This window comes from Paraburkholderia sp. J8-2 (genome assembly GCF_905220195.1).
GTDB lineage: Bacteria > Pseudomonadota > Gammaproteobacteria > Burkholderiales > Burkholderiaceae > Paraburkholderia.
On record NZ_CAJMZA010000001.1, the window covers coordinates 171,255 to 401,940 of the forward strand.

Below are 230,686 nucleotides of genomic sequence, written 5' to 3' on the forward strand. Positions count from 1 at the left end.
CTCCACATTGAATACCGGGGCCTGTCAGCTCGTGAGGCGACGATACGCGCTTAGATGACGAACGAGACCCTGTGGATCGCCGCGTTTTTCGAGCAGCATCGCCAGATTGTGGTGGGCATCCGCGTACGACGGGTCGAGTTCCAGACAACGTTGATAGCTACGCTCAGCGTCCTCGAAGCGCCCCATCTCCTCGAATGCAATCGCGCGATTGAAGTGCAACACGGCATCGTCGGGGAAGTGAGCTAGCGCCTTGTCGAATACGTGCAGCGCGTCTTCGCAACGCGCTTCGCGTTCGCACAGCAGCGCGCCGAGGTCCACGTAGGCAGCATAAAAAGGCTGCGGAGATAACTCGATGGCCTTCTTGTACGCCCGTTCGGCACCGTTCACATCGGATGTCCGCAACTGTTCGCCGAGGTCGTACCACTCCTGGGCCTGGTGCGCGAGATCCTCGTGCGCAGGCGCCGAGTCGAGAAAGACGACATCGCCCTTGATTTGCGCGACTTCGAAATCCAGCAGGAACTGACCTGTAGCAGCGTCCCATTGCGAAGGGCCGGTTCGAACGGCCACATCGTTGCCGACCGCCGATACGCGAATCCCCGTGAGCGGCAACTCATCGGGCAGTTCGTCTCGCAGCCGCGAGAGCGCCGTGATGATTTTGCGCGTCGGTATGCGGGCGTCGCGCAACTGCAACGCGGTGCGCAGCAGCACGACATCCTGGAACGTGAAGCGGTACGCGTTTCGCGGCCCCCGCGACGGTGTCACGAAGCCCGCAGCAATGAGGCCTGAAACCACGCTGCGCGAAACACCCAGCATGGCCTGCAACTCACGCATCGAAATCTCGCGCGCGGCGACTTGCGGCGTCACTTGCGTGCCCGGACCTTTGCAGGCGCTTCAGCGGGTGCTTTCGCTGCACGCGCCGGTGGCTTGCGCGTTTTAGGCGCGACAGGCAGCTCGGCAACGGGCTCCGCGCTCTTGCTGCGCCTGGGTGCCGGAGCCGCTTTCGCTTTCGCGCCGCCCTTGAGGCTGGCGCGCAAGGCATCCATCAGGTCGATGACCTGGCCGCCGCCGGCCAGTTCTTCCGCAGGCTCGTGAACGACGACCTGCTTGCCTGCAATTTTTTCGTCGATAGCCGCGAGAATGCGCTTCTTCTCTTCATCCTCGTACGCCTTCGGGTCGTAATTGTCTTCGGCGCCCTGCTCGATGATCTGCAGCGCGAGTTTCATCTCGGTATCGGACACTTCGACGCGTTCGACGTGCAGGTCCGCCAGCGAGCGCACCTCGTCCGCATACAGCAGTTGCTGAAAGACGAGTCCGTCTTCCTCGGGGCGCACCTGCACGATCCGCGTCCTGCCTTTGGACGCCCATTTCGCCAATGCGCAGCGTCCGCTCTGTGCGAGCGCCTGCTGCAGCAGACTGTATGGTTTTCCGCCGCGCTTGTCGGGCGCGATGTAATAGGCCTTGTCGTAGAAGACCGGGTCAATCGCCTCCTCCGGAATGAAGGCCATGATCTCGACAACATGACTCGCAGCGTCCTCGAGCGCCTTTAGCTCATCGCTGGTGAAGACCACGAACCGGTCCTTTTCGAACTCGTAGCCCTTGTTCATGCTCGAGCGCTCGACGACATCGCCCGTCTTCTCGGAGACATACTGCTGCTTCACGCGCGAACCGTCGGGCGCGAGCATATGGAAGCGGACATCGGACGAACTCTCGGTCGCGGTATAGAGCTTCACCGGTATCGAAACGAGCCCGAAGGAGAGCGACAGGGAGGCAATTGAGCGGGCGGGCATGGACTTCTCCTCGCGGCATTGGCACATTCGGCACGGCGCTTGGCGCAAGGCCCGTGCCGCCGCCGGGCAGCGGTCGTTTCATTTTAGGAGCTTTATCGCCGATGCCAATGATTGCGCCGCCGCCCCGTAATCCGCCCACGGATCTTGCTGCTGGAAGCTGAGGTAGTCGCGAGCCGTCTGCACCGTCCACTGCGCCCCGCTTTTCAGGTCGTTCAACTGCTCCCAGGCAACCGGCATCGAGACGCCCATTCCGGCTCGCGCCCGCGCGGAAAACGCCGCGGCGGTCGTCTGCCCCTTGCCATTGCGCAAGTAGTCGACGTAGACCTTGCCGATGCGGTTCGAAGCCCCGGCGGTCGCCGAAAAGCGCTCGGGAATGGTCTTCGCGAGATGCCGCACGAAGGCCTGCGAGAACGATTTGACCGCCTCGTAGCCCAGCCTTGGGGCCAGCGGCACGACGACATGCAACCCTTTCCCGCCGCTCGTCTTCAGCCAGGCTTTCAAGCCCAGTTCCGAGAGCAGCGTTTGAACGAGGAGCGCGGCTTCCTGAACGCGCCCCCATTTCACGCCCTCGCCGGGGTCCAGGTCGAAGATGACGCGGTCGGGCTTGTCGAGCCGTCGAACCGTCGAATTCCACGTGTGAAACTCGACGACATTCATCTGGGCCGCCGACAGCAGGGCGTCGACGGTGTCGACGGTTAGCAGCGGCGGATGATTCGGCCAAAGGCTGCGGTCATGGGCCGTCAGGCCGGGCATGTTCGTTCTCTCGGCATGCTTCTGGAAGAACAGCTGTTCCGCAATGCCGTCGGGGGCACGGACCATGGCGAGGGGCCGCGCCTTCAGATGCGGCAGTATCCGCTCCGCGATGCTCGCGTAGTAGCGCACCAGGTCTGCCTTCGTGATGCCGGTCGTCGGGTCGACGACGCGTTCCGGATGCGTGATTTTCAGCTTCGGCGAAGGTTCAGGCGCCTGTGTCCTTCCCCCCTCCCGGACCACGCCGCGTGGCGGCTTGTCGATTCGCAGCCCTCTGAACGAGGCCTGGCGGATGACGCCATCGGCGGTCCAGTCCGCGAATTCGACTTCCGCGACGAGTTCGGGGCGAACCCAGCGCTCGCTGCCGGCCGAGCGCCGGGACCACCGGCGCGCCCTGGCGACATCGACATCAAATGGTGCCGCATCGGCTTCGAGCGGCGTCAGCCGCGTCCACAGGTCTTGCGCCGTCCGCGCATTCCAGCCGGTGCCGACGCTTCCGGCGTCGCGAAGCTTGCCGTCTACGTAATAGCCCAGCAGCAGGCTGCCAATCTCGCCGTCCTTGCCGCCACGTGCGGTGAAGCCACAGACGACCAGTTCCTGGCGAAGCCGGGATTTCGCCTTGAGCCACGTTTGTGTGCGCCCTGGTTCGTAGGGCGCGTCGCGGCGCTTGAGCATGAGGCCTTCAAGACCCAGGCCTGAGGCCGCTTCGAACAACTGGGCGGGAGGCGCCTCGAAATGCTGGCTGAACCGGATGTGCTCGCCCGCATTTTCAAGGACCTGCGCGAGAAGCGCACGCCTCGCCCAAAGGGGCACCTTTCTGAGGTCTTTCCCGTTCAGGTACATCAGGTCGAACAGGAAGTAGACGATGTCCTGTCTTGCCGCCCCGTCTATCGCATCTTGCAGCGCGGCGAAACTCGGAATGCCATCTTTGAGGACTGCGATTTCACCATCCAGCCATGCACTGTTGAGTGGAAGCTCTCCAACCTCTGCAGCAAGCTCGGGAAGCTTCGTTGTCCAGTCTAGTCCGCCGCGCGTGATGAGTCGCACCTGCCCTTTGGCGACACGGGACAGCATGCGATAGCCATCGAGTTTGGCTTCGGTTAGCCAGTCTCCGCTCGTGGGCAGCGTTGCCGCCAGGGTCGCGAGTTGCGGCTCGAGTTTGGCCGGCAGCGGCGCGGTCACCGCTGCGGAAAGGTCCACCTGGGGCGCTGCGCCGCGCGCAGGCCTCACCTCCCTCGGCTCGCGTTCTTCAATGAGCCCGAGCGGCTTCGCCGTCACGCTGTCGGGAAGCGCCTTGATGACATCGTATTGCGCGAGCGGTTGCGCCCACGCGTCGCGCTTCTTGAACAGCATCCACGGGTCCTGCTTGTCGCCGGGCTTCGAGATGCGAACCAGTTCCCAGAGTCCCGCGAGCTTTTCGCCGTGGAGCCGGAAGACCAGCTTGCCAGCCGCCATGCCCTCCTGCGGATCGCCGACAGGCTCCCATGTGCCGCGGTCCCAGACAATGACGTCACCGGCGCCGTAGTGCCTGGGGGGAATCGTCCCTTCGAAGCGGGAATATTCGACCGGATGGTCCTCCACGTGAATGGCCATCCGCTTTTCCTTCGGGTCGTAACAAGGGCCCTTGGGCACGGCCCACGACAGCATCACCCCATCGAGTTCGAGCCGGAAATCGTAATGCAGCCGGCTCGCCCAGTGCTTCTGCACGACAAAGCTCAGAGGCCCGTGGTCGACGGACTGACTGGCAGCCGACGGCGCCGGTTCGGGCGTGACACGGAAATCCCGCTTCTTGCGATAGCGGGAAAGCGGCGGAGACGACGGATCGCGGTCGCGGGTTGGGGCCATGACGATAGTCTAGGAAGAACGCTCGCCTGGTGCGTCGCAAACGCAACGCCTGAAGTGAAACCGCACGCCGCGTTCGTCGGGCGTTCGTCGGGCGGCCGAACCGTGCCGTGAATGCCACGCGTATGCGCTGCATCTGCTGCGCTCATTTAGGCGTCATCTGCTCATTGAGGCGCCTCCCGCGGCGCGATAACGTCTTCCCTCCGCGTCCACCGCACGCCCAGCCTATTCGCAGCTACCTATGTATCGCTACAACGAATTCGACAAAGCCTTCGTGGCGAACCGCGCCGCGCAGTTTCGCGACCAGATCGAACGCTGGCAAAGCGGCCAGCTAAGCGAGGACGCGTTTCGCCCGCTGCGCCTGCAAAACGGCTGGTACGTGCAGCGTCACGCGCCCATGCTGCGTGTCGCCGTACCGTATGGCGAGCTATCGAGCGCGCAGCTTCGCGTGCTCGCGCGGGTTGCCCGCGAATACGATCAGCCCGAAGCCGAGGTCTACCAACGCGCCATGGAGGCCCAGCGTAAGCTTGGCACCGTGCGCCTGCCAACGCACCACGCGCACTTCACGACGCGCACCAACGTTCAGTTCAACTGGATTCCGCTGTCGAAAGCCGCCGATGTGATGGATCTGCTCGCCACGGTCGACATGCACGGCATCCAGACGAGCGGCAACTGCATCCGCAATATTTCATGCGACGAGCGCGCAGGCGTGGCGCCCGACGAGATCGCCGACCCGCGACCCTTCGCCGAAATCATGCGGCAATGGACGACGCTGCATCCCGAGTTCGCATTCCTGCCGCGCAAGTTCAAGATCGCGGTGACGGGCGCCACGGAAGATCGCGCGGCGACCGGCTGGCACGACGTCGGGCTGCGCCTCGTGCACGATGCAAACGGTGAACTGGGCTTTCGCGTCACGGTGGGCGGCGGCATGGGGCGCACGCCGGTCATCGGCATCGTGTTGCGCGAATTCCTGCCGTGGCGGCACATCATGAACTACATCGAGGCGGTCGTTCGCGTGTACAACCAGTTCGGCCGGCGCGACAACAAATACAAGGCGCGCATCAAGATTCTCGCGAAAGCCGAGGGTCAGCGGTTCGTCGACGAAGTTGAGGAGGAGTTCCGGCAGATCGTCGAACTCGACGGCGGCCCACATACGATCCCTCAAACCGAACTGGACCGCATGCGCGCGTATTTCGTCGTGCCGGAGCAAGCAGCCGCCTGCCGCCCCGCCAACGCCGCCGCTGCCGCCGCACGCGAGGACGCGGCCCGCCAAACGCCGCAGTTCCAGCGCTGGCTCGAGCGCAACGTCGCGCCGCACAAGGACCCGGCGCTGCGCATCGTCACGCTCTCGTTCAAGCGCGTGCTGCAGGCGCCAGGCGACGCATCGGCAGACCAGCTCGAACGCGTGGCGGATCTCGTGGACCGCTTCTCGGCCGGCGAAGCGCGTGTGACGCACACACAGAACATCGTCCTGCCGTGGGTTCATGTCGACGACCTGCTGCCGCTTTGGCGCGCGGCCGTCGACACCCAGCTCGCCAGCGCCAACGTGCATCTGCTCACCGACATGATCGCGTGCCCCGGCGGCGACTTCTGCGCGCTCGCCAACGCGCGCTCGCTGCCGATCGCGCAGAGCATCATGGAGCGCTACCAGGACCTCGACGAACTGAACGACATCGGCGAGATCGATTTGCACATCAGCGGCTGCATCAATTCGTGCGGCCATCATCACAGCGGCCATATCGGCATACTCGGCGTCGACAAGGACGGCGCGGAGTGGTACCAGATTACGCTCGGCGGCGCGGACGGCTCCACGCGCAGCGGCGACGCGCGGCCCGGCAAGGTCATTGGCCCGTCGTTTGCCGCGCACGAGGTGACCGACGCCGTCGAAGCGGTGATCGGCTGCTATCTCGCGCTGCGCGAGCGCAGCGGCGAGCGCCGCGAGACGTTCATCGAAACTGTGCGCCGGGTCGGGCTTGAACGGTTCAAGGCGGCTGCGGACACCGTTCGCGCAATCGTGGAGGACCCGGCATGAAGACCGTTGCACGCATTCGCCTGCTCGGCGCACACGACAATGTCGCCGATGCAGCCACGCCGGTCCTCGCCTTGCCAAACGACGCGGACCCACTCGCCTATGCCGCCGATATCGCCGGCGCCGCGCGGGTCGAGCTGCACTTCCCCGCCTTCACCGATGGCCGCGCGTATAGCCAGGCTTATCTCGTGCGCCGCCGGCTCGGCTTCAAGGGGGACCTGCGGGCGACGGGCGAAGTGCTCGTCGACCAGGTGCTGCAGATGGAACGCATGGGCTTTTCGAGCGCGGTGCTAGGCACGGACCTCGCCCTCGCAGACGCACAGCGTCAACTCGAACGCTTCCCGGCGTTCTATCAGGGCGATCTCCTTCGCGAAGCGCCGTACCGGGAAGCTTGAACTACGCGTCATGGCGCGCAGCAATCCTGTAGAGACGATGTCACTTCATTCAGGATTCCAATGAGATCTAGCGCGATCTGATCGAGCGGCGTGTCCGGTCCGAATATCTTCAGCACACCGCAAGTGAACAGCGATTCGTGATGCGCCTCCGGCACGATGCCGCCAAGCACCACCGGAGCGCCGCAGCCGCGCTCTCGCAACGCGCCGAGCAGCGCGGGCACCAGCGTCGCGTGCGCACCCGCGAGCGTCGAAACCCCGACGATATCGGGCTCGCGCGCGTGCGCCCAGCCAGCCGCCTCGTGTGGCGTCGCAAAGAGCGGTCCGAGGCTGACTTCGAAACCTGCGTCGCCAAGCGCCGCCGCCACGACACGCGCGCCGCGATCATGGCCGTCCTGCCCTAGCTTCACGAGCGCCATGCGCGGCTTGCGTCCATATGCTGCGCGCCAGTGTTCGACAGCATCTTGCGCCTTGCGCCACGCGGCGTCGCGCTCGCGTGCGCCCGACCAGGCGTGAGCCTCGCACGTGAGCGCGGCGTGCCAGCGTGGCCACACGCGCTCGAGCGCCGCGGTGCATTCGCCAACCGTCGCGCGCACGCGAATCGCGGCTATCGTCGCGGCGAGCAAATTGCCCTCGCCCGTGCGCGCGCATTGCGTAAGCGCATCGAGTGCGGTGGCCACTCGTAGCGCATCGCGGGTCGATTTCATCTGCCGCAAGCGCTCGACCTGCATCGCGCGCACCATGCGGGCGTCGACTTCGAGCCGCTCGCTCCCGGTGGCGTGCGCCTCGCGGCTATGATTCACGCCGACCACCACGCGCTCGCCCGAGTCCATCTGCGCCTGCATGCGAGCCGCGCCGCGATGCAAACGCGCCTGTACCCAGCCCGTTTCGATGGCGGCGATTACGCCGCCTTGACTATCGATTTCGGCGAGCAGCGCTTTCACGGCTTCCACCGTGCGCGCCGTGAGTGATTCGATCAAATACGAGCCACCCCATGGATCCACCACGTCGCACAGGCCCATTTCGTGCTGCAAGATCGCTTGCGTGTCGCGCGCGAGCGTAGCAGCCGCCTCGCCCGGAAGCGAGAGCGCTTCGTCCCACGCGTTCGTGTGCAGCGACTGCGTGCCGCCGAACACGGCTGCCATGGCCTCCACGGTCGTACGCACGACGTTGTTCTGCGCACGCTGCGCGTGCAGGCTCGAACCGGCGGTCTGGCAATGCATGCGCAGTTGCGTCGCGCGCGGCGAGTGCACGCCGAGTGCCTGCGTGAATTCGGCCCACAACACCCGCGCCGCGCGCAGCTTGGCGATTTCGCCAAAAAAGTCTCGCCCCACAGCGAAAAAAAAGCTCAGCTGCGCGCATACGCGATCTGCATCGGCCCCTTGTTCAATCAGCCGCCGGACGTATTCGCGCGCGTTGGCGAGCGTGAGCGCAAGTTCGAGCACGCCATCCGCGCCCGCTTCGTGCAGGTGATACCCGGAAATCGACATCGCGTTGAAATGAGGCAAATGCGCGAGCAGGTAATGCACCACGTCGGTCGCAATCCGCAACGAGGGCTCGGGCGCGAAGATATACGCGTTGCGCGCCATGAACTCCTTGAGAATGTCGTTCTGGATCGTGCCGCGCAGTTGCGCCACGTCGAAGCCCGACTCCTCGGCCGCGACAATGAAAGCGGCGAGCACGGGCAGCACCGCCCCGCTCATCGTCATCGATACGGAGACTTCGTCGAGCGCCACGCCGTCGAAGAGCCGCTTCATATCCTCCACGGCGTCGATCGCAACGCCCGCCATGCCCACCTCGGCGGCTGCGCGCTCATGGTCCGAGTCGTAGCCGCGATGCGTGGGCAAATCAAACGCGACTGACAAACCCTTCGCGCCACTTTCGAGCGCCGCCCGGTACGCGAGATTCGAGGTGGCGGCGTCGGCGTAGCCCGCGTACTGGCGAATAGTCCATGGGCGCTGCGTGTACATCGTCGCGTGTATGCCGCGCTGGAACGGATACTCGCCAGGACGCGCGTCGAGCCACGGCACGTCAGCTAGATCGGTCTGCGTATAGAGCGCCTTGCGCGGCGCGATAGCGGCTTCATTCATGCGACCACCGTTTATGTGTGACGACGTCGGCAATGCGCACGCCATCCGCCGCGCGCGAAATGGCACACCAGTGCGAGAGTCCGTCGTGGCCCGCATGGCGCGCGCCGAACGACAGCGTGAGCCGGTCGCCGACATTCGCGTTGCCATAGAACGCCATGTCGCGCTCGACGAGCGTGGGCGGCGCGGAATGCTGCGCGGATCGCCAATGCCACTCGGCGCGCTCGACCATCGACTGGAAGCTCGCGAAATACAGCAGCTGCGCGCCGTTGAAATCGAGCGAAGGACAAGGCAGATAGTCGACCCCATGTTCGGCTGCATGCGCCGCGCGATCGAGACGGCCATGCCGCGTCCAGTCGCCCGAGCGCAGCCGCTTTACTTGCGCGATCAGTTCATGCGCGGCGGCGGGCGTCGCCGGTGCGGGCGCACCAGCGAACATCGCTTTGCATACCGAACGGTTTTCGCCGGCCTGCTCGCGCCGCACGAACGTAGACATCATCTCGACTTTCGCAATCGCGCTCTCGGTGGTGAAAACGCGAAACTGGCCGAAGTGGCGCGCGCCCGCAATCCGTTTCACATCCGCTTCGATCGCGAAGCGCTGGTTCTCGCTCACGTCTTCGAGGCGCGCTTCGCACACGCGAATTGCCGTGAAGGCCGCATACGATTTGCGGCCTTCGTCGTCGTAGAAGTCCGGCGTGTTCAGTTGCGCCTGTGCCGCCAGCGCGTTCCAGTGCAGTTGCCCGCATGTGCGCAGGAGCCACTGCTCGGAGAGCCCTGCGAACGCCAGCTCCGGCATGCCCGCGACGTAATGCGTGCGGGTTTGCGCGGGCACACGCTCGCTGTCACGCCGCGCGCGCATCGAGCCTCGCAGGCGCTGAAATGCAGTCGGCCAGATACGCGGCGTCGCGCGCGATGCCCGAGAAGCGCCCCGAGCCCCATGTATGCAGCCACGGCAGGCCCAGAAAATAGAGCCCCTCCTGCACCGTCACGCCGCGCGCGTGGCCCGGATAGCCGCGCCCGTTGAAGACCGGCAGATCGATCCAGCCGAAGTCGGGCTGAAAGCCGATGCACCAGATAATGCTGCCGATGCCGCTCGCGGCGAGATCGAGCGACGTGCGCTCCTGCTGCGGCGTCCAGACCGGACGATACGGCTCGCCCGGCGGCGCGTCGATACCGTTCTGCACGATGAAGCGATCGATCGATGTGTTGATGCGATTGTACGTGTCGTCGGCGCTGTCGAGATTGGCGCGCAGATTCCCTTTGAAGCGCAACTTGCCGTCGGCGAAATCCTCGAGCACGCCGTACAGTTCCATGCCTTCGCTCGCGAACCTGCGCAGGTCGATATCGCGCCCGCCGTCGCGGCCCGTGACGTAGTGATTCGTGTTGTCACGCACGCCTTCGCGCAGCGGATGTTCTTCGACCGGCATGTCGTAGTACTTCATATCGGCGAGCCAGTCGACCACGTCGCGGCCGCGATAGAAGCGTGCGCAGCGCGGCGCTTCGCCGACCGCGAGCACGACCTTGCGCCCCGCGAGATGCAGGTCTTCGGCGATCTGCGCGCCCGACTGCCCCGAGCCGACCACGAGCACCGCGCCCTCGGGCAACGCCGCCGGATTGCGATACTCCGACGATTGCATCTGCACGATTGAAGCGGGAAGCCGCTCGGCCATGCGCGGCACGATCGGTGTGTGATAGCCGCCCGAGGCGATCACGACCTGGTCCGCGCTCAATGCCCCCTCGCTGGTCTGCACGAGAAAGCCGCCGTTGGGCCGCTTCGACACGCGCGTGACGGCCACGCCTTCGCGCACCGGGGCATCGACATGGCGTATGAAGCCGTCGAGCCACGCGATGATTTCGTCTTTCTTCATGAAGCCGTGCGGTTCGTCGCCGCGATACGGGTAGCCCGGCAGCGCGCATTGCCAGTTCGGCGTGACAAGCGAGAACGCGTCCCAGCGCTGTTCGCGCCACGTATGCGTGACAGTGCGCTTTTCGAGCACGACGTGGTCGATGCCGCGTTGCTTGAGGTAGTAGCTCATCGACAGGCCGGCCTGGCCGCCGCCGATGACCGCCACGCTGAAATGCGCTTCGGGAACCGGCGGGTTGGCCGCGTTCGTCTGGGTGGACATGCGAATCTCCTTGATAGGTTCAGTCGACGCTCACGACGGTCACCTGCGCCGCCGGTTGCGAACGGAATGGCTGTGCAGCGAGTTCGATCGCGGCCCACTCGTCTTGCGCCGACGAACACGCGTAGCCGAACTTCTCGCGCACGCGCTCGGACGCCGCGCACAGCGCGTCGTGCGCCCTGGCGAGAAAAAGCTCGAGCGGGTAGACGCCGGGTTGCAGATGCTCGCGCACGATGGTCGAGGGGGAATAACAGCGCGCTTCGTGGCCGTCGGGCCAGCGCACCACGAAATGGGTAACAGGCATGGTTGCTCTCCGGGAGGGGCGCTCAGGTAGACGTGCAAACGGTTGGCTGCTCGAACGCGCGCGTCGCGCGCCGGTCGGCGGGCACGATGAACGGCTGCGCGTCGAGACGCCAGACGCTGCGCGTTGCGCCGCCGAGTTGCAGGTCGATGGACGGGTCGCCGTGAATTTCGCCGATCTGCGCACACGCGATGTCGCGCGCCTGAAAACGCGCGATGACCGCATCGACATGCTCGTCCCGTACGCTCAGCAAATAGCCGAAGCTCGGGAAAATCTCGAGCCAGCGCGCAAGCGGCACGTCCGCAGGCTTGGGCAATCGATCGAGATCGATGCGTACACCCACACGCGAGCACTCGGCCAGCATCATTGCCGTTCCCGCGATGCCCGCCATGCTGATGTCCTTCGCAGCCCCGCAGAGCCCGCTTTCTGCAAGCTCCGCGAGCACCGCGAGGTCGCCGCGCAAACGGTGTGCGGGCGCTTCGGTCGCGGCATTCCAGTACGGATACGGCTCCACGAACGCGCCGCGCAAGTCCACGGCCATGAGCAGCTTCTCGCCGGCCCGGGCCGCAAAGCTCGAAAGCAGATGCTTCGCACGACCGACTATTGCCACCGCGAGTTGCGTGCGCTCGCTGCGCGCGTTGCTATGGCCGCCCACGATCGGCACGCCCAGTTGCCGCGACGCCGCCGCCATGCCTTCGAGCACCGGCGCGGCGGGTTCTACGCCATCGCTCCAGATCACATCGACGACAGCAATCGGCCGGCCGCCCATCGCGCATACGTCGCTCACGTTCACGAGCACCGAGCAGTAACCCGCGAACCACGGCATCGCCTCGATCAGGTCGCTCACCATGCCTTCGGCGGCGAAGAGCAGATACCCGTCGCCGTCGGGTATCGCGGCGCAGTCGTCGCCTGCGGCCATCATCGCGGAGTCTGCGTTGTCCTTGCTACCTGCGTCGAGCACGGCCAGCACAGGCGCGATATCGGATTTGTGCGCAACGCCGCGGCCCACGCGCAGTTTCGCAACGAGTTCGTCGAGCGTCATGCCGCCCTCCGCTGATCGATAACGAAGCCGTCGAAAGGCGTGGCGCAAGGCGGATAGTGGGCGAGATCGGCGCGCATGACGTGATGCGCGCGCCCGAAGACCATCGCCTCTTCGATCGTGTGCCAGTGCAGCCGGCGAAAGAGCGGCGCATTCTGCGCCTGAACGTGCGCGAGGAACGTCTCGCAGCCGAAAGCATGAGCGCTGCTCACAGCAAGGCGGATCAAGGTCGCGCCAATGCGGCCGTGACGCCGGTATGGCGCGCTCACCGCGAGGCGCGAGCCGTACCATGCCGCTTCCGTCGCGTGGTCGCGATGAATGCGTACTGTGCCGACCACCTGCGGCGACTCGCCGTGCGGATTGACAACGGCCACGAGCAGTTGCGCGTGTGCGTCGATCTCATCACGATCGTCGTGCGCGAAGATGCCCTGCTCCTCGCAGAACACGGCGCGGCGAATGGCAAATGCGGCTTCGCGCTCCCATGCGTAACGCGCCCAGCGCACGACCATGAGCTCGTCCCCGGCACCAGGATGCATCGCGTTCATGCCGCCACCTTTTCGAACGAAGAGAGCGAAGAACACGCGCCGCATTTTCCGCAGCCTGCCTTGATATCGGCCGCGCGCAAGCCCGCCTCGCGCACCATCGCGCCGAGTGGCGCGAGTATCGAGCGCATGAATTCCGGCGTGGGCGGCGCATGATCTTCGAGCGGCGTGCCGGAGATGGGCACGAACGGCACGACGAACGGATACACGCCGATCTGCAGCAGTTGCTGCGCCATCTCGAGCACACGCTCGGGCGAATCGCCGAGGCCGGCGAGGATATAGGTGCTCACCTGGCCGCGCCCGAACACCTCGACCGCCGCTTCGAACGCCGACATGTAGCGGCTCACCGGCACCGTCGCCTTGCCCGGCATGATGCGCGCGCGCTCGGCCTCCCCCAGCACTTCCAGATGCATGCCGAGCGTATCGATGCCCGCCTCGCGCATACGCGCGAACCACGCATCGTCGTCGGGCGGCTCGCATTGCGCCTGAATGGGCAGGTCGACTGCGTGCCGGATCGCACGCGCGCTGTCGCACAAAATGGCCGCGCCGCGATCGGGCGTGGGCGGCGTGCCGGTCGTGAGCACCATGTGCTTCACGTTGTCGAGCAGCACGGCCGCGCGCGCCACTTCGGCCAATTGTTCCGGCGTCTTGTGCGCGACCGTGCGCCCCGCGGCGAGCGACTGGCCAATCGCGCAGAACTTGCACGCCTTCTTGCGGCTTTCGTAGCGAATGCAGGTTTGCAGCACCGTGGTGGCAAGCACATCCGTGCCGTGCAGCGTGGCGATGTGCGAATACGGCACGCCGTCGAGCGTTTGCAGCTTGTAAAAGCGCGGCTGCTTTGCGAACGCGATCTGCGCGATCGGGATGCTGCCGCGCGTGAGCACGCTCACGCCGTTGGCGTCGGGCGCATTCGCGACGAACGCGGACTGATGCGCGCCGTGCGTATGCACGGGCACCATCAGCGTGACGCCGTCGATGACTACGGCCTTGTGATCGGACGGCCCCGCGCCGCCACGCCTCGACAGCCCCTCGTGATCGGGCGCGGCAAGGCGCAGGCCGCTCGACTGCAGCTCAGTCAAGAGTTGCAGGCTCGATTCCGGGAAATTGACGCTGGCATTCATCGTGGGAACTCCATGAAGCGGTGACGGGCGTGTCGTCGAAAGAGAAAACCGGCGTGGCGGGCCGCTCGTTGATCGCGAGACTCAGCAGTTCGGGCCGCGCGTAGTGGCCAACCGAATCCATCATCCGTTTGCGCTTGGTGATGAGCGCCATGTCGAGATCGGCGATCACCATGCCCTCGCCTTCGCGCAGCGGCGCGGCCAGATGCTGGCCCTCGGGTGAAATGATCGCCGCGTTGCAGCCGCCGCGCAGCGCCTTTTGCAACTTCGGGTCGCTCGTGACGGAGGTGATTTGCGCGTCGGTCAGCCATCCCGTTGCGTTCACAACAAAACAGCCCGATTCGAGCGCGTGATGACGGATCGTCACTTCGATCTGCTCGGCAAAGATCGGCCCGACGAGCGAACCCGGAAACTGGCTGCAATGAATCTCTTCGTGCTGCGTCATCAGCGCGTAGCGCGCGAGCGGGTTGTAGTGCTCCCAGCAGGCGAGCGCGCCCACGCGGCCCACGGCCGTGTGCGCGACCTTCAGGCCGGCTGCGTCGCCCTGCCCCCAGATCATGCGTTCATGGAACGTGGGCGTGAGCTTGCGCCGCTTCACCTTGATCTGGCCGTCCGTATCGAAGATCAACTGTGTGTTGTAGAGGCTGCCGTGATCGCGCTCGTTCACGCCGAGCACGATCACCATGCCGTGCTCGCGCGCGAGCGCGCCGATGGTTTCCGTCACGGGGCCGGGTATCGTCACCGCCTGCTCGTACAGCCGCAAATGTTCCGCGCCCGACTGCACCGGCGGCAGCACGAACGAAAAGTACGGGTAGTACGGCAGAAACGTTTCGGGAAACACGGCTAGCTGCACGCCCTCGCGCGCGGCGCTGACAATCGCGTCGCCAACACGCGAGAGCGTGCCCGTGCACGATTCGAGATCCGGCGCGATCTGCACGGCGGCAGCGCGAACGATGCGCTTTATGGATGTGGTCGACATGGCGATACCCGTGCGAAATCAAACCGTCCAGGTGTCGATCACGAGCGCGTTCGACTTGCGATGCAGCAGCTTCAGGTCGAGCACGTCGAGCGGATTGATGGCCCGCACGCCTTCGATCAGCGCGGCTTCGGTCTGGCCGTAAAGCGCTTGCAGCGCGAAGCGGCACGCGTAGACCTTGCCGCCTTCCGCCATGAACTTCATCAGCTGGTTGTTGAAGTTCAGATGGCCCGGAAACGCTTCGGCCCCGAGCGTCGGGAAGCCGCGCTGCACGCCGAGCATCACGCCCGGGCCGTAGAGCAGGATCGACGTTTCAAAGCCTTTGCGCTGCAGGCGCGTAGCCTGGAGCATGTTGACGAAGCCGATGGAACCTTCGAACGCGACGGTATGGAACGTGACGAGCGCTTTCTCGCCGCGTTCTGCCTTGACGTCCTCGAAGACCTTCTCTTCGTAATCGACGAGGTAGTCACCGGTCTTGTGGGCGGGCGTGGTGATGGCGGGCATTATGACTCCGTTCAATGATTGGGGACTGTGGCCGACCGGTGGCCGGCGTCTTTCATTTCGCAACGGATATGCCATCAAGTGGCACGCGCCATGCAATCAATTGCCAATCAATGCCGCGTGCCGCGAATGATCCAGGTGATTTTTTCTCGCAAAGCGCGAGTGAGACGTGCGTGGACGATGTGGCTCGTCACCCGCGCAGCACCGGGTTCGCCCCGGCACTGGGCAACACACATGCGATTCAGGTGCATGCATGCATCATTTCGGATCATTCGATGCGATCACCTGCGATCAATTGTTTTATTTTTCGCCGCGCATTCTCACTAGAATGAGTCAGCCCATTATCGAAGGCGCTTTCGCGCAACGCCCCATGTCGAACGTCACCGCCCACTGGCTCAAACGGCTTGCCGAAAGCGACAAGCCCGTTTATCAGACCATTCCCGATCTCATCGAAGAAGACGTCGCGAGCGGCCGCCTGCGGCCGCGCGACCGGCTGCCGGCGCTGCGCGATCTCTCCGACGCGCTCAAGATCAACTACACCACGCTCGCGCGCGGCTATGCCGAAGCGCGCAAACGGGGCTTGATCGATTCGCGCGCGGGCAGCGGTTCATACGTGCGCGGAAGGCCGCCCGCGGTTCCGCTTCGCGCAGGCACCGCGCTGGAAATGACCATGAACATGCCGCCCGAACCGGCGGAATTGACTGCGCTGCTCGCGGAATCGGCGGCGCAGATCATCGGCACGGCCGACCCGTGGTCGATGCTGCGTTATCAGGATTTTGGCGGCTCGCAGTACGAGCGCAGCATGGCGAGCCAGTGGCTGCGTCACACGCTGCCTTCGCATCGCACAGACGCGCTGCTGGTCTGCCCCGGCATACACAACGCGCTGGTCGCTTTGCTGCTCAGGCTCGTCAAGCCCGGCGAAGCGATCTGTACCGATTGCCTCGCGTATCCCGGTTTGAAGGTGATCGCGAATCAGCTTGGCATGCCGCTCGCGCCGTTGCCGCGCGACGACGAGGGCCTCAACGCCACAGCGTTCGAAGCGCTCTGCAAGACGCGCAAGCCCGGCGTGCTCTACTGCAATCCCACGCTGCAGAATCCGACCACGCGCACGCTTTCGCAAACCCGCCGCGAGCATATTGCCGATATCGCGCTTCGCTACAACGTGCCCATCATCGAGGACGACGCCTACGGCATGCTTTGCGAAACGCCGCCCGTCGCGCTCGCCACGCTCGCGCCCGAACTCACCTACTACGTGACGGGCATGTCCAAGTGCTTCGGCGCGGGCTTGCGCGTGGCCTTTGTCGTCGCGCCGGGCGCGCGTCATGCGGAGCGCCTTTCCGGCGCGCTGCGCGCGACCACCGTGATGGCGAGTCCGTATATGTCGAATCTCGCAGCGCGCTGGATCGAGAACGGCGTTGCACAGCAGATGCTAGAGGCCATTCGCAATGAGTGCGCGGTACGCCAGCATATTGCGGCACAGGTCTTTGCCGCGCGCGAAATCGAAGCGTCCAGCGACTGCTTTCATCTTTGGCTCACGGTGCCTTCGGAAACGGGCTGGAGCGCGTCGGAACTCGCATCGCATCTGCGCACGAAACAGATTGGCGTGGTCTCCGGCGCCGCATTCAGTACCGATGGCAATCCGCCCAATGCCGTGCGCATCTGCCTGGGCGGGCCAGGCGATGCAAGCGCGATGGAGGAGTCGCTGCACCTCGTGGCGGACATGCTCGATCATCCCGACCATCTGCATTCGCCCATGCTTTGAAGAGAGGCTTGTCCCGTGAGGGGCCAGTGCAGAATGTCCTGACGCAATGTTTACTTTCCTGCCAAGCTGTTACTCCTGATTGCCTCTTTCAGAAATCTGCAGAACCCTCGTCTCTTCTGCCCGACTGCTTGATCGGTCGTCGCCATCTCAACTTGCGCTGCTCTATCAGCATCTTCCAGTCGAGTTTCATGAACGCGTAGACCGACGCCAGCAGTGCCAGTTGCGAGAGCGCGAAGCCGATTCCAAGATACTGCCCGTCGAGCAGGGCTTCAGGATCGACGACCTCCGATGCAAACCGTCCGAGACGAGCCCAGATCACGTAGCTCACCGTGCGCCCTGCGAAAAACGCTGCGCCGATAAACCTGAGAGGCAAGCCCGACAGCCCGTAAGCGATGAACAGATAGTTGGACGGAAACGGGCTAAGCGCATAGAGCACAAAGGCTCCGGCCGTCTTCTTCTTATGCTTCTTGAGCCACGCGCTGACCACGTCTATGTTTTGTCGATCCGCCTCGCGAATCCAGCGCCTTCTTACCAGTGAACGAGAGAAGCCGGCCAGCGCGAGTCGACCGAGCGTCGCCGCACTGGCCGCTACAAGGGCAAAGAGCAGCGGGCTGCCCTCGCGAACATTGAAGCCGACCCACGACATGGCCATCCACGTTGGCGGCGCAAACGCCGGCATGAGATTGATGAGCAACACAATCAGAAACAGGATCGCGAGGGTCTTCACGCCGCTCCTCCATGAGCGCACTTGCGCACGCTTCGGGCTTCGGCAACTTCGCCGGGGCCGAACTCCGTTTGCTGTTGCGACAGTCTCCGACGTGCGCCGCCGACCGGCGAAATGCGTCCTGCCGCGGGATTAACCGGCCGATTCCGGTACGAGTAGTAGCGGCACCGCGCTCAAGCGCACCTCCCGTTCCGCGACGCTGCCGAGCAGCCAGCGCGTGAGACCGCGGCGCCCGTGCGTTCCCAGTACCACGAGCTGCGCCTTCCAGTGCCGCGCCTCCCGGTCGATCGTGTGAGGCACGTCATCATACGTATTCCTCGTCTTGATGAGCGCCGTCTCCACCACCCATTCCTTCTGCTGGCCGTGCGCGGCAAGCTCGTCTGCGGCCGCCTTGACGGCAATATGCCCGCTCTCGGTCAGCACGGTTTCGAGTTGTCTTTCGAAGGGCCCTGTCCCGGATGCGAGTAGCCGGTCAACAACGTAAATGACGCGGCAATCCGCCCGCGGCCCGACCAGCCGGGCGCCCACACGCAAAGCGGCCACGGACGCGGCGCTCCCGTCGGTCGCAAAAAGAACCCGGGACGGCAACGCGTCCGACCCGGCTTCATGGCCGACCGGCACGATCAGGACTGGCCATTGAAGCAGCCGGGCAAGCGGTGCGGAAACCTCGCCTTCCACCCAGCGCAACAGCGCCCGGTGATGCCGCGTGCCGAGGACAACTAGGTCGGGGGACCATTGCGACATCGCTTCGGCGAGCGCGTGTACGAGGTCTCCCCCTTCCTTGCAAAGGTCGATCAGTTGCGTCTCCAGCTGAGATCCGCAGCCATCCAGCGCGGATCGTGCCGCCTCAATCGCCTCCCCGGCATCACGCCGTAGCTCCTCTCGCGCAGCCTCGAGCCGCGACCCAACCCACGCTCCGAGTGGCACGAGCGTGCGTGGATTCTCGGCGACGGAAACGATGCACAACGTTGTGCCGGGATGCAGGAGCCGCCTCAGATACCCGATTGCCGCGGCCGAGGCCGGGGTGGAATCGACGGCGACCATGATCTTCGCGAAGGGCACGGAAGCATTCGTGGCAGATTGCTGGGTCATTTCGCACCTCGCGGTCAATGACGAAATATCATCCCCTACGGTACTTGGGGTAACGCGCTGACGTTTGATGCAGATCATCCTGCTTTGCGCTTGAACGATCAAGGTGAGCCGTAGTAATAGGGCACGGAGAATCCGTTTCGCAGGCTGCCCCCATGGCAGAAGCTATTCGTCTGCAGTGCCCCCTGGCTTGCAAGCGGCGAGGCGGTGCTCAGCCTTCCTCGCCTACGAACAAACGGTTGACAACGGTTGACCACAGAGCGCTACGGATTCTCGGCTCGTGACGGTTGAGCGGCAGCCCCGGACGACTTGCGTACTTTGGCGACCTGCTCGGCTGTTACTGGCGAAGCATGATTTCCCCAGCTCGCACGGACGAACGTCAGTACATCTGCGACGTCACGGTCCGTCAGTCGCGCGTCGAATCCGGGCATGGCGTAGTGCGTCGGACCCGCCTTGGTCCACGGCATCTCTCCGCCTTGCAGCACGATGTGGATCAGCGAGGTCGGATCGTCCGTGTTCACGACCGTCGACAGTGCCAACGTCGGGAACGTGCTCTCGTAGCCGCTGCCGCTCGTACGGTGGCACGCCGCGCAGTTGTCGACGAACGTCAGCGCACCGTTGCTGCGGTCAGTGCCGGCACGCAACGCGTTGGCCGAGGCAGGATCAGCCGCGAGTGTGCTACCCGATGTGTTGGCCGGCGCGAGCGTTTTGAGGTACGCGGCGATCGCAGCAAGGTCCTGATCACTCATATGCTGCGTGCTGTTCTGCACGACTTCCGCCATCCCGCCGAATGCCGCCGAATGCGCCGTGCGTCCGCTCTTCAGGAACGCGACGATGTCAGCTTCGCTCCAGTTCCCAAGGCCGTCCTTGCGATCGCCACGCAGATTCTTCGCGAGATAGCCGTCGACCACGCCGCCCGACAGGAACAGGTTGCCGTCATCGGTCAGCGACTTCTCCTCCAGGCCATACCCTCTGGGCGTGTGGCACGCGCTGCAGTGCGCGAGGCCTTCCACGAGATAGCGGCCACGCGCAACCGGGTCGTTCGGCAGCGGGCTGTCGTCGCTCGCGACTTCCGGTGCAAATGCCCCGCGCCAGAAGCGCAACGGCCAGCGCATCGAGAGCGGCCACGGAATGTCGGACGCACGATTGCCCTGCGAGACCGGCTCGACCCCATGCATGAAATACGCGTACAGCGCTTTCACATCCGAAGGTTTGATCTTTGCATACGAGACGTACGGCATGGCTGGGTACAGCGTCGAACCATCCTTCGCGACACCGTGGCGCACGGCGCGATCGAAGTCGTCGAGCGTGTAGGTGCCAATGCCGGTAGCCTTGTCGGGCGTGATGTTGGTCGAGTAGATCGTGCCGATCGGCGATGCGATGCCAAGACCGCCCGCGAACGGCTTGCCGCCCTTCGCCGTGTGGCAGGCAATACAGTCGCCCGCGGCTGCGAGGTAGCGGCCCTTCTGGATCAGCTGTGCGTCGGCGGCGGTTGGCGCGGCTGCAGCCACGGCCTGCGCGGATACACCGGCACTCGCTGCAGTCGTCACAAAAGCAACCGTACAGGCCATGGCAAACGTAATCTTTTTCATGTTGTTTGCCCGCTCCTTATGCCTGCACCAGCGCAGCCGGGTTCTTCAGGTACTGCTCGCGAATCGCCTTGGCCGAGTGATACGCGAGTGCCGCGACAATGCCCGTCGGGTTATAGCCCATGTTCTGCGGGAACGCCGAGGCGCCCATCACGAACACGTTGGGCACGTCCCAGCTTTGCAGATACTTGTTGACGACGCTCGTCGCGGGCGATGCGCCCATCACAGCGCCGCCCGTGGTATGCGTCGACTGGTACACGCGCGTGTCGTAGTGCTGGCCTTTCTTGCGGATCGCGCGGAAATACTTCTCGGGATTCATCGCCTTCGCGACTTCTTCCATGCGCGTGCCGACGTAGTCGAGCATCGCGTACTCGTTGTCGTGCCAGTCGAACGTCATGCGCAGCAGCGGCAAACCGTACGCATCGCGATAGGTCGGATCAAGGTCGAGGTAGGCATCGCGATACGGCATCACGGAACCCGAAATGCCGATCGTCATGTAACGCTGGTACGCATCCGAAATGCCGGCTTTCCATCCGCTGCCCCAGGTCGGCGTGCCCGGTACGGTCGCGGCCTGCTTGATCGGGCGGCCACCCGTTCGAATGTGACGCACGCTCGCGCCGCCCAGAAAGCCGAGTGGACCATGGTCGAACTGATCGCCGTTGAGATCGTCCATGCCCACGCCGCCCGCGCCACTGCCGATGAACGGATTGAGCTGCGTACCCTTCGGCAGAAGCACGTTGATGCCGCCGTTCATCTGATACGCGTAGTTGCGCCCCACCACGCCTTCACCCGTTTTCGGGTCGTACGGCTTGCCGATGCCCGAGAGCAGCAACAAGCGCACGTTGTGCATCTGGAACGCGGCGACGATGACCATATCCGCGGGCTGTTCGACTTCGCGTCCTTGCGCGTCGATGTAGGTGACGCCGGTCGCGCGCTTCTTGTCCGGCGAAAGCATGACCTTCGTGACGTACGATTTGGTGCGCAGCTCGAAATTGGGCTTCTTGAGCAGCACCGGCAAAATGGTGGTCTGCGGCGACGCCTTCGAGTACATGTAGCAGCCAAAGTCTTCGCAGAAGCCGCAGAAGTTGCACGGGCCAAGCCGCACGCCATACGGGTTCGTGTACGGCGCCGACGCGTTCGCCGCAGGCGCATCGTATGGATGAAAACCCACTTCGCGCGCGGCCTTTTCAAAGAGCGTGGCCCCGAGGCCGTTCTTCAGCGGCGGGGTTGGAAACTCGCTGCTGCGACGGCCTTCGAGCGGATTGCCGCCCGCCTGGATCTGACCGTTGAGATTGCCCGCCTTTCCAGACGTGCCGAACACTTTCTCCGCGAAATCGAAGAACGGCTCCATCTCGTCATAAGTGACGCCGAAGTCCTGAACCTGCATGCCTTCGGGAATGAACTTCTTGCCGTAGCGCTCTTCATAGCGCGTGCGCAACTCCAGTTCTTCGGGCAGCATCCGGTAGTGCATGCCGTTCCAGTGAAAACCGGCGCCGCCCACGCCATTGCCGAGCAAAAACGACGCGTGTTGACGGTACGGCACCGCGAGATCGTCAACGCCGTGCCGGATGGTCACGGTTTCCGTCGACAGATCCTGGAAAAGCGCGCCCCGCACGCCATATTTGAGTTCGTCGACGACTTTGGGATAGTTCGCATCGGTCGGCGTGTCGCGCATCGCGCCGCGTTCGAGCGCGACTACGTTCAAACCCGCATCGGTGAGTTCTTGCGCGAGAATCGCGCCGGTCCAGCCAAAACCTGCGATGACACAATCGACCTTGTTCTTCTTGATCGCCACTGCTTACCCCCGCCTGCCATTGATCGACACCGGACCGTACGGGTACTTCACGCCCGGTTGATCGATCCAGTCCATAAAGTCCGCGCGCGCGCCCGGAAAGCCGACCATCTTCCAGCCGGCCATGTCCTTGTTGCCGCCGTAGATCGGATCGGCAAGGAAGCCTTCCTTGGTGTTGCCCAGCAGGAACGAGAAGAAGGTGCGCGAGGGCACGGTTTCAAACGCGAGCTTGCCGTGCTCCATGTCGTGCAGCACCGCTTCCTGCGCCGCCACGTCGAGTTCGGCGAAGGTCTTGCCGCCATGGTTCCTGGCACAGTACGCATCGCAGGCCTGGATGCCGTGGCGGTAGACGTCACGCGGCGCGAGGTTGATCTGGTAGCCCATTTCCGGCACGGCGTCGGGATGGAACGGCCCCTGCATGTACCAGAGCTTGCCGTGGCCATACGGCATTTCCATCTGGCGATCGATGTATTCGGGCACGCCGGCCTTCACGGCACCTGGGCCGTGTTCATCTTCGGGAATCAAACGGTCCACGGCTGCATGCAGATATTTCCATTCCGCAGCCGTGAAATACGTGGGCTGGTAGTTTTCGCTGGCGGTCGCAGCGGGGGACGCATTGCTGCTGCAGGCACTTTGAGTGAGCGTTGCACCCGACGCGACCGTTGCGGCGGGCACGATGGCCAGCACCTGCCGCAGGAAGCGGCGGCGCGGCTCCTGTTCTTGGGACATGGGATTTTTTCTCTGTTGAATAATTATGTTTTTACTTAATTATATGCGGCGCTTTGTCGCAACGCAGCGAGCCCGGCACCGCCGGGCTCAACACAAGTCAGGCGGCCTCGTCGCCGAGCGAGAACTGCGCCGCCGTCGCCGCGAGCATGCGCGCCTGGTCCTCGAGTGAACTCGCCGCCGCAGCGGCCTCCTCGACGAGGGCGGCATTCTGCTGCGTGGCGTTGTCCATGTTGTTCACGGCAATGCTGACCTGGCTGAGCCCATGGCTCTGCTCCTGTGTCGCTGCCGCGATCTCCGACATGATGGAGTTCGTGCGCGCGACCGCGTCGATCAGTTCGCTCATGGTGTCGCCGGCTTCGTTGACCTGCCGCGCGCCATCGTCGATACGCGTCGTCGACTGCGCGATCAGCTCGCGAATTTCCTTCGCAGCGGCGGAAGAGCGTTGGGCGAGCGTGCGGACCTCGCCCGCCACGACCGCGAAGCCGCGCCCCTGATCGCCGGCACGTGCGGCTTCGACTGCCGCGTTGAGCGCGAGGATGTTGGTCTGGAACGCGATCCCTTCGATGATCGAGGTGATCTCCGCCACCGACGCAGAGCTTTGGCTGATGTCGCCCATCGTCTTCACGACGCGCGAAACGACTTCGTGCCCGCGCCGCGCGATATCCGATGCCGATGACGACAGCTCGCTCGCGCGCTGCACGTTGTCGGCGTTTTGGCGCACGGTGCTCGACAACTGCTCGGCGCTCGTTGCCGTCTCCTGGAGCGATGCCGCCTGCGATTCGGTGCGTGCCGACAAGTCGGCGTTGCCTGCAGCAATCTGGCGGGTCGCGGTCGCGATAGCGTTGCTGCCTTCACTCAGCGTGCGCACCGTGCGTCGCAGGTTCGCCTGCATCTCCACCAGCCCGCCGAGCATGCGACCCATTTCATCGTTCGTGCGGACCTCGATCTTGCGACCGAGATTACCCTGCGCGATCTGCCCGAAATGCGTGATGGCATCGTTCACGGGCACGAGAATCGCCTTGCGCAGGAAATACCAGCTGGCCGCCGCTGCGCAGAGTCCCGCGATGATTGCGACAATGCTCGCCGCAAGAAATAGCTGGTAGCGGCGCTCGGTCGCTTCGTACTGCTCTTTCGATTGATCGAACTGATACTTTTTCAGTGCGTTCGCAGCGTCCTGCATGCTCGTATAGACCTTCCCCACGCTGAACATCAGCTTGAGAATTTCGTCGCGATTGCCGCGCTGCGTGGCTTCACGAAAACGCGCCAGCTCCGCTTCAGTCGCCTGGTACTGCTGAGTCACGCCGGCAGCCAGCCGGTCCTCCTCCGCATCGCGCGGCAGGGAAAGATATTTTTGCCATGCTGCATCGGCGGCATCACGGACCTCCTTCTCTTTCCCGTACATGTTCTGCGCGTCATCCGAGCCTGGATTGATCGCGGAGCGGTCGAGCGATGTGCGCTGGCGCCCGACCATGATGGTCATTTCCCCAACGGCAATTGATTTCGGCAATTGTTCCGAGTAGGTATGGCGGTTCGCATCGTTGCTGGCCACCATGCCCGCGAGCCCGAACCCGCCAATTACAACCAGAAGAATGCTAAGGAACAACATGGCCGCAACGAGACGACCATTGATTGAAAAGTGGGTGCGCTGCATCGTCGAGGAGTGGCTCTGCCGTAAACAAGGAAATTGAAGTTTGTCGCGAACTGAAAACCGGACAAGCACCAGATTGCATTATCGACACTCAAAACATCGACTTTAGTGTTTACTGAAAAATGAAGAAATTATTCAGTCGTCAAGCCAGCTTCACGGCGATGAACAGACAGCGAAAAGAATAATATGTGCGATCGTTCGTATATTTACGTGGCATCTTTTACGCAGCGCAAATTGATAAATTGGCTGCCTATTGTTCTGCTCCCGATACTCCGAAGTGCGATAGAATCAACCGGCCACGTGGCCGGTCTTCGTACACCGCAGCGCGCCGCGAGTTTCAGTCGAGCCCACCCTGGCACAGATACTTGATGCTGAGGTAATCGTCGAGGCCATACTTCGAGCCTTCGCGCCCATAGCCGGACTCCTTCACGCCGCCGAAAGGCGCTGCTTCGCTGGCCACGGCGCCCTCGTTGATGCCGACGATACCGACTTCCAGTTTTCGCGCCACACGATCGATTCGGCGCACGTCGTTTGTGTAGAAGTAAGCAGCGAGACCGAATGGCGTATCGTTTGCAATCCTGATTACATCGTTCTCGTCCGTGAAGCGGAATAGCGGCGCCACAGGCCCGAACGTTTCCTCGCAGCACAGCACCATCGCGTCGGTCGCGTCGGCGAGCACGGTGGGCGCGTAATAATTCGGTCCCAGTTCGCCAAGTCGCTTGCCGCCCGTGAGTACGCGCGCGCCGTTCGCCACGGCGTCGTCGACGTGCTTTGCGATCTTGTCGATCGCGCGCTCGTTGATCATCGGGCCGATTTGCGCCTTCAGGTCCGTCGCCGGTCCAACGTGAAGCGCAGCCACACGCTGCGCGAGCAGATGCCCAAATCGTTCGTACACCGATTCATGCACGTAGATGCGGTTGGGACAGACGCAGGTCTGGCCGCCGTTGCGGAACTTGGCCGCCATCAGGCCGTTGACGGCCGCGTCGAGGTCGGCGTCCTCGAACACGATAAACGGCGCGTTGCCGCCCAGTTCCAGCGAGAGCTTCTTGAGCGTGTCTGCCGACTCGCGCGCCAGATGCTTGCCCACCGCCGTCGAGCCCGTGAAGGTGATCTTGCGCACGCGATCGTCGGCGAGCCAGTCGGCCACAGCGGCAATACCTTCGTCCCGCGCGGCCGAGATCATGTTGAGTACGCCGTCGGGCAAGCGCGCCTCCTGCGCAAGCGCGGCGAGCGCGAGTGCCGTGAGCGGCGTGTCTTCGGCGGGCTTCGCCACGACGGTGCAGCCGGCAGCGAGCGCCGGGGCGATCTTGCGCGCGATCATTGCGAGCGGGAAATTCCACGGCGTGATCGCGGCGACCACGCCAATCGGCTCCTTGATCGCGCTCATGCGCTTGCCGCGCTGCGTCTGCGGAATGATGTCGCCATAGACCTTCGTCGCCTCTTCGGCAAACCACGCAACGTACGAAGCCCCATACGCGACCTCGCCGCGCGCCTCCGCGAGCGGCTTGCCCTGCTCCATAGACATGAGGCGGGCCAGATCCTCGCTGTTCTCGATGATGAGCGCGTGCCAACGGCTGAGCACCTGCGCCCGCTCGCGGGGCAGCTTGTCGCGCCAGGCGGGCAAGGCGCGGCTCGCCGCTTCAGTCGCCGCGCGGGCATCGCGGGCCGAGCTGTTGGCAACCTGCGCGAGCGTGTCCTGCGTCGCGGGATTCGTCACCGCGTAACGGCTGCCTCCGGCGGCGGCGATCCACTTGCCGTCGATGAAATTTTCCTGTCGAAGCAGTTCGCCTCGCGTCAACTCCAAACTCACTGCATGCTCCTTTCTACAAGGGATTTCGAGTATCGAAATCGTCAGATATCCAGCGCCCGCGCGTGCTGTACTTCTGCTCGCGCGCGCAAATGTGTCCGTGAGCCGCTAGACCGTCGCGACGGGTGTGACCGGCGAGCCGACCGCGCGCGGCAGCCGCAGCGGCGGCGCGGTCAACAGAAAACGGTTGCGGCCGTGCGCGTGCAACCAGTCTGCGAGTTCGCTCAAATGCCAAAGCTCGCCCAGATGCACGCCAAGCCGGAACAAGCACAAATCGTGCAACGGATGCGAGGGATAGCGCGCGTCGTTGCAAGGCGCCGCGGGCAAGCATTCGACGGCCACGTTATCGGAGATCAGAGCGGCCACATTCGATTCGATGATCCAGCGGCGCAGCGCTTCATCGCGGCCGTCGAGACCGGCAAAACCGCCTTCGAGCGCCTGTTCGTTCTGCGTGCGATAGACATCGAGCAACGCTTCGTCCATGCCCATGCGCAGGCAGAGCATGTCGCCGGCCTCGACAACCACGCACTGCGCCTTCATCGCTTCCATCAACTCGCGATAGCCAATGCGCAACGGCCCTGTGCCGAACTGCCGTTTGATATCGACCATCACCGCCCGCCCCTGCACACAGGTCGCCGCCATGTTGTCGATGCCGAGCCGCCAGGCGCCGCTCGCGCGATCGGTCGCGGGCAACGTCTCGTCGCGGTAATCGAGCGGCCCGACGATGTCCTCGCCCGCGCGAAAGCCGTTGTAGAAGCACATTTCCGGCTTGCCGTCGCCGTCGGCGTCGAACCATTGGCCCATGTGCGCGAGGCTGTCCCACTGCGTCGAATACTGCAGCGCGAGCGTGACCACGTCGTCGCAGATCACGTCGGTGAGGACCGCGTTGTCGCGCGAGAGCGGGTAGGTCATGTTCGGCTTGTCGCCGCGCATCGTCGGTTCGACTCGCGGCGGCGCGCGGCGCGGGTTCAGCACGCGGTTGCCGGGGCAATCGAGCGGCAGGCTCAGGCAGAACGTCCGGCCTTCGCGCGCTTCACGCAACCCTTCGAGCACCTTCGCGGGCGTGATCAGATTCAGGCGGCCGAGTTGATCGTCGGCGCCCCAGTCACCCCAGGTGGAATCTTCGGGTCGCCGGGTCCAGCGGCGTGAGGTTGTGTTCATCGGTGTGCTCCTGTTGGCCCGTTCAACGCGTGGCGCTGCCGGCCGCCAGCATCGGCGTTCCTGTTTCGCCGGGCTCCGTGCCGCCTTGAGTCGCGCCTTCGGCCGCTTCGCCGCGCGGCATCCAGCGCGAAGTATCGAACACGCTGATCGCGATCAGCAGCAGCGCGCCGCCCGCGATGAACGACGCCATCCCGAACTTGAGCCCGAGCGAGGGCGTGACGAGCGCGATTGCATACGGGGCGACCACGCTTACCGAGGTCATCGCGTAGCTGATGCCAATGCCGGTCGCGCGCCCTTCAACCGGGAAACGCCGTGATTGATAGAGCGGCATGATGCCGAACAGGCCGTTCGCGAACATGCCCATGCAGAACGCGCCCACGCCGAGCAGGAAGTGGCTCTGCACCATCGTATAGAGCACCGTCGACGGGATCACGACGCCGAGGAACATGCAGATCGTGCGGCGCTCGCCGAAGCGGCTCGCGCTATAGCCCGAAAGCGGCTTGCCGATGACCGAGCCCACCGAATAAGCGATGATGAACGGAAAGATCTGGCTCGAGTCGAGATGTTGCGTCGTGAGCAGGAACGTGGGATACAGCACCTGCACGGCCCACAGCATGAAATTGATCGCGGCCGAAAAAAGCCACGCCTGCAAGACGGCCGGATTGAAGATGAACACTTCGCGCGCGCGGCGGCGCACCTTCGACTGCCGTTCACGCTCCCAGTCCGGCGACTCGCCCACGTTGCGGCGCAGGAAGAGCGTCAGCAGCGCGGGCAGCACGCCAAGGAAAAACATCCAGCGCCAGCCCGTGACGGGAAACAGAAAGTGGAATGCGAGCGCCGCGAGCAGATAGCCGAACTCGTAGCCCGCGACCATGATGCCCGAAGCGAGCGGACGAATTTTCGCGGGCACGGTTTCCATCAGCAGCGCGACCGATGCGGTCCACTCGCCGCCGAAGCCAATGCCGAACAAAACGCGCATGGCCATGAACGACGCGTAGCTCCACGCGAGGCCGCTCAAACCCGCGGCACATGAAAACCACAGCACGGCCGCCATGAACACGATCTTTCGACCGAAGCGGTCCGCGGCAAACCCCCAGCCGATCGTGCCCGCCACTTTCGCGAAGCCGGTTGCGGTCACCACGAACGCCATCGCGGGCAAGCCCACGTCGAACACCTTGCCCAGATGGGGAATCAGAAACAGCAGAATCGTAAAATCGAATGCGTCGAGCGCCCATCCCGCCGTCGCGGCAAAGATGATGCGCCAGTTCTCGCGCAGGGCCCGGATGTGCTCAGCCGCCCCGCTTTTCGCTGCGAAATCGTTCATGTCGCGTCTCCTCCTCCATCGCTTTGCGCGGTCTTTTGGCGCGCTGCTTCAGTCCGCTGTGCGCACGTCCGCGAAATCACGCGCGAGCTTGCGCGCCGCGTTCGCGAACATCAGGATGTCCACCCCCGTCGCGACGAACGTGCAGCCAAGCTCCAGGTAGTGACGCGCGAGTGCCGGGTCGGACATGAGTGTTCCCGCTGCTTTGCCCGACGCGACGATCGTGCGGATCGCCCCGTCGATCGCCTGCTGCACTTCGGGATGCGTGGCCCGGCCGCGATAACCCATGGAAGCCGCGAGATCAGCCGGCCCAATGAATACGCCGTCCACGCCGTCCACGGCGCAGATCGCTTCGAGGTTGCCAAGCGCCGTCGTCGTTTCCGCTTGCACGAGCAAGCATACTTCGTCATCCGAAATATCCAGGTAGTCGGTACGCAGGCTCCAGCGCGACGCGCGGCCCACCGCGCTGCCCACGCCGCGAATGCCATGCGGCGGATAGCGCACGGCCGCGACGAGCGCGCGCGCTTCGTCGGCGGTATCGACCATCGGCACGAGCAGATTGCGCGCGCCGATATCGAGCAGACGCTTGAGCAGCGCCGGGTCGCCGTTCACGGGGCGCACGACCGGTTCGCCCGGGTACGGCGCCACGGCCTGCAGTTGTGCGAGGATCGTGCGCAGTTCGTTCGGTGCGTGCTCGCTGTCGATGAGGAGCCAGTCGAAGCCGGCCGTCGCGCTCACTTCTGCGAGATACGGATCCGCCATGGAAAGCCAGAAGCCAACCTGCTTCTTGCGCGCGGCGAGCGCCGCCTTGAACGGATTAAGCGCTGAAGTCTGCGGGTTCATGAATGCGTGTCTCCTGTGAAGGGTCGCCGAATTGAATGGGTTCCACCTTCCCGAGGAGGAACAGATAGTTGATGATCGCAATGCCGATCAGCGCCGCCGAGAACAGCAGCGCGGCAACGAACGAACCGGTCGCGCCAACAATGGCGCCCGTGACGATCGGGCCGACCACGCCGCCGAGATTCGACACGGAGTTTTGCAGGCCCGCGATCATCGAAACGGCATTGGGCGGCGCGACGTCGCCGGGTAGTGCCCACACCTGCGAAGCCGCGACCGTGGTGCCCGATTTCGCGACGCACAGCAGCAGGACCGCTACGAGCGCCGAGTGCGCAAACGCCGCGAAGCCGATGCTCGACGCCATCACGAGCCCGACCACGAGAAAGAGCTTGCGCGTGGCAGTGAGCGAGAGCTTGCCACTCGCGAATACACGATCCGAGGCCCACCCCGCGAAAATCTCGACGACGATCGACACGAGCAGCGGCAACGAGGCCATCCAGCCCATCTGCAGCACGCTCATGCCGCGCTCCTTCATCAGATACGTGGGCAGCCACGTGATGAAGAAGTACGAGTTGTAATTGATCATGAAAAAGCCGATGCACATCGCCCACACGTTGCGGTGCGCAAGCAGCTTGCGCCACGGCGGACGCGCGACGGGCTGCGCGCGTTGCGCGCTTTTATCGCTTTCGATGTGCGCGAGTTCCGCCGCATTCACGCGCGGATGCGCGGCGGGAGAGTCGGTGAAGCTCACGAGCCACGCGACGAACCACACGATGCCGAGCAGGCCCGTGAGCACGAAGGTCATCTTCCAGTCGAACACGGCCAGCATCCACGCGATCAGCGGCAAGGCGATCGCGCCACCGAGCTTCGAGCCACTGTCGAAAATGCCCGCAACGGTCGCGCGCTCCTTGCGCGGAAACCACCGCGTGGCAATACCCGCGTTGCTCGGGTACGCGCCCGCCTCGCCCACGCCCAGCGCCACGCGCAAACCGACGAGCGAGCGAAAACCGGTCGCGAGGCCCGTCATCGCGGTCGCGATCGACCACCAGAGCACCGCGAAACCCAGCACTTTCTTCTGGCCCAGCCGATCGGCGAGCAAGCCCGCCGGCAATTGCAGCAGCGCATACGACCAGAAAAACGCCGACATGACGATGCCCATCTGCATCGCGTCGAGATGGAACGCTGACTGAATTTTCGGCGCCGCCGCCGAGAGCACCGTGCGATCGATATAGTTGATCGCAATCGCCGCCCACATGAGGCCGGCAACCCACCAGCGCATCTTCGAGCGGCCGTGCCGCTGCGCAGATTCGAACATCTGCTGTCTCCCTACCTGTTCTATTGATGCCGGCCCTAGGCGCGCAGTCGCGCGCCCTCAGCTCACGATGCCCATGTGCCAGGGCACGAACTCGTTGTCGCCGAGTCCGAGCAACTCGCTCTTCGTGCGCGCGCCCGAAGCCGCGCGAACGATCAGATCGAAGATGTCCTGACCCATTTCCTCGATCGTGCGCTCACCGTCGATCACGCGACCGCAGTTGATGTCCATGTCCTCTTCGAGACGCGTGAACATGGGCGTGTTGCTCGCGAGCTTGAGCGTCGGCGCGGGCTTCGAGCCGAACATGGAGCCGCGGCCCGTGGTGAAGCAGATCAGGTTCGCGCCGCTCGCGATCTGCCCCGTTACCGCGACGGGATCATAGCCGGGCGAATCCATGAATACGAAGCCTGCGCGATCGATCGGCTCCGCGTATTCGTAGACGGCTTGCAGCGGCGTCGTGCCGCCCTTCATGGCGGAACCGAGCGACTTTTCGAAGATGTTGGCGAGACCGCCCTGCTGGTTGCCCGGCCCGACCACGCCGTTGAACTGGCCATTCTGGCCGCGCGTATAACGCTCCCACCACGCGAGCCGGTCAAGCAGTTTCTGGCCGACTTCGGGCGACACGGCGCGGCGCGTGAGCATGTATTCGACGCCGTGAATCTCGGGCGTTTCGGAGAGGATCGCGGTGCCGCCGTGACGCACGAGCAGGTCCATCGCGGCGCCCAGCGCCGGATTCGCGGTGATGCCCGAGAAACCGTCCGAGCCGCCGCATTCGAGGCCGATCTTCAGATGGCTGACCGGCACCGGCGTACGCACGATGTCGTTTGCCGCGGGCAGCATCGCCTGCACGGCCTGGATGCCGGCTTCGATCGTTGCACGCGTGCCGCCCGTGTCCTGCATCACCAGCGCGTGCACGGCCTTGCCCGTCTTCAGCCCCTGCGAGTCGAGCAGATCGCCGACCTGGTTGCGCTCGCACCCCAGCCCGACGATGAGCACGCCGCCCAGGTTCGGGTGGCGCGCGTAGCCCGCGATGGTGCGGCGGAGCACGTCGAAGTGCTCGCTCGGCGAGGACATGCCGCAGCCACTCGTTTGCGCGAACGCGACCACGCCGTCGACATTGGGATAATCGCGCAGCCGCTCGGGTGTGAAGTAGTCGGCGATATGGCGAATGACCGTGGCCGAACAGTTGACCGACGCGAGGATGCCGATGAAGTTGCGCGTGGCGACCCGACCGTCGGGCCGCACGATGCCGTCGAACGTCGCGCGCTGCTCCGGCGCGAAGTAGTCGACAGGCTTCACGTCGAGACCGAAACCCGGATCGCGATCGAAGTCGACGAGCGTGATGTTATGCGTATGAACGTGCTCGCCAGGCTCGATGTCGCGCGCAGCCACGCCGATCACGGTGTCGTATTTGCGGATGGGCTCGCCCGACGCCATGCGCCGCGCGGCCACCTTGTGGCCCGCCGCGACCTGCGCGCGCAGGCGAATCACTTCACCTTCGATCAAGACTTGATCCCCGATCGTCAGCGACTCGCGCGCGATCAGGACGTTGTCGTTGGGGTTGAGCCGGATCAACGGCCCGTTATAGGACTTGTTGGATTGGAGCATTCGCCTGTCTCCGCTGACGATCCGAAGGGCGCGCAGCGGCACCGGCTCCGGTCCCATGCGAAATTGTTGCTGGCTGCGCCGGGGAACGCGCGCCTTTCGTTTGGAACAGCGTTACCGGTTAATGTAACCGGTAACATAGATGCCATCGTAGTACAGTTTTGGGATAATGCCAACACCTTTTTGCCGCAGGAGCGCGCGCGCCCGTGACCAAGACCTCGACAGAATTCGCCCAGCCCGCCGCCGGCACCGCGTCGCGGCGTGCCCGCAAGAACACCGGCCGGGTCACGCTCAGCGACCTGGCCCGACTGACGGGGGTCACGAAGGTCACCGTTTCACGCGCCCTCAACAATCCCGAACTGGTTTCGGTTGAAACGCTGGAACGCGTGCGCGAGGCCGTGCGGCAAACGGGCTACACACCCGATCTGATCGCGGGCTCGCTTGCCTCGAATCGCAGCCACCTCGTCGTTGCGCTGATCCCGGCGATGGCGGGCAGCGTGTTCCAGGAAACGGTCGCCGCCCTGACCGCGGAACTCGAGACGGCCGGCTATCAGTTGCTGCTCGGCCAGAGCGGCTACGACGAATCGCGCGAAGAGGCGCTGCTGGACGCCATCATCGGGCGGCGGCCGGCAGGCATTGTGCTCACCGGCGTGATTCACTCGGAGGCGTCGCGGCAGAAACTGCGCGCGGCCGGCATTCCCGTGGTCGAAACGTGGGACATCACGCGCTCGCCGCTCGACATGTTGATTGGCTTCTCGCATACGCGCGTAGGCGAAGCGGCGGCGCGCTACCTGCGCGAGCGTGGCGCGCGGCACCCGGCCATCGTCACGCCGGGCGACCGCCGGGCGACGCTGCGCGCCAACGCGTTCATCGACGCCTTCGGCGGCGAGCGCGAGATTCCCGTGGCCGCCGTGCCCTCGCCCGCCCATCTCGGCGACGGACGCCGCGCGCTCGCGAAGCTGCTCGACGAGCATGCGCAGATCGACGCGATCTTCTGCGGCGCGGACATCATGGCGCTCGGCGTGCTCATGGAAGCCCGTGCGCGCGGGCTCGACGTGCCGGGGCGCCTCAAGGTGATCGGCTACGGCGACCAGAATTTCGCCGCCGACACGGACCCGCCACTCACAACCATTCGGATCGACGGCACGAAGATCGGCAAGCTCGCGGCGTCCATGCTGATGGAGAAAATCGAGACCGGCGCGAGCAAGCGCGCAAAAGTGGACGTCGGCTTCACGCTGATCGAGCGCGGCTCGGCTTGAGCGTGATCGCGTTGCGACGGCAACGCAAAAAGGCCTCGCACACATGGCGAGGCCTTTTTGCTTCCAGCGCGTAAAGCGCGATCAGAACTTCGTGCGGATGCCCGTGAACACGTCGACCTGACGATTGGTGGACGATGCGCCGCCCGCATACGCAATCGCCGCGATCCGGCTGTAAGACGAACCTACGCGCGTCGATGCGTCGCCGGCCGCGAGTTGATACGTGCCCGAGAGGTAGACGTCCGTACGCTTGGAGAGCGCATAGTCCACGCCCAGCGTGAACTGATGCCACTTCGGCTTGAGCGTCGCGCCGCCCGTGCCCGCCAGCCCGTTCGCGCGGCCGTCCGTGAACGTGTAGACGCCGATCAGCGTCGTGGCGGGCGTGAGCAGGTAGCGCAGGTTCGCGTCGTAGTTGTTGAACTTGCGGGAGGACCCGTCGTTATAGTCGAGTTCCGTGTGGCTGAACGCAAAGCCCGCAATCGCGCTGCCGATCTTGTAGTTCGCGCCGGCCGCCGCAATTTGCTGACGGGCCACGCCGCCGTCGAGGTTGTAGAAGAACCCGCCGCTGTAGTCGTCGCCGCTCGTGGTCGACGCGCCACCAATCGCGCCGCTCGTGTTGGTCGTCGTGTTCGGATGATCGAGCAGCACGTAACCGCCGCCGATCGAGAGCGGCCCGTTCACGTAGTTCGCGGCGAGGCCCCAGGCGCGGTTGTTTCCAAAGCCTTGACCGCCCGCGCCGCTCGCCTGGTTGCTGAACGCGTACATGCCGTCGACGGTGAAGCCCGCAATGGTGTCGCTGCGGAACTTCACCGCGTTGTTGATGCGGAACGTCTGGTTCAGGTTGTCGTTGTCGCCCACGTGGGTGGACGGCGACCAAAAGCCCGAACCGGCGTATTGCGCGACGAGATCCGCTAACGGCTCATACTGGCGGCCGAGCGTGAACGTGCCGATGCCGCTCTTCGCAATGCCCACGAACGCGCTGCGGCCGAACAGACGCCCGCCTTGTGCGGCGGTGCCGTCGCTGGGCTTGAAGCCGCCTTCGAGCGTAAACACCGCGCTCAGGCCGCCGCCGAGATCCTCGTTTCCTTTCAGGCCCCAACGGCTACCGCTCAGGCGGCCGCTCGTCAACTGGAACGCCGAACCGCCTTTGATGTTATTGACATAACCGATACCGGCATCGACGAGACCATACAACGTGACGGAGCTCTGGGCCTGCGCCATGACGGGTGCGACGGACAAAAGCCCGGCCGCTGCGAAAAGTGCTTTTTTCATACAGGTGACCTGTCTGGTTTTAGTATTTAGAGGACTACTATGTATTACCGCCTGAGAGAAAACGGCGGGAATGCTTCCGGCGAAACCGCGTAGGTTGATCCGGTGGTATTACGGGGCGTTGCTGTACTCGCGCGCCTGCGGCTGCGGCGAAGCACCGTCGAGACGAATCGGCTCGACCTTGCCCAGCAGGAACAGATAGTTGACGATCGCCACGCCGATCAGCGCCGACGACACGACGAGCGCTGGCACGAACGAACCCGTCGCGCCAACAATCGCCCCTGTGACGATCGGGCCAACCACGCCGCCGATGTTCGATACCGTGTTCTGAACGCCCGCTACCATCGACACGGCGTTGCGCGGCGCGACGTCGGCCGGCAGCGCCCAGACTTGCGAAGCCGCCACGGTCGTGCCCGACTTCGCAATGCACAGCAGCAGCACCGCAACGGCGGCCGAGTCGGCGAACGCGGCGAAACCGATGCTCGATGCCATCAGCAAGCCGATCACGAGAAAGAGCTTGCGCGTAGCGGTGAGCGAAAGCTTGCCCGAGGCGAACACGCGATCGGACGCCCAGCCTGCGAAAATCTCGACCACTATCGAGACGAGCAGCGGCAGCGACGCCATCCAGCCCATTTCCATCATCGTCATGCCACGCGCCTTCACGAGATACGTGGGCAGCCAGGTGATGAAGAAGTACGAGTTATAGTTGATCATGAAGAAGCCAATGCACATCGCCCAGATGTTGCGGTGTGCGAGCAGCTTGCGCAGCGCGGGGCGCTCTGCCTTGTCGCTTCGCTCTGCCAATGAATCGCTCTCGATGTACGCGAGTTCCTCGGCATTGACCCGCTTGTGATCACGCGGCGAATCGCTGAACGTGAACTGCCACACCACGTACCAGATCAGACCGAGCAAACCGGTGAGCGCGAACGTGATCTTCCAGTCGAACGCCGTGAGCATCGCGGCAATGAGCGGCAGCGCGATGGCGCCACCCAGCTTCGACCCGCTATCGAAAATGCCCGCGACCGTCGCGCGTTCGCTGCGCGCAAACCACTTCGACGCAATGCCCGCGTTGCTCGGATACGCGCCCGCCTCGCCCGCGCCAAGCGCCACGCGCAACGCGACGAGCGACTTGAAACCGCTCGCGATGCCCGTGGCCGCCGTCGCCAGCGACCACCAGAGCACCGCGAAACCCAGCACCTTTTTCTGGCCCAAACGGTCGGCAAGAAAACCCGCGGGCAGTTGCAGCAGTGCGTACGACCAGAAGAACGCCGACATGACGACACCCATTTCCACCGCGCTCAGGTGGAATTGCGACTGGAGGCGCGGCGCCGCCGCCGACAGCACGGTGCGGTCGATGTAGTTGATCGCGATCGCCGCCCACATGAGGCCCGCAACCCACCAGCGAATCCTCGACCGGCTCCGCACGTTGGTGGCCAGATTCATCTCGTGTCTCCTGTTTTATTAATCATGGTCGCTCCCGGCCGCGCCGGGATGAAGCGCGACTCCGCAGCCGGGATGTTACCGTTTACTGTAACCGGTAACATTGGGCGCAATCCTAGTCTGTCCGCTAGAGAAATGCCAGTGTCTTTTCCTTGGGGTAAATGCCAATATCCTGCAATCGCAAGGTGGCCGTAACGCGAACGAAAGCGCCAGACCCGAACGCGGCCGGTTATGCGAACGAAGGCCCGAAGCGCGTCGCGATGCGCTCCGTCGACTCGAACAACTCGCGCAGCACGGCGCTCGTACAAGTCGGCTGCACGTACAGATAGAAGGCGACCTCCGGCAGGCGCGGCAAGCCATCGCCTTCGGTCAGTACGCGCATATTCGCGTCGAGCAATTCAGTGGTCCGTGCCGTGACGCCGAGGCCAGCACTGATCGCGGCCTTGATGCCCGTCAGCGTTGGAGACATGAAGCTCGTCCGCCAGGGAATGTCGTTCGCGTCGAGTTCAGCAATCGACAGCTTGCGAAACAGGCTCAGCTCGTCGGCCATCACGAGTGGAACGGGCTCCCCCGGATTGAACGTGAAATCCTCCGCGCAGATCCAGACCATTGGCGACGTGCGCAGCGTGACGCCCGGGAACGCATCGTCGTAGCGCGTCGAGATCACGAGATCGAGTTCGCCATCGCGCAACGCATCCATCAGGAACGGGCTGCGTCCGACGTTGATTTCCATTTGCAGTTCAGTCGACAACTTCGACAAACGCCGCAGCATGTTCGGCAGGATCGAGTCCGCCACGTCGTGCGGCGATCCTATGCGGACTTTCTCGCCAGGGCCCCGCGAATACGCCAGTTGCACCGCCTGATCGTTGAGCGCGAGGATCTTGTTTGCGTAAGCGAGCAGCCTCGACCCGTCCGTCGTCATCATCTTCTGCCGCCCCCGCTTCTCGAACAGGATGCAGCCTACTTCCTGCTCGAGCCGCTGCATCTGCTGTGTGATCGCAGACTGTGTGCGGCCGACCTGCTCGGCCGCCGCAGCGAACGTTTCGCGCTGGGCGATGGCGACGAACGTGCGCAGCAGATCGATATCGAGGTTTCGCATTCCGGGCATCCGATAGTTCAATTTCGCTAATGCTTTTCGGCAAATAATTAAATTGTTCGCCAAAATTTTGACCGATAAGCTTGTCAACACTCAAGCACAATTTATGCAACCGGAGACATGTGCGTGCGTCGACGCGTGCCCTCAACGTACAGGTGGGCACAGGCGGGCACGCTCGACCGCGGCACCCGTCATCGCAGAGACTTCCTTTCTGGAGGAGACCCCGCTTTATGTGGCAACGAAAACTGGCCGTTCTGACGATCACCTTCCTCGCCACCTTCGGCCGGGCGAATGCGGACGAACTGGCCGACATCAAGGCCCGCGGCACCCTCGTATGCGGCACGCAAAACGCCAGTGAGCCGTACGCCTTTCCCGATCCCGCCACGCGCCAGATCGTGGGCTTCGACGTCGACGTATGCCGGGTGCTCGCGCAAGGACTGGGCGTGAAGCTCGACCATCGCACGCTGTCGACCGACGCGCGCATTCCCGAACTGAAGACGCACCGCGTCGACGTGCTCGCCGCCGCGATGGCGTGGTTGCCGGCCCGCGCCGCACAGGTCGACTACAGCGACCAGTACTATGTCGCGCCGATCCGGGTGCTGGTACGCGCCGATTCCCCCATCCAGAATCTCGATCAGCTCAACGGCAAGAAGATCGCGGCTTCGGAAGGTTCGAGTTCGGCGGCGGTATCGGTCACGCGCCTGCCGAACTCGAATCTACTCACGTTCCACGATATTCCGTCGGCGTTCCTCGCGCTCCAGCAAGGCAAGGTGGACGGTCTTGTCGCTGGCCAGAACATCCTCGCGCGCTTTGCGAACGAGGCCGCGCAAAAGGGCGGCCAGCAATACCGGATGCTCGCTGCGCCCGTCTACGAGGAGCGCTGGGGTGTGGTCATGAACAAGAGCGAACCCGCGTTGATGGCGGCGGTCAACAAGATCCTGCACGACTACGACAAGTCGAGCGGACTTCAGCAGAGCTTCGACAAATGGCTCGGCGTGAACTCGCCGTACAAGTTCACGCGCGACTATAAGGTCGAACCGATCAGGACGCAGTGAACGCACGCGCTTCGCGCGGAAGTCACCGGGACGGACCCCCTGCGCAACGCACGCCGTCCCCGTCATTTTTCTTATCGACTCCTGACGACCTGCCCCAGCATGTTCGACTTCTCCTTTCTGCTCGACGACGGCTACCTGCCTTTGCTGCGCAACGGCGTACTCACCACATTGCAGCTGTTCGTCGTGTCTGGCCTGTTCGCCATCGTCGTAGCCGTCGTGCTCGCAACGCTGCGTGCGCTGCCCATCAAGGCGTGCAAGACGTTCGTCTTTGCCGTTGTCGAATATCACCGCAACGTGCCGATGCTCGTACAGATCCTCGTGTGGTATTTCGGCGTCCCTCAACTGTTGCCCGCGCCGCTTTATCACTGGGTCAACACCGGAAACACGGAGTTCTTTTTCGCCACGATCGCGCTGGCGCTCAACTACGGCGCATTCATGTCAGAAGACCTGCGCTCCGGCTTGCGCACGATTCCCTATACGCAGCAAGAGGCGGCGTGTTCGATCGGTCTCACGTACCTGCAGGCGTTTCGCTACGTGATCTTGCCGCAAGGCATGCGCGTGGCGCTGCCGGGGCTGCTGAACCAGGCGTTGCGGCTCTTCAAGGACAGTTCACTCGCCATGGCGATCGGCGTGCACGAACTGCTGTACAACACGCGCCAGATCGACAACCTGACGTTTCGCACCTTCGACATCTTCCTCGTCGCAACCGTTCTCTATCTGATCGGCACGCTGGCGCTGATGGCGCTCTCGGACCACTTCGCCAAACGTCGCACGACGCCGCTCGGAACCTGAGCCATGTTCGATATTCTGCACAACTATCTTGGGCTGTTTCTTGTCGGCAACTGGCCGCACGGGCCGCTCGGCGGCGTGGCGATCACGCTCGTCATCTCGGCGCTGGGCCTCGCGATGTCGTTCCCGATTGCCGTCGCGATCGGTCTCGCGCTCGTCTCGCCGTTGCGTGGACTGCGGCGCGCCGCCAGCATCTGGACACGTCTGATCCGTGGCATTCCGCTGCTGATGCTGATTTTCTGGGCCTATTTCGCGGTGCCGCTGCTGGTGGGCGCGCAGGTGTCGGCGGTTACGACGGCCGTGTGCGCGATCGTCGTCTACGAAAGCGCGTTCCTTGCGCAAATCGTGCGCGCCGGACTCGAAGGGCTGCCGCGCGGTCAGATGGAAGCCGCGCGCTCGAACGGGCTCTCGTGGCTGCAAAGCATGCGCTACGTGCAACTGCCTCAGGCGCTCGCCAACATGCTGCCGTCGATCGTCAACCAGTTCGTCTCGATCATCAAGGCGACCTCGCTCGCGTATGTGATCGGCGTGCCCGAGCTGACGTATTCGGCGGCGCAGGTCAACACGATCACGCTGACGCAGCCGTTTCAAACGTTCCTCGTGCTTGCCGCTTTTTATTTCATCCTGTGCTTCGCCGTCTCGCGCTTTGCGGGGCAGCTGGAGCGCCGCATCGCTCGCCAGCGCGCGGGCCTCGCTTGATATCGCAGGAGCAAAAGAGACCATGACCATGCTCGCTTTCGAGAACGTGCACAAGCACTACGGTCAGCACCATGTGCTCAGGGGCATCGACGCCATAATCGAGCGCGGCGAAGTTGTCGTCGTATGCGGGCCGTCCGGCTCCGGCAAGTCGACCTTGATCCGCACCGTCACGCGGCTCGAAGCCATCGAGCAGGGACGCATCCTGTTCGAAGGCTGCGACGTGAATGCGCGCAACGTCAAGCTCAACCGGCTGCGCGCCCGCATCGGCTTCGTGTTCCAGAGCTTCAACCTGTTCCAGAACCTGTCGGTGCGGCAAAACCTGATCCTGGGCCCCACCCGGGTGCTCGGCATGTCGCGCGACGAAGCCATCGCCCAGGCCGAGAATCTGCTGGCCAAGGTCGGCCTCGCGCACAAGATCGACGCGATGCCCGCGAACCTGTCCGGAGGCCAGCAGCAGCGCGTGGCGATTGCACGCGCGCTTGCGATGAAGCCGCCATTGATGCTGTTCGACGAACCGACGAGCGCGCTCGATCCAGAGATGGTGCAGGAGGTGCTGCAGGTAATGCGAAGTCTCGCCAACGACGGCCTGACGATGGTGATCGTCACCCATGAAATGGGCTTTGCGCGCGAAGTGTCGAGCCGCGTCTGGTTCATGGACCAGGGCCAGTTGCTCGAAGACGCGCCGCCCGACAGGTTTTTCACCCGGCCCGCACACGAGCGCGCGCAACGCTTTTTACATGACGTACTGCGCCCGTCGCCGCGCGAGCTTGCCGAGTATCGCGCCGCTTAACCTACTTTCAATCTCGGAGACCCATTCCTCATGTCAACACCGTCCCTGTCCGCACAACGCGATACTGCCGTCGCTGAAGCGATTGCCGCCATGAAATCCGAGCTTGCGCCCGCGGGCGAGACGCGTCCGGCGCTCGCCGCGGTGCTCGATCAGGTCAAGTCGCTCGCGGCGCGCCGCGAGCTGTGGCAGGACGCGGACTTCCCGCCGCCCGCCGATGGCGAGCTTCAGGCGCGCTACCTGATTCACGAAGACGCCGACCAGACCTACGCGCTGTATCTGAATGTCATGCGCCCCGGCAAGAAGATCACGCCGCATAACCACACGACATGGGCCTGCATTGCGGCGGTCGACGGCATCGAGCACAACTTCCTCTATCGGCGCACCGACGACGGCAGGACGCCGGGCGTGGGCTCGGTCGAAGTGACGCAGACCGTCGTCGTCGAACCCGGCCACGGCATCGCGCTTGCCTCGGACGACATTCACGCCGTCGAGATCAAGGGCGATACGCCGATCCGCCACCTGCACATGTATGGCCGCGCGCTGGAAACGCTCACCGAGCGCATCACGTTCGACCTCGAAAACGGCACGTATCAGGTGATGAACATCGGCGTGAAGACGCGCCGCTAACGCAAAGCCCACTCCCGAATCCTGCCCGGCGCCGTGGCGGCGCCGTGTCCAGCACAGGTCCGCCCACATGGGGCTGGGACCGAGGCACCGTTTTGCCCCGGCAATCGGTGGGGATTCGTTCAACCCTACGAAACGGCAACGCTTTCGACATGACCTCATTGCTCCCTTCGTTTATCGACGCCTCGACGCTCAAGCGCTGGCTGCGTGACGGCGCCGAGATCGCTCTCATCGACGTGCGCGAGCACGGGCAGTACGGCGAAGCGCACCTCTTTCACGGCGTGCCGCTCCCCTATAGCCGGCTCGAACTCGAGATCGGGCGGCTCGTTCCCCGCCGCACCACGCGCCTCGTGCTCTACGACACCGATGCGACCGTCGCGCTCGACGCGGCGGCTCGCCTCTGCGAGCGTGGCTATACGAACCTGCACGTGCTCGAGGATGGCACCGAGGGCTGGCAGCGCGCCGGCCATACGCTGTTCGCGGGCGTGAACGTGCCGTCGAAGACGTTCGGCGAGCTGGTCGAGCACGCGTATCACACGCCGCACATTACGGCGCGCGAACTCGCGGCAAAGCGCGAACGCGGCGAGCCGGTCGTCATTCTCGACGGCCGCACGCTCGGCGAATACCGGAAGATGACGATCCCTTCGTCGATCTGCTGCCCCAATGGCGAGCTTGGCTATCGCATCCGCGAACTCGTTTCCGACGCAACGACGCCGATCGTCATCAACTGTGCGGGTCGCACGCGCAGCATCATCGGCGCGCAAACGCTGATCAATCTGGGCATCGCCAACCCTGTGATGGCGCTCGCAAACGGCACGCAGGGGTGGTACCTGGAGGACCTGCCGCTCGAGCACGGCAGCACCCGCCGCTACCCGGAAGCGGTGCCGCTCGCCGCCCTCGAGCCGATGCGCGAAGCGAGCCGCACACTGGCCGAACGCTTCGCGGTGCCACATGTGGACGCGGCCACGTTCGCACAGTGGGCGTGCGATGCGTCCCGCACGCTTTACCTGTGCGACGTGCGCACGCCGGAAGAATTCGCTTGCGGCTCGTTGCCGGGCGCGCAACACACCCCGGGTGGACAGCTGATACAAGCTACGGATCAATACGTCGGCGTGCGTCATGCGCGTGTCGTGCTGTTCGACAGCGACGGCGTGCGCGCGCCGATCGTCGCCAGCTGGCTGCGCCAGTTGGGCCACGACGCGTACGTGCTGCCCGACGCGTTCGCGAGCGGCGTTTCGCTGCCGGTCCTGCCTGCGGCTGTGGAAGCGACCCTGCCCGAAATTGACGCGGCAACGCTTGCCGAAGCGCTCGCGACCAGGCCAATGCAAGTGGTCGATTTGCGGCCGAGCATGAGCTATCGAAGCGCCCATATTCCGGGCTCGCAATGGGCAATCCGCCCTCGTCTGCCCGATCCGCCAGATGTGCCCGCGGACCGGAACATCGCGCTCGTCGCGGATGAGCGCGGCGTCGCCGAGCTGTTCGTCGCGGACTGGCTGCGACGCCGGCCTGACGATACAGGCCGTTTCGTGCTGCTCGCAGGCGGCCTTGGCGCGTGGACGGCGGCCGGACACGCCGTAAGCGCCACGCCCGCCATGCCGCCCGACGAAGCCTGCATCGACTACCTGTTCTTCGTGCATGATCGTCACGACGGCAACAAGGCAGCGGCGCGTCAGTATCTCGCGTGGGAAACCGGCCTGCTCGCCCAGCTCGACGCCGATGAGCACAGCACGTTTCGAATCGGCGCAGCAGCCGCGACGAAGTGAACGCAGGATGTGCGGGCGATGCCCGCACATCAGGCAACGACGAACCTGCCGGCGAACGGCACCCGCTTCAAGGCACCTATTCACATGCCCCACGATTCGCACGCTCCACGCCTCGCCACCCGTCTTGTCAAAGGCGGCACGTCCACGGTCGTCGACGGCGGGCGCGCGGTCAACCCGCCGGTCGTACGCGCGTCGACTGCGCTGTTCGAAACGATGGCCGATCTGAACGATGCACGCAGCCGGCGCAGTACCGAGCGCTTGTTCACATACGGCGCACGCGGCAATCCTACCGGCTTCGCCCTCGAAGATGTCGTGTCGGGACTCGAAGGAGGCTATCGAACGCGCCTCTTCCCCACTGGCCTCGCGGCCATAACGATGGTGTTCCTCGCCTATCTTCGCCCTGGCGACCACGTGCTGATTTCCGATTGCGTCTATCAGCCGCTGCGCCACTTCGCCAGGACGTTCCTCGAGCCGTGGGGTGTCGACGTCACGTATATCCGGGCAGACGGCTCGGATGTCGCGAGCCGCATGACGCCCCGCACGAAGCTCGTCTACGTCGAATGTCCGGGCTCGCTGCTCTACGAACTGTGCGATCTGCCCGCGCTCGCCGAACTGGCGCACCGCCACGGCGCGCTGCTGGCCGCGGACAATACATGGGGCTCAGGCGTGCAGTATCAGCCGTTGCGGCTCGGTGCCGACATTTCCATCATGGCCGCGACCAAATACCTGAGCGGCCATTCCGATGTGATGATGGGCACCGTAACAACGACTGAGGCCGCCTGGCGGCCTCTCGCGACAATGAGCGATGCGCAGGGCGTCGCCGTCAGCCCCGACGATGCGTACCTGGTGCTGCGCGGCACGCGCACGCTGGGCGCCCGGCTCGCGCTGCACGAGAAGCATGCACTCGAAGTTGCACACTGGCTCACTACACAGCCTGCCGTCGCGCGCGTCTTCTGCCCTGCGCTGCCGGAACATCCGGGTCACGCGCTATGGCAGCGCGACTGCACCGGCACCAACGGACTGATCTCATTCGAACTCTCGCAAGTGTCGGCTGAAGCGGCCGATCGCTTCGTCGATGGGCTGTCGCTGTTCGGAATCGGCGCGTCATGGGGCGGCTTCGAAAGCCTCGCGACTGTCGTCAACGTCGCGAGCGCCAGAACCTGCGAGGACTGGAGGAACACCGGGCCGATCGTGCGTCTGCATGTGGGGCTTGAAGACCCGCGTGATCTCATCGACGATCTCGCGCACAGTCTCGGCGCAATCAGTTCCGGCCAATAATCTGGCGATACTGCGCGGGCGTCAAAGCCGTCAACGCCTTGAACATGCGCCGCATGCCCGAGCCGCCGGTCAAACCGGGGGGCCTTGCGTTCTATCGCGCAGCAGTAACAATCGGTAAATTGCTTGTCGGGGCGCTGAAGTCGCCGTGCCGTAAAATCGGTCGCGCTCACTTGCCCCTTTTTCAACGATGCCCCGCTCTTTCGAATCGACTGCGCGTCGCGGCGCACGCTGGCTCACCACCGTGCTGGCGCTGCTCGCGGGTTCCTATGTGCCGCTAGCGCACGCCGAATGCCGACCGACCGCGGACCCCGGCGTGCTGGTGCTGCCGCTTTCTCCCGTGCATCTCTCGGTGCCGCTCAATGCGCCGGTGGGAACCACGGTCGGCTCGGCCCATGTGGCCGCGCTCAACGACATTCCCTTCACGTGCAGCGGCCCGGACAACGTGCGCGAATTGCGCGTGCTCGCGCCCGCCGACACGAGCGCTGGCCTCGGCAACGTCTACGCGACGAGTCTTCCGGGCATTGGCTTCCGGATCGTGACGCGCGGCGGCAGTTTCGCGGGCATCGACGACGGCCCGCGCAATGCGGCGTACCGTGTCACGCTGCCGCCTCATGCGGCGCACCTCACGGGTTTTGCCGCCGATGTCGAGTTCATGACAACCGGTCCGAGTCACAGTGGTGTGCTCGCGCCTGGCAAGCTCGCGAGCGTATTGATTGGCGGTACCGAATTCATCGACGTGAGCGTGCCGGAGAACGGCGTCCTGGTCGACGCCATGCAATGCGCGCCGGTTTCGGCGAGCGGCGAGATGTCGGCGGGCGTGGGGACGATGGGATCCTTCACGCAGGAAGCCGCGGTGATCAGCACGGGATGCGGTCCGGTTGGCGTGAGTCTCGCGATCGGGGTGGGACAGGGCTACGTGTATGGCGCGCATCCGTCGCTGAATGCGAATGCGCAGCCCGAGCACCACGCCCACGTTGCTGCCGGTTTAGCCGCGCTGGACGCCGCGCCTGGTCCGGGCGCGGCGGGCGTGACGCTCACGCGCAGCCGCAACGCCGCACGCACGTCAACGCTCGACGACAGCCAATTGGGCAGCGTCGAAACGGGCACGGTACAAGGTTCGAGTGCGGGCGGCTGGTCCGGCGGCGGCTTCAGTGCAGGCGGCGGCGGAATGCGGCGCTGAGCCGGTCACTGCTGTTTTTTTACGTGTGCGTTGCGTAATCTTTGTTTCGAGATTTTCTTGCCGACTATTAACGGCGTACGCGTTGTTTGAAATCGGCCCGGTCATCTTCTACCCCACAGCTACGCGTTGACAAGGTTTGCAGCCACCCGCCCCGACCAAACAGCCGTGGCGCTTTCATCGGCATCCGAATCACGTCTCGATGTTTAGTTATGAAGAATAGACTCGCCGCTGCCATAGAATCGGCGTCGGCCACGATATCAAGCCGGAGACAATCAACCATGTTGGAAACGAAAGGAAGGAATATGAAGATGGACAAGCTCGCGGCAGTCGCGCTGATCGCCGCCGCGTTGTCGTTCGAGGGCTGCACGTCCGTAGCCCAAAAAAATACCGACCAGTGTGTGGAGAGAATGCAGAGATCCGCGGAACCCGCGATCGTCTCGGTCAGTGACACGCGGCCGTCGCCGGATGGCCGCTCGTTCACCGTGAGCGGCATGATGGAGGACCGGAGCACGCATGCGCTCGTGCCCGCGCAAGTCGAATGCCGGTTCGAAGGCAAGGTCCTGACGGGATTCCGTTGGCTCGCGCCCGCCAATTTCGCATCGAAGTACTGAGCGTCGCGATGCGCCGTGGTGCCCAAACAGCAACGACAGCCTGATGAATTGAAAATCGTAATCGACTGTAATGCTTTATGTAACCTGAGAAACTTTGACTCGCCCTACACTCCAGCGTCTCAGCGTTGGTCTGTCGGCGGTTGCGTTCGGCCACGGGCATTTGAATTCACTACCGAGGTCGCATGAATCCCGAATCGAAAGCCATTTTCCTGCACACCGGATATCGAACGGCGGGCACGTGGTTATGGTCCTGTTTTCGCAGTCTGGATCAAGTCACCGCGTACTATGAACCGCTGCATGAAATGCTGGCGAGCATCGATCGGGACATGCTCAACACAAGCACGGCGAGCAGTTGGCGTTCGGGGCATCCCGATCTGGAGAGCCCCTATTTCGCCGAGTTCGCGCATCTGCTCGACGGTGAAAAGCGGGGAATCGCCGGTTATGAAGCGGTCTTTTCTGTCGATAGTTTTTCCGGCGATGCACCCGAAGCCGCGCCCCGTATTGTCGAGTACCTGAATACGCTCACGCGCACGGCAAACGCCGCCGGGCGCACACCGGTTTTCAAGTTTTGCAGGTCGTTGGGGCGGCTCAACTGGTTCTACGATACGTTTCCCGATGCGGTGCATATCGTTGTCCTGAAGAACCCGGTCACACAATGGCAATCGTGCTGGGAGCTGTTCGCCAGGCACCGCAACGCGCATTTTGTCGCCATTCCGTTTGCCGTGCTCGATATGAACCGGCACGTTCCGCTCGCGCGCAAAGTGATTGAGGCTTTGCGGGTCACGTTGCCGGAGATGCCCGAGAGCGGCACGCGTGTCACGCTTGAAGCGCGCCTCACGTTCTGGAAACAGTACGTTGCGCAGATCGATCCCGCCGATGCGTATCGCGGCTTTCTCGCGCATTGGCTGTTGACGCTCCGGCACGCCTTCACGTCATCCGATGCGGTGTTCGATTGCGATCTCGCCGCGCGCTCGCCCGCTTATGCCCAGGCGGCGGAACAATGGATCGCGGAGATGTCGGGCTTGAATCCATCGCTTGGCAGCGTGGAATCCGCCGATGGTCCTCGCCAATGCGGCTTTGACGCGATGCGCGGCCTGGCGATTCACCTCGACGCGCTGGCGCTTTCGAAAGCGCTCGTCGAATCGCGCGAGATTAGTGATGAAACGCATTCGTTCTGGTCCAGCAAGCTCGCGCAAGCGACCCAGGTGCTCGCATTCGGTCCCGACGTGAACTGGCCGCAAGGCGCGGTTTCCCTGCATCGCTCGACGCGTGTCGTGAATATTGCGTTGATCGACGGCATTGCGGCGGACGCCGCGCTAGTGAGCGAACTCGCTGCCACGCGCAGTGCGCTGGAGCGGGCAAAGGAACAGGTCAAGGCGCTCAAGCGTGCCCCGTTGCGGCGGCTCGGCACGAAGGTGCGCAAGCTATTCGCGCCGAAACCACGCCGCTCTGAAACATACATTAAGAAGTGGCGCTCGCGCGGTAACTAAAAAACACGCGCCTTCATTTATGGTGGCGGGATCGACTCACGGAACCCGTCCACCATGTCCACGACCCTTTCCTTTCTCAGTGAACGCGTCTCGCGCGCGGTCCTCGAAGCCAGTTCAGCGCCGCTATGGTCCGCCTGCATGGCCGAAGCCGCGCACGTGTGGATGCCGTCACGCGATCGTGCGTTGATCACGCCAGCCGCTGGCATGATCGCAGTGCAAGATGCTGGAGCGCGCGCGCATGGCTGAGAACGTCACGGCTATCGTGCGTCAGATCAGTTCGGCCGACCTGAGCGCGGACGGCGAATTCCTTCTGATTCACGATGGAAGCGCCACGGCGGCACTACACCGTTCGGTATTCAACGACCTGCTGGTTGCGCTGCCCAACGCGATGGAAAAGATCCAGCGCATCAACAAGAGCGAAGCGCCATCGTTCGCGCTCATGCACGCGCGCGGCTGCGAGATCGGGCGGCTCGACGGTACTCGCCATGTTGTGATCCGCTTTCGGCTATCGCAAACTGCCTGCCTGTCGTTCACATTGCCCTGCGAGCACATTCGCGGCATTGTCGACGCGCTCGAGTCCGCATCTCATCAAGAAGCCGTGCTGTCTTCCCGCACCGCCTGGCTGCAATAAGCAGGCGCCCCGCACGCGGACGCGCTCCCAGCGAGCCGCACACACATTTTCATCCGCAAACCCTGGTTTCCCTGGCCTATCTTGATCCTGCGTGACGCATTGCGCGGCTTACGTCTAAAGCCGCTGATTTCCCTGTTGCTGGTCGCGCCCGGATTCGCGCCACCCGCCGCACTCGCTCAACTCTCCGGCGCGGCATCGCAGCCCGCATCGCTCGGCGACGAATGGGCCTTGCGCGTCGATCCGCAGTTGCAGGAGCATCCGCTGCAATCGGGCGACAAAGCCGCAACGACCGCAATCGCCCGGTCCATGAACGGCACGACCGACACCGACCTCTCGCTACATGGGGAGGCCGAGTTGCGGCGTTACGCGTCGGCCATCAAAGGCGACTCCATTCACTACTTCGAGGACGCGGACACCGCCGACGCGTATGGCCACGCGAGCCTCACGCAAAACGGCATCACGTTCTTTGGACCCTATGCGCATATGCGCGTCGAAGCGGAGCAAGGCTATATCAACACGCCGCGCTACCGCTTCGTCATCAATGGCGGATGGGGTTCGGCCGCACGCGCCGACCTGATCGACAACGAGCGCGCGGTGATCCACAACGGCACCTATTCGACCTGCCAATGCAGCGGCGAGCCCGCGTGGTACCTGCGCGCCTCGCAGTTCGAAATGGACAACGGCACGAATACCGGCGTTGCGCGCAACACGGTGCTGTTCTTTCAGGGCGTGCCGATATTCGCGAGCCCGTGGCTCTCGTTTCCGCTCTCGAACGACCGGCGCAGCGGCCTGTTGCCGCCAACGTTCTCGTTCAGCTCCACGGGTGGCTTCGACCTGGCGACGCCGATCTATTTCAATCTCGCACCGAACTACGATCTCACGCTGACACCCCGCACGATCAGCCGCCGTGGTGAGATGATGAGCGCCGACTATCGCTACCTGGGCAGCGACTACAGCGGCGAATTCTCGGCTCTGGTTCTGCCGCACGACGCACTCACGAAGACCGACCGCTATTCCCTCTCGCTCAAGCACGACTGGAATATCGGCTCCGGCTTCTCCGGCTACGTGAACTACAACCGCGTTTCGGATTCGAGTGTCACCACCGACCTGAACGCCGAAAACCAGCTTCTGTTGGGGTCGACGACGCTCTATGACCAGGAAGCGGGCCTGCGCTATGCGAACGGACCGTGGTCGGTGCTGTTGCGCGAGCAGCACTGGCAGGCCTATTCGAACGATACGGTCTACAACCGCGAGCCGCAATTGAACGTGCAATACGCGCGCTATAACGTGGACGGATTCGACTTCGGTGCGCAAGCGGATGCATCGCGCTTCACGATGTCGAGCAGCGACGTTGCGCAGGGCAATCGCTTCGTATTCAATCCCTACGTGTCGCTGCCCGTCGTGCGCCCGTCGTGGTACATCACACCCAAGGTGCAGTGGCACTTCGCGGCCTACGACCTTTCCTCGCTCGGCAGCGACGCCGTGGCCGGACAGCCGCGCAATTTCCAGGTCAACGTGCCGACGGTGAGCCTCGACTCCGGCATGACGTTCGAGCGTTCCATCACGCTGTTCGGCCACGCCTATATTCAAACGCTCGAACCACGGCTTTATTACGTCTATACGCCGTACCGGAACCAGAGCTTCGCGCCGCTGTTCGACACCGCCGAGAGCGATTTCGGCCTCGCCGAGATCTTCACGGCCAATAGCTTTGTCGGCAATGACCGTGTTGCCGATGCCAATCGCGTCACCGCCGCCATCACCACACGTTTCATCGACGCCGCGACGGGTTCGGAGGCAGGACGCTTCGTGCTCGCGCAGCAATACAACTTCACCACGCCGCGCGTGACGCTGGAAGCCGACGGCACCGCCACGGACATGACCCGCACGGGCGTGATCGCGGGTGCCTCGCTCAACATCAGCAGCGCGTTCAAGGCCGAGCAGGCCATCGAATACGACGAGGCGAATGCTTACCTTTCCCATGCGAGCACGGGTTTTTCGTGGGCGCCCGCAGCGGGCAAAGTCTTGAATATGGCGTATCGATATACGCGCGCCAACGCGTCCGAGGACGACGAGCCGGTCAGCCAGTTCATCGTCTCGGGCCAATGGCCACTGAGCCGCCGGCTTTCCAGCGTCGCCCGCGTGAACTACGACATGCATTTGCACCGGCTCATTGCGGGGTTGGTCGGCTTTCAGTACGACGCAGATTGCTGGTCGATCGGCGTTGCCTTCGAAAAATACACGAATGAGACCAGTTCCACGGTGCCGAGCAGCGGCAGCCGCGTACTGATGCAGTTGCAGTTCAAGGGTCTGTCGAAAATCGACAACGGCCTGCTCAATCAGTTCAGGGAAAACGTGCCGGGCTATACGCCACCGCCGGGCGGCGATGCACCGGTCTCGAAGTTCACGGACTATGAGTAAGGCGGTTTTCTCGAGTTGACGGTTGCAGGCTGCGCGCATGATCGACAGAATCTTCAATGTGACTTTTTGGAACATGTCTGTGCGCGATATGAAGTGTTTTTTCTGAAGCGCCCGTCCCAGACTGTCTCTACAAACCCCGCGTACACCCCGGAGTGGGTGTCCCGTCGAGGGACCGAGGACCCGTAAGGTTCAACAAGGAGACAGCAGTGTCAGATATACCGTCCAATACGGCCGCACACCGATATCGCAGCGCCACACCGGTCATTCGCACCCGGATGGCCGGCTGTATCGGGCACGCCATCGAATGGTTCGACTTCTCGATTTACGCGAATTTCGCCATTTTCTTCGGTCCCCAGTTGTTCCCGTCGACGGATCAGCGCTCCGCGCTGCTCGCCGCGTTCGGCGTCTACGCCATCGGCTTCGTGATGCGGCCTGCGGGGGGCTGGCTGCTAGGCGCCGTCGCCGATCGCCACGGCCGCCGGACCGCGCTCGCCATTTCCGTCACCTTGATGGCGCTGGGTTCGCTCCTGCTCGCGGTATTGCCGCCCTACGCGGCGATCGGTCTCGCCGCCCCGGTCATCGCAACGATTGCCCGGCTATTGCAGGGGCTCTCCGTCGGCGGCGAGTTCGCCGCAGCCTGTTCGTTCCTTGCCGAGACAGCGCCGCCGAACCGCCGCGGATTTCACGGCAGCTTCCTGTTCTTCGGCACGGGCATCGGCTTGATCGCCGCCTCGGCGATCGCCTGGGTGCTGAACCGCGCGCTCACCCACGAGCAGATGCTGCATTTCGGATGGCGCATCCCGTTCCTGATCGGTGCGTTTGGCGGCCTGTTCGGGTACTGGCTGCGTACGCGCGTCGAAGAAACCGAAGCGTTCCGGCGCACCGCCACGCGCGCCAAGGAACGCAAAGGCTCGATCCGCGTTCTGTTCACGCAATACGCGAAGCCAACGTGGACGCTCATCGGCACCAGCATTCTCGGCGCGTTCGCCTTCTATCTGTTCATTGTCTACGTGCCGGTCTACGCGATTCACCGCGCGGGCGCGGAACCGGCGACCGCCTACGCGGCGAGCACGTTGAGCCTGATCGCATTCACCGCGGTTCAACCGCTCTTCGGCTGGCTCTCGGACCGCTTCGGGCGTCGTCCGCAACTCATCGTGATGGCGGCGCTCTATACGCTGTTCGTCTACCCCGTCGTGCTCTCCGTGGGCAACTCATTCTGGTCGATCGCTCTGGTCGAGATGTTCGGCATCGTGGTGTACGGCCTCTATACCGCGATTGCGCCAGCGCTCATGGCGGAGCTTTTCGGCGCCGAGATTCGCTCACTCGGTATCGGGCTCCCGTTCAACCTGGTCGTCGCGATTCTCGGCGGCACGACGCCCTATTTGATGACGTGGCTGCAGGGCCGCCAGCAGGAATACCTGTTCCTGATCTATGTCTGCATTGGCTCGGCAATCAGCCTCTTCACCTATGTGCGGATGAAGGAGACGCGTGGCATCGCGTTAGATTCGGAGCGCTGACACCATGATCGACGCATTGCACACGCGCCTTTCGCGCGCCGCGATCACCATGCAAGCTGACGAGTGCGCGCTGAGCCACATCGATCTGGGTAGCGGGGCCCCGCTTCTGTTGATCCACGGCGGCCACGGCGGCTGGTACCACTGGCTGAAGAATATTGAAGCCCTCTGCGCCCACTCGCGCGTCATCGCGCCTGATCTGCCGGGCTTTGGCCGCAGCACCGGCCCTGTGAGCAACTTCTCGTTGCAAGTGGCCGCCAGCGAGCTGTTTGCCCTGCTCGACAGCCTTGGTATCGGTACGATTGACGTCGCAGCGTTTTCGTTCGGCGCATGTATTGGCGCACAGATGGCGGTGCAAATGCCGCATCGCGTGCGCTCGCTTGCGGTGGTCAATCCGGCCGGAATGGGCCCGGTTTCAGCACGGCTCGCCGACATTCAACATGAAGCGGCGCGGGTCGCGAAATCGCATGGCCTCGAGCAAGGCGTGCGCATTTCACTCGAGCAAATCATGCTATGCGACGCCCGCCTCGTTACAGAGGACCTTTGCAGACTCACCGCCGACCATGTGCGGGCGACGCGCGTGCAAACGCGCGCCATTGCACGGACTCATCCCACGCGCGCCCTTTTCGCGCGCGTGCGCGCGCCAATGTGGCAGGCACTCGGCGCACAAGATCCCCACCAGCACCATGAGCTTGACCAGCGGGCTCGCTATGTGCAGTCAATATCGGAATGCAACACCTCGTCGATTTGCCACGCCGCTCATTGGCTGCAATTCGAGGCGGCGCCGTGGTTCAACGACAACCTGACTGCCTTCCTCGACCGCGTTCGCGCGAGGCAACGCACACCCAGTTCCATCGATACCGGACTCCAGACATGATTCTCGACACCTTCGCAGACTACGTCGCCACACAAGCGGAAGTCGATTTGCCAGCGCCCACCCGTCATGCGGCAAAGCGCGCACTGATCGACTGGTTCGCGGCGCTCCTGCCAGGCACGCTCACGGCACCCGCCCTGCAACTGCGGCGCGCGCACAGCGAGGAATTCGGCTTTGCGCGTTCGAGCTTGCCGGGCGCCGGGGCACGCACGTTCCCGGCAACTGCCGCCTGGATCAATGGCAGTACCTCGCACGCCGTTGAATTCGACGACATCTTCCGGGACGCCGTCTACCATCCGGGCTGTCCAACAGTGGCCGCAGCACTCGCGCTAGCCGAAGACAGAAACGCAAGTGGCGACCAGTTGCTCAAGGCGATTGTTGCGGGCTACGAAGTTTCAACGCGCATAGGCGCCGCGGTACAACCCGCTCATTACCGCTTCTTCCATACGACAGGAACGGTGGGATGTTTCGGCGCCGCCGCAGCGGGTGCGCTTCTTGCCGCGCCCGGTTCCAGCGACACGGCGCGTCATGCAATGGCGACGGCGGCGACCTTCGCGTCGGGCCTCCAGCAGGCATTCCGCTCCGACGCCATGACCAAAGCCCTGCACGCCGGCCACGCTGCCGCTGTGGGCGTGCGCGCGGCACAGGGAGCGGCCGCCGGACTGACCGGCGTGACCGACATCCTCGAAGGCGCAGCGGGCTTCGGAGCCGCATTGTGCGACTCGCCGAGCTGGGACGGCGTAACCGACGGCCTGGGCGTGCGATTCAACATCGAGCACATTACGCAGAAAAATCACGGTTGCTGCGGACATACATTCGCCGCCATCGACGCGCTGCTCGAACTGAAGCAAGAGCACGGCTTCACGGCCGGCGCGATCCGCAATATCACCGTGCGCACGTACGGTGCGGCGCTCGAGGTGGCCGGCATTCGCGATCCGCGAACGGCCTTTGAGGCGCGTTTCAGCCTGCCCTACGTCATGAGCCACGCGGCGATATACGGCTCGGTGCGGCTCAGCGCTTTCGAGCCCGCACGGCTTGCCAAGGCGCCGCTGCGCGCATTGATGGAAAAAGTCGAACTGGTCGCCGATCCGGCGCTAACAGCCGCATTCCCGAAACAGCGCGCAGCGCGTGTGGCCGTGACGCTCGACGATGGCCGCACGGTCGAGACTTTTGCTCCATATCGCCGAGGCGATCCCGAAGCTCCGCTCACGGACGCCGAACTCGACGCCAAGTTCACCGAACTGGCAACGCCGGTCATCGGCACAGCCGCTGCGCGAGCGCTGCTCGATCAGCTCTGGCGCATCGACGAACATCGTGTCACCGATCTCGCACTTGCCAGGCTCGTTGCATTGCAAGCGTAGCCCCCCCATCACTCTGCCATGCCTTCGATCTTTGGCATGGCAGAGATTTCGTCCATGAGCCACGAGCGAAATGCTGCGATCTTGCGCGACGGCCTGCGGCCTTCGGCAACCAGAAGGTAATAACCCAGCTTTCGCTTTACCGGGCGGTTGAACGGACATACCAGCGCGCCCGAGGCGATATCGTTGGCGAGCAGACGCGTTTGCCCGATCACCACGCCGAGACCCTCGATCGCCGCCTGATAGGCGAGCAGAGAGTTCTGAAATCCGCCGCGCTGCTGCTTCACGAGCGCTTCGAGATCGCTGCGCCCCACGGCGCGCAGCCAGTCGAACCAGTCTTGGCGCCGATAGCGCGACTGAAGCAGCCGGTGTTTCGCGAGGTCCGAAAACGTCTTCAGCGGCGGCCCGTCACGCAACAACGCCGGGCTGCAAACAGGCTCGATGACATCGTCGAACAAATGCTCGCTCTGGATGCCAGGCCAGTTGCCGTCGCCGAACTGGATCGCCGCATCGGCCTCGACTTCATTGAAGTTCATCGGCGCAACGGTCGTGCTGATCTCGACGGGAATGTTGGGATAGCGCTGCTCGAAGCGTTGCAGGCGATGCATGAGCCACTTCGCTGCGAACGTGGTGTAGACATTGAGCCGCAGCGCCTCGCCCTCCGCACTCCCCACGATGCTTTCCGTTGCCGCCGCAATGGCGGCGAACGCCGGCCCCACCGCCTTGTGATAAGTCGCGCCCGCCTTCGTGAGCCTCACGCCGCGAGGCTCGCGCTCGAACAACGTGACGCCGAGATATTGCTCGAGCGTGCTGAGCTGCCGGCTCACCGCCGAGTGCGTGACGCACAGCTCGGCCGAGGCCTTCGTGAGGCTGCCAAGACGCGCAACGGCATCGAATACGTGTAGCGGGTTGAGCGGAGGAACCGTGCGGGACATTAGCTGACTATCCGGGAATTGGTGTTCCAAAAACTCACATCAACGTACCGTATGCGAAGTAGTGTGTCAATCTCGCGGCGGGAATAATGACCTCACGATGAACACGTACCTGGAGACGAAGAGGAGAACCATGGACTTCCAGTTCACTGAGGAGCAAACCGCCTTTGCAGACGCCGTGCGCCGGTTCGCGAAAGACACGCTTGCGCAAGGCGCGCTGCGGCGGGCCCACGAACCCGGCTACGCGTTCGACGTAGCGCGGCTACTGTCCGAACAGGGCTTGCTCGGCATTACGATGGACGAGGAGGACGGCGGCCAGGGCGGAACGTTGATGGACGCCGTCATCGCGATCCAGGAAATCGCACTGGTCTGCCCCAAGAGCGCGGACGTCGTGCAGGCCGGCAACTTCGGTCCGATTCGCACTTTCGTCGAGTATGCGAGCGCGGAACAGAAGCGCCGCTACCTCAAGGATCTGCTCAGCGGACGCAAGGTCATCGCGCTCGGCATGACCGAGCCCGGCGCGGGTTCGGCCGTCACCGAACTGCGCACCTCCGCGCGCGAAGAAGGCGACGAGTACGTCATCAACGGCACGAAGATCTTCTCGACACACAGCCCCGAGGCCGACCTCTTCCTGATTTACTGCCGCTTCGGGCCGGGAACGGGCAACATCGGCTCGGTTCTGATCGAAAAAGGCACACCTGGATTCACGGTCGGCAATCCGTCCTGCTTCATGAGCGGCGAACCGTGGTCGCAGTTGTACATGGAGGAATGCCGCATTCCGGCCGAGAACGTCCTGCTCGGGCCAGGCGGCTTCAAGAAGCAGATCTCCGGCTTTAATGTCGAGCGCGTAGGCAATGCGTCACGGGCTCTGGCCCTGGGCCGTCACGCGTTCAATCTCGCGCGCGAGCATGCTGCCATGCGGGAGCAGTTTGGCCACCCGTTGTGCGAGTTTCAGGGCATTCAGTGGAAATTCGCCGATATGGCACTCAAGCTGGAATCCGCTCAATTGCTGCTCTACAAGGCCGCAAACGTTGCGCGCGGCACGCTGCCTTCGCCCAACGACACGGCGCTTGCCAAGCTCGCATGCAACCTGGCCGGCTGGGAAGTCTCGAACGACGCGCTTCAAGTGATGGGTGGCATGGGCTACAGTCAGGAGTCGCTGGTGGAATACTGCGTGCGACGAACGCGCGGCTGGATGATTGCCGGTGGATCGATCGAAGTACTCAAGAACCGTATCGCCGAAGGCGTGTTCGAACGCCGTTTCGACCCGCGCAAGTGAAGGGACAACATGAGCATGAATGAGACGATGGAGCCGACTCCCCGCACTGCCGTACGTGACATATCCCTCGCACGCTGTGTGCTGGCGCCCGAAAGCGTCGCGCTGATCGGGGCATCGGACGACCCGGCAAAGACGGCGGGCAGACCGCTGCGCTTTATCCGGCAGGCGGGCTACGAAGGGCGCATTTACCCGATCAACCCGAACCGCGACGTTGTGCAGGGGGAACGCGCCTGGCATCGTGTATCGGATCTGCCCGAAATTCCGGAGCACGCGTTCATCCTCACGCCAACGGAAGCCGCAATCGACGCGCTCGAGGCATGTGCGAACTTCGGCATTCCCGTGGCCACCATTCTCGCCGCGGGTTTCTCTGAGACGGGCCCGGACGGCGCAGCACGCGAACAGCGCGTGCGTGACATCGTCGCGCGCACGGGCATTCGTGTTCTCGGGCCGAGCGGTCTCGGTATGGTGAACGTGCGCACCAAGCTCGCATTGACGGCCAATGCCGCTTTTGCCGAGCCGGATCTTCCTGTTGGCGGCGTGTTTGTGGCCTCTCACAGCGGCAGCATGATCGGCGGCCTGCTCTCGCGCGGCAAGGCCAAAGGCGTTGGCTTTGCGGGTCTGGTTTCCGTTGGCAACGAAGTCGACCTGAGCGTTGGCGAACTCTGCGCCGCAACGCTCGACGACCCCGCCATCACCGGCTACATGCTCTTTCTCGAAACGCTGCGTCATGCCGACAAACTGCGCGCCTTCGCCCTGGCGGCGGCCGAGCGCGGGAAGCCCGTCGTGGCCTACAAACTGGGGCGCTCCGCGGCGGCAGCAGAGCTTGCTGTCTCCCACACCGGCGCGCTGGCCGGCGAAGACGATGTTGCCGACGCGTTCCTCAAGGATTGCGGCATCGCTCGCGTCGACACGCTCGAAGCATTTCTCGAAAGTCTCCCCCTGCTCCGGCAAATGCCGTTGCCCCGCTCCCGCGAAGCTGCGCGCGTGCCGCGTGTCGCGGTGGTGACCACGACCGGCGGCGGCGCGGCCATGGTGGTCGATCAACTGGGTGTTCGCGGCATCGATGTCGTGCAGCCCCGTGAAGAAACCTTCGCGCGGCTCGCGAGCGCGGGCGTGGACGTGTCCAGCGGGCGCATCGTCGACCTGACACTTGCGGGCACCCGTTATGACGTCATGAGCGCCGCGCTCCGTGTGCTTCGTACGGCACCGGAATTCGATCTCGTCATTGCCGTCGCAGGATCTTCCGCTCGCTTCGCACCAGAACTCGTGGTTCGCCCGATTATCGATAGCGGGACGGCTGACCCGGCGTTGCTCCCGCTGGCCGCGTTTGTCGTGCCAGAAGCGCCGGAGGCGCTGCTGCGACTGACTGAAGCGGGCGTGCCGTGTTTTCGGACCCCTGAGGCGTGCGCCGATGCCATCGCCGCCGCAGCATCGAGACGCGCGCCGAAGCCCTTCTCGCGGCAAAACGCGGAGGAGAAAAGCACTACGAAATATGAGGATGCCTTAATGCTCGACGAGCTCGTGGCGTACGAGCAGCTCGCTCGAGTGGGTGTTGCGCATGCACCGGCATCAGCCATCTCAGTCAGCGAAGCCGCAGCGTTGCCCGAAGGTCTTGCCTACCCGCTCGCGGTCAAAGTTCTCTCTGAGCGGCTGCCTCACAAGACGGATGTTGGCGGTGTCGAACTCGGTATCAGCGACGGCGCCCAGTTGCGCGCAGCAATTGCTCGCATTGTCGAGAACGTGGGAAAGCACGTGCCCGATGTCGCGGTCGAGCGCGTCCTCGTGCAACCGATGACCCGGGGCCTCGGCGAGGCGCTGATCGGCTATCGGCTCGATGCGCAGGTGGGCCCGGTCGTCATGCTCGCGGCCGGCGGCGTCTATACCGAGCTTTACCGCGATCGAGCGTTGCGGCTGGCGCCTGTCGATTTCGACGAAGCACGGGCGATGGTTGCCGAAGTCAAGGGACTGCGCGCGCTCGAGGGCTATCGAGGCAAACCACGCGGCGACATGGATGCTCTCGCCAGAGCGGTGGTGGCCATGTCTCGACTGGCCACCCTTCCCGATGTTTGTGTCGTCGAAGCCGAAGTCAATCCCGTGATGATCAGGCGTGAAGGCGACGGCGTACTGGCTGTCGATGCGTTAGTGCGCATCAAACAATGAAGCATGGCGCGCGTGACGGGCGTCCAGACGCACCAGGTTTTCCCGCCTGGTGCGCCCGAGCCAGGCAAAGTCGCCAGGCGCACGTCACAGCTCCATACTGACGCCTCGCCGGAACAGACGGGTGTTGACAAGGTAGTAGACAACTCCGGCCGCAAGCCAGGCCAGGCCGATCGCCTTTGCTCGCCAGTCCATCAGGAACAGGACGTAGCCGATAATAAAAAGGCCAATGAGCGGGAACACCAGATGGAGCATCCATCGCTTCGATCGCTGCCGGATCATGAAGTGATTAATGACCGACAGATGCAGTACGAAGAAACCCGTCAACGCGCCAAAGTTGACGATGCTGCTGAGTTCATCGATCCGCCCGAGGAAAGCGAGGCCGACCACAAGCGACACAACCGCGACGAGAATCGTGCTCACGTAAGGCGTCTGGTACTTGGGATGAACCTTGGAGAGCACGTGTGGCAGCTTGCGATCACGACCCATCGCGAACAGGATCCGCGAAATGGCCGCTTGCGCGACAAGCGCGTTGGCAATGCCCCACGAAAGCGCCGTGGCCCAAATGGTCGCGTAGCGCAGCGCGGGGCCGCCTGCAATCGCCGCCGTGTCATAGAACGCCCCATCGGTACTGGAGAACGTCGTTCCACGCGCAAGATCGACCGCAACCCACGTCTGCAGGATAAATAGCGAGCCCACCACCAGCAGGGCCCAAAGCGATGCCTTACCTACGCTGTCAACCCCGTCCCTGCTCTCCTCGGACAACGTAGAAATGCCGTCGAATCCCAGAAACGAAAGGACTGCGATCGATACGGCTCCGACCACCACTGACACACTGAACTTGTCCGCATCGTAGAGCGGTTTCAATGTGAGACCCGTGGGATGATCGCCCGAATAGAGTGCAATCAGACCCAGCACGATAAACACGGCGAGGATGATGCCTTCAGCCACGAGGATGTACCGGTTCGCCTTCGCGGTGAACTCCACGCCAACGAAGTTGATCAGCGTGTTGATGCCGATAAATCCCACTAGCCACAGCCAGTCCGGCACTTGCGGGAGGATCGGCCGCAGCGCCTCGGCGCTCACGAGATACAGAAGCGCCGGAACGAGAATATAGTCGAGCAGGATCAGCCAGCCCGAAAAGAAGCCAACCGTCTCATGAATGCCACGTTGGGCGTAGGCGTAAACCGAGCCAGCAACCGGGAATGCCCGTGACATCGCCCAGTAACTCATGGCGGTGAAGAACATCGCGACCATGCCAATCAGATAGGCGAGCGGCACCATGCCTCGCGCGTCCTGATAAACGTAGCCGAAGACACCGAATGGCGCGATTGGCACCATGAAAATCATCCCGTAGATGACCAGATCCCAAACGGTGAGTGCGCGCTTGAGCTCCTGCGTATATCCGAATTCTCTTTCGATTGACATAGTGTTTCCTAGAGGACGATTCCGAGCTGCTCCGCGATCGATTTGGGCAGTGCGTAGCGGCATGTTTTCTGAGGGTCAACGACCTGACAGATTTGCAGATCGCCGGCGACTGACAGCAAATTGACTGCGTCATCTGTCGAGAGCCCCGTCTCACCTGCAATGAAGCTGACCATATTGCGCGCAGCCAGATTGGCTGCGTCATCCAGCAAACGAGCGGATGCGATCGTATAGAGGGTGTCCGCCGTCTGGGCCATCGGTGTCGGGAGCACACGGTCCCTGAGCACTGAAATGCTGACGGTGACTTCGCCGGCTATCTCCATCCCGCAAACGGAGACTTCGCCGTCTCCCATGGCGGCATGCAAATCGCCCAGTGCCAATAGTGCGCCGGGCACGTTGACTGGCAGATACAGGGTCGTGCCTTCAGTGATGATCTTGCAGTCCATGTTTCCGCCGTGCGCGTCCGGAACGCCGCATGACACTGAGTCACTGGACGGGGCCGTGCCGATGACACCGATCATCGGGTTGAGCGGCACGCGTACGCCTTGGGGCAGCGTGCCGAAGCCACCTTCCACGGGAATCACGCGGATCGACGGCGCCGTGATCTCATCGCCACAGACTCCGAGGCCCGGCGCCGTCATCATGACCGCCTGCTTGCCAAGTACGATTCGTTCGATCTGAACGGCGAGGACGTCCCCCGGTTGCGCGCCGTCGACATAGACCGGGCCCGTCGCCGGATTGATGCGACTCCAGTCGAGCCCGGTGTACGGTGTGTCGGCGGATCGGATCTGATCCTCGAAGCAATCACAGGTCTCGAATACGACCCGCTCGCCGTCCTTTACGGTCAAAGCGGGAGCGTTCCCCGGGCCCATTGCATAGATGAGGTGGTTTCTGCTAACTCGATGCACAACGATTCCTTTCTCTTTCAGTTCTCAACGGGCGATAGCGCCTATCAGCCAAGCAAAGTTAGACGTATATAGGATTACTGATTAGCGAGACCTCTCTGGCTCCGTTTCCTTCCGGCTCGCCCTCAGTCGTTCATGATGACGCGAGGCGCACGGCGGCTGCGTGACGGAGAATTTCCTCGCTCACCTCGACCATGCTTCGATGCGTGGCCATTGCGCTTGAACGCAGCCGTTCGTAGCCTTCTTTCTCGGTGAGGCTGTGTTTCCCGACCAGGTATGCAACGGCCTGCGCGACGAGCGGATAGCCCTCGATCTTTTTCTGCAGTCCGGTGTTTCGCGCCTGCAGTGCGCTAATCCGCTCGCCGAGCGCAAACGCCATCATGAGTGCGGTATAGACCGCGCCCTGCGTGATCGGCGGATGCAGCATCGCCGTGGCGCCGAGCGCCACACCGCGCTGGATCTGCGAAAGCGTTTCCTGGCGCGTCAACGCACAGATCGGCACGCCCTGTGCACGCAGGCGCTCGGCAACGGATGGACTGTTGAATGTGTCCAGTTCGACGATGGCGGCGAAGCAATCGTCGATTGACGCTGGCGTGTCGCCGTGCACGGTGAACCAGCGGATACCGAGCCGCTGAAGACTCTTTTCGAGGCTGGCCAGATGGCGTTCGCTGCAGTCGACCAGCGCGACGCGTTGGTGTCCGAAGTCTGGTGCGTTGATGGTCGGCTTCATTTCACGATTCTTAAACGCGGGCGGGTCGAATCGACCGACAAGCTTTCGAAGGTTCTCAAGTCGGTTTGGGTCAGATACGGGTCCGCCTCGATCGGATGAGGTTCGGTGTGAACGATGCGAAAACGGTTGCCAGCGAGTTCGGCGATATGGCAAGGCAGCGCACCGTGGTTATTGCGTGAGCAAAGCTGGATCGCGCCGATTGAGGTTGCGACAGGCCTCTCATAGAGCCAGGCAAGCAACTGGCCCGGGTCGTCGTTGCCACACGCCGCACGCGCCTCGGCGAAGAGTTCGATCGAGACATGCGCGCCGGTGTAGAAGTGGGACAGCCGCATTTGCCCGTGCCCAGCGTACTGCCGCCGCGTGAATTCCGGCGCGGACTCTTCGAAAAACGGACCGGCCGTCAGGAGCGACAGCGCCTCCAGCGGACCGATCTTCTCCAGTTCGGCTTCCGTCAGGTCGTAACTGAGCACGGGCAGGCGCAGTCCGAGGCGCTGGCTCGCTGCATCGAGCGTTTGCAGGAACGCATACGACGACTCACCAACCAGATTGTTGAGAACGAACGCGGGCGGACGGGCCAGGAGTGCGTCGACGAGTTCGTCGATACCCGTGGTCGAACCAAGGTGCAGATAGCGTTCGCCCAGCACCTCGCCGCCCGATATCTGCAGCACTTCGCGCGTAATGCGGTTGCTCTCCCAACCCCAGACGTAGTTCGAGCCGATCAGGAAGGCGGTTTTGCCGTATGCGTGCAGAGCGTATCGCAGCAGAGGCAGCAGAGCCTGATTCGGCGTGGCGCCCAGATAAACGACGTTTTCGTTGCTCTCGAAACCTTCGTAGGAACAGGAATACCAGAGCAGCGCGCCGTGCTGCTGGAGGTCGGGAATGATGTCCTTGCGGCTCGCAGACGTCGATGCGCCGAAGATATGCCGCACGCCCTGCTCGAGCAAAGCGGCCGCGCCGTCGCGATAGGCTTCGGCCCCGCCTCGCGGATCGTATTCGCGCGCGCACAAACGGAATCCATAACGGCCCGAGCGGTTGATACGATCGATAGCATGCCTCGCACCGGCGAGCGAGCTGCGGCCCAGGCACTCGTAAGTGCCTTTGCTCGACCATAGCAATCCAATCGGAACGTCTTCAAGCGTCAAGTTATTGTTCTCGCAATAAAAAAAGCCTGAACCGCCATTCATGGCAGGTTCAGGCTTCGGTGCCTGTTTCAGCGAAACAAAGTCTTAAAGGCCTAACGTCGCCATGCTTTGCGTTTTCAGCTATTCAGCAAAATCGTTGCTCACGCAACAACGCGAGCGGATGATAAAACAAAAGCGCGAGTGTATCCAATAGGAAATAACCCTTCCCGCAGGCAGCACATTCGGGCGGCTCCTCCAGCTTGCGCTCAGGCGTCGGACGACTCGGCCTTCGCACGCGCAGCCCGCGGCGGCTTTGCCGGATTTGCCCGCTTTGGCGGCTTTGCCACTTTGGCGCTCGAAGCCGCAACCGGGACCGCCCCGCCGGCATCCGCGCTGAGCAGCACGCCCGCCGACACGATATAAGCCGCCGCGCTTTCGATATCGCCGCGCAACGCCGCGCAGGCCGCGTCGCCGTCGCCCTTGCGCAGCGCGTCGAGCAGCTTGTCGTGGTGCTTGACGGCAACGCGCTCGCCCACGCGCTTCGAACCTGAGCGCAGGTCGTAGTTGAGAATCGGCCCGATGCGCAGCCACAGCGTCTCGATCATCTGCAGCAGCATGGGCATGCGCGCCGCTTCGTAGATGGCGAAGTGAAACGCCTGGTTCATCGCGATCACCTTCGCACCGTCGGGCTTCGCCTTTTGCATTTCTTCGGCAAAGCGTTCGTGCAGCGCCTGCACGCGCGACAGGTCTTCTTTCCCGATCCTTGCGGCCGCCTGTGCCGTTGCGAGTCCCTCCACGTTCACGCGGATCTGCGTGATCTCGCCGAACTGGCTGATGCTCATGGTCGATACGCGCAACGCCCGGTTGGGTGTGAGCTCGAGCACCTGCTCGGCCACCAGCCGGTGCACCGCCTCACGCACCGGCATCACGCTAACGCCAAGCGCCGTTGCGATATTGCGCAGCGAAATCTGCTCGCCCGGCATCATCTGGCCGGTAATCAGGAGTTCGCGCAGTTGCGCGTAGACGTCACGGCTGAGCGTTTGGCGCGTCAGCGGGGTCACGAGTTCGTTCAGAGCCATGAGCAGATCATAGCACATAGGGTATGCCCGATATGAGATCTGTGATCACAGTTATAACATTCAATCCGGTCACGATCTATTGACGGAGAGAACACATGTGGAAGGATGAATCGCTTGTCGGCAAGCGCGTGCTGGTCACGGCCGGCGCGGACGGCATCGGACTGGAAATCACGCGAGCCTTCGTGGAAGCGGGTGCGCGCGTGGCCGTCTGCGACGTTGCGGGGCAAAGTCTGGAGCGCATCGCGGCCGAGTTGCCCGGCGTGCTCGCCATCAAGGCGGACGTCTCGAACGAAGGCGACGTCGCGGCGCTCTTCGAGCGCATTGACGCAACGCTCGGCGGTCTCGACGTGCTCGTCAACAACGCGGGCGTGGCCGGGCCGACCGGCGGTATCGAAACGCTGACGCTTGCCGACTGGGAACGCACGCTCGCCGTCAACATCACCGGCCAGTTCCTCTGCGCGCGGGCCGCGGTGCCGCGCTTGCGCAACGGTCGCGCGCCGGCAATCGTGAACCTCTCGTCGGCAGCGGGACATCTGGGCATGCCGGGGCGCTCGGCCTACTCGGCCTCGAAGTGGGCCGTGGTGGGCTTTACGAAGTCGCTGGCGCTCGAACTCGGGCCGCAGGGCATTCGTGTGAACACCGTGTTGCCCGGCGCCGTCGACGGCCCACGCATCCGCGCCGTGATCGCGGCCAAGGCGGCTTCGCTCGGCAAGCCGCTCGAGGACGTGACGCGCAGCTACACCTCGCAGGCCGCACTGGGCCGCATGGTGACCATGCGCGACATCGCCTGCATGGTGCGCTTTGCCTGCAGCGATCAGGCCGCGAACGTGCACGGCCAGGAACTCGTCGTCGACGGCCTCACGCAGGCACTCAGCTAGGTCGTCGCGCTCACGTCGAACCGGGCAGCCGCCCCACCCCAATCAGGAAGAGCAAGGAGACCCCATGGCCAAGCGAGCCAAAGCCATCATCACCTGCGCGCCCACCGGCGCGATCCATACGCCGAGCATGTCGCCGCATCTGCCCGTCACCGCCGACGAGATCGCCACGGCAGCCATCGACGCCGCTCGCGCCGGTGCTGCAGTTCTGCACCTCCACGCGCGCGACCCGCGCGATGGGCGGCCCTCTCAGGACCCCGAACTGTTTCGCCCGTTCCTCTCGAAGATCAGCGCGGCCACCGACGCGGTGATCAATATCACCACGGGCGGCAGTCCGCATATGACTGTCGAGGAACGCATGCGTCCGGCCACCACCTTCAAGCCAGAGCTGGCGTCGCTCAACATGGGCTCGATGAACTTCGGCCTCTTCCCGATGCTGGAGCGATTCAAGGATTTCGAGCACGACTGGGAGCGCGAGCATCTGGAAAACAGCCGCAACCTCATCTTCAAGAACACCTATCAGGACATCGAGAACATCCTGCGTATCGGTGCGGCGAACGGCACCCGCTTCGAATTCGAGTGCTACGACATCAGCCATCTTTACAATCTCAAGCACTTCGTCGACCGGGGTCTCGTGACGGGCCCCGTGTTCGTGCAGACGGTGTTCGGCATTCTCGGCGGCATTGGCGCGGACCCCGAGGACCTGATGCACATGCACCGGACAGCGCAACGCCTGTTTGGCGAGCGCTTTCGCTGGTCGGTCCTCGGTGCGGGACGCAACCAGATTCCGCTCGCGACCATTGGCGCCGCCATGGGCTCGAACGTGCGCGTGGGTCTCGAGGATTCGCTCTGGATCGGGCCAGGCCAGCTCGCCGCGTCGAGCGCGGAACAGGTCTTGCGCATCCGCGCCGTGCTCGACGCCCTTAACATCGATGTGGCAACGCCTGCCGAAGCGCGCGACATACTGGAACTGAAGGGCGCGACGGACACGGCGTTCTGAATCTACTGAGCTGCCTGTCCCGACCGCCCCTTTCAACTGACCACCCGGGTCGCCACGCCGGCACAAGCCGCCGGCGTGCCTTGGAGACTTCCGATCATGCCTACCGCTCATGCTTGCGGCGCCTCGCTGTCGCGCCCGGCCGATCGCACACTGACCGCATTGCTGTTTCGCAAGCTGATGCCGTTGCTCGTGCTGGCCTACGTCATCAGCTTCGTTGACCGAACCAATATTGCGCTTGCCAAGGCGCACATTGCCGTCGATCTGCATATCTCGGCGGCCGCGTATGGGCTGGGCGCCGGTCTTTTCTTTCTGTCCTATGCCCTGCTGGAGGTGCCGAGCAACCTCATCATGCATCGCGTGGGCGCGCGCTTCTGGATCGCGCGCATCATGGTGACGTGGGGCGTGCTTTCGGCCGCGATGGCCTTCGTGCAGGGGCCAGTCTCGTTCTATGTCATGCGTGTGCTGCTGGGTGCGGCGGAAGCGGGCCTCTTTCCCGGCGTGATGCTGTACCTGACCTACTGGTTTGGTCAGGAAGACCGCGCACGGGCAATTGGCTACTTTCTGCTTGGCGTGTGTCTCGCCAATATCGTGGGCGGGCCGCTGGGCGGCGCACTGCTGGAAATGGACGGGATCCTGGGCTTCAAGGGCTGGCAGTGGATGTTCCTGATCGAAGGCGTGCCCGCAATCCTGCTCGCATTCGTGGTCTGGAAGAAGCTGCCTGACGGCCCGGAATCCGCGGCGTGGCTCACCCCGGCGCAGGCGCAGGAGGTGCGACAGCGCCTCGGCACCGAAACCGGGAGCCATGCAGCCACCGGCGGGCACACGTTCCTTGGTGCGCTGCGCGATGGCCAGGTGTGGCTCGCGATCTTCATTTACTTCTGCCACCAGATCGCAATTTATACGGTGATCTTCTTTCTGCCCGGCATTATCGGAACGTATGGCAAGCTCACCCCGCTGCAGATCGGCTCGCTCAATTCGCTGCCGTGGGTCGTTGCAGCAGTAGGTGCGGCATGGTTGCCCCAATACGCAAGCACGGCGCGCCGCGGACGGCTGCTGCTTGTCGTCGGTCTCGTCGTCATGGCCGCTGGCATGCTGCTCGCCGCGTCGAGCGGGCCGGTCCTTGGCCTCGTCGGCTTCTCGCTCACCGCGCTGATGTTCTTCGTCGTGCAGTCGATCGTGTTCGTATTCCCGTCGTCGCGGCTCAAAGGCGCGGCGCTCGCAGGCGGGCTCGCGATCATCAACACGTGCGGACTCGTGGGCGGCTTCGTCGGGCCATCGGTCATGGGCGTGATCGAACAGACCACGGGCAGCACGCGCTACGGACTCGTCGTCATCGCGGTGCTGCTGCTCGTCGCGGCTATCGGTGCGCCGTTCATGCGGCAGGGGCACGAATAAGCGTCGCCACAGGGGTCGTTCTGCAACACGGCCACCCGAACGCGAAGGCTCGCAAACACGATGCCGCCATTCCAGGCGGCATTTTTCGTTTGCGCGCGCTGACACCCACCATGGGATGCGAGACGCCCTGATCGCTGGGCGGGCCCCGGCGGATCAAAGTCCTGCAATGCTCGCAAACATCACGAACTCGCCTGATCACCCACAGGCCTAAGCGCCAGAATCTCGCGAGCCTGTTTCGCCGTAGCAACCGGCCGCCCAAATTCGCCGCACAGCGCAGCCACTCGCTCAACCAACTGAGCATTGCTTTTCGCGAGCGTGTCCTTATCCCAGCGCACGTTGTCCTCGAGACCCGTGCGGCAGTGGCCGCCCATTTCGAGCGTCCAGCGGTTCACCTCCAGCTGATGGCGACCAATACCCGCGGCAGTCCACGTTGCCGTCGGCAGCAGCTTGTTCAGTTGAGCGACTTCGAATTCAAGGATTTCGCGCCGGGCTGGCAATGCGTTCTTCACGCCAAACACGAACTGCACGTGCACGGGCCCCTTCAGAAGACCTTGCTGAACCAGATCCACGGTGCTGTAAAGCATCGCCAGATCGAAGATTTCGATTTCGGGCTTCACGTCGAGGTCGAGCATCGTCTGCGCTAACGAGCGCACGAAATCCGGTGGGTTTTCGTAGACGATGGTCGGAAAATTCACCGAGCCGGTGGCCAGCGATGCCATATCGGGTCGCAAATCGAGCATCGCGCCGCGCTGCTCGAACGAGCGCCCGCGTCCGCCCGTCGAAAACTGGATGACGATGTCCGGGCAGTGCTTGCGGATGCCCTCCTGAAGCGCTGCGAAACGGCTGCGATCGGAACTGGAGCGCTCCTCTTCGTCACGCACATGCAGGTGCACGAGTGTCGCCCCCGCCTCATAGGCCTCGTGCGTACTTTCGATCTGCTCTGGCACCGAAATCGGCACGGCCGGGTTGTCCTTCTTGCGCGGCACGGAACCCGTAATGGCGACGGAAATGATGCAGGGCTGCTTCAAGGTCGAACTCATCGTGACACCTTTTTCCATGTACAGACATCAGGCTATTTGCGCCGAAGGAGCACTGAACACAAGCAGCCCGAGTCGCCCAAGGATAGGCTGACGCCGGTCGGACAGCAATATTTCGAACGGCCGTGGCGCGCGTTTATCGCACGCGCGCGTGCGATAAACGCTCACTTGCCGGGTTTGCACCGAGAGCCAGCCTCCCGCCCCCCGCCATAACTTAGTGATACGAAACAATTGAGTTGTCTGGACCGGCAAGCACGGGCGTGCCGCCCCCCTCGATGCAACTTCTCGGGCGAACTGGCCAATTTAATCATAAAATGTACCACTTAGTTAATTTAGGCGACTTACACTGGTATGTCCAAGCAAGCGAACACAGAACCGATCCCCGCTCCGGCCCGGATCGGCTTTACCCTGGCAGGTCTCGCCGGCCTGCTCCTGGGGCTTTACTTCACCATCGGCGGCGGCATGCTCATCGCGCGCGGCGGCAGCGGGTATTACCTGCTGGCGGGTCTCGCGCTCTGCGCAACCGGCGTGCAGCTCGCACGGCGCCGCTCCAGTGCGTTCGTCATCTACCTCGTCCTGCTGATCGCCACGGCGCTATGGGCCGTGTGGGAAGCGGGCTTCGACTTCTGGCCGCTGAACACGCGCATCTTCATGTTCTCGATGATCGGCATGCTGCTCGCGCCAGCCTGGCCCGCGCTGCGCCGGGGCGAAGGCAAGACGCCGGCGCGCGGCGCGGCCTGGGGCCTTGCCGCCGTGCTGCTCGCCTGCAACGTCGCGTTCGGCTACGGCATGTTCGTCCCACACGGCAAATTCGGCGCCGAAACGCCCACGCCCACGGCCGGCAACACCGGCACCGAAGACTGGACCGCCTACGGCCACTCGGCCGGCGGCGACCGCTTCGCGGGCAATGCGCAGATCAACCGCGACAACGTGAAGAACCTTCAGGTTGCGTGGACCTTCCACACCGGCGACACGCCGATGAGCCCCGACGGCGGCGGCTCGGAAGACCAGGAAACCCCGCTGCAGGTCGGCAAGACGCTGTTCCTGTGCTCGCCGCACAACACCGTGATCGCCGTGGACGCCGCCACCGGCACGCAAAAGTGGCGCCATGAATTCCCGACCAAAACCACGGTTTGGGTGCGCTGCCGCGGCCTCGCCTACTTCGACGCGACGAGGCCGCTCGTGCAGCCCACCGTCGCCGGATCGACGCCGGTGTCGCCGATTGCCGCCCCGGCCGATGGAACCGATTCGGCCGCCTGCCGCCGTCGCATCTTCATGAACACGATCGACGCGAAACTCGTCGCGCTCGACGCCGACACCGGCAAGCTCTGCGACGATTTCGGCGACCACGGCATCATCGAGCTGAAGGCGGGGCTCGGCAAAGCGAAGAGTCCGCTGTACCAGCTCACGTCCGCACCGACGGTCGCGGGCACGACCGTGGTCACGGGTGGCCGGGTGGCCGACAACGTCTCGCTCGACATGCCGGGCGGCGTGATCCGCGGCTTCGACGTGATGACCGGCAAGATGAAGTGGGCGTTCGATCCGGGCAATCCGGACGACCACGCCGAGCCGGCGCAGGGCAAGATCTTCACGCGCTCGACGCCGAACGTGTGGGCGCCGATGACCTATGACGCGACGTCGAACACCGTCTACATGCCGGTGGGCAACGCGGCGATCGACCTCTGGGGCGTGAAGCGCACCGCGCTCGACGAGAAGTACGGCGCGTCGATTCTCGCGCTCGACGCCACCACAGGCGCCGAAAAGTGGCACTTCCAGACCGTTCACCACGATCTCTGGGACTACGACGTGCCGATGCAGTCCACGCTCATCGACTTCCCGATGCAGGACGGCAAGCGCGTGCCGGCCCTCATCGTCGGCACCAAGATGGGCCAACTGTTCGTGCTCGACCGCCTCACCGGCAAGCCGCTCACGAAGGTCATCGAGCATCCGGTCAAGCCCGCCACGATTCCCAACGAGCCCTACGCGAAGACGCAGCCGCTCTCCGTGGGCATGCCGCAGATCGGCGCCGAAGTGCTCAAGGACTCGGACATGTGGGGCGTCACGCCGATCGACCAGCTCATGTGCCGCGTGATCTTCCGCGGCATGCGCTACGACGGTCTCTTCACCGCGCCGGACACCGACCGCTCGCTCAGCTTCCCGGGCTCGCTCGGCGGCATGAACTGGGGCGGCCTCTCGTACGACCCGAACGCGGACATGATCTATGTGAACGACATGCGCCTCGGTCTGTGGGTCCATCTCGAGAAGGCAAAGAACCGCAGCGGCGCCTCGGACGGCAACGAAGCCGTGAACGCCGGCATGGGCGCGGTGCCGCTTGGCGGCACGCCGTACTCGGTGCTCAAGGACCGCTTCTTCTCGCCGCTCGGCATTCCCTGCCAGAAGCCGCCGTTCGGCAGCCTCACTGCCGTCGACCTGAAGACGCGCAGCATCGCATGGCAAGTGCCGCTCGGCACGGTGAAGGACACGCGCCTCTACGGCGTGCAGATGCAGATGCCCTCGCCCATCGGCATGCCGACCATTGGCGGCTCGCTCACGACGGGTGGCGGCCTCGTATTCTTCGCGGCGACCCAGGACTACTACCTGCGCGCCTTCGATAGCTCGACGGGCAAGGAAGTGTGGAAGGCGCGTCTGCCGGTCGGCAGCCAGGGGACGCCGATGAGCTACACCGTCGACGGCAAGCAGTACATCGTCATTTCGGCGGGCGGCGCGCGCCAGTCGCCGGATCGCGGCGACTACGTGATTGCTTACGCATTGCCTGATCAGAAGTAAGCGTCGAACCAGACCGTATTCGGGAGGGTCGCCATGCCGATCGCCGGTGTGCCGCGCCCTCCCTTTTCTGCTTTACCCATGCGTCATTCTTTTCTCGTACCCTGCGCGTTGCGCTTTGGCGTCGCTGCAACCGCGCTCGTGGCTCACGCCGCCCCCGTCCACGCACAAAGCACCGTGACGCTTTATGGCTCGATCGACACGAGCATCGAAGTCACGAACCCTGGCGCGGGTTACGTCGCCCGCATGGATTCCGGTGCGTATCGCGGCTCGCGCTTCGGCGTGCGCGGCGCCGAGGATATCGGCGACGGCGTCAAGATTCTGTTCGACCTTGAAAACGGTTTCAGCTCCGCTGACGGCACCCTCGCCGTTGCGAACACCCTGTTCAACCGTCAAGCGTGGATCGGTGTCGGCACGCCCTACGGCACGCTGCGCATGGGCCGCCAATATTCGCCGATCTATATCCCGTTCAAGGGTCAGCTCGATGCATTCGGTGCTGGCACGATCGCCTCGGGCCTGAACAATCTCTCGAAGATCACGCCCTACGAAAGCAATGCGCTCACGTATCTTTCGCCCGAAGTGCACGGCTTTTCCACCACGATCATGGCTTCGCTGCGCGACGCAACGGATGGCGACGGCAACGGACTCGCCGGCCACATCGAAACGTTCTCGTGGCACGAAGGCTCATTGCGCCTCTCGTACGCGCACCAGCAAACCCACGGTAGCGGCGCACTGCGCGCGAACCTGGGCGGCGTCTCCTATGCGTTCGGCCCGTTGACCGGATTCCTTTCGTATTTCAACGGGGACGGCGGTACGCCGCGATATCACAACGATGGCGTGTCCGTCTCCGCGCGCTATGCGGCGAGCGCTCGTTTTCGGGCGTCGCTCGGCTATGCCTGGCTGCGTGACCGCTCAGGAGGCGACAACGATGCCGACCAGTTCAGCACCGCATGCGAATACGATCTCTCGAAGCGGGTGCTGCTCTACGCGAGCGCCGGTTGGCTTCGTAATCGCGGGCAAGCGCAATTCACCCTGAAAGGCGTGAACGTGACCGGCCTTACGCCTTCCTGGCCCGGCGCTTCCGTGCGAGGCGTTCAGCTGGGGATGATCGACCGCTTTTAGACTGACGTTCGCCACAGCGGCGTTATTAACTATTCAGTATACAAATCGTATTCCATATACATCCCATACCCAGGGATAGCGAGCATTAAAGTCGGACCCCTCATGCCGATAGTGTTAACCAGTTGGTTAATTTAACCTATCGCCATCCTGCCTATCCGCCAGACATGAAAGTTTCGACCAAGCTCGCCTTACTTGCCGGCACCGCACTCATTGGTTTGCTTTGCATCGCCGCCATCACGTTGACACAACTGAAACAGGCGCTCGTCGAGGGCCGTCAGGAGCAGATCCAGAATCTGCTTCTGAAGGCCGAGCACCTGGTCCTTTACTATCAGTCGCTGGAATCCCAGGGGAAGATGACGCGCGCGGATGCACAAGCCGCGGCGAAAACCGCCATCGGTCAGCTGAATGCGAACAGTAAGAGCTACTTCTGGGTAACGACGTCAGACAGCATCAATCTCGTCCATCCCGTGGCGGACTTGATTGGCAAGAAGTCCGGCGGCAACCGCACGACTTCCGGGGACCTCACCGATACTCAGGCCTACGCCCAGGGACTCGCCGTCAACCATATCGCGCTCGTCGACGTGCTGATCCACCGCACCCCGACGAGCCCGCTGGAGCCCAAATTGCAGGGCGTCGTGGCCATTCCCGCATGGCAATGGTGGATCGGCACGGGGTTTTTCTACGACGACATCGACGCCGCTTTCTGGCGCGTTGCGCGGACCATGCTCGCCGTCTCCTCGCTCATCTTCGCAATGGTCGGCGTCATGGCCTGGTCGATGATGCGTGGCATTCGCCGTGCGCTGGGCGGTGAGCCTGTCGACGCTGCCGAATTCGCCGCGCAGATCGCAGCCGGCAATCTCGCTGCACACATCGAGCTTCACGCTGGCGACAGATCGAGCCTGCTCCACGCGCTCAGCGAAATGCGCGGCAAGCTGCGAGAACTGGTTCAAGGCATTCAGCAATCGAGCGACTCGATTGCAACCGGCGCGTCGGAGATCGCGCACGGCAATACCGACCTCTCGCAACGTACCGAAGAACAGGCGGCCTCGCTGGAGGAAACGGCGGCCAGCATGGAGCAATTGACCGCCACGGTGAAGCAGAATGCAGACAACGCCCGGCAGGCTCGCCAACTCGCCACACTCGCGTCCGATGCGACGGGCCGTGGTGGCTCCGCAGTCGACGAAGTCATCCTGACCATGCGGGGAATTGCCGAAGAATCGAGAAAAATCGAAGAGATCATCGGCACGATCGAAGGCATTGCATTTCAGACCAACATTCTCGCGCTCAATGCGGCCGTCGAGGCCGCGCGCGCCGGCGAGGAAGGTCGCGGATTCGCGGTCGTCGCTGGAGAGGTCCGCGCGCTCGCGCAGCGCAGTGCGTCGGCTGCGAAGGATATCAAGGCGCTCATTGGCGCTTCGGTGGGACGCGTGGACGAAGGTACGGGCCAGGTCGCGCTTGCGGGCGAAAGAATGAAGGAGATCGTGCATTCCATCACGCGCGTGAGCGACATCATGGGCGAGATTGAATCGGCCTCCGTCGAGCAAAGCACGGGCATCGAGGAAGTCAATCGCGCGGTTTCGCAGATGGATGAGGTCACCCAGCAAAATGCGGCGCTCGTTGAAGAGGCGGCCGCGGCCGCCGCAGCGCTCGACGAGCAGGCGGCACGGCTGCGCGCGACAGTCGGTGCGTTCAGGCTTGCGCCGTGAGCGCTACGCGTGCGCGATGACCGTGCCGCGCAACTGAGCAGGCAAACAGGCAGCTGTACAGGCGGCGCCGCTTGCCGCGTCGCTTCAAAACGCGCCGCCGCGCGAATCGGCGCCCTGTTGATAGTGGCGATTGGTCTGTTGCGGATTCCGGTTGACCAGTGGCCGTGCATAAAGCGGGTGATGCAAACTCCGCACTTCGTGTTCGAGTTCGAAGCAACGCGCACCCGATGCAGGATTCACGATGCTGGCAAAGCGGAACTGATGGGGCTCTTCACCATAGACCACGCCATGTTCGGCCAGACGCGCGTACGGCTCCGAAAAACTCGCGGCGTAAACCGCAATGTGATGCCCGTCGTACTCGGGAATCGGCTCTGAAGTTTCCGCATAGAGCAACTGCTGATGTGTTCCGACGCCGATCACGGCGCACTGCGCGCCGTCCTGGTCCTGCACGGCAACCGGCGTGCGGAAAACGTCCCGATAGAAGTCGGCGATCTGGGCAGCGCTGCCGACCGGCACATCGAGCTTGACGAACGCCATTCCCAAATCGATTTTCGACCACGGAGCCGAGTCCGGGCGGCGCTGGGGATCGAGGCAGTGATAGCGATTCCCCCATGGACAGGTCACCTCAACGTAGCCAGCGCGTTCGGCCCATGCGAACTGCGTGTCGCTGAGCAGCGGCGCAACCGCTTGCAGGCGCGTGACGAGCGCATCCAGCTCACCGACGACGATACCGACGCTGCCTCTTACGCGCTGTGCTTCTCCGGTCGGCAAATGAACCTGCGATCGGCCGATATTGATCCACATATTGTTCACGCCGGTCATCATGAACGGGTCGCGCGTGAGCCCGAGACCGCTCACGTAAAAGGTGGTGGCGAGAAGCTGGTCAGGCACCCGAAGATTGACGTGCTCGAGCAGAATCAGGTTACCTGTATCGTCGGCTGCGTAGATATGTTCCATTGGGTCGGCGTGGCGATCGGGAGCTGTTAAAGGAACCGCGAGACGTCCTGCAAAATTATGCCGCATCACGGCACAGGTTCCGCCAAGCATTCAGGTTCGCATTTTTCAGCCGACGCGTCGAGTCATATGGCTCGCGCCCAGTTCGTCGGGCCGGCACACGCCAAGCAGGGCCATGTTGCGCATCATCTCGGCGGCGACGATCGCAAACGCATGCAGGATGCCCGCCTGCCCGGCCACCGCGCCCGCGTAGTTGAACGGCCTGCCGATAAAGACCGCCCGCGCGCCCAGCGCGAGCGCCATGAGCACGTCGCCGCCGCGCCGGAATCCGCTGTCGATCATCACGGGGCACGCGTCGTCCACGGCGGCCACCACGGCGGGCAGCGCGCGCAGCGGCGCGATCGATCCGTCGAGCTGACGCCCGCCATGATTCGACACGATCAGTCCATCGGCCCCAAGCTCGCGGGCGCGGCGCGCATCGTCGGGATTCAGGATGCCCTTGACGACAAGCTTGCCTGGCCATTGCTGCCGGATCAGCCTCAAATGCTCCCAGTTCAGATGATCGCGGGCGCCGAAGTCACGCAGCACGTTCGACGAAAGAATCGGCGCGCCGCGCGCCGTGCGCGAGTTTTCGAAGTGCGGCATGCCGTGCCGCCACAACGTGCGCAACGCCGTGCCCAGCAGCCAGCGCGGGTGCGTCGCGCCGTCCCACGCCAACCGCAGCGTGGGCCGCAGCGGCGTCGAGAATCCCGCGCGCAGGTTGTTCTCGCGATTGCCCGACACCGGCACGTCGGCGGTCAGAACCAGCGTGCGAAAGCCCGCGTTCGCCACGCGTTCGAGCAGCGCCGAGATCTTGTCGGGCTCGCCGGGCACGTACATCTGAAACCACGCCTGCGGGTTGGCCGCGCAGATCTCCTCCATGCGGATGAGCGAGGAGCCGCTCATGATCATCGGCACATTGGCGAGCGCCGCCGCTTGCGCCTGGATCAGGTCGCCACGATACGCCGTGAGCGCGCTGATGCCCATGGGCGCGATGCCGAAAGGCGCCGCATAGGTTTGGCCGAACAGCGTCGTCTCCAGCGTGCGCTGCGACGTATCGACCAGCACGCGCGGCGCCCAGTCGTAGTCCTCGAACGCGCTGCGATTCTCGCGCAGCGAGCGGTCGGTCTCGCAGCCTCCGCTCACATAGGCGAAGATCGGCGGCGGCAGATGGCGGCGCGCCATGACTTCGAAGTCCGCGAGCGACAACACGCGCGCGAGACGCCGCGGAATGTGCGGTGACGCCGCGGCGCGCGGCGCGGTGTGATTGGCGAGCGGATAGTCGCGCAGGTTGAACGTATCTGACATGATTCCGATGCGAGGTCGAACGGCCGTTCTCAGGCGACGCGCGGCAACGCAATGCCGGGCACGCCAACGTCGGCCACGAGCACGCTGCCGCTCTTCGATTCGGTGATGAAAATGTGCTGCCGCTGCGCTCCGCCGAAAGCCAGATTGGTCACCGTCTCGCCCGCGCACGACTTCACGCGCGCAATGCATTCGCCATTGGGCGCAAACACGAATACCTGCCCGAGCGACGCATGCGCGACGTACAGGTTGCCGGCTTCGTCCATCGCGAGTCCATCGGGGCCGCTCGTGCCAAAGAGCGAACAGAAGCGCCCCACTTTCGCGGTGCCGCCGCTAGCGAGCAGCGGCACGCGCCACACCGCGTTATCGCGCGTCATCGCGACGAACAGCACGCGTCCGGACGGGTCGAGCACGAGCCCGTTCGGGCTCACGCCGTTCGCAAGCAGGCAGTCGAGACGGCCATCCGCGCTCAGGCGGTACACGCGGCCCGTCGGGTCTTGCAGGCCCGTTTGACCCTGGTCCGTGAAATAGATGTCACCATTGGCGGCGATCGCGAGATCGTTGCAGCCCTTGAACGATTCGCCGTTGCGCGACACCAGCAGCGGCTCCACGCGCCCCGATTGCGGATCGAGCTGCATGATGCCGTTGCGGTAGTCGGCAATCAGAATGCGGCCGTCCGGGTGAAACTTGAGACCGTTCGGCTCGCCGTCGTATTGGGCGACCAGCGTCCAGTCCCCCTCCTTGCCGATGCGAAAAATCCTGCCGAACGGAATGTCCACCACGTACAGGCGCCCTTGCGCGTCGAACGACGGCCCTTCGAGGAAACTGTCGACGCTCTGCCCTGCCTTGTTGGCGTTCGCCCATGCCGACGCAACAGCGCGCTGGCGAAAATGCTCGGGCATCGCGGAAAACACGCGCGTTTCGATAACGCGCGGCGGTTGATCGAGATAGAACATGTCGTAACCTTCTGCCTGGTGTTATCCGGAGATCTGTTCGAGACTCAGGCCACGCGAGCGCGGACCGAAGAACCCAATCGTCAGGACGACTACGAACATCGATCCTGCGATGAGCGTGAACACGCCCGCCACGCCCATATGCCGCAGAAAGAAACCGATGAGGAAGCCCGAGAGCATCGCGCTGATGCGGCTCGCCGAATACACGAGCCCGATGGCGCGTGCCCGCATCCGGGTGGGAAAGAGTTCTGCCTGATAGGTGCGATACGAGAACGTCATGCAATTGCCGGCGAGCGTCATCAAGAGACCCATCGCAACGAGCAGCGCGGGATCGCGCTGCTGCGCGAAAATCACGCCGAGCACGGCCATGGCGGCGGCCGAGCCCACGATCAGCCATTTGCGCTCCACGCGGTCGGCGATCAGCATGGAGAGCAGCGGCCCGAGCGGGCTGGCAATGGCGATGAGAAACGAATACCAGAGGCTGTGCGTGAGCGTCACGCCTTTTTCCGCCAGCAAGGTGGGCACCCAGCTCGCAAAACCGTAATAGCCGATCGACTGGAAGAAGTTGAATACCAGCAGCATCACCGTGCGGCGGCGATAGCGGTCGCTCCATGGGCTATCGTTCGATGCAGACTGACTCGTTGCTTGCACAACGTTCTGCGCGCTCGAAGATGCGCTCGCCGCAGCCGGCAAGGGCTTGCCCGTCGCGCGTTCGATGCGCCGTTCGAGCCGCGTGACGATCGCCTCGGCTTCGGCCATGCGGCCGTGCTGGATCAGCCAGCGCGGGCTCTCGGGCAGCCCGAGCCGGATCAGCCAGACGAATACCGCGCCCGAGCAGCCGATCCACACGACCCAGCGCCAGCCGTCGTGGCCGAACGGCGCGATCGGCACCAGTTGCCACGACAGAAAGGCAATGGTGGGAATCGAGGTGTACTGAATCGCCTGCACGAATGCGAATGCGCGGCCGCGCAGGCGCGCAGGCACGAACTCCGAGACATACGCGTCGATGGTCACAAGCTCCGCGCCCACGCCAATGCCCGCGACCACGCGCCAGAACACGACCCATACGGGATCGCTTTGCAGCGACATCATCACGGCGGCGAACGTATAGCAGAGCAGCGCCCCGACGAACACGCGGCGCCGGCCCAGGCGGTCAGCAACGAATGCCACGCCAATCGTGCCGATGAAGAGCCCGAGAAAAAGCGCCGCGACGAAGGCGCCCAGGCCGCCCAGATCGAACAGCGACGCCGTCGTCTTCGTGAAGATGCCCGCCTTCACGAGCCCCGGCGCGATGTAGGCGGTGAGAAACATGTCGTAGATCTCGAACCAGCCGCCCATGGCGAGCGCGGCGATCAACAGCCACACGGGCGCGCTGGGCGGCAGGCGGTCGAGGCGCGCCGAGATCTGGCGCGCGTGGGCGTCGGGTGCGAGCGCCGCGTGGGGTGCGGCGTGCGGTGCAAGCGCATCGTGGTTCGCGCCAGCCACGTCGTGCGCGTCGGCGGTGTTTGAATAGGGATGCATGGCCTCGTCTCCTGATTGTTGTGCTGGCGATGCCGCCGCGGCCCGGGCGGCATCGGCGGCCTATGCCGCGCGAAGGATTCGCTCGAAGCGCCGGCGGCGCTTACACCGGGCAGCCCTTCTTGCGCAGCAGCGCGTTGAAGCGCTCCGGGTCGGCCGTGCCCGCCGCGTTGCTCGCGCGGATCGCCGCTTCCTTGTCCGCGTGTGCGCGCACGAGCGGCAGCAGCGCGTCGAGCCGATCCACCGGCACGGCGATCACGCCGTCCGCATCGCCCATCACGAGATCGCCGGGGTTCACGACGAGGCCCCCACACGCGACCGGCACGTTGACTTCACCGGGGCCCTCCTTGCTCGGCCCGCGGAACGTGTGGCCGCGCGCATAGACCGGAATCACGCCCTCGGCCCATTCCGCGAGATCGCGGATCGCGCCGTCTACCACGAAGCCGCCAATGTGCTTCGTGAGGGCCGACGTGCGCATGAGGCCGCCGATCAGCGCCTGGGTCAGGTCGCCGCCGCCGTCGATCACGATCACGTCGCCGGGCTGCGCGAGTTCGATCGCCTTGTGGATCATCATGTTGTCGCCGGGGCGCACGCGCACCGTGAGGGCCGGCCCGCACATCGTGAGCGAAACCGAGTGGTGATAGGCCGTCAGACCCATCGCACCGATGCTGCGGCCAAGGCAATCGCCTGCGTGCGCGACGGGCACGTTGCGAAACGCTTCGACCTGCGCGGGCGTCGGCAGCGACGTGCGTTGACCGACGAAGAAGCCTGCGGGCCAGCCGGCCCGATCCTGCGACGTATTCATGCGATGACCTTTTTTTCGGAGTGGAGAGCGTCGGGGTTCACGCAGCTCTTGGCGTCGACGCCCTCGCCGCGCAGATAGCGCAAACAGGTTTCGGCGGCGCTCACCGCGACGGCATCGAGCGCGTCGGGCGTTGAGCCGCCCACATGCGGCGTGAGCACCACATTCGGCAGCGCGGCCAGCGGATCGTCCGCGCCGAGCGGCTCGTTGCGAAAGGTGTCGAGGCCCGCGGCGGCGAGCTTGCCGCTTTGCAGCGCCGCGACGAGCGCGGCTTCGTCGATCAGCTCGCCGCGCGCCGTGTTCACGACGATGGCGCCGTCGGGCAGCCGCGCGATGGCGTTTGCGTCGAGCAGATTGCGCGTGTGCGCATTGACGGGGCAATGCAGGCTCAGCACGTCCGCCTGCGCCAGTAGCTCCTCGACCGAGCGTTCGAGCGTGACGAAAGACTGCGCGCCTGACTGCGTCGCGACGGGATCGAAGGCACGCACCGTCATGCCGAGCGCGTGTGCGATCGCCGCGACGCTGCGGCCGATCTGGCCATAGCCGATGAGACCGAGCGTGCGCCCATGCAACTGGCGGCCGTCGCCCGTGCGGGTCCAGCGGCCCGCGCGCAATTCGCTGTCGTAGTAGTTGACCTTGCGCGCGGCGCCCAGCATGAGCGCCATCGTCAATTCGGCGACCGAATGCGTGTTGGTGCCGGGCGTGGTGAAAACGGGAATGCCGTGGCGCGTAGCAGCTTCAACGTCGATGTTCGTCACGCCCACGCCGTGCTTGCAGATGACGCGCAGCGACGGGCAGCTCGCGATCGCCGCCCCGGAAAGCTCGACGGTGCGCGAAATCACGGCGTCGATGGGTTGGGTGGCAAGAATGTGGGCGACCTGGGCGGCGTTCTGCGCGTCGTCGATATAGACGACTTCGCACTGCGCCGCGGCCAGCACCCTTCGCCCGGCCTGCGCGAGACGCGGCGCCGTGACGAGAATTCGGTGGGACATGGGTGTCTCCTTCTGTCTGCATGAGGCTTCACGACATTGTTGACACCGCGACTCATAATGTCTATTTTCGATTTTTCATCTTTTCATTCCTGATGGTTATGTATTCGTCCACCCAACGGGGCCGCCCATGGTGATGAACCTGCAGGTACGCGACCTGATGTACTTTGCGAAAGTCGCCGAACTGGGGCACCTGGGCCGCGCATCGCAAGCGCTGCACATTACGCAGCCCGCGCTTTCCAAATGCATCGACCGGCTGGAAGAGAACTATGGCGCGGCGCTCTTCGAGCGCAGCGGCCGCGGCATCCGGCTCACCGACGCCGGGCGGCTGTTGCAGCAGCGCGCGGGGCTCGTCGAGCGCACGCTGGACGAAACGCAGCGGGAAATCGCGTCGTTAGGCGCTGGGCTGGCGGGTCTCGTGAAGATCGGCGCTGCGGCCACCATCGCCGAATTCATCATGCCGACGGTGTGCCGCGTGTTGCAGGAGGAGGCGCCTGCCGTTGTCGTCGAATTGCAGATCGGCATGAACGACGTCTTGCAGGATGCGTTGCGCAAGCGGCTGCTCGACGTGGTGATCGGTCCGCTCGGCGGCCACGACGAAACGCTGGTGCAAATTCCCATCGTCGCCGACCACGTCGTGGTGGCAGCCAGCGCCACGCATCCGCTCGCGGGCAAGCGTGCAACGCTCGAAGCCATGTCCCGCTATGGCTGGGTGCTGCCCGCGCAATCCGTGGCGACGCGCCAGTGGCTCGAACACGCGTTCGCCTCGCGCGGGCTGCCGTTGCCGCGCGCGGCCATCATGACGAGCTCGATCGCCGCGCTGCCGCGCCTGATCGCCGAAACGGGCCTGCTGAGCTTTATTTCCCGGCGCAACCTGGAAGCGGGCCGCTTCACGCCCGCGCTCGTCGAACTGCCGAATCCCGAGACGACGATGACGCGTCAATTCGGCGTCGTGCATCGCAATGACGGCTATTTATCGCCGGCGGCGCGGCGAATCATCGATATCGTGCGCGAGCAGAACGAAACGGCAAAAGCGCCGGCGATGCGGCGCAAATCCGTTCCTGCGGGGAATCGGAAGGTGAGAAAGGACCCATAGGCTTTCTACCCCCGTCCGCTTGATCGTAACGCCGGTTTTCTTCTACTTCGCCGCCTTGAGTACCGACCAGCCCGATTCGATATGCTTGCGCATCGCGAGCATCGCGGCAGTCACGTCGCCGGCTGCAAAGGCCTGGAGAATTTCCTCGTGTTCGGCTACGGCGTCGCTGCCGCGATCGTGCGCGGCGTTGATGATGTCGAACGGATAGCGCGCCCAGAGAATCTGCGTGAAATGGAGGGTCTGCGGCATATCCGCTATGTCGTACATGCGCCGGTGAAAGCGATAGTTGATGCCTCTCGCAACCGCGCGATCCCCCTTGGCGAACGCCACGGCGAATTCGTCGGCGAGCTGGCGCAGCTCGACGATGTCCTGCGCCTTGATCTTTTCGACCGTGCCCTTCACGAGCTGCGTTTCGAGCAGAAGCCGCAGATTCAGGATTTCCGACGATGCCGCCGCGTCGAACGGCACCACGCGCGCGCCGCGGTACGAGTCTCCGCTGATATACCCCTCGGCCTCCAGCAGCTTGAGCGCCTCGCGTACGGGCGTGATGCTCAGGTGCAACTGCTCGGCGATCTCGGCCTGCTTGAGCCGCGAGCCGCGCGCGATCGCGCCAGAGATGATTTGCTCGCGCAGGAAATCGGCAACCTGCTCTTCCTTGGTTCTGTATTCCATTTGCTGTCGTCTGGGCCGGTTGGGTCTCGATCTGATGGCGCGCATGGCGCGCAAGGTCCGGCCGCGCCGCGGGCCCGCCTCCGGGCTGATTTTAAGCGATGTCGCCCTCGCCCGATTCCGCGAGAATGCGCCGCGCGCGCTCGACCACGGGCTTGTCGATCATCTTCCCCGCCACCGCCGTCGCGGCGCCGCCGCTCGCCGCGAACGCTTCGACCACCTGGCGCGCCCAGTCGCACTCCCCGGCGGACGGCCGGAACGCCGCGTTCACCGCAGCGACCTGCGCCGGGTGAATGCAGAGCTTGCCGCCGAAGCCGAGCGCGCGCGAGTGCGCGGCAGCGGCGCCCAGCGCCTGCGCGTCGGCGAAACCGGTGCTCACCCCGTCCACCGGCGCCGCGAGCCCCGCATGGCAAGACTCCAGTACGATCTGCGTGCGCACGGCGAGCAGCGCGCCGCCCTCGTCGGCAATGCCGGTCTCGGCGCTGAAGTCCACGCTGCCGAAGGCGAGACGCGCTACGCCCGGCACCGCCGCGAGCGCGCGCAACGCCAGGTAGCCCCGCACGGTTTCGATGAGCGCGACGATGCGCCTCCCGGGCAACGCGTCGGAAGTGGCGCGCAGCGAGGCCTCGTCGGCTTTGGGCAGCATCACCGCCGCCCCCGGCGCACGGGCGAGCAGGCGCAGGTCGTCCTCGTACCATTCGGTGCCCATCGCGTTGATGCGCACGAGCGCGTCGCGCCCTGCGCCCAGCCAGGCAGCCGCCGCCTCCCGCGCCACAGGTTTGGCCTCGGGCGCGACGGCGTCTTCCAGATCCACGATCACTTCGTGTGCGCCGCTCGCGAGCGCCTTTTCGAAGCGTGCCGGACGATCGCCCGGCACGAACAGCAAACTGCGTGCGATCCGCATGGGCCGCCCCTCACTCGAACGTCACGCCGTGCGACGTGCTGAGCGTGCAGAAGCGCCGCAGCCCCGCAATCGCGTTCTCGTGTTCCTCGGCCGTGATCGCGCAGCAGCAATCTTCGAGCACCGTCATCGAGTAGTCGCGGTCGTGGCCTTCGCGCACGGTCGCCTGCACGACGGCGTTCGTCGAGATGCCCGAGCAGATGATCCGCCTGATGCCGTGCGCTCGCAAGATCGCTTCGAGGCTCGTCGCGTAGAACGGGCTCACGCGGTGCTTGACGATATCGAAGTCGCCGCTTTGCTGGCCAAGGTCGGGATGCACCTCCGTGCCCCACGTCCCCAGCTTGAAGATGCCGTTCTTGCGGGCTCCCGAGAAGATCGGCGAATCGGGCGGGCACTCGCGGTAGTCCGGCGAAAAGCCCACGCGCACGAAGCCGACCGGCACGCCAGCGGCGCGCGCCTTGTCAATGGCGCGACGCGTGTTCTCGATGATGCGCCGGCCGGCGACCTGCTCCGCATAGCCCGCCTTGCCGTTCGGGCCGTCTGCGTGGACGAGGTCGTTCTCCATGTCCAGCACGAGATAGATGGTGTCTTTCACGACATGCTCCTTGCTCGTTCTTCGGGTGGCGCGCTCGCGCGCCGCTTTTCAACAGATGATGTCGCGCGCTTCCAGATCGTCGCGCTGCGCGCGGCTCAACGCCAGCAGTTCGCCGAACACGTAATCCTCGTCTTGCCCGAGCGCGGGGGTGAGCGACCGGATCCCCACATCGGACGTGCGTGAAAAACGCGCGGGCGCGCCCACGGCGGCGCGCGCGGGAAGATCGGGCGCGCTGACATCGACGATCGCGCCACGGGCGCGCAGATGCGGATCGCAAGCGATGTCCTGCATGGTCCAGGAAACGTGCGCACACACGCCCTCGCGTTGCAGCGCCTCGGCAATGCGGTCGGCGTCGCAACCGGCAAGCCACGCGGCCACGTGCGCGTCGAGCGCCTCGCGGCGCGCGAGCCGCATGGACCCGGTGGCGTAATCGGGGTCGTCCTCGGGCCAGCCCGCCACGCGCGCGAGCGCGCGCCAGGCGGCGTCGTCGCGTACGGCAAGCGTGAGCCAGCGGTCCGGCGTGGCGGTGGCGTAGACGCCGTGCGGCGCCATCGACGCGTCGCCGTTGCCCGGGCGCGGCGGCGTGATCCCCGCGCTTGCGAGCACGAGCGCGTCGCCGATCATCGCCGAGGCCACCTCGCGCGCCGCGAGATCCACGTGCTGCGCCTGCCCTGTCCTGCGCCGCTGATGCAGCGCGGCGAGCGTCGCCAGCGCGGCATGCAGGCCAGCGGAATGATCCATGACGTGGCGCATTTCGACGGGCGGTCCGTCGCTGTAGCCGCTCATCCAGCCGAGCCCGCCCCACGCGCCGAAGAGCGGCGCATAGCCCGCGAACGACGAATCCGGCCCGCTCTGGCCGCACGATGAGAGCGAGAGCATGACGATATCGGGCCGGCTCTCGCGCAACGCTTCGAAGCCGAGGCCGAGCCGCTCCAGCACGCCGGGACGAAAGCTCTCCGCCGCGACGTCCGATACCGCGACGAGCCGCTTCGCGAGCGCAATCGCTTCGGGCTGCTTGAGATTGAGCCGCACCGAGCGCTTGTTCGACGACACCTGATCGAACGTCGCCGCCGACATCCGGCCATAGACGGCATGCGGCTTGCGAAACGCATCGGGCCGGCTGCGGCTTTCGATCTTGATGCATTCGGCGCCGAGTTGCGCGAGCAGGTGCGTGCAGAACGGCCCGGCCGCGTGAATCGTGAAATCGGCGATGCGTACACCGGCGAGTGGCGCACTGGCTGAATTCATCAGCAGTCCTCCTTTTCGAGTTCGCCCGGCGCCGGCACGTGCGCATGCGCCTCGAGCGTCGTGCAGCGGAACTGGAACGGCGCAACGAGCACGTCCACGGCGCGGCCGTCGGGGAGCGTTGCCTGCGCGAACAGGCCGCGCGCGCTTTCGTGCGCGCCCGCGAGCACTTCCTCGGGCGTGCGGTATTTCGCGGCCGGCACGCCGAGCGCCTGCGCCCGTCTCACGATGTCTTCCACACGCTCCTGCGCCATCCACGCGCGAATGTGACGGTTGATCTCGCCGCCGCGGCGGCTGCGTTCGAGCGGATCGCGCAACGCCTCCTCCTGCGCCCACGCGGGCGAGCCGAGCAACTGCACGAGCGCGCTCCACTGGCGGTCTTCGAGCGTGAGCACTTCCACGAAGCCATCTTTCGCCTCGAACACGCCGCCGTAGCGGAAGCTGCGCGTCGAGCGATGTTCGAGCGAGCCGTCGCCGAGCCGTTGCAGCGCGAACGCGCCTACCGCGAGGGCCGCGTCCTGCACCGAGACGTCCACGTACTGACCGCCCGCGGATGGCACGGCCCACCACGCCGTGAGCGCCGCCAGCGCGGCCGTACAGCCACCCTGATAGCCCGCAAAATGGCCGTAGATCTTGAGCGGCGCGCGCTGCGGAAACAACTCCCCAGAGAGGCCGTTTGGCAGCAGGTAGCCTTCGCCGCCCGCGTGCAGCAGGTTCACCTCTTCGCCGTCCCAGGCCGCCTTCGGGCCATGGGCGCCAAAGGGCAACACAGAGACGTGCACGAGTTGCGCAAAGCGAGCGCCCAGCCGTTTCGGGTCGAGACCTTGCGACTCGCGCTCGGCGAGCGGAGTGTCGTCGATCAGGATGTCCGCGCGCTCGAGTTCGTGCTCGAACCGCGCCTTGCCCTCGGACGTCGCGAGATCGCACAAGAGGCTGTGCTTGCCCGCCGCCAGATACGCGAACAGCGCGCTCTCGCCGCTGCCCTCGATGAGCGGCGCGGCGCCACGCAGGCGATGTCCCTGAGGCGGCTCCATCATCACCACGCGCGCGCCCATCGCGGCGAGAAGACGTCCCGCCCACGCCGCCGCCACGGTGCGCGAGTGCTCCAGCACGCGGCAGCCCGCGAGCGGGAGTGCGGCGTGGCCGGCTTCGTCGTTGCTTTCCATGTGCTCCCCTCCCTGTCGCGCTGCTCTCGCGCTGTTGTCGCGCTGCCGCCGTGCTGTGCGCCAGCCAGCGCGCCTGGACTCACGCTCAGCGCACGACCGGCAGTTCGAGGTCGATGCCCGCGCCGTCGATGAAAGCAGGCAGCCGCACGTCGCGCGAAGGCAGCGCCACGGTCGCAAGTCCCGGCGTGGTCACTTCGCCGCGCTGGTTCACTGCGGCAAGTTCGATGTCGACGAGCCCCGCGCCGTCCTTCATGTACTTGCGCACGACCTTGCCCTTGCAGAAGGTGGTATCGCCCATGATGTTGAAGCGCCGCATTTCGGTGCGCACGCGCTTGATGAAGCCCGCGTCGCCCATCCAGTTCGTGACGAGCGAGCACATCCACGACGAGCGCTGCGGGCCGTAGTCGTAAGTCCCCGGCACGCCCACTTCCTTCGCCACCGACTCGCGATGGTGGCCGATGCCGGTGTACTCCACGCCGCCGCCCGCTTCCGGGTTGCGGAAGAAGTGGCCCGGATGCTTAACGGCTGTCTGCAGCACCACGCCGTGCGTGTGGCCGCGTCCGCAGCCGACGAGAAAGCCCATGGTGTCCATCAGCGAAAGCGGACCGCGCGCGATGGCGGGCAATTCCTCGCCTTCGCGAACGTCTTCCCAATAGCGCACGTTCGCGCCGCGAATGTGCTTGGGCTCGTCGAGCACCATCTGATCGATGCGGTCGCGTTCTTCGTCGCTGTACTCGTGCTGGACGATTTCCTTGTACTTGCCGGTGTCGCGCGCCGCCTTGCGCTCGTGACGCGTGCAGGTGCCAAGCGCGCGCGCCACGAGCTCGCTGCGCTGGTTGTAATAGCTGGCCTCGACATACTGCAACACGAGGCGGCCCGAGAACTTGCTCTCCTTTTCCTCCACGCCGACCACGCGTTCGATCGCCGTGATGCGGTCGCCCGGGCGCACATGGCGGAACAGTTCCCAGTCGTTGCCCGCGTAAAAGCCATGCACGCCCGCAAGACCCCAGCGCGTTCTGCCGAGCCAGCCGAACGCCATCGGAAACATCGGGTGCGCGACCATCGAGCCGAAGCGCGTGGCCGGCCCATAGCCGTAGTCGCGATAGAGCGGGTTCAGGTCGCCAATGCCGTTGCACCAGTTGCGCAGCGTATCGGCGCTTGCGTCCTGCAAATACGGGCCTTCGGGGCGCAGTTGCAGGCCGATCATCGCGCGCGCTTCGGCAATGGCCTGATCGGTGATGCGGCCTTCGGCCGGTGCGTTGCCTACGTCGCTTTGGGCAGGGGTGAAAGTGGTCGTATCCAAGTGGTTTCTCCGTGATTTAACCGCAAAGGGTGCAGAATGCATTCTTTTTGAGATGACGAAACGTCGCCTGTGAATCACATCACTCAGGTATCCTTACGGATATTTTTACTAGTCCCGTGTCGTGGAACGCGGGTCACTATTCGCTGTGTATGCAACCAGTTACGCCGCGCGCTCAATCATGGAATCGACACACGCGCGGCACAACAAGCTCAAGCGGCCAGCGTCAGCCCCGGCCGCGGCCACCGGGCCTCGAATAGCTGCCCGTAGCCCGACAACGTGATGAACGCCGTACGCCGGTCGGGGCCGCCAAAGCAGATATTCGTGCAGTAGCCCTCGGGCGCCTCATGGAACTCGAGCAGTTCACCCTCGGGCGAAAACACGCTGATCCCGCCGCGCACGAGCGTCGCCACGCAGATGTTGCCGCTCTCTTCCACTGCGAGCGAATCAAAGCGCTGATAGCCCGCGAGCCCATGCACGAGCCGTCCGCCATTCGGTGACGGCCAGGCTTCCTGTCCCAGCTCCCCTTGCCCGATGACCGGATACGACCAGAGCCGGCTCGTCTCCGTTTCGCTCACGTAGAGCGTGCGGCCGTCGGGCGAGAGGCCCACGCCGTTCGGTGTCAGCACGGGATGCGCGGCGCAGCGGATCTGGCTGCCGTCCGCGCGCGCGTAATACACGGCGCCGCGCATGATGCGGTCTTCGAAGGTCTTGCCGAAGTCCGTGAACCAGAAGCCGCCTTCGGCATCGAACACGATGTCGTTCGGTCCATGCAGCGGCACGTCGCTGCAATGCGTATAGAGCGTTTCGACTTCGCCTGTCTCGATGTTCACACGCTGGATCGAGCCGCCGCCGTAGTTCGCCGCGGCACCTGTTGGGCGCGTAAAGCCGTTGTCGGTGCGCCAGCTGAAGCCACCGTTGTTGCAGACATAGCAATGGCCGTCGGGTCCGAGCGCCGCACCGTTCGGGCCGCCGCCCAGTTCGGCAACCACCTTCAGCTCTCCGTCCGGCATCACGCGCGTGAGGCGCCCGCCGGCGATCTCCACCACCAGCACGCTGCCGTCGGGCAGCGCCACCGGACCTTCCGGAAATTTCAGGCCGCTTGCCATCACGCGGCCCTGCAGGGTGAGATTGATGCGTGCTCCCATGATCGTCGTGCCCTCTTCCGTTCTAGATGTGTGCATTCGCGCGCTCGTCCTGACGCGCGCCCAGATAGGCGTCCACGGCTCGCTGCCGGCCTTCTCGGCTGCGCAGGAGCGGCTCGTCGAGTTCGCCGACGATATGGCCGTGCCGCATCACCCACGCATGCGAGGCCAGCTTCGCCGCCGCGTGAAAACTCTGCTCGACCAGCAGCGCCGCGAGTTGCTGTTCCTGCTGGATGCGAGCGAGCCGTTCATACACGCGTGCGACGAGCAGCGGCGCAAGCCCAAGCGAAGGTTCGTCGAGCAGCAACAGACGCGGCCCCGACATCAGCCCGCGCCCGATCGCGAGCATCTGCTGCTCGCCGCCGCTCAGGAGGCCCGCCGGCGCCTTGAGCCGGTTGGCGATTTCCGGAAAGAAGTCGAGCACCATGTCGCGGCGCCGCGAACGCGTGCGCGCGTCGACGAAATACGCGCCGAGCGTGAGATTCTCCGCCACCGAGATATCGGCGACGATGGCGCGCCCCTCCGGCACGTAGACAATGCCCGCACGAAAGCGCGCCGCCACGTTCAGGCGGCTCACGTCGTGGCCGTCGAAGCACACGCGGCCCTGAGCGGCCTCGAGGCCCGCAATGGCGCGCAGCGTGCTCGATTTTCCCGCGCCGTTGGCACCGAGCAGCGCGCCCACGCTGCCGTGCCCCACGCCGAAGCTCACGCCGTGCACGACCGGGCCCGCGCCGTACCGCACGGTGAGCGCCTCGACTTCGAGCAGACGCTGCGCTTGCGCTTCACTCATCGTCTTCTCCCAGATAGACGCGCACCACGTCCGCGTTCGCGCGGATCTGCGCGGGACTGCCCGACGCGAGCACGCGACCGACATTGAGCACGTGGATGGTGTCGCACACGTCCATGATGAGATCCATGTCGTGCTCGACGACCACGAGCACGAGTTCGGGACCGCGCAACTTCTTCAGCGCGTTCGCGAGATCGCGTGTTTCGAGCGAATTGAGGCCCGCCGCTGGTTCGTCGAGCAGCAACACGCGTGGCGAGCCCGCAATCGCCCGGGCGATTTCTGCCAGACGCAGCACGCCGGGCGGCAGTTGCGCGGGCAACGAATCGGCGACAGGCTCGATGCCGAGGCGCGCGAGTGCGGCCAGCGCCATCTCGCGGTGCCGCGCGCGTTCGGCACGGCCGCGCGAAAGCGGCAGGAACGCGTCGAGCCAGCCGGCCGCGGCCCCCCGCTGGAGTCCGATCATGACGTTCTCGGCAATCGTCAACTCGGGACACAGCGCGACATGCTGGAAGCTGCGCGAGAAGCCTCGCGCGGCGCGCCCCGTGGGCGGCACGCGCGTCATGTCCTCGCCGCCGAAACGGATGCTGCCGCGCTGCGGCACATAGAGTCCCGTGAGGCAGTTGAAGAAGCTCGTTTTGCCCGCGCCGTTCGGGCCGATGAGCCCGGTGATCTCCCCCGCTTCGAGCCGCACGCCCACGTCGCGCAGCACTTCATTGCCGCCGAACGAAAGCACGAGATTGTCGACGACAAGCGCGCGTGCCCCTGCTGACATCTCCAATGCGCCCTCTGCGTGCGCCACCATAGCCTCGCTCATTGATGCCTCCCTTCGAGCCGTGCGCGCCAGCCGGCGGGCAGCGCATTCGCCCCCAACACGACTGCCAGCAGCGCCGCGCCGTACAGAATCGGCACCCAGTCACCCGCGCCGGCCAGTAGCAGCGGCACGAGCGTGAGGAACAGACCGCCCGCAAGCGCGCCCACCAGCGACAGCGCATAGAGGCTCACGACCGACCCCACCAGCAGGAAGATCGACGTCCACAGCGTAAAGCTGTTGGGCGACACGGTCGACGCGGTGAACGCTTGCATCGCCCCGGCAATCGCGGCAATGGCCCCGCTCAACGCCATGCATGACAGGCGCGCCCAACTGCGTCGCACGCCGAACGATTCGGCGGCGTGCGTGGAATCGCGGATCAGCAGCAGCGCCATGGCCTGGCGCGAGTGGCGGAATTGCCGCAGCAACGCGATCACGGCGAACAGCACGAGAAGCGGAAAGTAATAGCGTTGCAGATTGCGCGGCACGCCGCCGAGCGCATCGAGCTTCACATACAGCCCTTCGTAACCGCCGGAGATCTTCGAGAAGTGCATGAGGAACTCGGGAAACGCGAGCGCGAGCGCCATGGTCGCCACCGCCAGCGCGATCCCCTTCAGGTGGCGCGACGGATACGCGAACAGCATGCCGAACACCCCGCCAACGATCGCCGCAAGCGGCAGGCTCGCGAAGATCGGCAAGCCCCAGTACTTCTCCACGAGCGCCACGGTATAGGCGCCCGCCGCGACGAACACGCCGTGCCCGATCGACACTTCGCCGCCGTAACGCACGAGAAAGCTCACTGCAATAATGGCGATGGCGTTCGCGAAACACAGGCCGAGCGTATAGATCCAGTAGCCGCCGCCCACGAGCGGCAGGGCGAGCAGCACGAGCCCGGCAACGCCGCTCACGCCGAATGCACGCCATGACCTGCTGCGGCCGGCGGCCAGCGCGGCATCTGCCCCTTGGGCCTCGTTCGCGACGGCGGCTGGGGGAATGAACATGTCAGGCACGGGCGCCTCCTCGCGCAGCCAGTACGCCGCGTGGGAACAGATTGAGCACGAACAGCATCAGTACGAGCATGTACGTGTTGCTGAACTCGGCGGAAAGATAGAACGACAGCATATTCATCAGGATGCCTACGAATATCCCGCCGATCACCGCACCGGGTAGACTGCTGAAACCGCCCACCACTGCGGCCGCAAACGCCTGCAGCATGAACGACGCGACGCTCGTCGACGAAAGAAACGTGGTCGGCACGATCAGAAGCGCGGCCACGAGACCGAGCAACCCGGCCAGCACCCACGAAAAGAGGTGGATGCGCCCGAGCTTCAGCCCGCATACGCGGCTCGCGAACGGATTGGCCGACACGGCGCGAAACGCCACGCCAATGCGCGTGCGCTCGATCAGCAGATACAGCATTGCGACGATCACGACCGTAGCCGCGAGCACCGCGAGATCGTACGACGTCACCCGCACCGGCCCAAGATGCGCGCGCCACCTCGGCAACGGCAAGTCAAGCGACACCACGTTCGAGCCGAACAGCAATTGCGTGCCGCCCTGGGCGATCAACCCGATGCCGAGGGTGGCGATCGTGCTGGTAATGTCCGACTTGAGCACGAGCGGCGCGATCACGGCGCAACTGAGCGTCGTGACGACCACCATCAGGACCAGCGTAAGCGGCACGGCCACGCCCCAGTCCATCTGGGCGAACGTGCCCGCGGTAAAGCCATAGACGAGGAACGCGGCGAGGCCCGCTAGATTGCCGTGAGCGAAGTTCACGACGTTCGAACTCTTGTAGATGAGCACGAGTCCGATGGCGCCGAGCGCATAGAGACACCCGCTCACCATGCCCGCCCAGACGAGGCCGAGAAAATCCGTCATGCCGTGGCCCCTCCCGGCGCGAGTTCGGCGTCTCGCGCGATCAGTTCGATCACGGCCGGAAAATATCTTCCGCTGTAGCCCTGCTGCGCCGTGGCGGCATAGTAGCGGTGCGCGAGTTCCGTGATGCGCGTCGACACCCCCGTCTGCCCCGCGAGTTCGAGCACGTAGCCGATGTCCTTGAGCACGTACTCGGGCGGAAACGACTTCTCCGGAAACTGACGCGGCAGCATCGCCTTGCGGCCGTGGTTGCGCAGCACGAAGCTGTCGCCCGAGCCCTTCGATACCGCGTCGAGCAGCGTGGCGGGCTCCACGCCCGCGCGTTCGCCAAGCACCATCATCTCGGCCAGCGCCACCGTGTTCTCGAAGACGAGCGCGTTGTTGATGAGCTTGACCACCTGGCCGCAACCGATGGCTCCGCAGTGGGTGACGTCGGTGCCGATGTAGTGCAGCAGCGGCGCGATACGTGCGAAGAGCGCAGCGTCCGCGCCCACCATGATGCTCAGTTCGCCGCGCTGCGCCGCTTCACGCGTACGCGCGACAGGTGCATCCGCGAATGCAACGTTGCGTGCGGCGAGCGCCTCGCCCACCTTGCGCGCTGAAGCGACCGTCGTGGTGCTGAGATCGACGATCGCCTGCGGCCGCCGCGCGCCGCTCGCGAGGCCCTGCGCTCCGAGCGTCACAGCTTCCACGGCGGGGCCGCCGGGCAGCGAAAGAAACACCATATCGGCCTGCGCCGCGATCTCGTCGAGCGATTGCGCGCGGCGCGCTTGCGTGCCCTCGAGCACCTGGAAGGTCTCGCCGTTCGTGTCGAATGCCAGCACTTCGCCCGTGTGCTTGAGCGCTATGTTGCGGCACATCGGGCCGCCCATCACGCCGAGGCCCACGAAGCCGATCACCGCCTGATTGTCTGTCGCCATCGCTCGCTCCTCGCCCTCAGTCCATCCACATGCCGCCGCTGATATCGAGCGACGTGCCGGTGATCCAGTTCGAGGCCGGCGAACAGAGGAACAGTGCGGCCTGGGCGATATCGTCGGCATTGCCGTAGCGGCCGAGCGGCACGGTTGCGTTCGCCGCGGGCGCGACGTTGCCCGTCACGTTCGACCACATCGCTGTTTCGACGGGTCCGGGCGCGAGCACGTTGGCGTAGACGCCGTGCGGCGCGCCCGCCTTGGCCACCCAGCGCATCATGCCGTGCACAGCCGACTTGGCCGACACATACGCCGGACCCGAGGCCACGCCGCCGTTCTTCGCGGCGATCGACCCGGCCGCGAGAATCTTGCCGAAACCGCGCTCGCACATGAGCGGAAAAAGCTTGCGCGTGGGATTCACCACACCGCGTACGTTCACGTTGAGGATCGCGTCCCACTCCTCGTCCGTGCTGTCACCGAGCGGTGTACGCGCGATGATGCCGGCGCACAGCACGAGAATGTCGATGGCGCCGTGCTGGGCAAGCACGCCGTCGATCACGCGGTCGGTCTCCACACGCGAAGTCACGTCGTAGCGCAGATATTGCACGCCCGCTCCGATGTCCTCGTGCACGCCGAGGTCGGTGGCGATCACGCGCGCGCCTGCGCGGCGGAACGTATTCGCAATGGCGCGGCCCATGCCGCCCGCGCCGCCGGTGATCAACGCGACCTGCCCTTCCAGATTCGCTGGACCGCTCAGATGTTGTGCCATGTGTCAGGTTTCCTGTGTTCCGATTGAGGTACCGACGGCGCCCGCGATAAGCAGGCGCAGCGAGGCCGGGGCGCTACGCGAAAGCCGCCGTGGCCGACATCGCCAGTTCGCCCTGCGCGCCGCGCGCCCAGAGATCGAGCCCGCCCTCCGCTGCCGCGCGCCCTTCGAGCGAAAACGAGCGGTCGACGAATAGCGGGCTGACACCGCGAAAATCGAAGCGCGCGAGCCGCCGCCCGCCGCCATGCTCGACGGCGAACTGCTGCAGCAGCGTCGCGGTGAGCGGACCATGAACGACGAGACCGGGATAGCCCTCCTCGTCGCGCGCGTAGGTCTCGTCGTAGTGAATGCGATGGCCGTTGAAGGTCAGCGCCGAATAACGGAAGAGCAGCGTCGAATCCGCGCGGCAATCGCGCCGCCATTGCGCCTGCGCCTCGTACACAGCCGGTGCCGCTGCGTTCGCGCCGCCCGGCGGCGCGGCCTCGCGATAGACGATGTCCTGCTCCTCCTCGATGCACGGCAGGCCATCGCACGACGTGACGTGTCCCACCGTGACGAACCACAGCGTCCCGCGCTTGCCCGCCTTCTTCTCGACCTTGAGGATACGGCTCGTGCGCGTCGCGCCGGCATCGACAGGCAGGGGCTGCAGATAGCGGATGCGGCTGCCCGCCCACATGCGCCGCGGCAACGCGATCGGCGGCAGGAAACTGCCGCGTTGCGGGTGGCCGTCCGCGCCCAGGCCGCTGCGCCGCACGGCGGGATTGAAAAAGAGCCATTGCCAACCGGGCGGCAACGATTCGCCTGGCGTGGGCGCCGCGTCGAGATCGAGCGTGGCGGCCATGGCGCGCACAGCGCCCGCCTCGATGCGGGACGTGTGCACCTCCTCGCGGCCGATCCACGACTCGTAGACGTTCTCCAGTTCCACTTCGCTCATGAGAGCCTCGCGTCGAACACCTGCTCGGGATACGGCTTGAAATCGCGCACGAGCTTGAAGCCGTCGCTGGTCGCCTGAATGATGCCTTCCTGGCGCGCGCCGCGATGATCGCCGGGCTTGAAACTCACCCCCCGCGTGCCGCCAATGTTCTGATCGTGCATTGTCTCCATCACGTCGACGAGACTGGCGCGCGTGAGCGGCTTGCCGCTTTCGAGCAGCATGTTGAATGACTTCACGAACAGCATGCCGTTGCTCCAGCCGTTGAGGCCGAAAACGCCCACGGGGTCGCTCGCGTAGTACTTCGCGATGCTGTCACGGTAGGCCTTGATTTCGGCGTCGTTCGAGGTGACTGGCATGAGCCACGACGAGAAGTACACGCCGTCGAGCAACGATCCCGCGAGCTTGCGCGTGGTGGGATCGGCGGTGAAGAACGGCGCCATCCATTTCGCCTCGAAGCCGATACGGTCCGCCGATTTCAGCGCGGCGGCGAGATTCGAGTTCGATCCGAACAGAATGACCACGTCTGCCTTCGCGTTGACAAGACGGCGAATGTGCGGCGTGAAATCCGTATTTCGGACTTCGAACGGAATCGATTCGACGGCCTGCTTCTTCGCTCCTTCGAGGTACAGCTCGAAGCCGCGTTTGGCCGACCGGCCAAGCTCGTCGTTCTCCCACAGCAGCGCGACGCGGCTCACGCCGAGCGCCTTGAGCGCGTAGTCCGCGTTCGAGGCGGCGGACCAGCCGTAGTCAGGCAGGAGGGGAAACGACAGGCGCTCGGTGAAGAGCGCGCTCGCGCCGCCCACCGGGCCGACCAGGGGCAAGCCCACTTCCTTCGCGTAGGGAATCACGGCCTGGGTCTGCGCGGTGCCTACTGGCGCTGCGAGCGCGAAGATCTTGTTCTCTTCGACCAGACGCCGCGTCACGGCAACGCTGCGCGCAGGTTCGTAGCCGTCGTCGTAGACGACGTAGTTGATCTTCCAGCCCTTGAGCGCGTTGGTGTCGTTGGACCACTTGAAGCAGGCGTCGGTGGCGCGCGTGACGATCGCGTAAAAAGGCACCGGCCCCGTGATCGGAGTGAACGCACCGACCGTCACGGTCTTGCTGACGGGGTCGATGCCCGGCGTCGCCTGCTGGGCAAAGCTTAAACCGGGCAACCCGGCTGACACGGCTGCCGTACTGCTGAAGACAAAGGTTCTTCTGCGCATGGTCTCACCTGTTGGCGTCGTTAAGAATGCATTCTATAAAGTATTGAAGAACGTTCAAGTCAGGGTTTTTCCCGTATTTATGGCGTTTCACGGACTTCAAGCGGAATATAGAATGCATTCTTAGACGCCTTTCTCATCCCACCACCGAGAAACCCATGAGACACGCACCCCTCGCCGGACGACGCATCATCGAACTGGGCACCATGCTCGCCGCCCCTTTCGCCAGCCACATCCTTGCGCAGCTGGGCGCCGAGGTCATCAAGGTCGAGCCGCCCGCCGGCGACCCGACGCGCAGCCTCGTGCGCGGCGGCCCGAGCGGGACATTCATCGCCTATAGCCACGGCAAGAAGAGCGTGTGCCTCGACCTCGGCAAGCCCGAAGGCCAGGCGGCATTCATGAAGCTCGTGGCCCAAGCCGACGTGCTCGTGCACAATCTCGCGCCCAAAGCCGCGCGCAAGCTCGGCGTGACGCGCGAAGCGTGCCGCGCCGTCAATCCCGCGCTCGTCTACTGCCATATCCGCGGCTATGCGGCGGGGCCGCAGGCCGAAGATCTCGCGTCGAACCCCGTTGCCGAGGCCTCCACCGGCGTGATGGAGGCCAATCGCGTGAATGGCCGCCCAAGCCGCCTCGGGCCCTCGTATCACGATCAGTTTGCGGGCGCCTATGCGGTGATCGGCATCCTCGCGACCTTGCTCGAAGGTCGCGAACACGCGGACGGCGGTGAGCGCCACGTGGAGGTCGGGCTCTACGAAACGGGCCTGCATGTGGCGTCGCGGGATCTCGTCGGCGTGCAGTTGAAGACGCATCTGTTCGGCCGGCCCGAGCGCGAGCCGCACGGCGAATTCAGCATGCCGGGCTATGGCGCGTACCTCACGGCCGACGACCGCTGGATCTATCTGCTCATGCTCAACGACGCCCACTGGCGCAAGTTCTGCGAAGCGCTCGGTCTGCCGCAGGCAAGCGACGCGGCGCTCGCCACGCTGCGTCAGCGCAAGAAGGCGCGGGAGAGCGTCGAGGAGATCGTGCGCCACGCCGTGCGCGCCTGTGATTTCGACGACGTTGCCGCGCGCCTGAAGGCAATCGGCGTGGGCTGCACCGAGGTGTTGCCGCTCGAACGCGTGCTCGAAGCGCCGCAGGCGCATCAGCCGGGGAAACTGCGCGCGGTCGACTATCGCGGCTTGCCGTTCGACGTGCCCGAGTTTCCGCGCATGGCCGCGCAAGGCGCATCGCCCGGCACGCTGCCACCGCCGGAACTCGGCGAGCACACGCTCGAGGTGCTCGAAGCCGCCGGGCTCAGCGCACAGGAGTGCGCGGCGCTGCTCGCCTGCGGCGCGGTTGGCGTGCGTCAGGACGATTCGTTCGCCTGGGCGCCGGTTCGTCAGTCGGTATGACGCTTGCCGGGCACGCGCGGACGCGCAATGCGTCTGCGTGTCGCTTCGTTCTACGAAGTGACTTGTGGCGGCATGACTGTTCGCATCGGCCATTCGGGCATGTCCAGCAAAACGTTGCAAAGAAAAGAAACGCGCGCAAACACTGCGCGCCGTTGCGCGGCCGGAGCCGCCCTGCTACCGGATACTGCTTTGGGTCAAGGCGCCGCGCGGCTCGCGAGCGGCGCGCCCTCGCGACGCGTGCGCAGCAGCACGGCCGCCACGATCAACGTCACCACGATGAAACCCGCGAGCCCCAGCATCCCGCTCGCAAACGTGCCGGTTGCCTGCTTGAGCACGCCAACCGCATAGGGCGCGAGAAACCCGGCGATATTGCCGATCGAACTGACGACCGCAATGCCCGCCGCCGCCTCGGCTTGCGCGAGCAGCGTGGGCGTGAGCGCCCAGAACACCGGGAGATTGGCGAACGCACCGAAGCCGCCGGCAATCAGCGCGGCGAGCCGCACTGGCGGATAGTCGGTCAGCGCGACGACGATCAGCGCCAGCACCGCGACCATGCTGGGAATCATGAGGTGCCAGCGCCGCTCGCGCAGCCGGTCCGAGCGCGCGCCCCACCACAGCACGCCGATCGCCGCTGCGACGAACGGCAGCGCCGACATGAAGCCCACCGCCGTGAACGACGCGCCGAAAGCGCGCACGATCTGCGGCAGGAAGAAGGTCACGCCGTAGTTGGCCGCGACGATCCCGCAATACACGAAACCGAGCGCCCACACGCGCGGATTGCACAGCGCGCGCCACGCGCCCGCATGACCGTCGCCGGGCGGCAATGCGCGGCGCTCGTCGGCGAGGCGCGTGCCAAGCCAGCGGCGCTCCTCGTCGTCGAGCCAGGCGGCCTCGCTCGGCGAGTCGGCCAGCGTGCGCAGCAGCACGACGCCGAGCACGAGCGAAGGCACTGCCTCGATGATGAAAAGCCACTGCCAGCCGCTCAGGCCGCCCGCGCCGTGCAGGTTCAGCAGCAGGCCGGAAAGCGGCGCGCCGATGCCCGCCGAGGCCGGAATCGCCACGGCGAACGCGCCGATCATGCGTGCGCGGTGCGTGGCGGGAAACCACTGCGTGAGAAAGAACATCACGCCGGGAAAGAAGCCGGCTTCGGCCACGCCCAGCAGGAAGCGCAAGCCCATGAATTGCGGCGTCGTGCGCACGAAGGCGAACATCAGCGAAAGTACACCCCACGTGAGCATGATGCGCGCGAACCATCGGCGCGCGCCGAAGCGGCGCAGCGCCAGATTGCTTGGCACTTCGAACAGTACGTAACCCAAAAAGAAAATACCCGCCCCGGCGCCGAACACGGCGGGCGTGAAGCCCAGTTCCTCGTTCATTGAGAGCGCGGCGAAGCTGAGGTTCACGCGGTCGAGGTACGCCGCGAAATAGCACAGCATCAGGAGCGGCACGATATGCCGGCGAATCTTCGAAATGATCGCGGCTTCCTGTGAGGCCATTGTCATTGTCCGTCTCCTTGATGTCGGCGATACAACGAGAGTCAGTGTGCGCGATGCACTGCGCCGCCGCGAAAGCGGCGCGTGGCGCAAAGCTGTCTCAGTCCGGCTCGCTCACGTGCCGCTGTGGCGCGGGCGAGCCGACGCGCCCGTCCACGAGCTGCACGATCGCCGGGTGATAGTTCTGGCCGAAGCCCGCGTCGCGCGCACGGCACATGAGGTCATACGTGTAGTTCGCGATATGCGGCTCGAACCCCGCCTCCGCCGCGAGATTGAGCGCGAGCCCCGCGTCCTTGATCGCGTAGACGAGCGGGAACACCTTCTCGGGAAAGCTGTCCGGCACGAGCGACTTCATGCCGTGATTGCGCAGCACGAAGCTGTCCGCGGAGCCCTTCGAGAGCAGGCTGAAAAGCGTCTCGCCGTCGAAGCCCGCGCGCCGGCCGAGCGTGATGATTTCCGAAAGCGCGTTGACGGTCATGAACACCAGCATGTTGTTGAGGATCTTGATCGTCTGGCCGTTGCCGACCGGCCCGCAATGCAGCACGTCCGAGCCCATCAGCGCGAGCAGCGGCTGCACGGCCGCGAAGTCGGCCTCGGTCGCGCCCACCGAAATCATCAGCGTGCCCTTCACGGCGGCCTCGCGCGTGCGGGCCACCGGTGCGTCGATCAGCGTGATGCCGCGCTCGCCGAGCTTCTGCGCCAGCGCGCGCGTGCGTGCGACATCGCTCGTGCTCATGTCCACGATGGTTCGCAGGCGCTCGCCTGCGCTCGCGAGTTCGGCGCACACGCTCTCGACCTGATCGATCGAGGGCAGCGAGAGAAACACGATGTCGGCGGCGCGCGCCACTGCCGTCGGCGAAGCCTCCGCGGTGACGCCGTTCGCGACGGCTTCGGCGAGCGCCTCCTTCGACATGTCGAATGCGTGAACCGGCAGCGCCGACTTGCGCGCGAGATTCGCGCACATGGGGCCGCCCATCACGCCAAGCCCGATGAATCCGATACGGGTAATCGCGTTCATATGCCTGCTTCTCCTGTCATGCGTTCTGGCCGCGCGCTCACGTGCGGATCGCGAACGGGTCGCGCACGGCGCTCGAGTAATCGATCATCACGTTCTTCGTGGTCAGGTATTCGCGCAGCCCCGCTTCGCCGCGCTCGCGGCCGATGCCCGATTCCTTCATGCCGCCGAACGGCGCCTGCGCCGCGAGTGCGCGATAGGTGTTGACCCACACGGTGCCGCAGTTCAGCGCCTTCGACACACGCATCGCACGCGAAATGTCCTGCGACCAGATGCCGGCCGCGAGGCCATAGCGCGAGTCGTTGGCGAGTTTGATCGCCTCGGCTTCGGTGTCGAACGCAATGATTGCGAGCACGGGGCCGAAGATCTCTTCCTGGGCGAGTTCGCTGGCGTTGTCGACATCGGCGAAGATGGTCGGTTCGATGAAGAAGCCCTTGCCGAGCGCCGCGCCTTGCGCGCGCGCGCCGCCCGTGACGAGGCGCGCGCCCGCGGCCTTCGCCGCCTCGATGGCGGCGAGGATGCGGCGGAACTGCGGCTCGTTGGCCACGGTGCCCATTTCGGTGGCCGCATCGCACGGGTCGCCCATGCGGATGGCCCGCGCGCGTACGGCGAGACGCTCGACCACCTCGGCATACACGCCGCGCTGCACGAAGAGGCGCGAGCCCGCCACGCAGGTTTGCCCGGTCGCGCCGAAGATGCCGGCGAGCGCGCCCACCACGGCCTTGTCGAGATCGGCGTCGTCGAAAATGATGTTGGGCGACTTGCCGCCCAGTTCCAGCTTCACGGGGACAAGGCGCCGCCCCGCCGCCGCCGCGATCTCGCGGCCCACGTTGGCGCTACCCGTGAAGCTCACGAGCGCGATGCCGGGATCGTTCACGAGCGCGCGCCCGGTTTCGGCGCCACCGGTCACCACGTTGAATACACCCGGTGGAAATCCCGCCTCCTCGACCAGCGAGGCGAATTCGAGCGTCGACACCGAGGCGTGCTCGGACGGCTTCACCACCACGCAGTTACCCGCGGCGAGCGCGGGCGCGAGCTTGTTCGCGAGCAGCGAGAGCGGCGAGTTCCAGGCCGTGATGAGGCCCACCACGCCATACGGTTCGAGCGAAACGAAGTCGAGCGTATCGGCCTGATCGAGCGGAACATGCTGGCCGAACAGCTTGTCGGCATAGCCCGCGAAATAGCGCAACTGGCGTCCCACCCACAGCATTTGCGGGCGCGTCTCGCGGACGATCTTGCCATTGTCGGCGCTCTCGATTGCCGACATGCGGTCCGCATTGGCTTCGATCAGCGCGGCGAGCTTGAGCATGAGCGCAGCGCGCGCCACGCCCGAAGTCTGCCGCCAGCCGTCGTGAAACGCACGCGTCGCGGCCGCCACCGCGCGCGCGACGTCCGCTTCGTCCGCCTCGGGAATCTCGGCCCACACTTCGCCGGTATAGGGATTCACGCTCGGCAGCACGCGAGCGCTGTGCGCCTCGACACGCTGACCGCCGATATACAGCCGACACTTCCTGATATCCACATCGCCTCCTTGATCTGGCCGCGCGTCGCGCGCGCCGGGTGGTTGTGCGGTTTGCGCGGCGCGCTAACGGTCCACGAGCCGCGCCGGCAACGCGAGCGCGAGCAGCGCGCCGAGCGCCATGCATGCCGCGAGCAGATACATGGCCGGCGCGCTGCTATGCGTCGCCTCCTTGAGCCAGCCCACCGCGTATGGCCCGAGAAAACCCGCGAGATTGCCGATTGCGTTGATGAATGCGATACCGGCCGCCGCCGCCGCGCCGCCCAGGAACGCCGTGGGCAGGCACCAGAACAGCGGCAGCGTCGTGATGATGCCGGCCGTCGCGAGCGTCAGTGCACACATGGCGAGCGCTGTGTGGTTCGCCCAGAGCACGGCGAGCAGAAGCCCGAGCGCGCCCGCCAACGCCGAAGCCGCGACGTGCTTGCGGCGCTCGCAGCGGTGGTCGGCGTGCTTCGCCGCCGCCAGCATCGCGATCACGGCCGCGCCGAACGGAATCGCCGAGAGCAGACCGATCGTCAGCGGATCGGCCACGCCGGTGCTCTTGATGATGGTGGGCAGCCAGAAGCCCACGCCGTAGAGCCCCATCACGAACAGGAAGTGGATGAGCGAAATGAGCCAGACGCGCGGATTCGCAAAGAGCGCACGCAGGCAGACAACGGGTTTCGCCTGGGCGTCCGCGCGCAGATTGGCGAGCAGGAGCGACTTTTCGTCGTCGCTGAGCCAGCGGGCCGTTTCGATGCGCTCGTCGAGCTTCGCCAGCACGACGAAGCCGACAAGGACGGAAGGCAGCCCCTCCACCAGAAAGAGCCACTGCCAGCCGTGCCACTGGTTCACGCCGTCGAGCGTCTTGAGCAGCCAGCCCGAAAGCGGGCCGCCGATCAGCCCGGAGAGCGCCACGGCGGTGACGAGCCACGCCGTCGTCATGCCGCGCCGGCTCGACGGATACCAATACGTCAAATACAGGATCACACCGGGAAAGAAGCCCGCTTCGGCCACGCCGAGCAAGAAGCGCATCACGAAGAACATGCCCGGCGTGCGCACGAACATCGTCAGCGCCGAGACCACGCCCCACGTGATCATGATGCGCGCGATCCATACCCGCGCGCCGACGCGATGCAGGATCAGATTGCTCGGCACCTCGAAGAGGAAATAGCCGAGAAAGAACACGCCCGCGCCGAAGCCATAGACGGCGTCCGACAGCTGCAGGTCGGCGGCCATCTGCAGCTTGGCGAAGCCCACGTTCACGCGGTCGAGGTAGGCGACCACATAGCACAGCAGCAACAGCGGCGTGAGGCGCCACGCCACCTTGCGGTAAGTGGCCTGCTCCGAAATCGCGGTTGCGCGGCTGACGGGAATCGACAAGGGGCCGCTCGGGGTTGCCATGCTCATGTCTCCTGGCTCTGCACAAAGGCTCGGGCCAACGGACACACGCCGCTTGCCGAGGCACGTTCTTGTGGTTCTGATTCATTTGCCGCAGCGCACGGCCTTGCGTGCGTGGCGGCGGTGGCCGGATCGGTGCAAGGCTTCCGGCGCAGCAGGCTTACCCGCAGACATACCGGCGCGCGAACCGTGGCACACACAACGAATCGTCACTGCGCACGCTCGCCATGGCCGACGAGATGGCGAAAGCCTAGTCCTTTCCCCGACCCGTCATGTAGCCAGGGAATGTACTTACTGGAGTACTTGTGTATACAGTCGTATTCTGACTCGGACAATCAGGCGGTCTGCGTGTCGTCAGCGAAGTGCGCGGAAAGCGCGAGAAAAGCGTTTGGTTGCGCGCGAAACGATTGCCGGCGCCAGGCCGGACGAAACGCGCAGGCCATCATTCGGACCGACATCGAAACGCCAGCAAACGTCCCCACCGAGAGGAGCCCCGGAATGACCGACTATGACGTGATCGTGGTAGGCGCAGGCAACGCCGCACTGGCCGCCGCCGTATCGGCGCGCGAAAACGGCGCCCAACGCGTCGTCGTGCTGGAAAAGGCGCCGCGCGGCATGCGCGGCGGCAACACGCACTGGAGCGGCGGCGTGCTGCGCTTCGCCTTCGACGACCCGCGCGAGATCGGCCCGCTCCTGCCGGGCGTGGAAAAGGAGTTCGAGGACTTTTACGCGGGCATCCATCCTTACACGCGCAGCGACTTTCACGGCGACCTCATGCGCGTGACGAGCGGCCAGACCGACCCTGTGCTCTCGCGCGTGCTCGTCGACAATTCGAAAGACACCGTGTTCTGGATGCACGAAACCGGCCAGATCCGCATGGAGCCGGCCGTGAGCCTCACCGGCGTGCGCAAGGGCAATCAGATCATCTGGGCGCGCGGGCTCGTGGTGCGCGCCGAGCACGAGGGCGTGGGCCTGTCGCGCGGCTGGTTCGCGGCGGCGGAGCGACTCGACATCGAGGTGCGTTACGGCGCGGCCGTCACGGCGCTGCTGCAGGACGCGAGCGGCCGCGTGTGCGGCGTGCGCGTGCGCGACGACGAAGGCATCCGCACGCTCAACAGCCGCTCGGTGATCCTCGGCTGCGGCGGCTTCGAGGCGAACGTGCAGATGCGCACGCAGCATATCGGCCCGCTCGTGGGTGGGGCGAAGGTGCGCGGCACGCCGCACAACCAGGGTGATGGCTTGCGCATGGCAATGGAGATCGGCGCGATGCCGTGGGGCCAGTGGAGCGGCTGCCACGCCACGCCGATCAGCGCCGACTGGGGCAACTTCGCGCCGCGCGAAATGACCGACCGCAGCAATCGCCTGAGCTACCTCTATGGTGTGATGATCAACCGCAAGGGCCTGCGCTTCGTGGACGAAGGCGAGGACGGCGCGATGTTCACCTACGCGAAGTACGGCCGCGCGATTCTTGCGGAGCCCGGCGCGAAGGTCTATCAGCTGTTCGACTCGCAGACCGTGCATCTGCTGGAACCGCGCTACGCGACGAGCGAGCCGCTCAAGGCGGACACGCTGGAGGCGCTGATCGCCCAGCTCGACATCGATGACAAGGCGCAGGCGCTGCGCACCGTGCAAGCCTATAACGCCGCCGCGCACGACGCCTCGGACGGCTTCGACCCCACTGGCAAGGACGGACTCGCCACGCACGGCCTGAGCCCCGACAAGACCAACTGGGCGCTCAAGCTCGACAAGGCGCCGTTCTACGCGTACTCGGCCACGGGCGGCATCACTTTCACGTTCGGCGGCCTGAAGATCGACGAAGAGGCCCGCGTGATCGGCACGGACTGGCGGCCCATCGAGGGGCTCACCGCCTGCGGCGAGATGGTCGGCGGCCTCTTCTACGACAACTACCCGGCGGGAACCGGGCTCGTTTCGGGCGCAACGTTCGGGCGCATTGCCGGCCGCACGTCGGCGCGCTCGTGAACGCGCACAGCGAGGGCAAACCGATGACCGAACACGCACTCATTGCCGCCGCGCTGCCGCTGGCCCGGCGCATCGCGGCCTTCGACGCGCGCAAGGCCACACCGCACGCCCGGGCCGCGACGCGCGACGCCATCATCGAGACCGTCGGCGCGTTGATGAGCGGCGCGGGCAGCCCGGCAGCGCAGCGGCCCGCGCATACGTCAGGCGCGCTGGCCGAGGATGGGCCATGCCTCGTTGCGGGCACCGCGCGCCGCACAACGGCGCTCGACGCCGCGCTCGCGAACGGCGCGGCGGCAGCCGCCGGACAGCAGGGCGCGAGCACGGACAACGGCGAAGCGCACGCCGCGCGCTTCGCCGCGCTGTTCGCGCTGGCCGGCGCACGCAGGCTCTCCGGCGAGCGGTTCCATGCCGCGTGGCTTGCGGGCGAAGCGGCCGCCCAGGGGCTTGCAAGCGCTGCGCCGAACCTCGCGCCCATGCTCGCCACGACGCTTGCGACGGTCGCCGCGGCAAGCCATCTGCTTCGCTTCGACGCCTCGACGACGGCGGCAGCGCTCGCGCTCGCTCCTGGCGCAATGATGATGGATGAAGCCGACTTCGCAGCCGCAGCGCCCGACGAAGCACTCAAAGCTCCCTTGCGCGCCGGTCGGTGCGCGCGCGTGGCGCTCCATACGGTCGCGCTTGCGGAGCAAGGCGAGACAGCCGGGCCAACACCGCACGGCCCGCTGACCGACACGTTGACCGACGCATTGACGCGGGCCGCCGACGCCTTCGGCGAGCCGCGCCATGGCCCATCGAGCGCCGCGCCGCCCGCACACCATGACCGCTGCGACGCCTTCGTCGCGCGTTGCATCGCAACCATCGGCGCGTCCGAAGCGCTCGCGCTCTACGAACGCCTCGAAGCCATCGACGAAGCGAGCGACATCGCCCTGCTCGGCACGCTCATGGCGAGGCGCACGCTGCCGGGCGCCGACGCGGCGAGCGCACCGCTCGCACTGAGCACGACGCCCGGCGACGGTTCCGACGAAACCGCCTGGGTGCCCTGATCGCACGCCGGCACGCAAGGGCGCATAGGGTCATCGTGCCGTTCGGATTTTGCGTCGGCATGCTCACGCAGACTTTCGTTTCGCTGTGCTACGCATATACGCCGGAGCAATATCCCACCGATATCCGCAACACGGGAGCGGGCTTCGCGTATGGCGTTGGACCGCTCGCCAATGTCGGCAACGCGTTCATCGTTGCGGCGATCTTCACGCGCTTCGGCTATGTGTGGGTATTCGCGTATATCGCCGGGGCGTGGCTCGCGGTCGCAGCCGTCACGCTCGCATTCGGTGCGCGCACGACGGGGCGCAAGCTCGAAACGATCAACCCCGCGCTCGCTGGAACGCCGGACGAAACGCTCAGCACGGCGGCCAAACGGTTCCGAATCCTAACTGCCCGACTGGCCGCTCTCCGGGCCGAAAAGCATCTGCAGGCGCAGTTCGGTCGCGGCGGCGACGTGCGCCTGCGCGGCCTTTTCCGCGCCGTCCGCGTCGTGCCGCGCGATGCATGCAACAATCAGCTTGTTCTCCGCGAGTCCGCTCTTGATGCGGCCCGGCTGCGAATAGGTGGTCGTGCCGAGCAGCGCGAGCGCGTCGCCGAGCACACTGGCGGCCTTCGACAAATACTCGTTATGCGCAGCGGCCACGATGATTTCATGCAGACGCCGGTTCAACGCTGCTACTTCCTCCGGCACTTTCGTGCGCTCCAGTTGCGCAATGACCTGGTTCATCGAGAGCACTTCGATCGGCGAAGCCTGCTCGGCCGCGAAGCGGGCTGCCGCGCCAACCATGACCTTGCGCATCGCGTAAAGCTCCATGACCTGCCTTTCCGAAAGCTGCTCGACGACATAGCCCCGTGGCGGCGCGAAACGCACCATGCCTTCCGACTCGAGCCGCTTGAGCGCCTCGCGGACGGGGGTCCGACTCACGGCCAGACGCTCGGCTATATCGGTTTCCCGCAGCCGTGTGCCCGAACCGAGTTCGCGGTTGCGAATTTCCTGGCGAAGCCGGGTATAGACATATTGAGCAAGCGAGCCCTGACCGGCATCCGCCGGCGGCTCGATCTCGCGTAACGATGAATTGGATTTTTCGCTCAAGGACTCACCTTCGGCCTGTTGACTGCGGACCCGACTGGGTGCGTACCATTGTATACGCAAGTACCCAAAGTTAGATACCTGTACGCTGTCAGGACGAACGACATTGAGAACGTTCCCGCAGACAAGGTTGTGCGCCTCCAGGCCCTATCGGGAGACATCTCGAGGTGCGATGCGAAGTGTGTCAAAGTAACAACTCATTCTCGTGAGTGTCCCTACATGACCAGGTTACCAATTGCCCAGCGGTGGTTTGAACTCAAACGCATCAGCGATGACATCACCCTGTTTTGGGAACCCCACGTTGTGCCGCTGATGCGCTGCAATATCTGGCATGTGCGCGGCCGCGACCGAGACCTGATGATCGACACAGGGATGGGTATCGCTAGCCTACGCGATGCGGCAAAGCATCTGCTGCAGAACAACGTAACCGCCGTTGCGACGCATACACACTCGGATCATGTCGGCGGACATCACGAGTTCGACCACACACTGGTTCACGAATTGGAGGCAGAGAATCTGCGCTCGCCGCGCGAACCAGGCACCCTTCTGGCGTCGGTATTAGGCGACAAAGCCATTCGCCGGTATCGCGAAGCCGGGTATTCGTTCGACGGTGATTTGATCACGGCCCTTCCCGACGCTGATTACTCGATGTCTGACTATCGCGTGCGGGCCGCGACGGTCACGGAAATCGTCAAGGACGGGAACGTCGTTGATCTCGGCAACCGGAACTTTGAAGTTCTGCATCTGCCCGGCCACTCACCGGGCAGCATTGGCCTGTGGGAAGCGGCTACTGGCACTCTGTTCTCAGGCGATGCGATCTACGATGGCCCGCTACTGGATGAGATAAGCGGCGCTGATATTCCGACTTATGTGCGAACGATGAAACGCTTGCGTGAACTGCCCGTGCAAGTAGTCCACGCTGGGCATGATGGGAGCTTCGGGCGAGAACGACTGGTCGAGTTAGTCGATGCCTATCTGGCGAAACGTACCTGATCGCTCTTCGGGTCGGCGCTTCCGGCCATAGTGACTGGCTGGTTAGGGTCGGCTTATGCCGCCGCATAGACTCGCCTGGTGGCGGCCGATCTGGCGCACGCCGTGGGTCAAAGAACGACCATCTCCAGCCTTTCGTCGGCACATTTAGATGGACAGTCAAATGTCCGTTCTGCCCGCGTCAACGGGCGTTCGAGGTCCGCGCGCCCGCTCTCGCGGTATCGAGACACGGCGGGGCGTCGGTCCCTGGTCAGAGACCGTCGGTCTAAAGCGTTATCTATTCGCCATTGCTCGCCGACACTTTCTGCTCCACAGCCTGCATACGCAAAGGTCGAACACAACGCGGTGCTGCTGGCAAACGCGGCCTACAGGCTCAATGCCCCAGTGAACCGTTCAATATACCGATGCCATACCTGGTGGTCGATGCTTGAAACGTCGGTGCACCCAGTAATACTGCTCGGGAAACTTAACGACCTGTTCCTCAAGGAACGCATTCATGCGACGCGCGTCGACCATATCGCTCCCCGATGGGAACTCCGCGAGCGGCTCGAAAATTGTCAGCTTATACCCTTGATAATTCGGGAGCACCTCGGTCACGAAGGGAACAACCCGCGCGCGCGCCAGTCTCGCGATACGCGAAACGGCTGTGAGCGTGCAGGCGGGAACGCCGAAGAATGGGACAAATACGGAGTTGTCAACGCCTTGGTCCATATCCGCCGCGAGCATGACTGGTTTGCCGGAACGCAGCAATGCCACGATCTTTCTTGCACTGGTCGCACGCTCGATCATTTCCGCACCGAATCTCCCGCGTTGCCGCTTGGCCAGGTCACACAGGGTTGTGCTTGACATACGCGTATACAGAGAGGCGACGGGGAGGTGCGTCGAGTAGAGCATGCAGCCGACCTCAATGCCCACAAAATGAAAACCCATGAAGATGGTCGGCGGGGCTGCATCGTCATCGAGATCAATTTTGCTTTCGATCTGGACGATATCCCGGATCGACTGCGCACTGCCAAACCACTGGATGCCTCGCTCAAGATAGCTACGAACAACATGGCGGAAGTGAGCTCTGGCGAGTTTTTGATGTTCGCGGCTGGTCTTCTCTGGGAAGCAAAGACGCAAGTTCACCAGGACAATATGCTTGCGGCGACTCGGAAGCGCGTACAACGCAGTGCCGACAACCATTCCGAGCCTGGCGACAAATTTGTAAGGAAGGATGGAAAGCGTGCGTAGCAACGCCACGATGAGCACATGGCTGAGACGTTTCAAAGATTGTCCCTTATAGGCGGTGAAACCAGGAATGCGAAGTCAAATGCCAGGCAGGTGACCTTTCTGCTCGTCACCGCTCAATGGAAACGGTTTCGCTCAAGAGATCAACCGTGGAGCATACAGTCCCGGCGTGATCACCGGGCAACTGGGACGACTCGCGAAATTACCGACTCTAACAAACGGCTTCGGTGCGATCTATCCCAAAAGATCCTGGTGGTGAGTAGTCGCCGCTGGCACCGACGGCGCTTTCCCACAACTGAAAGGGGGTTCCTGCCTGCGGTGGTTATGCGAATGGCACTTCCGCGCCGCAAAGGGACCTTCGTTCTGCAAGACAGCGAACGACGGCTACGGGTCGACAAGCGCCCTCCGCGTCGCAGGAAACCATCACACACACATTTCCCCAAAACCGTCCTTTGCGCGCTTTGCCCGGCGCGCAACACCGCGTCGCCCTTTCTGGTTTTCGCGCCAACTGGATCCGGCTGACACAGGAAGCGCGCGCACGATGAGCAGATACGCCATTGCGCTAACCGGCCTTATCGCCGCCCCGAACGCCTGGCACGCGTGCTCCGAAAGGCGCTGGCGTTCCGTCTCACGCTACCGCCCCCAACGCCCGTCACTCGGACCCGTTTGCGCCATCCACGCCACTGGCAAGTACGCTCGGCGAAGACGTTGAGCGGGCGGCCGAATCAAGGTACCTGGGATTCGCTACCCGTGGACCGCGCCTCCGGCAATCTGGCCCCATGCTCTTCTGACCTGCATCCGCGGGGTCGCCGCAGACTGCGTCGCACGCTCCGCCCCCCAAATATTCTCTTTGACAAACACTCTTAAGATATATATCTTAAGACATGTTTTAAGACACCCTAGAGATAAGGAGGCCCTATGCGCCACCATCTGCACTTTGGTCATACCGGCCGGCACGGCCACGCCGCGCGCGATCCGCGCGCTTTCTTCGGCAGCCGTCACCCGGCCATGCAGGCGCTTCACGCGCTGCGTCACGCCATGGGCCGCCATCGCGGCGGCGAAGGTCCCGGCGACTTTGGCGACCGCTTCGGCGAAGGTTTCGGCCGCGGTTTCGGCGGTTTCGGCGACGGCGACGGTTTCGGCCGTGGCCGCAAGTTCAGCTCCGAAGACCTGCAGCTCATGCTGCTCGTGCTGCTCGCCGAGCGCCCGAGCCACGGCTACGAGCTCATCAAGGCGCTCGACGCGCGTTCGAACGGCTTCTACAGCCCGAGCCCCGGCATGGTCTATCCGGCCCTCACGTATCTGGAAGAACTGGGCTACGTGAGCGTGACGCTGGAGGGCAACCGCAAGCGCTACGAGCTTTCGCCCGAAGGCCGCACGTACCTCGAAACCAACCGCGAACGCGCAGACCTGATCCTCGCGAAGCTCACGCACTTCGGCCGCAAGATGGAAGTCATGCGCCGCGCGATGGCCGGCGAAGATCCCGCCGAAGGCAGCGGCTGGGTGCGCGAACTGATCGAAGCACGCCGCGCGCTCAAGCACGCACTGCTGCGCCGCACCGACGTCGCGCCGGAAGAGCAGCGCCGCATCGCCGCGATTCTTGCGCGCGCCACCCAGGAAATTGAAAACGGCAGCGAGGGCGAAGGCGTTTGACACGCCACATCGATTCGTCACGCGCCACGCGGCGGCCACGCCGCACCACCCCAACATCGGAGCCATACATGCAGAACCCGTCCCAACTCGAAGTCGTCCGTGTACGTCACCCGCTGAAGTTCCGACTGTTGCGCGTGGCGCGCGTCACCGCGCTCTCGCCCGCGCTCGTGCGCGTGACACTCACGGGCGACCTGAGCGACTTCGTCTCGGCGTCGTTCGACGATCACGTCAAGGTGTTCTTCCCCGCCGCTGGCGAAGAAAAGCCAGTAGTGCCAACTTTGGGTCCTGACGGCGTCGCCTACCCCGATGGCGTCGAGCGTCCCGCCATGCGCGACTACACGCCGCGCCGCTTCGATGCGCAAAGTAACGAGCTCGATCTGGAATTCGCACTGCACGAAGCCGGCCCGGCCACCGCATGGGCGGCACAGGCGCAGCCCGGCCAGTATCTCGGCGTGGGCGGCCCGCGCGGCTCCATGGTGATTCCCACGGGCTTCGACTGGCATTTGCTGATCGGCGACGAAACGGCGCTGCCCGCGATCCAGCGGCGTCTCACCGAACTGCCGCCCGGCGCGCGCGTGGCCGTAGTGGTCGAAGTGGCGAACCGCGCAGCCCGCATCGAGCTGCCCACCGAAGCCGACCTGTACGCCATCTGGTGCTATCGCGACGAAAGCGAGTCGGAGCATCCGCTCCTGGACGGCGTAGCCGAAGTGTGGCTGCCGCCCGGCGAGGGTTACGTCTGGGCCGCCGGCGAAGCCTCGGAAATCCGCGCGGTGCGCGCGCATCTGTGCAACGAGCGCGGCGTGGACAAGAAGCGCATCCGCGCCTCCGCCTACTGGCGGCGCGGCGCGCAGGCGGCGCACGAAACGATTGAAGACTGATCGATCCTGCTGGCGCGGCAACCCTGCCGCGCCTTTTTACTTTCAGGCTCCAAGCCAATACATGACCACTACTCTCACACCGCTACGCGAACGCACACTGCTCTGGCTGCTGGCGCTCACGCAGTTCACGGTCATCATGGATTTCATGGTGATGATGCCGCTCGGCCCGCAGATCATGCATGCGTTCGCGATCACGCCGGCGGCGTTCGCAACGGCCGTTTCCGCGTATTCGCTCTGCTCGGGTCTATCAGGACTCCTTGCGGCGACGTATATCGACCGCTTCGATCGCCGCCGTCTGCTGCAAGTGGCCTACGCCCTCTTCGCGCTCTCCAATCTCGCCTGTGCGCTCGCCACGAACTTTCATCTGCTGCTCGCAGCGCGCGCGTTCGCGGGCCTCACCGGCGGCATACTCGGCTCGATCGTGATGGCGATCGTGAGCGACGTGATTCCCGCCGCCCGGCGCGGCGCGGCCACGGGCATCATCATGACGGCGTTCTCCATTGCGGCCATTGCGGGCGTGCCGGCCGGCGTGCTGCTCGGCGCGCATTACGGCTGGAGCGCGCCGTTCCTGCTGCTCGTCGCGCTCTCCGTGGCGATCTGGCTCGCGGGCTCGCGCGTCGTGCCTTCGCTCACCGAGCATCTCGGCCAGCGCACGCCGCTCGCGCAAGTGCTGCCGAATCTCTGGCAGCTGCTTACGTTGCCGCGCCATCTGAAGGCCTTTGCGCTCACCTTCACGATGATGGCCGGGCACATGCTCGTGATCCCGTTCATCGCGCCGATGCTCGTCGGCAATCATGGCGTCGCGCCGCAGCAGCTCTCGTGGCTCTACATGGCGGGCGGCGCCGCGACGTTCATGACCTCGCGCGCGGTGGGCCGTCTCGCGGACCGCTACGGCAAGCGCCGCGTGTTTCGCGTGATGGCGCTCGTCTCGCTCGCGCCGGTGCTGTTCGTCACGCATCTGCCCACGTTGCCCTTCTTCGCGCTCGTGGCGTTCTTCGCGCTCTTCATGATCTCGATGTCGGGCCGCATGGTGCCGATGCAGGCGCTGCTCACCACCATTCCCGAGCCTGCGCGGCGCGGCGCGTTCCTGAGCGCCAACAGCGCGGTGCAGGCGCTCGGCACGGGCATCGGCGCGTGGCTGGGCGGCCAGTGGCTCACGAATGGCGCGCACGGCGCGATCATCGGCTTTGGGCAGAACGGCTGGATCGCGGCGGCGCTCACATGCGTGGCGGTGCTATGGGTTGCGCGGGTGCGGGGAGCGACGGAAGACGCGCCGAATGACGTAGCCGCGCCTGCGGCAAGCGTCGCACCAGCGGCTGTGAAATCCTGAGCCACAAAAGAAAACCGGTTCACAGCCGTGGCGCGCCTTATGAGCGCGCCACGCACCGTGAACCGGTCGTGCTTCAGGTAGAAAGCGGATGAAGCAGCGGGCCAAGGGTATGGCCCGCGTGAAGCGCGGGCCCCGACCGGCCGATCGGGTACTCGCGCTTCGTCGCTCCACGAGGGAGCGAGCCAGTGATGCTTAGAAGCGGTGACGCAGACCCACCGTTGCGGCGACCTGGTTCTGCGAGGTCGACGGCGACAGCGTGTTGATCATCGCCACGTTCGCGCCGGCGTCGCCGAGGCTGCCCGAAGCGTGCTGGTACACGGCGCCAGCGTACACGTCGGTGCGCTTCGAGAGCGAGTAGTCAGCCGTCAGCGAAACCGTGTGCCACTTCGGATCGCCCGAACCGTTCGAACCCGTGACCTTGCCGTCCGTGAACGTGTACGACGCGTTCAGGGCGAGAGCCGGCGTGAGCGCGTAGGCGCCGTTCAGCTCGAAGTTGTCCATGTGCAGGTTCGTGCCCGACGGGATCGAGAACGTGTTGCCGCCCTGGCCGCCAGCGATCAGGTTTTCGTACTGCGTGTGCGTCCACACGAAGCCGACCGTTGCCGGGCCGTAGTTGTAGTTCACGCCTGCGCCGAACGTGCGTTGCGTTTGTGCCGACAGATTGAAGTTGTTGCCGTTCGAAGCCGAATTCGCGCCGTTGGCGTTCGTGTTCGTCGGCGAGTTGTTCATCTGCAGGTAGGCAGCCGCGAAGTTCAGCGGGCCGTTGCCGTACGATGCGCCCGCGCTCCATGCGCGGTTGTTCGCGAACTGGCCGGCGTCATTGCTGAAGCCGTACATGCCGCCGAACTTGAAGCCCTGGTAGTTGACGCTCTGGTACTTGACCGCGTTCTTGATCGAGAACGAGTGGTCGAGGTTGTCGTTGTCGAACGGGTGAGCGGCGAGGTTGTTGCCGTAGCCCGAGCCGGTTTCCGACAGCGGAGCGAGGTAGTCGACCATCGAGTCGTACTGGCGGCCGAGCGTCAGCGTACCGAAGCGGTCGCTCTGCAGACCGACGAACGCCTGACGGTTGAACATCGTGCCGCTCTCGGTGTCCTTGCCGTTGTTCAGGTTGAAGCCGTTTTCCAACGTGAAGATCGCGTGCAGACCGCCGCCCAGGTCTTCGCTGCCCTTCAGGCCGAAGTACGTGTCGCCAACGGTGCCGCTACCCTGGTTCCATGCGGCGTGGCCGCCTGCATTGTTCGCATAGACGATACCCGCATCCAGTGCGCCGTAGAGAGTAACGCTGCTTTGTGCGTGAGCGGAGGCTGCGAAAGCGCCGAGGACGCCCGCGATAATCAAAGTATTCTTCATGACTTTCCTTATGACATTCAGACCGCGCTGAAGCGGCTCCGGGTATTGGAGCCACACCGGCAATCCCGGGCGAAGTCTACGTGTCAAAGGCTTTAAATCGCCTTGGCAAACGCTGTAACAGATATTTGCTAAATCTGGAAATATCGAAAGAAAATTCCGTAAGTGCCTGTTGTAAATGGGAAATACGGAGTAATGCACCGATCAGCCTGAATAGGCCGTGTGGCAATCACGCGACGCCCGGATCGGCACTGGAATTCGATTATTGTGGAAATCGGCTTAATTGCCGGGTATTTCTGGCAATTAAAATTTCCTTGATGAGTTGAACTTTATCACGACAATACCAGTCATATCGCGCGCGTGCATTATTTCCATATACGGCGATTATTATTGCGTGAAATCGCGATTATCAAACGAGACGTTTTCGGCCTCCTCTATGGCGCCCGTCATTCCCCTCGCGCGGCACGCGCGCGGGCGCGAGCGCGCGCATCCGTTAAAATCCCGGAACGCTCGCGCGCATTGCGCGCGCACCACCCGCATCGACGCCACTTCTACCGAACGGCCGCGTCGCCCTCACCCGTCCGGCGCGAGACCCCGTCATGACAAACAAAGCCACTGCAACGCCCTTTAGCGAGCTGCCGCTCGCGCCCGCCACGCTCGCCAACCTCACGCGCCTCGGCTACGTCGACATGACGCCGATCCAGGCCGCGAGCCTGCCCATCGCTTTCGCGGGCCACGACCTGATCGCCCAGGCCAAGACCGGCAGCGGCAAGACGGCCGCCTTCTCGCTCGCGCTGCTCTCGCGTCTCGACGCGCGCCGCCAGGACGTGCAGGCCATGATCCTCTGCCCCACGCGCGAACTGGCCGATCAGGTCACGCAGGAGATCCGCCGCCTCGCGCGCGCCGAAGAAAACATCAAGGTGCTCACGCTGTGCGGCGGCACGCCCATGCGTCCGCAGGCGGCAAGCCTCGAACATGGCGCGCACATCGTCGTGGGCACGCCTGGCCGCATCATGGACCATCTGGAGCGCGGCAACCTCGCGCTCGGCGCGCTCAATACGCTCGTGCTCGACGAAGCCGACCGCATGCTCGACATGGGCTTCTTCGACGACATCGCCACCGTGGCGCGCCAATGCCCGAAGGAGCGTCAAACGCTGCTCTTTTCGGCGACCTACCCGGAAGGCATTACGAAGCTGAGCCAGCAGTTCCTTCGCAATCCGAAGGAAGTCAAGCTCGAAGAACATCACGACGACAGCAAGATCCGCCAGCGCTTCTATGAAGTCACGGAAGACGAGCGCCTGCACGCCGTGGGCATGCTGCTCAATCACTACCGGCCCGTAAGCACGCTCGCGTTCTGCAACACGAAGCAGCAATGCCGCGACCTGCTCGACGTGCTGCGCGCGCAGGGCTTTCACGCGCTCGCGCTGCACGGCGAGCTCGACCAGCGCGAGCGCGACCAGGTGCTGATCCAGTTCGCCAACCGCAGCTGCTCGGTGCTCGTGGCCACCGACGTGGCCGCGCGCGGCCTCGACATCGCGCAGCTCGAAGCCGTGATCAACGTGGACGTGACGCCCGACCCCGAGGTGTACGTGCACCGCATCGGTCGCACGGGCCGCGCCGACCAGGACGGCTGGGCGCTCAGCCTCGCGAGCATGGACGAAATGGGCCGCGTGGGCGGCATCGAGCAGGCGCTCAAGCGTGAAGTCGAGTGGAGCCCTCTCGCGGAACTGAAGCCCGCCAGCAACGAGCCGCTGTTGCCGCCGATGGAAACGCTGCAGATCCTCGGCGGGCGCAAGGAAAAGATCCGTCCCGGCGACGTGCTGGGCGCGCTCACCGGCGAAGCGGGCTTCAGCGGCGCGCAGATCGGCAAGATCAACGTGACCGATTTTTCGACCTACGTGGCCGTGGAGCGCAGCATCGCGCGCGACGCGCTGCGCAAGCTCAACGCGGGCAAGGTCAAGGGCAAGAAGGTCAAGGCCCGCATGATGGACGAATAAGCCCCCGTACACGCTGACGAATCATCCGCGCCGGGTGCGCACGCCGTTTGCGCACCCGCCATGCACTGCGCCCCAGTGACTCCGCGCTCAACCGGATCAGGAAAGCCATGAAACAAACGCTCAAAATCGATTTCGTCTCCGACATCGCGTGCCCGTGGTGCGCGATCGGCCTCTCGTCGCTGAATCTCGCGCTCGAGCGTCTGCGCGACACCGTCGATGCGCAGATCGTCGTGCATCCGTTCGAACTGAATCCGCAGATGGGCCCGGGCGGCGAATCCGTGGTCGAATATCTCGGCAAGAAGTACGGCCGCACGCCTGAGCAGATTGCCGAGACGCAGGCCATGATCCGTGAGCGCGGCGCGAGCGTCGGCTTCGCGTTCGGGCCGCGCGAGCGCATCTACAACACGTTCGACGCGCATCGCCTGCTGCACTGGGCCGGCATAGAAGGCAAGCAGCTGCCGCTGAAGCTCGCGCTGTTGCGTGCGTATCACGGCGAGGGCAAGGACACGAGCGACCACGCGGTGCTCGTCGCGGCGGCGCAGTCCGTGGGGCTCGACGCGGACAAAGCGCGCGAAGTCCTGCAAAGCGGCCAGTACGCCGACGAGGTGCGCGCCGAAGAGCACGAATACCAGGCGGCGGGCATCCAGTCGGTGCCGGGTATCATCTTCAACCAGCAGTATTTGATCAGCGGCGGCCAGCCCGTCGAAACCTTCGAGCAAGCCATCCAGCAAATTCTGGACGAGAGCGCCAAGGCCTGAAGCCCCCGCGCGGCGTGGCCTCGCGCCCGCGAGAGCCGCGCTTTCACCGCTCGCGGCGCCGCCGTTCAGGCGCCCGGCAAACCGCCGATGCCGGCCGCCCGCTCGCGGGCGTGTAAACTAGCGGGTTTTTTGCCCAGGTGGAAAAGTGCTAGCCCCGCAACGCCTCGCGTTGAGCGGCCCGACGCTCGTTCGCTTACTTGCCCGCTTCGGCGAAGCCGAGGTGCCCGAATCCCGGCAATCGATCTCGGACCAGCTGAGCCAGTGGCTCGGCTGGACGGACGCTATCGCGCTTTCGACGGCGCTGAGCGTTCAAACGCCGGGCGGTGCGCCAGCAACGCGCGTCGGCGCCAGTGCCGAACAAAGCCAGAGCGAGCGCGTGCGCGCGGCGCTGAGGAAGGCCATTTCGGGCGAAGGCGCGCCCGCGCGGCGCGATGGTCGCCGCTCGCAGGCCGCCAGCCCGCCAGCCGATGTGGAACCCAATTTCGCGGATTTCCGCCAGCGCTACCTGGCCCTGCAGCAGGCGATGGAGAATGACATCGCCACGCTGCGCGCCCGTTTGCGCGCCGCGCTGGCCGCCCGCGCGCCTGCGCTCGCGCGCCTTGCGACCGTGGATGCCGTCATGGAACAGGCGCTCGGCGCGCGCGAGCGCAGCCTGCTCGCCGGCGTGCCCGCGCTGCTCGGCGCGCATTTCGAGCGGCAGCGCGCGGCGGCCGCCGCTGCGCAAACCGACGCGGAAAGCGCCGCGCCGCACGCGTGGCTCGCCGGCTTTCGCAAAGATATGCAGAGCGTGTTGCTCGCCGAACTTGAGATTCGGTTTCAACCGGTGGAAGGGCTGCTTGCCGCCCTTCGCACCAGCTAACCCAAACGCTATGTCCCGCGCTATGTCCCGAATTCGCATTGAACCTGTTGTCTTCGTCGTGGGTCTCGCCGCCGTGTGCTGGATCGGCGCCGGCTACGCGCTCACCAACCCGCTTGCGAGCGCCGTCACGCTGCTGATCGGTGCGTGCTATGTCGCGGGCGCCTGGGAGCTTTATCGCTTTCAGCAGGCCACGACCACGCTCGCCCAGGCGCTCGCGCAGTTGAACGCGCCGCCCGCGCGCCTGGCCGGCTGGCTCGACACGGTGCATCCGGGCCTGCGCAACGCGGTGCGCGCGCGTGTCGAAGGCGAGCGCGCGGCCCTGCCGGGCCCGGCGCTCGCGCCGTACCTCACGGGCCTGCTGGTGCTGCTCGGCATGCTCGGCACGCTGCTCGGCATGGTCGTGACGCTCAAGGGCACGGGCGCGGCGCTGGAAAGCGCCACCGACCTCGATGCGATCCGCGCCTCGCTCGCCGCGCCGGTGAACGGCCTCGGCTTCGCGTTCGGCACCTCCATCGCGGGTGTGGCCACCTCCGCCATGCTCGGCCTGCTCTCCGCGCTGTGCCGCCGCGAGCGCATCGCGGCCGCGCAGCATCTCGACGCGAAGATCGCGACGACGCTGCGCGCCTTCTCGCCGGCCCATCAGCGCGAAGCCTCGTTCAAGCTGCTGCAGCGCCAGGCCGACGCCATGCCCGCGCTGGTCGACAAGCTCGGCGCGCTGATGACGCTGATCGAGCGCCAGGGCGCCGCGCAGCACGAACAGCAGATCGCCACCCAACAGGCCTTCGCCGCGAACGCCGAAGCCGCCTGGAGCCGCCTCGCGGCTTCCGTGGGCCAGTCGCTCAAGTCGAGCGCCGCCGAAAGCGCGCGTGCCGCGGGCGCGGCGCTGCAGCCGGTGGTGGAAGCGACCATGGCGGGCCTCGCGCGCGAATCGGCGTCGATGCAGGGTGCGCTCACGCAGGCGGTGCAGCAGCAGCTCGAAGGGCTCGCAAGCGGCTTCGAGGCGTCGACGGCAAACGTCGCCGAGATCTGGAACCGCGCGCTCGCGCAACACCGCCAGACCAACGAGGCGCTGGCCGCCGACCTGGGCGGCGCGCTGGAGCGCTTCAACGCAAGCTTCGAGCAACGTGCCGCCGCGCTGCTCGACGGCGTCTCGACGCGCTTCGAAAGCGCTTCGGGAACGATGTCACAGGCCTGGCAGGCGGCGCTCGAGCAGCAGGAGCGCACCGGCGAAAAACTCGCCGCGGGCAACCAGCAGGCGCTCGCCACCGCGGCGGCAACGTTCGAACAGCATTCGGCCTCGCTGCTGCGTGCGGTCGATGCATCCCATGTGGACCTGCAAACGAAGCTTGGCGCGCGCGACGAAGCGCGGCTCGCAAGCTGGGCCGAAGCGCTCGCGACCATGAGTGCCGAACTGCGTACGCAGTGGGAAGCGACGAGCGCCGTTTCGGCGCAACGTCAGCAGGAAATCTGCGCGACGCTCGCACAAACCGCGAACGACATCGCCGCACAGTCTCAGCAGCACGCGAGCAAGACGATTGCCGAAATCGACCGTCTCGTCGATGCCGCTTCGGAGGCGCCGAAGGCTGCCGCGAACCTGCATGCGGAAATTTCGGCGCGCGACGAGCAACGCATCGAAACGTGGACGGCGTCGCTCGCGACGATGGCCGCCGGGCTGCGCGCGGAGTGGGAAGCGGCGAGCGCGCTTTCGGCGCAGCGTCAGCAGGAAATCTGCACGGCGCTCGCGCAAACCGCGAACGAGATCGCCGCGCAATCGCAGCAGCACGCGAGCAAGACGATTGCCGAGATCGATCGTCTCGTCGATGCCGCTTCGGAAGCACCGAAGGCTGCCGCGAACCTGCATGCGGAAATTTCGGCGCGCGACGAGCAACGCGTCGAAGCATGGACGGCGTCGCTCGCGACGATGGCGGCCGGATTGCGCCAGGAGTGGGAAGCAACGAGCGCAACCACTGCGCAACGCCAGCAGGAAGTCTGCGCGACGCTCGCGCAACACGCGAACGAGATCGCCGCGCAGTCGCAACGCCACGCAACGAATACGATCGCCGAGATCGATCGCCTGGTACAAGCCGCGGCTGAAGCGCCGAAGGCCGCCGCGAACCTGCACACGGAAATCTCCTCGCGCGACGAGCAACGTCTCGCCGCATGGACTGCCTCGCTGGCCACGATGTCCGCCGCATTGCGCGAGCAATGGGAAGCCACGAGCGCGGCCACCGCGCAGCGCCAGCAGGACATCTGCGAAACGCTCGCCCAGACCGCCAGCGACATCACCACGCAGTCGCAGGCCCATAACGCCAGCACGATCGCCGAAATCGGCAGCCTCGTGCAGGCCGCGTCGGCCGCCCCGCAAGCAGCGGCTGAAGTCATCGCCGAGCTGCGCCAGAAGCTCTCGGACAGCATGGTTCGCGACACCGCGATGCTCGACGAACGCAATCGCCTGCTCGCCACGCTCGAAACGCTGCTCGACGCCGTGAACCGCGCCTCCACCGAGCAGCGCTCGGCAATCGACGCGCTCGTCTCCACGTCGTCGGATCTGCTCGAACGCGTGGGCGGCCAGTTCAGCGCGAACGTCGAAGCCGAAAGCGGCAAGCTGGGCGCGATTGCCGCGCAGGTGAGCGGCAGCGCCGTCGAAGTGGCGAGCCTCGGCGACGCGTTCGGCGCGGCCGTGACCGTGTTCGGCGAATCGAACGACAAGCTCGTGGCGCATCTGGAGCGCATCGAGGCCGCGCTCGACAAGTCGCTCGCGCGCAGCGACGACCAGCTCGCCTACTACGTGGCGCAAGCGCGTGAGGTCATCGACCTGAGCATGCTGTCGCAGAAGCAGATCGTCGAGAACCTGCAGCAGCTCGCCAGCCAGCGCGCGACCGCCGGAGCGGATGCGGCATGAACGACGAAATCGACGGCGGCGCGGCCCCTGCCGCGCCGGTCTGGCCCGCGTTCGCCGACCTGATGTCGGTGCTGCTGGGCGCGTTCCTGCTGATCCTCGTCGGCGTGGTCGGCATGCAGCTCGAACTGTCGAGCCGGCTCGCGAACGAGGTGAAACAACGCAAGGCCGAAACCGAGCGCCGCAAGACGCTCGAAGAAGCGCTCGCGGGCCCGCTCGCGGCGGGGCGCGTGACGCTCGTGAACGGCCGCATCGGCATTAGCGGCAGCGTGCTGTTCGCGCTGAACTCGGACCAGTTGACGCCGCAGGGCCGCGATCTGCTCAAGAGCCTCGCCGGTCCGCTCGCGGCGTACTTGAAGACTCGCGATGAAATCCTGATGGTGAGCGGTTTCGCCGACGACCAGCAAGTGCACGCCGGCAACCGCCGCTTCGCGGATAACTGGGAGCTTTCGGCCGAACGCGCGCTGACGGTCACGCGCGCGTTCATCGACGAAGGGGTTCCCGCGTCGTCGGTGTTCGCGGCCGCGTTCGGCTCCGAGCAGCCGGTGAGCGCCAACACCGACGAGACCGGCCGCGCAAAGAACCGCCGCGTGGAGATTGCGCCGGTGCCGCGGCCGACCGTCGGCGAGAGCAAGCATGGTCAATGACATGGGCCCGCAGTCGGCCCCTGACGCACGCGCCCTGCTCGACGCCTGGCGCGCCCGCGGCGCGGACCAGCTCGACCCGGTGCGCTTTCATTTGATCGAGGCGCTGGAGCGGCGCGCCGCCGCGCATGCGGGCGACGCGCGGCGGCTCATCGACGCGCGGCTCGCGCAGCTTCTCAACGCCTTCGCCGACGACCTCGCGCGCGAGGCGTCAAAAGTCACGCACGAACTCCACGACGAGACGGCGAGGAGCGAACTAGGCCGTCTCGTGGATTCGCTCGCGCGCGTGGAGCCCGCACAACCGGCAACGCGCGTGCGGCACGAGCCGGACCCGGAGCTGGTCGAATACTTCCGGCAAACCTGGTCGCGCGTGCGCTCCGAAAAGCAGTTGCGGCAGTCGCTCGACCAGGTGCCCAGAAACGCCGGGCCGCTCAATTCGAGCAGCCTCGTGCATCGCGCGCTCTCGCTCATGCGCGAAGTGTCGCCGGGGTATCTGCAGCAATTTCTCGCCTATGCCGATGCGCTTTCGTGGCTCGAGCAATTGAATGCGAGTGTGGGGGTGGCGGCGCCGGTGAAGGAGGCGCCGCGGGCGACGGCGGCGAAGAAAGGGGCGCGCAAGGGGCGTTGATCCCTCTGGAGTCTCAACGAATACCGTCCGCTCAACCGGCGTCGACAAATGGCCAAAGGCAGTGAGATGCTACTATTGATGCATATCCGCATCAGTTTCTGAGGCAGCGCCCATGCGAACCACTATCACGATCGATGACGCCCTGTACCAGCAGGCGCTGGAATTGGCGGAGCCAGGCATCGACAAGGCGGAACTCATCCGGGCGGCCATCCAGACCTTCGTCCGCGTCCAGGCCGCCAAGCGCCTCGCCGCCCTCGGCGGCACGGCGCCGGACATGCGGGAAATCGAGCGGCGACGCCCCGAGACCTCCGCAGAATGAGCGTACTGATCGACACATCGGTCTGGGTCGACCATTTCCGTCACGGCAACGAGCGGCTCGTCCAACTGATCACGAGCGATCAAGCCCTCACTCATCCACTCGTGCTCGTCGAACTGGCCTGCGGCACGCCGCCTGCGCCCCGCACGCGCACGCTGCACGACATCGGCTTGCTGCAACAGGCGCAGCACGCAACGCCATCTGAGGTCATGCAGTTCATCGAAGTCGAGCGGCTATACGGGAAAGGCTGCGGCGGCATCGATCTTACGCTGCTCGCCTCGACCTTGATGACGCCCGGCGCGCGCCTCTGGACACTCGATCAACGCCTGGCTGCACTCGCCACACAACTCAACGTGGCGTGGCCGCCAACCTCACACTGACCGTCGGCGCGACCTCCCTCACCCCGCCTTGCGCCGCTCCCGCACCGCCTGCGCCAGCCCATCGAGCACCGGCGCCGTTTGCGCCCAGCTGATGCACGCGTCGGTAATCGACACGCCGCGCTTGAGCGGCACGCCCGGCTTCTGGTCCTGGCGGCCCTCTTCGAGATGGCTCTCGATCATCACGCCGATAATGCGCTTGTCGCCACCCGCCAGTTGCTCGCCGATATCGCGCGCCACGTCGATCTGACGCTGATGCGCCTTGTTCGAATTCGCGTGCGAGCAGTCGATCATGACCTGCTCGCGCAGCCCCGCCTTCGCAAGCGATGCGCAGCACGCCGCCACGGATGCCGCGTCGTAGTTCGGCCCGCTCTTGCCGCCGCGCAGGATCACATGGCAGTCGTCGTTGCCGCGCGTTTCGAAGATCGCGGCCATGCCCATTTTCGTCATGCCCATGAACGCGTGGCTCGCGCGCGCCGCGACGATGGCGTCGCTCGCCACCTGCACGCCGCCGTCGGTGCCGTTCTTGAAGCCGATCGGGCATGAGAGGCCCGAAGCCAGCTGCCGGTGGCTCTGGCTTTCGGTCGTACGCGCGCCGATCGCGCCCCACGCCACGAGGTCGGCGATGAATTGCGGGCTCAGCAGATCGAGGAATTCCGTGGCCGTGGGCAGGCCGAGCGCGTTGATGTCGAGCAGCAGCTGGCGCGCCGCGCGCAAGCCCTCGTTGATGCGGAAGCTGCCATCGAGACGAGGGTCGTTGATATAGCCCTTCCAACCCACCGTGGTACGCGGCTTCTCGAAGTACACGCGCATGACGATCAGCAGTTCGTCCTTGAGCGTGTCGGCCTTCGCCTTCAGGAGCTTCGCGTATTCGATGGCCTGGTCGTGGTCGTGAATCGAGCAGGGGCCCACCACCACCACGAGCCGGTCGTCGCGCTGCGCGAGCACCTCGGCGATCTCGCCGCGGCTCGTTTCGACGAGGTTTTGCGTGTCCTGCGGCACCGGCAGCTCGTCGAGCAGCAGCGCGGGCGAAATGAGCGGGCGCACGGCGCCGATGCGCGTGTCGTCGATGCGGGTCGTGTCCTGGGTGGCGTCGGCCACGCCGACTTCCTGGTCGTGCTGCGGATTGTCGATACGGCTCAAGATGTTCTCCAACTGCGCCTTTGACGCGCGCATCATGCATGTGTGGGGGATGAATGCGCGATTATCGCATCCGGCGCGCCAGCGGCATCCCGAAACGTCATCCTGAAACGAAACGAGGCGGCCCGAAGACCGCCTCGCATGAGGGCCATGACACTGCGCGCTTCCCGTCAGCGCGCCGCGTCGCCCATCGGATAGCCCTTGCCCGCAAGGCGCCGCGCGATGCGCACGAGCGCAAACCACTGCTGCGCGAGCAGCCCTTCGCCATAGTTCGCGCCCCGGCCCTGCGGCACGGGCAACTGGTCGCGAATGCCGGTGGGCTCGTGCTGCTTGTTCCACGACGCCGTGCGGAACAGCATGTCCCACCACGGAAACAGCACGCCGAAGTTGCAGCCGTAGCGCGTGCCTTCGTGGCCGTAGCCGATCGCGTGATGACGCCGATGAAACGCCGGGCTCACCACGATGCGCTCGAGCAGCCAGCCAAGGTCGAGCCGCGCATTCACGTGCTGCACGCTCTGCATGAAGTTGCTCACGGCCACGAGCACGACGAACTGCGCGGGCGGCACGCCGATAAAGAGCGAGATGCCCGCGAAGAACGCGGCCTGCACGATGTCGTCGAGGAAATGATTGCGATCGTCGCACCACAGCGACATCTGCTGCTGGCTGTGATGCACGGCATGCAGTTCCCACCACACGCCGAAGCGATGCTGCCAGCGGTGATACCAGTAGCCCGCGAAGTCGAGCACGACGAGATAAATCAGGAACGACACGAGCGGCTTGTCGGTCACGCCGGGCCAGAGGCTGTCCACTTCGATGTTCGGCACGTTGTGGATCGCCATCAGGCTCTGCCAGTGATTGAACACGGGCGTGAGCAAGAAGAAGAACGCGATGTTCAGAATGCCGAGCTTCGCGATCCACGTGTACCAGACGTCGGCGCGCAACGCCTTGCGATCGCCCCAGTTTTCCGCGGGACGCAGCGCTTCGAGCGGGCGCAGCAGCACATACGAGGCACAGATCTGCAGCACGCCCACGATCACCCAGTAGAGCGCGTCGTAGGTGTCCTCGTCATAGCCCATCAGGCCGATCTTGTAGAAGATCGGCTGCACCACGTCCACGTAGACAAGCGTCTGCAGCCACGAAACGAGGTTGTCGGCCTGCGAAAGCAGCGTGTCGAGCATCGAGACTCCCCAATCAGTCCGGGTTCGGCGCGTAGAACGGCGCGCTGTTCGCGAAGTAGATGCCGTGCGGCGAGCGGCCCACCGCGATCGTGTCGATCAGCTTGCGCGTGGTCAGGTCGATCACGCCTACGTGCTTCGCGAAGCGGAACGTCACCCAAAGGTAACGCTTGTCCGCCGAAAGCTCCATGTCGTCGGGACCGGGGCGCAGGCCCGTGATGTCGGCCACCTTGGTGAGCGTCGTGTAGTCGAGAATGCTGATCGTGCTCTCTACGCGATTCGACACGGCGATATGTTTGCCATCGTCCAGATTGCGGAAGTTATGCGCGCCGCGGCCGGTCTGGATCTTTTTCACGACCGTGCGGTTGTGCCAGTCCACCACGGCCACGTTGTCCTCGCCCGTCATGCCGACGAGCAGATACTTGTCGCCGGGCGTCATCCAAAGGCCCGCAGGCGTGTTGCCCACGTGCAGCTTCCAGAGCACCGTTTGCGTCGGCAGATCGATCGCGGCCACTTCGCCCGTGTCCTGCAGCGTGACGAACGCCGTTTTGTTGTCGGAGGCGAACGTGATGTGGCTCGGCGTTTTCGCGAGCGGAATGCGCTTGGCGATCGTGAGGTTCTGGCCGTCGTAGTGATAGACGTCCACGCGGTCGAGCCGCAGGCCCGCGGTCACGAACCATTTGCGGTCGGGCGAGAAGCCGAGCTGATACGGATCTTCAATGCCTTCCAGGCGGCGCTGTACCTGCCCCGTATGCGGGTCGAGAAACAGCAGGTCGTTCGACACCGAATCGGCGACGATGAGCGACTTGCCATCGGGCGTGATCATCAGGTGATGCGGTTCCTTGCCCGTGGGTTCGGTGCCGACCACGGTGCGGCTCGCCTGGTCGATGAGCGAAAGCTTCGCCTCGCCCGAGTCGAGCACGATGACCTTGTCGTCGGCGTGGGCGAGCGCGCCCCATGCGAGGCCGCTCATCAGCAGCGCGGAAGCGAGCGTTTTTTTCATGTGAGCCGGTGCATTCGAAAAGATCGGGAATTCAGGCATTTCGTAAGGGAAAGAGAGCAGCGAAGGCGCGCTGCGCCGGTTTGTGCTGAGATAGTGCCAAGGCAGGCGCGCGGATTGCCTGCTTAACGCATGAGGGCCCGATTCCGATGACGCCTTTGCAACACATTTGCCGCATTTGCGGGCGCATTCGCGTCTGCTCCGTGCAAGGGTCATGGCATTGGGATGCGCTAACAGACTCTTTCTCGTGCGAGAAGTTGCATGGATCATCGCGCCCGCGACGACCGCGCGAATAACGCGGACACCGGCTTGCGCGCGCCCGACGGCCTGTCCCGCAGCACGGCCGCCGCGGTGCGCGAAGCGCTCGAAGGACGCCGCCGCGGCGTCGCCCTTCTGCTGCCGCTCGCGGGTCCGGCCGTGGTCATCTCCGTCGCCTATATCGATCCCGGCAATATCGCGACCAATATCCAGGCCGGTGCGCGCTACGGCTACGCGCTGCTGTGGGTCGTGCTGCTCGCCAACGTGATCGCCATGCTGTTTCAGGGGCTTTCCGCGAAACTTGGCATCGCCACGGGGCGCAATCTCGCCGAACTGTGCCGCGACAACTTGCCCGCGCCGCTCGTGTGGTTCATGTGGATCGTGAGCGAGATCGCCGCCATGGCCACCGATCTCGCCGAGTTCCTCGGCGGCGCGATCGGCCTTGCGCTGCTGTTTCATCTGCCGCTGCTCGCGGGCATGGCGGTGACGGCCGTCGTCACCTACGCGCTCCTGTTCCTGCAGCGCGCGGGATTCCGGCCCCTCGAACTCCTGATCGGCGCGCTCGTGGGCGTGATCGGCATTTGTTATGTTCTGGAGCTATTCATCGCGCCGGTCGAGTGGCCGAGCCTCTTGCGCCACCTCGCCACGCCACGCCTGCCCGACGCGCAAGCCGTAACAATCGCGGTGGGCATCATCGGCGCAACGGTCATGCCGCACGCGCTCTTTCTGCACTCGGGGCTCACCCAGGCGCGCGTGCTCGCGCGCAACGACGCCGAGCGCAAGCGGCTCGTAAAGTTTTCCAACGTCGAGGTCGTGGCCGCGCTTTCGGTGGCCGGGCTCATCAACATGGCGATGGTGGTGATGGCCTCCGGTGCGTTCCACCAGGGCTATGCCGATGTCGCCGAAATCGAGACCGCCTACCGCACGCTCGCCCCGCTGCTGGGCGCGGCGGCCGCCAGCATCTTCCTCGTCTCGCTGATCGCCTCGGGCATTTCGAGTTCCGTGGTCGGTACGCTCGCGGGACAGATGATCATGCAAGGCTTCGTGAATTTCCGCATCCCGCTCTGGCTGCGCCGCGCGGTGACGATGGTGCCGAGCTTCGTCGTGGTGGCGCTCGGCGTGAACGCCACGGAGGCGCTCGTCATGAGCCAGGTCGTGCTGAGCCTCGCGCTGCCGTTCCCGATGGCCGCGCTCGTGTGGCTCACGTGCCGGCGCGACGTGATGGGACCCCATCGTAATCGCGCGCTCACGGCCGTGGCAGCCGTGGCGGGCGCGCTCACGGTGCTCGCGCTCAATGTGGCGTTGGTGCTCGCGACCTTCGGCGTGGCGGTGCCGGGGCTCGGCTAATGATCAGCTGAATGCCGCGCGATGCATGCATGAACGGCCGGTCGGTTTATTACCGAAGCGGTGTCGCGCAACACCGCGCTCGCGCCACGCGTGCAAACTCGCGCGAAACCATGCACCATTAGCGTTTTCGCCGCGCCCGCTCTTGCGACGGGTGCGGGTTCTGCAACCGCGCGCTAGCCGTCTAACGGTCGTGCCCGACATCGTTACCCGAGCGCGCGTCACCTCCGACCTGCCATGACGAATCAGCCTGCCCAAGCCTTGCCCGAACAGCCCGTCGACATGATTATTTTCGGCGGCGGAGGCGACCTGGCCGCGCGCAAACTGCTGCCCGCGCTCTACATGGCGCACCTGCACGGCAACCTGCCGCCGGAAACGCGCATCATCGCCGTGGGCCGCAAGAACTGGACGATCGACGACTATCGCAAGTTCATGGAAGAGCAGTCGCGTCCGTTCATCGACGCGAAAGCATTCGACGCGCAAGCGTGGGACCGCTATCTGAACCTGTTCCAGTACGTGATCATCGACGTGAACGATGCCGCCTCTTACGGGAACCTGAAGGCGGCGTCGCGCGAGCATGCGCTGCGCGTGTTCTATCTCTCCACGTCGCCCGAACTGTTCACGACGATTTGCGACAACCTCACGGCGGCCGGTCTGATCGACGGCAGTTCGCGCGTGGTGCTCGAAAAGCCGCTCGGCCACGATCTCGCCTCGGCGCAGGAGATCAACGAGTCGGTGGGCCGGCACTTCGCCGAGTCGCAGATCTACCGGATCGATCACTATCTGGGCAAGGAAACGGTGCAGAACCTGATGGTGCTGCGCTTTGGCAATCCGATCTTCGGGCCGCTGTGGCAGGCGCCGTACATCCGCAGCGTGCAGATCACCGTGGCGGAAACCGTGGGCGTGGGCAGCCGCGCGGGCTTCTACGATCACACGGGCGCGCTGCGCGACATGGTGCAGAACCACTTGCTGCAGCTGCTGTGCATCGTGGCGATGGAGCCGCCCGTCTCGCTCGACCCGGACGCCGTGCGCGACGAAAAGCTCAAGGTGCTGCGCTCGCTGCGCCCCATGTCGCTTGCCGACATCGCGCGCGACACCGTGCGCGGCCAGTACGCGGCGGGCGCCGTGGACGGCCAGCCGGTGAAGGGCTATCTGGAAGAAGACAACGTGCCGGCCGACAGCAAGGCCGAAACGTTCGTCGCGCTGCGCGCGCACATCAACAACTGGCGCTGGGCCAACGTGCCGTTCTTCCTGCGCACGGGCAAGCGCTTGCAGAAGCGCCAGTCGGAAATCGTGATCGAATTCGCGGACCTGCCGTTCTCGATCTTCCCGAGCGGCCCGCGCAACTATGGCAACCGTCTCGTGATCCAGCTTCAGCCGGAAGAGTCGATCCAGTTGCAGATGCTCGCGAAGGAACCGGGCAGCGGCATGAACATGCTGCCAGTGAGCCTGAATCTCGACCTGCAGCAGGCCATTCCCGAGCGCCGCGCAGAAGCGTACGAGCGTTTGCTGATCGACGTGATCCGCGGCCGTCTCACGCACTTCATGCGCCGCGACGAACTGGAAGCCGCATGGACGTGGGTCGAGCCGATTCTCAACGGCTGGAAGGAACTGAACGATCGCCCGCGCACCTACACGGCGGGCACGTTCGGGCCGGCGGCGTCGTCGGCGCTGCTCGCGCGCGAAAACCTGTCGTGGGCCGAAGAAATGTGATGTGAAGGACGCGAGCGCCGCGTGCAACGCGCGGCGCTCGCAGCACTGTGTTACTGGTCGCCCGAATCGGGACGAAAAAGATCGAAGCCGGCGAACACGATCACGCCGCTCAGCGTGATCATCGGCACCGAATGGCGCCCGAGAAAAAGAACCGCGGCCGCAAGCCAGGTTGAAATACAGAAAGCGCCGATGCGCCGCATGATGCCACTCCCTACTCTTTAATTCCTTGCTTCAAGGCTGCGCATCACGCGCGCCCCAGTGCTTTCAGCCCAACGTCGCGCGCGCGGTGCGCAGGCGCGACACTGTATCCACGAATGCCTCGCCGCCGAGCGTGCGCTTCAGGCGGCTCGCGACCGCCGCGCTCGCCGCGTTGAGCGCCTCGCGAATCGCCATGGCCTGCGCCGTGGGCACGATCGCCACTTCGCGGCCGTCGCCTTCCGTGCGGTGGCGCTCCACATAGCCGCGCGCCTCGAGGCCGTCGAGCACGCGCGTGGCCGTGGGCCGCGCGATGGAAAGCAGATCGGCCAGTTCGCGCTGCAGCGAACCGGGACGCTCCAGCACGGCGCGCAGCATGAAACCCTGCGGCGGCGTAAGTTCGAAGCGTTCGAAGGCTTCCGCCCATTCGCGCTCGAGGCGCCGCGCGAGCGCCGTAGTGTTGAAGTAAAGGCAATGATCGAACATGCGCATAGGATAACTCAATATAGTTAGCTATGCAACGATTTGCGCATATTGCGCATGACAGGTCTCCGCTCAATCAAAGGGAAAAAGAACGGTCGGACGAATATCTAACGCATCCGCTATGATGCGAAGGGAGCGCAATCGCCTGGCTGTGCCTGACCGTCGTACACAACACTCACGGAGACATCGATGCAAATGCGCTGTTACTGCGTTATCCATCACGGCAAGCCGCTCGAACTGGTCGAGCGCGACGTGCCCGAACCCAAGGGCACCGAAGTCTTGTTGCGCGTGAAGGCCGCGGGCCTGTGCCACTCCGATCTGCACATCTGGGAAGGCTATTACGACCTGGGCGGCGGCAAGAAGCTCTCGCTCGCCGACCGCGGCATCAAGCTGCCGCTCACGCCGAGCCATGAAATCTCCGGCGAAGTCGTGGCGCTCGGCCCCGATGCGCAAGGTGCAGTAGAAGCGCTCGCAGCAGGCACGTCGGCCGTCGTGCATCCGTGGATCGGCTGCGGCGAATGTGCGGCCTGCAAGCGCGGCGAGGAGAACATCTGTGCGAAGCCGCAGTCGCTCGGCGTGCTGCGCGACGGCGGCTTTGCCGACTACGTGATCGTGCCGCACCCGCGCTATCTCGTGGACCTCGCCGGCCTCGATCCCGCGAAGGCCGCGCCGCTCGCGTGCGCGGGCGTGACGACGTATTCGGCGGTGAAGAAGTTCGGCGCGCGTATCCACGAAGGCCCCGTGGTCGTGATCGGGGCGGGCGGCCTTGGCATGATGGCCCTCGAAGTGCTCAAGGCGATGGGCGCGCAAGGCGCGATCGTCGTGGACGTGGACCCCGCCAAGCGCGAAGCCGCGCTTGCGGCCGGCGCGCTCGCCGCCATCGACGCGCGCGCGGACGACGCCGTGCAGCAGATCGTCGCGGCAACGGGCGGCGGCGCACGCGCGGTGCTCGACCTCGTGGGCGCAACGCCCACCGTCAAGCTCGCGCTCGACTCGTGCGCGCGCGGCGGCCACGTGGTGATCGTCGGCCTGATGGGCGGCGACCTCACGCTTTCGCTGCCCATCATCCCGATGCGGCCGCTAAAGATCGAAGGCAGCTACGTGGGCACGCTGCCCGAGTTGCGCGAACTCGTCACGTTGATGCGCGAAGGCAAGATGCAGCCCTCGCCGGTCACCACGCGGCCGCTCACGGAAATCAACGAGGCGTTCGAAGCGCTCGTGCAGGGCAAGGTGGTCGGGCGCCAGGTGCTGGTGCCCTGATGATGGCGCGCAAGCGCGTCGCCGTGAACGGCGGGCGCTTGCCTGCCAACGCGTTGCGACTCGCCGGTCGCAGGTGATTTCGGCCTTGGCCGCGACACGCGCTGCGGATTGACTCCACCTTGAATGAGCGCGATCAAACTGTCGCGAACGGCATCAAACGCCCGGCTCGAGCGCCTCTTCACGCACATGTCGCGAGCCGGGCCGTTTCAAGCCGAGATGCTCGCGCAGCGTGCGCCCCTCGTACTCGCTGCGAAAGAGACCGCGCCGCCGCAGTTCGGGCAACACGAGCTCGACGAAATCGGTGAGCGAGTCGGGCAGCAGCGCGGGCATGACGTTGTAGCCGTCCGCGCCGTAGTTCACGAAGCGCTCTTCGAGCGCATCGGCAATTTGTTCTGGTGTCCCAACCAGTTGCCAATGCCCGCGCGCGCCTGCAACACGCAGGTACAACTGGCGCAGCGTCAGGTTTTCGCGGCGCGCAAGCGTCAGCGTGAGCGCCTGGCGGCTCTTGCTCGCATTGGTTTCCGGCAGTTCGGGAATCGGGCCGTCGAGCGGGTAGCCCGATAGATCGAAGCCGCCCGTCAACGTGGACACCATGGCGAGCCCCACCGCCGGATCGATCAACGCCTGCAATGCCTCGAACTTCTCGCGCGCCTCAGCCTCGGTGCGCCCGACAATCGGCATCACGCCCGGCATGATCTTCAGATCGCCCGGGTCGCGTCCGTATTGCGCCATGCGGCCTTTTACGTCGGCGTAGAACGCCACGGCGTCTTCCAGCCTCTGCTGCGCGGTGAAAATTACTTCAGCCGTACGCGCGGCGAGCGCCTTGCCTGCCTCGGAAGAACCCGCCTGCACGACCACGGGCCGCCCCTGCGGCGCGCGCGCCACGTTCAGCGGCCCGCGCACCTTGAAGAATTCGCCGCGATGCGCGAGCACATGGCGCTTCGCGGGATCGAAGAAGCGGCCGGCGGCCTTGTCGTGCAGGAAAGCGTCATCGTCCCAGCTGTCCCACAGCCCTTCCACGATGTGCGCGAATTCGGCGGCGCGCTCGTAGCGCGTGGCATGCGCGAGATGCTCGTCGAAGCCGAAGTTGCGCGCCTCGTGCTCGCTCGACGACGTGACGAGATTCCACCCTGCGCGCCCGCCGCTGATGTGGTCGAGCGAAGCGAACTTGCGCGCGATGTGATACGGCTCGTTGAATGTTGTGGATGCCGTGCCGACGAGGCCGATGCGCTCCGTGACCGCCGCGAGCGCCGAAAGGAGCGTGATTGGCTCGAATTGCGCGACATAGCTGTGCGCGGTGCGGCTCAGGAAGTCGGTGTTGTCGCCGCGTGTGCCCGAGCCGTCCGCGAGAAAGACCAGGTCGAATTTCGCGGCTTCGGCTATGCGCGCCAGGTCGACGTAATGGCGAAAATCGCTGCCCGCGTTGGCATTCGCATGCGGATGCCGCCATGCCGCGATATGGTGGCCAGTGGGATAGAGAAAAGCGCCGAGACGCAGATGACCGCGCCGTGTTCCAGCAGATTGGCTCATGATGACAGGCGTTGCGCGCGAGAAATAGGATCCGGCTCATTCTCTTGCGCGTGGCGGCCTGTCGCCACGAAGAAATCGCCACATCGATATGCCTGCGCGCGCAAAACGGCGCGCCTTACGATGCACCCACGCCCGCGTCCGCCTGCAAGCGCTCTGCAAGCCTTGCGCGCCCGGCACGCTTGATCGGCTGAATAACGGCAACGTAAGCGCTCAGTTCGCGCCGTTGCCTGAGCCCGAGCTGTCGTAAGCTCGACACTGCCCCATTGTTCGTGCCGCCCAGGCGTCGCACACCGGCCCCGACGATTTCCACTGTGACCATGACGACGCCCCTCGCGCCCGCCCTCGACGACCTCCTGCGCGAAGCCAATGCGCTGTGCGAAACGCACCGCTTTGTCGATGCCCTCGCCTTGCTCGACCCGCACATCGGCCCGCCGCCCGACGACGCGGCGCTCGCGCCGGCGCTCAATCTCGCGGCCTTGAGCGCAATGGGCACGGGCGACGCGGCTCGCGCCCAGGCGCTGTGGCAGCGCTGCCTCGCAGCAAAGCCAGACTTCGCGCAGGCATATAGCGGTCTCGCCGCGCTCTTTGCGGCGCTTGGCGTACTCGATCAAGCCGAGGCCCTCTATGAACGGCTGCTGATGCTTACGCCCGCCGACGCCGACGCACGCAGCAACCTCGGCGTCGTGCTGCAGCGCCAGGCCCGCCACGCCGAAGCGGAAGCCGCCTTTCGCGCCGTGCTCGCGCACCGCCCAGCTCACGCCGACGCCCACTACAACCTCGGCCTGCTGCTGCAAGGACAAGACCGCCACACAGAAGCCGAAAGCGCGTTGCGCGCCGCCATCGCCGCGAATGGGCGCCATGCAAAGGCGTACAACGCGCTGGGCGCACTACTGCGTGACGCGGCGCGCGGCGACGAAGCCGCCGACGCCTTTCGCCAGGCCCTGCTGATCCAGCCGCAGTATCCGGAGGCGCTCAATAATCTCGCGATGCTGCTGAAGGCGTCCGGCAAACTCGCGGAAGCCGAACTCGCGGCGCGCCTTGCATTGCAGATTCGCCCCGGTTTCGTCGATGCGCTCAACAACCTCGGTTGCGTGCTCACCGACCTCAAGCGTGTGCCCGAAGCGGAAGCCGCCTTTCGCCAGGCGCTCGCACTCGCGCCGAACCACGCCGAGGCGCACTACAACCTCGGCGTCGCGCTGCATACGCTCGAGCGGCTGCCCGAGGCCGAAGCGGCGTATCGCGAGACGGTGCGCCGCCTGCCGGGCCGCGTGGAGGCCTATAACAATCTCGCCTGCGTGCTGATGGCGCTCGGGCGGCGCGGCGAAGCACTCGACGTGCTCAACGAAGCGGTGGCCGTGCGGCCCGATTTCGCCGAGGCGCACTTCAATATCGCGAGCCTGCACAAGGAATTCGGCCGGCTCGACGAAGCGGAGGCCGGCTACCGCCGCGCGCTCGATGCGAACCCCGAATACGGCGACGCGAAATTCCGCCTCGCCACGCTGCTCATCAGCATGGGGCGCTTCGAGGAAGGCTTCGCGCGCTACGAATGCCGCTATACGATGCCCGGTTTCGTGCATTACGCAACGCAACGCCTGCTGCGGTGCCCGGCCTGGCAGGGCGAACCGCTCGCTGGCAAGTCGCTGCTGCTGTGGCAGGAAGACGGCCTCGGCGACATGCTGCAGTTCGGGCGCTATGCGCGCGTGCTCAAGGCGCAGGGCGCGGCGCACGTCGCATTCGCCTGCCAGCCGCCGCTGCACCGGCTTTTTCGCGGCGTGGAAGGCATCGACGCCGTGCTCGACCATGAAGCCGGTGCGGCAGCGGCCGGCCAGTTCGACTGCTGGGTGAGCCCGATCAGCGTGCCCCACCTTCTGGGCACGACGCTTCAGACGATCCCCGCGCCGCTCGCCTGTACGCCCGAGCCCGCGCTCGTCGACCACTGGGGCGCGCGCCTCGCCACGCTCGCGCCGGGCCCGCGCATCGGCATTGTCTGGAAGGGCAACCCGAAGCATTTCAACGACGCGCATCGCTCGCTGCCATCGCTTGCCGCGCTCGCTCCGCTCTGGAACCTGCCGGGGGTGCAATTCGTGAGCCTGCAAAAAGGCCAGGCCGAAGACGAAGCGCAGAATCCGCCTGCGAGCCTGCCGCTGCTGCACCTCGGCAGCGACGTGCGCGATTTCGTCGATACGGCGGCGATCATCGCGCAACTCGATCTCGTGATTTGCGTGGATACCTCTACCGCGCATCTGGCGGCGTCGCTCGGCAAGCCGTGCTGGGTGCTGCTGCCGCAATACGATCTGGACTGGCGCTGGATGCACGAGCGCGAAGATTCGCCGTGGTACCCAGGCACGATGCGCCTGTTCCGCCAGCGCATGAACGAAGCATGGAGCGCCGTTGTGGAGCGCGTGCGCGCGGCGTGTGCGGAGCGCTTTGGCGTTTGAACCGCGTTTGAACCGTGTTTGAAACGCGGCGCGGAGATTCGGGGGACGAGCAAGGCGCTTGCGCGCCTCAATCCCAGATGTTGCGGAACGCCACGGCGACGATCACCGGCACGCACATCACGAGCGGAATGGCGAAGTACGGTACCTCCAGGTCGACCACCCACTTGTAGATGAGCCAGCCAATACCCAGCGCGAGCGTGAGCACGCCCACGAGCGCCGTGAGGGTGTTCAGCAGCCACTTGGGCGGCGGCTTGCGCGCGGGTTTATTCTCGGGTGACGGGTTCATGGCGGCGGTGACGAAAAGCGAAAACGTCTCGATCCGGGCTGTGGATGGTTATGTATTTTACCCCGCCGCAGCGGCCGCATTACCTCCCAGGTAATCGATTCCCCGCCCTGCGCGCCCTATTCTCGCAAGCGTTGGACCACCCTTTCACGCTCACGAGACCTGCCATGACCGCCTACGCCATCGCCCATCTGCGCGACGTCGAACCTTGCCCCGAGATTGTCGAATACCTGGAGAAGATCGACGCCACGCTTGCCCCTTTCGGCGGCCGCTTCATCATTCACGGCGGGCGCGTGGAGCGGCTCGAGGGCAAGTTTTCCGGCGATCTCATCATGATCGAATTCGCGAGCCGCGAAATCGCGCGCGCGTGGTATCGCTCCAGCGCCTATCAGGCGATCCTGCCGCTGCGCGCGGAACACTCGCACGGCGAAGTGTTCCTGATCGATCAGGTCGAGATGCCGCATCGCGCGACCGACGTGCTGCGTCCCGCTCACGAAAACAACCCCGCAAAGTGAAAGCATTTCGTTAGCCGCCAATCGGCGGCGAATGATTTTCGCGCGCCACGTTTGCAAAGCAAATTCATCGCTCGCAAACGTTTTCGCGTGTTTCACAATTCTTTCTTCATCGACAGCGAAACTGTGCGCGACCCATCCCCACAGAACGGATGCGCACATGAGAATACGCCGTCCCAACCGCGTGTCGACGACCCTGTCGACCGTGGCGATCGTTGTACTCGCAACCATCATGCTCGATGCATGCGGCCCGGGCTATGGCTCGTCGGCAGCTTCATCGACGCCGGATGCATCGGAAAGCCAGAGCGCCGCTACGGCATCGCCTTCGCCATCGCCATTGGCCAATAGCGCGCGAATCACGCCGTTGCCGACGCCCGACGCGAACACGGCGGCGAACACGTCGGCGAATGCATCGACGAACGCTTCGGCTAACCCGAGCGCCATCCCCGCATACGGCGCGAATGCGGCACCCGCCGCGAACACCGCGAGCGACCCCGCGCAAGGCGCGCGGGCCAGCCTCGCCGCCGACAGCGACCAGGTCACGCCGGTCATGAGCTATGCGCCTGGAGACAGCGCGCAGACCCAGGCCAGCAACGGCAGCGACTCCAGCAGTTCAGCAACGTCCAGCCATTGAAGCACTGCACCCTGTGTGCACCTGTGCCAGTACACCGTCGGGCACGACACTCCAACCTCAAGCAGAAAGGTGAACAACAATGACGTCAACCAGCCGTCGCCGTTTCCTGCAGACCGTCGCGCAGTCGGGCGCCGCAGCCGCAGCGATGACCGTTCTTCCCGAATCGATCCGCAATGCGCTGGCCATTCCGGCCAATTCGCGCACGGGCACGATCCGCGATGTCGAGCACATCGTCGTGTTCATGCAGGAGAACCGTTCGTTCGACCATTACTTCGGCCATATGCGCGGCGTGCGCGGCTATAACGACCGCCTGCCGATTCCGCTGCCGGGCGGCCTGCCGGTGTGGTATCAGCCTTCGAAGGAAGATGCCACGAAGCCCGTGCTGCCGTTCCACCTCGACACGTTCAAGACGAGCGCGCAATGCGTGGGCGACCTCGACCACTCGTGGTACCCCACGCAGTACGCGATCAACAACGGTCTGTACAACCAGTGGCCGCAGTACAAGACCGACATGACGATGGGCTATTACCTGCGCGCGGACATTCCGTTCCACTACGCGCTCGCCGATGCGTTCACGGTGTGCGACAACTACTTCTGCTCGCTGCCTGGCCCGACGCACCCGAACCGCTCGTATCTGATGACCGGCATGGTCGATCCGACCGGCACGATGGGCGGCCCGCTGCTCGACAACAACGACTACGTGGACGGCGACGTGCCGCCCACCTACCAGCTTCTTTCGTGGACGACCTACCCCGAGCGCCTGCAGGCCGCCGGCATCTCCTGGCAGATCTATCAGCAGGGCACGAACGGCAGCGACCCGCTGAACGGCAACTACGGCACGAACATCCTGCAGAACTTCGCGAACTTCATCAACGCGCAGCCGGGCTCCGCGCTCTACCAGCGCGCGCAAACGGTGCGCACGATCGCCGATCTGAAAAACGACGTACTCCAGAATAATTTGCCGCAGGTCTCGTGGCTGCTGCCGCCCGCGGCGTTCTCGGAGCACCCGAAGTACACGCCGGCCTATGGCGCGGAATACACCTCGCAGATCATCGAAGCGCTCACGTCGAACCCCGATGTGTGGAGCAAGACCGTGCTCTTCATCATGTATGACGAGAACGACGGCTTCTTCGACCATATCGTGCCGCCGCAACCGCCCACGACGTCCACGCAGGGCAAGTCGACGGTGAGCGTGGAAGGCGAGATCCACAACGTGGTCAACCCGCTGCGCGGCGGCAAGTACACCGCCGACGGCCTGCCCTACGGCCTCGGGCCGCGCGTGCCGATGACGGTCGTCTCGCCGTGGACCAAGGGCGGCTTCGTGTGCTCGCAGGTGTTCGACCATACTTCGGTGATCCGCTTCATCGAAGCGCGATTCGGCGTGCAGGAGCCCAACATCACGGCATGGCGCCGCGCGGTGTGCGGCGACCTCACCACGTGCTTCGACTTCCGCACGCCCGACGCCACGATGCCCACGCTGCCCGACACGAGCAACTACATGACGCTCGCCGACAACCAGTGCTCGGCCAACTCGGCGCCCACGGTGCCGGCCACGCCGCTGCCGATCGACGCGCAGGAGCCCGGCGTGCGTTACGCGCGCGCACTGCCCTACGAGCTGCATGTGAACGCGAAGGCCAACGCGCAGAACAACACGCTTTCGATCACGTTCGCGAACACGGGCCGCCAGGGCGCGCACTTCTACGTGTACGGCACGAACCGCAGCGACGGCCCGTGGCGCTATACGGTCGAAGCCGGCAAGGCGCTCGACGAAACGTGGGACTTGAGCGCGACGAACGGCGTCTACGCGTTCGAGGTGCATGGTCCGAACGGCTTCGTGCGCCGCTTCGCGGGCACGGCCGCGCAATCGGGCCCGGGCAAGTCCGGCCGCGCGCCGGCGCCTGCCGTAACGGCGCACTACGACGTGGCCAACGGCAACCTCTTCCTCAAGTTCACGAACGCCGGGACCAGCGTCGCGCACCTCAACGTGACCGACAACGCCTACGGCGCACACGAGCGCAACGTGGTCGTGCCGGCGGGCGGCTTCATCGAGGAGCCGTGGATCCTCGCTTCGAGCCATCACTGGTACGACCTCACGGTCACGAGCCGCGACGATGCGACGTTCGCCTGGCGCTTCGCCGGACACGTCGAGAACGGCCGGCCGAGCATCAGCGACCCCGCGGCCGTCACGCCGGTCACCAAGCTGAGCTAAGCCCAGCGCAAGCTGTTTTCTTTTCTGTTTCCCTTGTTGCGGCGCCTTCGGGCGCCGTTTTTTTTACCTGTCTGCCCAAGGCGTTGCGGTAGGGCTGCCCCGCCCGAAACGCATAAAAGTGCGGCAAGCGCAAGGAATGGCGCTTCAAGATGCGGCGATTTTGCAACCTTACGGGTTGCTTTATGCTTTTTATTGTAGATGCGAATCATTTGCATTAATATTCCGGACGCTTTCAAGGCGGTTACGCATCAAGACCACCTTTCCGCCGCATCTGTCGCGATCAATTCATCAGAACAATATGCATAATCCTGCCGCCGCACGCTGCTCCCGCCTCGACACCGTTCGCTTCCGTTCATGCGCTCCGCGCGCCCGCCGTGCCCAACTCAGCGCCGCGCTGCTGGTCAGTGCCGGCGTTACGCTCATCACGCTTTCCACGCCTGGCTGGGCGCAGGAAAATGCCCAGGCCGAAACGCAAGACAGCACGCAAACCGGCAGCACCCAGGCCCTGCCCACCGTCAAGGTCAGCGCCGCGCGCGACAGCCAGGCGGCCTCGCCCGATCGCGTGAGCGCGGGCGCGCTCGGCAATCGCAGGCAGGTGGACACGCCGTTCTCGACCAACGTGGTGACAACGGAGGAAGGCAAGGATCGCCTCGCCTCCACGGCCAACGACCTCTTCAAGTACGACCCGGCCGTGACCGATGTCGGCAACAACATGACCGGCGAAAACTCGGCGTTCAGCATTCGCGGCTTGCCGGTCGACATGCTCAACGGCGTGAAGGTGGACGGGCAGAACTTCCCCTCGTGGGACACCGAGCTTTCGCTCGAACAGTTCGAGCAAGTCGAGATGCTCAAGGGGCTTTCGGGCTTCATGTACGGTTTCGCCAACCCGGGCGGCATCGTCAACTACGTGCTCAAGCGCCCGACCGACGACCCGTACCGCAGCTTTTCGATCGGCTACCAGTCGGCGGGCGTGCTCAGCCAGAAGATCGACCTGGGCGGCCGCTTCGGCCCGGACAAGCAGTTCGGCTATCGCCTCAATCTCGTGAACGAAGACGGCAACACCGCCGAAGCGAACGGTCACGTGCGCCGCCAGGTGGCCTCGCTTGCGCTCGACTACCGCATCACGCCGGATCTCACGTGGACGGTCGACGCGTTCTACCAGAAGCGCAAGACCACCGGCACGCTGTTCGGCATCTACTTCGGCTCCGACGAGAACGGCAATCCGCTAGGCATTCCCGACGCGAGCAAGGTCACGCGCCAGCTCACGCAGCCGCAAAACTGGTACGAAACGGAGATCGCCTCGTTCGGCACGGGGCTCGACTATCGCTTCTCCGAGAACTGGCACGCGAACATCAAGTACCGCTTCGCCAAGGAAAACCGCTACAACTCGGACAGCCTGCTCTCCGTCTTCAACACGCAAGGCGACTACTACAACACGCTGTATGCCGCGTTGACGCGCTACTTCTATCAGAACGTCGATGCCAACGTGCAGGGCACATTCAACACCGGCCCGTTCAAGCATGACGTGGTGGTGGGCGCGAGCTACCAGTCGCAGCAAAACGAATACGACAACAGCGAAGGCTGGAACGACGGCTATTTCCTCGGCGTCGGCAATATCTACGGCAGCACGCTGCTCACGAACGACGCGGTGCATATCGGCGAGAACCTGTACCGCCACGAGATCACCACGCAAACCGCGCTCTACGCGAGCGACACCGTGCAACTCACTTCGCGCCTCTCCGCGCTGCTGGGTCTGCGCTATACGCAGTTCCGCGACACCACCTACAACCCCGATCAGTCGCAGGCGTCGAGCTACAGCGCAAATCCGGTTACGCCAACGGCCGCGCTCATGTTCAAGCTCGACCCGAATTCGACGCTCTACGCGAGCTATGTCGAAGGCCTGCAGCAAGGCGGCGCGGCGAGCAACACGAATGCCAACTATCCGCAGACCTATGGCCCGCTCAAGAGCAAGCAGTACGAAGTGGGCTTCAAGGCCGACCATCGCGACTGGGGCGCCAACCTCGCGCTGTTCCGCGTCGATCAGGGCTACGAGTACACCAATACGGCGAACGTCTTCGTGCAGAGCGGCACGAAGCGCTACGACGGCGTGGACGCGAGCGGCTGGCTGCAGGTCGCCAACGACTGGCGCGTGCTCGGCGGCGTGATGTGGCTCGACGCAAAGGCCGTGGACGTGGACGACCCGAGCGTGGAAGGCAAGCGCGTGTACGCCACGCCGCGCTTCACGCTCACGGGCCGCGTGGAGTACAACCCGTCGTACCTGCGCGCGCTCACGGTCGCGTTCGGCGGCAAATATGTCGGCAATATGGCCGTCGATGCCGCGAACACGCAGTTCGTCTCCGCCTATACGACGTGGGACCTGAGCGCGAAATACGAAACCCAGGTGGCCGGCAAGAACGTCACGCTGCGCGCGGGCGTGAACAACCTGTTCAACCGCCGCTACTGGACCGCGGCGTGGGGTTATTACGTGATGCCGTCGGCCACGCGCACCTTCGTTGCCAACGCAACGCTCGAATTTTGACGGGCTGACGCGCTTTTCTCATAGTGTGGGTTAAAAAGGGCCAATGTCTCCGGACATGGGCCCTTTCCTTTTGCACGCCCTGCAGCATCGGCGATCCAGTGGCACAATGGGCGCTCCGCATTTTCCGGCTCCCGCCTGCGCGCATTGCCGTGCGCGCGGCGGGAGCCTGTCGTTGAACCGTTGAAAAGGATCGTCCCATCATGAGTTCCAGCGTGAAGCCCTATCCCAACACCCAGATCTACATCGACGGCGCATGGCGCGCCGGCGCGAAGACGATTGCTGTGATCGACCCCGCGACCGAAGCGGAAATCGGCCGCCTGAGCCTCGCGAGCGAGCAGGACCTGTCCGATGCGGCCACCGCGGCCGAGCGCGCGTTCCGCGAATGGCGCAAGGTTTCGCCGCTCGAGCGCAGCAAGCTCATGCGCCGCGCCGCGCAACTGCTGCGCGACCGCGCCGACGACATCGCCGCGATCATGACGCGCGAACAGGGCAAGCCGTTTGGCGAAGCGAAGCTCGAAACGCTCGCGGGCGGCGACACGATCGACTGGTTCGCCGAAGAAGGCCGCCGCACCTATGGCCGCGTGATCCCGTCGCGCTCGGACGCCGTTCGCCAGATCGTCACGCGCGAGCCGGTGGGCCCGGTCGCCGCGTTCACGCCGTGGAACTTCCCGCTCAACCAGGCCGTGCGCAAGGTGTCGGCCGCGCTCGCCTCGGGCTGTACCGTCGTGCTCAAGGGACCGGAAGAAACGCCGGCCAGCTGCGCCGAACTCGTGAAGGTGTTCGCCGACGCGGGCCTGCCCGCCGGCGTGCTGAACCTCGTGTTCGGCGTGCCTGCGGAAGTGTCGTCGTACCTGATCGCGCATCCGGCTATCCGCAAGATCTCGTTCACGGGCTCGACGCCGGTGGGCAAGCTGCTCGCCTCGAAGGCCGGCGAGCACATGAAGCGCGCCACGATGGAGCTGGGCGGCCACGCCCCGGCCATCGTGTTCGCCGACGCCGACGTGCCGCGCGCCGCCAAGCTGCTCGCGAGCGCGAAGTTCCGCAACGCGGGTCAGGTCTGCATCTCGCCCACGCGCTTCATGGTGGAAGACGCCGCGTATGACGAGTTCGTCGAGCACTTCGTTGCGACCACGCGCGCGATCAAGGTCGGCAACGGTCTCGAAGACGGCGTGCAAATGGGCCCGCTCGCGAACGACCGCCGCCTCGCGGCAATGGAACGGCTCGTGGCCGACGCGCGCGAACAGGGCGCAAAGGTGCTGACGGGCGGCGAACGCGTGGGCCGCGAAGGCTACTTCTTCGCCCCGACCGTGCTCACCGACGTGCCGCTTTCGGCGCGCATCATGAACGAAGAGCCGTTCGGCCCGATCGCGCCGATCTCGCGTTTCTCGAGCTACAAGGACGCGATCGCCGAAGCGAACCGTCTGCCGTACGGTCTCGCCGCGTATGCCTACACGCGTTCGAGCGCGACTTCGGCCGCACTCTCCGACGACGTGGAAACCGGCATGCTGTCGATCAACCACCACGGCCTCGCCCTGCCGGAAACGCCGTTTGGCGGCGTGAAGGATTCCGGTTACGGCTCGGAAGGCGGCAGCGAAGCGATGGAAGCCTACCTCGTCACGAAGTTCGTTACCGAACATCGTTGATCGCTTCTCGTTGAAGCGCGCTTCCCGGCCGCTTACGGCTCGGGAAGCGCACGCGGAAATTGTGGCAAGCCGTCCGCGAGTTGCACCCACGCCAGCTTTTGCGAGGTCCAGGTGTGATGCTCGGGCGGCGCGTCATCGGGACGATCGAGCGTGCCCGTCGCCACGTCGATCTCGCCCGCGAACGCCGCATGGCGGTAGGTGAGCGGCGTGCCGCAGTCCGCACAGAACGCGCGCTCCACACCCGGACTGGATACATGCGTTTTCGTTGCGCCCGCAACTAGACGGAACGCACTCCACGGCACGCTGACCCAGCCGACGAACGGCGCACCCGAGGCGCGCCGGCAATCCACGCAATGGCACACCGTGCTGCCAATCGGCGCAGCTGAGATCTGGTAGCGGACCTTGCCGCATAAACAGCCGCCAGTCAGCATCGCTCTCTCCTTTACACATCGATTGTGACCACCGCTTTCAGCGCTGTAATCACAGCGCGCCCGAGCATCGTTGCACGATTTCACTTCGCACACGGAATAAATCGCAATGACGTATTGTTGACGCCAGTAACGGCCTTCACGCCCTCGACTGGATCCATCATGCACACACTCGCACACTTTTCGCTTTCGATCGCGTTGCGGCACGCGCGCACGGGAGCACGCCCGTGAACCGCGCCCCGATCTGCGTGCCATGCCGGCTCGCGGCCATTGCGGCTGTGGTGGGTTGCGCTGGCGCGGCATTTGCATGGACGGCCGGCTGGCTCACGCCGGAACGCCTCACCGCGCCGCATATCATCAATACCTTCGAGTCGAACTACGGCATCCATGCGGGCTATCGGCGCAATCACGCCAAGGGGCTCTGTGTGGAAGGCTGGTTCGAGAGCAACGGCAACGGCGCACAAGTCTCGCGAGCGGCCGTGTTCGCGCCCGGACGCACGCCCGTGATCGGACGCTTCGCCATTCCCGGCAGCAACCCCGCCGCGCCCGACGCGAGCACGCCCGTGCGCAGCATGGCGCTGCTCTTCCAACAGCAGGATGGCGAGCAGTGGCGCACCGGCATGAATTCCGTACCCATCTTTATCGTTCGCACTCCGCAGCAGTTCTATAGCCAGCTGGTCGCCTCGAAACCCGACCCGGCAACGGGCAAGCCCGACCCCGCGAAACTCGACGCCTTCTTCCAGGCGAACCCGGAAACGCTGCCGTTCCGCAACTGGCTGAAGGCGAACCCGCCCTCCTCCAGTTTCGCGAACACAGCGTTCTATAGCGTCAACGCATTCATTGCAACCGATGCCGCAGGCAACCAGCGCGCCGTGCGCTGGCAGACCGTGCCCGAAGTGGCCTATGCACCGCAAACACCCGCAGAAAAAGCCGATCCGAACTTCCTCGCCGACGACTTTTTCACGCGTTTCGCAGCGGGCCCGCTACGCTGGCATCTGGTGCTCACGGTCGCCGCACCCGGCGACCCCACGAACGACGCCACGCAGGGATGGCCCGCAGACCGCCAGCAAATCGACGCCGGCACACTGGTATTGCAGAGCGCCGAACCGCAGGCGAATGGTATGTGCCGCGACGTGAACTACGATCCGACCATCCTGCCCAACGGCCTGAAGCCTTCCGACGATCCCTTGCTCGCCGCCCGCTCGGCAGCGTATTCCGTTTCGTTCAATCGACGCACGCATGAGGAAGCCAACCTCGCGCAATCGCATGGAGGCGCGCAGCCATGAAACAACCGGGCCAACACTTCAGCGCACTCCAGCGCCTTCTGCATTGGTCGATGGCAGTCCTGATCGTCACGATGCTGTTCGTGGGCGTGGGGATGGTCGCGACGGTCTCGCGGCTGCATGACACCCTGCTCGCGCTCCACCGGCCGCTAGGCATCGCACTGCTTGCGCTCGTGCTGCTGCGCCTCTACGTCCGGCTCACGCGCGGTGCGCCGGCGTTGCCCGCCGATCTGCCGATCTGGCAGCGCCTTGGCGCGCACGCTTCGCATCTCGCGCTCTATGCGTTGATGATCGCGATGCCGCTGATCGGCTGGTCGATGCTGTCCGCAGGCGGCTATCCCATCGTGATGTTCGGCGGCGTGCACCTGCCGCCCATCGTACCGCACGATGTCACGCTCTACGCCTGGCTGCGCGCCGCGCATACATGGCTTGCCATGGCGCTCTACGCGACCGTTTTGCTACATCTGGGGGCTGCGCTCTTTCACGCGCTCATTCGCCGCGACGGCGTGCTCGCCAGCATGGCGCGTGGCGAAGTGCGCTGAGCGCTACGTGGACGAAGCGAGGTTCCCGCGCGCGGGAACCTCGCCTTTACATCAAATGTGAGCGTCGCGTCCGGCCACTGGCGGCACGGGCGGTTCCATGAGTTCCTGAAGCAGCGCATCGCGCGCGCTTCGGCGACGCACCCACAGTGCCGTGAGCATCGGCACGAGGATCGCCGTCACAAGACAGGCGGTGGCGACCATGGCGGTTGCCGCCGGCACGAGCGGCTTGAAACTCGGAATCATCTCTCCGATGATGGCCGGATTCGCGACCGCCGCGCCCGCCGTGGACGAAGCCGCGAGGCCCGCCGCGCCGTTGCCGCCCGCAATCAGCCGGTCGGCGAGAATCAGCGGAATACCGGTCACGACGATCACGCCAAGCCCGAGCACCACGCCCGGAATTCCGCTCGTGACGATCACGTTCAGATCGATGCCGTTGCCAAGCGCAAAGCCGAAGAACGGAATGAGCGGATGCACGCAGCGGCCGAACAGTTCGCGCAGATCGCTGTCGAGATTGCCTAACGCAAACCCGACCAGAAACGGCAGCACGGCGCCCACGAAAAGCCGCGGCTCGAAAAAGGCCACACCGGTCGCGCCGAGAATGAGCATGCTCACGAGCGGCCCCGACTCGACGGACATCAGCACGAACGCACCCGCCTCTTCTTTCGTGCCGTATTGCTGCATCACGGCCGCATAGAGACCGCCGTTGGTCATGTCCATCGACGTCGTGATGGCGAGCACCGAGAGCCCGGCGAAGAGCCCGGTCTTCACGCCGTCAATCGGGATGAAACGCGCGGCGACCAGCGTGGCGACCCAGGCCACGATCATCTTCGTGACGAGCAGCGTGCCGGACTTGCGCAGCACGGTGCCGGTGGCGCGCAGGTCGATGGTCGCGCCCATGCAGAAGAACCACACCGCGAGAATCGGCACGGTGCCGGTGATCAATCCATTGGTGAACGAACCAAAGTACTTGCCAGCGCCTGGCGCGAACGTGTGAACACAGGCGCCGAGCAGCAGCGGCACCAGCATCAGGCCGCCGGGTATGCGGTCTATCGCCTTCTTCAGCTTCATGTCTCCTCCGTGGACCTTGCATCCGGTTGCCGGATCGGCACGTTGGTGCGTCCGGCTTTTTCTCGCGGTGCTCCCTTTCCGGAAACAGGATAGCAGCGCGAAAGGAACGCTGTTCCGATTTTTGAGCCGAAAATCATCAACGTTTACCCGCGAATGATTCACTATCTGGGCAGACCGCTTGCCAAGCGTGCTACGGCGTCGCAACATTTCCGGACCGACGTTCCGAAAATGTGAATCTGCACTATAGTCCACGAGAGACGGCGCGCCGCCCATCCAACGGAGACATGGCATGGAAGTCAGACAAAGCCTCAACAGCGACTACGCGAAGACGCTCGACACGGCGGGATTGCGTCGCGAGTTCCTGATCGAACAGGTATTCGAACCCGATGCGCTGAAACTCACCTACAGCCACGTGGACCGCATCATCGTGGGCGGCGCGTTTCCGGCCACGCGCGCGGTCGAGGTGAGCGCCGCGCTCGGCAAGTCGATCGGCGTGAGCTATCTGCTGGAGCGGCGCGAACTGGGCGCGATCAATATTGGCGGCGACGGCTGGGTCGACGTGGATGGCGTGCGCCACACAGTGCGCAACGAGGAGGCGATCTATATCGGCAAGGGCGCACAGGCGGTCGCATTCGGCAGCGACGATGCGGCGCGGCCCGCGAAGTTCTACCTCAATTGCGCGCCCGCGCATACCGCATATCCCACACGCACCATTTCGTTATCCGAAGCGTCTCCGCAAACACTCGGTGAAGCCGCCACGAGCAACCGCCGCACGATCTACAAGTTCATCGTGCCCGAGGTGCTGCCCACCTGCCAGCTCTCGATGGGCATGACCCAACTCGAACCCGGCAGCCTCTGGAATACGATGCCGTGCCACACGCACGAGCGGCGCATGGAGGTGTACTTCTATTTCAACGTGGCCGACGACGCCGCGGTCTTCCACATGATGGGCGAGCCGCATGAAACGCGGCACATCCTCGTGCACAACGAGCAGGCGGTGATCTCGCCGAGCTGGTCGATCCACTCGGGTGTCGGCACGCGCGCCTATACGTTCATCTGGGGCATGGTCGGCGAGAACCAGGTGTTCGGCGACATGGACCATCTTGCGGTACGCGACCTGCGCTGAACCACGCTCTGGCATAGATCCACGATACGAGGCCCGCGCACTCATGGCATCCAGCACGTTCAATCCATTCGATCTCAGCGGCAAGATCGCCATCGTCACCGGCAGCAACACGGGGCTCGGCGCCGGCATGGCGCTCGCACTCGCACAGGCCGGTTGCGACGTCGTCGGCGTTTGCCGCGCCGGGCCCGGCGACACGCCTGCACGCGTCGAGGCCCTGGGACGCCGCTTCGTCGACGTGCGTGCCGACCTCGGTTCGATCGCGCCGGTGGAGGACATCGTGCACGCAGCGGTCGAAGCCTGTGGACGGGTCGACATCCTCGTGAACAATGCCGGCGTGATTCGCCGGGATGACGCCCTCACCTTCGGCGAGGACGACTGGGACGCCGTCATGGACGTCAATCTCAAGAGCGTGTTCTTTCTCGCGCAGGCGGCGGCGCGCCAGTTCGTCGCGCAGAGCGGCGGCGGCAAGATCATCAATATCGCGTCGATGCTGTCGTTTCAGGGCGGCATTCGCGTCGCTTCCTATACGGCCTCGAAAAGCGGCGTGCTGGGCCTCACGCGCCTGCTCGCGAACGAATGGGCCGCGCACGGCATCAACGTGAACGCGATCGCGCCCGGTTATATGGCGACCGCGAACACCGCCGCGTTGCGCGACGACGCCCAACGCAACGGCGAGATCCTCAACCGCATTCCCGCCGCCCGCTGGGGCGCACCGAACGATCTCGCGGGGCCCGTGGTGTTTCTCGCCTCGGCGGCGTCGGATTACGTGCACGGCCACACGCTCGCCGTGGACGGCGGCTGGCTTGCGCGCTAGTCCGCGCGGCGCGCGTGGGACGCGGTATGCTCCCGTCAGAGAGTCACAGGGACCAGCAACAATGGCGGCAAGCGTAGAAAAAGCAGCAAATTCGGGTATGGGGCAGCGCGGCGCACAGGAGCACGCAATGAACGAAACGGACAGCAGCACGGAAAAAGGCGAATCGGTCTCGTCGATCGGCCGCGTGTTCGCGATCCTCGGCGCGCTCGGCGAGAAGGGGCCGATCGGCATCAGCGAGCTTTCGCAGCGCCTCGCGCTTTCCAAAACCACCGCGCACCGCGTGCTGCAAACGCTGAAGGCGCTAGGCTATGTCGCGCAGGAAGTCGAAACCGACCGCTATCGTCTGACGATCCGGCTGTTCGAACTGGGCGCGAAGGCGCTCGAAAGCGTGGACCTCGTGCGCGAGGCCGACATCGAAATGCGACGCATCGCGCAGGCCACGCGCGAAGCGGTGCACCTCGGCGCGTTCGACGAAGACGCGATCATCTACATCCACAAGATCGACTGCGATTACGGCCTGCGCATGCAGTCGCGCATCGGCAGGCGCAATCCGCTGCATAGCACCGCCATCGGCAAGGTGCTGCTCGCGTTCATGCCGCCCGCCGACGCGCAGGAAACGCTCTCGCACGTGGAATTCAGAAAGTCGACGCAAAAAACGCTGACTTCCGCCGACGCGGTGCTGAACATACTCCCGCACGTGCGCGAACAAGGCTATGGCGAAGACAACGAGGAACAGGAAGAGGGTTTGCAGTGCCTGGCCGTGCCGGTGTTCGACCGCTTCGGGCATGTGATCGCCGGCCTCTCGATCTCGTTTCCGACCATGCGCTGCGGCGCGGACACGAAAGCGCACTATGTGGCCCTGCTCAAGCGCGCGGGCGCGGCGATCTCGGCGCGGCTCGGCTATTGCGAGCCGGCCGCGCACGAGCATGCGAGCGCCGAACCCGGTTAGCCCGGCGTTGCCCCTGCAGCGGCCGTGGCCGTCGTCGTGGTCTGCCAGCCGAGACCCAGGCTCTTCTGCAGCGATACGAAGTCCTTGAGCAGATCGGCCTGGCCCGACACCACGTTCTGCTGCGCGGTGAATTCCGTGCGCTGCGTGTCGAGCAGATCGACGAGGCTCGACGCCCCGGCGCGATAACGCTGGCGCATGAGCGTCGCGGAACGCTCGGCGGAAACCTGCACCTTCTGCAAGGTCACGAGATGCTCGCGCTGATAGCCATAGCGCGAGAGCGAAGCGTTTGCATCCTGCAGCGCCGCGAGCACGGCCTTTTCGTAGCGCGCTTCGGCTTCGTCGCGCGACGCTTCTGCGCCCCGCACCGCGCCCAACGTGCGCCCGAAGTCGAACAGGTTCCACTGCAGATACGGCGCCCCTACCCAGCTGAAATTGTTCTTGCGGAACAGGTGGCCCGGCTCCGCCGCCGAAAAGCCGAGGTCGCCGAACAGCGTGAGCTTGGGCAGGAAGTCCGCTACGTGCTCGCCGATCTGCGCGTTGCTCGAGGCGAGACGACGCTCCGCCGCGCGAATGTCAGGACGTTGCGCAAGCATCGTGGTGGGATCGCTCACCGGCACGCTTGCGGGCAGCATGGGCAGCGGCTGCGCCGTGGCAAGCTCCGCGTCCAGCGCGCCAGGCGCCTTGCCCGTGAGCACCGCCAGCTGATCCAGCGATATTTCCACTTGCGCCGCGAGCGGCGTAAGGGTGGAGCGCGTGTTTTCCACCTGCGTGGTGAGCCGCTCGACGTCGACTTCGGCGGCGGTGCCGCCTGCGCGGCGCTGCTCGGTGAGCGTGAGCATCTCCTGCTGCAGTTGCGCCGTGTGCTGCGCGATGGCGAGGCGCTGCTGCTCGTCGCGCAGGTCGATGTAGGCCTGTGCGACTTCGGCGGCCAGCGATACCTGGGTGTCCGCAAGATCGGCGTTCACGGCATCGGCCTCATCGCTCGCCGCTTCCACGGCGCGGCGCGTGCCGCCGAACAGGTCGATTTCCCACGACGCGTCGAAGCCTGCCGTGTAGAACGTGATCGGGCCGCCGCCCGAAGAACCGCTCTGCCCCGAACTGCTGCCCGACGTCAACGCGCTCAGGTTCGGCTCGCGCATGCGGATCGCCGCCGCGCTCGCGCCGACCTTCGGCAGCTCGGCGGCGCGTTGCTGCTGCAGTTGCGCGCGCGAGGCGCGCAAACGCGCCTGCGCCGCGCGCACATCGGGATTGTGGGCGAGCGCCGCTTCGATCAGCGTGTTCAGTTGCGGGTCGTTCAGCGCGAGCCACCATTGGCTCGGCGCACGCGCGGGTGTCACGCCTTGCGCCGGTGTGCGCATGAACGAAGAGGAATTCGCCGCTTCCGGCGCTACGGCCGGTGCGCCGCGATAGTCGGGGCCCACGGTGCAGGCGGCCAGCGCGCAGGCGGCAGCGAGCACGCTCAGCGCGGTATGGGGAAAACGGGAGTAACGGATTGCCGTCATGAGTCAGAGATAATCTTCAGTGTCCGCCGGACGGCGCTTGCGCGCCGGGCTGCGGCTTCTTGAGCAGGAGCGCGAGCGGCACGCATGCCGCCAGTGCGATGCCGAGCACCCAGAATGTTTCGGAGTACGTGATGACCATCGATTGCTGCGAGATCTGCGCCGCAATCTGGCCGAGCGCCTGCATTTGCGAGTGCGCAATGTCGCCTGTCTGCGTGAACCAGCTGGCCGCGCTCGAAGCCACACGCTCCTGGCCGATGATCGAATTGGCACTCAGCGATTCGCGCAGCACGGCGCTATGAAAAGCCTCGCGCCGGTCGATGAGCGTGCCGATGATCGCAAGGCCGACCGAGCCGCCCAGGTTGCGCGCCATGTTGTAGAGCCCGGCCGCGTCGCCGGAATCTTCGCGCGACACCGCCGCCATCGAAGCCTGGTTGAGCGGCATCATCGCGAGCATCTGCGCCACGCCGCGCACGAGCTGCGACCACACGAAATCGTGGCCCACACTCTGCGCCGTGAGCGAAATGTCGAGCATGCAGCTCAGCGTGAAGAGCAACAGACCGGACACGACCAGGATGCGGAAATCCACCTTGCCCAGCAAGCGCGGCAAGATCGGCATGACGAGGAACGCGGGCAGTCCCGAAAGCAGCATGATCGCGCCTGACTGCTGGGCGTTGTAGCCGGCCACGAGGCTCAAAAACTGCGGCAGCAGGTACGAAATGCCGTAAAGCCCGGCCCCCACCGCGAACACGATGATGATCACGCTCGCATAACGCGGATTGCGCATGAGCGAGAGGCGCAGAATGGGCCTTTTCGCGGTGAACTGTGAAAGCGCGATGAGCGCCATGCCCGCGAGCGTGACCCACGTGAGCGTGACGATGAAGTGCGACTCGAACCAGCGTTCGCGCTGCCCTTCTTCGAGCACGACGGTCAGCGAGCTAAGCCCCACCGCCAAGCCGATAATGCCGAGCCAGTCCGCCTTGAGAAAGGATTCCCAGTGCGGCCGGTCGGGTTCGAGCCCGACGATCAGCAGCGTGATGAGCGCGAGACACACCGGCAGGTTGATGAAGAAGCACCAGCTCCAGCTGATGTTCTCCGCGAGCCAGCCGCCCACGACTGGCCCGAGCAGCGGGCCGAGCAGCACGATCAGGCCGAACACCGTCATGCCCACGGGCAGCTGCGAAAGCGGCAGGCGCGTGCGGATGATGGTCTGGCCGGTCGGGATCATCGCGCCGCCGGTAAAGCCCTGGCCGATGCGCCCGGCGATCATCATGCCAAGCGTATTCGACCAGCCGCACATCATCGAAAAAGCGATGAAGAGCGCCGAGTTCGCCAGCAGGAAATTTCGCAGTCCGAATACACGCGTGAGCCACGCGGCGAGCGGAATCATCACGATCTCGGACATCAGATAGCCCGTGGAGATCCACGTGCCTTCGGTGCCCGTCGCGCCAATTTGCCCCTGGATCTGCGGCAGCGCCGAGTTCGTGATCGAGATGTCGAGCGTCGCCATCAACGCGCCGAGCGCGCCCGCCGCCACGGCGATCCAGTCGGCTACACTCGCGCGCTCGCCATGCGGATGCGGCACTGCTGCCGCAGCCTTATTCGCCACGGTGGTTCTCTTGATCGATACGGCGGTCGTCCTCGCGCGCGGAGCGCGTGTCGACATCGACCGTCACCGACATGCCCGGCAGCAATACGCTGCGCGTTTCCGGCCCGGTTTCGAGGCGGATGCGCACCGGCACGCGCTGCACGATCTTCGTGAAGTTGCCGGTGGCGTTCTCCGGCGGCAAGAGCGCGAACTGCGCACCCGTGCCCGGCGAGAAGCTGTCCACCACGCCGTGCAGCGTGTGGCCAGGCAGCGCGTCGACATGCAGTTCCACGGGCTGGCCCGCGCGCATGCGGCCAATCTGCGTTTCCTTGAAGTTCGCTGTGAGGTAAGTGCTTTGCACCGGCACGACGGTCAGCATGCGCGTGCCCGGCTGCACGTACTGGCCCACGCGCACGCTGCGGTCGCCCACGCGGCCCGCAAGCGCGCTCTTCACCACCGTGTTGTCGAGGTCGAGTTGCGACTGCGCGGCACTCGCACGCGCCGCTTCGAGCTGCGCGCGCGCCTGCGAAAGTTGGGCGTTCACCGCCGAGATCTGCGAGCGGGCGGACGTGACGGCGGCAGCGTCGGCAGCGAGCGTCGCCTGCGCCTTATCGCGTTCGCTCTTGAGTTCGGCCAGCCGCTCGGTCGTTTCCGCACCGGTCGCCGCGAGCGGTGCGTAGCGCGCCACTTCGTCGTTCGCGTGGCGCAGGCTCACCTGGGCGACTTCCTGCTGCGCCTGTGCCTGAACGACGTTCGCCCGCTGCTGCTCGATCTGCGCTTGCGCATGCTCAATGTCAGCCGTGCGCGCGTCGACAGTGGCCTGCGCCTGGTCGAGCGCGACCTGATACTGGCGCGCGTCGAGCTTCACGAGCGGATCACCCACCTTCACGGCCTGGTTGTCGGCCACGTAGACATCGGTGACGTAGCCGCTCACCTTCGGCGCGATCGTCACGCTGTCGGCCTGCAGATAGGCGTCGTCAGTGGATTCGATGAAGCGCCCGACAACCCACCAGTGGCCAAGCCACACCGCCGCGGCGACGAGCGCCGCGAGTCCCAGCAGGATCAGAAGGGTTCGTTTCGCGCCGCTTCGCGCGGGCGCGGTGGCGGCGTCCGGCACATCGCGTCCGGGCGCGCCTGCAGTCGTAGACATATTGTTGTTTCTCAATTTATTCCAGTCGGCAAAATTATTCCACTTGGAAAAACTGTGTCAAGTGTTATATTTCGCAGGGATACGAAAGGAAATGCATGAGCGAAGGTAAGAAACTGCGACGTTCGCCCGAAGGAGGCTATGCGCGTGGCGACGAGACACGCCGCAAGATCATCGAGGCGGCGATCAGCCTGTTCGGGCAGCACGGCTTCGACGGCGCCTCCACGCGCGATATCGCCGCGCGCGCGGGGGTGAACGCGCCGGCGCTGCAGTATTACTTCGAGAACAAGGAAGGCCTCTACCGCGCCTGCGCGGAGTGGATCGCCGACGAGTCGTGGCAGTCGTTTGCGCCGGCCGTGCAGCGCGCACGCGTTGCGCTCGAACGCAACGCGGACATCGAAGCGCTGATCGACGCGTTCATCGACATCCAGTCGGCCGTGGCCGACCGTTCCTTCGTCAAGCAGCACGGGCCGGACCAGCGCCTCTTCTTCGCGCGCGAACAGGGCGGCGGCGAGCCGGAGATCGGCTCGGAAATCCTGCGTGAGCGCGTGCGCACGCCGCTGAACACCATCAACGTGCAACTGCTCGAGCGCATTACCGGCATGCCGGCCGACGATCCGCTCACCGTGGTGCGCATGTTCAGTTTGTACGGGCAGTTTCTGCTGTTCTTCATCGCGCGCCGCTCCACGCTCACGATGCTAGGCTGGGACGACATCGACCGCGCGAAGGCCGACTTCCTGAAGGCGAGCATCGCGGAACAAACGCGTGTGCTGCTGCACCACTGGAATCGCGAGCGCGACAAGCACAATCGCTCAGAATAACTAAGCATTATTCAGGCGGCCGGCACACTCCTGCGGCGCCAGCGGGGAGCCCTCGCGGCGCGTTGCTGCGCATGTTAGTGTTCGGGATTCCCTCTCGCATGGAGCCGCCAGCATGTCTCCTCTCGCCGCCGTTGCCAGCATTCTCCTCGCCGTTCTACTCGGGGCCATGAGCCCTGGCCCGAGCTTCGTACTCGTCGCGCGCAACTCGATCGGTTTATCGCGCCGTGACGGCGTCGCCACTGCGCTCGGCATGGGCACGGGTGCGATCTGCTTCGCGGGCATCGCGCTCGCCGGGCTCTACACCCTGCTCGCCACCGTGGCCTGGCTGTACGCTGCGCTCAAGATTGCGGGCGGCGCCTATCTGCTCTATATCGCTTCGCGCATCTGGCGCGGCGCCGGCACGCCGGTCACGGTAAGCAAGACGGCCGCAGCGGACGAGCGCCCCGGCAAGTCGTACTGGAGCGGCCTGACCACCCAGTTGAGCAACCCGAAAACGGCCATTGCCTATGGCGGCATCTTCGTAGCGCTCCTGCCGCATAACCCGCCGCTGTGGTGCTACTTCGCGTTGCCGCCGCTCGTGTTCGCGATCGAAACCGGCTGGTATACGGTCGTCGCGCTGTGCTTTTCGAGCCAGCGTCCGCGCGATCTCTACCTGCGCGCCAAAGGCTGGATCGACCGCATTGCCGCTGGCGCCATTGCGGCGCTGGGCCTGCGCCTTGTTTTCAGCGCTGGACATCGCGGTATCTGACACTGCCCTGCCGGACGCGGCCCAGCGGTCGCGCCCGGCGCCCCGAAATTTTTTTGCATGAGGCGCTTGACAATCTATCTTCCAGTAGATAAATTAGAGTCCATGGATACGAAGTTGACAGTGCGGGAGCAGGTTCTGGACCACGCCATCACACTCATGATGCTGCGGGGGTACAACGGGTTCAGCTACCGCGACCTGTCTGAGCTGGTGGGCGTGAAAACGTCGAGCATCCACTATTACTTCCCGTCGAAAGACGACCTGGTGCTGGAGGCGGTGAGTCAGTACAGCGGCGAAGTCATGGCGGGATTGCAGTCGATCGACGCAGCGCTCCCGGCGCGCGAAAAGCTCGCGACGTACACGCGGCTCTTCGGCAAGACGCTTGGCGACGGCCACCAGATCTGCCTGTGCGGCATGCTGGCCGCCGACATCGAGTCGCTGCCGGAAACGGTGCGTCAGGCTGTACAGGCGTTCTTCCGCGCCAACGAAAACTGGCTGGCCGAGGTGCTGGCCCAGGGCGCGAAAGAAGGCACGCTGGTCGTGAAGGGCAAGCCCGAAAGCGCGGCCCGCACGTTGTTCGCGGCCTTGCAGGGCAGCGTGCTGGCGTGCCGCTTGTTTCATACGAAGTCGCGCCTCGAAGATGTCGAAGCCATGTGGCGCGTGGCGCAGTGAAGGATTTTTTGCCCGTAATGCGGGGCGGCTAGCCGCCTCTTTTATTAGCCCCTTTGTTCTATCTTCTGATAGATAGCTAAAAGGAGGAGCATCATGAGTGTATTTCGACGGCCGGAAATCTATCTGGCAATAGATAGAATGCAAAAGCTGACGACCGGAAATTCGCAAGCGCTGCTCTTCTGCTGGACCCTGGTGCACATGGCTGTCGCCTTCCACCAGTAAATTGGACGCTGTACTCCGCCGTACCCTTATTTACCTTTACCGAGCCGTCTTTGCTCAAAGGAGCCTGTCATGTCGATCGAAAAAGTCCTCTACCGCGCCGAAGCCAACGTCACCGGTGGCCGCGACGGCCGCGCCGTCATCCCCGCCAGCCACCTGGACCTCAAGCTCACCACGCCGCGCGAACTCGGCGGCGCGGGCGGCGACGGCACGAACCCCGAGCAGCTGTTTGCCGCGGGCTATAGCGCGTGCTTCATCGGTGCGATGAAGTTCGTCTCGGCACGCGACAAGATCGCCCTGCCCGCCGATCTTTCGATCACCGGCAACGTGGGCATCGGCCAGATTCCGAATGGCTTCGGCATTGAAGTCGAACTGAAGATTTCGCTGCCCGGCATGGACCGCGCGGCCGCCCAGGCGCTTGTCGACAAGGCCCATATCGTGTGCCCGTACTCGAACGCCACGCGCGGCAACATCGACGTGACGCTCACGATCGTTTAAGCGTCACGCTCCACGCGAGCGAGATGCAGCACAAGCCGAGGGCCGCCATAAGCGGCCCTCGGCTTTTTTGCCATCCGCTCACGCGCCCTGCGCGTCGCGCGCGAGCCCTGCCATGAGGCCGCTTGCGCGCTGCACCTTGGCGAGCACCGCGCGATCGAGCACGGAACGGCCCTCGGGCACAGCCAGCGTAAGAAACGACCGCGCACGCGTGATGCCGGTATAGACGAGTTCGCGCGTGAGAATGGGACTGTACGTATCGGGCAGCACGAGCGCGGCGTGCGTGAATTCCGAGCCCTGCGATTTGTGGACGGTGAGCGCGAACACGGTTTCCACGCCCTGCAGGCGGCTCGGCGACACCCACTTCACGCCGCCCGAGCCGTCGCCCGCCGGGAACGCCACGCGCAACACGGGCGGCTCGCCTGCCGCAACGGGCAACGCCAGCGCGATGCCGATATCGCCGTTCATGAGCCCAAGCTCGTAGTCGTTGTGCATGACGAGCACGGGCCGGCCCGCATACCAGTCGCCGTGCGGTTCGATGAGTCCTTCTTCCTGCAGCAGGCGCGCGACGCGCCGGTTCAGGCCTTCGACGCCCCACGGACCGCGCCGCAGCGCGCACAGCAGTTGGAACGCGCCGTGCGCCTTGAGCACGCGCGCGGCCCAGGTGGACAGCGCATCGGTCGTGGGGCCGGGTTCGGGCCGGGTCGTTCGCATCGTTTCCAGGTAGTGCCGGTAGCCCTGGCGCTGGGCGGCGCTTTGCTCGCCCACGCGGCCATCGACGATCAGCGCGCGCAACGGGCCGTCATCGTCGGCGGGACACACGAGCCGCGCGAGATCCTCGTAGCCGCGTGACCAGATCTTCGCGACACCCACGGCGTCGCCGGTGTTGACGAGTTCGGCCAGCGCGCCGATACCGCTTTCCGATGCAAAACGATGGCTCTCGCGCAGCATCGCAATGGCCTGGTCGAGCGGCAGGCCGTGCGCGTCGAGCATGGCGGCATCGATGCGCTCGCCGGTGGCCGCTTCGAGCCACGCGCGCGACGCCTGCGTGTAATGGCCTTCACGCGCCCGATCGCACAGTTCGCCGAGCACCGCGCCCGCTTCGACCGACGCGAGCTGATCCTTGTCGCCAAGCAGGATGAGCCGCGCGGTGGGCGGCAGCGCGTCGAGCACGGCGGCCATCATTTCGAGGTCCACCATCGAGGCTTCGTCGATCACGAGTACATCGACAGGCAGCGGGTTCGCTGCGTCGTGGCGAAAGCGTCGGCTGCCGGGCCGCGTGCCGAGCACGCGATGCAGCGTGGTCACGACGGTCGGAATCGCTTTGCGCAGCGCCTCAGCATCGACATGCACCTGCAGCGCGTCGAACGGCAGCCGCTCCACGGCGCCCGCAATCGATTCGTTCAAACGTGCCGCGGCCTTGCCGGTGGGCGCGGCGAGCCGGATGCGCAAAGGCCGCGCGGCAGGCGTTCCCTGCGCCGCACGGCCCAGCGCGAGTGTTTGCAGGAGTGCCAACAATCTCACGACCGTAGTCGTTTTGCCCGTGCCCGGGCCGCCTGTGACGATACTGAACGCGCTGCGCGCGGCGAGCGCGCAGGCGAGCTTTTGCCAGTCGGCGGCGCGTGTCTCGCCGCTGCGCGGCGCCAACAGCGCGTCGAGCGCCGCGCGCGCGACGTCGAGCGGCAGCGCGGCTTCGAGCCGTGCGGCGCGGCCAAGCCGGCGCTCGATCCCCTCGCGCACGTCCTGCTCGTATTGCCAGTAGCGCCGCAAATAAAGCCGCGTGCCCACGAGCACGAGCGGCGCGTTGCCTTGCGCAATGTCGGTAGCCGCGGTCTCTTCGCTCACCAGATCGGGCGCGGCGAGCGCCGCGCGCCATTGCGCGAGCGTGACGCCCGCGAGCACTTCGGCAGGCGGCTGCGCCGGCACCGCGCCCAGCACCTGCGGTCCATCGGGTGGCAGGGAAAGCGCGAACGCGGGGTCTTCCAGCGTGGCCTTCAGGTCGAGACACACATGACCGCGCCCGAGCTGATGGCTCGCCAGCGCGGCCGCGAGCAGCAACAACGGCTCGCTGTGCGGCGCTTCGGTCCACAGAAAGCGCGCGAATGCGGCATCGAGCGTACGCAGCCATCCGCGCTCCACCCAGTTGTCGAGCACACCGAGCATGTGCACGGCCGTTTCGCGCGCGGCGCCCCGCCCCGGTTGCGGCTCGATCTCCGGCATGTCCAGATTCTCGAACAGATCGCCGGTGAGGCCGTCCTGCCCTTTGGTGCGGCGCCTCGTCATGCCACGTCCTCCAGCGCGTTGCGACGCGCGAAGAGCGCGTCGAGTCGTTCGATCAACTCACGCGGCGGCCGTTCGCAATGCAGCCCCTGCCCCGGCGCGCGGCCGCCACGCAGGAACAGATACACGGCCCCGCCCACGTGGCGGTCGTAGTCGTAATCGGGCAAGCGCGCCTTGAGCAGCCGGTGCAGCGCGAACAAATAGAGCACGTATTGCAGCTCGTAACGCGAGTGGAGAATCTGCGCGCGCATTTTCGCGCTCGTATAGGAAGCATCGTCGGGACCGAGCCAGTTCGACTTGTAGTCGGCCACGTAGTAGCGGCCTTCGTGTTCGAACACGAGATCCATGAAGCCCTTGAGCATGCCGTTGAGCGTGGCAGCGTCGAGCGCGGGGCGCGCCTCGCCGTCCAGCGTGAATTCGGTGACGAGCGCATCGATTGCCAGCGTATCCACGGCATGGGCCGTGACCCAGAACTCCAGTTCGGCCATGTACGCACCGGGCGCGAACTGCGCGAACGCCACGCTCGACACGCGCTCGCCTTCGATATCGGGCAGGCGCAGCGGCGTGCGCACGAGTTCCAGCATCCACGCCGTAAGCGTTTCGATCCAGTGCGACCAGCCGCGCACGCTGCAACGGCGCGCCACCATGTCGCGCACGCGCGCTTCGTCTTGCGCGATTTCGGCGAAGCCTTCGTTGGCCGCCCACTCCATCAGTTCGTGCAGGAAGGTGCCCGCGTCCGCGCCGCGCTCGAAGCCGTGCATCGGCGCGAGCGCGGGGGCGACGAGCGTTTGCCCCGCGCTCGCGAGCGCTTCGTCGTCCTCGGGTGGCACGCTCGCATCGAGCAGTTCGAGGAACACGTCCTCGCTGCGCGTGTCGGGCGCGCCGCGCGCGTCGTCCGCTTCGACGGGAACGCCCGACCCGATCGACGTTTCGACCGTCTTCAGGCTCGAATAGCTCGCGATCCACCAGCGTTCGCGCTCGCGTGAGCCAAGCGTGCGCGCCTCGCCGCGCACGGCGCCGGTGTCGCGCAGCGCGAGCACGTCGCGACGCGCTTCGGGAGCGCTCGCCACGGCGATATCCGCGCACGGTCCGCGCAACGCGTCGAGCAATGCTTCGGTTTCCTCAGCAGGAATCGCCGCGCCGCCCCCCATGAGATAACCGAATGCACTCGCCTCGACGCCCTGCACCGGTCCATAGCCGACCCACGTCGCGTAACGCGCGCGCGTCAGCGCGACGTAGAGTTTGCGCAGATCTTCGCCGAGGCGTTCGCGATCGGCCTGACTCAGCACGCGCGGGTCGGCCTCGAGCGTCACGCGCAGTTCGCCTGCGTCGTCGTGCCACTTGAACGGCACGTCGTCCGGCTTGACGGCGCGGTGCGCGCACGCGAACGGCAAAAACACGAGCGGGTATTCGAGACCCTTCGACTTGTGAATCGTGACCACCTGCACGAGCCCCGCGTCGCTCTCCAGACGCAACTGGCGTGCGTCGCCCCCGCCGCCTGCGCTTTCGTCTTCGCGCTGCTCGTCGAGATAGCGGATCAACGCGTGTTCGCCATCGAGCTGCGTGCTCGCCTGTTGCAGCAGTTCGGCGAGATGCAGCAGGTTCGTGAGCGCGCGCTCGCCGTTGAGTCCTGCGCCAGCCGCGTCGCCAAGCAAGCGCTGCGGCACATGGAAATCGTTGAAGAGGCGGCGCAACATCGGCAGCACGCCCTTCCTGCGCCAGCATTCGCGGTACTCGCGGAACTGCAGCACGCGCGACTCCCACGCGATCTCGTCGTGCCCGAGCCGGTCGAGTTCGGCCCATTCGAGCCCCAGCGTGGGCGTAGCGAGCGCCGTGCGCACGAGGCGGCCGTCGTCGGGCTCGGCGCAGGCCGCCAGCCAATAGCGCAGCTCTTCCGCCTGCGGCGTCTGGTAGACCGAATCGCGATCCGAGAGATAGACGCTGCGCACGCCGCGCTCGGCCAGCGCTTCGCGTATCGCCTGCGCCTCGCTGCGGTTGTTGACGAGCACGGCCATGTCGGCGGGCTGCAACGGCCGCATGCCGTGTTCGCCCGAGAAGCCCGCTGCATGTTCCTGACCGAGGTTGAGCAGGCGCACCATCTCGGTCGCGCAGCTCCCCGCCATGCCCGCGAGATACGCGCCCTTGCTGAGCGGCTTGCCCTCCGCGGCAGGCGGCATCCAGAAGACGTTGAGCGCGGGCAGCGCCGCGCCGGCAGCGACCAGCTTCTCGGCACGTCCATGCGCATCGGCGGCGACGAACGGCAACGCGTTCTCGCGTCCATCAGGGCTGCGAAACAAAAACGCACCGCTGCCCTCGGGCCGCGATTCCGCCGCCTCGAAACAGCGGTTCACCGCCTCGACCATCGCGCGCGTGGAGCGGAAATTCTTCTTGAGCGTATAGAGCCGCCCTTCGCAGGCACGACGCGCGCGCAGGTAGGTGTAGATGTCCGCGCCGCGAAACGCATAGATCGCCTGCTTCGGGTCGCCGATCAGAACGATAGCTGTTTCGGTGTCATTCTCGGCGATACGGTAGACAGAATCGAAGATCTGGTACTGGACCGGGTCCGTGTCCTGAAACTCGTCGATCAGCGCGACGGGGTACTGCTTGCGGATGATTTCCGCGAGGCGCACACCGTTCTCGCGCTGCAGTGCCGCGCGCAGCCGCGTGAGCAGATCGTCGAAGCCCATTTGCGAGCGGCGCGCTTCTTCCTCCTCGAAGCGGCGCGCCACCCAGCGTGCCGCGTGGCACAGCAGGTCCTGCTTCGCCTCGGGCGGCGCGGCCAGCGACTCGCGCAACGTTTGCATCGCCACGAAGGCCGCATGGTCCGGCGGTTCCCCCTTCACCCAGATTTCGGCGAGGCCGTCGGGCGTGAGGCGCGTCCACACGGCCGCCTTGTCGTCGAAGCCCGGGTGCGCGGATTCGGGATCGTTGGCCCAGTCGCGCAGCTTGCCGATCCACGTTTCGCTGTGCTTCGAATTCAGCTTTCTGGCGTCGAACTGTTTCGCCGCGCGCGCCGCGTTCAGCAGCGCCTCGACCTCGTCGATCCAGACGGGCCACGGCGCCTTCAGCGTTTCGAGTTCGTCGCGCGCGCGCTTGCGGGCGTCTGCGAGCGCAGCGCCTGGGTCGCTTGCCTCCGGTAAAAGATCGGCGTGAGGAAGCAGCCCGCGTATTGCGTTGTGCAATTCGTCCGGACTCGCGAACCATGCTCTCACTTCGGCGGCGCTCGCCGCGTCGAGCGGCGCCATGAAGGTGCGCCAGTAGTCGCGCACGACTTCGGCGCGCAATTCCGTCTGGTCGGTTTCGAGCGTCTGCGAAAAGAGGCTGTCGCTGTCGAACGCGTGCTCGCTGAGCATGCGGTTGCACCAGCCGTGGATCGTCGAGACGGCAGCCTCGTCCATCCATTCGGCCGCGAGTTGCAGGCGCCGCGCGCAGGCCGGCCACTGCTCCGGCGCGTAGTCTTTGCGCAAGTCGTGCAGCAGGTCGACGCCGGGCTCGCGCTCGGGCACGTCTTCCGGCTCCACGCGAAAGCACTCGGCCGCTTCGATGAGGCGCGCGCGAATACGCTCGCGCAGTTCCTTCGTCGCCGCGTCGGTAAACGTCACCACGAGAATCTCTGGCGGCGTGAGCGCGCGGCCTGCCGTGCGCACCTCGTCATCGGCACCCGCTTCGCCGCTTGCCGCATTGAGCGCGCCGTGACCGAGCACGAGCCGCACGTACAGCATGGCAATCGTGAAGGTCTTGCCCGTGCCCGCGCTCGCCTCGATCAAGCGGCTGCCGTAAAGCGGGAAGCGCAGCGGCTCCAGTACGTGTGCGTTCATGGTCCCGAGCGGATTCATGCCGTTTCTCCTGCCTCGCTCGAGGCTCGCTTCGCACGCGACGACGCGAGCGGCGCGCGGCTCACCGGCAGCAACAGCGTCGTGGCGAGCGTGATGAAATCGTCGTGGGCGGCAAGCGCCTCGAAATCGGGGAAGGCGCGGCGCAGATACGGATTCGTCTCGCGCTCGCCGGGCGTGCGTCCATTGCCCTCATATGCCGCGCACGCGGCTTCCCACGCTTCGGCCGGCACCGTGGCGCGCGCGCCGTCGAAGCTGTCCGGCAACTTGCGCAGCCACGCAAACGCGGTCTTCACCGCGAGCGGCAACGGCCGTCGTGCGCCGTCGTCCCATGCGGCAAGCAATGCCAGCAGATAGGCGCGCGCCACCTGCGCATCGAGCGGCGCGAACTCCGCCACGCCCACCTTGCTCACGATCACTGTGGTCACCGGTCCGGCCGCGATTTGTGCAGCGACGTGCGCAACCCAATAAGGCACGAGACGATCGCTTCGATAGCGGCTGTCTTTCACGAGCGTGCCCGGCTCCAGAATCACGCGGCCAAGCGCGCCTTCCGGGCCCGCGCGCAAATCGCCGAGCCAGTCGTCTAGCGAAACGGTGCGGCCTTCCAGCATCGCATCGAGACGAATTTCGTATTGATGCTCGAGCGGCTCGGGCCAGCGCGCGAGCGCCTTGCGATATTCGGCGAACAGCTCGGGCATGGGCGCAAGCAGTTCTTCGCCGATCACTTCGCCAAAGCCGCCCGTCGCAAGATCGCCACTGCGGTGCATGCGCTCGAGGCGCGCAAGCGCGGCCGGTTCGAGATCGTCTTCGCCGCGCTCCATCGCCTTGACCTGCGCGCGGATCAGCTCGTTTTGCAACTGCCACGCCTGCAACGCATCCACCTCGAAGGGCTCGTGATTCTCGCTCGCGGCGTCTTCGCTTTCGAAGGCCACGCGCAGACGCTGCCGGAAGAAGCTGCGCACCGGCTCGCGCAGAAATTCGCCAAGCTCGCGAATCGAAAGCGGCTCGTCGCGTTCGGCGGGCGCGAGCACTTGAGCGCTGGCTTCGGCTGCGGGCCGCGCGTCAGCGGGCTTGGCCCACTCGTGCGCATAGGTGTAGAGCGTGGCCTCTTCCGGGCGCGGCGGAAAATAGTCGGGGCTGAATGGCTGCAAGCGATGCTCAATGGTCAACGCTTCGAGCAGCGCGTCCCCATCGGCATCTTCCTCGCCTTCGAGCCGCCAGCCGGCCTTCAGATGATCGCGCAACTGCCCCACCAGCACCGAAGGCGGGCGCGGCGTGTTGTCGGTCACGCTGCGGCCGATCCACGAAACGTGCAGATGGTCGCGCGCCGAGAGCAGCGCCTCGAGGAACAGATAACGGTCGTCTTCGCGGCGCGAGCGGTCGCCCGGGCGGTAGTCGCGGCGCATGAGGTCGAAGTCGAGCGGCGTGCGGCTGCGCGGATAGTCGCCGTCGTTCATGCCGAGCAGGCACACGCGGCGGAACGGAATGGCCCGCATCGGCATGAGCGTGGCGAACGTCACCGCGCCCGCGAAGAAGCGCTGCGAGAGGCCGCCGCCTTCGAGCGCCGCGAGCCAGTTCTCCGCGACGATGGCAAGCGGCAACGCCTGCGTGAGCGCGGCTTCGTCGCAGGCTTCGCGCCACGTTTCGAGCGCGCCGTCGAGGCGGTCGAGTGTGTAGGCGTCTTCGTCCTGGGCCGCGAAAAAGGCCGCCTTCAAGTCGCGCAGACGTTCGCACCACGCGTCCACCGTGGCCGGCTCGCGCAGCGTGCGCCATGCGTGATCGAGCGCATCCACGAGGCGCGTGAGCGGGCCCAGCAACGCGGCGTCCAGGCCGCCGATTTCGCTATACGGCTCGATGTCGCGCCATGCTCCCGCGCGCTCGCCCGCGGCGTAGCCCAGCAGCATGCGCCGCAAGCCGAACGCCCAGCTATTGGGCGCGTTCAGTTCGTCGGCCTGGGGCAGCCCGAGGCTCGCGCGCTGGCCCGCGTGCAGTCCCCAGCGGATATTTGCGCCGTCGATCCAGTTGCGCAACGTCGGCACGTCTTCGACATCGATGCCAAAGCGTGCGCGTACGGCCGGCACTTCGAGCAGGTCGAGCACGTCGCTCACCGTCACGCGCGAGTACGGCAGCGACAGCAGCATTTCCAGCGCGCCGATGAGCGGGTCGAACGCGCGCTGCGCGCGGTCGGCCACGCTGAACGGGATACTGCGCGGGTCGTTGCCGTCGAGCAGGCCGAACACGGCCTGAATATGCGGCGCGTAGACCTCGATGTCGGGCACCATCACGATCACGTCGCGCGGCCGCAGCGTCGGGTCCGCCGCAAACGCGGCTAGCAGGCGATCGTGCAGAATCTCCACTTCGCGTTGCGCGCTATGCGCAACGTGAAAGCGAATTGATTCGTCCTCCTGTACGTCGACAGGCTCCCAGTGCTCGCGCGTCTCGCCAAGCGGACGCAGATCGCGAATGTCGTCCTGCAACTGCGAGAGCAACGTGAGCGCGTCTTCGCCGTCGAACAGATCGATACGCTGGCCAATGCGCGTGAAATGCGGCGTGTAGGTCTCGCGCGCTTCGTCGCTATCGTATTCGTCGAGCAGGCCGATGAAATCGCGCCCCTGTTTGCCCCACGCCGCGAGCAGCGGCTGCGAATGCAGATGCAGCTGCGCCTCGTCGAGCTGGTCCGGCGCGCCCGCGCGGCGGCGCTGGCGTGCGTGGCGCGCGCGCAGCAGGTCCTGGTCGGCGACGATGTCGGCCCAGTAGTGCATGCAGGGGTTGTGCACGCACATCAGCACCTGGCTCCAGCGCGCGAGCGCCGCGAGCACTTCGACCGACTGGCGCGCGAGGCTCGAAATGCCGAATACGACGAGGCGGCGCGGCAGCCCCTTCGGCCGCGCGTCGCCCTCCTGCCACGACTGCGCGCGCGCCATGAACGCCTCGTGCACGGCGGCACGGCCCGTGTCGCGCAGGCCGATGCCGTCCGGCGCCTGCGCGCTCACGTCCGCGAGCAGCGCGCGCCAGAGCGCCGCCTGCCAGCGCGCCTCCTCGGGCAGCGGCGTGCGCACGTTGCGCGCATCGATCAGCACGTCCTCGTTCGCGGCCCACGCAGCGAGCCAGTCCGCGCGATAGACCTGGTACTGGTCGAGCAAATCCGCCACGCGCTGCGCGAGCTGGAAGCACTTGCGCTGGTCCTCGTCGTTGGCCATGAAGCGTTTGAGCGGCTCATAACCAGGCTCGTCGAGCAGCGCCGGCAGCATGCGCATGAGACGCCATACGAGGCGCGACTTGTCGAACGGCGAGACCGCGGGCACCGCGTCGTTGCCGAGCACCGCGCGATACACCTGCCACAGGAAGCGCGACGGCAGCGACATTTCGAACGCCGCCGCGATACCGCAACCGCCCTCCTCAGGGTCGGCGGCGAACGCGAGCTTGAGCCACTGCGCGATGCCGTTGCTCTGCACGAGGAACATTTCTTTTTCGAGCGGCGCGACCGGGTTCTGGCCGATCCAGTGCACGATCAGGTCGCGCATGCGCTCGGGCTGATTGCCATGAACGAGCATCAGCCCCGTGGGCAGTTCGCGCGCGCTCAAGCGAGGCTCCGGCGCGCGTGGCGCACATTGGGCACGCGTTGGGCAGGCTGGGCGAGAAAGCGGAGAAAAGGGATTGCGGCCATGTCGCCAGTTCGTGTTGGGTGCCGGTACTTACCGATACGAATTGCGCAGGCGGCATTGCGCCCGCGTGATGCGACAGTTTACGACAATCGGGACCGCGGCGAGCGGCGCATTCGCGCGCAGGCCGCGGTTTGGGTGCCAGCCTCGTCAGGCCGTCGCGGCCGGGCCCAGGCGCTTACCCGTAGCCGGATCGAAGAAATGCAGGCGCGCCGGCGGCAAGTGCACCGCCAGCCGCTCGCCGGGCGTGGGCCGCGTTTCGTGCGGCAGGCGCACCACCACATCGGCGCTGCCCCAGCGGCCGTGCGCGAGGTTGTCCGCGCCGAGCAATTCGCAGGTCTCGACTTCGAGCGTGACCGGCTCGTTGGCGCCGCGCGCATGCATATGCTCGGGCCGCACGCCCAGCACGCATTCCGCGCCCTTCGGCAGCCAGGCCGGCGCATCGCCAAGCGGCAGATGCGGCCCGTTGCCCTCGATTTCGAAGCGCTGGCCGTCGTCGCTCACGCGCCCGCGCAGCAGGTTCATGGCCGGCGAGCCGATGAAGCTCGCCACGAACATCGAAGCGGGCCGGTCGTACACTTCGCTGGGCGTGCCGATCTGCTCCGCGCGCCCGCCGTTGAGCACCATCACGCGCTGCGCGAGCGTCATCGCCTCGATCTGGTCGTGCGTGACATAAAGGCTCGTCGTGCGCAGACGCGCATGCAGACGCTGGATTTCAAGGCGCATCTGCACGCGCAGCTTCGCGTCGAGGTTCGAGAGCGGCTCGTCGAACAGAAACACCGAAGGCTCGCGCACGATCGCGCGGCCCATCGCCACGCGCTGGCGCTGCCCGCCCGAAAGCTCGCGCGGCTTGCGCTCCAGCAGCTTGCCCAGTTCCAGGATTTCAGCGGCCGCCGCCACGCGCGCATCAATCGCTGCGCGGTCGAGCCCCTGCAACTTGAGGCTGTAGCCCATGTTGCGCGCAACCGTCATGTGCGGATAAAGCGCGTAGTTCTGGAACACCATCGCAATGTCGCGATCCTTGGGCTCCACGCGATTGACCACCTTCTCGCCGATGGTGATCTCGCCCGACGTGATGGTCTCCAGCCCCGCCACCATGCGCAGCAGCGTCGACTTCCCGCAGCCCGACGGGCCGACGAGCACCATGAATTCGCCGTCCGCCACCTGCACGTCGATGCCGTGCAACACCTGTTGCGCGCCGTCGTATGACTTCGTGACGCCCCGTATGCTCAATGCCGCCATGCCGTCTCCCGAATTGCATTCATGCTTATTTCTCCACATCCACGAGGCCGCGCACGAACCAGCGCTGCATGGCCAGCACCACCACGAGCGGCGGCAGCATGGCGATCATCGTCGCGCACATCACGAGATGCCATTGCGTGGCCGCGTCGCCGCTCGAAATCATGCTCTTGATGCCCACCACGGCGGTCGTCATCGAGGCCGTGCTCGACATGAGGATCGGCCACAGATACTGGTTCCAGCCGAAAATAAACGTAATGACGAACAGCGAGGCGATGTTCGTTTTGGATAGCGGCAACACCACGTCCCAAAAGAAACGCAGCGGACCCGCGCCGTCGATGCGCGCGGCCTCGATCAGTTCGTTGGGCAGCGTGAGGAAGAACTGGCGGAACAGGAACGTGGCGGTGGCCGAAGCGATGAGCGGCAGCGTGAGGCCCGCGTAGGTGTTCGTGAGATGCAGCGTGGCCGCAACCTGCACCGTGGGGAAGATGCGCACTTCCACGGGCAGCATGAGCGTCACGAAGATCAGCCAGAACGCGAGACGCCGCAACGGAAAGCGGAAGAACACGATCGCATAGGCCGAGATGATCGAAATGGCGATCTTGCCTACTGAAATCACGAGCGCCGTGATGACGCTGTTCAGGAGCATCGCGCCGAAGGGGCTCGCGGCGCTGCCCGTGCCCACGTTCCACACGGTGGCCATGTTCGCGAACAGGTGCGTGCTCGGCACGAGCGAGAGCGGCACCGAGAAGACTTCTTTCTCGTTCATCGTGGCGGCGCAAAACGCCACGTACACGGGGAAGGCCACCACCGCCACGCCGAGCAGCAGCATGACGTGGCAGAACAGGTTGAAGTATTTGCGGTTCTCGACCATCAGCTCATACCCCTTAGTACTGCACGCGTCGTTCGATGAAGCGGAACTGGAAGATCGTGAGCGCCGTGACGATCAGCATCAGCACGACCGACTGCGCGCCCGAACTGCCGATGTCGAGGCCGCGAAAGCCTTCGTCGAAGATCTTGTACACGAGCGTGCGCGTGGCCTGCCCCGGGCCGCCCCCGGTTGCTGCGTCGATCACGGGGAAGGTGTCGAAGAGCGCGTAGACCACGTTCACGACGAGCAAAAAGAAACTCGTGGGCGAAAGCAGCGGAAACGCAATGCCGAAGAAGCGCCGCACGGGCCCCGCGCCGTCGATGGCGGCCGCCTCGAAGAGCGATTGCGGAATCGACTGCAGGCCCGCGTAGAAGAACAGAAAGTTGTAGCTGATCTGCTGCCAGACCGATGCGATCACAACGAGCGTCATGGCCTGGCCGGGGTTGAGCGCGTGATTCCACGTAACGCCGAAGCGCGCGAGCGCGAAGGTCACGAGGCCGATGCTCGGGTTGAACAGAAAGCCCCACAGCACGGCTGCAATGACGGGCGCGACCGCATACGGCCAGATGAGAAACGTTTGATAGAAGCGCTTGCCGCGCGTCACATGGTGCGCCATGGCCGCCAGCAGCAGCGAAATGGCGAGGCCCCCGAACGTGACGAGCGCCGTAAAAACGAGCGTGGTCTGGACCGAGGCCAGATAGAGCGGATCGTGCAGGAGCCGCGTGAAGTTGGCGAAGCCGACGAACACCGACGACGTGCCGAAGGCGTCCTGGGCCTGGGTGGACTGCAGCAGCGCCACCCCGGCCGGCCACAGGAAAAAGATCACGGTCACCGCAAGCTGCGGGCCGACGAGCAGGTACGGCAGCAGGCTCGCCCCAAAGCGGGAGCGTTGTTCCATTGCGTCACTCTCCTCGAGTGGCGGCGTTCGGCTGGGCGCGAACGCCAGTTGGCGCGGCTTGTTGATCGAATTGAGCCGCCTCCTGGGCGGCGCCGCGTTCGCATTCTAGCCGAGAGTCATGACAGTGCGGATCAAAGCGCGATTCGAGACTTCATTCGTCTCGATGTGTTGTGCCGAGCGTGGCGATGAGCCGGTCCACCACGCCGATCACGTGCGCCGGCGTAATAGCCTTCGTACACTGGTAGCGAAACGCGTCGCCCGCATGGCGCGGGCACCAGCCGAAGTCGGTGTCGTCGGACTCGTAGCGCGTGTCGTTGTAGCAGCTATTGCAGGCGTGAAAGTTGATCACGCGCCACGGCGTGTGGAATTCCGCCTTCGGGTGCGAGAAGCCGCTGATCAGCACGACCGGCACGCCCACGGCCCACGCGAGCCATGAAAGGCCGCTGCCAAGGCCCACGAAAAAGTCGGCACGGGCGAGCAGGCTCGCGCGTTCCGTCAACGCTCGCGCGCCCGTGAAATCCTCGGCGCCTTCGGGCATGACGTTCAGTTCGCCGGGCAAGCCATATTCGCGGTCGCGGTCGATACACAGCACCCGGTAGCCGCGCGCCAACAGGTGCGCGACGAGCGCCGGCCAACCATGCGGGTTGTTCCAGTATTTGCACTGCGAAGAGGCTTGCGTGGCGATGCAGACATAGCGCCCGGCAATGACACGCTCGGGGCTCGCGACGGAAACGCGCGGGCGGCGTTCGAGCGCCGGCACGCCCAGCATGTACGAAGCGAAGTCCTGCAAATTGCTTACGCGCAGGTCGGTCGGCTGGTGATCGCGGTCGGAGAGCGGCCGGTACGCGCCGACGCGGTAAGTCGCGTAGACGGGCTCGCCGGTTTCATCATCGGCGGCAGCGGCAGCCGTGAACGCGATGGCGGGATAGCTCGCCTCGAACAGCGCATGCAGCGGGGCCGCCATCCGCACGGTCAGCGCACACCCATGGCGCGCGCGAAAAACCTCGAATGCCGGCATCCAGGCGATCGCATCGCCCATCGCGCCCGATCCGACTTCCACGCGCACGTGGCGCCCTGCAGCATCGAAGGCATGCGAAAAAACGCAGCGCGGACCGTCGAATACCTCCAGCAGGAAGCGCACATAGTATTTCCGGCGGCTCGCGGCGATCTCGCCCGCGTGCAACACCTCGTCGAACAACACATTGGCCGTGTCGAGATCGTGCATGCGCACGCGCCAGCCGTCTTTCGGCACCTGCACGCGGCAACCGAAATTGAAGTCGTAGCGGATGCCTTCCGGGCCCGCCAGCGCGGGGGGGCCGGGCTGCGCGAAAGCGGTGGACTGGAGGCCGCGCTGGGCGCCTGGAGAGGGGTGAGTGGAGGGATGCATCGGGCGATCGGGCTGCTGGGACGGTTGAACCGACGCAGCGTATCCCGATCGCGAAAATAACGGGGACGTCGCCGCCCCCTGACTTCATCGTTGAACGCGCGGCTCAGGCAAGCGCCGCAGCGGCAAACTTGCCCATATCCGTGGCCGGATCGCGCAGCGCGTCGAGGTCGAGCTTCACGCCCTTGCCCACGAGCTTCTTGCCGCACAGAAAGTCGGGCATCGAATTGACGGCGTCGACCGCGAGCAGCGCGCGGTCCTTGAGGTAGTACACCGCGAAGCGGCGCGCTACGGGGTCGCCGCGCACGATGGCCTCGTCATAGCCCTCGAGCAGGCCCACCGTCTGGAGCTTGAGGTCGTACTGATCGGACCAGAACCATGGCGCGTCGCACGCGGGACGCGGCTTGCCGACGATCGCCGCGGCCGCGAGCTTCGCCTGCTCCACCGCGTTGTGCACGCTTTCCAGGCGCCCCGCGCGGCCATAGTGCGCAAGCGGCCGGTGCGCGCAATCGCCGATGGCGAACACGTCGGGGTCGCTCGTGCGCGCGTCGTCGTCCACCTGGATGCCGTTGGCGCACACAATGCCCGCCGCTTTCGCGAGCGCCTCGTTCGGCAGAATGCCGATGCCGACCAGCGCAAGCGTGGCGGGCACGATCTCGCCATCGGCCAGCTTCACGCCGGTGAGCTTGCCGCCCTCGCCCACGAGCGCCTCGATCGTCGCGTTCAGGCGCAGTTCGACGCCCTGCGCGCGATGCTCGTTCGCGTAGAACGCGGAAACGGTCTCGCCCGCCACGCGGCCCAGCACGCGCGGCGCCGCTTCGAGCACGGTGACCTCGTGGCCGAGCTGGCGCGCCGCCGCTGCCGCTTCGAGGCCGATATAACCGGCGCCGATCACCACGAGCTTTTCGCCCGGCTTCACGCGCTCGCGCAGCACGTCTGCGTCCGCGAGCGAGCGCAGCGCGATCACGCCCGCGAGATCGTGGCCCGGCACCGTCAACGCGCGCGGCGTCGAGCCGGTGGCGAGAATCAGCTTGTCGTATTGAACGTGGCTGCCGTCGGCGAGTGTGAGCGTGCGGTTCGCGCGGTCGAGCGACTGCGCGCTTGCGCCGAGCTTCAGCTCGATGCGCTGCTCGTCATAGAACGCACGCGGCTTGAGCCACAAGCGCTCGACGTCGGCCTCGCCCTTCAAATAGGCCTTGCTGAGCGGCGGCCGGTGATAGGGCGGCACCGGTTCTTCACCGACCAGCACCACGCGGCCGTCGAATCCATATTGCCGCAGCAGCGCCGCGGCGTTGCCGCCCGCATGCCCTGCCCCAACGATCACCACTGTGCTGCCGTTTTCTTGCATGTCCGCTCCCGCTTGATCCTGCTCTTTACCTATTAATCGATTCATCGCGCGCATCGGCGGCCAGGACTCATTCATGCACTTGAATCCGCGCCGCGCGCCGCGCCAGGAACGAGATCATCTCATGGTTCGCACACGCACGCGGCGCTTAGTCGAAGGCGCGATCGTTCGGCGCGGCATAGAGCGCACGCAATTGCCCGCTCATCGGAAACGCGAAATTCACGCCTTTGGGCGGCACCGGCTTCTCGAACCACTTCGCGTACATTGCGTTGATTTCGCCGCTCTTCATGATCCCCGCCATCGTGTCGTTCACGAGTTGCCGGAATTCGGGGTCGCCGTTGCGCATCATGAACGCATACGCCTCCAACGATTGCGGCGTACCCACGATCACCCATTCGGACGGCTTCTGCGTGAGCGAGCGCGTACCGGCGAGCAGCACGTCGTCCATCATGTAGGCCACGACGCGCCCCGACTCGAGCGTGGCGCGCCCCTCGGCATAGTCGCGCGCGCTGATGATGCGCATGTTCATCTGCTTGTCGAGGTTCATGCGCCGCAGGATGCGCTCGGACGTCGTGCCCTGGTTCGTGAGCACCGTCTTGCCCGCGAGATCGGGAAAGTCGTGAATGCCCGAATTCTTGTGCGTGAGCAGGCGTGTGGTCGCAATGAAGAACGTATTGGAAAAGCTCACTTGAGCCTCGCGCGCTTTCAGGTTCGTCGTGACGCCGCACTCCAGATCCACGGTGCCGTTCTGCACGAGCGGAATGCGGTTTTGCGAAGTGACGGGAATGAAATGCACCTGCAAATTCGGACGCTTCGTCCTGAGCTTGACCGCGTCGATCACCTTGTTGCAGATGTCCTGCGAAAAGCCGATCACCTGGTTGTCGCCAATCACGTAAGAGAACGGGACCGAAGTCTCGCGATACCCAACGGCGATGATGTTTGCCGCGCGGATCTTGTCGAGCGTGGGCTGCGCAACCTGGGCGGCCGCCGGCTGCAGTAGCGCAATGCATGCCGCGAAGGACCAGCAAGCCAGCGACAGCAGCTTCAGTGCGTTCATCAGTCGGTCCTCTACTCGCGTATCGTTGTCTTGCGCGTTCAAAGCCTACATATGTCGTCAGAATCGATCATCGCGCAACATGTGGGAAATACCAGGGCTTTCCCGAGATGTTAAGCCGACGACGAAAAAAAAGCAGCGGACCTTGCCGCTGCTTTTCTAGCTCAATGCTGCGCAATCTTCGGGGCAAACGCCATCAGCCGTTGACGATCTTCTTCGGCTGCAGCAGCGCCAGCACCGCGCCCAGCACCATGGCCGCCGAAACGCAGTACATGCCCGCATTCGTGCTTTGCGTCGCGTCCTTCATCCAGCCGATGATCGAAGGGCTCACGAAGCCCGCGAGATTGCCGATCGAGTTGATCATGCCGATGGCGGCGGCGGCCGAACCGCCCGCGAGAATCGCGCTCGGCCAGGTCCAGAACACGGGCATCGTGGCGAGCATGCCAGCCGCGCCCACCGAGAGCGCGAGCATGGCGAGCGGCACGTTGTTGCCGAACACAGTGCTGAAATACAGGCCGAGTGCCGAAGCCAGCGAAGCGATGGCGAAGTGCCAGCGGCGCTCGCCCGTGCGGTCGGCGCTCTTCGCCACGAACAGCATGCTGAACACCGCGCACGCGTACGGAATGGCGGTGAGCAGGCCCACGTCGAGCGCGCTCTTCACGCCGCTCGCCTTGATGAGCGTGGGCAGATAGAAGCTGATGCCGTAAAGGCCCATCATGCAGCAGAAATAGATCACGGCCATGAGCCACACGCGGCCGTTGGCGAACACCGAGCCGATCGATGCGTGGCCCTTGCCGGCCTGGTCCTGCTCGATATTGCGCTCGAGCACGGCCTTCTCGTCTTCCGAGAGCCACTTCGCCGCGCGAATGCCGTTAGGCAGATAGAAGAGCGTAATCACGCCCAGCACGAGCGAAGGCACGGCTTCGATCAGGAAGAGCCACTGCCAGCCCGCCCAGCCGTTCGTGCCGGTGAACGCCGAGAGAATCCAGCCCGAAAGCGGGCCGCCCAGCACGCCCGCGATCGGAATGCCGATCATGAAGAGCGCGTTCATGCGGCTGCGGCGCGCGGCCGGAAACCAGTAGGTGAGATAGAGCACGATGCCAGGGAAGAAGCCGGCCTCGGCCACGCCCAGCAGGAAGCGCACGAAATAGAACTGCGTGGGCGTCTTCACGAGCAGCGTGGCCGCCGAAAGCACGGCCCACGTAATCATGATGCGCGCGATCCACACGCGCGCGCCCACGCGGTGCATGAGAATATTGCTTGGGACTTCGAAGAAGAAGTAGCCGATAAAGAAAATGCCCGCGCCGAGACCGTACACGGTTTCGCTGAACTGCAGGTCGCTCAGCATCTGCAGCTTGGCGAAGCCTACGTTGACGCGGTCGAGATACGCGGCCACATAGCAGAGGAAAAGAAACGGCAACAGGCGCAGCGTCGCCTTGGAATAGGCGCCCGCTTCGAGATTGTGTAGTGCGGCCTTCGACTGGCCGCCGGCGATCGTATTCATGGTCTCCGACATGGTGCGAAGCCCAAGCCGCAAACGGCAAGGGCCAAGGAAAACGAGGGCGCATTGGCCGGGTTTCAACCCCGAGGTTTGTCCCCAATACGTTGCGCCCACAACAAGATGCGCGCAGTTGCGCGGCGCGCAACGCCGCACGATAGCATGCAAAGCGCATCATCGTAGCGAGACGCAACAATTACTGTCAACTGTTTGTAAGTAACGGGAATACGCCCGAAACGCCGCTGCCCCGGGACCTGGCGCTAGAATCGTCGAACTCGCTCTCGACGAACCGCTTGCATGGAGAACCGCGCGCCATGACTTCCACCCCGCTGCCCCGCCGCCCGCGCGTGTATCTCGCCGGCTTCGACGTCTTCCGGCGCGACGCGCTCGAGCACGGCGCCCGCCTCGTCTCTGCGTGCGCGGAATATGGCTTCGAGGGCGTCTATCCGCTCGACGCGCAAGTGCCGCCGGACCTCGACGGCCCGCGCCTCGCCGCGTGGATCTATCGCGCGAACGTCGAAGCGATCCGCGCCGCCGATATCGTGATGGCAAATGTGAACGACTTTCGCGGCCCCGGCGAGCCCGACTCCGGCACCGCCTTCGAGATCGGCTATGCAACAGCACTAGGCAAGGAAGTCTGGGCCTACACGTCCGACCAGGGCACGCTCATCGAACGCGTGCCTTCGGTGCCCGACGCGCAGGGGCGCGTGTGCGAACGCGGCTATCTGGTGGAAGATTTCGGCCTCGCCAAGAACCTGATGATCGCGTGCGCGGCGCGCCTCGTGCAGGGCGACGCGCGCGCGTGCCTCGAAGCCATGGCGCAAGGGCGCACGCGTTGAGAGCGTACGCCCCCGCCTCAATGATGCATGGTGCTCATCGTGCTCATGCGCTGGAGGGCGCGGATGCGCGCCACCGCGGGGCGGTCCGTCACGGCGACCTGATAGAGCTTCGCGAGATCGGCCTTGAGCGCCGTGCGTGAGCCGGCGTCGAGATACACCATGTGCCCCGACGGATAGAAGCGTGCGCTCAGGTTATCGCGCACCTTCTGGTCGAGGAGCGGCATCTTCTGCAAGTCGATCACGGTCTGGTAGAACGGCGTGACGAAGTCGTAGTAGCCGTTCGCCGAAAGCACGCGCAAATCCGGGTTCAGCGCCATCACCGCCGCCAGGTCGCCGGCCGTGTAGAGCACGATATTGCCCTGTGCATCCACGCCCTTTTGCGCGCCCGTCGGATCGATATGGCCGAAGTTCCAGTTCTTGAATGCCTGATCGTTCAGGTCCGTGAACGACGAGTTCGTGCGGAACTTCAGCTGCTCGTTCAGGTAGCTGTTCCACATCGCCGTATACACGCCGCTCACCGCCGTCATGGTGGGATCGTTGCCGCCCGAGTTGGGGTCGATATTGCCGGCAATGCCCGTGTCGATGGCAGTCACGCGGCCGTCGTACGAGCCGAGCGCCACGCCCTTGTCCTTCATGAGCGTGGTGAGAAATAGCGAATTGCCGCGGCTGTCGTACGAGGCGATGTCGAGATTCCACGACTCCAGCGTTTGCGTGTCGATGCCCGTGTATTGCGACAGCGTCTTCAGCGTGGCCGGAATGCCCTTGTCGCTGGGATCGGGAAACTTCGACAGCGCCTGCAGATAATCGGTGCGCGCGAATTGCGCGACCTGCGCGGCGAACGCCTGCAGGTCCTTCGGTGCGGGCGTCACGCCAAGGCGCTTGTGGTACCAGGCGTCGGCGGCCGCCGTGGGCAGCGCGCCCACCGGATTGCCGCTTTGCGTGTAATCGAGTATCGACGACTGCAGCGTGATGCCGTTCAGATCCACGCCATCCTCGTGCAGCCGGTAGGCAAGCACGCAACTGCGCGCCGTGCCATACGATTCGCCATAAAGAAACTTCGGCGAATTCCAGCGATCGTTCGCCGAGAGGTAGCGCTTGATGAACTGCTTGAGCGAATCCGCGTCCTGATCCACGCCCCAGAAGTCGCGATTGTGATGCGGCGCGATCGCGGCCGAATAGCCCGTGCCCACCGGATTGATGAAGATGAGGTCGCTCTTGTCGAGCAGGCTGTCCGGATTGTCTTCGAGCGTATAGGGCGCGGGCGGCGTGAAGCCCGGCATCGAGGTCTTGATGCGCTTGGGCGCGAACGAGCCGAGCAGCACGAACACGGAAGACGAGCCCGGCCCGCCGTTGTAGAAGAACGTGACGGGACGGTCCTGCGCCTGCACGCCGTCCTTCGTGAACGCCACGTAGAACATCTTGGCATTGGGCTGCGAGCTGCTCGGATCGACCGTCACGAGATGACCGGCCGTAGCCGTATAGGCGATGACTTCCTTGCCGATCTGAATGGCGTGGTGCGTGATTGCGGCATTCTCGGTCACGTCGGTGACGAAGTCGTCGGGACCGTTGCCGTAAGCGGTGGGATCGAAGCACGGCTGGTCGGCCTGGGAGCGATGCTTGCCGTTGCCGCTCGCGGGGCTGGCCCCTTGAGCGCCGCCGTTGCCCTTGGTGGACTGCGCTTCGTCGTTCATGTCGTCTCCACTTTCTGTGTGTTCGCGTTTGAGACCGTGAATGCAGCTTCGAATGGCAACCTTTCATGCAACTCGCATGCGCTCGCCATTTCCTTCTCGCCGGGGCGGCGCGCCGCGCTCATCCTACGTCGAGCCGAGTGCCGCCGCCACCTTGCTGCCGACCGGCGTGCCGAGGCCCGTGCAGGCGTCCCAGCCGGGCGCCGCGGAGAAGTCGCCATTGCTGCCGCTCGTCACGTCGTTGAAGGCGCCGGGCTGCGCATAGAGCCTCGCGTTCGCGAAGCCCACGGGCGTGCCGCGCGCCGCGTTGATACGCGCGATCAGCGCAGCCCACAGCGGCGCGACCGCGCTCGTGCCGCCCACCACCGTATCCGCGCCGGCCACGCGCACTTCGTAGCCCGTGGCTGGGTCGGCATCGGCTGAGACATCGGGCACGCCGCGCCGCACCAGCGCACCGGCCCCGCCGCTGCCGCGCACGACGCGCAGACCCTTTTGCCAGTCCGGCAGCGCGAACGTCGCGCTCACGCCGCCGCCGGTCGCGCCGTTTTCGCCGTCGCTCCACACGGTCTCTTGCGAGATGCGTCCGTTCGATGCCGCGATGTGCGTGCCGCCGCAGCCGAGCGCATAAGGGCTCGACGCGGGGAAATCGACATGATCGGCGCCGTCGCCCACGCCATCCGACGAGCCGCTGTCGCCGGAGGCCGCACACACGGTCACGCCGAGCGCGACGGCCGTTTGCATGGCGTCGTTCAGCGCGCCGAGCGTTTGCTGCGACCACGCCGACTCCGGCGCGCCCCAGCTGATCGAGATGACCGATGGCTTGCGCTGGCTGTCGTGCAGCGCCGCGCTCACCGCATCCACGAAACCGGCCTCGCTGTTCGGCGCGAAATACACGGCAATGAGCGCCCCGGGAGCCAGCGCGCCCGCGATCTCCACGTCGAGCGTGACTTCGGCGTCGGGCCCGTTGGGGTCGCCGGTCGGCGCATTCGTCGCCTGATCGACCGACACATCCTCCACGCGCGGCGCGCTCACGCCCAGTGCCTTGAAATACGCGGTGAGGTCCGCCGTGTCGTATCCGCCGCCCATTTCGACGATTGCAATGCACTGGCCGCTGCCGTCACCTGCGGGAAAGCTGTAAAGCTCCGCAAGCTGCAAAGGCGTGAACGACCGGGTCACCGCGCGCGCGGCACGGATGGGCGGACGGATGGGTGCGCCAGCAGCCGGCGCATTGGCGAGACTCGTCGGCACGAAGCGAAAGTGCGGCTGCGCCTTCGCGCGATTGTCGAGCCCCACGACGGCGGTGACGACCTCGTGCATGTCTTGCGGCAAATGCAGAGGGCCGCTCGGCTGGTGAAAATGATGCGTGGTCTTGCCGACCTGATGTTCGAAACGCTGCAAATCGATGCCAAAGGCGGCGTTGTACTGCTGCACCGTGCCCGAGAGCACGACCCGGCGCGCCGAGGCGTCGGCGTGGTCCACGGCGAGGCCGTGCGCCTTCGCGAACTGTTCGACACGCTCGATATCCGCCGTGCTGGCGCCAAAGCGCCGCTCATACTCTTCGCGGGAAACCGGCTTGGCGGCGGGGTCGTTGGCGGTGAGCCGGTTGACCAGCTCGTGAAATTCAGGCGACGCCTGACGCCGCAGGATCAACACGATCTTGAAGCGCTCCGCCGGGTCGCACGCGCCGACGCACTGCGCGCCAGCGGGCGCGGGATGTTCGCTGCCTGCCACGGGAAGGTGCCTGGTCATGGCCGGTTTCTCCTTCGTGAAGCGCGTGCCTGTGACTGGACTCTGGCGCCCGGACGCGCGTTGAATCACCGCAATTGCGCGCACCAAACCAGCCCGGCATGCCATACGACAATCGTTGGGATATTCATGCAGCATCGCCACCGCACGATGCGGCCAACGGCGCAGCGCGAGCACAAACGAAACGTTGTGCGCATTCGGCGTGCCCGCCAGAATCGTTATACACCGATGACGATTGCAAATCTCTCCGGGCGCAAGCGCATGGCCATGCCAGGAGATCGTTGGGGAGGAAGGCAAGATGTGCAAAAAGCGCGCGGGCACTGAGCCCGCGCGCTTCGAATGACCCCGTAGCGTGGTTGCGCCGCTGCGGAGTGGTTATGCCGCAGCAGCGAGCGCGGCCGGCAGATGCGTTTGCAGATACGCCTCGAACTCGTCCTTCACCTCCGGATGGCGCAGCGCGAACTCCACCGTTGCCTTGAGGTAGCCGAGCTTGCTGCCGCAGTCGAAACGCGTGCCCATATAGCGGTACGCGAGCACCTGCTCTTCGGTGAGCAGCGACTGCAATGCGTCGGTAAGCTGCAGTTCGCCGCCCGCACCCGGCTTCAGCGAGCGCAGATGGTCGAAAATCGTGGGCATCAGCACATAGCGGCCCACCACGCCGAGATTCGAGGGCGCGGCTTCCGGCGCCGGCTTTTCGACGATGCCCGACAGCTTGAACACATCCTCCTCCCACTCGCGGCCATCGACAATGCCATACGACGCGCTGTTTTCACGTGCGATCGATTCCACACCGATCACCGAGCTGTGATAGTGATTGAACGTGTTCACGAGCTGCTTCATGACGGGCGTGGGGCTGTAGAGCAGGTCGTCCGCCAGGATCACGGCGAACGGCGAGCCGCCCACGAGCTTTTCCGCGCACAGCACGGCGTGGCCCAGACCGAGCGCCTCGGCCTGGCGCACGTAGAAGCAGTCCACATTGGCGGGCTTGATGCTGCGAACGAGGTCGAGCAGCTTTTGCTTGTTGCGGGCTTCGAGTTCGCATTCGATCTCGTACGACTTGTCGAAATGGTCTTCGATCGCGCGCTTGCTGCGGCCGGTCACGAAGATCATTTCGGTAATCCCCGCAGCGATCGCCTCTTCCACCGCGTACTGAATGAGCGGCTTGTCGACGACCGGCAGCATTTCCTTGGGGCTCGCCTTGGTGGCGGGCAAGAAGCGCGTCCCCAGGCCTGCAACAGGAAATACCGCTTTGGTTACTTTGAGCATGATGTCCATTCCCAGATCGTTCGTTTGAGTCTCGGTCTCGCAGCGAGGCAAGCCGACTTCCCCGAGGTTCTGCACTGGCAGATTCTTGTATTGAACAAGATTGTTTACCGCCTTTTAAAGAATAAAAAAGGCCAATAAATTCAGATTGTAAGATTCAAGCTTAACACCGGAAATTATTTCCATTCATTCCGAATAATTTATAGCGAATCGGCATGAATTTCCTGATCCGGCTTGTGTCGGTGACGCGTCTCGTTCGGGCGCAGTCTACTCCGCTTCATCGGCGGGCGGCAAGGCGCCGGAACGCGTGCGTGCGCGCCGGATGGGCTCATTGCGCAAGGCCTCACGATATGCGGATACCCCCACGAGTATCAACAGCACGGCCACGCCGGCCAGCAAGTGCAGGTTCATCGGATTCTCCAGCGACCATAGTCGATCACACACAAACTAGCATTTCAAATTCCACAAATAAACTGCTTTGATTTTCAATCTATTTATTTCTCCATTTCTCTTAACCGCTCGAATACATTTTGAAAATATTTTGCTTACTTCACTCGCGCGCGCGCCCCTAAGATCGCCGGGTACTCTCCCCAAGGACCGGCTGACACCGATGAGCGATCCCGTACTCCAAACTGCCATGCCGCCTGCGTCTGCGCTTCCCGCCGCTGCTGTGTCCTCTGCGGCGCGGCCCTTGACCGCGGCGCGCGAGCTTGCAGGCGATCAACTGATCGAGGCTCTGCGCGGTTTTGCGGCCCTGCTGGTGGCCTATTTCCATTGCCGCCAGGTGACCTGGATCGGCATGGGTGCGTTTCACCAGTTGCACGCGAGTCTCGCGAGCCCAGGCACGATCGCCGCGTGGCTTACGTTTCCCATTGCCTGGGGATCGGCGGGTGTGCCGATTTTCTTCGTCATTAGCGGGTATTGCATTCACCGCAGCGGCGCCGCGCGCCTGAATGCAAACCCCAATTTCCGGCTCGACACGCGGCAGTTCTGGCTGCGCCGTTTCGTGCGCATTTATCCGGTGCTGCTCGCGGCGTTGCTGCTCACGCTGGCTGTGGATTCGGTCAGCCTCTCGCTCTTTCCTGTGAGCCACAAGATCAATGGCATCGGGGTGCGGGACTTCTTCGTCAATCTTTTCTCGCTGCAGGGCGTGGCCGGTAAGACGTATGGCTCTAACGGCGCGCTCTGGACCCTTTCGCTCGAAGTGCAGTTTTATCTGCTCTATCCGCTGCTTTTTGCTGCGCGCCGGCGGTTTGGGCTGAATGTCGTGCTCGCTGCTGTGGCGCTCATCAACGTGGTGTCTGCGTTGACGCTGGAGCGGCATGACATCGTCGTCTTCACGTCGTACTGGTTCTCGTGGATGCTCGGCGCATGGATCGCCGAAGTGCGCTTGCGTGGGTCTTCCGGGTTCCGGTTTGCCTATCCCGCTGCGGCGCTTTTCGCCGTGGCCGGATGCGTGGCGTTTCACTTTGGCCAGTTTGGCGCGTTCCAGCTCTGGGCGTGTGCGTTTGCCTGCTATCTCGTGAAGGCGCTTGCGCAGCCTGCTTCTCCTGGCATGCTCCACCTGCTGTTCTCCAAACTCGGCGATTTCAGCTACTCGCTCTATCTCATCCATTTGCCACTGTTCGTGCTGCTCGGGTCGCTGTTGTTTCGCTCCGAGTTGCAGACTTCGATCTGGCCGTCGTTCGGTTTTACCCTCGCCGTGATTCCTGTTGGCTGGGTGTTCTATCGGCTCTTCGAGCGGCCTGCGCTGAATGCTGCCGCGCGGCTTAGGAGGCGGGTCGCCGTTTGATCGTGGGTCCTTGGTGCTTTGGCCTTTTCTTGTTTTCGCGGCGGTATGCCAGCGTTGCCCCTGTGCGGGGCGGCACCTACTTTTCTTTGCAGCGGCAAAGAAAAGTAGGCAAAAGAAAGCCGCTCAAACCGCTAATGCCTGCCACAGTTCACATCGCACCACGAAAGGTGAATGGCTCCGGAGCGTCTGTCATCTCGCACCATTTTCGTTAGTGACAAGGGGCTCATCCGTTCCCGCTGCTCGCTACGCGCGCAGCGGTTGGGTCTGCAAGGGAAACCAGGGGGCGTTGTCATTCTTGGCGGAAGGCAAGCGCACCAATGGCTTTAGGTTATGCCCTTCGGCGCGCGTAGCGCCGCCGGAAGGATGAGCGCCTTGTCACTGAGTTCGGTGGTGCGAGGTGACAGACGCTCCGGAGCCATTAACCCTTGGTGGCGCGATGTGAACTGTGGCTGGCGCTGGCGGTTTGAGCGGCTTTCTTTTGCCTACTTTTCTTTGCCGCTGCAAAGAAAAGTAGGTGCCGCCCCGCACAGGGGCAACGCCTGCATACCGCCGCGAAAACAAGGAAAGGCCAAAGCGCCAAGGAGCCAAAAACCCTTTACTTCCCCCGCGCAACAACCCCATCGAGCACCCGCTCGACCGCCTCGACATACTGCTGCTTCCCAAACCGCTCCCGCGCAGTAGCGAGCCCTTGCGCGGCAAGCGCTTCACGCAAACCCGCATCATCATGCAACCTGCCGATAGTCGCAGCCAGTTCCTTCGCATCGCCAGGCGTGCAGAGCAACCCACTCTTACCGTGCTCGACAATCTCGGTCACACCACCATCACGCGAAGCCACAACCGGCCGCTGCGCCAGCATGCCTTCCACGACCACACGCCCGAACGGCTCAGCCGTAATAGACGTATGCGCGATCACATCGACAGCACGCATACACGCCGCGATGTCATGCCGAAAACCAAGAAAATGCACACGCGCCTGCAACCCATTCGCATCGACGAACGCACGCAACTCCGCCGCATAGGCGTCCTCGCCAAACAGCGGCGCCCCCACAAACACAGCATGCGCCCGCGGCTCACTGAGCAACGCTTCGAGCAGCACATGCTGCCCTTTCCAGCGCGCAAGCCGGCTAAACGCGCCAACGAGGAACGCTTCCTCGGGCAACCCGATCTGCGCACGCAATTGCGCCTGCGGCACACGCGCAAGCGCTCGGAACGGCGATTCATCCACCCCGTTATGCACAACATCGATACGCTTCGCATCGAATCGCGTGAGTTGCGCAAACACCTTCGCCGAAGCATGCGAATTCGCAATCACATGCGCGAGCCCCAGCTTCGCGCAGCCCTTGATCACGGCGCGCTGCACGCGGCCGAAGTGCTCGTCGCTCACGATGTCGCGCAAATGCCAGACCACCGGCTTACGCGCCAACTTGCCCGCAAGCACGCCAATCACCATGGCGCGTTGCGTGTTGGCGTAAAGCACGTCAGCTTCACGGGCGCGGCGGCGCGTCTCGCGCACGAGCGCGGCAATGCCCGCGAGCACACCCAGACGCGGCGCCGCACCGCCATCGCGCCGCACCTTGCTCAATGCGCCCGAATCGAGCACCTCCACGCGCGCGCCAGCCTTGTCGAGCGCCTCCCTGAAGGGGCCGTCGTTAAAGAGCAGCACGTCGATACGCGAGCGCAAGCCCTTCACCACTTCGAGCAGCGATAGCTCGGCGCCGCCCAGCACACCGCTCTGGTCGATCGCGAGTACACGCGGCGACTCCGTTGCGTCCACGTCGACTTCGAACGGCGGCGCGCCGTGCGCGGAGCCCGCCTGCGAGATCGCCGGCACCGCCTTCGCCACGCGCGCGAAAAACTGCTCGCGGAAATGCCGCGAAGAAAAGCGCTCGGCGTTCGCGCGGCAATCCTCGGCGCGGAATCGCCCCGGATCGCTTTCGAATGAGTCGACGGCCGCGATGATCGCGTCCGCGTTTTGCTCTTCGAAGAAGATGCCCGTGGGCCGCGAACCGGTGTCGCGCACCGTTTCGAGCGCGCCGCCCTTCCCGAAGGCAATCACAGGCGTGCCGCAAGCCTGTGCCTCAACCACGGAAATGCCGAAGTCTTCTTCCGCCGCGAACACGAAGGCTTTGGCGCGCCGCATGCGGTCATGCAGCACCGCGAACGGCTGATAGCCGAGCACTTCCACGTTGGGCGTAGCCTTCGCGCGCACCTTGTTCATGTCGGGACCGTCGCCGATCACCACGAGGCGCCGCTCAGGCATGCGCGAGAACGCCTCGACAATCAGGTCGATCTTCTTGTACGGCACGAGTCGCGAGGCAGTCACATAGAAGTCTTCCTTCTGCGTTTCCAGCTCGAACGCGTCGACATCCACGGGCGGGTACACCACCTCGGCCTGGCGCTGATACACCTTCTGAATGCGGCGCGCGATGAACTCCGAGTTGGCGACGAACTGGTCCACCGAATTCGCCGTACGTACGTCCCAGTTGCGGATGTAGTGCAGGATCAGGCGCGCGAGCATCGACTTCGGGCCGCGCGTGAGGCTCGACTCCTGCAGGTACTGATGCTGGAGATCCCACGCATAGCGGATCGGCGAATGCACGTAGCTGATATGAAACTGGTCCGGTCCCGTGAGCACGCCCTTGGCTACCGCGTGGCTACTCGAAATCACCACGTCGTAGCCCGACACGTCGAGTTGCTCGATGGCGAGCGGCATGAACGGCAGGTACGCGCGGTAGCGCTTGCGCGCGCCGGGCAGTTTCTGAATGAAAGAGGTCGTGGCGCGCTTGCCGCGCAGGAACGTGCGGTCCTTCGCATCGACGAAGTCGACGACCGAGAACAGGTCCGCGTCGGGAAAACAGGCCAGGATCTGCTCGAGCACACGCTCCGCGCCCGCGTAGGTCACGAGCCAGTCGTGCACGATGGCCACGCGCGGCGCGCGGCCCGCGGCGAGGGCTGGCCGCAAGGGCCGCAGCGGCATGACAGCGCCCGTTTCGGCGCGTCGCGCTTCGGTGGCGTCGCGCCGTTGAATGGGCGCGGCGGCGCTTTCGGACGGCGCCGCTTCGTCGATCAGTTCGTGACTCATGCGCTTTTCCGTGAATTCAGTCGAAAGAGAAGGGAACGGGCGTAGCCGCGCAGCATGGGCGTGGTCGCTACCGACCACACCACGTTGCCGAGCGCCAGCACGACACCGGCGCCGATGGCGTACAGCGCGTCCGGCAGCCACCACGCAAGAGCAAGCGCCGTGGCAAGAAAACTCAGGTGCGCAAACATATCGACGATGATCGTGCGGCTATGAATGCGCGACAGCCACAACAGCACGACGTAGTCGAACAGTGCGCGAAACAGCACGGCGGCCGCCGCGCCCGGCAAACCGAAACGCGAAATGCCGAGCCACAGCAGGCCCGCAAAGAGCGGCAATTCCACGAGCCCCACGCGTGCGGCAGCGGCAGGATTGTTTTGCGACTGGATAAGAATGCGCGTGACGCCCGCCTGCCCGACGAGCCACACGGCGATGATCAGCACGCGTCCAACCGGCGCGCCATGCTCGGCGATCACCGGTCCCACCCACGCATGCAGGAAGGGCGCGAGCACGACGATCGCGCCGATGGCGATGGGCGTGAACACGGCATTGAGAAATTGCAGCGACTGCGCGGCGATTTCATCCGCATGCTCGCGACCGAGTGCCGAGAGGCGCGGGAACAGTGTGCGCACGAGCGCATTGGGCACCATGTTCAGGCGCGTGACGAGGTTCTGCGGCACGGTGTAATACGTGACGAAGCGCGCGCCGAGGCCCGCGCCCAGCATCATGCGGTCGAGCGAGTCCGCGACCATCGTGGTGACGCTCGCAACCAGCATCCAGCCGCCGAAATTGAAGAGCGCCTTCGAGGTATCGAGGCGCGGCCCGCGCACCTTGCGAATGCCGAGTACGCGCAGCGCGGAGCGGCCAAGCAGGATGGCGGCCGCGAGACGCGCGAACACGGCGGCGGCCAGCACGGTCTGCAGATTCGGCTCGTACGCCCAGGCGGCGGCGAGCGGCAGCAGCTGGAACAGGAACGTGCCGAGCGTCTGGTTCGTGTTGTAGATGCCAAAGCGCTCCGCGCCGTTGATCGCGCCAGCGAACACCCACGACACGTTCGCCACCGGAATCGCCACGGCGAGCCAGGGCAGCGCGAGATAGACCTCGTGGCGCAGTTCGGGCGTGACGTGCGTGAAATACGCGGTATAGAGCGCGCCGCCCGAATAGATCAGCAGGCCGCCGATCGCGCCGGTCGTGAAGTTCAGCCAGAACGCGCTCCAGAACACACGCTCGCACGCATCGGCATCTTTGGACGCATACGCCTTTGAGATCTGGTTCTGCGCGGCCATGCTCATGCCGAGATCGAGCACGCTGAAGTAACCGATCAAGGTCCACACGAGCGCGATCACGCCGTAGCGCTCCACGCCGAGCAGGCGAATATACGAAGGCACCGTGACGAGCGACACGAAGGTCGGCAGCACGAGACCGAACAGATTGATTGCGACGTTGCGCAGTATTCCTTTATCCATTAGGTATCCAGTTGCGTGGCCCGTGAGGGTCAGGCCGGTTTCCAGCGGTACATGAGGACCTTGCCGCGCGCGTCTTCCTCGACGAACACGAGGTATTCGCCGTTTGCTTCGCGATGCGCGGTGATGCCGAACGGCACGTCGACCCAACCCGAGGTATTGCCCACTTCCGCGCCTGGGCCGAAGGTGCCGATCTCCTTCGCGCTGTCCTTGTCGTACACGTGCACGTTGCCCGCGGGCTCGACCACGAACATGTACTGGCCTTCCACCGTGAGCCCTGCCGGCGTGACAGGCGGCTTCGCCTTCGGGTCCCACGGCAGGCGCAGCATGTAGCGCTGCTCGGGGTGAGCGCTCGACCACTTGTCGTAGCGCACCAGCACGCGCCCCGCTTCCTTCCAGAAGCCGGGATCGTGGGGCGCGTCGGCGGTGTAGCCCGTCACATAGAGCGTGTCGGTCTGCGGTTCGTAGATCGCGCGATGCACCTCGGAAAACGGCGCGGGAATCGCGTACTTGTCGAGCTTGTCGTACGAGTAGATTGGGTTGCCCTTCGCATCGAGACCGCCGAAGCGAAAGCGCCAGATACCCTTGTCGTCGCGCGCGCGCCAGATGTCGCCGCGCGTGTCGATCCACCAGCCCCACCCGCCTGCAAGGTGATCGCGGCCCGGATTGCGCGTGAATTCGTCGGCGTCGAACGCGCCGTTGCCGTTCGTGTCGCGCCAGATCCAGTCGCCGGCCGACGGTACCGTTGGCGCATTCGGCACGTTTTGCACCCCGCGGCCGCGCCCCGCGATGAAGCCCGAGGGAATCGCGGTCTCGCCGTCGCGCTGCGCGTCGAAGCGATAGATCTTCAGGTGGTCCGCATACATGTCGGTCAGGAACAGGAACGTGCGCCCGTCCAACACGCGCGCGGTCGGCAGACCCGGCCACTGGTCGGTGTGAAAGACCGGGTCGTCGGGATAGCGGAACCGATTAGACAGGAATCCGACATATTTCCAGTCTTGCCCCGCCGGCTTCGACAAATCAAGTTCGAAGCGCTTGTTGCCCGTATAAACGCTGTTGGGGCGCTGCGGGTCCACCCAGGCGCCATCTACGAAGAGCAGGCCTTCCAGGTTCCACAGGCGCTTGCCTGCAGGCGTATACGCTTCCAGCGTCGCGCCAAGGCCCGCGCCGATGCTGCCATCGTGTTGCGGCCCCACGCCGTTGGTCGAGACGTAGATGTTGCCGCGCGCATCGGTGCCGACGCCCGTCAGGCCATTGAACCGGCCCGGCCCCGGCCTGCCCGCGACACCCGAGAAGATGCCGCCGCGTTCGCCAAGCGTGGCGCTCTGCGTCCACGTCTTGCCGTTGCGCGTGAAGATGAGAATCTGCTGGCGCGGCCCGTTATCGGCGATCAGCAGGCGTTGCTGCGGATCGAACGCGAGATCCACGGGCACCGCATCGTCGGGCAGCGCGAGCGTGTCGTCGAGGCGCTTGCCATCCGCCGAGTAATGCGCGACGCGCGGCTGGGCAGCGCCCTTGCCCGCGCCACTCCCCGTGAGCACCCACACCGACCCGTCGGCCGCGAGCGCGATACGTCCCGGCGCCTCAACGTCCCATTGCGTCTTGCGCTGCATCGAGTTCGCGTCGTACACCTCGATGCGGTTCATCGGCGTGTTGCTCACGTAGAGCGTCGAATCCGTAGCGGCGAGTCCGCCAATGTCGGCAGGTGTGCCGGCGGGGACTTCGTTGATCTTCAGAAACGACGCCGAAAGCTGCGCATGCGGATTGAGCGGATCGGGCGAAGCCTGAAACGCGGCCGCACGTTTGGGCTCGTCGAGCGGCCGGCGCGTGATGCCGTACCACTGGCTGCCCTTCGCAGGCCAGATGCCGCTGCCGACGAGATGGCCCTTCTCGTTACCCACACCCACCGCCGCATACAGATAGCGATGATTCACGGCCACCGCGTTGCCGCCGCCGCCCCCCCACCCATGCGTGCCGCCGGCAAAGCCGAGCGGCTTGCCGTCCTGGTACGCGCTGATCTCGGCGCCGCTCTCGTCCCACGGGGCGTTGGTGAAGACCTTGCCTTCGGGTGTGACGGCAATGGCCGTGACGTTGATTTGCATCCACGTGCCCTGGCCGTTGCCAAAGGTGTTGCCGATCCACGAGGTCGTCACGTTGAGCTGCGGCGCGGCGATGGTCTGGACCGAAGACGTGCAGATAAACGTGCACGTCGCGGCCAGCGCCAACGTCCTGCGCAAACGGCGATCGGGATTCGATAACGGCAAGGCAATTCCTCCGGTCTGATGACGGCAATCTGCCTGGATCATGCCGCACAAACCGTATGAAAAATCGCCTCCAAAAAACGGAAAATAATTCAAAAAAATTCAGTATTTATGACCCATTTCCGACTGCGCCGGAAATAAATCCCAGAACCCGGACGTGAAGCCTGTAAGGCCTATTCAGCTTGACCTGGCCTCATTTCCGGACAGCCATGCGTATTTCATATCGCGCAAATTCCGGCAATTAAAATTAAAAATCCAATACCAATATATTTCGGCTTTTTGAAGATTTAATTCTTTCTAGAATGAATCGCACAGTAATCGTGCATGCATGAACTCACCGGAGAACCGATGACCGTTAGCCGCCTGGTCCATCAACAAGGCCCCGCCGACCATTCCCACCGCATCGTCCAGCTGGACGGTCTGCGTGCTTTCGCCGTGCTCGCCGTGTTCGCGCAGCACGCCTTGCACGCGCCGCTGTGGATGGGCGTCGACCTGTTCTTCGTGCTGAGCGGCTTTCTGATCACCGGCATCCTGCTCGAGCGCAAGGCGCGCGGGCAATCGTATTTCAGCTACTTCTATGCGCGCCGGCTGCGCCGCATTCTGCCGCCTTACGTGCTGCTGCTCGTGGTGTCGTCGCTGCTGTTCGGCTTCGGCTGGGCGCACTACTGGCCGTGGTATGCGTTCTTCGCCACCAATATCGGCGACGCGCTCGGCCAGAGCGGACACGACAGCCTCAACATTCTCTGGTCGCTCGCCGTAGAAGAGCAGTTCTACATCGTGTGGCCCTTCGTCGTGCTGTTCCTGCCGCAGCGCCTCATGGCGGTAGTGGCGGCCGCGCTTATCATGCTCGTGCCCGTGCTGCGCGCCGTCGCGACGCCGTGGTTCGACACATACTGGCCGATTTACTATCTCACGCCGTTCCGCATGGACCTGCTGGCCGCCGGGGCACTGCTAGCCGTGCTCGTGCGCCGCGACCGCAACGCGCTCGAGCCTTTCAAATGGCCCGCCGCCGTGCTGTTCTTTGCCGCGCTCGGCGCGCTGGCCTGGCTGCACCTGCATTACCCGCGCTTTCGCGCGATGAACACGCCGCTCTCGAACGCGACGCTCTATAGCATCTCGCTCGTGCTCTGCACCTCCATCGTCGTGTTCGCGCTGCAGTCGAAAGGCATCGTACGGCGCCTGCTGTCGAACCCGGTGCTCGTGTATATCGGCACGATCAGCTACACGATCTACCTCATTCACCTCACGATTCTCTATGCCGTGTGGCCGCTTCACTACGGCCGCATCGAGAGCGCCGCGATTGCGCTCGTCCTCACGCTCGCTTATGCGAGTGCGAGCTGGTTCCTCTTCGAGCGCCGCCTCACGCGCGGCCCGCGCCGCCGCTCGGCGGCGAAGCCGGTGGACATCACCGCGCGCGTGCGCCAGTCGAGCCCGCAATCGTAATTCCTGAATCCCGTTCGCTATTTCAAGGACACATCACATGAACGAACGTCGCAAAGCGATCATCACCGGTGTTTCCGGCCAGGACGGCGCCTACCTCACGCGCCTTCTGCTCGACAAGGGCTACAACGTCACCGGCACGTATCGCCGCACCAGCTCCGTGAACTTCTGGCGCATGAACGAGCTCGGGATCCTCGACCATCCTTCGCTCGAACTCGTCGAACACGACCTCACGGATGCGGGCTCGACCCTGCGCCTCGTCGAGCGCGCACAAGCGCAGGAGGTCTACAACCTCGCGGCCCAGAGCTTCGTGGGCGTGTCGTTCGACCAGCCCGCTACGACCGCCGAAGTCACCGGCATTGGCGTGCTGAACATGCTCGAAGCGATTCGCGTGGTGAACCCGAAAGCGCGCTTCTATCAGGCTTCGACCTCCGAAATGTTTGGCAAGGTGCAGGCGATCCCGCAATGCGAGGAGACGCCGTTCTATCCGCGCAGCCCCTACGGCGTGGCGAAACTGTTCGCGCACTGGTCCACCGTTAACTATCGCGAGTCTTACGACATCTTCGCGACGAGCGGCATTCTCTTCAATCACGAGTCGCCGCTGCGCGGGCGCGAGTTCGTCACGCGCAAGATCACCGACAGCGTTGCCAAGATCAAGCTCGGCAAGCTCAACATGCTCGAACTCGGCAATCTCGACGCCAAGCGCGACTGGGGCTACGCGTCCGAATACGTCGAAGGCATGTGGCGCATGCTGCAGGCCGATGAACCCGACACCTACGTGCTCGCCACGGGCCGCACCGAAACCGTGCGCGACTTCGTGAAGATGGCGTTCACGGCAGCGGGCATCCAGCTCGAATGGTCGGGCAAGGGCGAGCGCGAAACCGGCATTTGCGTCGCCACGGGCCGCACGCTCGTGCGTGTGAGCCCGCGCTACTACCGCCCGGCCGAAGTCGATCTGCTCATTGGCGACCCGACCAAGGCGCAGCAAAAGCTCGGCTGGCAGCCGCAGACTTCGCTCGAGCAGCTCTGCCAGATGATGGTCACGGCCGACCTTGCGCGCAATGAACGCCATGACACATTCTGATCCCGCTAGCCGTCCGCGCGCGCTCATCACGGGCATTGGCGGCTTTACGGGCCGCTATATGGCCGCCCGCCTCGCGGCGGACGGCTACCGTGTCTGGGGCACCGTCCGGGCCGGAGAATCGCTCAGCGCCGAGGCCTTCCCGTTCGGCGCCACGGCGATCGAAGCCGACCTGCTCGAGCGCGGCGCCATCGCCCATGCGCTCGAGTCCGTGCAACCGGACGTGGTCGTGCATCTCGCCGCGTTGGCCCACGTGGCCGACAGCGACGTTGCGCGCACGTATCTCGTGAACGTGGTCGGCACGCGCAATCTGCTCGAAGCCCTCGCGCAGCAAAAGCACGTGCCGCGCGCCGTGCTGCTGGCGAGCAGCGCGAATGTCTATGGCAACGCCACGAACGGCGTGATCGACGAGCACGTCGAACCCCAACCCGCCAACGACTACGCAGTCAGCAAGCTCGCGATGGAATACGTCGCGAAGCGTTTTCAGGCGCAATTGCCGATCATCATCGCGCGCCCGTTCAACTACACAGGCGTTGGCCAGTCGCCGGACTTCCTGATCCCGAAGATCGTCGAGCACTATGCGCGCGGCGAAAAGCAGATTTCGCTTGGCAACCTTCACGTGGCCCGCGACTTCTCCGATGTGCGCGACGTGGTAAACGCCTATGCGCGGCTTGTCGAAGTCGCGCCGTGCGGCGTCACTGTCAACGTCTGCTCGGGCAGTGGTCAAACGCTCGGCGCGCTGCTCGGCATGCTTGCGCGCATTGCCGGCTACGAGATCGAGGTGCATGTCGATCCACGTTTCGTGCGCGCCAACGAGGTGCGCCAGTTGATCGGCTCGAACGCGAAGCTTCGCTCGATCGTCGGCGACAGCTCGCGCAAGCACCTGGAAGACACGCTGCGCTGGATGTACGAAGAAGCCCGCGAACGCGTGCTCGAAACGCAATAGCGCGCACTGCGCGCTTTCTCTCGTCTACACATCAACCGCCGCTCTCCCGAGCGGCGGTTTTCTATTGGTCTAACGACCCGCTTCAGTGGGTAGCAATCGCTTCCGCATAAACACCGGCCACGCGCTTCGCGATCACGGCGTTGTCGAAGTGCTCGCGCGCATACGCCTTGCATGCCGCTTCATCCGGCAGCTTGATGCGCCCAGAAAGCGCGCCGTCGATGCCGTCGGCAATCGCGTTCGCGCCCGTGGCCGGCAGCACGAGGTCCTGTGACAGCCCTGCCACCGCTTCCGGCAGGCCGCCCACTGGCGTCACCAGAACCGGCGTGCCGGCGGAAAGCGATTCCACCGTAATCAGCCCGAAGCCCTCCAGCGCGACCGTCGGCACCACGCTCAGCGTTGCGGCGCGATAGAGCGACGGCAGGTGCGCGTCGGGCACGAAACCGAGCAGCTTCACGTTATCGACCAGACCCGCTTCGTCGATGCGCTGCTGCAGTTCGGACTCCAGACGGCCGCGCCCTGCGATCAGCAGGAGCACGTCCGGATGACGCTGCTTCACCATCTTGATCGCATCGATCAGGTCCTCCAGACCCATGCGGCGCACGAGGCGGCGCACAGCCAGGATGATCGGGCGGCCCTGCGGCAGCTGCAGCCTCAGGCGCGCCTCGGCGGAGGAGCACGCCGGATCGAAATGCGCCGTATCCACGCAGCCCGGCACGATGCGCACGCGCTCGGGCGAAATGCCGTAGCGGCGCGTGAGAATGTCGCCAAACGCCTTCGAAAGCACGATGAGCCGCGACGAGCGCTCATACACCGACTGCTCCAGCGAGTGCTTGATGCGCTGGCTCAGCGTGGCCGCGCCTTCCACGAAGCTCTCGTCGGCCCACGGTCCCTGGAAGTGCGAAACCTGCGGAATGCCGCGCGTGACGTCGAGTCCGGGGAAGGTATACAGCGCGAAGTGCGAGGAAATCACGTCGGGACGGTGGCGGCGAATCTCGCTGCGCAACGCGCGGCGCGCGTCCATCAGGCGAAACGGCAGCGAGCGCGAAGCGGAGCCGAAGCCCTGGATCGCACCGCCGCTGTCCTCTGCCACCTTGGGCGAGCCGGCCACGACGCCGCGCACGCGCACGCCCGCACCGGGCAGCGCGCCCACCAGCGAGTAGTACATGCGGTCGAGCCCGCCTGCGCGCTCGGGAAACCAGTGCATGCCGATTTGCAGCGATTGAATGGAGTGTGTGGTCATCGCGTGTCCTTGTTCTGCACGTATGCGGTTATCAGGGGGTTTCTGCGCGCTGGAGCGGTTGACCGCCCGGCAGCGTCGCAGCAGCGAACTCGGGTTCTTCGCGGCGCACGGCCTCGCTCGCGTCGCCGGCCAGTTGCCGGTAGAGCGAGATGTATTGCGCAGCCATACGCGCCCAGCCGAATTGCGTGGCGAGTTCCGCCGCGGCCGCGCCCATTGCGAGGCGGCGCGGTGTGTCGGTGGCGAGCGTTTTCACGGCATTGGCGAGCGCGGGCACGTCGTCGGGGTCGTCGAGCACGATGCCGCACTCCGGCGTGATGATTTCCGCGCCGCCCGCCGTGCGCGCCGTCACGACGGGCAAGCCCGCCGCCATCGCTTCGAGCAGCGACAGGCTCATTGCTTCGTAGCGCGAAGGAAATACGTAGGTATCGACGGAGCGCATGAGCGTGGGCATCTCGCGCACAAGGCCGAGAAAATGCACGCGAGACTCGATGCCAAGCTCGCGCGCGAGATCGGGATACGGGCTGCCCGGCAGGTAGCCGGCCACGGCCAGATGCACGTTGCCGGGCATATGCTTGAGCGCGTGCAGCACCGTGCCGAGGTTCTTGCGCGGCGTGCGCAGATCGCCCACGAAAAGCAGCAGGAATGCATCGGCGGGCAGCGAGAACTTCGCGCGGTCGGCGCTCGCGGCCGAAAAGCCGCGCGTGTCCACGCCGTTGTAAATCACGTCGAGCCGCTCCACGGGGTGGCCGCCCGACGCGCGGATTTCGTCCGCGACCTTGCGCGAGACTGCGGCGATCACGCGCGAGCGCCGGTACGCCCAGCGCTCCAGCACCGCATTGGCGCGCGTATACACGAACTGGTAAGCGGACCACACGCCGCGCGTAAGACCGAACGGGTAATACTTGCTGCGCGCCCAGCCGCCGTGCACGAAGTGCGCGGTGTTCACGTCGGCGTGCGCCCAGGTAATGAAGCCGTTCACATGGAGCACGTCGTATGCGCGCCGGTTGCGGCGCAGCCACAGTGCGCTCTTCAGCGCGAACACCTGCTGGCGCAGCAGGTTGGTGGGCCACGCGCGCGAGGGTTGCACGTTCACCCACTTCACCTTCGGGTGGGCAAGCAGTTCGGGCGCGACGTGCGAGGCGACCAGCGTCACCTCGAACCCCTCGTCGAGCGCGGCGCGCGCGATTTCATGATTGACGCGGCCCTGGCCGTCATTGTGGCGCACGACATGCGTGACGATTGCGACTCTCAATCGGAGACCTCCGTGGTGCGGACATTGGCCTGGCGTTGCAGCTTCGTCCAATGTCCCGCGCTGAGAATGGAAAACACGCTCGAAAAGAGCAGCAGGCCGCCGGTGCCCACGAGCGAGTTGGTGAAGACGAGCATGGCGAAGATCGAGATCGCGAGGCTCAGGCACGCGCAAACGTAGCGGTCCTCCTGCAGGCGAAACGACACGCGCACCGCGCGCACGATCAGCCACAGCACGCCCGACATGTAAAGCAGCGTGCCGGGCCAGCCGAGCACGAACGGAATGTTCATCACACCGCTGTCGAAGCTGCCGTACTGCCCAAGCTGGCCGTTGTTGCTGGAGAGCTTCGTCGATGCGCCGGTGGCGCCCAGGCCCTCGCCCGTCACGTCGGTGAAGGCCTTCTTCGCGAAGTCGGCATAGAACTGGTTACGCGCCTCGTAGCTCTGGTCGTCCTTCAGATTCACGAGCGTATTCAGGCGCTGCTGCATGCGGTCCGCCACCGGACCGAACGTGAGCAGCGGCACGCATACGCCCGCCAGCACGACCGCGCTCACGATGATGCGAATGCGCACCTTGTTGCTCGACTTCATCAGCTGGATGACCATCGCGATCGCCCAGCCGCCCCAGGTGGAGCGCACGAGCGAGAGCGCGAACGAGAAGAAGCCGAACCCAGCCGCGACCCAGCGCACGCGATGCTGCGCGGCCATCACGAACACCATCGCGCCCATCATCGCGAACGCGAACGGGCCCGACGAATTCATCGTGCTGAACACGCGCACGCCGAGCGGCACGGGGTCGCCCTGCGAGTTCATGTCCGAGCCGATCATCCACATGGCGTCCCACGGCGGCATGATGAAGAACTGCACGAGACCATACGCGCCCATCACGAGCATGCCGTAGATGAAGGTGTTGATGATGGTCTTGCTGCATTCGGGGTACTGGCGCGTGAGCACCATGATGTGAAAGCCGATCAGGAACGGATAGATCCAGTTCGCGAGGTCATAGACGGCCGCCGCCGGGCCGCTGCCCACTACGCCCACAGCGAACCCATAGCCGATGCCGAGCAGCGCGAGCAGGAGCGGCAGGCCGCGCCGCTGCCCGAGAATCGGGTAGTAGCGCAGCAGCGAAATGCCGCTGATCATCGTCACGGCGAGCGGAGCGACCTGAATGAGGCTCGTGGGCGTGAAGCCGCCCTTGCCGTAGTCGGCCAGACGCCGCACTTCCGGGCTCAGGAACCACAGCCACCACATGAAGCCGATATAGCGCACCGGGTTCACGAAGTAGAGCCAGAAGCCCACCGCGATCGAAAGCACGGGGAACGCGAGCGTGAGCACCGTGCCCTGGTGCGCGCCGATCAGCAGCGCCGTGAGCACCCACAGGGCCAGCGGCGGCAGCGTATCGCGGCCCATCAGGCTGCGCAGGCCCCCACGGCGGGCGCGTTGCGGGCTCGCAGGCTGCGGCGCCGGTGCAGGGATAGCGGTCGTGACATCCATGATCACATCCCGCGCGCAGCGACGCCCCGGCCTTGGGGTTCGCCCGCCATCGATCCGCCATTGAGCGCGTCGCGCTCGAGCAGCATCTCGCGCGTGAGCTGCGCGTGCTGGCGCGCGAAGTGCTGCGTCGTGAGATCGCGCGTGCGCAGCTGCTCACAGGCTTCACACGCCTGGCCGAGCGCGCGCGCCGGATCGGCCACGAGCGCGTTCGCTGCATCGCGCAACTGCTGGACGTTGAACGGTTCCACATACGACGCGGCCTTGTCGTCGAAGTAGTCTTCGAGCGCACCGACCTTCGTCGCGATCATCGGCTTGCCGAGCGCCGCGGCTTCGAGCATCACCGTGATGCCCGAAGCGTGCGTGTTGGGACGCAGCGGCACGACGATAATGTCCGCCCAGTCATAGAGTGCATGCTGCTGCTTGATGCCGGAAACGCGCACGATTTCGACGTTGTCCGCGCGCGCCGATGCCGGCATGCGCCGCCGCGTGGCGATACGCACCTGGTAGCGCGTATCGTTGCCGAGCGCGCTCACGAGCGTGGTCCAGTCGCGGTCGCGGTCGTTGCCGATCGCGGCCACGCGCACCGGCGCATGCGGTTTCCATTCTGAAGGCGCACGCAGCGGAAAGTCGTTGGTGTTCAGCCCATAGAGCACGTGGCGCGCCTCGCGCCCGAAGTACTCGCCGCACAGCGCAGCATTCTCGCTCGCGAGCGTGGTGAGCAGATCGGCACGCTTGAGCAGCCGCTTGTAAATCGCGCGGCGCAGCGCGCCATAGCCCGGCCAGCGGTCGAGCAGCCACACGCTCTGCGCAAGCAGCAGCGGGCGCGCGCCGCCCTTCTTCGCATTCATCAGCAGCACCAGCGCCACGGCCAGATGCTCCTGCTCGGTGTGCGTCCAGATCACATCGGACTGCAGAATGGCGCGGCGATTGCGCCATGCGTGAATGAAGTCGAAACCGAACGCCGCCTTCAGGCCGCGCCGCACGAAGCGCATGGGCGTGCTCTCGCTCGCGTCCTGCGCGTAATTGAGCGCGAATTCCGCAGATTCCGCGTGATGGTATCCGTACAGGCTGCCGATATTCTCGCCTTTGCGATAGCGGCGCGGATCGGCGCCATAGAAAAGGTGGACGTGGACTTGCGTACCGCTCATTCGGGGTCCTCCGTATAGTCGTTGGCCGCGCCGCTCAAACGAGCGCGCGGCGCGCCTCTCGTGCGCCGCCGCGCACCGCGCGCCAGCGTGCGAACGCCGCACCCGCGGAATCGCCGCGCACGGCGCTCAGGCCCGTGTGCACGAGGCCCGGATACACGCGCGTGCCGACCAGCGCATACCACCACCAGGCAGTTTCGCGGCGCAGCGGCGTGAGATGGCCGAGCAGGATCAGATGCAGGTTGTAAGCGGCGTTGCGGATCGAAGCGAGCGTCTGCGCATTGCGCGGGTCTTCGCCCGGGCGCGGCGCGGGATAATGGTCCACGGCCACGAGCGGGTCGTACACGAGCTTCCAGCCCGCGCGCTTCACGCTCATGCTGAATGCCATGTCGTTATGCGTTTGCGCGCCGGTGCCGCGCAGGCGCCGGTCGAAACGCCGGTCGCCGATCGCCGCGCGGCGATAGCTCATGTTCGCGCCCTTGAGCAGGTCCACTTCGCGCGCGCCGCCCGCACCCAGATGATGATTGCCGACGATGCGGCCCGAGCGCTGCAGCTTGCCCACGAGCGTGCGCTCGCCGTCGATCATGCGCCCGTCTTCGTGCACCCAGTCGCGTCCGCCGAGCGCGCCGAGCTTCGGGTCGGACTCGAAGGCCGCCGCAATGCGCGCCACCCAGTCGGCGCGCGGCGCGGCATCGTCGTCGGTGATGGCGATCACGTCGCCCGTCGCAGCCTCGATGCCGCGATTGAGCGCCGCCACCTGCCCCGGCTCCTTGACAATGGCCACTTCCACGTTCAGCACGCGGGGCGTGACATGTTCGGCGAGGCACGCGTGCGTGGCCTCGTCGTCGGCGCGGGCCACCACCACGATTTCGTCGGGCGCGCGCTGCTGGCGCAGGAGCGCCGAAAGGCAGCGCGACAGATCGTCAGGACGCCGATACGTCGGCACGAGCACGGTCACTTTCATCGCGTGTTCTCCTTTGCTGTGCTGGATAGGTGGGTAGACGTCATGCGCTCAGGTACTCGCGCACGTTCGCATAGCCGTAGCCATAGTTGCCGCGCGTGCGTGCCGGCACGCCGTTGAATACGCCGCCCTGCACGCGCACGCCGGCATTGCGCAGACGCTTGAGCGCCTCGGTGATTTCGCCTTCGGTGTGCAGGCCCGAGCGCAACACGAGGAACGTCGAGCCGGCATGTCCGCCGATGATGGCGGCGTCGGTCACGGCGAGCACCGGCGGTGTGTCGATGAGCAACACGTCGTAGCGGTTCGACAGGCCTTCGAGGTACTGGCCAAGACGCGGCGACATCAACAGCTCGGAAGGGTTGGGCGGACGACGGCCGCACGAGATGAAGTGCAGGTTGTCCACTTCGGTCGCGCGAATCGCCTCGTCCAGCGCAATCTGCCCCGAAAGCAGCTCGGAGAAGCCGTTTTCCTGCGGGCCGCCCAGATGACGTTCGAGCGCGCCACGGCGCATGTCGCCGTCGATCATCAGCACGCGCTTGCCCGAATGCGCGAGCAGCACGGCGAGGTTCGCGGTCAGGAAGCTCTTGCCGACGCCGGGCACCGAACCCGTCAGCATGACCACGCGATTACGCGCGTCCATCACACTGAACTGCAGCGAGGTGCGCAGGCTACGCAGGCTTTCGACCGTGAGGTCCTTGGGGCGCGCGTTGGCGAGCACTTCGCGCAGGCGCGAGCCGCCACGCACCGGGCCGCGCTTTTCGAGCGCCAGCTGCTCCGGCGAAAGCGGCACGAGGCCGTACACGGGCAGCTGGAACGAGCGCTCGATCTGGTCCGGATCGACAATGCCCTTGAACATGTTGCGGCGCATGAGCACGAAGCCCGTGCCGAGAATGATGCCGAGCAGCGACGCCGCCGAAACGATCAGCAGTTTCTTGGGCTTCGAGGGGCTGCCGGGGCGCAACGCCGGATCGATGATATGCACGTTGCCGCCCGTGCCCACACGCTGCACGGAAAGCTCCTGAATGCGGTTGAGCAGCAGCACGTAGATGTCCTCTGCCACCTTCGCGTCACGCTGCAGTTGCACGGCCTTCACTTCCGTGGCCGGCAGGTCGCGGAACTTCGTGTCGTACTTTGCGCGCTCCGCCTGCAGCTGCGCGAGCTGCTGGCGCGCCGCGATCAGCACCGGATGCTGGTCGCCGAAGCGCTGTTGCAGCGAGGCGATCTGCAGTTGCAGCGCGGAAATCTGCTGCTCGTATTGCACGCTGCCGTCGAGATAGATCTTCGCTTCGTCGCTCGCGTTGATCGAACCCGACTTGCTCTGGTACGCCGTGAGCGCCGCTTCGGCGTTTTCGAGGTCCCCCTTCAGGCGCGGCTGTTCGCTGCGCAGGAAGTCGAGCATCTTGCTCGCGTCGGCCTGCTTCGTCGCCACGTGCTCGCGCAGGTACGACTGCGCCACTGCGTTGGCAATCGCGGCCGCGTGCTCGGGGTCGTTGTCTTCGAGTGAGATGTCGATCACGCCCGTTTGCTTGCCCTGCTCCTGCACCTGGATCGCGTTCTGGAAGCCGCTGATCGCGTCGAGGTCGTTCAGGCGCACGACCTTGAAGCGCGTGCCCGGACGCGCCACGAGCTTGCTCACGAGCAGCTTCACGCCGCCGCCCTCTTCGACCTGGCCAACGGTGCCTTCGAGCAGGCGCGCGCCGTCCGGCGTCGAGATCACATAGCGGTCGTTATCGAGCGCGGTGAGCGTGAGCTTCTTGCCTTCGAGCCCGGGCGTGACCTCGACCGAGTCGATATTGATGACCTCGCCGCCCCACGCATAGCTGCCGAGCCAGTTGCTGAGCCCGAACCACGGACGCGCGGGCGTGCCCGGCGTCGCGAGGCGTGCGGAAAGGCTGCCGATCAAGGGCAGCATGACCGGCGTGACGGTGGTGTTCAGCTTGAACTGCTTGACCACCGGCTCGACCACGCTGCGGCTCTTGATCATCTGGATCTCGGCGTCGGTGGGCAAACTGCCCGCCGACGATCCGGAGCTGATGTTCGCGCCCGTTTGCGTTTGCGTGAGGGCCTGCGACGTGTAGTCGGAAGGCTCCACGCGAACCTGGGTGTCGGCCGTATAGACCGGCTTGGCGATAAAGCAATAAAACACGGCCATGGCGATCACCGCCGCCGCGATTGCGATGAGCCAGCCGATGTCGTCGATGATGACGCGCAGCAACTGGCCGAGAACGACGTCCTCTTCCTCGGTGCGGGCCGCCGGGGCCGCCTGGCTATTGGCTTGTAGGGTCACGATTCAATCCCGTTGTTTAGGTGTTGCTCCTGCGTCTTCCCAGGAAGCGCTTTGATCACGCGCTTACTTCGCGATCTGCTTCAGATAGAAGACGGTCTGGATGGTCGGCAGCACCTGCTGCAACACACGGTTGAAGGTCGTCGAAGCGGCCGTGCCCACGTACACCACATCCAGCGGCTTGAGCTGGAATTGCGACGAAAGCATGATCGCGTCGGGCTTGGTCATGTCGAGACGGTAGATCTCGGGTTGCGTCGGGTTGTCCTTCATGCCGCGCATCACGAAGATCTGGCGCGGGTTCGCGTCGGTATCGAGAATGCCGCCCGCCTGGGTGAGCGCGTCGGCGATCGTCAGATTGCCGCGGATGAGGCTCGTCTGCGTCGGCGTCTTCACTTCACCCATCACGAATATTCTGCTATCCGAACGATCTGGAATATTGATGACGTCGCCGTCCTGCAGCATCACGTCCTGAGTCGTGTCGCCGCCGTCGAGCATGCGGTTCGCATCGAGCGTGTACAGCTTGCCGCCGCGCGTGAGGCGCACGCGGTTGATGTCGGCGCTGTCGGTCGTGCCGCCCGAGCGCGTAATGGCGTCGACCAGCGTGAGCGGCACGTCGCTCATGGAGAGCGGGCCGGGCGTCTTCACGTCGCCCGTGACCTGCACCTTCTGGCTGCGATAGGCGAGCACGCGCACGTCCACCTGCGGGTTCTTCACGTATGGCCCGAGTCCTGCCGCGAGTTGCTCACGCAACTGCGAGGGCGTCTTGCCCGCCGCCATCACGCGGCCCACGAACGGAAAGAAGATCGTGCCGTCCTTCGACACGGTCTGCCCGTAGGGGTCGGACTGCCCCGAGAGCGCATTGGTATAGGGCTGCGTGAGCGCCTGACCCACAGTCTGCGTGGTGTTGCCGCCCGTGGAGAACGTCGAGCCCTGCGGCGTCGAAAGCTCGGGGTGATCGAACACGGTCACACCGAGAATGTCCTGCGGCGCGATGTGATAGACGTAGTCGGCGGCGCTTGCAAACTTCGAGGGCGGCAGCGGCGCTTTCGGCGCGGTGGCGGCCGCCTGCGCCTGCTGCAGCACGACTTGCTGCGTGATGAGCTGCACGTTGAACTGCTGCTGCGGCTGGTTGTTCGGCGCTTCTTTCAGGCTCGACGTGTCGAGATAGTTGCCGGGCGCCGTTGCGCACGCGGAAACGAAGACGCTCAACGCGACTACCGCCGTCAGTTTCAGTTTTGTCATTGGCATATTCGGCTCAACCATCCCTTAACCATACGATCCATCAATTCAAGACTCTTGCGATACGCGGACTCGTGGAGCCCATGCGGATCGCTGACATCAGAGTTTTCCCAGTTACCGAGCGCGTACACCTTGCCGCGCGCGGTGGGTTCAATGCGCTCGACCGCGGCGACCTGACGGCGCTCGGTCACGAGCACGAGGTCGGCCGAGCGCACGAGGCGGCTCGTGAGGCGGCGCGACTGATGCTCGCCCACCTTCATGCCGCGCTCGGCAAGGAGCCACTGCATCACGGGGTCCATGTCGTCGCCGTCGCGCGCACGCAGGCCCGCCGATTGAAACGATTCCGCCCCTGAGCCTTGCTGCTCGCGCAGACGCTCGCGAAAGAGCTGCTCAGCAGCCGGCGAGCGGCAGACGTTGGCGTGGCAAACGATGAGCACGTTCTTGATCATGGTCGCGTGACTCCCTTCCTTGACATGCGCGATGCGTAGCCCGGCAGCGCTCAGGCCAGCGCCTGCGTGGCGGCGGTTTCGGCGCGCGCGCGGCTTGCCTGCGTCGCACTCGCGCGGCCCACGGCGTGGTACTCGATGCCGAGTTCCTGCAATGCCGACGGCTCGTAGAGATTGCGGCCGTCGAACACGATCGGCATCTTCAACTGCTGCTTGAGCGTTTCGAAATCGGGCGCCTTGAAGACCTTCCATTCCGTTGCGATCACAACGGCGTCCGCTTCGCCCGCGGCTTCCATCGCGTCGGTCACGAACGACAGCCGCGCCTGATGTTCCGGCGCGTGCGCGAGATCGATCGCGAGAACACGCTTCGCCTCTGCGGTCGCAACCGGGTCGTATGCCTTGACCGTGGCGCCGCGCGCGAGCAGTTCGGCGATGAGCGTGCGGCTCGGCGCCTCGCGCATGTCGTCGGTGTTCGGCTTGAACGCGAGACCCCAGACGCCGAACGTGCGGCCCGTGAGGTCGGAGCCGAAGCGCGTGACGATCTTCTGTGCGAGCACCTGCTTCTGCGCTTCATTGACGGACTCCACGGCGCGCAGGATCTGCAGCGGCTCGCCGAAATCCTCGGCGGTGCGCATGAGCGCCTTCACGTCTTTAGGGAAGCACGAGCCGCCATAGCCGCAACCCGCATAGAGGAAGTCGTAGCCGATGCGCGGGTCCGAGCCCACGCCGCGGCGCACGGCCTCGATATCGGCGCCCACGCGGTCGGCCAGGTTCGCGAGTTCGTTCATGAACGAAATGCGCGTCGCGAGCATGGCGTTGGCCGCGTACTTGGTGAATTCGGCCGAGTGCACGTCCATGTAGAGCGTGCGCTCGTGATTGCGGTTGAACGGCGCGTAGAGCCGCTTCATGACCTCTTTCGCGCGCTCGCCGGGCACGTCGTCGTTGCAGCCGAGCACGATGCGATCCGGCCGCGCGAAGTCCTCGACGGCCGCGCCTTCCTTCAGGAACTCGGGGTTCGAGACCACCGAGAACATGTGGCTTTCGCCGCGCTTGCGCAGTTCGGAGGCGATCGCGTCGTGCACGAGCGCGGCCGTGCCCACCGGCACCGTGGACTTGTCCACCACCACCTTGAAGCCGGTCATGTGACGGCCGATATTGCGCGCGGCCGCCAGCACGTATTGCAGATCGGCCGAGCCGTCTTCGTCGGGCGGCGTGCCCACGGCGACGAACTGCACGTCGCCGTGCGCGACCGCCGCTTCCACATCGGTCGAGAACTTGAGCCGGCGCGCGCGCACATTGCGCTCGATGATTTCCTTCAGACCCGGCTCGTGAATCGGCACGACGCCCTGGTTGAGCAGGTCGATCTTGCGCTGGTCCACGTCGAGACAGAACACGTCGTTGCCGATGTCGGCAAGACAAGCGCCCGTTACGAGACCCACATAACCGCTGCCAATGATCGTCAGATTCATGCCCACCTCAAAAGTGATTGGTTCTTCCTGTCATGCGAACCGTTGCGCACACTAGCCGTGCGCGCACTCGCTTCGCCTCAATATGCGTTCTGGCCTGCGAAACCCTTCCACATGGTCATCGCCACGATGCGCAGGTCGAGCGCGAAGCTCCAGTGCTGCATGTAGTGCAGATCGAAGCGCACGCGGTCGCGCATCTTTTCCACGCGATCGGTTTCGCCGCGAAAGCCGTTGACCTGCGCCCAGCCGGTAATGCCAGGCTTGATGCGGTAGCGCGCCATGTAGCCGCGCACGAGGTCCTTGTAGATGTCGTCGTGCGCAAGCGCGTGCGGGCGCGGCCCCACCACCGACATCTCGCCCTTGAGCACGTTGATGAATTGCGGCAGCTCGTCGAGGCTCGTGCGGCGCAGGAACGCGCCCACGCGCGTCACGCGCGGATCGTTGCGGCGCGCTTGCGTGATCTGGCCCGCGACTTCCGCGTGGACCTTCATCGAGCGGAACTTGTAGATCTCGAACTCGTTGCCATCCAGACCCTTGCGGCGCTGCTTGAAAAACACCGGGCCCTTCGACGTGAGCTTCACGGCGAACGAAATCGCGGCGAGCAGCGGCGCGAGCGCGACCAGCACGCCGCCCGCGAACACGATGTCGAACACGCGCTTGGGCAGCACGCTCAGGTCCGTGACCGGCGAGGCCGCGAGATTGATGGCGGGCACGCCGAGCAGGTCGACCACGGGCTGGCTGAAGAACGAGAGGCTGCGCACGTCCGGAATGAAGCGGATGTTCACGAAGTCGTTGCGCAAGGCCGTCACGATGCGATGGATCGTGCGCTCCTTGGTAATCGGCAACGCGAGCCACAGTTCGCGCACTTCGTTCTCGCGCACGAACGCGAGCAAGGCCTGGAGGTTGCGCTCCACAGGCACGCCGTCGATCGCGGCGGCGCCGTCCGCGTCGCTGTCCTCGTCGAACACGATCGCGGGATGAAAGCCCGCTTCCGGGTGAAAGCGCATGTGCTCGATCAGGAAGCGCCCGTTGCGCGGGCCGCCCACCACGGCCACGGCCTTCTGGTTGTAGCCCTCGCGGCGAATGCCACGCAGCACCATGTGCACGAGCGCCTTCGAGACGATCAGCAACGCCACCGAGGCGACGACCCAGTACGCGAGCCACAGGCGCGAGAGCGAATCGGCGCGGTGCAGGCTGAAGCTCAGCAGGATGCCCGTGCCCTCCACGGCGAGCCATGCGGCGCACACGCGGGCAAAGAGCGCGTACAGCGACTTGCCGCGCCACGACTTGTAGATGCCGAACGCCGGGAACATCCAGATCGCGAGCACGCAGTTGAACGCGAGCGCCACGCTCTCCGCGTCGGTGAGCGGCACGAGCTGGCCACGATGCAAGGCGGCCGCGAGCAACGCTCCAGCAGCAATGGCGGCAACGTCGAATATTCTGGCTAGAACGCTGAGCATGTCCGGCACCTCGGGTTAAAAAAATGAATCGCGGCCACGCACTGCACATCGTGGCCGTTCTCTTCAAAAGTTTCTGGGACAGCGTCGCCGCAAAAAACGCAGGGCGCCGCTAATTCTGATCCGAATAAACCCTAATAAGGCGCGATAAAAATTCCGCCCGCAAGCCTCAAAAGTATCTCTAATTGTTTCGTCGCTTTCAGGTCAATTTTTTGCGAATTTTGTCGGCAAAGATTGCCGGAATCCGCCTCCGCATTGACCCATAACCCCGATCGTCCCGGCAGATTTTTCCTGTCACGGTGTGAAATTTCGGGTTTCGACAAGAAATTTCATAGGCATACAGCCTATTTTTTATTGCATTTTTTATCGATATTTAGACTCATCGTTTATGCAATTTAAATTTAATTCCAATATTTTCCGTTTTCTTCTTTACGACTCGATTTATGACGATTTTAAGCATGCTACAAATCGCATCACCGATACCTTTTACAGGAGAGCGAGATGACGGATACGGGTTCCGCTACGGCATCGGCAAAAGCGTCCCAGACGCGTGCCGAAACGCGCAGCGCATTGCAGGTATGCCCTGTCGTGCTTGCGGGCGGCGCGGGCTCGCGACTGTGGCCACTGTCGCGCGAGCAATATCCGAAGCAGATGATCAACCTCGTGGGCGAGCAGTCGCTGCTTGCCAGCACCGCGGGCCGCCTCGATGCGCTCGCCGAGCGCGTGACGCTCGCAGAGGAACTGCTGATCGTCTGCAACGAAGAACATCGATTCACCACCGCCGACCAGGTTCGCGCGACAGGCAAGCGCGCGCGTCTGATCCTCGAGCCGGTGGGCCGCGATACGGCGCCCGCACTCACGATCGCCGCCATGTCGGTCGTCGCCTCGCACGAGGACGGCATTCTCGTGGTGATGCCGGCCGACCATGCGCTTGCCGACCTCGAAGCGTTCCAGAACGCGGTGGCCGAAGGCGTGCGTCATGCGGCGAACGGGCAAATCGTAACGATGGGCATCGTGCCCACGCATCCCGAAGTGGGCTACGGCTACATTCACGTGGGCGAGCCGCTCGCGAGCACCGAGCCCAATGGTGCGCGGCGTCTGAACGGCTTCGTCGAAAAGCCTTATTTCGAGCTGGCGCAGCAATACGTCGCTTCGCAGCGCTACTGGTGGAACAGCGGCATTTTCATCGTGCGTGCATCGACCTGGCTCAAGGCGATTCGCCATTTCCATCCGGCTATCTACGCCGCATGCGCACAATCGATCGAGCACGGCAAGGCGGACGGCGACTTCTTCCGCGTGGATAGCGACGCGTTCGCACGTTCGCCTTCGAACTCGATCGACTACGCCGTGATGGAGCCGCTCGCCGGCGACCCGTCTGTGGCAAGCGGCGTAGTCGTGCCGCTCACGGCCGGCTGGACCGACCTCGGCTCATGGGACACCGTCTGGCAAGTTTCGCCGAAGGACGACGAAGGCAACGTCGCGCAAGGCCGCGTGATGTTCGAAGGCGCAACCGACACCTTCGCGCATGCGGACGGTCGGCTCGTGGCCTGCCTCGGCACGAAGGACCTCGTGATCGTGGAGACGCCCGACGCTCTCCTCGTTGCCGACCGCTCGCGCGCCCAGGACGTCAAGAAGATCGTGCAACGTCTGAAGCAGGAGCGCCGCACGGAAGCCGTGGCACACCGCCTCGTGCATCGTCCGTGGGGCCACTACGACAGCGTGGACAGCGGCGAGCGCTTCCAGGTCAAGCGGATTGTGGTCGAGCCGGGCGCACGCCTGTCGCTGCAGATGCATCACCACCGCGCCGAGCATTGGGTCGTCGTACGCGGCACGGCGCTCGTCACGCGCGGGGAAGAACGCTTCATCGTTTCGGAAAACGAGTCAGCGTATATCCCGCTGGGCGTGTCGCATCGACTGGAAAATCCGGGCAAGATGCCGCTCGAGATCATCGAGGTGCAGTCGGGCTCGTATCTCGGTGAGGACGATATCGTGCGTCTGGACGATCAGTACGGGAGGCAGTGAAGAAAGCAGTAGAGGCCATGCAGGAAGGCTGCGCGCACCGCGCGCGGCCTCGCAAGATCAGCGCGAGAGCGTGCGGTAGCGCGTTCCGGTGGTGCCGGCAGTGCGGCGCTCGGCGGTGCCGGACGACGCCGTATTGGCTTCGTGAGACTCGCCGCCGGCAAGCAGTGCGCCTTTGGCGGTGTAACGCTGGACCGGCGGTTGCAGCGGCGTGAGCCGCACGCTGCCCGGCACGGCCGGAGGCAACGCGCGTGCGGCGGCGGCATTCGACGGGTCACCACGCGTCACGCTCGTGCTCTGAACGCTCGCGTGCGGCGCGGCGTTCGCCGACGTGGTTCGCGAGCCGCTCTGTGCCGCGCCCGTCGAGGCGGCATGCCTCGCGAGATGCGAGCCCGGCCACGACACGCCGGACTCGGACTCGGCCGAGCCTTCGCGATCGAGCCATTCACGCGCCCAGTCGAAAGCGAAATTGCGCGCGGATTCGCGATCCTGGAACGGCGGCCCGATCAGGCCCGAGCGCTCGATGCGCTTGCCATCCTTGAGGATCTCCACGGCCCCGCGAAACATGCGGTTGCGCACGGGCTGCACGGTCAGGCTCATCGTATAGCCGCGCCATTCCGCGACCTGCACGACGCCGCCCGCCGGGTGTGCGACCCGATGCGACGCGTCGCGCGGCATTGCGCGAGTCGCAGCAGGCTTGTTCACGCGCGAAGGCGAGAACGGTGCGAATGCGGTTTCACTTTGCGAACGCGTCGCACTCGCAACAGCCTTTGCCGTCGTTGCCGTCGTTGCGCTGGACACGACAGGCGCGTCGATCGAAACGGGCAACGCCGGCTCTCCGCCAGCGAGCTGACGCATCATGCTTTCCATGGGGTCGGCCAGCGGCGCGTCGGCGAGCGCGGCGGGCGCCTGCCAGGCTTCGGGGCTCTTCCAGAACACGGCCGGCTGGCCGTCGTCCTCGGCGACTTCCTCGACTGCGACTGCAACGGGTTGCGCATCGGCCTGCACCGGCTGGGGTACATAAACGAACTTGCGGCCGCGTTGCGAGAGCAACTCGACCAGTTCGATCAACGTGCCGCTGCCGTGCCATTCCTCGAAACGACGGCGGCAGGTGGGCCCGGACGGATAACGCGCGGGCAGGCGCGACCACGACTCACCGGTGGTGAGAATCCAGAGGACGGCATTGGCCACGACGCGCGGCTCGGCGCGAGGGCGGCCGCGCCGGTTGAGTCTAATAGGAGGTTCATCTGACACGAGCGAAGACACCTGCATCCACTCGTCGTCGCTCAGTTCTTCGAAATTCATGCTGTTCTCCACGCAGCCGGACCGGGGCTGCAGTGACGGAGCATCGGCTCGCGGATCTTGCTGCCCGCGTTGGCTAGCTCGGTTGCACCATATGCTTATATGACGTGTTCATTTGCGTCGCTGCGCGCACTCTGGCAGTGCGTTCTTTCACTGTATTGACGCAATAAACGTGGTCTCACTCGTGCAAGGGAGAATTTGTGCAGGAAGCATACCACCTGAAACCAGCCGATGAGGAGGACCGTAATAAGTGTTACGGTTAGAAACAATCTCCCGCTTGAATCGTCGGGAATATTGCCAGAAAAGGCCTGTAAACGTGGTGTTTTACAGCGTCGATACAGTTGTAACAGGCGCATTCGTTGCGTAGCCCGCGCGTGGTCCGCGTCGTGCGCAATTCCAAACGCATGCATACCACTTGAGACACACCCCCCTCTTCGGACACCCCGGTTCGCTCCCGCATCGCCATCGTTGTGCCCGCAACAAATGACATGCCGATGAAATCATCGGATGCAACACAAAACGGTCACGGCGAGATGCGGCGACCGTACTTTGCACAGGTTGCACCCCTACCGTCCGAACGCCCGTGCGGCGTCACGTAGCGAAGCCGCGCAAACGAATCCGTCTATAGTAAGAGCGCACTGAACCACCACGGAGATTCGTGTATGCAAACCTCTGTTCCGGGCGTCGCCACGCCGCGCATTGCCACGGCGCTGATGGCCACCCTGACTCTGGCGCTGCTCGCCCCCTGGGGCGGCGCACAGGCGCAACTCGGCAACCTGCTCAACCAGGGCGGCAGCGGCGGCTCGGCACAGGGCGCGCTCGGCAATCTGGGCGGACTTGGCAGTTCGCTTTCCGCGTCCTCGCTCACCTCGAGCAGTCTCGGCAATGTCACCGGCGTGCTGCAGTACTGCATCAAGAACAATTACCTGAACGCCGACGCCGCGAGCAACGTGAAGGACTCGCTGCTGAGCAAGCTGCCCGGCGGCGCGAACACCACAGACAGCGGCTATACGCAGGGCACGAGCGGCATCCTCACGGCCGGCAATGGGCAGAAGCTCGACCTCACGGGTAGCGGCCTCAAGGAGCAGGCCACGAAGCAGGTCTGCGACAAGATCCTGAGCCAGGCGAAATCCATGCTGTAACGGCCGCGATCGCGCATGCGGATGTGTGCGGGCGCACGCCCCGCGCAATTTATGTGCCGTAAGCTTTGAACACGAACGAAGTCCGGGTGTCGAATAGAGTCAACCGGACTTCTCCCGGCATTGCTGCTCGTAGCCATGACCAAGCGCCAAACTTCCGTGATATTCGCGTTCCCGGCGATTACGCTGCGGGCCGCGCTTAGCGGCCTTGCCGCTTTTGCCGCGCTGCTGGCGCCGCTGGTCGCGCATGCGCAAACCAGCACACGCGACCAGCAGTTCGACTGCAAGTCCGATCCCCACACGTTCATTTCGTCGCTTATCGACGACAAATCCATCGAACCCGAGCCGACGCGCGTCGAAGCGAATTCGGTCAACGCGTTCAGCCCCGTGCGCGGCACCCGCCTGAGCGCGTTCGGCTTTCCCATTTACGTGGTACTCGGCTACGACCGCGACGACACGCTCTTCAAGCGAGGCGCGGGCAAGGAGATCGCCTCGCCGCTTTATGGCGTCGTCGTGTCCGCGCCCGCGGAGAAGGTGCGCTCGCGCGTGCGCGAAGCCAACAGCGACGCCACGGTGCAATCGGTCGTGCCGTTGCTCCTCACGGCGATCGTGTGCGGCGGTTGAAAAACTCAGCCGCCGAAGAACGCCAATGCGCCCAGGCCCACGCCAACGATGGCCACGCCCACCGACGTATTGAGCAGCCAGCGGCGCCGCGTAAGCAGCGTGATGGCCGTGAGCGCGATCGAGATCTGGATGAGCGTCGTGGCCTGCGCCCAGCGATGATGGCCGTGCAGCACCTGCTCGCTTAGCGCATCGTCCTGCTCGACGATCTTTTCGAGCGCCTCCGCCTTCGCGCGGATCGGTTCCTTCTGCTGGCGATAGCGGTCGGCGTCGGCAGCAAAGCGCTTTTGCGCGGCTTCCGAATTCGGCGCGAGCGCAGAGAGTTGCGCGCCCAGTTCCGCCAGATTCTGCTTCTCGCCCTTCGCCTGATAGTAGGCCCATTGATTCGCGGCTTCGGTCTTGCGAATCGCCGCTTCGTTCTTGTAATAGAGCGCCTGGTTCTCGCTGTTGCCGCTCTGGTAGGCAAAGATCGCCCCAATGGAAGCGAGGATCGCCGTCATCACCGCCATGCGGCCCGGGAACGGGTCGCCCTCGCCGTGCCCGCCATGGCCCGCCGCGGCGTGTTCGACCGCGTGGTCGTGCGGCCCATGCACTTCGTACTCTTCAGACATCCAAACACTCTCCGCTTGATCTGACTTTCACCAATTCGTCGCCCTGTCGCCCTTCGCTCCGGCGGCTCGCGCCGCCTTTCCCCCATGCAGCGCGCCCGATATGGGACGCTCAATTATCGTGAGCGCAGCGCGCTTGTCCAGTACCCGGAATGCATTGGATGTAACGAAACCCGAAATGTCTTCTGACGAAAGCGAAACGTAGGCTTTATCGTCTATTCATTCAGAATAGGTACCCCGGGATGCTGCAGCGCATCCCCTCCCGCCTGCCGTTTGCAAACGTGGATTGACGCCTCAGTTTGCCCCTTCGCGCCACCGGCGTCGTTGCAGTGCCACATGGCCCTATATGCAACGTCGCAAGGCATGCCTTGAGGCCTTCTGCCGTGAATATATTCCAGCCTGGGAGACCGCCATGGGGCCTACAACGGCCGCGCAAGCTGCGGCTATCGATACCGTTGCACACCGTGCGCGCGTGAGGCTTTCCGGGCCGGACGAAACGGGCGGCCTGATCGACGCGATCTACGACGCCGGTTTCGACGCGCAACGCTGGCCGGATGTCTGTGCGCGCATTGCCCAGCGCATCGGCGCGCAACACGTGAATCTCACCATGCTGCCGCCCGAAAGCACCTTCTCGCTCGCCGAGTGGGACGGCATCGACGCTTCGTTTGCCCACTCGTATGCGCAGTACTACGGCGGCTTCGATCCGATCGTGCCGCAGGCGCGCCGCTGGGCCGCCGGCACACTCGTCACCGACACGATGATCCGCCCGCAGGGGAGTCTGGAACGCAGCGCTTTCGTGCAGGAGTGGGTGCGCCCGCAACGCTTCTACACGGTGGCCTTCGCGAACGTGCTGCGCGAAGGCGACATGGCCGCCGTACTCGGCGCACTGCGCCACGAAAAGCGCTTCTATAGCGAAGACGAACTGGACGCCCTGCGCGAGCTGCTGCCGCATCTGCGCAACGCGTTGCGCGTGCAGCGGCACACCGCCCGCACCGTCGCCTCGTACGACAAAAGCGGCTATGCGCCCGCAGACGCGCTCGACGCGCTCGCACACGGCGTCCTGATCGTCGATGCCGATGCGCACATCGTGTTCGCGAATCGCGCCGCCACCGCGCAGCTCGCACGCGCAAACGGGCTGCGCACCGAACACGGCACACTCAGCGCCGCCACGGCCGCCGCCACGCAGCAGCTGCACGCGCTGATCGCGCGCGCAGCCGGACGCGACGCACGGGACCGCACGGGCGGCGCGATGCTGATCGCCCGCCAGCCGCCCGACGAGCCGCTCCAGGCGCTCATTTCGCCGCTGGGCGCGCACCGGCGCGCCGACTACTGCGCGCAAGCCGCGCGCGCCGGCACGGCCATGCTGATCGTGATCGATCCGCAGTCGTCGCGGCGCGGCGTGGAAACGCGTCTCGTCGCGCTGTTCGGCCTCACGCCTGCCGAAGCGCGCGTGGCCTGCGAAGTCGGCAAGGGCCTCAACACGAAAGACGTGGCCGAGGCGCTGGAGGTTCTGCCCTCCACCGTGCGCACGCATCTGCATCACGTGTTCGCGAAAACGACCACGCGCCGCCAGGCCGAGCTGATGCGGCTGATCGCGCAGCTTGCGATTGCGCGCGGCGATTGAAGCATGTTCCGGGTGCCATAAAAGAAACGGCCCGCGCAACCCACGTTCGATGAACGCGGATTGCGCGGGCCGCAGCGCGGCACGACCTCAGACGATCAACCGCCCAGATATGCGCGCTTGATATTGTCGTTGGCGAGCAGGTTGTCGGCGCTGTCGGCGAGCACCACGCGTCCGGTCTCCAGCACATAGCCGCGATCGGCCACATGCAGCGCCTTGTTCGCGTTCTGCTCGACGAGGAACACCGTCACGCCTTCCTCGCGAATCGTGCGGATGATGTCGAAGATCTGCGCGATCACGAGCGGCGCGAGGCCGAGCGTGGGTTCGTCGAGCAGCAGCAAACGCGGACGGCTCATGAGCGCGCGGCCGATGGCGAGCATCTGCTGCTCGCCGCCCGACATCGTGCCCGCACGCTGTTTCGCACGCTGGTTCAAACGCGGAAACAGCTTGAACACGTGCTCGATGCCCGCATCGATCTCGTGCTGCGAGGCGAAGAAGCCGCCCATCTGTAGGTTTTCGAGCACCGTGAGGCTCGGGAACACGCGGCGCCCTTCCGGCGAAATCGCCATGCCCTTGCGCATGATGTCGTGCGTGGGCATGCGCGTGATGTCCTCGCCTTCGAACGTCACTTTCCCGGCCGACGCGCGCGGCGTGCCGCACACGGTCATCATGAGCGTGGTCTTGCCGGCGCCGTTGCTGCCGATCAGCGTGACGATCTCGCCCTTGTTCACTTCGATCGACACGCCCGCCAGCGCTTCCACCGCGCCATAGTGGGTATGGACCTTTTCCAGCTTCAGCATCAGTCCTCTCCGAGATAGGCCTTGATCACGCGCGGGTCGTTGCGCACTTCGTCGGGCTTGCCGATCATGATCGGCTTGCCGTGTTCCATTACGAGAATGCGGTCCGATACGCCCATCACGAGGCTCATGTCGTGCTCGATCAGGAGTACGGAGATTCCGAACTCGTTACGCAAGCCGTCCACCATCTGCTGCAGTTCGACCTTCTCCTGCGGATTCAAACCGGCCGCGGGTTCGTCGAGCATCAACAGACGCGGGTCGGTGATCATGCAGCGCGCGATTTCGAGCCGGCGCTGATGGCCGTATGAAAGCGTGCCCGCCTCGCGGTTCGCCACCGGCTTCAGGCCCACGCGTTCGAGCCAGTACGCGGCGCGTTCGAGCGCGGCGCGCTCGGCGCGGCGATACGCGGGCGTCGCGAACAGGCCGCTCAGCATGTTGCGGTTCACCTTCAGGTGCTGCGCGACCATGAGGTTTTCGAGCACGGTGAGCTGCTTGAAGAGGCGAATATTCTGGAACGTGCGCACGAGGCCGCGGCGCGCGACCTGGTGGCTCGGCTGGCCAGTGATGGCGTGGCCTTCCAGCACGATGTCGCCCGCGGTCGGCTTGTAGAAACCGCCCACGCAGTTAAACACTGTGGTCTTGCCCGCGCCGTTCGGCCCGATGATCGCGAACACCTCGTTCGGACGCACGTCGAAGTCGATGCCGTCCACGGCCAGCAGACCGCCGAAGCGCATCTGCAGGCCCGCTACTTTCAACAACGCTTGTGCGCTCATTGCGGCAACTCCACGTGCGGACGGCTTGCGGGCAACAGGCCCTGCGGACGCCACATCATCATCAGCACCATCACCAGACCGAAGATCAGCATGCGGTACTCGGCAAAGCCGCGGGCCACTTCGGGCAGCGCGGTGAGCAGGATCGCGGCGAGCACCACGCCCAGTTGCGAACCCATGCCGCCCAGCACCACCACGGCGAGAATGAGCGCCGACTCGATGAACGTGAACGACTCGGGCGTGACGAGCCCCTGGCGCGCCGCGAAGAACGCGCCCGCGAGACCCGCGAACGAAGCGCCCAGCGTGAACGCCGAGAGCTTGATGCGCGTTGGGTTCAAACCCAGCGAGCGGCAGGCGATCTCATCTTCGCGCAGCGCTTCCCAGGCACGGCCCATCGGCATGCGCAGCAGGCGGCTCGTGACGAACAGCGTGAACGCCACCAGCACGAGCGCGAGCAGGTAGAGGAAGATCACCATGTGCTCGCCGCTGTACTCGATGCCGATCAATTCGTTGAACGTCTTCGCGCCTTCCACACTGGCGTGGCGGGCCATTTCGAAGCCGAACACGGTGGGCTTGGGAATGCTGGAAATGCCGTCCGGGCCGCCCGTGATGCTCGTGAGGTTATTGAGCAGCAGGCGAATGATCTCGCCGAAGCCGAGCGTGACGATGGCGAGATAGTCGCCGCGCAGGCGCAGCACCGGGAAGCCGAGCACGAAGCCGAACGTAGCGGCTGCGAGCGCCGCGAGCGGCAGGCATTCCCAGAACGTGAAGCCGAAGTACTGGTTGAGCAGCGCATACGTATAGCCGCCCACCGCGTAGAAGCCCACGTAGCCCAGGTCGAGCAGACCTGCGAAACCCACCACGATATTGAGGCCGAGACCAAGAATCACGTAGATGAGCGCGAGCGTCGCGACGTCGATCGCGCCGCGCGAACCCATGAACGGAAACACCGCGCCGAACGCAAGCAGCACCCAGATCGCCACGCGCTGCTGGCGCGCGCCGAGCGCGGGGGCCTTCGGCAGGCGCACGTTACTCGTTGCGCGCACAAACATCGGCTTGGCGAGCTGGAACACGAACACCACGGCAGCCGCGATCCAGACCGGACGCCAGTGCTGCTGCAGCACGACCTGATAGCCGTCGAGCGTGAGCTGCAGGCCGAGAATGGGCGCGGTGAGGATGATGGTCGCCACGGCGGCGGCGAACGCACCCTTCACCGTTTGCGACGAGGACTGACCGTGTGCGCTATTGCTGGCCGCGCGTACCGAAACAGTTTGGCTCATATCGACCTCACACCTTTTCGACGTCCGGCTTGCCGAGCAGGCCGGTGGGACGGAAGAGCAGCACGAGCACGAGCAGGCCGAAGGCCACGACGTCCTTGTACTCCGCGGGCATGTAGCCCGAAGCGAGGGTTTCGGCGAGACCGAGCAGCACGCCGCCGAGCATCGCACCCGGAATGCTGCCGATACCGCCCAGCACCGCGGCCGTAAACGCCTTGATGCCCGCAATGAAGCCGATATACGGATTGAGCTTGCCGATCGTGAGCCCGATCAGCACACCGCCCACCGCCGCGAGCATCGCGCCGAGCACGAACGTGAACGAGATCACGCGGTTCGTGTCGATGCCGAGCAGGTTGGCCATCTTCATGTCTTCGGCGCAGGCGCGGCACGCGCGGCCCATGCGCGAGCGCGAAATGAAGAGCGTAAGCGCGATCATCAGCACGAGCGTGACGCCGACGATCAACATGCGCGCGTACGGAATCGTCACTTCGAAGTTGCCGCCCATGTTGAAGTCGAGCGCGCCGGAAATGAGCATCGGCACGGACACGTCGCGCGCGCCCTGCCCGATCTGCACGTAGTTCTGCAGAAAGATCGACATGCCGATGGCGGAGATGAGCGGCACGAGGCGAGGGCCGCCGCGCAGCGGCCGATACGCCACCCGCTCGACCGCGAAACCGTAGAGCCCGGTGACGAGCACCGAGACAATGAGCGCCGCGCCCAGCACGAGCGGCAGCGGATAACCCGCCGAGGTGCCGATGGCCGTGAGCGTGACGAGGCCCACATAAGCGCCGATCATGTAGATCTCGCCGTGAGCGAAGTTGATCATGCCGATGATGCCGTAGACCATCGTGTAGCCGATGGCGATCAGCGCATAGATCGCGCCCAGCGTGAGCCCGTTGACGAGCTGCTGGGTGAACTGCGGAAGAAAATCATTCATGCGTAAGCCCCGCGGCCGTGAAGCCGATAAGAGACCTTTGGAGAGACCTTTGAAACCGATCCTGTTGCTTTAGTTGCGCGCGCAACCGCTGCAAAAACGCCCCGCCACCAGGAGCGGGGCGTTTGCTGCGTGCAGCGCCGGGATCAGTTCGCGGCGGTCTTCGTGGCGTCCTTGTGCCACGTGTAGACGACGAAGCGGAACGACTTGAGGTCGCCCTGTGCGTCGTATTCGACCTTGCCGATCGGCGTGCTGAACGCGTTCTTGTGCAGGTAGGCGGCAACCTTGGTCGGGTCCGTGCTCTTCGCACCGGCAATGCCGTCGGCGATCACTTCAACCGCAGCGTACGACGGCATCTGGAACGGGCCGTTCGCGTCGCGCTTGGCGTCGGCGAATGCCTTCACGAGCTTGGCGTTGGCGGGGTCCGAAGCGAAGTCGGCGGGCAGCGTGACGAGCATGCCTTCCGAAGCCGGGCCGGCAATGGCCGTCACGTCCTTGTTGCCCACGCCTTCCGGACCCATGAACGTAGCCTTCACGCCCTGTTCACGCGACTGGCGCATGAGCAGGCCCATTTCCGGGTGGTAACCGCCGAAGTAGACGAAGTCCACGCCTTGCGACTTGAGCTTCGTGACGACTGCGGAGTAGTCCGAATCACCGGCGTTGATGCCTTCGAACACGACAACGGGAATGTGTGCCTTGTCGAGCGCGGCCTTGACCGACGTGGCGATGCCCTGGCCGTACGACTGCTTGTCGTGCAGGATCGCGACCTTCTTCGGCTTGACCTTGTTGATGATGTAGGCGGCGGCTGCCGGACCTTGCTGGTCGTCGCGGCCAATCGTGCGGAAGATGAACTGGCGCTTCTTGCCTTCGGTCAGCTGCGGCGCGGTGGCCGACGGCGTGACCATCACAACGCCTTCGTTCTCGTAGATGTCCGAGGCGGGAATCGTCGAGCCCGAGCAAACGTGGCCAACCACGTACTGGATGTGCTGCGAAACGATCTTGTTGGCGACGGCGACAGCCTGCTTCGGCTCGCACGAGTCGTCCATCAGGACGGCTTCGAGCTTGTTGCCGTTCACACCGCCGGCGGCGTTGATCTGCTCGATGGCAGTCAGCGCGCCCGCCTTGACCATGTCGCCGTACTGGGCGACCGGGCCGCTGAACGGGCCGGCAATGGCGATCTTCACGGTGTCGGCGTTTGCGCTTGCACCAAATGCGAGCAGCGCGGCAGCCACGGAAACAGCGGTAAGACGGGACAACGTCATCAGGAGCTCCTCGATTGTTTTCGGGTCAACCGGTCAGACGGAATGACCTGCGCAAACGAACAGCGCCCCAATGACATTCAATGGGGAACAACCACGACGAGCACCAGAGAAAAAGACGTGACGGGGCCCGGCGTGTATCAGCGCCCTGGTAGGCGGCTGAGTTCGGAGAGACTGCTGAGTTACAGACTCTGTTGCGCAAGCGATCCGCCTGCCCCGTTCGCTGCAATTCGTACCGGTAAGGTGGACCGGCCTGAATCAGCGACCCGCGGATGCTATCAATAATCCATTTTCACGGCAACTAAGGGTTTTTTCGGATATCGACTTGACTTTTGACATCGGTCAATTGAGGGGGATGCCGGAAAGCGCTTGAAAAAGCTCGGGAAAATGCCCTTTCATGCGGGTTGCGGACCACTCTCCGCCCTGAGACGACCGGCTGATGCGGGTGTACGGAATGACAGGATTTCTGATTTTTACAGGGCTTTTTCGGTTATTTTAATTTTCAACGAGATCTGATCGACGAATCGCGCGAATCAATAAAATAAATATCAATCGATAACCACACAAAAATCATCGAACACATTATCGAGATACCGGGAATACCCTAAATGCAAAACACGCCAAATCATTGATTTATAAGGATACATATTACAATAACCTTAAAATGCAATTTTTGAAAAAAATACACAATCCATATCACCCTCCACCTCACCCGCACTTTTCACCCAAACCCCGAAAGTGAGAAACTTTTCGTTAAAGCACAGCGTTTCCCCATAATCGGATTGTGCAATCTCGAATAAATCTTCACGGCACCGTCGCGCGGCCGCCTCACTGCCCCGCCAACGCGTTCCAGCCCCGCAAGAGTCGGTGGTATCCTCGCTCCCTCGCCGCGCCCGCATGCACCACGACGGCGCATGCCGCGTGCTCCCGCCACGCGTGAAGCCGGCGACGCCGCACCCTGCAGATCCGAAAAAACCGCAAGAACCCAGCACTCGGGGGAGATCAAACCGCATGAAGACCTTCAAGCAGGCAACCGTTGCCGCCACCCTTTCCCTGATCGCCGGCGCCGCCGCGCTCGCGCTGACTTCGGGCGCCGCACGCGCCACCGAAACCGCGACCGTGGAAGTGCTGTCAATCGTCGAGCACCCGGCACTCGACGCGATCCGCGACGGCGTGCGCGACGAACTGAAGGCCGCCGGCTACGACGCCGGCAAGAATCTCAAGTGGGAATACCAGAGCGCGCAAGGCAACACGGGCACCGCCGCGCAGATCGCGCGCAAGTTCGTGGGCGACAACCCGAGCGCGATCGTTGCGATCGCCACGCCTTCTGCGCAGGCCGTTGTGGCCGCAACGAAGTCCGTGCCCGTGGTGTACTCGGGCGTGACGGATCCGGTGGCCGCACAACTCGTCAAGACGTGGACGCCGAGCGGCACGAACGTGACCGGCGTGTCCGACAAGCTGCCGCTCGACAAGCAGGTCGCGCTCATCAAGCGCGTCGTGCCCAACGCGAAAACCGTCGGCATGGTCTACAACCCCGGCGAAGCGAATTCGGTCGTGGTCGTGAAGGCGCTCAAGGAACTGCTCGCGCAACAAGGCATGACGCTGAAGGAAGCCGCCGCGCCGCGCACCGTGGACATCGGTCCGGCTGCGAAGAGCCTGATCGGCAAGGTCGACGTGATCTACACGAACACCGACAACAACGTGGTTTCGGCGTACGAAGCGCTCGTGAAGGTGGCCAACGACGCGAAGATTCCGCTCGTCGCTTCGGATACGGACAGCGTGAAGCGCGGCGCCATCGCGGCGCTCGGTATCGACTACAGCGACCTCGGCCATCAAACGGGCAAGGTCGTCGTGCGTATTCTCAAGGGCGAGAAGCCGGGCGCAATCGCCTCGGAAACCAGCAGCAAGCTGCAACTGTTCGTGAATCCGGCCGCCGCGCAAAAGCAAGGCGTGACGCTCTCGGCCGACCTGCTCAAGGACGCGACCACGGTCGTGAAGTAAGCCGCAGGCGTGGCGCATCGCACGCGCCACACTGCCAGGCCCGATAAAGGCCGCTCATTTGCGTAACGACGATGCACAACGGCGCGCTGCCCCATCCGGGCGGTGCGCCGCGCATCGACTCCGGTGCACCGCCGCCGCAGACCGCAACAGGATTTCTCCTCATGTCCCTCTACTCGCTTCTGGGCGCACTCGAGATCGGCTTGATCTTCAGTCTCGTGGCCCTCGGGGTGCTGATCTCGTTTCGCATCCTCAACTTCCCCGATCTCACCGTCGACGGCAGCTTTCCGCTGGGCGGCGCCGTGGCGGCCACATTGATCGCCGCGGGCCACGATCCGTTTCTCGCGACCGCCTGTGCGATCGTTGCGGGCGCAATCGCCGGCTTCATCACCGGCTGGCTCAACGTGCGCCTGAAGATCATGGATCTGCTCGCGAGCATCCTCATGATGATCGCGCTCTATTCGATCAACCTGCGTGTGATGGGCGCGCCGAACGTGCCGCTCATTTCCGAAGCCACGGTATTCACGATCATCCAGCCCGCCTGGCTGCCCGACTACGTGCTGCGCCCGCTCGCGCTGCTCGTCGTCGTGCTGGCCGCGAAGTTCGGGCTCGACTGGTTCTTCTCTTCGCAATACGGTCTCGCGCTGCGCGCAACGGGCGCGAATCCGCGCATGGCGCGCGCGCAGGGCATCGCCACGGGCCGCGCAACGCTCGCCGGCATGGCGCTGTCCAACGCGCTCGTCGCACTGGCCGGCGCCCTTTTCGCGCAAACCCAGGGCGGCTCGGACATTTCGATGGGCATCGGCACCATCGTGATCGGGCTTGCAGCCGTGATCATCGGCGAGAGCGTCCTGCCCGCGCGCCGCCTCGTGCTCACCACGCTCGCCGCTGTGCTCGGCGCGATCCTGTATCGCTTCTTCATTGCGCTCGCGCTCAACAGCGACTTCATCGGCCTCAAAGCGCAGGACCTGAATCTCGTCACCGCCGTGCTCGTGACGATCGCGCTCGTGCTCCCCGCCACGCGCAAGAAACTGTTTGGCCGCAAGAACGGGAGGGCATGAAATGCTCAGCGCCAAAGACCTCAAGCTGACTTTCAACCCCGGCACGCCGATCGAAACGCGCGCGCTGCGCGGGCTCACGCTCGAGATTCCGAGCGGCCAGTTCGTGGCCGTGATCGGTTCGAACGGCGCAGGCAAGTCCACTTTCCTCAACGCGATCAGCGGCGACCAGCGCGTGGATAGCGGCACGATCACCATCGACGGCCACGACGTCACGAAGCAACAGGCCTGGGACCGCGCGCCTCTCGTCGCCCGCGTGTTTCAGGACCCGATGGCCGGCACCTGCGAGGCGCTCACCATCGAAGAGAACATGGCGCTCGCGATGGCGCGCGGCAAGCGCCGCGGCTTCGGTCCCGCCCTGAAAAGGCAGAACCGCGAACTGTTTCGCGCGAAGCTGCGACTCTTGAATCTGGGCCTGGAAAATCGTCTGACCGATCGCATCGGCCTGCTGTCGGGAGGCCAGCGCCAGGCGGTCAGTCTGCTGATGGCGTCGCTGCAGCCTTCGCGCATCCTGCTGCTCGACGAGCACACGGCCGCGCTCGATCCGAAAACGGCCGCGTTCGTGCTGGAGTTGACCGCGCGTATCGTGGAGGAAGCGAAGCTCACGACCATGATGGTCACGCACAGCATGCGCCAGGCGCTCGACTACGGCCAGCGCACGGTGATGCTGCACCAGGGTCAGGTGGTGCTCGACGTTTCGGGCGATGCGCGCCGCGGACTCGACGTGCCGGACCTGTTGCGCATGTTCGAGCAGAATCGCCACGAGAAGCTCGACGACGACGCGCTGCTGCTGGGATAACGCGCTTTCGCCAAAAGCCGCCGCTCAGGCCAGGCCCGCCCCTCGATCGAGACGGCGGGCTTTTTCAATCCGGCATGACGACCGTTCAAGCTTTCTTCGGATACGAATACTTGAACGTCCCCTGCGCGCTCGCAATCAGCAGTTGATCGTCCACCCATGCCTCGGCGCGCGCAAAGAAGATCGAGCGGCCGCCGCGCTCCAGAAATCCCTTCGCGCGCACGAGCTGGCCAAGGCCTTTGTCGAGGTAGTTGGTCGTGAGCGAGAGCGTGAAACCATGGCGCGGTGCGTCGCCAACCGGCGCGAACAACCCCGCATAGCCAGCCGCCGCGTCGAGCAGCGTGGCAATCGCGCCGCCTTGCAGCACGCCCTGGCGATTGAGCTTCGAAGCGTCGATAGGCATGACAAGCTCCGCATAACCCTCGCGCCACTGCGCGACGCTCACGCCGAGCGTTTCAAGAAATGGATTGTCCACGGCGAATTGCGACATACGCTGTCTTCCTTGCATTATCGGGCGATGCGATCGATTATAGGGTGGCTGTACAAAGGCCGCAGCGCAGCAATGCCGCCCGAACGACTGTTCAGCGAAATTCCGCGCAACTGTACATGGCCAGCACTGCCGCGCCGCACAACACTGCCTGAAGGCGCACGATCCGCGCCTCCCACGCAACCCACTTCCCGGTCAATCAAGGTACCCAAGATGAACGACAACGCGCTCCACTCCGATCCGCTGCCCCCTTCGCGCGCTGCCGCGGCGGCGGCGGCGGCCGGGGCCGCGCCCGTGCCTTGCCCCACTGTCGATACGCTCGACCGCATCCTGCCCGAGGAGCCGCTCCTCATGATGGGTGCGGGCCCTGTGCCGATTCCCGACGCCGTGGCCAAGGCCAACACCGTCGTCATCAATCACCTCGGCGACACCATGGCGCGCGTCATTCACCAGGTGAAGGCGATGGCGCGCTACGTGTTCCAGACGCACTCGAACTGGGTGCTCGGCGTAGCCGGACCGGGCTCGGCGGCCATGGAAATGGCGATCTCGAACCTCGCGTGGCCCGGCACCCGCGTGCTCTCCATCGTCAACGGCTTCTTCAGCCAGCGCATGGCCGAAATGGCGGGCCGCGTGGGCGCCGAAGTCACCACGCTCGACGTGGCCAACCGCGAGATCGCCTCGCTCGAAGCCGTCGCGCAGGCCATCGAGCGCACGCGCCCGGCAGTCGTCACGATCGTCCATGGCGAAACGTCCAACACGGTCTGGAATCGTGAGCTCAAGGAAATCGTGCAGCTTGCCAAGGCCGCCGGCGCGCTCGTGGTGGTCGACGCCGTGTGCACGCTGAGCACCATGCCGCTGGAAATGGACGCCTGGGGCATCGACGTCGTGATCACGGGCGGCCAAAAGGGCCTCTCGTCGATCCCCGGCGTGTCGCTCATTGCCTTCTCGGACGCCGCATGGGAGCGCGTGCGCACGCGCACCGCGCCGAACACGCACTGGTGCCTCGACGCCATGCTCGCCGAAAACTTCTGGCACAACGCCGGTTACCACTACACCGCGCCCGTTTCGGGCGTGCTGGCGCTGCACGAGGCGCTGCGCCTCGTGTGCACGGAAACGCTTGAAAAGCGCTTTGCGCGCCACCTGCGCTGCTCGCTCGCGCTGCAAAGCGGCGTGAGCGCGCTGGGCCTCGCGCTCTATACGCCGCCAACGTGCCGCCTGAATTCCGTGGTCGGCATCGAGCTGCCCGAAGGCGCGACCGCGCGCGAGGTGTGCAACCACATCTCGCAGCAATATCAGGTTGAGATTGCCGGATCGTTCGGTCTCCCGATCGTTCGCATCGGGCAAATGGGCGAGCAGTGCCGCGAGCACAATCTCTTCCGCACCGTGCACGCGCTTGGCCGCACGATGAGCGACCTCGGCGTGAAGGTCGATCTGCCTGCCGGTGTTGCCGCGCTCGAAGAGTCGCTTTCGGCCGGCTCGCGCGAAACACGCCGTTAAGCGCTCATTGCGCCGCGCGGCCGCTCAAACACTCAAACACGCCGCGCGCGAACGCAGATGAACGCCGGCGACTGCACGAGTTCTGCGTGCAGCGCCGGCGATACCGCCTTCATTTCCGCTTGCGGCACGGGTTCGAGCACGCGGTCGATGGCCCAACCCGTTTCCATGAGCGCGTTGAAGATATCGGCAAGCGGGCGCCTGAATGCTTCCACCCAAGGCTTCGGCTCGCCAAAGCCGCCCCAATGCAGGCCGAAGCGCGTCGTCTCGAAGTAGGTGCGCGAACCGCGCGTGCGCGTGTCGATCCAGTCGCGCATGGGATGGGACATCGAAAACACCAACAGTGCGCCTGGGCGCGCCACGCGGTGAAACTCCTGAAACGTCGGCGTGAGGTGCTCGACATAATCGAGTGCGAGCGAGCACACGATACGGTCGACCGAAGCGCTCGCGAGCCATTCAAGCGGCTGCGCGAGATCGCCCTGCGTGAGCTCGACGGCAAGGCCCGCGCAACGCGTCTTCGCCAGTTCGACCATCGCTGGCGTAACGTCGAAGGCCTGCACGCGCGCACCCTCGCCCGCCAGCTCCGCGCTCACGATGCCGGGCCCGCAGCCCGCGTCGAGCACGTCGAGTCCCGCCACCGCGCCTAGCAGCGAACGCGTGGCGGGACGCTCGTAGAGCGCGTTGTGCGGCTTGACGGGGGCCTGCTCGGCGTAGCGATCGGCGAACTGCGTGTAGCTGGCGCGGCCGGGCGGTTCGTTGGGCGCTGGGGTGGTGTTCTTGTCGTCGGTGGACATGAGAGCGGTTGGATGGCGATTGGGTACGCTATTGTCCATCGTTTCACGCCTGCGGACCAACGCCGCATCAGGCTACACCTACCCAGCCGGACCTACCTGGCCGGGTAGGTCCGGCCGGACTAGAACAGCACCGAAATCCCCGCCATGCCGACAAACTGCGCGTTCGTCGACGAAGGCGTTGCGTTCTGCGAGTCCCCCACTGTCGCCACGGCGCCGGTGATAGCGCCTGTGGCGCCGAGCGTCTGACCGTTCGCGCGCTGATACGCCTGCAGCGCATAGAGCGTGGTGCGCTTCGAAAGATGCCACGACTCGCGCAGCGAGTATTGCTGGTAGCGCGCTGCGTTCGCGATGCCGTTCGCCTTCGCCGCCATGGTGTACGAGAACGCGCCCGCGAGATCGAACGCCGGTGTCGCGCGCCATGCGGCCAGTGCGCCGTACGTGTTGAACACGGCCGTGTTCGCGAACGCCGCGCTGCCGCCCGCCAGATATTGCACGTTGGTGTAATTCAAGCCGAAAGTGAAATCGCCCAGCGTGTAGTTGCCGGCGGCGGCGATGTTCTGCACCGCGCGCGCCGACGCATAGCCGCGATTCACCGCCGAAACGGCAAACGAGCCCGACGCGTTCGGATCGAAGTTCAGCGTGCGGCCCGTGTTATTCAAGCGCAGATAACCGGCCGCGAGGCTCAGCGGGCCTGCCGTGTAGCGCAGCGCGGCGCTGAGGCTCTGCCCCGCGCCCGGACTGCCGGCTATGCCGCTGAATCCGTACAGCACGCTCGCGCTCACGCCCTTGAAAACGGGTGACGTATAGGTGAGCGCATTGTTGATGCGCACCGTCGTGTCGAGGCTGTCGTAATCGCCGGGGTGCGCGCCGGTCGCGCCCGTGAGCCAGCTGCTGGACGCAAGCGGCCCGACGAAGAGCATATAGGGCGTGTACTGGCGGCCCAGGGTCACGGTGCCGTAGGTGTCGTTGGCGAGGCCCACGTAGGCCTGGCGGTTGAAAAGCAATCCGGCCGACGACGCCGCGCCCGTGTTCGCGTCGAAGCCTGCCTGGAGATCGAAGATCGCACGTGTTCCCCCGCCCAGGTCTTCGTTACCGCGAAGCCCGAACTTGGAGGCGTAAAGGTTGCCCTGCCGCAGGTATACGTTCGAGCTGCCGTTCTGGTTGTTGACGTAGCTGATCGCGTCGTCCACGACGCCGTATAGCGTCACGTTCGATTGCGCTTGAACGGGTGCCACCTCGCAGATTGCTGCCGCAAGCAGAAAGGCACGCAGCGTAGCGTGTTTTTTCATCAGGTCTCCTTATGTTATTGAACGCACCGGCTAGCCGAACGAAGCGGGCGATAGCCATGTCATACGACAACCGATATCATGAAAAATCGGAGCCATCGTAGATTTGCACCCGGACGCCGTCAAGCACCCCTCCCGCGATACGCCGACCTTTATCGCAAAGGTGTGATTTCGCTCAAACCGGCGAAATATAAAGCGCCAAACACGCGTACTGGCATCGCCTGCGCGGCCCTGCGTATCTTGACACCTGCTAGCCGCAAAACTTAGCATCAGCGAAAACATAGATGTGCGTTGTCGTATAACTTGTAGCGGTCACGACCCGGCACGCACGACACGGAGCGCCTACACGAAAAGCCCCATTTAATTAGTACAGTGAACTGATTTCCAGGCGCAACACGTCACCGCGCGCGGAAACAGGAGGAGACAAAACTTGAAAACAGTCAAAGGCCTGCGCTGGTGGATCATTGCCCTCGTTTGCGTGGGCACCATTCTGAACTACCTGGCGCGCAACTCGCTGGCGGTGCTCGCGCCCGAACTCCGGCACGTGCTGAGCTTCAGCACGCAGCAATATTCGTATATCGTCGCCGCCTTTCAAATCGGCTACACCATCATGCAGCCGGTGTGCGGCATCATCGTCGACCTGCTCGGACTGCGCATCGGCTTCACGCTGTTCGCCGCGTTGTGGTCCGCAGCGGGCGTCATGCACGGCTTCGCCACGGGCTGGCTGTCGCTCGGCGCCATGCGCGGCTTGCTCGGTCTTTTCGAAGCCGCGGCCATTCCCTCGGGCATGAAGGCCGTTGCGGAATGGTTTCCCGACCGGCAAAAGTCGGTGGCAGTCGGGTACTTCAACGCGGGCACGTCGCTGGGCGCCGTGCTCGCGCCGCCCGTCGTCATTTTCTTTTCACTGCGCTTTGGCTGGCAAACGGCCTTCATCGTGACGGGCGCGGTCGGTTTCATCTGGGCCGCCGCCTGGTACGCGCTCTATCGCGCGCCCAGCGCTCACCCGCGCATTAGCGAAGGCGAGCGCGCGTTCATCATGGAAGGGCAACACCGGCCGGCGGCGCAGGGCAAGGCGAGCACGCGTGAGGTCGTCACATCGCGGCGCTTCTGGGCGATTGCATTGCCGCGCTTCTTCGCGGAACCGGCCTGGCAAACCTTCAGCTTCTGGATCCCGCTCTATCTGGCCACGGAACGCCACATGGACCTCAAGCAAATTGCCGCGTTCGCATGGCTGCCCTTCGTCGCCGCGGACCTGGGCGGCATTCTGGGCGGCTATCTCTCGCCCTTCCTGATGCGCCATTTCCGATTGCCGCTGCTGTGGTCGCGCGTGGCGGGCGTGGTGCTCGGCGCATTCATGATGATCGGGCCCGCGTGCATCGGGCTCGTCGCTTCGCCGTATATGGCCATCGCGCTCTTTTGCGTCGGCGGCTTCGCCCACCAGATGATCTCCGCGCTCGTCAACACGCTCGCCGCCGACGTGTTCGACCCGCGCGAGGTCGGCACGGCAAGCGGCTTCGCGGGCATGGCCGCGTGGATCGGCGGACTGAGCTTCTCGCTCGTGGTCGGCGCGCTCGCCGACAAGGTCGGCTACGGCCCACTGTTCGCGAGCCTCGGCGCGTTCGACCTGATCGGCGCCGCGCTGCTCGTGTGGCTCATCCGCGGGCAATCCCGCAGCGAATACAAGCTGGCGCGCGCATGACAGCGCCCGGCAAGACCAACAAGGATTACCCATGACGACGCTCCTCCATCCCCCCAGGTTCACGCTCGCGAAGCAAGACGGGCACCACCTGTGCCTCGAAAGCGCGCAAGGCGCCACGATCGATGTGTTCGTGCTCGAAGAAGACATCGTGCGCGTACGCGTGTTGCCCGATGGCCGCGCACATGGACCGCGCACGTGGGCCATTGCGCCAGGGCTCGACGACGTTCCGTACGAGGGCCGCGACCGGCTCGATGTGACCGGCTTCACGATGCCTTCGTTCGGCATCCTTTCCAATCCGGATGAGATCGGCGTCGAGACCTCGCAGATCCGGCTCACCATCGCGCTGGCAGGCGGCCACTGCACATGGGAAATGCGCGACCGCGACGGCTGGTTCTGCGTGCTGCAGGACCGCGCGACGCAGGCCTACAACTTCGGCTGGTGGGACGAGCGCGTCTACCATTACGTGCGCCGCCAGCCCGGCGAGATGTATCTGGGTCTCGGCGAACGCGCCGGCTCGCTCGACCGCGCGAACCAAAGCTACCGCATGACCAATGTCGACGCGATGGGCTACAACGCGAGAACAACCGACCCGCTCTACAAGCACATTCCGTTCTATTTGACCTGGCAACGCGATGCGCGGCTCGGCTTCGGCCTCTTTTACGACACGCTCGCCGACTGCACCTTCGACATGGGCCGCGAGCTGGACAACTATCACGGCCCCTACCGCCACTTCGTCGCCGACCACGGCGACCTCGACTACTACTTCATCGCCTCGCCGCAAACGCCGCTTGCGGCCGTGCGGCGCTTCACATGGCTCACCGGCCGCCCGGCGCTCATGCCGAAGTGGGGCCTCGGCTACTCGGGCTCGACCATGAGCTACACCGATGCGCCCGACGCGCAGCGCCGCATGGGCGAATTCCTCGAGCGCTGCCGCGAGCACGATATGCTTTGCGACTCGTTTCATCTATCGTCGGGCTATACGTCGATCGGCGCGAAGCGCTATGTGTTCAACTGGAATCACGAGAAGTTTCCCGACATCGCGCGCTTCGTTCAGGATTACCTGGAAAATGGCGTGAAGCTATGCGCGAATATCAAGCCATGCATGTTGCACGATCATCCGGAGTTCGAACAAACTGCGCGAGAAGGCTTGCTGATCGAGGACCGCAACGGCGAACCAGCGTGGGTGCAGTTCTGGGACGAGGTAGGCGCGTATCTCGACTTCACGAATCCCGCCGCCGCGCTCTGGTGGAAAGAGCACGTGAAAGACGCGCTGCTGCGCTACGGCATCGCCGCCACGTGGAACGACAACAACGAGTTCGAGATCTGGTCACCCCACGCCATGGCGCATGGCTTCGGCACGCCGTGGCCCGCGCGTGAAGCAAAGGTCCTGCAAACGTTGCTGATGATGCGCGCCTCGCGCGACGCGCAGCGCGAGCACGCGCCCAATACGCGCCCTTTCCTCGTTTCGCGCTCGGGCGGCGTGGGCATGCATCGCTATGTGCAGACCTGGTCGGGCGACAACCGTACCTCGTGGGAAACGCTGCGCTACAACCTGAAAATGGGCTTGGGGCTGGCGCTTTCGGGCGTGTCGAACATCGGCCACGATATTGGCGGCTTTGCGGGTCCCGCACCCGAGCCGGAATTGTTCATGCGCTGGATACAGTTCGGCGTGTGGATGCCGCGCTTTTCCATTCACTCCTGGAACGACGACGGCACGGTCAACGAACCGTGGATGTACCCACAGCTCACGCCCCAGGTTTCGGCGCTGCTCAAACTGCGCTACCGGCTGCTGCCTTATCTGTATCAGTTGCTCTGGGATTCGACGACGCACTACGAGCCCGTACTGCGCCCGACCTTCGCTGAGTTTCCCGACGACGCGCGCTGCTACGCCGAATCCGACGACATGATGGTCGGCGCTTCGCTGCTTGCGGCGCCCGTGGTCGAGCCGGGGCAAACGGAGCGCGAAGTCTGGCTACCAACCGGGGCGCGCTGGACCTGCTACTGGAGCGGCGAACCGTTCGAGGGCGGCCAGAGCGTGACGCTGCCCGCGCGGTGGGACCGGCCCGTCATGCTGGTGCGCGAGGGCAGCGTGATTGCGCTGAACGTCGCCGAGCAGCAGTTCGGGCATCGCGCCGACCAGCGCGCATTCATCGTGGTGCCGTTCGCGAGCGGCGAACGCGTGTGCCGCCGCTATGTGGAGGACGACGGCGAATCCGAGGCGTGGCGGCATGGGGCGTTCGGCGAGTGGATTGTGTGCGCGCAAGGCGACGCGACCACCCTCACGCTCGCCGTCGAAGCGACCGGGGCGATGCCTCATGCGCCTACGTCCGCGGAGATCCGCTTGCCAGCAAGCGAAGCGCGCGGCGTGGCCGTGGCCGCGGGGCGCATCGTCACGGACGAGCGCATGGGCGGCTGGCGTCGCATCGTCATCGAACTCGGTTGATGTAGCGGGACACCGGGCGCCGGTCAGTCCCGCTGATACCGCACCCCGTATGGCGGGCCGCCCTGGCCCGCCCCCACTTCAGTGAATTGCCCGCGAAAAGCCCACACAAACGCGACCCCGGTTATCATCGCGCTCTTGCGTGCGCGATCCCGATGCGCACGGCATAACGCAACCGCAGGCAAACGATGTCCCCCATCCCTTTCGACGCCATCCTCTTCGACTGTGACGGCGTTCTCGTCGACTCAGAGCGCATTACGCACGTGGTCCTCACGCAGATGCTGGGCGAACTCGGCTGGACACTCACGGTGGACGAAGCCATGGGCATCTTCGTGGGCAAGGCCGTGAAAGACGAAGCGGCGCGTATCGAGGCGCACACCGGCTTCGCGATCACGCATGCCTGGCTCGAAGGCTTTCGCGCGCGCCGCAACGAGGCGCTCGAGCGCGATCTCGTCGAGATTCCGGGCGCGCCCGCGGCCGTTCGCGCGGTGCACGCGGCAATGGACGGGCGCATCGCCGTGGCCTCGGGTGCGGACCGGCGCAAGGTCGAGCTGCAACTGCGCAAGG

Annotated in this window: 192 protein-coding genes and 1 pseudogene (2 of these 193 only partly in view); 78 read left to right on the forward strand and 115 right to left on the reverse strand. The window is 64.9% G+C overall.

Annotated features, from left to right (window positions below):
* Positions 1 to 11, forward strand: the end of a protein-coding gene (locus U5A52_RS00760) for a glutamine amidotransferase (protein WP_321933388.1). It extends 733 nt beyond the left edge of the window; the window shows 11 of its 744 coding nt (coding positions 734–744); the start codon falls outside the window, past its left edge; the stop codon is at positions 9 to 11.
* 13 nt (positions 12 to 24) lie between these two features.
* On the opposite strand, the gene U5A52_RS00765 is transcribed toward U5A52_RS00760, so the two are convergent.
* From U5A52_RS00765 to ligD, 3 genes are all read right to left on the reverse strand, one after another.
* Positions 25 to 831: a tetratricopeptide repeat protein gene (locus tag U5A52_RS00765; RefSeq protein ID WP_415773517.1), complete on the reverse strand. Its 807-nt coding sequence runs from the start codon at positions 829 to 831 to the stop codon at positions 25 to 27.
* Positions 832 to 860: 29 nt separating this feature from the next.
* Positions 861 to 1,787, reverse strand: a complete 927-nt coding sequence (locus U5A52_RS00770; RefSeq protein WP_321914570.1) for a Ku protein — start codon at positions 1,785 to 1,787, stop codon at positions 861 to 863.
* Positions 1,788 to 1,865: 78 nt separating this feature from the next.
* Positions 1,866 to 4,382 carry a DNA ligase D gene (gene ligD, locus U5A52_RS00775; RefSeq protein ID WP_321933392.1) on the reverse strand — a complete coding sequence of 839 codons (2,517 nt, stop codon included), beginning with the start codon at positions 4,380 to 4,382 and terminating at the stop codon, positions 1,866 to 1,868.
* Positions 4,383 to 4,620: 238 nt separating this feature from the next.
* Between ligD and U5A52_RS00780 the strand changes: the two genes are divergently transcribed.
* The gene (locus U5A52_RS00780) at positions 4,621 to 6,411 is read left to right on the forward strand and encodes a nitrite/sulfite reductase (RefSeq protein ID WP_321933394.1); all 1,791 of its coding nucleotides are present in this window, start codon (positions 4,621 to 4,623) and stop codon (positions 6,409 to 6,411) included.
* Complete coding sequence (locus U5A52_RS00785) at positions 6,408 to 6,803, forward strand: DUF934 domain-containing protein (protein ID WP_321914567.1); 396 nt, start codon at positions 6,408 to 6,410, stop codon at positions 6,801 to 6,803. Before U5A52_RS00780 ends, U5A52_RS00785 begins: the two co-directional genes overlap by 4 nt.
* Before the next feature lie 8 nt (positions 6,804 to 6,811).
* On the opposite strand, the gene scpA is transcribed toward U5A52_RS00785, so the two are convergent.
* From scpA to U5A52_RS00830, 9 genes are read right to left on the reverse strand one after another with little or no spacing between them, the layout of a single operon-like run.
* Complete coding sequence (scpA, locus tag U5A52_RS00790) at positions 6,812 to 8,890, reverse strand: methylmalonyl-CoA mutase (RefSeq protein WP_321933395.1); 2,079 nt, start codon at positions 8,888 to 8,890, stop codon at positions 6,812 to 6,814.
* Positions 8,883 to 9,746, reverse strand: a complete 864-nt coding sequence (locus tag U5A52_RS00795) for a Pnap_2097 family protein (RefSeq protein WP_321933397.1) — start codon at positions 9,744 to 9,746, stop codon at positions 8,883 to 8,885. Before U5A52_RS00795 ends, scpA begins: the two co-directional genes overlap by 8 nt.
* Positions 9,730 to 11,013 carry an MSMEG_0569 family flavin-dependent oxidoreductase gene (locus U5A52_RS00800; protein WP_321933400.1) on the reverse strand — a complete coding sequence of 428 codons (1,284 nt, stop codon included), beginning with the start codon at positions 11,011 to 11,013 and terminating at the stop codon, positions 9,730 to 9,732. Before U5A52_RS00800 ends, U5A52_RS00795 begins: the two co-directional genes overlap by 17 nt.
* A 19-nt stretch (positions 11,014 to 11,032) precedes the next feature.
* Positions 11,033 to 11,314, reverse strand: coding sequence for an MSMEG_0570 family nitrogen starvation response protein (locus U5A52_RS00805; protein ID WP_321933402.1), 282 nt, complete (start codon positions 11,312 to 11,314; stop codon positions 11,033 to 11,035).
* Positions 11,315 to 11,336: 22 nt separating this feature from the next.
* Complete coding sequence (locus tag U5A52_RS00810; RefSeq protein ID WP_321933404.1) at positions 11,337 to 12,353, reverse strand: sll0787 family AIR synthase-like protein; 1,017 nt, start codon at positions 12,351 to 12,353, stop codon at positions 11,337 to 11,339.
* The gene (locus U5A52_RS00815) at positions 12,350 to 12,895 is read right to left on the reverse strand and encodes an MSMEG_0567/Sll0786 family nitrogen starvation N-acetyltransferase (protein ID WP_415773325.1); all 546 of its coding nucleotides are present in this window, start codon (positions 12,893 to 12,895) and stop codon (positions 12,350 to 12,352) included. The genes U5A52_RS00810 and U5A52_RS00815 overlap by 4 nt, the downstream gene beginning before the upstream one ends.
* On the reverse strand, positions 12,892 to 14,013 hold the full coding sequence (locus U5A52_RS00820; RefSeq protein WP_321933406.1) for an MSMEG_0568 family radical SAM protein: 1,122 nt from the start codon (positions 14,011 to 14,013) through the stop codon (positions 12,892 to 12,894). The genes U5A52_RS00815 and U5A52_RS00820 overlap by 4 nt, the downstream gene beginning before the upstream one ends.
* Positions 13,964 to 14,989, reverse strand: coding sequence for a Nit6803 family nitrilase (locus tag U5A52_RS00825; protein ID WP_321933407.1), 1,026 nt, complete (start codon positions 14,987 to 14,989; stop codon positions 13,964 to 13,966). The genes U5A52_RS00820 and U5A52_RS00825 overlap by 50 nt, the downstream gene beginning before the upstream one ends.
* An 18-nt stretch (positions 14,990 to 15,007) precedes the next feature.
* Positions 15,008 to 15,490 (reverse strand): MSMEG_0572/Sll0783 family nitrogen starvation response protein, encoded by a 483-nt coding sequence (locus U5A52_RS00830; protein WP_321914559.1) that lies wholly within the window; start codon positions 15,488 to 15,490, stop codon positions 15,008 to 15,010.
* Between the two features lie 367 nt (positions 15,491 to 15,857).
* Between U5A52_RS00830 and U5A52_RS00835 the strand changes: the two genes are divergently transcribed.
* Positions 15,858 to 17,249: a PLP-dependent aminotransferase family protein gene (locus U5A52_RS00835; protein WP_321934148.1), complete on the forward strand. Its 1,392-nt coding sequence runs from the start codon at positions 15,858 to 15,860 to the stop codon at positions 17,247 to 17,249.
* Between the two features lie 88 nt (positions 17,250 to 17,337).
* Here the strand turns inward: U5A52_RS00835 and U5A52_RS00840 are convergent, their stop codons facing one another.
* The 12 genes from U5A52_RS00840 to U5A52_RS00895 form a co-directional block, all read right to left on the reverse strand.
* Positions 17,338 to 17,976: a hypothetical protein gene (locus tag U5A52_RS00840; RefSeq protein ID WP_321914558.1), complete on the reverse strand. Its 639-nt coding sequence runs from the start codon at positions 17,974 to 17,976 to the stop codon at positions 17,338 to 17,340.
* Between the two features lie 129 nt (positions 17,977 to 18,105).
* Positions 18,106 to 19,065 (reverse strand): universal stress protein, encoded by a 960-nt coding sequence (locus tag U5A52_RS00845; RefSeq protein ID WP_321933409.1) that lies wholly within the window; start codon positions 19,063 to 19,065, stop codon positions 18,106 to 18,108.
* A gap of 260 nt (positions 19,066 to 19,325) precedes the next feature.
* A complete protein-coding gene (locus U5A52_RS00850; protein ID WP_321933411.1) occupies positions 19,326 to 20,654 on the reverse strand; it encodes a cytochrome c in 1,329 nt (442 codons plus the stop codon).
* 16 nt (positions 20,655 to 20,670) lie between these two features.
* Positions 20,671 to 22,446, reverse strand: a complete 1,776-nt coding sequence (locus tag U5A52_RS00855) for a GMC family oxidoreductase (protein ID WP_321933413.1) — start codon at positions 22,444 to 22,446, stop codon at positions 20,671 to 20,673.
* Positions 22,447 to 22,449: 3 nt separating this feature from the next.
* Positions 22,450 to 23,172: a gluconate 2-dehydrogenase subunit 3 family protein gene (locus U5A52_RS00860; protein WP_321933414.1), complete on the reverse strand. Its 723-nt coding sequence runs from the start codon at positions 23,170 to 23,172 to the stop codon at positions 22,450 to 22,452.
* A gap of 97 nt (positions 23,173 to 23,269) precedes the next feature.
* Positions 23,270 to 24,823 (reverse strand): methyl-accepting chemotaxis protein, encoded by a 1,554-nt coding sequence (locus tag U5A52_RS00865; protein ID WP_321914553.1) that lies wholly within the window; start codon positions 24,821 to 24,823, stop codon positions 23,270 to 23,272.
* Positions 24,824 to 25,157: 334 nt separating this feature from the next.
* On the reverse strand, positions 25,158 to 26,630 hold the full coding sequence (locus tag U5A52_RS00870) for an NAD-dependent succinate-semialdehyde dehydrogenase (RefSeq protein WP_321933416.1): 1,473 nt from the start codon (positions 26,628 to 26,630) through the stop codon (positions 25,158 to 25,160).
* 105 nt (positions 26,631 to 26,735) lie between these two features.
* Positions 26,736 to 27,788 (reverse strand): cyclase family protein, encoded by a 1,053-nt coding sequence (locus U5A52_RS00875; protein ID WP_321933418.1) that lies wholly within the window; start codon positions 27,786 to 27,788, stop codon positions 26,736 to 26,738.
* Between the two features lie 22 nt (positions 27,789 to 27,810).
* Positions 27,811 to 29,112, reverse strand: a complete 1,302-nt coding sequence (locus tag U5A52_RS00880; RefSeq protein WP_321914550.1) for an MFS transporter — start codon at positions 29,110 to 29,112, stop codon at positions 27,811 to 27,813.
* A 48-nt stretch (positions 29,113 to 29,160) separates the two neighbouring features.
* The gene (gene hpaI, locus U5A52_RS00885) at positions 29,161 to 29,952 is read right to left on the reverse strand and encodes a 4-hydroxy-2-oxoheptanedioate aldolase (RefSeq protein WP_321933420.1); all 792 of its coding nucleotides are present in this window, start codon (positions 29,950 to 29,952) and stop codon (positions 29,161 to 29,163) included.
* Positions 29,927 to 31,261 (reverse strand): MFS transporter, encoded by a 1,335-nt coding sequence (locus U5A52_RS00890; RefSeq protein WP_321933422.1) that lies wholly within the window; start codon positions 31,259 to 31,261, stop codon positions 29,927 to 29,929. Before U5A52_RS00890 ends, hpaI begins: the two co-directional genes overlap by 26 nt.
* A 57-nt stretch (positions 31,262 to 31,318) precedes the next feature.
* Positions 31,319 to 32,866, reverse strand: coding sequence for an altronate dehydratase family protein (locus tag U5A52_RS00895; RefSeq protein ID WP_321933424.1), 1,548 nt, complete (start codon positions 32,864 to 32,866; stop codon positions 31,319 to 31,321).
* Positions 32,867 to 33,069: 203 nt separating this feature from the next.
* On the opposite strand from U5A52_RS00895, the gene U5A52_RS00900 reads away from it, so the two are divergent.
* The gene (locus tag U5A52_RS00900) at positions 33,070 to 34,122 is read left to right on the forward strand and encodes a LacI family DNA-binding transcriptional regulator (RefSeq protein WP_321914546.1); all 1,053 of its coding nucleotides are present in this window, start codon (positions 33,070 to 33,072) and stop codon (positions 34,120 to 34,122) included.
* Between the two features lie 81 nt (positions 34,123 to 34,203).
* Here the strand turns inward: U5A52_RS00900 and U5A52_RS00905 are convergent, their stop codons facing one another.
* The 3 genes from U5A52_RS00905 to U5A52_RS00915 all read right to left on the reverse strand — a co-directional run bounded on the left by U5A52_RS00905 (position 34,204) and on the right by U5A52_RS00915 (position 37,927).
* Entirely contained in the window at positions 34,204 to 35,391 is a 1,188-nt protein-coding gene (locus U5A52_RS00905) for a porin (RefSeq protein WP_321914545.1), read from the reverse strand.
* Between the two features lie 108 nt (positions 35,392 to 35,499).
* On the reverse strand, positions 35,500 to 36,831 hold the full coding sequence (locus U5A52_RS00910; protein WP_321933425.1) for an MFS transporter: 1,332 nt from the start codon (positions 36,829 to 36,831) through the stop codon (positions 35,500 to 35,502).
* Positions 36,832 to 37,057: 226 nt separating this feature from the next.
* Positions 37,058 to 37,927: a LysR substrate-binding domain-containing protein gene (locus U5A52_RS00915; protein ID WP_321914543.1), complete on the reverse strand. Its 870-nt coding sequence runs from the start codon at positions 37,925 to 37,927 to the stop codon at positions 37,058 to 37,060.
* A 227-nt stretch (positions 37,928 to 38,154) separates the two neighbouring features.
* Between U5A52_RS00915 and U5A52_RS00920 the strand changes: the two genes are divergently transcribed.
* From U5A52_RS00920 to U5A52_RS00990, 15 genes are all read left to right on the forward strand, one after another.
* The gene (locus U5A52_RS00920; protein ID WP_321914542.1) at positions 38,155 to 38,979 is read left to right on the forward strand and encodes a transporter substrate-binding domain-containing protein; all 825 of its coding nucleotides are present in this window, start codon (positions 38,155 to 38,157) and stop codon (positions 38,977 to 38,979) included.
* 99 nt (positions 38,980 to 39,078) lie between these two features.
* Positions 39,079 to 39,771: an amino acid ABC transporter permease gene (locus tag U5A52_RS00925; protein WP_321933427.1), complete on the forward strand. Its 693-nt coding sequence runs from the start codon at positions 39,079 to 39,081 to the stop codon at positions 39,769 to 39,771.
* Positions 39,772 to 39,774: 3 nt separating this feature from the next.
* Positions 39,775 to 40,467 (forward strand): amino acid ABC transporter permease, encoded by a 693-nt coding sequence (locus tag U5A52_RS00930; protein WP_321933429.1) that lies wholly within the window; start codon positions 39,775 to 39,777, stop codon positions 40,465 to 40,467.
* 28 nt (positions 40,468 to 40,495) lie between these two features.
* Positions 40,496 to 41,257 (forward strand): amino acid ABC transporter ATP-binding protein, encoded by a 762-nt coding sequence (locus U5A52_RS00935; RefSeq protein WP_321914626.1) that lies wholly within the window; start codon positions 40,496 to 40,498, stop codon positions 41,255 to 41,257.
* A 30-nt stretch (positions 41,258 to 41,287) separates the two neighbouring features.
* Complete coding sequence (locus U5A52_RS00940) at positions 41,288 to 41,884, forward strand: cysteine dioxygenase family protein (protein ID WP_321914539.1); 597 nt, start codon at positions 41,288 to 41,290, stop codon at positions 41,882 to 41,884.
* 149 nt (positions 41,885 to 42,033) lie between these two features.
* The gene (locus U5A52_RS00945; protein ID WP_321933431.1) at positions 42,034 to 43,644 is read left to right on the forward strand and encodes a rhodanese-like domain-containing protein; all 1,611 of its coding nucleotides are present in this window, start codon (positions 42,034 to 42,036) and stop codon (positions 43,642 to 43,644) included.
* An 84-nt stretch (positions 43,645 to 43,728) separates the two neighbouring features.
* The gene (gene metC, locus U5A52_RS00950; protein WP_321934149.1) at positions 43,729 to 44,922 is read left to right on the forward strand and encodes a cystathionine beta-lyase; all 1,194 of its coding nucleotides are present in this window, start codon (positions 43,729 to 43,731) and stop codon (positions 44,920 to 44,922) included.
* 187 nt (positions 44,923 to 45,109) lie between these two features.
* Positions 45,110 to 46,102: a hypothetical protein gene (locus tag U5A52_RS00955; protein ID WP_321933433.1), complete on the forward strand. Its 993-nt coding sequence runs from the start codon at positions 45,110 to 45,112 to the stop codon at positions 46,100 to 46,102.
* Between the two features lie 308 nt (positions 46,103 to 46,410).
* The gene (locus U5A52_RS00960; protein WP_321914534.1) at positions 46,411 to 46,713 is read left to right on the forward strand and encodes a hypothetical protein; all 303 of its coding nucleotides are present in this window, start codon (positions 46,411 to 46,413) and stop codon (positions 46,711 to 46,713) included.
* Positions 46,714 to 46,895: 182 nt separating this feature from the next.
* Positions 46,896 to 48,203, forward strand: a complete 1,308-nt coding sequence (locus U5A52_RS00965) for a hypothetical protein (RefSeq protein ID WP_321933435.1) — start codon at positions 46,896 to 46,898, stop codon at positions 48,201 to 48,203.
* A 238-nt stretch (positions 48,204 to 48,441) separates the two neighbouring features.
* Positions 48,442 to 48,834 (forward strand): hypothetical protein, encoded by a 393-nt coding sequence (locus tag U5A52_RS00970; protein ID WP_321914531.1) that lies wholly within the window; start codon positions 48,442 to 48,444, stop codon positions 48,832 to 48,834.
* Between the two features lie 99 nt (positions 48,835 to 48,933).
* Positions 48,934 to 51,252 carry an LPS-assembly protein LptD gene (locus U5A52_RS00975; protein ID WP_415773333.1) on the forward strand — a complete coding sequence of 773 codons (2,319 nt, stop codon included), beginning with the start codon at positions 48,934 to 48,936 and terminating at the stop codon, positions 51,250 to 51,252.
* A 206-nt stretch (positions 51,253 to 51,458) separates the two neighbouring features.
* Positions 51,459 to 52,769: an MFS transporter gene (locus tag U5A52_RS00980; protein ID WP_321933437.1), complete on the forward strand. Its 1,311-nt coding sequence runs from the start codon at positions 51,459 to 51,461 to the stop codon at positions 52,767 to 52,769.
* Positions 52,770 to 52,773: 4 nt separating this feature from the next.
* Complete coding sequence (locus U5A52_RS00985; RefSeq protein WP_321933439.1) at positions 52,774 to 53,643, forward strand: alpha/beta fold hydrolase; 870 nt, start codon at positions 52,774 to 52,776, stop codon at positions 53,641 to 53,643.
* Positions 53,640 to 55,001, forward strand: coding sequence for an MmgE/PrpD family protein (locus U5A52_RS00990; RefSeq protein WP_321933442.1), 1,362 nt, complete (start codon positions 53,640 to 53,642; stop codon positions 54,999 to 55,001). The genes U5A52_RS00985 and U5A52_RS00990 overlap by 4 nt, the downstream gene beginning before the upstream one ends.
* A gap of 8 nt (positions 55,002 to 55,009) precedes the next feature.
* On the opposite strand, the gene gcvA is transcribed toward U5A52_RS00990, so the two are convergent.
* The gene (gene gcvA / locus U5A52_RS00995; protein WP_321914526.1) at positions 55,010 to 55,933 is read right to left on the reverse strand and encodes a transcriptional regulator GcvA; all 924 of its coding nucleotides are present in this window, start codon (positions 55,931 to 55,933) and stop codon (positions 55,010 to 55,012) included.
* Positions 55,934 to 56,063: 130 nt separating this feature from the next.
* Here gcvA and U5A52_RS01000 point away from each other — a divergent pair, with 130 nt between their 5' ends.
* Together U5A52_RS01000 and U5A52_RS01005 are read left to right on the forward strand one after the other, a co-directional pair.
* Positions 56,064 to 57,209 (forward strand): acyl-CoA dehydrogenase family protein, encoded by a 1,146-nt coding sequence (locus U5A52_RS01000; RefSeq protein ID WP_321933444.1) that lies wholly within the window; start codon positions 56,064 to 56,066, stop codon positions 57,207 to 57,209.
* Between the two features lie 27 nt (positions 57,210 to 57,236).
* Positions 57,237 to 59,369 carry an acetate--CoA ligase family protein gene (locus tag U5A52_RS01005; RefSeq protein ID WP_321934151.1) on the forward strand — a complete coding sequence of 711 codons (2,133 nt, stop codon included), beginning with the start codon at positions 57,237 to 57,239 and terminating at the stop codon, positions 59,367 to 59,369.
* Between the two features lie 84 nt (positions 59,370 to 59,453).
* On the opposite strand, the gene U5A52_RS01010 is transcribed toward U5A52_RS01005, so the two are convergent.
* The 5 genes from U5A52_RS01010 to U5A52_RS01030 form a co-directional block, all read right to left on the reverse strand.
* Positions 59,454 to 60,794, reverse strand: a complete 1,341-nt coding sequence (locus U5A52_RS01010; protein WP_321914524.1) for an APC family permease — start codon at positions 60,792 to 60,794, stop codon at positions 59,454 to 59,456.
* Positions 60,795 to 60,802: 8 nt separating this feature from the next.
* Positions 60,803 to 61,639, reverse strand: coding sequence for an acetamidase/formamidase family protein (locus U5A52_RS01015; protein ID WP_321914523.1), 837 nt, complete (start codon positions 61,637 to 61,639; stop codon positions 60,803 to 60,805).
* A gap of 190 nt (positions 61,640 to 61,829) precedes the next feature.
* Positions 61,830 to 62,426, reverse strand: a complete 597-nt coding sequence (locus tag U5A52_RS01020; RefSeq protein ID WP_321933446.1) for an ANTAR domain-containing response regulator — start codon at positions 62,424 to 62,426, stop codon at positions 61,830 to 61,832.
* Positions 62,423 to 63,568 (reverse strand): transporter substrate-binding protein, encoded by a 1,146-nt coding sequence (locus U5A52_RS01025; protein WP_321933448.1) that lies wholly within the window; start codon positions 63,566 to 63,568, stop codon positions 62,423 to 62,425. Before U5A52_RS01025 ends, U5A52_RS01020 begins: the two co-directional genes overlap by 4 nt.
* Before the next feature lie 245 nt (positions 63,569 to 63,813).
* The gene (locus U5A52_RS01030; RefSeq protein WP_321933450.1) at positions 63,814 to 64,626 is read right to left on the reverse strand and encodes a GntR family transcriptional regulator; all 813 of its coding nucleotides are present in this window, start codon (positions 64,624 to 64,626) and stop codon (positions 63,814 to 63,816) included.
* A gap of 95 nt (positions 64,627 to 64,721) precedes the next feature.
* Here U5A52_RS01030 and U5A52_RS01035 point away from each other — a divergent pair, with 95 nt between their 5' ends.
* The 3 genes from U5A52_RS01035 (at position 64,722) to U5A52_RS01045 (ending at position 67,896) form a co-directional block, all read left to right on the forward strand.
* Complete coding sequence (locus U5A52_RS01035; protein WP_321933452.1) at positions 64,722 to 65,504, forward strand: SDR family oxidoreductase; 783 nt, start codon at positions 64,722 to 64,724, stop codon at positions 65,502 to 65,504.
* Between the two features lie 64 nt (positions 65,505 to 65,568).
* Positions 65,569 to 66,501 (forward strand): 3-keto-5-aminohexanoate cleavage protein, encoded by a 933-nt coding sequence (locus tag U5A52_RS01040; RefSeq protein ID WP_321933454.1) that lies wholly within the window; start codon positions 65,569 to 65,571, stop codon positions 66,499 to 66,501.
* Positions 66,502 to 66,597: 96 nt separating this feature from the next.
* Positions 66,598 to 67,896, forward strand: a complete 1,299-nt coding sequence (locus tag U5A52_RS01045) for an MFS transporter (RefSeq protein WP_321914517.1) — start codon at positions 66,598 to 66,600, stop codon at positions 67,894 to 67,896.
* Positions 67,897 to 68,075: 179 nt separating this feature from the next.
* On the opposite strand, the gene U5A52_RS01050 is transcribed toward U5A52_RS01045, so the two are convergent.
* Positions 68,076 to 68,936 (reverse strand): 3-keto-5-aminohexanoate cleavage protein, encoded by an 861-nt coding sequence (locus U5A52_RS01050; RefSeq protein ID WP_321933456.1) that lies wholly within the window; start codon positions 68,934 to 68,936, stop codon positions 68,076 to 68,078.
* Between the two features lie 348 nt (positions 68,937 to 69,284).
* Between U5A52_RS01050 and U5A52_RS01055 the strand changes: the two genes are divergently transcribed.
* The 3 genes from U5A52_RS01055 (at position 69,285) to U5A52_RS01065 (ending at position 74,545) form a co-directional block, all read left to right on the forward strand.
* The gene (locus U5A52_RS01055; RefSeq protein WP_321933458.1) at positions 69,285 to 71,720 is read left to right on the forward strand and encodes a membrane-bound PQQ-dependent dehydrogenase, glucose/quinate/shikimate family; all 2,436 of its coding nucleotides are present in this window, start codon (positions 69,285 to 69,287) and stop codon (positions 71,718 to 71,720) included.
* Between the two features lie 78 nt (positions 71,721 to 71,798).
* Complete coding sequence (locus tag U5A52_RS01060; RefSeq protein WP_321933460.1) at positions 71,799 to 72,839, forward strand: porin; 1,041 nt, start codon at positions 71,799 to 71,801, stop codon at positions 72,837 to 72,839.
* A 164-nt stretch (positions 72,840 to 73,003) separates the two neighbouring features.
* A complete protein-coding gene (locus U5A52_RS01065) occupies positions 73,004 to 74,545 on the forward strand; it encodes a methyl-accepting chemotaxis protein (protein ID WP_321914513.1) in 1,542 nt (513 codons plus the stop codon).
* A gap of 84 nt (positions 74,546 to 74,629) precedes the next feature.
* Here the strand turns inward: U5A52_RS01065 and U5A52_RS01070 are convergent, their stop codons facing one another.
* The 6 genes from U5A52_RS01070 to U5A52_RS01095 all read right to left on the reverse strand — a co-directional run bounded on the left by U5A52_RS01070 (position 74,630) and on the right by U5A52_RS01095 (position 81,108).
* Entirely contained in the window at positions 74,630 to 75,592 is a 963-nt protein-coding gene (locus U5A52_RS01070) for a glyoxalase/bleomycin resistance/dioxygenase family protein (RefSeq protein ID WP_321933462.1), read from the reverse strand.
* A gap of 15 nt (positions 75,593 to 75,607) precedes the next feature.
* The gene (locus U5A52_RS01075; protein WP_321933463.1) at positions 75,608 to 76,846 is read right to left on the reverse strand and encodes an alpha-hydroxy acid oxidase; all 1,239 of its coding nucleotides are present in this window, start codon (positions 76,844 to 76,846) and stop codon (positions 75,608 to 75,610) included.
* Positions 76,847 to 76,875: 29 nt separating this feature from the next.
* The gene (locus U5A52_RS01080; RefSeq protein WP_321933464.1) at positions 76,876 to 77,799 is read right to left on the reverse strand and encodes an SMP-30/gluconolactonase/LRE family protein; all 924 of its coding nucleotides are present in this window, start codon (positions 77,797 to 77,799) and stop codon (positions 76,876 to 76,878) included.
* Positions 77,800 to 77,820: 21 nt separating this feature from the next.
* Complete coding sequence (locus U5A52_RS01085) at positions 77,821 to 79,317, reverse strand: MFS transporter (RefSeq protein ID WP_321933466.1); 1,497 nt, start codon at positions 79,315 to 79,317, stop codon at positions 77,821 to 77,823.
* Positions 79,318 to 79,417: 100 nt separating this feature from the next.
* Entirely contained in the window at positions 79,418 to 80,119 is a 702-nt protein-coding gene (locus U5A52_RS01090; RefSeq protein WP_321914508.1) for an RraA family protein, read from the reverse strand.
* Positions 80,116 to 81,108, reverse strand: a complete 993-nt coding sequence (locus U5A52_RS01095) for a hydroxyacid dehydrogenase (protein ID WP_321933468.1) — start codon at positions 81,106 to 81,108, stop codon at positions 80,116 to 80,118. Before U5A52_RS01095 ends, U5A52_RS01090 begins: the two co-directional genes overlap by 4 nt.
* A gap of 127 nt (positions 81,109 to 81,235) precedes the next feature.
* On the opposite strand from U5A52_RS01095, the gene U5A52_RS01100 reads away from it, so the two are divergent.
* On the forward strand, positions 81,236 to 82,201 hold the full coding sequence (locus U5A52_RS01100) for a LysR family transcriptional regulator (protein WP_321933470.1): 966 nt from the start codon (positions 81,236 to 81,238) through the stop codon (positions 82,199 to 82,201).
* Positions 82,202 to 82,243: 42 nt separating this feature from the next.
* Here U5A52_RS01100 and U5A52_RS01105 read toward each other — a convergent pair whose 3' ends face one another.
* The 15 genes from U5A52_RS01105 to U5A52_RS01175 all read right to left on the reverse strand — a co-directional run bounded on the left by U5A52_RS01105 (position 82,244) and on the right by U5A52_RS01175 (position 96,511).
* A complete protein-coding gene (locus U5A52_RS01105; protein WP_321914505.1) occupies positions 82,244 to 82,873 on the reverse strand; it encodes a GntR family transcriptional regulator in 630 nt (209 codons plus the stop codon).
* Between the two features lie 91 nt (positions 82,874 to 82,964).
* A complete protein-coding gene (locus tag U5A52_RS01110; RefSeq protein WP_321933472.1) occupies positions 82,965 to 83,774 on the reverse strand; it encodes a CoA ester lyase in 810 nt (269 codons plus the stop codon).
* Positions 83,775 to 83,784: 10 nt separating this feature from the next.
* Positions 83,785 to 84,366, reverse strand: a complete 582-nt coding sequence (locus U5A52_RS01115) for a cysteine hydrolase (RefSeq protein WP_321933474.1) — start codon at positions 84,364 to 84,366, stop codon at positions 83,785 to 83,787.
* Between the two features lie 48 nt (positions 84,367 to 84,414).
* Positions 84,415 to 85,614: a CoA transferase gene (locus tag U5A52_RS01120; RefSeq protein WP_321933476.1), complete on the reverse strand. Its 1,200-nt coding sequence runs from the start codon at positions 85,612 to 85,614 to the stop codon at positions 84,415 to 84,417.
* Complete coding sequence (locus U5A52_RS01125; protein ID WP_321933478.1) at positions 85,614 to 86,777, reverse strand: CoA transferase; 1,164 nt, start codon at positions 86,775 to 86,777, stop codon at positions 85,614 to 85,616. The genes U5A52_RS01120 and U5A52_RS01125 overlap by 1 nt, the downstream gene beginning before the upstream one ends.
* An 85-nt stretch (positions 86,778 to 86,862) precedes the next feature.
* A complete protein-coding gene (locus U5A52_RS01130) occupies positions 86,863 to 88,080 on the reverse strand; it encodes an FAS1-like dehydratase domain-containing protein (protein WP_321933480.1) in 1,218 nt (405 codons plus the stop codon).
* A 209-nt stretch (positions 88,081 to 88,289) separates the two neighbouring features.
* Positions 88,290 to 89,225: an SMP-30/gluconolactonase/LRE family protein gene (locus U5A52_RS01135; protein ID WP_321934152.1), complete on the reverse strand. Its 936-nt coding sequence runs from the start codon at positions 89,223 to 89,225 to the stop codon at positions 88,290 to 88,292.
* 22 nt (positions 89,226 to 89,247) lie between these two features.
* Entirely contained in the window at positions 89,248 to 90,012 is a 765-nt protein-coding gene (locus tag U5A52_RS01140) for an ABC transporter ATP-binding protein (protein ID WP_321914499.1), read from the reverse strand.
* Complete coding sequence (locus U5A52_RS01145; RefSeq protein ID WP_321933482.1) at positions 90,005 to 90,823, reverse strand: ABC transporter ATP-binding protein; 819 nt, start codon at positions 90,821 to 90,823, stop codon at positions 90,005 to 90,007. The genes U5A52_RS01140 and U5A52_RS01145 overlap by 8 nt, the downstream gene beginning before the upstream one ends.
* Positions 90,820 to 91,818, reverse strand: a complete 999-nt coding sequence (locus U5A52_RS01150) for a branched-chain amino acid ABC transporter permease (RefSeq protein ID WP_321934153.1) — start codon at positions 91,816 to 91,818, stop codon at positions 90,820 to 90,822. The genes U5A52_RS01145 and U5A52_RS01150 overlap by 4 nt, the downstream gene beginning before the upstream one ends.
* Before the next feature lies 1 nt (position 91,819).
* A complete protein-coding gene (locus tag U5A52_RS01155) occupies positions 91,820 to 92,698 on the reverse strand; it encodes a branched-chain amino acid ABC transporter permease (protein ID WP_321933483.1) in 879 nt (292 codons plus the stop codon).
* A complete protein-coding gene (locus U5A52_RS01160) occupies positions 92,695 to 93,615 on the reverse strand; it encodes an NAD(P)-dependent oxidoreductase (protein ID WP_321933485.1) in 921 nt (306 codons plus the stop codon). The genes U5A52_RS01155 and U5A52_RS01160 overlap by 4 nt, the downstream gene beginning before the upstream one ends.
* 16 nt (positions 93,616 to 93,631) lie before the next feature.
* Positions 93,632 to 94,375, reverse strand: coding sequence for an SDR family NAD(P)-dependent oxidoreductase (locus U5A52_RS01165; RefSeq protein WP_321914495.1), 744 nt, complete (start codon positions 94,373 to 94,375; stop codon positions 93,632 to 93,634).
* Between the two features lie 73 nt (positions 94,376 to 94,448).
* The gene (locus U5A52_RS01170; RefSeq protein WP_321933487.1) at positions 94,449 to 95,306 is read right to left on the reverse strand and encodes an FAS1-like dehydratase domain-containing protein; all 858 of its coding nucleotides are present in this window, start codon (positions 95,304 to 95,306) and stop codon (positions 94,449 to 94,451) included.
* The gene (locus U5A52_RS01175; protein WP_321933488.1) at positions 95,303 to 96,511 is read right to left on the reverse strand and encodes an ABC transporter substrate-binding protein; all 1,209 of its coding nucleotides are present in this window, start codon (positions 96,509 to 96,511) and stop codon (positions 95,303 to 95,305) included. Before U5A52_RS01175 ends, U5A52_RS01170 begins: the two co-directional genes overlap by 4 nt.
* 155 nt (positions 96,512 to 96,666) lie before the next feature.
* Between U5A52_RS01175 and U5A52_RS01180 the strand changes: the two genes are divergently transcribed.
* Complete coding sequence (locus U5A52_RS01180) at positions 96,667 to 97,902, forward strand: CaiB/BaiF CoA-transferase family protein (protein ID WP_321933490.1); 1,236 nt, start codon at positions 96,667 to 96,669, stop codon at positions 97,900 to 97,902.
* Positions 97,903 to 98,096: 194 nt separating this feature from the next.
* On the opposite strand, the gene U5A52_RS01185 is transcribed toward U5A52_RS01180, so the two are convergent.
* The 4 genes from U5A52_RS01185 to U5A52_RS01200 all read right to left on the reverse strand — a co-directional run bounded on the left by U5A52_RS01185 (position 98,097) and on the right by U5A52_RS01200 (position 103,312).
* Positions 98,097 to 99,404: an MFS transporter gene (locus U5A52_RS01185; RefSeq protein WP_321933492.1), complete on the reverse strand. Its 1,308-nt coding sequence runs from the start codon at positions 99,402 to 99,404 to the stop codon at positions 98,097 to 98,099.
* A 91-nt stretch (positions 99,405 to 99,495) separates the two neighbouring features.
* Complete coding sequence (locus U5A52_RS01190; RefSeq protein WP_321914489.1) at positions 99,496 to 100,413, reverse strand: NAD(P)-dependent oxidoreductase; 918 nt, start codon at positions 100,411 to 100,413, stop codon at positions 99,496 to 99,498.
* Positions 100,414 to 100,450: 37 nt separating this feature from the next.
* Positions 100,451 to 101,932, reverse strand: coding sequence for an aldehyde dehydrogenase (locus U5A52_RS01195; protein WP_321914488.1), 1,482 nt, complete (start codon positions 101,930 to 101,932; stop codon positions 100,451 to 100,453).
* 63 nt (positions 101,933 to 101,995) lie between these two features.
* A complete protein-coding gene (locus tag U5A52_RS01200; RefSeq protein ID WP_321933494.1) occupies positions 101,996 to 103,312 on the reverse strand; it encodes an MFS transporter in 1,317 nt (438 codons plus the stop codon).
* A gap of 495 nt (positions 103,313 to 103,807) precedes the next feature.
* Between U5A52_RS01200 and tcuA the strand changes: the two genes are divergently transcribed.
* The 3 genes and pseudogenes from tcuA to U5A52_RS01215 all read left to right on the forward strand — a co-directional run.
* A complete protein-coding gene (gene tcuA / locus U5A52_RS01205) occupies positions 103,808 to 105,289 on the forward strand; it encodes an FAD-dependent tricarballylate dehydrogenase TcuA (RefSeq protein WP_321933496.1) in 1,482 nt (493 codons plus the stop codon).
* A 23-nt stretch (positions 105,290 to 105,312) separates the two neighbouring features.
* A complete protein-coding gene (locus tag U5A52_RS01210) occupies positions 105,313 to 106,332 on the forward strand; it encodes an MmgE/PrpD family protein (RefSeq protein ID WP_321933498.1) in 1,020 nt (339 codons plus the stop codon).
* A 59-nt stretch (positions 106,333 to 106,391) separates the two neighbouring features.
* Positions 106,392 to 106,646, forward strand: a pseudogene (locus tag U5A52_RS01215) (MFS transporter); the annotation flags it as partial.
* 69 nt (positions 106,647 to 106,715) lie between these two features.
* On the opposite strand, the gene U5A52_RS01220 reads toward U5A52_RS01215, so the two are convergent.
* Positions 106,716 to 107,423 carry a GntR family transcriptional regulator gene (locus U5A52_RS01220; RefSeq protein ID WP_321914484.1) on the reverse strand — a complete coding sequence of 236 codons (708 nt, stop codon included), beginning with the start codon at positions 107,421 to 107,423 and terminating at the stop codon, positions 106,716 to 106,718.
* A gap of 216 nt (positions 107,424 to 107,639) precedes the next feature.
* Here U5A52_RS01220 and U5A52_RS01225 point away from each other — a divergent pair, with 216 nt between their 5' ends.
* Positions 107,640 to 108,413: an MBL fold metallo-hydrolase gene (locus U5A52_RS01225; RefSeq protein WP_321914483.1), complete on the forward strand. Its 774-nt coding sequence runs from the start codon at positions 107,640 to 107,642 to the stop codon at positions 108,411 to 108,413.
* 390 nt (positions 108,414 to 108,803) lie between these two features.
* Here the strand turns inward: U5A52_RS01225 and U5A52_RS01230 are convergent, their stop codons facing one another.
* Positions 108,804 to 109,679, reverse strand: coding sequence for a lipid A biosynthesis lauroyl acyltransferase (locus tag U5A52_RS01230; protein ID WP_321914482.1), 876 nt, complete (start codon positions 109,677 to 109,679; stop codon positions 108,804 to 108,806).
* 879 nt (positions 109,680 to 110,558) lie between these two features.
* Here U5A52_RS01230 and U5A52_RS01235 point away from each other — a divergent pair.
* The 3 genes from U5A52_RS01235 to U5A52_RS01245 all read left to right on the forward strand — a co-directional run bounded on the left by U5A52_RS01235 (position 110,559) and on the right by U5A52_RS01245 (position 113,501).
* The gene (locus U5A52_RS01235) at positions 110,559 to 111,293 is read left to right on the forward strand and encodes a PadR family transcriptional regulator (protein ID WP_415773347.1); all 735 of its coding nucleotides are present in this window, start codon (positions 110,559 to 110,561) and stop codon (positions 111,291 to 111,293) included.
* 68 nt (positions 111,294 to 111,361) lie between these two features.
* A complete protein-coding gene (locus tag U5A52_RS01240; protein WP_321933500.1) occupies positions 111,362 to 112,171 on the forward strand; it encodes a siderophore-interacting protein in 810 nt (269 codons plus the stop codon).
* A 61-nt stretch (positions 112,172 to 112,232) separates the two neighbouring features.
* Positions 112,233 to 113,501: an MFS transporter gene (locus tag U5A52_RS01245; protein WP_321933502.1), complete on the forward strand. Its 1,269-nt coding sequence runs from the start codon at positions 112,233 to 112,235 to the stop codon at positions 113,499 to 113,501.
* A gap of 192 nt (positions 113,502 to 113,693) precedes the next feature.
* Here U5A52_RS01245 and U5A52_RS01250 read toward each other — a convergent pair whose 3' ends face one another.
* A complete protein-coding gene (locus U5A52_RS01250; RefSeq protein WP_321909233.1) occupies positions 113,694 to 114,851 on the reverse strand; it encodes a porin in 1,158 nt (385 codons plus the stop codon).
* Between the two features lie 596 nt (positions 114,852 to 115,447).
* Between U5A52_RS01250 and dbpA the strand changes: the two genes are divergently transcribed.
* The 8 genes from dbpA (at position 115,448) to U5A52_RS01290 (ending at position 123,329) form a co-directional block, all read left to right on the forward strand.
* Entirely contained in the window at positions 115,448 to 116,845 is a 1,398-nt protein-coding gene (gene dbpA / locus U5A52_RS01255) for an ATP-dependent RNA helicase DbpA (protein WP_321909235.1), read from the forward strand.
* A 107-nt stretch (positions 116,846 to 116,952) separates the two neighbouring features.
* A complete protein-coding gene (locus U5A52_RS01260; RefSeq protein WP_321933505.1) occupies positions 116,953 to 117,603 on the forward strand; it encodes a DsbA family oxidoreductase in 651 nt (216 codons plus the stop codon).
* Positions 117,604 to 117,748: 145 nt separating this feature from the next.
* On the forward strand, positions 117,749 to 118,462 hold the full coding sequence (locus U5A52_RS01265) for a DUF3348 domain-containing protein (protein WP_321933507.1): 714 nt from the start codon (positions 117,749 to 117,751) through the stop codon (positions 118,460 to 118,462).
* A 22-nt stretch (positions 118,463 to 118,484) separates the two neighbouring features.
* Positions 118,485 to 121,364 carry a DUF802 domain-containing protein gene (locus U5A52_RS01270; protein ID WP_321933508.1) on the forward strand — a complete coding sequence of 960 codons (2,880 nt, stop codon included), beginning with the start codon at positions 118,485 to 118,487 and terminating at the stop codon, positions 121,362 to 121,364.
* On the forward strand, positions 121,361 to 122,008 hold the full coding sequence (locus U5A52_RS01275; protein ID WP_321909240.1) for an OmpA family protein: 648 nt from the start codon (positions 121,361 to 121,363) through the stop codon (positions 122,006 to 122,008). Before U5A52_RS01270 ends, U5A52_RS01275 begins: the two co-directional genes overlap by 4 nt.
* Positions 121,998 to 122,633, forward strand: coding sequence for a DUF2894 domain-containing protein (locus tag U5A52_RS01280; RefSeq protein ID WP_321933509.1), 636 nt, complete (start codon positions 121,998 to 122,000; stop codon positions 122,631 to 122,633). The genes U5A52_RS01275 and U5A52_RS01280 overlap by 11 nt, the downstream gene beginning before the upstream one ends.
* 112 nt (positions 122,634 to 122,745) lie before the next feature.
* Positions 122,746 to 122,952, forward strand: coding sequence for a type II toxin-antitoxin system VapB family antitoxin (locus U5A52_RS01285; RefSeq protein ID WP_321933511.1), 207 nt, complete (start codon positions 122,746 to 122,748; stop codon positions 122,950 to 122,952).
* Positions 122,949 to 123,329, forward strand: coding sequence for a type II toxin-antitoxin system VapC family toxin (locus U5A52_RS01290; RefSeq protein ID WP_321933513.1), 381 nt, complete (start codon positions 122,949 to 122,951; stop codon positions 123,327 to 123,329). The genes U5A52_RS01285 and U5A52_RS01290 overlap by 4 nt, the downstream gene beginning before the upstream one ends.
* Positions 123,330 to 123,347: 18 nt before the next feature.
* On the opposite strand, the gene U5A52_RS01295 is transcribed toward U5A52_RS01290, so the two are convergent.
* From U5A52_RS01295 to U5A52_RS01305, 3 genes are all read right to left on the reverse strand, one after another.
* On the reverse strand, positions 123,348 to 124,469 hold the full coding sequence (locus tag U5A52_RS01295) for a 3-deoxy-7-phosphoheptulonate synthase (RefSeq protein WP_321909243.1): 1,122 nt from the start codon (positions 124,467 to 124,469) through the stop codon (positions 123,348 to 123,350).
* A 167-nt stretch (positions 124,470 to 124,636) separates the two neighbouring features.
* Positions 124,637 to 125,644 (reverse strand): sterol desaturase family protein, encoded by a 1,008-nt coding sequence (locus U5A52_RS01300; protein ID WP_321909245.1) that lies wholly within the window; start codon positions 125,642 to 125,644, stop codon positions 124,637 to 124,639.
* Positions 125,645 to 125,657: 13 nt separating this feature from the next.
* A complete protein-coding gene (locus U5A52_RS01305; protein ID WP_321933515.1) occupies positions 125,658 to 126,644 on the reverse strand; it encodes a beta-propeller fold lactonase family protein in 987 nt (328 codons plus the stop codon).
* Between the two features lie 258 nt (positions 126,645 to 126,902).
* On the opposite strand from U5A52_RS01305, the gene U5A52_RS01310 reads away from it, so the two are divergent.
* Both U5A52_RS01310 and zwf read left to right on the forward strand, forming a co-directional pair.
* The gene (locus U5A52_RS01310; RefSeq protein ID WP_321933516.1) at positions 126,903 to 128,246 is read left to right on the forward strand and encodes an Nramp family divalent metal transporter; all 1,344 of its coding nucleotides are present in this window, start codon (positions 126,903 to 126,905) and stop codon (positions 128,244 to 128,246) included.
* 234 nt (positions 128,247 to 128,480) lie between these two features.
* Complete coding sequence (gene zwf, locus U5A52_RS01315) at positions 128,481 to 129,956, forward strand: glucose-6-phosphate dehydrogenase (protein WP_321909251.1); 1,476 nt, start codon at positions 128,481 to 128,483, stop codon at positions 129,954 to 129,956.
* A 50-nt stretch (positions 129,957 to 130,006) separates the two neighbouring features.
* Here zwf and U5A52_RS01320 read toward each other — a convergent pair whose 3' ends face one another.
* Together U5A52_RS01320 and U5A52_RS01325 are read right to left on the reverse strand one after the other, a co-directional pair.
* A complete protein-coding gene (locus tag U5A52_RS01320) occupies positions 130,007 to 130,156 on the reverse strand; it encodes a hypothetical protein (RefSeq protein WP_321933517.1) in 150 nt (49 codons plus the stop codon).
* Positions 130,157 to 130,220: 64 nt separating this feature from the next.
* The gene (locus U5A52_RS01325; protein ID WP_321909255.1) at positions 130,221 to 130,637 is read right to left on the reverse strand and encodes a MarR family winged helix-turn-helix transcriptional regulator; all 417 of its coding nucleotides are present in this window, start codon (positions 130,635 to 130,637) and stop codon (positions 130,221 to 130,223) included.
* Between the two features lie 192 nt (positions 130,638 to 130,829).
* On the opposite strand from U5A52_RS01325, the gene U5A52_RS01330 reads away from it, so the two are divergent.
* Positions 130,830 to 131,894, forward strand: a complete 1,065-nt coding sequence (locus tag U5A52_RS01330) for an alcohol dehydrogenase (protein WP_321934154.1) — start codon at positions 130,830 to 130,832, stop codon at positions 131,892 to 131,894.
* Between the two features lie 153 nt (positions 131,895 to 132,047).
* On the opposite strand, the gene U5A52_RS01335 is transcribed toward U5A52_RS01330, so the two are convergent.
* Positions 132,048 to 133,424: an LLM class flavin-dependent oxidoreductase gene (locus U5A52_RS01335; RefSeq protein ID WP_321909257.1), complete on the reverse strand. Its 1,377-nt coding sequence runs from the start codon at positions 133,422 to 133,424 to the stop codon at positions 132,048 to 132,050.
* Between the two features lie 115 nt (positions 133,425 to 133,539).
* Positions 133,540 to 133,743, reverse strand: a complete 204-nt coding sequence (locus U5A52_RS01340; RefSeq protein WP_321933519.1) for a hypothetical protein — start codon at positions 133,741 to 133,743, stop codon at positions 133,540 to 133,542.
* Here U5A52_RS01340 and U5A52_RS01345 point away from each other — a divergent pair.
* Complete coding sequence (locus U5A52_RS01345) at positions 133,742 to 135,862, forward strand: tetratricopeptide repeat protein (RefSeq protein ID WP_321933521.1); 2,121 nt, start codon at positions 133,742 to 133,744, stop codon at positions 135,860 to 135,862. The two genes, U5A52_RS01340 and U5A52_RS01345, sit on opposite strands and share 2 nt — an antisense overlap.
* Positions 135,863 to 135,929: 67 nt before the next feature.
* Here the strand turns inward: U5A52_RS01345 and U5A52_RS01350 are convergent, their stop codons facing one another.
* Complete coding sequence (locus U5A52_RS01350; protein ID WP_321909262.1) at positions 135,930 to 136,148, reverse strand: hypothetical protein; 219 nt, start codon at positions 136,146 to 136,148, stop codon at positions 135,930 to 135,932.
* A gap of 164 nt (positions 136,149 to 136,312) precedes the next feature.
* Here U5A52_RS01350 and U5A52_RS01355 point away from each other — a divergent pair, with 164 nt between their 5' ends.
* Complete coding sequence (locus tag U5A52_RS01355; protein WP_321933523.1) at positions 136,313 to 136,660, forward strand: DUF1330 domain-containing protein; 348 nt, start codon at positions 136,313 to 136,315, stop codon at positions 136,658 to 136,660.
* Positions 136,661 to 136,912: 252 nt separating this feature from the next.
* Here U5A52_RS01355 and U5A52_RS01360 read toward each other — a convergent pair whose 3' ends face one another.
* Entirely contained in the window at positions 136,913 to 137,209 is a 297-nt protein-coding gene (locus U5A52_RS01360) for a hypothetical protein (RefSeq protein WP_321933525.1), read from the reverse strand.
* 161 nt (positions 137,210 to 137,370) lie between these two features.
* On the opposite strand from U5A52_RS01360, the gene U5A52_RS01365 reads away from it, so the two are divergent.
* Positions 137,371 to 139,500 carry a phosphocholine-specific phospholipase C gene (locus U5A52_RS01365; RefSeq protein WP_321909268.1) on the forward strand — a complete coding sequence of 710 codons (2,130 nt, stop codon included), beginning with the start codon at positions 137,371 to 137,373 and terminating at the stop codon, positions 139,498 to 139,500.
* On the opposite strand, the gene U5A52_RS01370 is transcribed toward U5A52_RS01365, so the two are convergent.
* Positions 139,497 to 139,715 carry a hypothetical protein gene (locus tag U5A52_RS01370; protein WP_321909269.1) on the reverse strand — a complete coding sequence of 73 codons (219 nt, stop codon included), beginning with the start codon at positions 139,713 to 139,715 and terminating at the stop codon, positions 139,497 to 139,499. The two genes, U5A52_RS01365 and U5A52_RS01370, sit on opposite strands and share 4 nt — an antisense overlap.
* Before the next feature lie 83 nt (positions 139,716 to 139,798).
* On the opposite strand from U5A52_RS01370, the gene U5A52_RS01375 reads away from it, so the two are divergent.
* Together U5A52_RS01375 and U5A52_RS01380 are read left to right on the forward strand one after the other, a co-directional pair.
* Positions 139,799 to 142,039, forward strand: a complete 2,241-nt coding sequence (locus tag U5A52_RS01375) for a TonB-dependent receptor (RefSeq protein ID WP_321933528.1) — start codon at positions 139,799 to 139,801, stop codon at positions 142,037 to 142,039.
* A gap of 200 nt (positions 142,040 to 142,239) precedes the next feature.
* Positions 142,240 to 143,682, forward strand: a complete 1,443-nt coding sequence (locus tag U5A52_RS01380; protein WP_158760264.1) for an NAD-dependent succinate-semialdehyde dehydrogenase — start codon at positions 142,240 to 142,242, stop codon at positions 143,680 to 143,682.
* 32 nt (positions 143,683 to 143,714) lie between these two features.
* On the opposite strand, the gene U5A52_RS01385 is transcribed toward U5A52_RS01380, so the two are convergent.
* A complete protein-coding gene (locus tag U5A52_RS01385; protein ID WP_321909272.1) occupies positions 143,715 to 144,113 on the reverse strand; it encodes a GFA family protein in 399 nt (132 codons plus the stop codon).
* Positions 144,114 to 144,337: 224 nt separating this feature from the next.
* Between U5A52_RS01385 and U5A52_RS01390 the strand changes: the two genes are divergently transcribed.
* Together U5A52_RS01390 and U5A52_RS01395 are read left to right on the forward strand one after the other, a co-directional pair.
* Positions 144,338 to 145,396, forward strand: coding sequence for a catalase family peroxidase (locus U5A52_RS01390; protein ID WP_321909274.1), 1,059 nt, complete (start codon positions 144,338 to 144,340; stop codon positions 145,394 to 145,396).
* Positions 145,393 to 145,935: a cytochrome b gene (locus U5A52_RS01395; RefSeq protein ID WP_321909276.1), complete on the forward strand. Its 543-nt coding sequence runs from the start codon at positions 145,393 to 145,395 to the stop codon at positions 145,933 to 145,935. The genes U5A52_RS01390 and U5A52_RS01395 overlap by 4 nt, the downstream gene beginning before the upstream one ends.
* 51 nt (positions 145,936 to 145,986) lie before the next feature.
* Here U5A52_RS01395 and kdgT read toward each other — a convergent pair whose 3' ends face one another.
* Positions 145,987 to 147,003, reverse strand: a complete 1,017-nt coding sequence (gene kdgT, locus U5A52_RS01400) for a 2-keto-3-deoxygluconate transporter (RefSeq protein ID WP_321933530.1) — start codon at positions 147,001 to 147,003, stop codon at positions 145,987 to 145,989.
* A gap of 289 nt (positions 147,004 to 147,292) precedes the next feature.
* Between kdgT and kduI the strand changes: the two genes are divergently transcribed.
* The 3 genes from kduI (at position 147,293) to kdgR (ending at position 149,892) form a co-directional block, all read left to right on the forward strand.
* Positions 147,293 to 148,129 (forward strand): 5-dehydro-4-deoxy-D-glucuronate isomerase, encoded by an 837-nt coding sequence (gene kduI, locus U5A52_RS01405; protein WP_321933532.1) that lies wholly within the window; start codon positions 147,293 to 147,295, stop codon positions 148,127 to 148,129.
* Positions 148,130 to 148,172: 43 nt separating this feature from the next.
* Entirely contained in the window at positions 148,173 to 148,943 is a 771-nt protein-coding gene (kduD, locus tag U5A52_RS01410; protein ID WP_321933534.1) for a 2-dehydro-3-deoxy-D-gluconate 5-dehydrogenase KduD, read from the forward strand.
* A 127-nt stretch (positions 148,944 to 149,070) separates the two neighbouring features.
* A complete protein-coding gene (gene kdgR, locus U5A52_RS01415) occupies positions 149,071 to 149,892 on the forward strand; it encodes a DNA-binding transcriptional regulator KdgR (RefSeq protein WP_321933536.1) in 822 nt (273 codons plus the stop codon).
* Here the strand turns inward: kdgR and U5A52_RS01420 are convergent.
* Genes U5A52_RS01420 through U5A52_RS01430 form a run of 3 tightly spaced genes read right to left on the reverse strand, consistent with a single transcriptional unit; the run spans position 149,889 to position 154,129 of the window.
* Positions 149,889 to 151,394: an efflux transporter outer membrane subunit gene (locus tag U5A52_RS01420; RefSeq protein WP_321933538.1), complete on the reverse strand. Its 1,506-nt coding sequence runs from the start codon at positions 151,392 to 151,394 to the stop codon at positions 149,889 to 149,891. The genes kdgR and U5A52_RS01420 overlap by 4 nt on opposite strands.
* Before the next feature lie 16 nt (positions 151,395 to 151,410).
* A complete protein-coding gene (locus U5A52_RS01425) occupies positions 151,411 to 153,000 on the reverse strand; it encodes an MDR family MFS transporter (RefSeq protein WP_415773357.1) in 1,590 nt (529 codons plus the stop codon).
* Positions 152,990 to 154,129 carry an HlyD family secretion protein gene (locus U5A52_RS01430; RefSeq protein ID WP_321933543.1) on the reverse strand — a complete coding sequence of 380 codons (1,140 nt, stop codon included), beginning with the start codon at positions 154,127 to 154,129 and terminating at the stop codon, positions 152,990 to 152,992. Before U5A52_RS01430 ends, U5A52_RS01425 begins: the two co-directional genes overlap by 11 nt.
* A gap of 95 nt (positions 154,130 to 154,224) precedes the next feature.
* Here U5A52_RS01430 and U5A52_RS01435 point away from each other — a divergent pair, with 95 nt between their 5' ends.
* The 4 genes from U5A52_RS01435 to U5A52_RS01450 all read left to right on the forward strand — a co-directional run bounded on the left by U5A52_RS01435 (position 154,225) and on the right by U5A52_RS01450 (position 157,081).
* Positions 154,225 to 154,947 carry a CerR family C-terminal domain-containing protein gene (locus tag U5A52_RS01435; protein ID WP_321909290.1) on the forward strand — a complete coding sequence of 241 codons (723 nt, stop codon included), beginning with the start codon at positions 154,225 to 154,227 and terminating at the stop codon, positions 154,945 to 154,947.
* A 112-nt stretch (positions 154,948 to 155,059) separates the two neighbouring features.
* Entirely contained in the window at positions 155,060 to 155,695 is a 636-nt protein-coding gene (locus U5A52_RS01440; protein ID WP_321909292.1) for a LysE family translocator, read from the forward strand.
* Positions 155,696 to 155,797: 102 nt separating this feature from the next.
* Entirely contained in the window at positions 155,798 to 156,364 is a 567-nt protein-coding gene (locus U5A52_RS01445) for a TetR/AcrR family transcriptional regulator (protein WP_321933545.1), read from the forward strand.
* A 291-nt stretch (positions 156,365 to 156,655) separates the two neighbouring features.
* Positions 156,656 to 157,081: an organic hydroperoxide resistance protein gene (locus U5A52_RS01450; protein ID WP_092000433.1), complete on the forward strand. Its 426-nt coding sequence runs from the start codon at positions 156,656 to 156,658 to the stop codon at positions 157,079 to 157,081.
* A gap of 78 nt (positions 157,082 to 157,159) precedes the next feature.
* Here U5A52_RS01450 and recD read toward each other — a convergent pair whose 3' ends face one another.
* The 10 genes from recD to U5A52_RS01500 all read right to left on the reverse strand — a co-directional run bounded on the left by recD (position 157,160) and on the right by U5A52_RS01500 (position 175,148).
* Complete coding sequence (gene recD, locus U5A52_RS01455) at positions 157,160 to 159,361, reverse strand: exodeoxyribonuclease V subunit alpha (protein WP_321933548.1); 2,202 nt, start codon at positions 159,359 to 159,361, stop codon at positions 157,160 to 157,162.
* Positions 159,358 to 163,194, reverse strand: coding sequence for an exodeoxyribonuclease V subunit beta (recB, locus tag U5A52_RS01460; RefSeq protein ID WP_321933550.1), 3,837 nt, complete (start codon positions 163,192 to 163,194; stop codon positions 159,358 to 159,360). Before recB ends, recD begins: the two co-directional genes overlap by 4 nt.
* On the reverse strand, positions 163,191 to 166,775 hold the full coding sequence (recC, locus tag U5A52_RS01465) for an exodeoxyribonuclease V subunit gamma (RefSeq protein WP_321933552.1): 3,585 nt from the start codon (positions 166,773 to 166,775) through the stop codon (positions 163,191 to 163,193). Before recC ends, recB begins: the two co-directional genes overlap by 4 nt.
* Before the next feature lie 228 nt (positions 166,776 to 167,003).
* Positions 167,004 to 168,095: a sn-glycerol-3-phosphate import ATP-binding protein UgpC gene (locus U5A52_RS01470; protein ID WP_321933554.1), complete on the reverse strand. Its 1,092-nt coding sequence runs from the start codon at positions 168,093 to 168,095 to the stop codon at positions 167,004 to 167,006.
* 25 nt (positions 168,096 to 168,120) lie between these two features.
* The gene (ugpE, locus tag U5A52_RS01475; protein WP_321933556.1) at positions 168,121 to 168,966 is read right to left on the reverse strand and encodes a sn-glycerol-3-phosphate ABC transporter permease UgpE; all 846 of its coding nucleotides are present in this window, start codon (positions 168,964 to 168,966) and stop codon (positions 168,121 to 168,123) included.
* Positions 168,967 to 168,979: 13 nt separating this feature from the next.
* A complete protein-coding gene (ugpA, locus tag U5A52_RS01480) occupies positions 168,980 to 169,861 on the reverse strand; it encodes a sn-glycerol-3-phosphate ABC transporter permease UgpA (protein WP_321909313.1) in 882 nt (293 codons plus the stop codon).
* 151 nt (positions 169,862 to 170,012) lie between these two features.
* A complete protein-coding gene (locus tag U5A52_RS01485; RefSeq protein ID WP_321933557.1) occupies positions 170,013 to 171,248 on the reverse strand; it encodes an autotransporter strand-loop-strand O-heptosyltransferase in 1,236 nt (411 codons plus the stop codon).
* Positions 171,249 to 171,351: 103 nt separating this feature from the next.
* Entirely contained in the window at positions 171,352 to 172,593 is a 1,242-nt protein-coding gene (locus tag U5A52_RS01490) for an NAD(P)/FAD-dependent oxidoreductase (RefSeq protein ID WP_321933559.1), read from the reverse strand.
* A gap of 145 nt (positions 172,594 to 172,738) precedes the next feature.
* Complete coding sequence (locus tag U5A52_RS01495) at positions 172,739 to 173,647, reverse strand: transporter substrate-binding domain-containing protein (RefSeq protein ID WP_321909320.1); 909 nt, start codon at positions 173,645 to 173,647, stop codon at positions 172,739 to 172,741.
* A 193-nt stretch (positions 173,648 to 173,840) separates the two neighbouring features.
* A complete protein-coding gene (locus tag U5A52_RS01500) occupies positions 173,841 to 175,148 on the reverse strand; it encodes an MFS transporter (protein WP_321909322.1) in 1,308 nt (435 codons plus the stop codon).
* 308 nt (positions 175,149 to 175,456) lie between these two features.
* Between U5A52_RS01500 and U5A52_RS01505 the strand changes: the two genes are divergently transcribed.
* On the forward strand, positions 175,457 to 175,981 hold the full coding sequence (locus U5A52_RS01505; RefSeq protein ID WP_321909324.1) for a nucleoside 2-deoxyribosyltransferase: 525 nt from the start codon (positions 175,457 to 175,459) through the stop codon (positions 175,979 to 175,981).
* A gap of 17 nt (positions 175,982 to 175,998) precedes the next feature.
* On the opposite strand, the gene U5A52_RS01510 is transcribed toward U5A52_RS01505, so the two are convergent.
* The 4 genes from U5A52_RS01510 to U5A52_RS01525 form a co-directional block, all read right to left on the reverse strand.
* On the reverse strand, positions 175,999 to 177,672 hold the full coding sequence (locus tag U5A52_RS01510; RefSeq protein ID WP_321909326.1) for a S10 family serine carboxypeptidase-like protein: 1,674 nt from the start codon (positions 177,670 to 177,672) through the stop codon (positions 175,999 to 176,001).
* Between the two features lie 123 nt (positions 177,673 to 177,795).
* On the reverse strand, positions 177,796 to 179,418 hold the full coding sequence (locus U5A52_RS01515) for a S53 family peptidase (RefSeq protein WP_321909328.1): 1,623 nt from the start codon (positions 179,416 to 179,418) through the stop codon (positions 177,796 to 177,798).
* Between the two features lie 372 nt (positions 179,419 to 179,790).
* A complete protein-coding gene (gene galU, locus U5A52_RS01520; protein WP_321909330.1) occupies positions 179,791 to 180,681 on the reverse strand; it encodes a UTP--glucose-1-phosphate uridylyltransferase GalU in 891 nt (296 codons plus the stop codon).
* 264 nt (positions 180,682 to 180,945) lie between these two features.
* Positions 180,946 to 181,089, reverse strand: a complete 144-nt coding sequence (locus U5A52_RS01525; protein ID WP_199272116.1) for a hypothetical protein — start codon at positions 181,087 to 181,089, stop codon at positions 180,946 to 180,948.
* A gap of 199 nt (positions 181,090 to 181,288) precedes the next feature.
* Between U5A52_RS01525 and U5A52_RS01530 the strand changes: the two genes are divergently transcribed.
* Positions 181,289 to 182,470: an acyltransferase gene (locus U5A52_RS01530; RefSeq protein WP_321933561.1), complete on the forward strand. Its 1,182-nt coding sequence runs from the start codon at positions 181,289 to 181,291 to the stop codon at positions 182,468 to 182,470.
* Between the two features lie 595 nt (positions 182,471 to 183,065).
* On the opposite strand, the gene U5A52_RS01535 is transcribed toward U5A52_RS01530, so the two are convergent.
* The 3 genes from U5A52_RS01535 to U5A52_RS01545 are packed head-to-tail and all read right to left on the reverse strand — an operon-like array spanning position 183,066 to position 189,276.
* Positions 183,066 to 185,552 carry a glycosyltransferase family 4 protein gene (locus U5A52_RS01535; protein WP_321933562.1) on the reverse strand — a complete coding sequence of 829 codons (2,487 nt, stop codon included), beginning with the start codon at positions 185,550 to 185,552 and terminating at the stop codon, positions 183,066 to 183,068.
* Complete coding sequence (locus U5A52_RS01540) at positions 185,549 to 187,015, reverse strand: flippase (protein ID WP_321933563.1); 1,467 nt, start codon at positions 187,013 to 187,015, stop codon at positions 185,549 to 185,551. The genes U5A52_RS01535 and U5A52_RS01540 overlap by 4 nt, the downstream gene beginning before the upstream one ends.
* Positions 187,016 to 187,044: 29 nt before the next feature.
* Positions 187,045 to 189,276, reverse strand: coding sequence for a hypothetical protein (locus tag U5A52_RS01545; protein ID WP_415773363.1), 2,232 nt, complete (start codon positions 189,274 to 189,276; stop codon positions 187,045 to 187,047).
* Positions 189,277 to 189,621: 345 nt separating this feature from the next.
* Here U5A52_RS01545 and U5A52_RS01550 point away from each other — a divergent pair, with 345 nt between their 5' ends.
* The 3 genes from U5A52_RS01550 to U5A52_RS01560 are packed head-to-tail and all read left to right on the forward strand — an operon-like array spanning position 189,622 to position 192,740.
* Entirely contained in the window at positions 189,622 to 190,716 is a 1,095-nt protein-coding gene (locus U5A52_RS01550) for an acyltransferase (protein ID WP_321933565.1), read from the forward strand.
* A 37-nt stretch (positions 190,717 to 190,753) separates the two neighbouring features.
* Positions 190,754 to 191,797 (forward strand): GDP-mannose 4,6-dehydratase, encoded by a 1,044-nt coding sequence (gmd, locus tag U5A52_RS01555; protein WP_321909340.1) that lies wholly within the window; start codon positions 190,754 to 190,756, stop codon positions 191,795 to 191,797.
* The gene (locus U5A52_RS01560) at positions 191,784 to 192,740 is read left to right on the forward strand and encodes a GDP-mannose 4,6-dehydratase (protein ID WP_321933567.1); all 957 of its coding nucleotides are present in this window, start codon (positions 191,784 to 191,786) and stop codon (positions 192,738 to 192,740) included. The genes gmd and U5A52_RS01560 overlap by 14 nt, the downstream gene beginning before the upstream one ends.
* 82 nt (positions 192,741 to 192,822) lie before the next feature.
* Here the strand turns inward: U5A52_RS01560 and U5A52_RS01565 are convergent, their stop codons facing one another.
* From U5A52_RS01565 to U5A52_RS01615, 11 genes are all read right to left on the reverse strand, one after another.
* The gene (locus U5A52_RS01565; RefSeq protein WP_321933568.1) at positions 192,823 to 193,980 is read right to left on the reverse strand and encodes a glycosyltransferase family 4 protein; all 1,158 of its coding nucleotides are present in this window, start codon (positions 193,978 to 193,980) and stop codon (positions 192,823 to 192,825) included.
* A 31-nt stretch (positions 193,981 to 194,011) separates the two neighbouring features.
* Complete coding sequence (locus U5A52_RS01570; protein WP_321909344.1) at positions 194,012 to 195,232, reverse strand: glycosyltransferase family 4 protein; 1,221 nt, start codon at positions 195,230 to 195,232, stop codon at positions 194,012 to 194,014.
* Positions 195,229 to 196,722 (reverse strand): O-antigen ligase family protein, encoded by a 1,494-nt coding sequence (locus U5A52_RS01575; protein ID WP_415764586.1) that lies wholly within the window; start codon positions 196,720 to 196,722, stop codon positions 195,229 to 195,231. Before U5A52_RS01575 ends, U5A52_RS01570 begins: the two co-directional genes overlap by 4 nt.
* Positions 196,723 to 196,724: 2 nt before the next feature.
* Positions 196,725 to 197,870, reverse strand: a complete 1,146-nt coding sequence (locus U5A52_RS01580) for a glycosyltransferase (protein WP_321933570.1) — start codon at positions 197,868 to 197,870, stop codon at positions 196,725 to 196,727.
* Positions 197,871 to 197,904: 34 nt separating this feature from the next.
* Positions 197,905 to 198,831, reverse strand: a complete 927-nt coding sequence (locus tag U5A52_RS01585; protein WP_321909347.1) for a glycosyltransferase family 2 protein — start codon at positions 198,829 to 198,831, stop codon at positions 197,905 to 197,907.
* A 40-nt stretch (positions 198,832 to 198,871) separates the two neighbouring features.
* The gene (locus tag U5A52_RS01590) at positions 198,872 to 201,118 is read right to left on the reverse strand and encodes a polysaccharide biosynthesis tyrosine autokinase (RefSeq protein WP_415773524.1); all 2,247 of its coding nucleotides are present in this window, start codon (positions 201,116 to 201,118) and stop codon (positions 198,872 to 198,874) included.
* Between the two features lie 60 nt (positions 201,119 to 201,178).
* Positions 201,179 to 202,354 carry a polysaccharide biosynthesis/export family protein gene (locus tag U5A52_RS01595; protein ID WP_321909352.1) on the reverse strand — a complete coding sequence of 392 codons (1,176 nt, stop codon included), beginning with the start codon at positions 202,352 to 202,354 and terminating at the stop codon, positions 201,179 to 201,181.
* The gene (locus tag U5A52_RS01600) at positions 202,351 to 202,800 is read right to left on the reverse strand and encodes a low molecular weight phosphotyrosine protein phosphatase (RefSeq protein WP_321909354.1); all 450 of its coding nucleotides are present in this window, start codon (positions 202,798 to 202,800) and stop codon (positions 202,351 to 202,353) included. Before U5A52_RS01600 ends, U5A52_RS01595 begins: the two co-directional genes overlap by 4 nt.
* 50 nt (positions 202,801 to 202,850) lie before the next feature.
* Positions 202,851 to 204,266 carry a UDP-glucose/GDP-mannose dehydrogenase family protein gene (locus tag U5A52_RS01605; RefSeq protein ID WP_321909356.1) on the reverse strand — a complete coding sequence of 472 codons (1,416 nt, stop codon included), beginning with the start codon at positions 204,264 to 204,266 and terminating at the stop codon, positions 202,851 to 202,853.
* Positions 204,267 to 204,343: 77 nt separating this feature from the next.
* Entirely contained in the window at positions 204,344 to 205,723 is a 1,380-nt protein-coding gene (locus U5A52_RS01610; RefSeq protein ID WP_321933575.1) for an undecaprenyl-phosphate glucose phosphotransferase, read from the reverse strand.
* 131 nt (positions 205,724 to 205,854) lie between these two features.
* The gene (locus U5A52_RS01615; protein ID WP_321933577.1) at positions 205,855 to 206,043 is read right to left on the reverse strand and encodes a hypothetical protein; all 189 of its coding nucleotides are present in this window, start codon (positions 206,041 to 206,043) and stop codon (positions 205,855 to 205,857) included.
* A 178-nt stretch (positions 206,044 to 206,221) separates the two neighbouring features.
* Between U5A52_RS01615 and U5A52_RS01620 the strand changes: the two genes are divergently transcribed.
* A complete protein-coding gene (locus U5A52_RS01620; protein ID WP_321933579.1) occupies positions 206,222 to 207,742 on the forward strand; it encodes a mannose-1-phosphate guanylyltransferase/mannose-6-phosphate isomerase in 1,521 nt (506 codons plus the stop codon).
* Between the two features lie 57 nt (positions 207,743 to 207,799).
* On the opposite strand, the gene U5A52_RS01625 is transcribed toward U5A52_RS01620, so the two are convergent.
* On the reverse strand, positions 207,800 to 209,044 hold the full coding sequence (locus tag U5A52_RS01625; RefSeq protein WP_321933581.1) for a transposase: 1,245 nt from the start codon (positions 209,042 to 209,044) through the stop codon (positions 207,800 to 207,802).
* A 710-nt stretch (positions 209,045 to 209,754) separates the two neighbouring features.
* Between U5A52_RS01625 and U5A52_RS01630 the strand changes: the two genes are divergently transcribed.
* Both U5A52_RS01630 and U5A52_RS01635 read left to right on the forward strand, forming a co-directional pair.
* On the forward strand, positions 209,755 to 210,183 hold the full coding sequence (locus U5A52_RS01630) for a DUF2501 domain-containing protein (protein ID WP_321909830.1): 429 nt from the start codon (positions 209,755 to 209,757) through the stop codon (positions 210,181 to 210,183).
* Between the two features lie 135 nt (positions 210,184 to 210,318).
* The gene (locus U5A52_RS01635) at positions 210,319 to 210,804 is read left to right on the forward strand and encodes a hypothetical protein (RefSeq protein ID WP_321909365.1); all 486 of its coding nucleotides are present in this window, start codon (positions 210,319 to 210,321) and stop codon (positions 210,802 to 210,804) included.
* Between the two features lie 5 nt (positions 210,805 to 210,809).
* On the opposite strand, the gene U5A52_RS01640 is transcribed toward U5A52_RS01635, so the two are convergent.
* Positions 210,810 to 211,412 (reverse strand): DUF4337 domain-containing protein, encoded by a 603-nt coding sequence (locus U5A52_RS01640; protein WP_321909367.1) that lies wholly within the window; start codon positions 211,410 to 211,412, stop codon positions 210,810 to 210,812.
* Between the two features lie 409 nt (positions 211,413 to 211,821).
* Here U5A52_RS01640 and U5A52_RS01645 point away from each other — a divergent pair, with 409 nt between their 5' ends.
* Positions 211,822 to 213,033, forward strand: coding sequence for a helix-turn-helix transcriptional regulator (locus tag U5A52_RS01645; RefSeq protein WP_321933583.1), 1,212 nt, complete (start codon positions 211,822 to 211,824; stop codon positions 213,031 to 213,033).
* Between the two features lie 95 nt (positions 213,034 to 213,128).
* On the opposite strand, the gene U5A52_RS01650 is transcribed toward U5A52_RS01645, so the two are convergent.
* The 5 genes from U5A52_RS01650 to U5A52_RS01670 form a co-directional block, all read right to left on the reverse strand.
* The gene (locus U5A52_RS01650) at positions 213,129 to 213,830 is read right to left on the reverse strand and encodes an ABC transporter ATP-binding protein (RefSeq protein ID WP_321909370.1); all 702 of its coding nucleotides are present in this window, start codon (positions 213,828 to 213,830) and stop codon (positions 213,129 to 213,131) included.
* Positions 213,830 to 214,600 carry a high-affinity branched-chain amino acid ABC transporter ATP-binding protein LivG gene (gene livG, locus U5A52_RS01655; RefSeq protein ID WP_028203113.1) on the reverse strand — a complete coding sequence of 257 codons (771 nt, stop codon included), beginning with the start codon at positions 214,598 to 214,600 and terminating at the stop codon, positions 213,830 to 213,832. Before livG ends, U5A52_RS01650 begins: the two co-directional genes overlap by 1 nt.
* Entirely contained in the window at positions 214,597 to 215,877 is a 1,281-nt protein-coding gene (locus tag U5A52_RS01660) for a high-affinity branched-chain amino acid ABC transporter permease LivM (RefSeq protein WP_321933586.1), read from the reverse strand. The genes livG and U5A52_RS01660 overlap by 4 nt, the downstream gene beginning before the upstream one ends.
* A gap of 7 nt (positions 215,878 to 215,884) precedes the next feature.
* Entirely contained in the window at positions 215,885 to 216,811 is a 927-nt protein-coding gene (gene livH / locus U5A52_RS01665; RefSeq protein WP_028213765.1) for a high-affinity branched-chain amino acid ABC transporter permease LivH, read from the reverse strand.
* Positions 216,812 to 216,954: 143 nt separating this feature from the next.
* Positions 216,955 to 218,070, reverse strand: a complete 1,116-nt coding sequence (locus tag U5A52_RS01670; RefSeq protein ID WP_321909377.1) for a branched-chain amino acid ABC transporter substrate-binding protein — start codon at positions 218,068 to 218,070, stop codon at positions 216,955 to 216,957.
* 1,008 nt (positions 218,071 to 219,078) lie between these two features.
* On the opposite strand from U5A52_RS01670, the gene U5A52_RS01675 reads away from it, so the two are divergent.
* From U5A52_RS01675 to U5A52_RS01685, 3 genes are all read left to right on the forward strand, one after another.
* Positions 219,079 to 220,068, forward strand: a complete 990-nt coding sequence (locus U5A52_RS01675; protein ID WP_321909379.1) for an ABC transporter substrate-binding protein — start codon at positions 219,079 to 219,081, stop codon at positions 220,066 to 220,068.
* A gap of 161 nt (positions 220,069 to 220,229) precedes the next feature.
* Positions 220,230 to 221,126, forward strand: a complete 897-nt coding sequence (locus tag U5A52_RS01680) for an ABC transporter permease (protein ID WP_321909381.1) — start codon at positions 220,230 to 220,232, stop codon at positions 221,124 to 221,126.
* A gap of 1 nt (position 221,127) precedes the next feature.
* A complete protein-coding gene (locus U5A52_RS01685) occupies positions 221,128 to 221,922 on the forward strand; it encodes an ABC transporter ATP-binding protein (RefSeq protein WP_321933589.1) in 795 nt (264 codons plus the stop codon).
* 85 nt (positions 221,923 to 222,007) lie between these two features.
* Here U5A52_RS01685 and U5A52_RS01690 read toward each other — a convergent pair whose 3' ends face one another.
* Positions 222,008 to 222,409 carry a PaaI family thioesterase gene (locus U5A52_RS01690; protein WP_321933591.1) on the reverse strand — a complete coding sequence of 134 codons (402 nt, stop codon included), beginning with the start codon at positions 222,407 to 222,409 and terminating at the stop codon, positions 222,008 to 222,010.
* 348 nt (positions 222,410 to 222,757) lie between these two features.
* Here U5A52_RS01690 and U5A52_RS01695 point away from each other — a divergent pair, with 348 nt between their 5' ends.
* On the forward strand, positions 222,758 to 223,903 hold the full coding sequence (locus tag U5A52_RS01695) for an alanine--glyoxylate aminotransferase family protein (protein ID WP_321909832.1): 1,146 nt from the start codon (positions 222,758 to 222,760) through the stop codon (positions 223,901 to 223,903).
* Positions 223,904 to 223,935: 32 nt separating this feature from the next.
* Here U5A52_RS01695 and U5A52_RS01700 read toward each other — a convergent pair whose 3' ends face one another.
* Positions 223,936 to 224,694, reverse strand: coding sequence for a class I SAM-dependent DNA methyltransferase (locus tag U5A52_RS01700; RefSeq protein WP_321909833.1), 759 nt, complete (start codon positions 224,692 to 224,694; stop codon positions 223,936 to 223,938).
* Positions 224,695 to 224,813: 119 nt separating this feature from the next.
* On the reverse strand, positions 224,814 to 225,983 hold the full coding sequence (locus U5A52_RS01705; protein WP_321909389.1) for a porin: 1,170 nt from the start codon (positions 225,981 to 225,983) through the stop codon (positions 224,814 to 224,816).
* Between the two features lie 427 nt (positions 225,984 to 226,410).
* Here U5A52_RS01705 and U5A52_RS01710 point away from each other — a divergent pair, with 427 nt between their 5' ends.
* From U5A52_RS01710 to U5A52_RS01720, 3 genes are all read left to right on the forward strand, one after another.
* Entirely contained in the window at positions 226,411 to 227,679 is a 1,269-nt protein-coding gene (locus tag U5A52_RS01710) for an MFS transporter (protein ID WP_321909391.1), read from the forward strand.
* 31 nt (positions 227,680 to 227,710) lie between these two features.
* The gene (locus tag U5A52_RS01715; RefSeq protein ID WP_321933593.1) at positions 227,711 to 230,122 is read left to right on the forward strand and encodes a glycoside hydrolase family 31 protein; all 2,412 of its coding nucleotides are present in this window, start codon (positions 227,711 to 227,713) and stop codon (positions 230,120 to 230,122) included.
* Between the two features lie 185 nt (positions 230,123 to 230,307).
* Positions 230,308 to 230,686, forward strand: partial view of an HAD family phosphatase gene (locus U5A52_RS01720; protein ID WP_321933595.1) — the 5' portion only. It continues 308 nt past the right edge of the window; only the first 379 of its 687 coding nucleotides appear in the window; its start codon is at positions 230,308 to 230,310; the stop codon falls past the right edge of the window.

Bases quoted from the DNA above. Each gene is read 5' to 3' on its own strand.
- U5A52_RS01320 (WP_321933517.1), bottom strand. From the start codon at position 130,156: ATGCGGCGCATCGGCGCTTTCTGTATTTCAACCTGGCTTGCGGCCGCG.
- U5A52_RS01065 (WP_321914513.1), top strand. From the start codon at position 73,004: ATGAAAGTTTCGACCAAGCTCGCCTTACTTGCCGGCACCGCACTCATT.
- U5A52_RS01240 (WP_321933500.1), top strand. From the start codon at position 111,362: ATGCAGAACCCGTCCCAACTCGAAGTCGTCCGTGTACGTCACCCGCTG.
- U5A52_RS01070 (WP_321933462.1), bottom strand. From the start codon at position 75,592: ATGCTTGGCGGAACCTGTGCCGTGATGCGGCATAATTTTGCAGGACGT.
- U5A52_RS01005 (WP_321934151.1), top strand. From the start codon at position 57,237: ATGGAGCCGACTCCCCGCACTGCCGTACGTGACATATCCCTCGCACGC.
- dbpA (WP_321909235.1), top strand. From the start codon at position 115,448: ATGACAAACAAAGCCACTGCAACGCCCTTTAGCGAGCTGCCGCTCGCG.
- U5A52_RS01325 (WP_321909255.1), bottom strand. From the start codon at position 130,637: ATGTTCGATCATTGCCTTTACTTCAACACTACGGCGCTCGCGCGGCGC.
- U5A52_RS01090 (WP_321914508.1), bottom strand. From the start codon at position 80,119: ATGAATACGTCGCAGGATCGGGCCGGCTGGCCCGCAGGCTTCTTCGTC.
- U5A52_RS01275 (WP_321909240.1), top strand. From the start codon at position 121,361: ATGAACGACGAAATCGACGGCGGCGCGGCCCCTGCCGCGCCGGTCTGG.
- gcvA (WP_321914526.1), bottom strand. From the start codon at position 55,933: ATGTCCCGCACGGTTCCTCCGCTCAACCCGCTACACGTATTCGATGCC.
- U5A52_RS01630 (WP_321909830.1), top strand. From the start codon at position 209,755: ATGGCCACCCTGACTCTGGCGCTGCTCGCCCCCTGGGGCGGCGCACAG.
- U5A52_RS00810 (WP_321933404.1), bottom strand. From the start codon at position 12,353: ATGACGCTCGACGAACTCGTTGCGAAACTGCGCGTGGGCCGCGGCGTT.
- kduD (WP_321933534.1), top strand. From the start codon at position 148,173: ATGGCATCCAGCACGTTCAATCCATTCGATCTCAGCGGCAAGATCGCC.
- U5A52_RS01435 (WP_321909290.1), top strand. From the start codon at position 154,225: ATGAGCGAAGGTAAGAAACTGCGACGTTCGCCCGAAGGAGGCTATGCG.
- U5A52_RS00940 (WP_321914539.1), top strand. From the start codon at position 41,288: ATGTCAACACCGTCCCTGTCCGCACAACGCGATACTGCCGTCGCTGAA.
- U5A52_RS01495 (WP_321909320.1), bottom strand. From the start codon at position 173,647: ATGAACGCACTGAAGCTGCTGTCGCTGGCTTGCTGGTCCTTCGCGGCA.
- U5A52_RS00935 (WP_321914626.1), top strand. From the start codon at position 40,496: ATGCTCGCTTTCGAGAACGTGCACAAGCACTACGGTCAGCACCATGTG.
- U5A52_RS00875 (WP_321933418.1), bottom strand. From the start codon at position 27,788: ATGAACACAACCTCACGCCGCTGGACCCGGCGACCCGAAGATTCCACC.
- U5A52_RS01445 (WP_321933545.1), top strand. From the start codon at position 155,798: ATGGATACGAAGTTGACAGTGCGGGAGCAGGTTCTGGACCACGCCATC.
- U5A52_RS01660 (WP_321933586.1), bottom strand. From the start codon at position 215,877: ATGAGCCAAACTGTTTCGGTACGCGCGGCCAGCAATAGCGCACACGGT.
- U5A52_RS01430 (WP_321933543.1), bottom strand. From the start codon at position 154,129: ATGTCTACGACTGCAGGCGCGCCCGGACGCGATGTGCCGGACGCCGCC.
- U5A52_RS01175 (WP_321933488.1), bottom strand. From the start codon at position 96,511: ATGCGCAGAAGAACCTTTGTCTTCAGCAGTACGGCAGCCGTGTCAGCC.
- U5A52_RS01120 (WP_321933476.1), bottom strand. From the start codon at position 85,614: ATGAATTCAGCCAGTGCGCCACTCGCCGGTGTACGCATCGCCGATTTC.
- U5A52_RS01300 (WP_321909245.1), bottom strand. From the start codon at position 125,644: ATGCTCGACACGCTGCTTTCGCAGGCCGACAACCTCGTTTCGTGGCTG.
- U5A52_RS01110 (WP_321933472.1), bottom strand. From the start codon at position 83,774: ATGCGGATCGCACGCAGTTTGCTGTTCGTGCCGGGCGATCGTCCGGCA.
- U5A52_RS01595 (WP_321909352.1), bottom strand. From the start codon at position 202,354: ATGACAAAACTGAAACTGACGGCGGTAGTCGCGTTGAGCGTCTTCGTT.
- U5A52_RS00770 (WP_321914570.1), bottom strand. From the start codon at position 1,787: ATGCCCGCCCGCTCAATTGCCTCCCTGTCGCTCTCCTTCGGGCTCGTT.
- U5A52_RS01635 (WP_321909365.1), top strand. From the start codon at position 210,319: ATGACCAAGCGCCAAACTTCCGTGATATTCGCGTTCCCGGCGATTACG.
- U5A52_RS00890 (WP_321933422.1), bottom strand. From the start codon at position 31,261: ATGTTCGAATCTGCGCAGCGGCACGGCCGCTCGAAGATGCGCTGGTGG.
- U5A52_RS01310 (WP_321933516.1), top strand. From the start codon at position 126,903: ATGGATCATCGCGCCCGCGACGACCGCGCGAATAACGCGGACACCGGC.
- U5A52_RS00835 (WP_321934148.1), top strand. From the start codon at position 15,858: ATGTCGAACGTCACCGCCCACTGGCTCAAACGGCTTGCCGAAAGCGAC.
- U5A52_RS01550 (WP_321933565.1), top strand. From the start codon at position 189,622: ATGACCGTTAGCCGCCTGGTCCATCAACAAGGCCCCGCCGACCATTCC.
- U5A52_RS01370 (WP_321909269.1), bottom strand. From the start codon at position 139,715: ATGCAAATGATTCGCATCTACAATAAAAAGCATAAAGCAACCCGTAAG.
- U5A52_RS01135 (WP_321934152.1), bottom strand. From the start codon at position 89,225: ATGGGAGCACGCATCAATCTCACCCTGCAGGGCCGCGTGATGGCAAGC.
- U5A52_RS01270 (WP_321933508.1), top strand. From the start codon at position 118,485: ATGTCCCGAATTCGCATTGAACCTGTTGTCTTCGTCGTGGGTCTCGCC.
- U5A52_RS01035 (WP_321933452.1), top strand. From the start codon at position 64,722: ATGTGGAAGGATGAATCGCTTGTCGGCAAGCGCGTGCTGGTCACGGCC.
- U5A52_RS00805 (WP_321933402.1), bottom strand. From the start codon at position 11,314: ATGCCTGTTACCCATTTCGTGGTGCGCTGGCCCGACGGCCACGAAGCG.
- U5A52_RS00815 (WP_415773325.1), bottom strand. From the start codon at position 12,895: ATGAACGCGATGCATCCTGGTGCCGGGGACGAGCTCATGGTCGTGCGC.
- U5A52_RS01140 (WP_321914499.1), bottom strand. From the start codon at position 90,012: ATGAGTGAAGCGCAAGCGCAGCGTCTGCTCGAAGTCGAGGCGCTCACC.
- U5A52_RS01600 (WP_321909354.1), bottom strand. From the start codon at position 202,800: ATGATCAAGAACGTGCTCATCGTTTGCCACGCCAACGTCTGCCGCTCG.
- U5A52_RS01330 (WP_321934154.1), top strand. From the start codon at position 130,830: ATGCGCTGTTACTGCGTTATCCATCACGGCAAGCCGCTCGAACTGGTC.
- kdgR (WP_321933536.1), top strand. From the start codon at position 149,071: ATGAACGAAACGGACAGCAGCACGGAAAAAGGCGAATCGGTCTCGTCG.
- U5A52_RS01670 (WP_321909377.1), bottom strand. From the start codon at position 218,070: ATGACGTTGTCCCGTCTTACCGCTGTTTCCGTGGCTGCCGCGCTGCTC.
- U5A52_RS01105 (WP_321914505.1), bottom strand. From the start codon at position 82,873: ATGGAATACAGAACCAAGGAAGAGCAGGTTGCCGATTTCCTGCGCGAG.
- U5A52_RS00955 (WP_321933433.1), top strand. From the start codon at position 45,110: ATGCCCCGCTCTTTCGAATCGACTGCGCGTCGCGGCGCACGCTGGCTC.
- metC (WP_321934149.1), top strand. From the start codon at position 43,729: ATGCCCCACGATTCGCACGCTCCACGCCTCGCCACCCGTCTTGTCAAA.
- U5A52_RS01575 (WP_415764586.1), bottom strand. From the start codon at position 196,722: ATGGATGTCACGACCGCTATCCCTGCACCGGCGCCGCAGCCTGCGAGC.
- U5A52_RS00765 (WP_415773517.1), bottom strand. From the start codon at position 831: ATGCGTGAGTTGCAGGCCATGCTGGGTGTTTCGCGCAGCGTGGTTTCA.
- U5A52_RS01380 (WP_158760264.1), top strand. From the start codon at position 142,240: ATGAGTTCCAGCGTGAAGCCCTATCCCAACACCCAGATCTACATCGAC.
- U5A52_RS01305 (WP_321933515.1), bottom strand. From the start codon at position 126,644: ATGAAAAAAACGCTCGCTTCCGCGCTGCTGATGAGCGGCCTCGCATGG.
- U5A52_RS01100 (WP_321933470.1), top strand. From the start codon at position 81,236: ATGGTGATGAACCTGCAGGTACGCGACCTGATGTACTTTGCGAAAGTC.
- U5A52_RS00865 (WP_321914553.1), bottom strand. From the start codon at position 24,823: ATGCAGCGCACCCACTTTTCAATCAATGGTCGTCTCGTTGCGGCCATG.
- U5A52_RS01450 (WP_092000433.1), top strand. From the start codon at position 156,656: ATGTCGATCGAAAAAGTCCTCTACCGCGCCGAAGCCAACGTCACCGGT.
- U5A52_RS00930 (WP_321933429.1), top strand. From the start codon at position 39,775: ATGTTCGATATTCTGCACAACTATCTTGGGCTGTTTCTTGTCGGCAAC.
- ugpE (WP_321933556.1), bottom strand. From the start codon at position 168,966: ATGGTCGAGAACCGCAAATACTTCAACCTGTTCTGCCACGTCATGCTG.
- U5A52_RS01170 (WP_321933487.1), bottom strand. From the start codon at position 95,306: ATGAGCGAAGTGGAACTGGAGAACGTCTACGAGTCGTGGATCGGCCGC.
- U5A52_RS01375 (WP_321933528.1), top strand. From the start codon at position 139,799: ATGCATAATCCTGCCGCCGCACGCTGCTCCCGCCTCGACACCGTTCGC.
- U5A52_RS00970 (WP_321914531.1), top strand. From the start codon at position 48,442: ATGGCTGAGAACGTCACGGCTATCGTGCGTCAGATCAGTTCGGCCGAC.
- U5A52_RS01210 (WP_321933498.1), top strand. From the start codon at position 105,313: ATGACCGAACACGCACTCATTGCCGCCGCGCTGCCGCTGGCCCGGCGC.
- U5A52_RS00945 (WP_321933431.1), top strand. From the start codon at position 42,034: ATGACCTCATTGCTCCCTTCGTTTATCGACGCCTCGACGCTCAAGCGC.
- gmd (WP_321909340.1), top strand. From the start codon at position 190,754: ATGAACGAACGTCGCAAAGCGATCATCACCGGTGTTTCCGGCCAGGAC.
- U5A52_RS01535 (WP_321933562.1), bottom strand. From the start codon at position 185,552: ATGAGTCACGAACTGATCGACGAAGCGGCGCCGTCCGAAAGCGCCGCC.
- U5A52_RS01335 (WP_321909257.1), bottom strand. From the start codon at position 133,424: ATGAGCCAATCTGCTGGAACACGGCGCGGTCATCTGCGTCTCGGCGCT.
- U5A52_RS01190 (WP_321914489.1), bottom strand. From the start codon at position 100,413: ATGAACGCGATTACCCGTATCGGATTCATCGGGCTTGGCGTGATGGGC.
- kdgT (WP_321933530.1), bottom strand. From the start codon at position 147,003: ATGAAGCTGAAGAAGGCGATAGACCGCATACCCGGCGGCCTGATGCTG.
- U5A52_RS00850 (WP_321933411.1), bottom strand. From the start codon at position 20,654: ATGAAAAAGATTACGTTTGCCATGGCCTGTACGGTTGCTTTTGTGACG.
- U5A52_RS01365 (WP_321909268.1), top strand. From the start codon at position 137,371: ATGACGTCAACCAGCCGTCGCCGTTTCCTGCAGACCGTCGCGCAGTCG.
- U5A52_RS01420 (WP_321933538.1), bottom strand. From the start codon at position 151,394: ATGACGGCAATCCGTTACTCCCGTTTTCCCCATACCGCGCTGAGCGTG.
- U5A52_RS00820 (WP_321933406.1), bottom strand. From the start codon at position 14,013: ATGAATGCCAGCGTCAATTTCCCGGAATCGAGCCTGCAACTCTTGACT.
- kduI (WP_321933532.1), top strand. From the start codon at position 147,293: ATGGAAGTCAGACAAAGCCTCAACAGCGACTACGCGAAGACGCTCGAC.
- recD (WP_321933548.1), bottom strand. From the start codon at position 159,361: ATGACGAGGCGCCGCACCAAAGGGCAGGACGGCCTCACCGGCGATCTG.
- U5A52_RS01700 (WP_321909833.1), bottom strand. From the start codon at position 224,694: ATGTCCACCGACGACAAGAACACCACCCCAGCGCCCAACGAACCGCCC.
- U5A52_RS00795 (WP_321933397.1), bottom strand. From the start codon at position 9,746: ATGCGCGCGCGGCGTGACAGCGAGCGTGTGCCCGCGCAAACCCGCACG.
- U5A52_RS01095 (WP_321933468.1), bottom strand. From the start codon at position 81,108: ATGTCCCACCGAATTCTCGTCACGGCGCCGCGTCTCGCGCAGGCCGGG.
- U5A52_RS01680 (WP_321909381.1), top strand. From the start codon at position 220,230: ATGTCCCTCTACTCGCTTCTGGGCGCACTCGAGATCGGCTTGATCTTC.
- U5A52_RS01340 (WP_321933519.1), bottom strand. From the start codon at position 133,743: ATGGTCACAGTGGAAATCGTCGGGGCCGGTGTGCGACGCCTGGGCGGC.
- U5A52_RS01695 (WP_321909832.1), top strand. From the start codon at position 222,758: ATGATGGGTGCGGGCCCTGTGCCGATTCCCGACGCCGTGGCCAAGGCC.
- U5A52_RS01080 (WP_321933464.1), bottom strand. From the start codon at position 77,799: ATGTTCTATCTCGATCAACCGCCGCGCGTTATCGAAACGCGCGTGTTT.
- U5A52_RS01125 (WP_321933478.1), bottom strand. From the start codon at position 86,777: ATGGAAAGCAACGACGAAGCCGGCCACGCCGCACTCCCGCTCGCGGGC.
- ligD (WP_321933392.1), bottom strand. From the start codon at position 4,382: ATGGCCCCAACCCGCGACCGCGATCCGTCGTCTCCGCCGCTTTCCCGC.
- U5A52_RS00925 (WP_321933427.1), top strand. From the start codon at position 39,079: ATGTTCGACTTCTCCTTTCTGCTCGACGACGGCTACCTGCCTTTGCTG.
- U5A52_RS01485 (WP_321933557.1), bottom strand. From the start codon at position 171,248: ATGCATCCCTCCACTCACCCCTCTCCAGGCGCCCAGCGCGGCCTCCAG.
- U5A52_RS00830 (WP_321914559.1), bottom strand. From the start codon at position 15,490: ATGCCCGCCATCACCACGCCCGCCCACAAGACCGGTGACTACCTCGTC.
- U5A52_RS01640 (WP_321909367.1), bottom strand. From the start codon at position 211,412: ATGTCTGAAGAGTACGAAGTGCATGGGCCGCACGACCACGCGGTCGAA.
- U5A52_RS01530 (WP_321933561.1), top strand. From the start codon at position 181,289: ATGAGCGATCCCGTACTCCAAACTGCCATGCCGCCTGCGTCTGCGCTT.
- U5A52_RS01705 (WP_321909389.1), bottom strand. From the start codon at position 225,983: ATGAAAAAACACGCTACGCTGCGTGCCTTTCTGCTTGCGGCAGCAATC.
- zwf (WP_321909251.1), top strand. From the start codon at position 128,481: ATGACGAATCAGCCTGCCCAAGCCTTGCCCGAACAGCCCGTCGACATG.
- U5A52_RS01490 (WP_321933559.1), bottom strand. From the start codon at position 172,593: ATGCAAGAAAACGGCAGCACAGTGGTGATCGTTGGGGCAGGGCATGCG.
- U5A52_RS00895 (WP_321933424.1), bottom strand. From the start codon at position 32,866: ATGCTCCAATCCAACAAGTCCTATAACGGGCCGTTGATCCGGCTCAAC.
- U5A52_RS01525 (WP_199272116.1), bottom strand. From the start codon at position 181,089: ATGAACCTGCACTTGCTGGCCGGCGTGGCCGTGCTGTTGATACTCGTG.
- livG (WP_028203113.1), bottom strand. From the start codon at position 214,600: ATGAGCGCACAAGCGTTGTTGAAAGTAGCGGGCCTGCAGATGCGCTTC.
- galU (WP_321909330.1), bottom strand. From the start codon at position 180,681: ATGCTCAAAGTAACCAAAGCGGTATTTCCTGTTGCAGGCCTGGGGACG.
- U5A52_RS01605 (WP_321909356.1), bottom strand. From the start codon at position 204,266: ATGAATCTGACGATCATTGGCAGCGGTTATGTGGGTCTCGTAACGGGC.
- U5A52_RS00915 (WP_321914543.1), bottom strand. From the start codon at position 37,927: ATGCGAAACCTCGATATCGATCTGCTGCGCACGTTCGTCGCCATCGCC.
- livH (WP_028213765.1), bottom strand. From the start codon at position 216,811: ATGAATGATTTTCTTCCGCAGTTCACCCAGCAGCTCGTCAACGGGCTC.
- U5A52_RS01345 (WP_321933521.1), top strand. From the start codon at position 133,742: ATGACGACGCCCCTCGCGCCCGCCCTCGACGACCTCCTGCGCGAAGCC.
- U5A52_RS01500 (WP_321909322.1), bottom strand. From the start codon at position 175,148: ATGAATACGATCGCCGGCGGCCAGTCGAAGGCCGCACTACACAATCTC.
- ugpA (WP_321909313.1), bottom strand. From the start codon at position 169,861: ATGGAACAACGCTCCCGCTTTGGGGCGAGCCTGCTGCCGTACCTGCTC.
- U5A52_RS01355 (WP_321933523.1), top strand. From the start codon at position 136,313: ATGACCGCCTACGCCATCGCCCATCTGCGCGACGTCGAACCTTGCCCC.
- U5A52_RS00785 (WP_321914567.1), top strand. From the start codon at position 6,408: ATGAAGACCGTTGCACGCATTCGCCTGCTCGGCGCACACGACAATGTC.
- U5A52_RS01235 (WP_415773347.1), top strand. From the start codon at position 110,559: ATGCGCCACCATCTGCACTTTGGTCATACCGGCCGGCACGGCCACGCC.
- U5A52_RS01010 (WP_321914524.1), bottom strand. From the start codon at position 60,794: ATGTCAATCGAAAGAGAATTCGGATATACGCAGGAGCTCAAGCGCGCA.
- U5A52_RS01045 (WP_321914517.1), top strand. From the start codon at position 66,598: ATGCCTACCGCTCATGCTTGCGGCGCCTCGCTGTCGCGCCCGGCCGAT.
- U5A52_RS01620 (WP_321933579.1), top strand. From the start codon at position 206,222: ATGACGGATACGGGTTCCGCTACGGCATCGGCAAAAGCGTCCCAGACG.
- tcuA (WP_321933496.1), top strand. From the start codon at position 103,808: ATGACCGACTATGACGTGATCGTGGTAGGCGCAGGCAACGCCGCACTG.
- U5A52_RS00825 (WP_321933407.1), bottom strand. From the start codon at position 14,989: ATGTCGACCACATCCATAAAGCGCATCGTTCGCGCTGCCGCCGTGCAG.
- U5A52_RS00910 (WP_321933425.1), bottom strand. From the start codon at position 36,831: ATGAATCTGGCCACCAACGTGCGGAGCCGGTCGAGGATTCGCTGGTGG.
- U5A52_RS01225 (WP_321914483.1), top strand. From the start codon at position 107,640: ATGACCAGGTTACCAATTGCCCAGCGGTGGTTTGAACTCAAACGCATC.
- recB (WP_321933550.1), bottom strand. From the start codon at position 163,194: ATGAATCCGCTCGGGACCATGAACGCACACGTACTGGAGCCGCTGCGC.
- U5A52_RS01395 (WP_321909276.1), top strand. From the start codon at position 145,393: ATGAAACAACCGGGCCAACACTTCAGCGCACTCCAGCGCCTTCTGCAT.
- U5A52_RS01690 (WP_321933591.1), bottom strand. From the start codon at position 222,409: ATGTCGCAATTCGCCGTGGACAATCCATTTCTTGAAACGCTCGGCGTG.
- U5A52_RS01165 (WP_321914495.1), bottom strand. From the start codon at position 94,375: ATGGCACAACATCTGAGCGGTCCAGCGAATCTGGAAGGGCAGGTCGCG.
- U5A52_RS01625 (WP_321933581.1), bottom strand. From the start codon at position 209,044: ATGAATTTCGAAGAACTGAGCGACGACGAGTGGATGCAGGTGTCTTCG.
- U5A52_RS01675 (WP_321909379.1), top strand. From the start codon at position 219,079: ATGAAGACCTTCAAGCAGGCAACCGTTGCCGCCACCCTTTCCCTGATC.
- U5A52_RS01580 (WP_321933570.1), bottom strand. From the start codon at position 197,870: ATGAGCGGTACGCAAGTCCACGTCCACCTTTTCTATGGCGCCGATCCG.
- U5A52_RS01385 (WP_321909272.1), bottom strand. From the start codon at position 144,113: ATGCTGACTGGCGGCTGTTTATGCGGCAAGGTCCGCTACCAGATCTCA.
- U5A52_RS01565 (WP_321933568.1), bottom strand. From the start codon at position 193,980: ATGACCACACACTCCATTCAATCGCTGCAAATCGGCATGCACTGGTTT.
- U5A52_RS00985 (WP_321933439.1), top strand. From the start codon at position 52,774: ATGATCGACGCATTGCACACGCGCCTTTCGCGCGCCGCGATCACCATG.
- U5A52_RS01645 (WP_321933583.1), top strand. From the start codon at position 211,822: ATGGGGCCTACAACGGCCGCGCAAGCTGCGGCTATCGATACCGTTGCA.
- U5A52_RS01350 (WP_321909262.1), bottom strand. From the start codon at position 136,148: ATGAACCCGTCACCCGAGAATAAACCCGCGCGCAAGCCGCCGCCCAAG.
- U5A52_RS01290 (WP_321933513.1), top strand. From the start codon at position 122,949: ATGAGCGTACTGATCGACACATCGGTCTGGGTCGACCATTTCCGTCAC.
- U5A52_RS01000 (WP_321933444.1), top strand. From the start codon at position 56,064: ATGGACTTCCAGTTCACTGAGGAGCAAACCGCCTTTGCAGACGCCGTG.
- U5A52_RS01610 (WP_321933575.1), bottom strand. From the start codon at position 205,723: ATGCTCAGCGTTCTAGCCAGAATATTCGACGTTGCCGCCATTGCTGCT.
- U5A52_RS01505 (WP_321909324.1), top strand. From the start codon at position 175,457: ATGACTTCCACCCCGCTGCCCCGCCGCCCGCGCGTGTATCTCGCCGGC.
- U5A52_RS01155 (WP_321933483.1), bottom strand. From the start codon at position 92,698: ATGACGGATTTTCTCGGCCTCGTCTGGGCGGGCATGGTGAGCGGGTGT.
- U5A52_RS01560 (WP_321933567.1), top strand. From the start codon at position 191,784: ATGACACATTCTGATCCCGCTAGCCGTCCGCGCGCGCTCATCACGGGC.
- hpaI (WP_321933420.1), bottom strand. From the start codon at position 29,952: ATGAACCCGCAGACTTCAGCGCTTAATCCGTTCAAGGCGGCGCTCGCC.
- scpA (WP_321933395.1), bottom strand. From the start codon at position 8,890: ATGAATGAAGCCGCTATCGCGCCGCGCAAGGCGCTCTATACGCAGACC.
- U5A52_RS01145 (WP_321933482.1), bottom strand. From the start codon at position 90,823: ATGAGCGAGGCTATGGTGGCGCACGCAGAGGGCGCATTGGAGATGTCA.
- U5A52_RS00800 (WP_321933400.1), bottom strand. From the start codon at position 11,013: ATGTCCACCCAGACGAACGCGGCCAACCCGCCGGTTCCCGAAGCGCAT.
- U5A52_RS01285 (WP_321933511.1), top strand. From the start codon at position 122,746: ATGCGAACCACTATCACGATCGATGACGCCCTGTACCAGCAGGCGCTG.
- U5A52_RS01050 (WP_321933456.1), bottom strand. From the start codon at position 68,936: ATGAGTTCGACCTTGAAGCAGCCCTGCATCATTTCCGTCGCCATTACG.
- U5A52_RS01585 (WP_321909347.1), bottom strand. From the start codon at position 198,831: ATGAAAGTGACCGTGCTCGTGCCGACGTATCGGCGTCCTGACGATCTG.
- U5A52_RS01060 (WP_321933460.1), top strand. From the start codon at position 71,799: ATGCGTCATTCTTTTCTCGTACCCTGCGCGTTGCGCTTTGGCGTCGCT.
- U5A52_RS01540 (WP_321933563.1), bottom strand. From the start codon at position 187,015: ATGGATAAAGGAATACTGCGCAACGTCGCAATCAATCTGTTCGGTCTC.
- U5A52_RS01150 (WP_321934153.1), bottom strand. From the start codon at position 91,818: ATGTTCATTCCCCCAGCCGCCGTCGCGAACGAGGCCCAAGGGGCAGAT.
- U5A52_RS00905 (WP_321914545.1), bottom strand. From the start codon at position 35,391: ATGAAAAAAGCACTTTTCGCAGCGGCCGGGCTTTTGTCCGTCGCACCC.
- U5A52_RS00990 (WP_321933442.1), top strand. From the start codon at position 53,640: ATGATTCTCGACACCTTCGCAGACTACGTCGCCACACAAGCGGAAGTC.
- U5A52_RS01160 (WP_321933485.1), bottom strand. From the start codon at position 93,615: ATGGCGACAGACAATCAGGCGGTGATCGGCTTCGTGGGCCTCGGCGTG.
- U5A52_RS00780 (WP_321933394.1), top strand. From the start codon at position 4,621: ATGTATCGCTACAACGAATTCGACAAAGCCTTCGTGGCGAACCGCGCC.
- U5A52_RS00880 (WP_321914550.1), bottom strand. From the start codon at position 29,112: ATGAACGATTTCGCAGCGAAAAGCGGGGCGGCTGAGCACATCCGGGCC.
- U5A52_RS01085 (WP_321933466.1), bottom strand. From the start codon at position 79,317: ATGCATCCCTATTCAAACACCGCCGACGCGCACGACGTGGCTGGCGCG.
- U5A52_RS01515 (WP_321909328.1), bottom strand. From the start codon at position 179,418: ATGACCAGGCACCTTCCCGTGGCAGGCAGCGAACATCCCGCGCCCGCT.
- U5A52_RS01280 (WP_321933509.1), top strand. From the start codon at position 121,998: ATGGTCAATGACATGGGCCCGCAGTCGGCCCCTGACGCACGCGCCCTG.
- U5A52_RS01055 (WP_321933458.1), top strand. From the start codon at position 69,285: ATGTCCAAGCAAGCGAACACAGAACCGATCCCCGCTCCGGCCCGGATC.
- U5A52_RS01260 (WP_321933505.1), top strand. From the start codon at position 116,953: ATGAAACAAACGCTCAAAATCGATTTCGTCTCCGACATCGCGTGCCCG.
- U5A52_RS01510 (WP_321909326.1), bottom strand. From the start codon at position 177,672: ATGAACGACGAAGCGCAGTCCACCAAGGGCAACGGCGGCGCTCAAGGG.
- U5A52_RS00845 (WP_321933409.1), bottom strand. From the start codon at position 19,065: ATGACCCAGCAATCTGCCACGAATGCTTCCGTGCCCTTCGCGAAGATC.
- U5A52_RS01715 (WP_321933593.1), top strand. From the start codon at position 227,711: ATGACGACGCTCCTCCATCCCCCCAGGTTCACGCTCGCGAAGCAAGAC.
- U5A52_RS00965 (WP_321933435.1), top strand. From the start codon at position 46,896: ATGAATCCCGAATCGAAAGCCATTTTCCTGCACACCGGATATCGAACG.
- U5A52_RS01650 (WP_321909370.1), bottom strand. From the start codon at position 213,830: ATGCTGAAGCTGGAAAAGGTCCATACCCACTATGGCGCGGTGGAAGCG.
- U5A52_RS01440 (WP_321909292.1), top strand. From the start codon at position 155,060: ATGTCTCCTCTCGCCGCCGTTGCCAGCATTCTCCTCGCCGTTCTACTC.
- U5A52_RS01030 (WP_321933450.1), bottom strand. From the start codon at position 64,626: ATGGCTCTGAACGAACTCGTGACCCCGCTGACGCGCCAAACGCTCAGC.
- U5A52_RS01245 (WP_321933502.1), top strand. From the start codon at position 112,233: ATGACCACTACTCTCACACCGCTACGCGAACGCACACTGCTCTGGCTG.
- U5A52_RS01685 (WP_321933589.1), top strand. From the start codon at position 221,128: ATGCTCAGCGCCAAAGACCTCAAGCTGACTTTCAACCCCGGCACGCCG.
- U5A52_RS00920 (WP_321914542.1), top strand. From the start codon at position 38,155: ATGTGGCAACGAAAACTGGCCGTTCTGACGATCACCTTCCTCGCCACC.
- U5A52_RS01075 (WP_321933463.1), bottom strand. From the start codon at position 76,846: ATGTCAGATACGTTCAACCTGCGCGACTATCCGCTCGCCAATCACACC.
- U5A52_RS01185 (WP_321933492.1), bottom strand. From the start codon at position 99,404: ATGACAATGGCCTCACAGGAAGCCGCGATCATTTCGAAGATTCGCCGG.
- U5A52_RS01470 (WP_321933554.1), bottom strand. From the start codon at position 168,095: ATGGCGGCATTGAGCATACGGGGCGTCACGAAGTCATACGACGGCGCG.
- U5A52_RS01180 (WP_321933490.1), top strand. From the start codon at position 96,667: ATGAGACACGCACCCCTCGCCGGACGACGCATCATCGAACTGGGCACC.
- U5A52_RS01360 (WP_321933525.1), bottom strand. From the start codon at position 137,209: ATGACCGGCGTGACCTGGTCGCTGTCGGCGGCGAGGCTGGCCCGCGCG.
- U5A52_RS00960 (WP_321914534.1), top strand. From the start codon at position 46,411: ATGGACAAGCTCGCGGCAGTCGCGCTGATCGCCGCCGCGTTGTCGTTC.
- U5A52_RS00860 (WP_321933414.1), bottom strand. From the start codon at position 23,172: ATGTCCCAAGAACAGGAGCCGCGCCGCCGCTTCCTGCGGCAGGTGCTG.
- U5A52_RS01200 (WP_321933494.1), bottom strand. From the start codon at position 103,312: ATGGCAACCCCGAGCGGCCCCTTGTCGATTCCCGTCAGCCGCGCAACC.
- U5A52_RS01020 (WP_321933446.1), bottom strand. From the start codon at position 62,426: ATGAAGCCGACCATCAACGCACCAGACTTCGGACACCAACGCGTCGCG.
- U5A52_RS01250 (WP_321909233.1), bottom strand. From the start codon at position 114,851: ATGAAGAATACTTTGATTATCGCGGGCGTCCTCGGCGCTTTCGCAGCC.
- U5A52_RS01040 (WP_321933454.1), top strand. From the start codon at position 65,569: ATGGCCAAGCGAGCCAAAGCCATCATCACCTGCGCGCCCACCGGCGCG.